The organism is Pseudomonas sp. RC10 (assembly GCF_038397775.1).
Taxonomy (GTDB): Bacteria; Pseudomonadota; Gammaproteobacteria; order Pseudomonadales; family Pseudomonadaceae; genus Aquipseudomonas; species Aquipseudomonas bambusae.
Map to the genome: position 1 here is coordinate 3,926,629 of NZ_CP151650.1, position 228,648 is coordinate 4,155,276.

Sequence of the window (228,648 nt, forward strand, 5' to 3'; positions counted from 1 at the left end):
CCCGTGGCGAAGCAGCGGCGCATGCGGGTGTCCACGCGTTCCAGATGGTCAGGGTGATGCAGTGAACGCCAACCGAGGGCCATCATCGCTTCGTGTGAGGTGCCGGTGTAGCTGTACCAGCGAGCGTTGTACCAATAGATCTTGCCGCTGGGGTCGGCGATCCAGGCCAGCTGGCTCATGTTGTCGGCCAGGGTACGGAACTGACGCTCGCTCTCACGCAGCGCATCAGGGCGGGTCGACGCCTGATCGTGAGGGCCTTGGTCGTCAGTGGTTTGGCCGTCAGGCGCGATGGGATTCAGGGGCATGGATGCCGGAAAACTCTTGCTGGTCAAAACGGGTCCATCCTTCAACGATTGCAGGTCCGTGCCTCATCCATGAGGCCGGGAATCAAACACTAACGGGTGACGGTGCGCATCGTGACGAACTCTTCGGCGGCCGTCGGGTGCACACCGATGGTGTCGTCGAAAATCTGCTTGGTGGCGCCAGCCTTGATGGCGATGGCCATGCTCTGAATGATCTCGCCAGCATCCGGCCCGACCATGTGGCAGCCCAGCACGCGGTCCGTCTTGGCATCGACCACCAGCTTCATCAGCGTACGCTCCTGATTGTCGGTGAGGGTCAGCTTCATCGGACGGAAACGGCTCTCGAATATCTGCACATCGTAGCCGCCTTTTTTCGCTTCTTCCTCCGTCAGCCCGACTGTGCCGATATTGGGCAAGCTGAAGACGGCCGTGGGTATGTGACGGTAATCGACCGGGCGGTATTGCTCCGGCTTGAACAGGCGCCGAGCCACTGCCATGCCTTCGGCCAGGGCCACCGGCGTCAGCTGTACGCGGCCAATGATGTCACCGATGGCGATGATCGACGGCTCGCTGGTCTGGTAGTTGTCATCAACCTTGATGAAGCCTTTGTCGTCGAGCTCGACGTTGACCGTCTCCATGCCGAGATTGTCGAGCATCGGGCGCCGGCCGGTGGCGTAGAACACGCAATCGGTGTTGAACGTGCTGCCATCGTTGAGGGTCAGGTCCAGCGTGCCGTCGGCGAGCTTCTCGATCTTTTCGATCTGCGAGTTGAAGCGCAGCGCCATGCCGTGCTTGGTCAGCTCCTCGCGCAAATGCTCGCGCACGCCGCCGTCGAAGCCGCGCAGGAACAGCTCGCCGCGGTACATCAGCGTGACGTCGCTGCCCATGCCATTGAAGATGGAACCGAACTCGACGGCGATGTAGCCGCCACCGACCACCACTACGCGCTTGGGCAGTGTGTCGAGGAAGAACGCTTCGTTGGAAGTGATGGCGTGTTCACGGCCCGGAATGTCCGGAATCTGCGGCCAGCCACCGGTGGCGATCATGATGTGTTCGGCGGTGTGCACCTGGCCGTTGATTTCCACCTCATGGGGCCCGCGCAGTTTTGCGTGCCCTTCCATCAGCGTCACGCCGCTGTTGTTCAGCAGGTTGCGATAGATGCCATTGAGGCGGCTGATTTCCTGATTCTTGTTGGCGATCAGGCTGGCCCAGTCGAATTCGGGCTCGCCCAACGTCCAGCCGAAGGCTTTGGCGTTTTCGAAGTCCTCGGAAAAATGCGCGCCGTACACCAACAGTTTCTTGGGCACGCAGCCGACGTTGACGCAGGTGCCACCCAGATAGCGGCTCTCGGCGACCGCAACACGGGCCCCGAAACCTGCTGAAAAACGCGCGGCGCGCACACCACCGGAACCGGCACCGATGACGAAAAGGTCGAAGTCGTAGCTCATTAATTTCTCCTTGGCAGGAGGGCTAGCATAACCACTTCGACGCGCTCGGCAAGGGTTGGCGCGCAGAAACGACAAAGCCACCCGAAGGTGGCTTTGTGCTGCGATACAGTTACTTGGCCTTGGCAGGCACAGCCACTGGATCCAGGGACGTGCCCGTCTTGTAGAAGTGCTCGAAGCAGAAGTTGGTGGCTTCGACGTAGCCTTCTGCACCACCACAGTCAAAACGACGACCCTTGAACTTGTAGGCCAGCACATTACCTTCGGCAGCCTGCTTCATCAGCGCGTCGGTAATCTGGATTTCGCCGCCTTTGCCTGGCTCGGTCTGTTCGATTTTCTCGAAGATGTCCGGGGTCAGGATGTAACGACCGATGATCGCCAGGTTGGAAGGCGCGTCTTCCGGTTTTGGCTTCTCGACCATGTCGGTAACGCGGAACAAGCCCGGCTTGATTTCTTCACCGGCGATCACGCCGTACTTGTTGGTTTCGTTCGGATCGACTTCCTGAATCGCCACGATCGAGCACTTGTACTGCTGGTGCAGCTTGACCATCTGCGCCAGCACACCGTCGCCTTCCAGGTTCACACACAGGTCGTCCGCAAGTACCACAGCGAACGCCTCGTTACCGATCAGCGGACGACCACTCAGAATCGCATGGCCCAGGCCCTTCATTTCAGTCTGACGGGTGTAGGAGAAACTGCACTCATCGATCAATTGACGAATACCAACGAGGTATTTCTCTTTGTCGGTGCCTTTGATCTGGTGTTCCAGCTCGTAGCTGATGTCGAAGTGGTCTTCCAGCGCGCGCTTGCCGCGACCGGTCACGATGGAGATTTCGTTCAGACCCGCAGCCAGTGCTTCTTCCACGCCATATTGGATCAGCGGCTTGTTGACAACGGCCAGCATCTCTTTGGGCATGGCTTTGGTCGCTGGCAAGAAGCGAGTGCCGTAACCGGCTGCAGGGAACAAGCATTTCTTGATCATATAAGTCCTTGATGGGGCTGGGGGTGTTGCGGCGCAGTCTAATCAGGAGGCGATCACCTTACAATGCCCCCGCCACTGGCCGATTCGATGTCTTGGTAGAGGAACGGCCGCAGAGATAGTTCCGTTCAGTTTTCGATATTCCGATCACCGAACGCGCAGAGACGTATCGTGGATATCGCGCAAACGATCAACCGCGAGGCGCCCCGCTCTCCCTCTGTCACGTCATCCATACGCAGGCATCCGGTCCCGCGAAACGACCGTTAAATGACAGACTCAAGCGTAGCCGCGATCATTCGTTTGCGTAGGAAAATAATGCTATTACGCCGTATCATGGCCGCCTGAATCACTTGTCGAGATGGATCGATGTCGGAAGTCAAAAGCGTAAACGGTTACCAGATCAAGAAACTGCAGGATGGCCAATGGTGGCTGGTAGGTCACGATGAAGAAGCCGTGGCAGGGCCTTTCACCAGCGAAAGCAGCGCCATTGAAGTCGCATCGGTCTTTCAGGACACCCCGGCACCCCGTCGTCGCGCCGACAAGAAGTCCTGACTTCGTAACCCGGTTCAGGCCTTCGCAATGGGGCCTGAATCTTTACTGAACCGCTCAGGTGTCGAGAAAAAAAGGTTCAGTGATGCCGGAACGATGGCACAGCAGCTCAGTCTCAGAAAGGCTGATTATTCAACCCCGGCCCTCATCGTGAAGCATTCGAAATGACCAAGATCCTGTTCGTCCTCGCCGTACTGGGCCTTACCGGCTGCGCGACCGCGCAAAGCACTTACCTGAAGAATGGCAACCAGGCCCTGAGCATCGATTGCTCGGGCGAGGCCATGTCGTGGGCCGCCTGTTACGAAAAGGCCGACGCCTCCTGCGCGGGCACCGGCTACAACATCGTCAGCACCAACGGCACACCGCAACCCAAGGAAGCCGACAAGACCCTGGGTGTCGATGTCGGCAACTACAAGACCCGCACGGTGCTGGTGATGTGTAAATAAACGCGCTCCCCTGCCTTTCCCCCGTCACTCGCCTGCTTCTTACTCACCCGAGATACAGGCCGTGACGGCGTGCTGAATGTCCTTGGGCCGCAAAGGGTTGTTACCACCGCTCTCGAACAGCTTGATGGAGCTGCCGCCTGAACGTTTCTCGATGACGACAATAGCGGTCGGCGTCCCGCTGGAAAATTTCTGTGGCACGATCACACGCAAGCCTTCCTTGTGCGGTTCAATCTGGGGCGGCATGCGACTGTCATCGATTCTGGCAACGAAGCACTCGGCGTACTCCTGCGGGTTTTTTCCGGACATCACGCTCATGGTCGCGGGCGAGTGTTCGATGTCAGCGACACTGGCGCAACCTGTCATCGCCAGCGCCAGCATTACAACAGCCAGTTTCATACAATCCCTCCAGTAAAGGTGCTACGACACGTCGACGTTCGATTAAATCCCGACGCTCGCGCTTTTTTTCGTCACGCACCCAGCAATAAAAATCCGCACGGCCATCAACCCAGGGGTCGTCCGTGCTATCGTTTCGGGTTTTCGAGAATGCCCTGTCTCCGGAGACATCCATGAAATTCGTACACCAGCGCGAGCACCTCAACGAAGACGACATGGTCGTCATCGAGTGCTCCCAGCTCTGCAACATCCGTCTGATGAGCGATGCGAATTTCCGCAGCTTCAAAAACGGCGGCCGCCACACCTACCACGGCGGCGCATTCGACCGCTTTCCGGCCAAGATCACTGTGCCCAGTACCGGTTTCTGGAACATCACCATCGACACCGCTGGACGCAAGATGGACAGCCACGGCGGTCGCAAGACCACATTCACCCATTCGATCAAGATCGTGCGACGCACTTCCTCGCGCTTGAGCTGATCACTCCATCACAGGCTGCGTGAACGTTTCGTGCTTTCGTGCAGCCGCCTGTGACCTTTGCCGTTTTCAAGGAATTCTATCGTGAGTACGTCCGCGCCCGTCGTGAAATATGCCATCAGTTACAAGCTCAACGGCGAACGCCGCTTCGAGTTCGCCCTGCTGCAATCCCCGTCCGCTGAAGAAGCGCTGGCCGCGCTGCAGAAAATGCACAGTGGCAGCGATGATGTGATCAGCGACGTGAAAGTCAGCAAGGCGCTGTGACCGGAAGACCGTGATGATGCACCGCAAGGGCACTACCCCCGCGACGCTGGACCTGTTCGCGGAGGACACACCACAACCGCAGGCCAACGAACAGATCGGCCCTCGTTCGTGGGTCCTTCGCGGTTTCGCCCTGCCTTGGGTGAACCGGCTGCTGCCGGCGCTCGACAGCGTGCTGACCCAGGCGCCCTTTCGCCAGATGGTCACCCCCGGTGGGCACGTGATGTCGGCGGCGTTGAGCAGTTGCGGGCGTTACGGCTGGATCACCGATCATCAGGGCTACGCCTATTCCCCCATCGACCCGCAAACCGGCCAACCCTGGCCTGCGTTGCCCAAGGTCTTTCTCGAACTGGCGCAACAAGCAGCGGACGCAGCGGGTTTTCAGGACTTCGTACCTGACACCTGCCTGATCAACCGCTATATCCCCGGCGCGAAAATGTCGCTGCATCAGGACAGGAACGAACGGGGGTATGAATGGCCGGTGGTCTCAGTATCGCTGGGCATCCCGGCGATGTTTCTGTTTGGTGGACACGCGCGCAGCGACGCCACTCAGCGCGTGCCGCTGTTTCATGGGGATGTCGTGGTCTGGGGCGGCGAAGACCGTTTGCGTTTTCACGGCGTGATGCCGATCAAACAGGCTGAACACCCGCAGCTGGGCGAGCAGCGGATCAATTTCACGTTTCGCAAGGCGCGCTGACGACAGACACGATGACGCCAACCTTGCCCGAGACGTCCGAGGCAGTTCACTTTGTGGGAGACGCCGGAGGCACGAGGGCAGCGACAGCGGTCTGTCAGCCTCCCTATCTGTCGCTGATCCACCGCTGTCGCTGCCGTCATACCTCCGGCGTCTCCTACAGGTCCTTCGGCGCAGACATCCGGCGCCATTCTGCAATGGCCTCCCGCTTAATCAACCACCGCATCCGGTTCCGACGCCGCGCGGGTTTTGACCGGACACACGACCCGGTGCAGGTTCAGCGCGGTATTGATGATGCCAATGTGACTGAACGCCTGCGGAAAATTGCCCAGCATGCGTCCGGCCCGTGGGTCGTATTGCTCCGCCAACAGACCCACGTCATTGCACAGACCACACAACCGGTCGAACAGGTCGCTGGCCTCCTGATCGCGCCCCTGCAGCACGTACACATCGGCCAGCCAGAACGAGCAGACCAGAAACGTCCCTTCACTCCCTGAAACCCCGTCGGTGCTGCGCTCGCTGTCGTAGCGCAGCAGCAAGCCATCCTGCATCAAGGCTTTTTCAATCTGCGCCACGGTGCCCGTCACGCGCGGGTCGTCTACGGGCAGAAATCCCGTCAGCGCGATCTGCAACAGGCTGGCGTCCAGCTCCTTGCCGCCGTAGGTCTGCACGAAGCTCCCCAGATCAGCGTCATAACCGTGGGCGCAGACGTCCGCGTGAATTTCATCGGCGATGTCCCGGTAGTGACGCCCGCGCTCGCGGTCTTCCGGGTGGTCGCTCTTGGCCAACACCCCCGCATTGCGGTCAAAGGACACCCACGCCATGACTTTGGAGTGGGTGAAGTGCCGGGGCTCGGAGCGAATTTCCCAGATACCCGCATCAGGCAGATGCCAGACCTTTTCCAGAAACGGCATGATCACCTTCTGGATTTCCGTGCTGCGCGGCAGCCGAGGCAGGCCGCTTTTCAGGGCCTGGGTCATGGCGTCGGCCACTTCGCCGTAGACGTCCAATTGCATCTGCGTCGCCGCCGCGTTGCCAATGCGCACGGGACGGGAGTTCTCATAGCCGCTCAGCCAGGGCAATTGATATTCCGGCAACCGCCGCTCGCCACCCAGCCCATACATGATCTGCACTTGCTCAGGATTGCCCGCCACCGAACGCAGCAGCCAGTTGCGCCAGGCCGTCGCCTCTTCGTAATAACCGAGGTTCATGAACGCCAGCAGGGTCATGGTGGCGTCACGCAGCCAGCAGAAGCGGTAATCCCAGTTGCGCTCGCCGCCCAGTTGCTCGGGCAGCGAGGTGGTGACGGCAGCGACGATGCCTCCCGTGGGCGCATAGGTCATCGCTTTGAGCGTGACCAGCGAGCGCTTGACCTGAGCGGTCCAGGGGCCGACATCAGGGCAGCGGTCCGAAAACTCACGCCAGAAATTTTCGGTCTGTTCCAGCGCCTCCTCAATGTCGAACGCCTCCCGAACCGGCTCATGGGACGCCTGCCATGACAACCCGAACCCCAGCCGCTGGCCAGCTTGCACAGTGAATTGGCTTTCGGTGTGATGGTCCAGCGGGTGTAACTCGGAGGGCGTGTGCAGCACCAGCATCTCCGGCCCCGCAACGGCGGTCAGCACATGGGGCTCGCGCTTTTCGACCCAAGGCACGGTACTGCCGTAATCGAAGCGAATGGCCAGGTCCATGGCGAAATCGACACGGCCTTCCAGACCGATCACAATGCGCACCACGCTGCTCTCTTCGGCCATCGGCATGAAGTCCACCAGTAGCGCCGAGCCGGTGGCAGTGGTGAAGGTGGTTTCAAGGATCAGTGTGCCTTCGCGGTAACGGCGTCGCGAGGTGGCATTGGGGTCAGTGGGGGCAATCTTCCAGCGACCGTTATCGCTGTCGCCCAACAAGGCGGAGAAACAGGCGGGGGCGTCGAAGCGCGGGAAACACAGCCAGTCCAGCGACCCGTCGCGGGCCACCAGCGCTGCGGTGCGGCAGTTGCCGAGCAGCGCGTAATCTTCAATCAGTACAGCCATGGGGTGCAGGTCCCTTCTGGTGTCTTTGAGGTAATGAACCCGCCTGGCGGACGATGAATCTGCCCGCCAAGGGGCCATGCAACGCCCAATCAGCGCGGCAGGATGTAACGTTCGATGGCCGTTGCCAGCCCGTCCTCCAGATTGCTGCCCGTCACATAATGAGCGTGGGTCTTGACCCCGGTTTCAGCCTGCCCCATCGCGATCGACAGCCCTGCGCGCAGGAACATCGCCACGTCGTTGCCAGCATCGCCAATGGCCGCCGTCTGGGCCAGCTCGACCCCCAGCGTTTGCGCGAGGGTTTCCAGCGCCGTGCCCTTGTTGGCGTCCAGCGCCGTGACATCTAGGTAGTAGGACTGCGAACGCGCCGCCCGTGCGGTCTGGGCGATCAGGGGATTGAGCTGGATTTCCAGCCGCTTGAGCAGCTCGAAATCCTTGCTGGCGGCGACGATCTTGTCGATCCGGTCGATGTAACCATCGAAGTGATCGACTTTCACAAAGTCGTAACCCAGCGTGTTGCGCTCGTGCTCGACATAGTCCCCTTGCGGGTCGACGAGCAGCCACTGATCGTCCGCGAACACCCACACTGACACCTTCTCTCCGGCGAACAGCTCAAGGCTGATGCGCGCGGCCTCAGGGTCGATGCGATGGGCTTTTAGCAGACTGCCGTCCGGGTTGATGATGTTCGCCCCATTGAACGCCACGGTTGGCAGATTGATGCCGAGGGCCTCGATCTGCTGACGCATGGCACGGGGCGGACGGCTGCTGGCCACCGAGAAGCGAATCCCGGCGGCCTGCAATTGGTGAACGGCATCGATGTTGGCCTGGCTCAGGCTGTGATCGGGCCGCAGCAGCGTGCCATCGATGTCCGACAGCATGAAACGGATGAGGGGGAGCGAGGCTTCACTCATCCGAGGCGTTGCCAGCTGTGACCATCACGAGCCAGCAGCTCATCGGCCGCCGCCGGGCCATCTTCACCCGCCTGATACGTCTCGACGTGAGCATCTTTGGTCCACGCATCAATGAACGGCTGCACGGCCCGCCAGCCGTTTTCAATGTTGTCGGCACGCTGGAACAGGGTCTGGTCGCCGGTCAGGCAGTCGTAGATCAGGGTTTCATACCCGGTCGACGGCTGCATCTCGAAGAAGTCCTTATAGGCAAACCCCAACTCGATGGTCTGCATGTCCAGCGTTGGCCCCGGCTTCTTGGCTTGCAGGTCGAACCACATGCCTTCGTCCGGCTGAATCTGGATTTTCAGGAAGTTCGGCTCAACCTTGTCCACGTCGGTGTCCCGGAACTGGGCGTACGGCGCGGGTTTGAAACAGATGGCGATCTCGGTGTCACGCACGCTCATGCGCTTGCCTGTGCGCAGGTAAAACGGCACGCCGACCCAACGCCAGTTATCAACCATGACCTTGAGCGCGACGTAGGTTTCCGTGGTGCTGTCTTCGGCCACACGATCCTCCTGGCGGTAACCGGGGACTTTCTTGTCGCCCACGGTGCCCTCGGTGTATTGCCCGCGCACGGAGTTGGCCAGCGCTTCCATTTCCGACCATGGCCGAATGGCGCCGATGACCTTGGCCTTTTCACCGCGGACCGCATCCGCACCAAACGCCGCGGGCGGTTCCATGGCCACCATCGCCAATAATTGGAACAGGTGATTGGGCACCATGTCGCGCAGTGCGCCGGTGGTTTCATAGAAACCGCCACGGGTTTCGACGCCCACGGTTTCAGCCGCCGTGATCTGCACGTGATCGATGTAATGGTTGTTCCAGAACGACTCGAACAGGCCGTTGGAGAAACGGCTGACCAGAATGTTCTGCACCGTTTCCTTGCCCAGATAGTGGTCGATCCGGTAGATCTGCTTCTCGCTCATCACCTTCAGCAAGCACGCATTCAGCGCCACCGCACTGGGCAGGTCGTGCCCGAACGGCTTCTCGATCACCACGCGACGGAAATGATCGTCGCCTTCCGTCATCAGTCCGGACGATCCCAGACGCTTGGTCACTTCACTGAAGAAACGCGGCGCCGTGGCCAGATAGAACACAGCGTTTTGGGTGCCGGTGCTCTTGATCTTGTCGTCGATGGCCGCATAGGTGCCGTCGTCGAGAAAATCGCCAGTGATGTAGGTGATGCGCTTGGCCAGACCGCCCCATAACGCCGGGTCCAAGGGCTCTTTTCCGCCTTCGGCGACCTTGCTGGCCGCCTCCTGGCGAATGAAATCCTCTAGCTTCTTGGCGAAGTCGGCGTCGCTGACGGTGTTGTGGTCAACGCCGACGATGTGCAGGTCCTCACCGACCAGTCCGTCACGGAACAGGTTGTAGAGGGCTGGCATCAACAGCCGCTTGACCAGGTCGCCGTGGGCGCCAAACAGGAACAGAGTGGTCGCCGGAGCGACCGCAGCCTTTTGCTTGCTTCGGGTTAAACCCATTATTTTGGTTCCTTATGACCACCAAAACCGAAACGCATGGCGGAGAGCATCTTGTCGCCGTACGTGCTTTGTTGACGGGAGCGGAAGCGGGCAAACAGAGAAGTGGACAGCACCGGGACCGGTACGGCCTGCTCCATCGCGGCTTCAATGGTCCAGCGGCCTTCACCGCTGTCGGCCACGGAGCCGGAATAGGCATTGAGCTGAGGATCGGTCGCCAGTGCATCGGCGGTCAGGTCCAGCAGCCAGGAGGAGACGACACTGCCGCGACGCCAGACTTCGGCGATGTCGCCCATGTTCAGATCGAAGCGCTGGTCTTCCGGCAGGTTTTCCGAGTTTTTGGTCTTGAGGATGTCAAAGCCTTCGGCGAAGGCCTGCATCATTCCGTATTCGATGCCGTTGTGGATCATCTTCACGAAGTGACCGGCGCCCGGCGGGCCAGCATGGATATAGCCCTGCTCAGCGCGAGGGTCGGCGTCCTTGGCCCGGTCCTTGGTGCGGGGGATGTTGCCGATGCCGGGGGCCAGGGTCTTGAACAGCGGGTCAAGGCGGTTCACCACCTCGGTTTCACCGCCGATCATCATGCAGTAGCCGCGCTCCAGGCCCCAGACGCCGCCAGATGTGCCGACATCAACGTAGTGCAGGCCCTTCTCTTTCAGCGCGTGGGAGCGACGCACGTCGTCCTTATAAAAGGTGTTGCCACCGTCGATGATCACGTCGTCTTTATCGAGCAGATCAGCCAGCACATTGATGGTGTCTTCGGTCGGAGCGCCCGCTGGCAGCATCACCCAGACGGCTCGCGGCTTGTCCAGCGCAGCCACCAGTGACTTGAGGTCGGTGGCCGGCGTCGAACCTTCGTTGGCGAGCACGGTGCGAGACTGCTCATCGCGATCGTAAACGACTGTCGTGTGGCCATTGAGCATCAGTCGACGTGCGATGTTGCCGCCCATGCGGCCTAGTCCAACAATCCCGAGTTGCATGTAGAGGTGCTCCTTAATTCGTAAACAGGGTGCCCCATTTTATAGCCCAGTGCCGCTTGTAGGGTTAGTCCGGGGAGGCAAACGAAGGTTTCCCGGTGAAAATAGTTTCATGTTGGTGCGTCAAGGACGGGCTTTTTACGCCGTTCGTCGCCAAGACGAAACGACAGTGACAATTAAAAATAAAAAAGTTCCAATTTTTTTGAAAAGAAATCAGAATCCGCGCCGACAAAGGTAGGAAGCATGGACAAGTCGGGTAGCGATCGCGTCATTGCTTGAACCTTACGAAGTTGAATCCGCCATTTGCGAGGTGAGCAATGGGCACAGTACTACCGGCAAGCGTTCCACAGACTCTGTACGTTACCGTCCGTCGCGATGAGCTGCGTCAGCTCCGCGAAGAACGTGACCAGCTGCAAAAGAAAGTCGCCCAAATGGCCCTGATGCTGCAACACGCACAGCTCGCCAACGGCACGGCCCTTCACGCCTGATCCCCCGCGCTTCACCCAATGAGGCAAGCCCGATTTGCTGGCTTGCCTTCACGCTTGATCCCCTCGCCTGACCCTTCCCCGTTATACGTCTTCTCGGTCGACGAACTTTCCGTCATTTTTCCGACCAGACACATTCCGTAACGTTCCAACCCTGCTCTCAATCCCCGTCCTGACCGGGTTCACACACCGTCCACCGCTGTCTCACATTTTTTTCACCTCACCCTCACCATACTCCCGCACCTTCGCGGAACGTACGCCGGGTCGCTCATGGCCTGCGCGACGCCCCGCTGCAAAAACGAGGCGGCCCATTGCGCCGCTCGACAGATCCATAGCTGGAGCGCCTGATGGCAACGATGAAACGGAGCACCCCCACTCCGAAGGGTTTTGACTGGGCCGGCGTGGCCTGGCTTTTCCTGTTCTTCTGGTACTTTTCCGGAATCACCCAACTGCTGATCCAACTGACCGGCATCACCGGCTTCGCGGGCTTTCGCCAGGCGTTCCTGATGAGCGGTATCTGGCTGGCGCCGATGTTCCTGTTCCCTGGCAAGACCCGTGTCATGGCGGCCGTCATCGGTGTCGTGCTGTGGGCCTGCTCCATGGCGAGCCTGGGCTACTTCTTCATCTATCAGCAAGAATTCTCGCAAAGCGTCATTTTCATCATGTTCGAGTCGAACGTCTCTGAGGCGGGCGAATACATGACGCAGTACTTCGCCTGGTGGATCGTGCTGGCGTTCATCGCCCACACCGCCTTTGCGATTTTCCTCTGGACCCGCCTGCGGCCCGTGTACATGCCCCGTGGCCGTGCCTGGGTCGTTGCCACTGCGCTGCTGGTGGCGATCATCGGCTACCCGCTGGCGAAACAGATGTCACGCTTCGACACGACGGCTGCCGGCCTTGAAGCCTTCGAATCGCGCATCGAACCCGCCGTGCCCTGGCAGATGCTGGTGGCGTACCACCGCTACACCCAGCAACTGGACAGCATGCAGGACATGCTCACCACCAGCAGCAATATCCCGCCGCTGAAAAACCTCAAGGATCAACAGGCCGGCCTGCCGACCACGCTGGTGCTGGTCATCGGTGAATCGACCAACCGTGGCCGCATGCATCTGTATGGCTACCCACGGCAGACCACGCCGAATCTGGACGCCATGAAAAGCGAGCTGCAGGTGTTCGATAACGTCATCACCCCGCGTCCGTACACGATCGAAGCGTTGCAGCAAGTGCTGACCTTCGCTGACGAGGAAAATCCGGACCTGTACCTGAAGACCCCGTCCATCGTCAGCGTGATGAAGCAGGCGGGTTACAAGACCTTCTGGATCACCAACCAGCAGACGATGACCAAGCGCAACACCATGCTCACCACGTTCTCCGAGCAGGCGGACGAGCAGGTCTACCTGAACAACAACCGCAATCAGAACGCCCGCCAGTACGACGGCGACGTGCTGGAGCCGTTCGCCAAGGCCCTCACCGATGCCGCGCCGCGCAAGCTGATCGTCGTTCACTTGCTGGGCACGCACATGGCCTATCAGTACCGCTACCCGGAAACCTACGAGAAATTCACCGGTCGTGACGGCGTGCCTGCGGCCATCGATGACAGCAAGCTGGAGATGTACAACAGCTACGACAACGCAGTGCTGTACAACGATTTCGTGGTGTCGAGCCTGATCAAGACCTACAGCAAGGCGGACCCGAACGGCTTCCTGCTGTACCTGTCCGACCACGGCGAAGACGTTTACGACTCGCCAGGGCACAACACGCTGGGCCGCAACGAGGGCAAACCGACGATTCCAATGTACACGGTGCCGTTCATTGCCTATGCGTCGCCAAAATGGCGTGAAACCCACAACTGGAGCTTCGACAGCATCCACAGCCGTCCTTATTCCAGCTCGAACCTGATCCACACCTGGGCGCAACTGGCGGGCCTGAGCTTCGACGAACTGGACTCGACGAAGAGCCTGGTGAGCCTGGACTTCAAGGCGCGCCCTCGACTGATTGGCGACCCTTATGCGCAGAAAGGTTTGAGTGACTTCGCTGGCATGGAAAAGGCCGCGACTCAAGAGGCGCCGATGCCTGAAGTGGCGAACAAGTAACCACCGTTCAGAAAAAAGGCCTGCGCAATGCAGGCCTTCTTTTTATAAGCGTTATAAGCGTCGATTCAAACGCCCTGATCAGACAGACGTCTTGTGCATCAGCACGCGGGTCACGCGCCGCTCCTGCACGTCAACCACCTTGAGATTCCACCCCTCCCACTGCACCTCGTCGCCCATGACCGGCAACCGGTCAAGCAGGCTCATGATCAGCCCGGCCAGCGTCTGATATTCCTCGGTAGCACGAGCCTTGAAACCGGTGCGTTCGCGCAGGTGAGTCAGGTTCATGGCGGCGTTCACCAACACGCCCTCGCCCTCCTCGACCAGACCAGGCCCCTCAGCCTCGGTCGCGTCCGGGAGTTCGCCTGCAATGGATTCAAGGATGTCGGTCATGGTGAGGATGCCGACGAAGTCGCCGAACTCGTTGACCACGAATGCAATGTGAGTCGATTGCGCACGCATCTGATCCAGCGCGTTGAGGACCGAAAAACTGTCGAGCACGCTGAGGGCCTGGCGCGCCGCGTGTTCCAGGTTCGGCACTGCTTCGGCGAGCAACGCGTTAAGCAGTTCCTTTTTGTGCACGAAGCCGAGAGGTTCTTCTACGCGCCCCTCACGAATCAGCGGTAGGCGCGAGTAGGACGACGCCATCAGACGTTGACGGATGGTCGCTTCGTCATCTGACAGATCGATCACGTCAACGTCGTTGCGGGCGGTCATGGCGCTGCGGACCGGCTTTTGCGCCAGCTGCAACACGCCGCTGATCATCACCCGCTCACGCCGGTCGAAAATGGCTTCGTCCACATCGCCATCGCCGTCGAGCATGTCGGCGATGTCCTCACCCACGTCTTCGACAGCGGGTTTGCGGCCGCCCAACAGCCTCAGCACGGCGTGGGCCATGCGCTGGCGGCGCGGCAGGTTGCCTTTCAGGCTGCGTTTGCGACGCGAGCGCGCGACCTGGTTGAACACCTCGATGAGGATCGAGAAGCCAATCGCCGCGTACAGGTAGCCTTTCGGGATATGAAACCCGAGGCCGTCGGCGGTCAGGCTGAAGCCGATCATCATCAGGAAACCCAGGCACAGCATGATCACCGTCGGGTGTGCGTTGACGAAGGCCGTCAGCGGCTTGCTGGCAATGATCATGATGCCGATGGAGAACACCACCGCGATCATCATCACCGACAACTCGTCCACCATGCCGACCGCCGTGATCACCGCGTCCAGGGAGAAGACGGCGTCAAGCACGACGATCTGCGCGACGATGGGCCAGAACAGCGCGTACGTCGTGGTGCCCGAATGCTGAGCGACATGGCCTTCGAGTCGTTCGTGCAGTTCCATGGTCGCCTTGAACAGCAGGAACACCCCGCCGAACAGCATGATCAGGTCGCGGCCGGAGAAGCTTTTGCCGAACACGTCGAGCAGCGGCTCGGTGAGCGTCACCATCCACGAAATACTCGCCAGCAGCCCCAGGCGCATGATCAATGCCAGGGACAGCCCCAGCACCCGCGCCTTGTCACGCTGCTCGGGGGGCAATTTGTCGGCCAGGATGGCGATGAACACGAGGTTGTCGATGCCCAATACCAGTTCAAGGACGATCAGGGTCAACAGGCCCAGCCAGGCCGTGGGGTCCGCAAGCCATTCCATGGGTCAAGGGTTCCTTTTCAGCGGCTGAGCGCCGGATAAGACGACACCCGGCGTCACCGTGAGGGAGCCGAGACAAATGAAGGTCTTTGAAAACACGCGCCGGTCGGCGAAGAGAAACGAGGGACGAAGATCCGGGTTCAGGGAACGGGATCGGCAACTGGGAGGTTCCAGTGAAAGTGACATGGGTGTCCTGAAATCAATACGGGAGGCGATCCTACATCGCTCGCTGAATTGTCTTACAGGATAGAACTGTTACAAATGTTTTGGATGGTGTTGCTCAAGCAACAGCTCATACACGGTTTCAACCTGCGATCAGATTGACATCGGCTGGTCACCGTCGACCTTTGGGAGCGAATTCATTCGCGAAACGTTGATACAGCCGATACACCCTTATTGGATGTACCGGCCTATCGCGAATAGATTCGCTCCTACAGATGGGTGTCCGGCGAGGGCTTGCAGGTGCCTACAACGCCTTCTGCCAAAACAGCGCCTTGCCCATCTTCGGATCGAGCTGATAGTCCGAGAAACCCAGCTTGCGGTAAGCACCCTGGGCGACTTCATTGCCCTCCAGCACTTCCAGCGTCATTTTGCAGCAACCGCGCTGGCGGGCGATTTCCTCGACCTTGGCCAGCATCTTCTGGCTGATGCCCAGACCACGGGAAGACGCGATGACCACCACATCGTGAATGTTCACCAGCGGACGGCAGGCGAAGGTGGAGAACCCTTCGAAGCAGTTGACCAGCCCAACCGGCTCGCCAGAGATGAACGCCAAAACGCTGAACGCGTGGGGACGCTTGGCCAGTTCGAGCGCCAACTGTTCACGGGCGTCCTGAGACAGCGACTCGCCGCCGCCCATGGCGTCTTCGGCATATTGATTGATCAGGAAACCGATGGCTTCTGCGTGGACCGGATTGGTATAGCTGGCTTGCAGGACCAGAACCTCAGGGGCTTGCATTGACTTCCTCTACAACTCAGGGGGGAACAGACAGAAGACCGAAGGCCCCTCTGTCGCGTGGGTTGGATTCTACCGTGCAGCGCACCAAAAATTCCCGATACAAAAGTAGGATTTTTCTCAATTACGCACGAGATTCGGGCTGTGTTGCACCGAGAAATGGCGACAACAAAAACTTCATGAAGCGCCGGTCGCTAAAAATCACCGCGCGGCTATGCTTCCCAAGCCGCTGCAGAGGGATTGTCGAACAATCCGACCAGCGGTCGTCGATACTGTTCAGGAGGAAAATGTGCGCCAGAACGGCGCATTCCGCGGTCAGGGAATTTCTGTAGCGAGGTGAATTTTTTCCTACAAAAAGCTGCCATCCCGCAGGCCAGACATTTCCCGGAAAAAAAGTCGAAACTTCTACAAATGCCCTGGGTCAGCTGATTAGAGCGCCTATGCTACCGGATGAAGCCCAAACAGAGGCCGCTTTCACCCTGTCCTTACTTATGCAGTCGGTAAATGGGTATCGATTTTGCGTAGGTCTTGTGTGCCTGGCCATAGGACATGGCCTTTTACAACTCAAGTGCTGTACCAACACTGCGTATCGAATGGGAGAAAACGATGATTAGTGCCGCTGTCAAAACCCAGAAGGGAGAGAGTTTTAACCAGCCGGCCAGCGAGCTGACCCATCTGCCGGTCTTCGCAACGACGAGCGCACCTGTGCTGCAACTGCCCCCTGTACAACCCGGGATCTCCATGGCGAACAGGAAAAAGATCCTGTTCGTGACGTCGGAAATGGCCGACTTGGTGAAAACCGGCGGTCTGGGCGATGTGTCTGCTGCACTGCCGCGCGCCATGCGCCACCTTCACGATGTACGCGTGCTGATTCCCGGCTATCCACAGGTCATCAATAGCGGTAACCCGATTCACATCATCAGCGAACTCAGCGGGCACGCCGCGCTCCCGCCTTGCAAGATCGGCCGGATGGACATGAAAGACGGTCTGGTCATTTATGTATTGATTTGCCCGGAGCTGTACGAGCGCGAAGGCACGCCTTATGGCGACAATCACGGTCGCGACTGGTCCGACAACCACATTCGCTTTGCCCGTCTGGGCCTGGCCGCTGCCGACTTCGCCGCGGGCGCGGTGAAAACCCAGTGGTGCCCGGAACTGGTCCACGCCCACGACTGGCCTGCGGGTCTGGCACCGGCGTATATGAAATGGCGCGGCCAGACCACGCCAAGCATCTTCACGATTCACAACCTCGCGTATCAGGGTTTCGTCAGCGTAGCGTCGAGCCGCGAGCTGGGCATTCCCGATTCCGCGCTGGGTCCGGATGGCATGGAATTTTACGGCCAGCTGTCGTTCATCAAGGCGGGCATGGCGTATTCGAGCCACATCACCACCGTGAGCGCGACCTACGCCAAGGAAATCACCACCCCGGATTTCGGTTGCGGTCTGGAAGGCTTCCTGCAAAGCAAGGCCAATCGCGGCCAGCTCAGCGGGATTCCCAACGGCATCGATGAAAGCTGGGATGCGGCCACCGATGAACACCTGATCTGCCGCTTCGCCCCGAACGAATGGACGCGCAAGGAGATCAATGCCGACTACGTCCGCGAGCTGTTCGAGCTTGAGCCGTCCACGGGCCCACTCTTCGCAGTGGTCTCGCGTCTGGTGTATCAGAAGGGTCTGGACCTGACCATCGGCGTGGCCGAATACGTCGTCAACAACGGTGGACAGATCGCGATCATTGGTCGCGGCGAACCGGATGAAGAAGACGCCATGCGCGCCCTCGCCGCCCGCTTCCCGGGCCAGGTCAGCGTCCGGGTCGGCTTCAATGAAACCGACGCTCGTCGCATGTTCGCGGGCAGCGACTTCCTGCTGATGCCGTCGCGCTATGAGCCGTGCGGTCTGAGCCAGATGTACGCGCAGCGCTTCGGTTCGTTGCCGGTGGCACGTCGTACCGGCGGCCTGGCAGACACCATCGAAGACGGATGCACCGGTTTCCTGTTCGACGAATCCACGGTGGAAAGCTACACCGAAGCGCTCACCCGCGCCTTCAACGTCTTCGCCAGCCCTACATTGCTTAACGCGATGCGCTGCCGTGCGATGGCTGCGCCGTTCGACTGGCACAAAGCGGTCGAACCTTACGCCGACCTCTATCAGGAGTTGTTGAAGAAAAACGTGGGCGCTGCACTGCATTACTGATCGATGAATTGAAAAAGGGGTAACGGATGCCTTCGCGCACGGATGAGAACTGGCGCCACGGCGCCGTCCTGCTAGATCCTGAACACACTCGGTTTGCCCTTTGGGCTCCGGATGCCTATTACGTCAGCGTCGAGATCGAGGATGGGCCGTCACTGGCCCTGCTGCCTCAAGAGGACGGTTGGTTCGTCCTCGAAGCTCGATGCCCGGCGGGCACGCGCTATCGCTACACCATCGACGAAGACCTTCATGTGCCTGATCCGGCCTCCCGGGCTCAGGTCAGCGAGGTGCATGGTTTCAGCCAGGTGGTGGACCAGAATGCCTACCGCTGGCAGCACGATGCCTGGCGCGGACGGCCCTGGCACGAAGCCGTCATTTATGAACTGCATGTCGGCGCGCTCGGCGGCTTCGCGGGCGTCGAACAACGCCTGCGGCATCTAGCCGACACCGGCGTCACCGCCATCGAGCTGATGCCCATCGCACAGTTTCCCGGCAATCGTAACTGGGGCTATGACGGCGTGTTGCCCTACGCACCCCAGTCGTCCTATGGCACACCGGAACAACTCAAACACTTGATCGACACGGCCCACGGTCTGGGTCTGGCCGTGATTCTGGACGTGGTCTACAACCACTTCGGTCCGGATGGCAACTATCTGGGTGCGTACGCCAAGCATTTTTTCCGCAGCGACAAGAAGACCCCGTGGGGCGACGCCATCGATTTCCGGCGCCGCGAAGTCCGGGACTTCTTTATCGACAATACACTGATGTGGCTGCAGGACTACCGCTTCGACGGCCTGCGCTTCGACGCTGTGCACGCCATCGAAGACCCGACCTTCCTCAAGGAACTGGCCGAACGGGTGCGTCAGGCAACCGCGCCTGACCGTCACGTGTGGCTGATGCTGGAAAACGAATTCAACGAAGCCCATCGCATGGATCAGGGCTACGACGCACAGTGGAACGACGACGGCCACAACACGTTGCACGTGTTGCTGACCGGCGAAACCGACGCGTACTACACCGACTTCGCCGAACAGCCAACCCATAAGCTGGCACGCCTGCTGGGCGAAGGCTTCGTCTATCAGGGCGAATCCACCCGCCACGGCCACGCCCGGGGCGAACCGAGCGCGCATTTGTCGCCGACCTCGTTCGTGTTGTTCCTGCAGAACCACGACCAGATCGGCAACCGTGCGCTGGGCGAGCGCCTCGTTCAGTTGAGCCCTCCACACGCGCTGCGAGCGGCCACGGCGCTGTTGCTGTTGTCGCCGATGATCCCGCTGATGTTCATGGGCGATGAATGGGGCGCAAGTGAGCCGTTCCTGTTCTTCACCGACTTCCACGACGAATTGGCCGACGCCGTGCGCGAAGGTCGCCGGGGGGAGTTCGCGGATTTCGCGGCGTTCGCCGACCCGGCCAAGCGTGAGCAGATTCCTGATCCGAATGCGCTGAAGACCTTCGAGGCCTCGCGCCCGGCTTTCGACGCCTTGCTGCTGGAAACCGACAAGGGCCAGGATCACCGCAGCTGGCTGGCGTTGTACCGCGAGCTGTTGGCGATTCGTCGCGAGCACATCGTGCCTCGGCTGGAGGGCGCCAAAGCCCTGGGTGCTGCAGACGTGCTCGCCGACAAGGCCGTCAGCGCACGCTGGGAGATGGGCGACGGACAGATCTTGCGCATCGACCTGAACCTGAGCGAGCACGCGGTGCAGGTCGACGAACACAGCGTGCAGCACGTGCTGCATGAGTCCCACCCAAAATCGGCAGAACTTTCCTCGCGCGGCACCCTCAATCCCTACACGGCCATTGTCAGCCTGATATCGAGTGACGTTGGAGGAACAGGATGAGCAATGAGCAACTGGAAATGCTGGCAGCCGAAGCCGGGCTGTCAGTCGATTGGAAGGACGCCAACGCACGCCCGCAGCGCGTCAGCCCCGAGGTCCTGCGCAAGGTCCTCGACGGGCTGGGTTACCCCGCCGAGAACGATGAACACATCGCTGCCAGCCTTGAACGCTTGCAGGATCAAAGCCTCTCCACCACCCCGCCACCGCTGTTAACCGTCGACCACGGCAGCAATCTTGACCTCTCGGCGTGGTTCAAGCCCGAAACGCCGTTCGTGCTGGAGCTGGAAGACGGATCGCGTCTGGACGCCAGGCTCACCGCCAAGGCCGAACTGCCCGCGCTGGCCACAGTGGGTTATCAGCAGCTGGCGATTGCAGGCCAACACTTGACGATCGCCGTCGCGCCAAAAACTGCCTACACCCTGGCCATGGCGGCGGACGTCAGCGTCCCTCGCACCTGGGGCCTGACCTTGCAGCTGTATTACTTGCGCCGCGAAGGCGATGGCGGCTTCGGCGACACCCAGGCGCTTGAAACCTTCGCCAGATCAGCGGGTGAGCGCGGCGCCGCAGCCATCGCCATCAGCCCGGTGCACGCGATGTTCTCCAACGACAGTGAGCGTTTCAGTCCGTACTCGCCGTCCAGCCGCCTGTTTCTCAACGCACTGTATGCCGCGCCGGGCACGATTCTGGGCGAGCGTGCCGTGCGCGCAGCCCTGGAAGAAACAGGGCTGGCGGATGAGTTCAAGCGCCTGGAAGACTTGCCACTGATCGACTGGCCCGCCGCAGCGGCGGCCAAATGGAAACTGTACCGAGCGTTGTACGCAGCGTTCATCGCCAGCGACCACCCGCTTCATCAGGACTTCAACAGCTTTCGCCACGCGGGTGGCGAAGCGCTGGAAAACCACTGCCGCTTCGAGGCCCTGCGCGACCAGTGCGACGTGCTTGGCATCAGCGGCAATTGGCATGAATGGCCGGACGATTACAAGAATCCGCGCAGTGGCGTCATTGAGGCGTTCGCCGCCGACCATCGCGAACAGATCGGCTTTCACGCCTTCGCCCAATGGCTGATCGCCCGTGGCCTGGAACGCGCCCAGACGGCCGCACGCAGCAGCGGCATGAGTGTCGGCCTGATCGGTGATCTCGCCGTGGGCGCCGACGGTGCGGGCAGTCAGGCCTGGAGCCGTCAAGATGAATTGCTGTCGTCGCTGACCGTCGGTGCGCCCCCGGACATCCTCAACCGCGCAGGACAAAGCTGGGGTATTTCCGCGTTTTCGCCCACCGGTTTGAAACGCAACGGTTTCCGCGCCTTCATCGAAATGCTGCGCGCCAACTTCGCCCACGCCGGTGGCCTGCGCATCGACCACGTCATGGGGCTGCAACGCCTGTGGGTCGTGCCCGAAGGCTCTCCGCCCAGTGAAGGTGCCTACCTGAATTATCCGATCGACGACATGCTGCGCCTATTGTGCCTGGAATCGTGGCGCCACAAGGCCGTGGTCCTCGGCGAAGATTTGGGCACCGTGCCCGACGGCCTGCATGAGAAACTCTCGACCCGCGGCGTTCTCGGCATGCGGGTCTTGCTGTTCGAACAGGACAACGCGCACTTCAAGCCCATCATCAAATGGTCCGACGACGCGCTGGCCACCACCAGCACCCACGACCTGCCGACGCTGACCGGTTGGCTCAGTGAGCTGGACATCGAGTGGAACAAGACCCTGGGCCATATCGACGACGAGGCCGAGCGCCGCTGGCGGGGTGAGCGCGAGCGTGAACGCGAAGGATTGCGTGCCGCGTTGAAGCTCAACTATGAGCACGCCCCTCTCGGCAATGAAAGCGACGTGATCGATGGCAGCGTGCGCTACTTGGGCCATACACGCGCTCCACTGGTGCTGCTGCCCATTGAGGACGCCTTGGGTATCGAGGAGCAGGCCAACTTTCCGGGCACCATCGACAGCCACCCCAACTGGCGTCGGCGTTTGCCCGGCGACACCGCCTCATTGCTGGACAACGCCAACGCGGCGCGTCGTCTGGAAATCCTTGCCGCAGCACGTCAACAGGCCGCGGAGCGCGATCAATGAATCACCCAGTCAACTCACCCCTCAAATCACTGCGCGCGACCCAGCGGCTGCAATTCCACAAAGACTTCACCCTCGATGACGCCACGGCGCTGGTCCCTTATTTCGCCGAACTGGGCATCAGCCACGTTTACGCCTCCCCTCTGCTCAAGGCCCGCGCCGGTTCGATGCACGGCTATGACGTGGTCGACCCTCGCGTCATCAACCCCGAACTGGGTGGCGAACCGGCGCTACGTCGTTTGGTGGCCGAGCTGCGCAAGCATGGCATGGGGCTGATTCTCGACATCGTCTCCAACCACATGGCCGTTGGCGGCGCCGATAACCCGTGGTGGCTGGACCTGATCGAATGGGGCCAACGCAGCCCTTACGCCAAGTTCTTCGACATTCAGTGGAATTCCCCCGACCCGCTGCTCAAGGGCCAATTGCTGCTGCCATTCCTCAGCACCGATTACGGCACCGTGCTGCAAAACGGCGACGTGCCGCTGCTGTTCGATGCCGAGCACGGCAGCTTCCGTGTCGAGCACTATCAGCATCACTTCCCGATCAATCCGGGCACCTACGCGCCGCTGCTGAAGGCGGCCAAACGCCCTGAACTAGACGCCTTGGCCGGCCGTTTCTCTGCACTGGATGAAAGTCCCGATGCCTACGACCTGGCAGTGGCTGCCAAGGCCGAACTGACCAAGTGTGTGAAGGACAACCCCGACCTGACTGACGCTATCGAACACGGCCTGAAGCAGTTCGACGGCAAGGACCCGGAAGGTTTCAAACGGCTTCATCAGTTGCTGGAACAGCAGGACTATCGCCTCGCCAGTTGGCGCACGGCGGGCGACGACATCAATTGGCGGCGTTTCTTCGACATTAACGAGCTGGGCGGCCTCAAGGTCGAGCGCTCGCAGGTGTTCGAGGCCACCCACGGCAAGATCTTCCAGCTGATCGCAGAGGGCCTGGTGGACGGCCTGCGCATCGACCACATCGACGGCCTGGCCGACCCTCGGGGTTACTGTCGCAAGCTGCATCGCCGCGTCGAAAGCCTGCTCAGCCAGCGTCCGGCGGGCACCGAGCTGAGCCATGTGCCGATCTTCGTCGAGAAGATTCTTGGTTCCGATGAGCAGGTGCGTAAAGACTGGAACGTCGACGGCACCACCGGTTACGAATTCATGAACCAGGTGTCGCTGTTGCAACATGATCCGAAGGGCGAAGAAGTCCTTGGCGAACTGTGGAACCGCATCAGCGGCCGTACGGCGGATTTCAATCAGGAAGTGCTCGAAGCACGGGACCTAGTGCTGCACGGCACCTTGGCGGGCGATTTCGAGAACCTGGCACAAGCGCTGTTACAGGTGGCCCGCAGCGACGTGATGAGTCGCGACCTCACCCTCAATGCCATCCGCCGTGCGCTGCTGGCGCTGGTGGGCAACTTCCCGGTCTATCGCACCTACATCACCGCGTGTGGACGCTCGGCCGAGGATGAGCGGTATTTCCAACAAGCCATGACCGGTGCACGTGAAATGCTCAACGAAGGCGACTGGCCGGTGCTCGATTACCTCGCGCGCTGGCTGGGTGGCGAGCGCCTGCGGGATTACCCGAACGGGCCATTGCGTGAGATGCGCCGCAAGGCGTGCAACCGCTTCCAGCAACTGACCTCACCGGTCGCGGCAAAGTCGGTGGAAGACACCTCGTTCTACCGTTCGGCCGTGCTCTTGTCGCGTAACGACGTGGGTTTCCATCCGCAACATTTCAGTGCACCGCCTGAGGCGTTTCATGAGGTGTGCATCACTCGCGGTGCAAGCTTTCCGGACAACCTCTTGACCACTGCGACCCATGATCACAAGCGCGGCGAAGACACCCGGACCCGTCTGGCGGTGCTCAGCGAAGTGGCGCCTTGGTATGCCGAACAGGTGGAGCGCTGGCAGCAGTTGTCGACACCGCTGAAGCAGGGCGATCAGGCGATCAGCCCTGGCGACGAGCTCATGCTTTATCAAGCGATTCTAGGCAGCTGGCCGCTGAACATGGAGGGTGAAGACGCCTTCGAGGACTACGCCAAACGCCTCACGCAATGGCAGGAAAAAGCCCTGCGCGAAGCCAAGTTGCAGAGCAGTTGGAGCGCGCCGAACGAGCCCTATGAGAGCGCCTGCCGCGAGTTTCTCCAGCAGTTGCTGCTGAGCCCGGACACCGTCGCCTTGCGTCAGTCCATCGGTGCCACCGCCAACCGCATCGCCCCCGCCGGCGCCTTGAACAGTCTGGCGCAAACTTTGCTGCGCATGACCGTGCCCGGTGTTCCTGATCTGTATCAGGGCACTGAATTCTGGGACTTCAGCCTGGTGGACCCGGACAACCGTCGTCCGGTGGATTACCCCGCTCGCCAACGCGCGCTGAGTGACTTCACGACGCCCGCCGAGCTGCTTGCCCAGTGGCAGGACGGTCGCATCAAACAGGCGTTGATCGCGCAGGTGCTCAGGTTGCGCAATCTCTATCCGACACTGTTCAGTGAGGGCCGCTATCAACCGTTGGAAGTGGTCGGCGAACACGCCGCACACGTCCTTGCATTTGCCCGGGAAAAGGAGGATTTGCGGGCTATCGTTGTGATACCACGTTTGCCGGCTGAACTATTGGGCACTGCGCAAACTCCATTCATCAATGCAGCACATTGGGGCGATACACGAATCCTCCTGCCGTTCGCTGATTCAAATCCAAATTGGAAGGGACTTTTCGCGCAAGCTACAGTCACAGACAACAAGGAATTGTCGCTCAGCGCAGCGCTCAAGGAATTTTCCGTCAATCTGCTTATTCAAACCTTGTAATACCCGGGAGTGTCGAGATGAGTGCCGACGAAAAACGAATCAAAGAGCTCGCCCATCAGATCTGGGAATCTGAAGGCAAGCCTCACGGAAAGGACGCCGTTCACTGGGAACAGGCCCGCAAGCTGGCGGACGCCGAAGCCAAGGCGCCTAAAAAAGCGGCTGCCCCCAAGGCAGCGGCCAAACCCAAGGCTGAGCCCAAGGCCGCTGCAGCCAAACCTGCTGCAAAGCCTGCCGCCAAGCCAGCTGCGAAAGCCGCTGAAAAACCGGCGGCCAAGCCTGCGCCTAAACCGGCGGCCAAGGCCCCCGCCAAACCGAAAGCCGCTGCGGCTGACGGCGCGCCAGCTGCGAAGCCGGCTGCCAAGCCTGCCGCAAAACCAGCGGCCAAGAAGACACCCGCGGCGGCCAAGCCACCCGCGCCGTGAGTCTTCGGTACTCCGAAGACTGATCGCGTAGCAAACCTCGACCGCAGGGATCGCCTGAAAACGATGTTCCCCCTGCGGTAACCCCTTTGCCTGTTTTCACCAATGGCGCAGTCCCAGCCTGCGACAAAGGCTTTGTTCGCCTTCAGGAAATCATTCGAACGTCAGGAATCCCCATGAGCAAGCAAGAAAACACCACCGCCCCCAAGAATGAATCCAGCAAGGCCGACAGCCCGGAAGTCACCGCGTCGCGCATCCGCGAAGGCCTGCCCTTCCCGCTCGGCGCGAACTGGGACGGCCTGGGGGTTAACTTTGCGATCTTTTCCGCCAACGCGACAAAGGTCGAGCTGTGCCTGTTCGACTCCACCGGCGAGACCGAACTGGAACGTATCGAACTCCCCGAATACACCGACGAAATCTTCCACGGCTACCTGCCCGACGCCCACCCCGGGCTGGTCTACGGCTACCGCGTGTACGGCCCCTATGACCCGAAAAACGGTCACCGTTTCAACCACAACAAACTGCTGATCGACCCCTACGCCAAGCAACTGGTCGGCGAGCTGAAATGGTCCGAAGCGCTGTTCGGCTACACCATCGGCCACCCCGATGACGACCTGAGTTTCGACGAGCGCGATAGCGCGCCCTTCGTGCCGAAGTGCAAGGTTATCGACCCCGCTTACACCTGGGGCCGTGATCAGCGGGTGAACGTGCCGTGGGAGAAAACCATTTTCTACGAAACCCACACCCGGGGTTTCACCATGCGTCACCCGTCCGTTCCCGATGAGCTGAAGGGCACGTTCTCAGGCCTGATGGTCGATGACGTGATCCAGCACATCAAAGGGCTGGGCGTGACCTCGATCGAGCTGCTGCCGATCCATGCGTTCGTCAACGACCAGCACCTGCTGCAAAAAGGCATGACCAACTATTGGGGCTACAACACCATCGCGTTCTTTGCCCCTGATCCGCGTTTCCTGGCCCACGGCAAGATCGCCGAGTTCAAGGAAATGGTCGCGCACATGCACCACGCCGGTCTGGAAGTGATTCTGGACGTGGTCTACAACCACACCGCCGAAGGCAACGAGCGCGGCCCGACCCTGTCCATGCGTGGCATCGACAACGCGTCGTACTACCGCCTGATGCCGGACGACAAGCGCTTCTACATCAACGATTCCGGTACCGGCAACACGCTGGACCTGAGCCACCCGTGCGTGCTGCAAATGGTCACCGACTCCCTGCGCTACTGGGCCAGCGAGATGCACGTCGACGGTTTCCGTTTCGACCTCGCGACCATTCTTGGCCGTTACCACGATGGGTTCGAAGAGCGTCACAGTTTTCTCGTCGCCTGTCGTCAGGACCCGGTGCTGCGTCAGGTCAAACTCATCGCCGAGCCGTGGGACTGCGGCCCCGGTGGCTATCAGGTCGGTCATTTCGCACCGGGCTGGGCTGAATGGAACGACAAGTTCCGCGACACCGTGCGCGCGTTCTGGAAAGGCGACGAAGGTCAATTGGCTGACCTTGCCAGCCGTCTGACCGCGTCGGGCAACATGTTCAACCAGCGCGGTCGTCGGCCGTACGCGTCGGTCAACTTTGTCACCGCCCACGACGGCTTCACGCTGCACGACCTGGTGTCGTACAACGACAAACACAACGAGGACAACGACGAAAACAATCAGGACGGCAGCAACGACAATCGCTCGTGGAACCACGGCGTTGAAGGGCCGACCGAAGATCCGGAAATCAACGCGCTGCGTCTGCGCCAGATGCGCAATTTCTTTGCAACCCTGCTGTTCTCCCAAGGCACGCCGATGATCGTGGCGGGCGACGAGTTTGCACGCACCCAGCACGGCAACAACAACGCCTATTGCCAAGACAGTGAGATCGGCTGGGTCAACTGGGATTGGGACGAAGACGGCAAGGCGCTGCATGCGTTCGTGCAACGTCTGATCAAACTGCGTTTGAAATACCCGATCCTGCGCCGTGGCCGTTTCCTGGTCGGCGAATACAACGAGGAGTTGGGTGTCAAGGACGTGACCTGGCTGTCGCCAAGCGGCGAGGAGATGACCACCGAGCAATGGCATGACGCCAACGGCCGTTGCCTGGGCATGCTTATCGACGGTCGTGCGCAGGAAACCGGGATTCGCCGTCGCGGTGGCGATGCGACCATGCTGCTCGTGGTCAACTCGCACCACGAAGGCGTCAACTTCACCCTGCCAGAAGTGCCGGAAGGACTGAACTGGGTCAGCCTGGTCGATACCAACCAGCCGGACATCAAGGGCAAGGAGCACTTCGAATTCGGCAACGAATACACCGTGACCCCGCGCTCGTTGCTGCTGTTTGAGCTGCACAAGGAAGAGCAGGCGTAAACCGCTGCGCAATCGCCGTCGGGATCAGCCCTTGATCTCGACGGCGCCTTGATCCCCTGTAGGAGCGAATTCATTCGCGAGACATTGGAACAGCCAACCAAACGGTGTCGATTGTTCGAATGCTTCGCGAATGAATTCGCTCCCACAGGTATTACGCATACACCCGCCGAGTAGGACGAGCCACGCCCTCTTGAACGCGGAACCTTCAAACACCGCAGAATTCACGCTGGCAGCGACAGCGGTGGGTCAGTTGAAGATGCATTGTCTGATACACCGCTGTCGCGGCCGTCGCACAGCTCCGGCAGCTCCCACAGGTCTTGCGTCAGCCCCGATTCTCGATACGCCACCACCTTCGTGGGAGACGCCGGAGGGACGACGGCAGCGACAGCGGTGGGTCAGTGAAAGATGCGTTGTCTGATACGCCGCTTTAGCGGCCGTCGCACAGCTCCGGCAGCTCCCACAGGTCTTGCGTCAGCCCCGATTCTCGATACGCCACCACCCTCGTGGGAGACGCCGGAGGGACGACGGCAGCGACAGCGGTGGGTCAGTGAAAGATGCGCTGTCTGAACCACCGCTTTCGCGGCCGTCGCACAGCTCCGGCAGCTCCCACAGGTCTTGCGTCAGCCCCGATTCTCGATACGCCACCACCCTCGTGGGAGACGCCGGAGGGACGACGGCAGCGACAGCGGTGGGTCAGTGGAAGATGGGTTGTCTGATACACCACTTTCGCGGCCGTCGCACAGCTCCGGCAGCTCCCACAGGTCTTGCGTCAGCCCCGATTCTCGATACGCCATCACCCTCGTGGGAGACGCCGGAGGTACGACGGCAGCGACAGCGGTGGGTCAGTGGAAGATGCGTTGCCTGAACCACCGTCTTCGCGGCCGTCGCACAGCTCCGGCAGCTCCCACAGGGACAGCGTCGGACCCTAAGCACTGGCGCGCCACCATCGTTGTGGGGGGACGCCGGAGGCTCACCGCCTCGCGAATGAATTCGCTCCCACAGGTTCATCAACGTTCCCGGTAGCCCTTCTCTGCCCGCCCTTCACATCAACGCCGACAACCTCACGTCCGCCGCCAGCACCCTGTGCAACTGCCCGTTCGCCGCAAAGATCGGTACTGACACGGTGATACAAAACGCGTCCGTGGCCGAAGAGCGGTAGACCGGTGTGATGTAACTGGTCAACTGATCCGCGACCTCCTTGAACCAAGGCCTCTGCGCCCAATTCCGCCCCTTGCAGCTTGGCGTCTTGTCGTCGGTGTCCAGCCCGATGTTTTCGGTGATCTGATTGCCGTTGCGGTCGACCATGTAAAACAATTCAAACCGCGAATCCCGGCGCAGGGTGTCGAGCATGAAACGCTCGGCCATCTGCAGATCGCCGTGCATCGCCGCTTCGCTGCCGAGGCTTTCGACGCTCGCCTGAATTGCCTTGTGCATCTGCAACCGAAACCCGCCCAATCCGTTCAACAAATGATCGCCACTGTTGCGCACGGCGTCGCTGTGAGTCAGGACCTGACCGGCGTTGCCCAACAGTTCCGAGGCGACCCCGGCAATGTTCTGCACGTCGCGGTTGATCGCATGCACCGCGATGCCGATGTGCTCCGTGCCTGAGGCGATGTGGCCGACCCGCTGATCCAGCTGATCCATCGCCGATTGGGTGCTGAGCAAGTCCTCGCCCATGCGGGTCATACTCGCACGGCCCTCGGCCACGGCCGCGTGCATAATGCTGCCCGCAGCGCCGAGCTGATCCATGTCCGCCCGAAAGCGCTCGATGATCTGACTCACCCGCGCCGTGGACTCAGTGGTGTGCCCGGCGAGCCGTCGCACCTCATCGGCCACCACGGCGAAGCCCCGGCCATGCTCCCCGGCGCGAGCGGCTTCGATGGCCGCGTTGAGCGCCAGCAGGTTGGTTTGCTGAGAGATGCTGGCGATGACGCCGAGGACCTGGCTGACCTCCTCCAACTGGCCGAACAACTGACCGATCACCGCCTCCAGTTTCTGCTCACTGGAGCCGATCGCCTCGACTTGCCCGAGCACTTGTTCGCCGGTCTGCTGGCATTGGCGCAGGGTCAACGTGACCTCGCTCGACAGCTTGGCCACCTGCGCCGCCCCTGGCACCAACTCGGTGTCCAGGGACGTGCTGACCTGCTCGCTGGCGCTGGCAATCAGTTCCGAAGCTTGAGCCAATCGCTGCCCGCTCTGCTCGGTGACGCGGGCGATACGCGCCAACTCAGGGGCATGAGCCGCGATGTCCACAGAGGCGGCGAGGCTCTCGGCCAGGCGCTGGTGCAGGATCTGGCTGAAACCGTTGAGACGTGCATTGAACGGCGAAGGCCCGGACAGCTGCACCGTCAGGTCCAGATCGTCGAACAGCAGGTTGAGGGCATCGTCGTCTTGAGCCCGGTGTTTGTTGGCGCGCAATGAAAACATTCGGCATCTCCGTCCGTGTGTGCGGAAGATGCTGCAAGCGCAGTGCCATCAGAGCCGCGGCGAAGCGCGCCGCCATGACAGAGAGAAAAGGTCAGCGCACGCACCAAATCGGGGGATTCAGGACGCAGACAGACCCTTTTGGTGCAGTCGATTCACGGATCGGTCAGCGCGCCAGCAGCTTCGCGTATGTGTTCAGGTCGATGTTTCCGCCACTGATGATCACCCCTACCCGCTGCCCTTTCAGTTCAGCCGCCCTTTCACGGGCAGCGGCAAAGCCGAGACATCCGGTCGGCTCGACCACCATTTTCATGCGCTCGGCGAAGAAGCGCATCGCTTCCACCAGTTGGGCATCGCTGGCGACGAGGATGTCGTTCACGTCACGCTGGATGATGCCGAAGGTGTAATTGCCCAGATACTGCGTCTGGGCGCCGTCAGCGATGGTTTTCGGTGTGTCGATCTTGATGATGCGGCCGCTGCGCAGTGACTGCTGACCGTCGTTGCCCGCTTCAGGCTCTACCCCATACAGCGTGCAGTTCGGCGCCAGCGCCCGGGTCGAGAGCGCGGACCCGCTGAGCAGCCCGCCGCCGCCGAGACAGACGAAGAGTGTGTCCAGCGGACCCACCTCGTCGAACAACTCCTTGGCAGCTGTCCCCTGCCCCGCAAGGATGTCCGGGTGATCGTAGGGCGGGATCAACGTCAGCCCGTGTTCTTGCGCCAGGGTGCGACCAATCGCTTCGCGGTCTTCCTTGTAGCGGTCATACACCACCACGGTTGCGCCGTATTCTTTGGTCGCGGCCACCTTGGCGGCCGGAGCGTCGTGAGGCATGACGATGGTCGCGGGAATGCCCAACAGTTGCGCGGACAAGGCGATGCCTTGCGCGTGGTTCCCGGAGGAAAATGCCACCACGCCATGCTTGCGTTGCGTGGCGTCGAACTTCGACAACGCATTGAACGCGCCGCGAAACTTGAAGGCCCCCATGCGCTGGAAATTCTCGCATTTGAAAAACACCTCGGCGCCCAGCTCGCGGTCCACGGTGCGCGAGGTCAGGACCGGTGTTTTGTGGGCGTGGCCTTCAATACGTTTGGCGGCTGCGATCACATCGTCATACGTGGGGAGTACGAGCGTTTCCATCATCATCCTCTTAGTCGTCGGCAAGACCGGTTTCATCGAAAATCCCGGGCTCGCCAGCCATGGAACATAGACCTCGGGAAGGTAAAGGTTCGCAAGCGGTTCAGGCAACCGTTCGTTGGTCGATGACAACCGGGACATTGGTACAGGCCCCGTAAACACTGACTTTGTAGTCACGAACGGACCTTTGTGTATCGGCACTACAAAAAATGTAGTTCACTAAAATAATCACTACAAAACAGTTGACGAAGTGTTTCGGCGATTGCATAGTGAGGCCGTCTCCCTGATCGGGAGAGCTGGCAAAAGTATTCCGGGCCCGTTCGACAAAGCCGTCGAACAACCTCTGGATGTGTGCTGCCCACAAGGCAGATTGATGAAGCTGAACCGGCATGATCGACCCATAGGCCGAGCGCTGGCGAAACGTCCTCAAGACACTTGTGGCCGACCACGATACGTCGCCAGTGTCCTTACGACGCCCGCCGTTTCTCTCCTGCGATTCGACCCATCCCGTTTCAGCCTCTCATCAACACCACCTCCTGCCCGGCAACGGCTCCGGCTCTGTTGTGTTTGACGGACCTTGTTTGTCAGCGTGTGAAAGGACTGCGGATCGATGGACGATCTGCCATTACGTTTGAACTAACCAGATAGATTAACGACAGGCGATAAAGGGGTATCCAACCATGAATCTGAACAATCAACCCACCATTGATCAATTGGCTCGACTGTTCGCGGCGCAGAAGGACTCCCTCGATAGCCACATTCTCTGGGTCTGTGAGAAAGGTGATGTGCACATGGACGGCCTGGGTGCCTGCACCGAGGAACAAGAGTTCGACGAACAACGTCCGCACATGCGTGCGCGGCTGAAGATGTACCGCAAAGGCCACGGCTACGTCGGCAAGAAGGCCGCCGCCGACAAGCAATTCCTGGGTCAGGTGCTCGACACCCTGAGCAGCGAATGGGGCAGCGCGCAAAAAGAGCCGGGCCTGCGCGTCATCGACAAACTTTGCTGAACCTTGCCACGCCGCTGGCCACTCGTTTGAACAGGTGGGCAGCGGCGTTTTTGCAGGTGCTTACGAAAGCCTCGGATTGACCAGAGCCGTCAGCACATGGTCCGCCCATTCGCCATTGATCTTCAGATAGGCCCGGGCGAAGCCTTCCTTCTCGAATCCCAGTGTTTCCAGCACGCGACCGCTGCGCTCGTTTTCTGGCTTGTAGTTCGCCATGATCCGGTGCAACTGCAAATCGTCGAACACGTGGGCAATGCCCCGGCGTAACCCTTCAGTCATCAGCCCCTGTCCTTGGGCGGCCTTGGCCAGCGAATACCCCAGGTGACACGCCTGAAATGCCCCCAGCACGACGTTGCTGAAATTGCATTCGCCCACCATGTCGCCGCTGGCACGATCAAGCATCAACAGGTGCAGACAACGTCCCGCCAGCCGCTCGCGTTCAAGGTAGGCAATGCGCATCAGAATGTTGTCGATGTCGAAAAAACCGGCGGGACGGGTCGGCTGCCACGGTTGCAAGTGCTTGTGGTTGGTCAGGTTGTAGGCCCGTATCTGCGCCGCGTCCCCAGCGAGCGCGGGCCGCAGGATCAAACGCTCAGTGACCAGCTGGATCAACTGCGGCTCAGCAATGATCTCCATCAATCGCGCCCGACGAGGGCCAGTCGGCACGCCAGCCCGAGAAAGACTGTGCCGAGGATCTTCTGCATCCAGCGCGCCGCCCGCTCACTGCTGCCGACCCGTTGACCGAGACGACTGGCCATGACAATCACTGCGCCATTGGCGATGACACCCACGGCGTTCAACACCGTTGCCAACAGCAACATCTGCACGACGATGGACCCTGCGTCGGGATCGATAAACTGCGGGAACAGCGCGAGCACGAACAGCGCCATTTTGGGATTGAGCACGTTGGTCAGCAGGCCCTGGCGGAAAATCTGCGCCCGCGAATAGCGGGGCAACGACGCATTGGCCGACAGCGCGGTGCCGGTCGAGCGGAAGGTCTTGAACGCCAGATACAGCAGATACGCCGCGCCGATGAAGCGCACCACGTCGTAGGCCACCGGCACCGTGACGAACAGTTGGGACAGCCCTAGCGCGGCCGCCAGTGCGTGGCAATAGGTGCCGAGCTGGATGCCTGCGAGCGAGGCGAAACCCGCAGTCCTGCCCTGGCTGGCACTGCACGAGGCGATGAGCAGCATGTCGGGGCCAGGGGTGAGCGCCAGCGCGAGGCAGGCCCCCGAGAACAACGCGAGGGTGGAGAAAGCGAGCATGGGACGTCCCTTTCGTGGCAGGCACAAGAGGCGTCAGTTTACGGAGCTGCCGAGTTTTTGACGAGCGGACTGATTGGGTCTGTCTGGCCGATTCAGAACGCCAGCTTGTACCCGATCGCGATCAGCATCAGCGCCAGACACGGCCGCAGCACGGCGTCGGGCACACGCCCGGTCAACTGGCTGCCCAGATAAATCCCCGGCAACGACCCCATCAACAGAAAGCCCAGCATGGGCCAGTTCATGTTGCCCATGCTGGCGTGGCCGAGCCCTGCAATCAGCGTCAGTGGCACAGCATGGGCGATCTCGGTGCCGACCAGCCGACGCGTGGGCAGAAACGGATAGAGGATGAACAAGGCCACCGTGCCCAGCGCGCCCGCGCCGATAGACGTCAACGCGACCATGACGCCGAGGATCAGCCCGGTGAGCACCGTCAGGCTGTTCAAGCTTCGATCACTGAGGCGGTAGTGATCCCCGGCGTGGCGCTGAGCGAACGCCAACAAACGCTGTTTGAAGAAGATGGCCAATGCCGTCAGCAGCAGAACGACGCCCAGACCCTGCTTGATCACCGCATTCATCGCGTCCGGCGCGGTGTGCAGGCTGCTCAGGAACCACAGCGTCAACCCGGCGGCAGGCACGCTGCCCAGCGTGAGCCAGCCAGTGATGCCCCAGTCGATGTTGTCGTTCTTCCTGTGCACCAGCACGCCACCGCTTTTGGTGATGGCCGCGTACAGCAGATCGGTGCCCACGGCGGTAGCGGGATTGATGCCGAACCACAGCAAGATCGGAGTCATCAACGACCCGCCGCCGACTCCCGTCATGCCGACGATGAAACCGACCACCAGGCCAGCCACGACGAAACCTATATTGCCAAAATCCATTGTTCTGCCTGACACGCGGAAAAAACTGGCGCGCAGGATAACGATTTTTCATCTAAGGACCGCTGTTTTTCTTATATGGGGCGTAGATCAAAAAGGTCTATGGTTATAACCAAACCTGTCCTTGCGACCGTGTTCCAGACGACACCGCCGCATTGCCCGGTCAATATTTCGCGAATGAATTCGCTCCTACAGAGCCCCCGCGTCGCCGAAAATGTGTCGCCCGACGCCGTTCCTACAGAGGTCCGGTGTCGCCGCAAATGTATCGCCCGACGCCGTTCCAACTGTGGGAGCGAATTCATTCGCGAAGGGCCCGTACATCCGGCACATCTCTGTCGCCTGACTGATTTTCGCGAATGAATTCGCTCCTACAGGGCCCCGTGTCGCCGCAAATGTATCGCCCGACGCCGTTCCAACTGTAGGAGCGAATTCATTCGCGAAGGGCCCGTACATCCGGCACATCTCTGTCGCCTGACTGATTTTCGCGAATGAATTCGCTCCTACAGGGGCCCCGCGTCGCCGCAAACGTGTCGCCCGATGCAGTTCCAACTGTGGGAGCGAATTCATTCGCGAAGGGCCGGTACATCCGGCATATCCCTGTCGCCTGAGCGATTTTTCGCGAATGAATTCGCTCCTACAGGGGGACGCGTTGCCGCACAAGTATCGCCTGATGCAGTTCCCATTGCCCCGCGGCATTTCAAAAAACCGGACCGCGAGTCACGTCGCAAACACGTCGACGCTCACGGCTCCCCCTCCCAATAATCCAGCGTCGCCTCAGGACGCTGCACGGCCTTGAACGCCCTCGCCCCATTTAGGGTGACCATCGCCTGATACTTGCCGGAATCCGGGTATTCGCAGACTTCCGGGGTTTCGCGGGTGCTGATGGAGAGGTATTTGAGCGGCGCGTCGGAGGTGTTGATGATTTGGTGCGGGTATTCCGGGCCCGGGGGAATGAAGATCACATCGCCGGGCTTGATCGGCAGCATTTCGCCCGCGACGCGCAGGCTGCCCTGCCCTTCGATGACCACGAACATCTCTTCCTGAGCGTAGTGAAAATGGTAAGGGCAGGAGCGTTTGCCCGGCGCGACGATGTCCACGGACGCGCCGAGCTTTTGGGCGGCGGTGCCGGTGCCGAGTCTTGCGGCCTGACTCTCGTAGAGCGGGTCGCGACGTTCAGCTTCCAACGGCACTTCGTTGAAGTTGCGGATCAGACGAGATGCCAGATCGAGCTGACGATTGGTCATATTTTTTCCTGTGATCCCAGCATCTGTAGGAGCGCATCTAGCGGGTCGCAACAACAAACAGCCTCGGGAACGGCAGCAGCACGGAGCCGTCCGCCAATGCCGGATATGCCTGGGAAATAGCCTTCAAATACGCATCGAGAAACGCTTTCTGCTCGCTGTCATCAAGCTTTTGCAGATACGGACGCAGTGCCGAGCCCTTGAACCATTCGACCACCGCCGCATGCCCACCGGCCAAAGGGTGGTGGTAGGTGGTGCGCCAGACATCGACTTCCGCTGCGTGCGGTTGCAGCAGCTCAAAGTAATACGCGGCCGGATGACGATCCGGGTGTTTGACCGAGGCGATCTTGTCGGCCCATGGTCCGTTCGCCGCGATGTCGCGCGCCAGTCGGTGGGCGGGTTCTTCAAGGTTGTCCGGGGTCTGGACGGCGAGGCTGCCACCGGGATTGAGCAGGCTGACGAGGCGCGGGTACAGCTCGGCGTGGTTCGGCACCCACTGCAGCGAGGCGTTGGCGAGAATGACGTCGTAGCGTTGAGCCGGTTTCCAGACGCCGATATCCGCCAGTTCGAACGTGATGCTCGGCAGGCGCTGACGGGCGTCGCCCAGCATGTCATCGGAGCTGTCGAGACCGGTGATCAGCGCGTCGGGGAAACGCTCGGCCAACACTTCGGTGGAGTTGCCCGGACCGCAACCGAGGTCGATCGCAGTCTTGACGTCTTGCGTGGGAATGGCGGCGACCAGGTCGCGAACCGGGCGGGTGCGTTGCTGCTCGAACATCGAATACTGCTTGGCTGACCAACTCATCAGGCATTCCTTCTGTCATGAAAGGCATGCCGTGGAGGGTAAAGCCTGCCGCGCGGGAGTACAAATGAACAGCTATCGGCGCCGCACGACGACGGTGAGAGTGAGCGTGTTCACTCCCGCAGGCCATCGCGCTCGCCTCTGATCTATCAAGCCGCGTGAATGACAGCCTGCGCGACCTCACTGACCGCGACCACCGCATCTTCCAGAATCAGATCAGCGCCCTTCTCTGCCACCATCAAGACTGCCGCATGGGTGTTGCCCGAGGTGATGTTGGGAAAGACCGACGCATCGACAATGCGCAATCCCGCCAACCCGTGCACCTTGAGGCGCTTGTCGACCACGGAGGTCGAGGCGTCGGCGCCCATCGTGCAAGAACCGCACAGGTGATAGATCGAGCCGCTGTTTTCGCGGAAATATTGCAGCATTTCCTCTTCAGTTTGCACCGCCGAGCCTGGCAAGACCTCGTCCACGGTGATGCCTTTGAGCGCGGGCGCCCCCATGATTTTGCGCATCAGGCGACTGCCCTGAATCACCTCGTCGATGTCCTTCTGGGTGCTCAGGTAATTGGGGTCGATCAGTGCCGCATCGCGAGGGTTGCTGGACGCGATTTCCACGTGGCCGCGACTGGTCGGGCGGCACGGGTTGAAACACAGCAGAAACCCGGAGTACGGCTCGGGCTTGAGACTGGCCTTGTTGTTCTTCGGAATCTGGTACGACAGCGGGTTGAAATACAGCTGCAGGTTTGGGTGGCTCTGCTCATTGTTGCCACGAAAGAAGCCGCCCGCTTGGTTGACGCTCATCGCCAGTGCGCCCTTGCGGGTGAACAGGTATTTCAGACCCAGCTTGAACTGGCCGAACAGCGAGCTGAGCTGGTCGTTCAAGGTCGGAATATTGGACTTGTAGTAATAGCTGGCGCAGAGGTGGTCCTGCAGGTGCTGGCCCACGGCTGGCAAGTGCTTCACCAGCGGAATGCCATGTTTTCTCAGCAACGCCTGATCGGCCACGCCGGACAGTTGCAGGATTTTCGGCGTGTCGACGGCGCCTGCGCAGAGGATCACTTCCTTATTCGCCATGAACGTGCGGTTCACGCCGTTCTGACTGACCTCAACGCCGACGGCACGAGTCCCCTGCTCATCGAACAGCACACGATCCACCAGTGCGTAATGCTCCAGCGTCAGGTTGCTGCGCCCCAGCGCCGGGTGCAGGTGCGCGAAGCTGCTGGAACAGCGCTCGCCGTTGCGGGTGTTGACGTCGTAGAGGCCTGCGCCTTCGAATGTCGGCCCGTTGAAATCCTCGCTGCGCGAATAGCCCAGCTGTTCGCAGCCTTCGAGGAACACGTCGCAGATCGGGTGTGTCTGGCCCTTCATCGGGGTGATGCTGATCGGGCCGCTGCCGCCGTGGTATTCGGTGTCGCCGAGCGGGTGGTTTTCCAGTTTGCGGAAGTACGGCAGCACGTCCTTGAAAGCCCAGCCGTCGTTACCGTCCGCCGCCCAGTCATCGAAATCGTGGGCCTGGCCGCGGACGTAGATCATCGCGTTGATCGAGCCCGAACCGCCCTGCACCTTGCCGCGCGGTGCGTAGATGGCGCGGTTGGCCAGTTGCTTCTGTGGCTGGCTGTAATACATCCAGTTGAAGGTCGGGTTGTAATACATTTTGGCGAAACCGACCGGGATCTTGAACCACAGCGAACTGTCTTTGCCGCCCGCTTCGAGCAGCAGCACCGTGTATTTTCCGGACGCTGAAAGGCGGTTGGCCAGAACGCAACCTGCGGCGCCAGCGCCAGCGATGATGTAGTCGTATGTCATGCACGGTTACCGCGTAAGTCGTTATTCAAAAAAGGCATTGGCGCCGATTTCAGCCCCGCGCCGGTGATGTGTCTTTCACATCCGCCGGGGTCGGCGCCATCTGCAGGTGCAAACGCGAACCGGTGTACGGCGTGTGGGCGCGCACCACGTCCATGTTCAGCTCTACACCCAGGCCTGGCTCGGTGGACGGGATGATGTAGCCGTCTTCCCACTGCAAGGGTTTTTTCAGGATCTCGGCGTGGAAGCCGCCCCAAGTCTCGATGCTTTCCTGAATCAGAAAATTCGGCGTGCAGGTCGCCAGCTGGAAACTCGCCGCCGCGCCAATCGGCCCGTTGTACAGGTGCGGAGCGATCTGCGCGTAGTAGGCCTCGGCCATGCTGGCGATCTTCTTGGCCTCCAGCAGACCGCCGCAACGCGCGACGTTCATTTGCAGGATCGACGCACCGCCCGCCTGCAACAGCTTGAAGAATTCATACTTGGTGGTCAGGCGCTCGCCGGTGGCAATCGGGATGCTGGTCTTGGCTGCGACCTGGGCCATGGCCTCTTCCTGACCCGGCGGCACCGGCTCTTCGAACCACAGCGGGTCGTACTTTTCCAGGCGCTGTGCCAGACGAATCGCTGACGACGGCACCATTTGCCCGTGGGTGCCGAACAGCAGGTCGCATTTGTTGCCCACGGCTTCACGAATCTTGCGGCAGAAGGTTTCGCAGCGCTCCAGCACTTCCAGGGAAATCTGGTGGCCTGAGTACGCGGTGTAAGGCCCGGCCGGGTCGAACTTCACGGCGGTGAAGCCTTTGTTCATGTTCTCGACCGCGCATTCGGCGGCCAGGTCCGGGTCCTCGTAGTCGTACTCGCCCTGGCTGTTGACCGGGTACAGGTAGGTGTACGAACGCAGACGCTCGTTGACCTTACCGCCCAGCAATTCGTACACCGGCTTGTTCGCCGCCTTGCCGATGATGTCCCAGCACGCCATTTCCAGGCCGCTGACCACGCCCATCATCGTCAGGTCCGGGCGCTGGGTGAAGCCGCTCGAATAGGCCTGACGGAAGAAGCGTTCGATGTGGTGCGGGTCATGATTCAGCAGGTAGCGCTCGAACACGTCTTCGATGATCGGCAGCATGGCTTTGGGGCCGAACGTGGCGGCGTAGATTTCCCCGACGCCTTCGATGCCGCAATCGGTTTTCAGTTTGACGAACAGCCAGTACATGCCACCGATGTGCGGCGGCGGAACGGCGACGATGTGGGTTTCCAGGGCGATGATTTTCATGTCAGGCACCGTGTGCGTTGAAGGTTTTGCGCTTGACCCGCGCCCGCAGCGCCAGGGCTGTGAGGGTGCCGATCAGGCCAATGAAAGCGATGTAGCTGAAATAGAGCTTGTAACCCAGGGCACCGGGGAACTGGTCAGTGAGGTAGCCATTGATCAGCGGAATGAAGGTGTCCGGCAGATAGCCCACCACTGAGACGATGCCAATGGCCAGGCCCGTGATGCGCAGCGGAATGTTGCACGTGTCGAGAATCGCCCAGTACAGGCCGCGAATGGCGTAGGTCATCAGGCCGATGAAGATCACCGTCACCACCAGCAAACCGAGGTTGTTCAGCGCCGGGAACAGCACCAGCCCGACCATCGCCAGTGACGCCAGGGCCAACGCCACGATCAGCACCGAGATGTTCGAATACTTGTCGCCGAGCCAGCCACCACCGATGCCGCCCACCGGACGCATCCACAGTTTGATGGTGGTGATGGTGCCGGCCATAACGGCGGTCATGCCGCTGCCTTGCAGGTAATCCGAGAAGCTGTAGGTGGCCCAGAAGATGTGATAGCCGCAGAACACAATCGCCGTCACCAGCCACAGTTCCGGGATTTTGATCAGCGTGGCGAGGTCGCTGAACAGATTGTGTTTTTCTTCGTTTTCGGCGTTTTCAGCCGCGACTGATTTCGGGTCTTTCACCAGCACCAGCAGAAAACCCAGGCCGATGCAGATGAACGAATACAGGTACACCACATGACGGAAACCCTCCGCTGCCGTCTGCCCGCCCGTGCCGATGGCGTAAGCGAAAATGCCCAGCGCGACGGTGGCCAGCAATGCTTCGACCAACCCGCGACCGCCGTCCAGAATGCCGAAAAACCGGCCCTGCTCGGCGTGCTGCGCGATCATCTTCACCCGCTTGAGCACCGAGGCCCAAAAGGTCAAACCGGTGGTGAGCCCCCAGCAGCCGAAGATGATCATCAGGCCGGTCATCGACGGCACGGTCGAATACCACAGCCCCAACGCGCCGGTGGCGACCAGGGAAAAAAAGATCAGAAAGCGCGGCGCGATACGGTCCGCCAACCAGCCGCTGGGCAGGTAACTGAGCAGGAAAATCGTGCCCAGCATCGAATACAGATAGCCCAATTCACTGTGGCTGATCTGAAACACGTCGAGCATGGTGGTCTGGTAGACCTGACGCAGATAGAGAATCGGGTAGATCGCACCCGCGGCGAGCACCAGCAGCATCAGCTGGATATAACGGCTGGCCTTGTCGCTCTTGGCGACGGGCACGGCAGCGGACGACTGAACAGCGGCCGCAACAGAAGCAGGCTTCGACATTTTTCAAGACCTCAGCGCCCTCCGGATTCCGAGGCGCTTTTTATATTGTTGTTATGGGCGCAGAGGCGAGTTTCGAGCGGCGAGCTGCAAGTAAAAGCGGTACGCGGTGCGCTTTTGTCTTGTAGCTCGCAGCTCAGGACTTACCAATGCTTCAAAGCAGCACGCGATCTGCTTTTGTCTTGCAGCTTGGAGCTCGGCATCTGCCGCTGCTCCAAAGCAGCACGCGGTCTGCTTTTGTCTTGCAGCTTGCAGCTTGAAGCTCGCCGCTTGCCGCTAGAACTTGAGGACAACGAGCCGGGTCTGGGTGAATTCGAGCATGCCGTGCTTGCCGTCATCGCCCCCCAGCCCCGAGCGCTTCCAACCGGCGTGGAAACCCTGATACGGGTCGGCCGGGGTGCGATTGACGTACAGCTCCCCTGCTTCGATGGCGTTGGCAACTTTCATCGTGGTGCGGTAGTTCTCGGTGTACAGCACCGACGACAAGCCGAATTGATGGTCGTTGGCCATGACCAGCGCTTCGTCGATGTCGCGGTACTTGAGCACCGGGAGCACCGGGCCGAAGATTTCTTCCTGAACGATTTCCATGTCCTGACGGCAACTGCTGAGCAGCGTTGGCGGGTAGAAATGGCCTTTGCCAACGGGCAACACGCCGCCGGCCTCCAGCACTGCGCCTTCGCCGATGGCACGCTCGACCATGGCGTGAATGTTCTGCTGGGCACTGGCACTGACCAGCGGGCCCATGCGCGAAGCGTCTTCGGCACGATCACCAAAACCCACCGCACTGATCTTTGTTTTCAACAGACCAAGGAAACGCTCGTACACACCCTCGTGCACATACACCCGCTCCACCGCCGTGCAGAGTTGGCCGCAGTGGGTGGTCTTGGAGACAACGATATCGCTCGCGGCTTTTTCCAGATCAGCATCGGCCTCGATGATCGCAGGCGTCTTGCCGCCCAGCTCCAGCGACGGTTTGGCGATGTTTTCCTTGCAATAGTCCAGCACGATGCGCCCGGCGTTGACGCTGCCGGTCAGGGTGATCATGCCCACGGCTTTATGGGTGCAAACGTTCGCAGCGGTCTTGTGGTCCATGGTGAGGATGTTGATCACCCCGGCCGGAATGCCCGATTGCTGTACGGCCTTGGCGATTTCAAAGGCTGAAATCGGCGTGTTGTTGCTCGGACGAACCACCACGGTATTGCCCGCGATCAGCGCCGGGGCGATCTTGCGCAGCAGCGTATAGACCGGGTAGTTGAACGGAATCAGGCACGCCACGACGCCGATCGGCTGACGTTGCAGCAGAATATTTTCGTTGGGCGTGTCGCTGGGAATGATTTCGCCTTCGATACGGCGCGCCCACTCGGCATGGTAACGGGTGATTTGCGCAGCGTAGCGGGCTTCGTTGCTGGCGTCGGCGACGCTTTTGCCAGACTCGGCGGCCAGTGCCTGACCAATGTCTTCGGCGCAGGCTTCAAGGGCGTCGGCCAGGGAACGCAGATGATCACCGCGCTCGATGCTGGTCAAACCGCCCCAGACTTTCTGCGCCGCAGCGGCGGCGTTCACGGCCGCCACCGCTTCCTCGGCGGTTGCCGCCGGGACATGTCCAACCAACGCTTCGGTGGCCGGGTTGTAGACCGCAATCACCGCGTCATGGGCAGGCTCGGCAAACTGGCCGTTGACATAGTTTCGTTCGAGTCGCATGTGGGACGTCCACCGTTGTTTTTGTACGAATGACGAGCAGTCTTGTCATCGAACACGGTGGCGACAAACGATTTATTGATCCGACAAACATTCCAAAAACGCACGTTACTGTCCTACCCCATCGTTGCGTGGTCAGGGAATCGCTGTCAGGGCCGCCGTAGAGGGTTCGAGCTGACGCTGCGCCAGCCAGATTTCTTCCTGCAACCACTGGCTGAAGACCTGCAATTGCGGCAAATCCTGCTCCGGGCGGGTCACCAGCCAATACGATTGGTGGCCTTCGACGTGCACGTTCATCACTTGAGTCAGGTGTCCGGTGGCCAATTCAGGGGCAACCATGTGCCAGTCGGCGATGGTGATGCCCAGTCCGTCGACTGCCGCACGAATGGCCAGGTCGAGCAGGTCGAACTCGTACCCGCCCTGGGTATCGACGCCCTGGATGCGCGCGGCGTCGAGCCAGTGTTTCCAGGTCAGGTAGCGCTGGTCCTCGTTGGCCAGCACGTGCAGCAGCGTCAGGCGATTGAGGTCGATCCCCTCGTCGCTCGACTCCCGCGCATACAGCGACGGCGCGCAGACCGCGATGTGCCGCTCCTGAATCAGCAGTGAACTGTCCAGCCCGTCCCACTCGCCGTTGCCAAACCGGATCGCACAATCGAGGGTGCTGGTCTCGGCCAGGCTGTCCTGCAAACGGGTGCTGATGCTCAACTCCAATTCGGGATGCTGCTCGCGCAAGCGCCCCAGGCGCGGCATCAGCCAGCGATGGGTGAAGGTCGGCGGCGCGTTGATCCGCAGACGGTTGGAGTGGGACTTCTGCTGAAGGCTGCGCACGGTCATTTCGATTTTGTCGAAGGATTGATGCAGCGCCCGCAACAGCACCCGACCGGCGCTGGTGAGGTCGAGGTGGTGATGGCGACGCTCCAGCAGCGTCTCACCCAATTGCTCCTCAAGCTGCCGCACCTGGCGACTGACCGCGCTCTGGGTCACGTTCAACAGCTCGGCTGCGCGGGTAAAACTGCCGGTGCTGCCGGCCACTTCGAAGGCTTTCAGGGCATTGAGGCCGGGCATTTTGCGTTTCATGTGAAGCTCTCTAACCGCCACGGGGAAGGCGCGAAGCATCCCACGGTACGACAGGTTTCGACTACGGCCGTTGGAGAACTTTCTGGCAGTAACATGCATTTGTCGAAGGTTTGGCGGGACAAATAATCGTTTGTCGATTACGCCTCGGATCACAAAACTGCGCGCCATCTAATAAAAACAACCGAGACGTACCCATGCCTTCCTGCGCTTCCCTGCGGCTGTCTGCTTCGTGCCTCACCCTTCTCTGTGCCTGCTCCGCGCCTGCCATGGCCGTGCAAGTCACCGACCATTTCGACCTTGGCGGTGCCATCCGCGCGCGCTGGGATTACGACCCGGATCGGGACATCCAGAAATTCAATTTCGACACCGTGTTCCTCACCGCCAAATACACCTCTGACAGCTGGATCGGTGCCGCGAAATACCGCTTCTACGGACACTACTACCCCTATAAATACACCCAACACGTGGGCGATGTTTCGTTCCCCGAGTACGCGTGGGTCGGCTATAAATTCAACCCGGATCAACAGATTCAAGTGGGCCTGAACCAGATCCCGTTCGGCTTGCAGCCTTACTTCGGCAGCACCTTCTTCGAGACCCTCGGCAACGTGGTCGGCCTGGAAGACGTCGAGGAAATGGGCGCCAAATACATTCAGCAAACCGGCGACTGGAACATTCAGGCGGGCTATTACCTGCGTCCGGCGTGGCAAGGCAAAGGCACCAGCAAAGGCCGTACGTATTCCAGTGTGGTGTCGCAAGCGGACAGTTACGTCGCCAACGGCAGTGACAACCAGGAGCGCAATACCGTCGTGCTGCGAGTGGCCAGGGCGCTCGACCTCGGGCCATGGAAATCCGAAGTCGGCGTCTCGGGCCTGGCCTCTTCGCTGGAAAACAACGACACCGACCGCGATGGCCGACGCAACGCCGTCGCCGTTCACTACATCGGTAAAAACGGCCCGTGGGGCGTGCAATTGCAAGCCGCCCGCCAACAGATGTCGCCGCGCAACCCCGGCACCGACGAACTGGTCACCTTCGGCGGTTACGACGGCACCTACAACGTCGCCAGCCGCGCCAACCTGTACGTTGCCGACCTGAGCTACGACGTCGGCGGCAAATACCTGTTCGACCAGATCAGCGGCATCAAGCTCTACGCCAACTACAGCGCCTACCAGAAATCCGCCGCCGGCTTCGACGACTCCCAGCGCGTGATCCTCGGCTCCTCGTTCTCGGTCAGCAAACTGTGGGTCGCCACCGAATGGCTGATCGGCAAGAACGACCCCTACATCGGCGGCAGCGATTACAGCCAGAGCCTTGGTGCGGGGGGGAGCAATCAGTGGGAGAACCAGTTGTATGTGAATGTGGGGTATTACTTCTAAGTGTGGACGCGCTACGCCCGCCCAACCCCCTCGAACGCCACATCCACCATCAACCCCGGATCGAGACTGCGAATCCGCTGCTCGATGTGGTAAGCCCCTGCCTCGGCATAGCGCAGGTACACGCGGCCGCAGGTCACGCATTCGCAAACCTTGCAGCGGTTGTAGGGAAAGAATTGTGGGGCGATGGGGGCGTCGGGTGACCAATAGGAGGTGTTGGCGGGGTGGTATTCGACGAGCGTGAGGTCTTCTTCCTCGGCGGCGATCAGGGAGCCGACTTCCCGCAGTTGGCTTTCTTTGAGCGAGACGGGAAGCCCTTCCCAGCCCGCGAAGGATTTGGACTGGCACGTGCAAGGCTGGTTCATGGCGTGGGAGCGTTGGGCGAAACGCATGAGTTCGGCGTAGGCGAGAGGTGTGAACATGAGCGGCAGACTCTTGGCAGATGAGGTCTTTCGAGGCGTGTCACATTGTGCAATGCCGACAGCCCCGTGCCTACTGCCCCTGCAACGAACGTGTGCGGTCAGCGAACGACGCGCCGGGTGAGCTGACCGCCCGGAATCGGGTAGGACACGTACAGCCCGGATTCGACCTGATCCCTGGACGCTTGCGCCAGGCCCCGGACCTTATTTGACGCAGTCATCAACCGCTGACGATCTAGCCGGCCATTCTGTACCGCATCGACGATGGCCTGAGCGATGTCGTCCAGCCCCGATTCGCTGGACACCAGCAAAAGATGCGCGCCCGCTTCCAACGCTGTGACGGCCGTGTCGGTGATGCTGTTGTCGCGCAGGATGGACACGGCGTCCAGGTCGTCTGAAATGATCAGGCCATCGAACCCTAATTCCTCGCTCAACAGCCCAATGACCTTGCGCGATGTGCTGGCGGAGTGCTGCGGGTCGAGTGCGGGAAACACCGCCGGACCGGGCATGATCGCTTTCACGCCGGCCGCGATCACTTGGCGGAACACGTCCAGCCCCTCGTTCAGCGCTTCAAGGTTGTCCGGTACGAAGGCCCTGGCCACAGCAGGGTCGTCCAGGGTTTCATAGTGACCGGGGAAGTGCTTGGCCGTGGCGATCACCCCTGCCCGCTGCACACCCCGGATGAACGCGCAGGAAATACGCGCGACTTGGACGGCGTCCGGCCCCAAATGGCGGTTGTGCAACCAAGGGTTGTTGCCGGTGACCACATCGACGATCGGGGCCAGGAACATATTGACCCCCATGGCCCGCGCCGAACTTGCCATCTCATAGCTGCGCGCCTCGATGTCTTCGCTGCTGAGCGTCTTGAGTTCGTTTGCCGACGGCATACCGGGCACCAGCCGATGCAACCGTTGTATGCCTCCAAGCTCCTGATCAACGGCGACCAATACCGGGCCACCTGCACAGTCCGCGGCATGCTCGACGATACGGGAGAAATCCGCCTGGGCTTCAGCACGACGACGCTCGAAGGTCATCTTGCGTGCGAGGTATTCGTCACGGGTTTCGCCCAACAAAATGGAAACGCCGCCGTTTTTCAGGAAACGACGCACACCCTCATCAAGCGTGAGTCCGCTGAAAGCCGGTAGCAAGACGGAATAGGCTGCTCGGTGCAGTTCGGTCATCATGCTCGTTCTCATCAATAAATATGAGCATTAATGCTCGTTGTCGCTCACTTTATGCTCATTAAAGGCATTGTCAAGCCGGACAGCCTTCAAACCGAGCGCTCACCTCTCACCTGAGTGAGCACTGAAGTGACCATCCGTCCTGCGACTCTTTGTGATGTGCACGTTTCATGACCGCTGGAAACGCTTCTGTTGCCTACCTATCCGCTGCCCAGATCAAGGGCGCGGGGAATATTTACGGGACGCTCTTTTCATTTAGCCGTTTGCTCGTCAACATACGCGGCAACTGATGAAGGGGGCGCTAAACGCTTCAATGAGAATCGATACCGTTCCCCAACTTCTCTCTTTCAAGTCGAGATAAAACAAACACGTGCGAACCCACTTAAAGATCGAAAAATGATATCGGATTGATATTAATTCTCGGCAGTGGCTTCACGTGATCTCACGCTTAGTTTCAGGATGAACTCGATGCGTCATTTACTGCTGACGGCTACGCTGGCCGTGTCGCTTTATGGCTGTGGTTCCACGCCGAACAATCCATCTGTCGATCTGGAAACCACCAAGGCCCCGGCGGACTACGCGCAATGCGTGTTCCCCAAGTGGCAGAAAATCAAACCCGAAACGACGATGACCGAAGGCAAGAACCACTTTAAGTTGCTGGTCTCCAGCAAAGTGTCTCAAGACGACATTCTCGAAGTGTTCAAAGGCAACCCCAACACCCGCGTGTTCTTCTATCAACGGGCACCCCTCTCTGCCGCGTTCGGTCGCAGCGCGCTGGAAAAAGCCGCTCGGGAATGTTTGTGAGTCCAGCCTGACCCTCCAATGGCGCGAATGGCCGACGGTGCAATCAGGCTGAACTTTCGTTTTTGCAATTCCCTCTGAGAACCGACACGTCCGATTTATCGGGCACGGTATCCACTGGGAGGCATCACCACCATGAGCACCACACTGAACGGCAAGAAAGTCCTGATCATCACCGCCAACACCGGGATCGAGCGCGACGAGTTGCTCAAACCGCTGGAGGCGTTGAAAGGCATGGGGGCAACTGTGACTCACGCGACCATCAAGGGCGGCGCCGCCCAGACGTTCCTGCACGACACCGAGAAAGACACCAGCGTCACCTCGGACGCCCGCCTGGCGGGCTTGTCCGTTGATCAATTCGATGCGCTGATCATCCCGGGCGGCACCGTCAACGCCGACACCCTGCGTCAGGACGCCGATGCCCAGCGTCTGGTCAAGGCCTTCGCTGATGCGGGCAAACTCATTGCCGCGATCTGCCACGGCCCATGGCTGCTGATCGATGCCGGGGTTGTGGAAGGCAAGACGCTCACCTCCTATCCTAGCGTGCGCACTGACCTGCTCAACGCCAAGGCGGCAGTCTGGGTCGATGCCGAGGTCAAGCAATGCGGCGCCAATGGCTGGACGCTGATCACCTCGCGCACACCGGATGACCTGCCTGCCTTCAACGAGGCCATCGGCAAGGCGCTGCTTGCAGCATGAAGCCAGTGGCGTAGCCCGAAAGCAAGACGCACCGACGCCGCTTTCATAGCGGCGTCGGTGCGTCTGGAAGAGGAGTAACCCCAGCGGAAGACAGCGACGTACAGTCCGCCAGGGGAGTCTCGCACTCACGGGGTAGGAACTGCTGTTGGCCGACTAATTCAATCTTTCTTCATTTATAGGGCCAAAATTTCTCGTTTACGACAGCCTGTCTTCGAAAACGAAAATACTTGCAACTCTTGTCCAAACAATCACGTCGACATCGAAAGGCCAACGCGATCACCGCGGGTGCCCTGACGAGAATCGCCCATGATTGGAATCATTGTCCCCGCACACAACGAAGAGCTGTATCTGGATGACTGCATCAAATCGCTGATCGCCGCTGCCGGTCATGAAGACCTGGGCGGCGAGGCGGTCGAGATTCTGATCGTCCTCGACGACTGTTCCGACAGTTCGGCGCAGATTGCACGCGCCCATGGCGTACACACCCATCCGTGCAACCACCGCAACGTCGGCATGACCCGCGCAGCAGGCGCCCGGCGCATGCTGGACCGAGGCGCGCGCTGGCTCGCGTTCACAGACGCCGATACTGTTGTGCCGTACGCGTGGCTGGCGGAGCAAATCGCGTTCGGCGCTGACGCAGTCTGCGGCATCGTGCAGGTGGACGATTGGTCCGAACACACACCGCAGGTGCGTGAGCGATACGACGCGCTTTATCGCCCGGTGGATGATCACCGTCACATCCACGGCGCGAATCTGGGCGTGTCTTCCGACGCCTACCTCCGAGCCGGAGGATTCAAGGCGCTGGCCGCCCATGAAGACGTGCATTTGGTCGCGGACCTCGAACGCATCGGCGCTCGCATCGTCTGGACCGCGCGTAACAGCGTGACCACCAGCGCCCGTAAGCACTGTCGATGCAAGGAAGGCTTCGGCGATTACCTGAATTCACTGGCGACTCAAACGTTATTAGGCTAACCCTCATAACGCATGCCGCCAGAATGCTCCGTTCGGCGCCTACCCTCGCATGCGCAGAACCCAGACCTCGGCGGGACCGCAATCGATGCAACCCTTGAAAAACCGGGCGAACCCCGGTGGTGACACACTGGGCGGCGGCATGCCCAGTGCCAGTGTCGCCCTGCCAAAATCGGGTAACTGGTTCAAACGACTGTTGGCGTTTACCGGGCCGGGCTACATGGTCGCGGTGGGCTATATGGACCCCGGCAACTGGGCGACGGACTTGGCCGGTGGCTCGCAGTTCGGCTATCTGCTGCTCTCCGTCATCCTCTTGTCCAACCTCATGGCCATCGTCCTGCAAGCGCTGTCGGCTCGGCTGGGCATCGCCACCGGCTGGGACCTGGCGCGTGCCTGCCGCGAACGCTACAGCCGTCCGGTGTGCATCGCCCTGTGGCTGGCCTGTGAAATTGCGATCATCGCTTGCGACCTGGCCGAAGTCATCGGCACCGCCATCGCTTTGAATTTGTTGTTCGGCATTCCGCTGGTGTGGGGCGCGGTGATTTCGGCCATCGACGTGTTTCTGATCTTCCTGTTGATGGGCAAAGGCTTCCGGGCGCTGGAAGCGTTCGTCATTGCCCTGCTTCTAATCATCTTCGGCTGCTTTGCGATACAGATGGTGCTGGCCCGCCCTGACATGGCGGAATTGTTCGCCGGGTTCATTCCCAAGGCGGAAATCGTCACCAACCCCGCCGCGCTGTACCTGGCCATCGGGATCATCGGTGCCACCGTGATGCCCCATAACCTGTACCTGCACTCCTCCATCGTGCAGACCCGCGCCTACCCGCGCACCGACGAAGGTCGTCGTATCGGCCTGCGCTGGTCGGTCACAGACAGCACCATCGCCCTGACCCTGGCGCTGTTTGTCAACGCTGCGATCCTGATCACGGCGGCCACGGTGTTTCACAAGGCGGGCAAGACCGACGTCGTGGAAATCGAGCAGGCCTACCATTTGCTGTCGCCCATGCTCGGTGTCGGCATCGCGTCAGCGCTGTTCGCCATCGCGCTGCTGGCGTCGGGGATCAACTCCACGGTGACCGCGACCCTCGCCGGACAGATCGTCATGGAAGGCTTTCTGAAGCTGAAGTTACCGGGCTGGGTGCGACGCTTGTTGACCCGAGGGCTGGCGATCATTCCGGTGATCGTCGTGACCAGTATTTACGGCTCGGAAGGCACGGCGAAGCTGCTGGTCTTGAGCCAGGTGATCCTGTCGATGCAACTGCCGTTCGCCATCGTGCCGCTGGTGCGATTCGTCTCCAACCGCAAGCTGATGGGCAATCTGGTGGCCGGGCCGCTGCTGACATCGGTGGCGTGGGTGATCGCTTTGCTGATCATCGGTCTGAACGGCGTGTTGCTGGTGGGGATGTTTGGGGACTGAAACGCACCCGTAGGAGCCGGCTTGCTGGCGAACGCGGTGGGTCAGTGATCAATGAGGCGACTGACCCACCGCGTTCGCCAGCGAGCCGGCTCCTACAGTGGCTGCAACGGTCACCACATCTGAAAACGCCACAATCCTCGTGGGAGACGCCGGGGGGTTACGACGGCCGCGAACGAATTGACCGGCAAGCGCCGGCCATTGGGGCCGGCGCGCTCCCTCAGATCAATGGCTGTCGCCGTGGTCGTGGCCCATGTCCATGCTCTCGGCCATCGATTTCGCCGGGGCATCGACCTCTACAGTCTCGCGCTCGCCCTTGGCGTTTTCGATGGTGAGCGTCAGCGGCACGTGGTCCCCTTCCTTGATCTGCCCCACCAGCCCCATGAGCATGACGTGGTAGCCGTTCGGCTCCAGCGCCACGGTCTTGCCCGCTGGCAGCGGCACCGAGTCCACGGGCCCCATGCGCATGACGTCGTTGGTCATGCTCATCTCGTGGACTTGCACGTGAGTGGCTGCCGGTGACGCGACGCTCAACAGCTTGCTGTCGCTGTCTGCCGTGATGCGCATGAACGCGCCGGAGGACGGCTGGCCCGGCACGCTGGTGCGGACCCATGCGTCTTCTACCTTGGTTTCTGCCACCGCCGACAGACTGATGCCCGCCAGCAAAGAGACGGCGAGCACGCGGCGCAGGGCCGGAATACGAAACAGAGCGGTCATCAGCAGACCTCCATGACAGTGAGCAAGTCTTCGGCGCATTGCTTGGCGGTCAGCGAAGGACCGAGGCCCAGGCGCAAATTGCCTCGGGTGTCGAACACGTAACTGGTGGCGGAATGGGACATGGTGTACGTGTCGCCAATCGGCACCTTTTCATAGAACACGCCGAATTCCTTGGCTACCTGCTGCGTTTGCTCCAGCGTGCCGCGCAAGGCGACGAAGCTCGGGTCGAACTGCTTGACGTAAGCGTCGAGGATTTCCGGGGTGTCCCGTTCAGGGTCGATGCTGATGAAGATCACCTGCATGATCTTGCCTTCCTCGCCCATCATCTTCTTGGCCTGAGCCGCTCGGGCCAGGGCCGTTGGACAGACCGACGGGCACTGGGTAAAGCCGAAGAACACCACCGGCATCAGCCCGCGAAAGCTGGACAGGGTCTTGGTTTCGCCCTGGGTGTCGGTGAGCTTGAAGGTACGGCCCATGATCTTGTTGCTCAGGTCCTTGCCGTACTTGAAATCCAGGGCGGTGGTCGAACCGTCGCAGCCCGCGAGCAGGCCCAGGCCCAGAATGCCCATGCCGGTCATCACCTGACGGCGGGTCAATAAATCATTCATCTGACGAACTCTCTGAAGCGGCCAGCGTTGGCGCCAGCCGTTGATCGCCCTCTGCGAATGCCTGTCGGCATAAAGGGCGACACCCATCGGTACGCGAGTATGGCACGCCGGTTCAGGGTGCCTGAGGCGACAATCCGGGGAGGCAATGTCGGGGTGGTTTGCGCAGCAGGTAATCGGAACGGGGGATGAGCTTGCGCCGGCTGCGCGCCATCCAGCCGAGGCCAATGAAAAACACCAGCGACAGCGCCAGCGTGCCCGCAAAGGCGCAGTCGGCCATGGACAGCTTCATGAGTTGGGCATGCTCGCCCATCTGCGCCATGTCCATGTGCCCGGACAGATCGTGTTGCTCGCTGCAGTCCATGCCGGGATTCGTCTGATTGAACGCCCGCAGCATCTGGCCGTGGCTCAGGCTGCACACAAGCCCACTGAACAGGATGAAGCCATACAGCATCCAGGCAATGAGCGATTGATGGGTTCGGACGAATTTCATGGGGCGCCATTCTACATCGTTGCCCCCGCACACACGTTTCGGCGCCGGACTGTCGGGTGCGACAAAACCGCGCAGGCCCTGAAGAACTCGCCGCACACCGCCGCGCGCACGGCGACGGACCCGCCAAAGCCCGCAAATTGTTTGAACCCCCAGCCGCCCGGAGTGCCGAATCCCATACGCAGCCTGCGCAGAACGTGCCGGCCAGAATAACAACGGGAGCACGCAACCCATGGGCCATGACGCACAAGGCATTGACGCGGTGCTGGCGGATTTCGCCCGCCGTCCCAATGTGCCGATGATCGATGACCACCTGCGCGAGGCCATGACGCTGTGCATCGAGCGCGGGCTGGATCGCCTGCCGATGCCCGGCAGCGGGCAGACCCTCCTGCGCTGGCAGCACCTGGCGGCGGTCGGCGGCATCGATCTGTCGCTGCTCAAGCTGTACGAAGGTCACACCGATGCGTTGGCCATCTTGCAGGAACTGGCGTGCGCACCGTTTACCGAGCCGGGCATCTGGGGCGTGTGGGCCGCTGAGCCGCCCTCGGCGCGAGTCGGGGTCAGTGCACGGAATGGCGAAGAGGTTCGCCTGAATGGCCGCAAAGCCTGGTGTTCCGGCGCGCAGCAGATTGATTACGCGCTGATCACCGCCTGGACCGCGGATGACCAGCCGCAACTGGTGGCCGTCCGACTCGATCAGCCCGGCATCACCATCGACGCGCAAGCCTGGCAGGCGGTTGGCATGGCCACCACCGCCAGTGTGGATGTGCATTTCGACAACGCTGTCGGGCATTGCGTCGGTGAGTCTGGCGCCTACCTATCGCGCCCCGGCTTCTGGCAAGGAGGCGCTGGCATCGCCGCTGCGTGGTATGGCGCCGCGGCCTCCCTCGCACGTTCGCTTCATAGACAGCGGCAACAGGGTCGACCCGATCCCCATGCAGATGCGCACCTTGGCTCGGTAGATGCCGCGCTGCATGGGGCATCGGCAGCATTGCGCGCTTGCGCGGCGTGGATCGACGCCGACCCTGCAGCTGACGCGCGTCTGCCGGTGCAACGGGTGCGGGCACAGGTCGAGATGGCGGTCGAGCACGTCTGTCGGCATGTGGGCCGCGCACTGGGGGCGACGCCGTTCTGTCGTGATCCGCAGTTCGCCCGTCTGGCCGTGGACCTGCCGGTGTTCATTCGTCAAAGCCATGCCGAGCGGGATCTGGCGCAACTGGGCGAACTGATCGCCGCACGGGAAACGGAGGATTGGTCGTTATGAGTCAGGCGCAACCTTTTGGCGTCGCGGGCACGCCCTTGAGCCAATGGCAAGACAGCACCGCTTTGCGCGGCGCCCAGGCCATCAGCCTCGAAGCGCTGGTACCGCCGGGTTCACGGCTGGTGGTACTGGCTCCTCACCCGGACGATGAAGTGCTGGCCTGCGGCGGGTTGCTGGCGGCGATGGCGATGGCCGGTCGGGAGCAGGAGATTCAGCTGATTTCGGTGACGGATGGCGAAGGCAGCCACCCAGGTTCATCGCAGTGGCCGCAGGCGCGGCTTCGCGCGCAGCGTCGTCTGGAAAGCGAGTACGCGGTCGCCGCGCTGGGCCTTGATGTGTCTCGCCTGAGTTGGCATCGCCTGAGCCTCGTCGATGGCGGCGTGGCCGAAGGCTCCGAAGCGTTAATCGCGCTGCTGAGCGAGGACTTGCGCCCCAGCGACGTGTTGCTCAGCACCTGGCGCCACGACGGCCACTGCGATCACGAAGCCGTCGGCCATTGCGCTGCCCAAGCCGCCGCCAGCACCGGCGCAACGCTGGTGGAAGTACCGATCTGGGCCTGGCACTGGGCCGAACCCAATGACCCGCGCATTCCGTGGGATCAGGCGCGCAAGCTGATGCTCAGCGACGAACAGTTGGCGCGCAAACGCCGAGCCATCAGCTCACACGCCAGCCAGCTGCAAACCGACACCAGCACCGGCGCGTCGCCCGTGCTGGACACTGTGACCCTGGACCGTCTGCTCCAGCCCTTCGAACTGGTGTTTCTGTGAGCCTGCCTGCCGATTACTTCGATGAACTGTTTGCCGACAGCGATGACCCGTGGGCCTTTCGCACCCGCTGGTACGAACAGCGCAAGCGCGACCTGACCCTCGCCGCCCTGCCCCGTCAGCGCTATGAGCGGATTTTTGAGCCGGGCTGCGCCAATGGCGAGCTGAGCCTGCGTCTGGCCGAGCGATGCGACGAGCTGGTGTGCATGGACATGAGCGCCCGGGCGGTGGAATTGGCGCGTAAACGCTTGAAGCCCTTCGCTCGCTCGACGGTGATCGAAGGGTGCCTGCCGGAGGATTGGCCCGAGGGAACGTTCGATCTGATCGTTGTCAGCGAGTGGGCGTATTACCTGGCGCCTGCGTTGTTTGTGCAAGTCATCGAAAAGATCGTTGCCCATCTCACGCCGAATGGCACCGTGCTGGCCTGTCATTGGCTGCACCCCATCGACGGTTGCCCGATGGAGGGTCGCGAGGCCCATGGTCTGCTTGATCAGCACCTGAAGATGCCACGCACATTGCAGCATGAAGAGCAGGATTTTTTGCTGGAGATGTGGAGCCAGCAGCCAGGCGGGATTGATCTGGATGAGCAGGTGCGGCCGTAGCCTCACGGTTGGCTGGCGATGGGGTCTTCGAGATCGCTACGCTGGCAAGCCAGGCTGCTACGCAAGCACCCGCGTATCAGGCCAGTCGCTCCTGCACAAACACCCGCGCCTGCCGCGTCATCTGGTCCAACTGCCGGTCGCGCTGTTTCTCGGCGTCGGTCATCGCCCGTTTCCCGTGCTGTTTCAGCAAATAAGCATGGATCTGCCGCACCTCGACAGATTGGTAGATCGGCATTGTGTCGATCACGCCCAGCAGGCCTTCGGTCTGATGATCGCGGGTGTTCATCAGCACTTGCGGGCCGCGTGCGCCCAGCACCTGGAACCCCATCGCTTCGAAATACGGCACCTTCCCGACGAAACACGCGAGTTCGGCGTGGGGGTAGCGCGCCAGCATTTTCTGCACCATGCCACGGGCAATGCCGTGACGGCGCTGATCGGCCTTCACCGCCATGTACGCCACCGAACAGGCGTCGGCATCGCCCTGCACCGGGAGGTACAGCAGGAAGCCCGACACGACTGACGGATCTTCGTCGTCCAGCGCCACGATCAGTTCGACGGGAAAGCCACGGGAACCGTCCATGGCCTGCAAATATTGATGCACCTCATGCCCCACCCCGAATTGATACAGCGGATACAGCGGGTTGCTCGGCGCGATGCCGACCATGCTGATGTCAGTAACGTAATCGACCACCATCTGCATGATCTGGCTGTCGATGGATTCGGGCGGTGTATTTTCGAGGCGTGTCAGGGTGAACATGGCGATCCTGGGTCAGGGTGAAGGCTGCGCGGCGATGGCGTTCAAACGCCGAACTCGCGCATCATACCCGTTCTGGACTCAGACCTCGCCTGGCGCCTTTTCAGGTTTCGTCAGCGTCTGAGCGAACCCTTTCAAAGAATTCAGCCCTGATCGACTGGCGAACGCCAAACAACCTGTGGGAGCGAATTCATTCGCGAATCTCCGGGACAGGCGACACATCTCCTCCGTCTGAAATGCCGCCTTCGCGAATGAATTCGCTCCTACAGGTTGAGTCGGCGTCAGACCGCAGATGTCGCGGTGTGACGCTTCCACAGGTTTGAAGATCCGTCCGCGATGGGACTCAGAACGACAATTGGCGCGGGTTGACGTCCAGGATCCTGGCCAACCGCACCACGGTCACGCCCACGCCGAGGTGGCGCAGCGACGGTTGCACCAGCACGCAGTGGTCGTAGGGAGTGTCGATGGGGGTGTGGCCGTCGTGGGCGATCACGGTCCCGGCCTTTTCGATGACTTCCAGTCCCCGAAAATCCTCGACGAACGAGAAGTCCATGCTGCGGGCGACCACCGGGCTGGTGACTTCCAAAAAGCGTTGCGGCTGTGAGGCAGCCGGGCGAATGAACTCCGCGACGTCCTCCTCCTTCACCGCCCCCGTCGTCACCAGAAAACGCGCTGCGGTGTCCAGCGCCACCTCCCGGCTGCGTCGGGAAAAATGCTGCCCGGTCTCGATCAACAACGCGTTCTTCGCGCTGGCCGGGTCGTCAAACCCGCCAAAATCACGCAGGCGACGGCCATTGGCGTGCCCTGCATCCACCACCACGGTTTGCGGCACGCCCAAGGTCGCCGCGAAATCCAGACCCTTGGATTGCGCGCCGCACATCATCACCGGCGGCGCTTCTTCGTGCATCGAGTGAATGTCGAGCAACAGATCGACCGTCTCCACCACCGGGCGCAACTGCCGCGCCCGGCGCAGTTCAACGGAGTCCAGATCGCCGTCCAGTTTGTCCGTCAGCCAGACCCGGTTCATGTCCTCATCCAGATAGCGGGTCGCGTCGATGTTCTGCGGATCGAAGCGGTGGTACGCCTCGACATTGCCGAACGCCAATGTCAGGCGCCCACGCACCGGGCGCAGTTCACGCTTCAAAAACGCGTCCACGGTGATCGCCCCACTGACTTCGTTGCCATGGGTCAGGGCCATGATCATCACGTGGGGGCCGGGCACGCCGCTGTCGAAACTGTGCACGTACTCCACGCCTTCCGTGCCGGTCTGCCAACGGCGGATGTCCGGAAATTCGACTTCGATGGGGTACGGTTTCAAGGCGGCGCGGACTTGCTCAAGGGTTTTCATTTCAGTCTCCAGCAGACAATGGCATACGCGGGCCGGGGCTCATTCGAGGCGCGGCAACAGGTGCTTCGTTGAAAGGATTGGATCAGGCAGGCGCGCTGTTTCGCATGCGCCGCCCCAGCAGAATCACGGCGATGACGCTGACCAGCGAGGTGGCGACCACGTAGAAACTCGGGGCCAGCTTGCTGCCGGTGGCGTCGATCATCCAGGTCACGATCAGCGGCGCAAAACCACCGAACAGCGTCACCGAAAAGTTGTAGCTCAGCGCCAGGCCAGTGCCCCGGGTGCGGGTCGGGAAGATGTCGGCGAGCATCGCGGGAATCGGCCCCAGGCACGCGGCGATCAAAATGCCCACCACCGCCTGCACCATCAGCAACGTCGAGACGCTGGGGAAGTGATTGAGCCAGACGAACATCGGATAGGACGACAGGCCGGTGATCAGCAACGCGAGGGTCAGCACCCGGAAGCGGCCGTAACGGTCGGACAGGCTGCCAAACACCGGCGCCATGATCATCAGCGTGATGCCGGTGACCAACGCACCCAGGTACGACGACGTGGCCGCGATGTTCAGTTGTTTCAGAGCGTAGGTCGGCATGTACAGCTTGTGCACGTAGTTGAACGCCGTAGCGCCCGCGACCACGCCGATGGCCAGCAACAGGCTGACGCGGCCCTTGATCAGCACATTCCGAAGTGGGGTTTTCTCTTCCACCTTGGCGGCGACTTTCTGAAAATCCGGTGTCTCTTCGATCTGGCTGCGGATGTAGAAACCCACCGGCCCGATGAGCAGCCCGACACCGAACGCCACGCGCCAGCCCCAATCGCTCAGCTGTGCGTCGGTCAGCACATAGCTCAGCAAGGCGCTGACGCCCGCGGCCAGTACGGTTGCCAGCCCTTGGGTGGAAAGCTGCCAACTGGCGAAAAACCCACGGCGGCTGGCGTCGGCGTGTTCGACCATGAACGCCGTCGCCGCGCCAAATTCGCCCCCAGTGGAGAAGCCCTGAAGCATGCGGGCGACGATGATCAGCAAGGGCGCGGCGAGGCCAATCTGCTGGTACGAGGGGGTGAAGGTGATCAAGGCCGTGCCGATCAGCATGATCAGAATCGAAAGGGTCAGCGAGGCCTTGCGCCCTGCCCGGTCGGCATAGGAGCCCAACACGATGGCGCCAAGTGGGCGCATCAGGAACGAAATCCCGAAGGAGCCGACGGCCAATAGCAATGAGGTGGTTTCGTTGTCCGAGGGGAAGAACAGCTTGCCGATGACCACGGCGAAATAGCCGTAGATCAGCAAGTCGTAGAACTCCAGTGCATTGCCGAAGCTGGCGGCGACGATCTCTTTCCACGGGCCTCGTCGGGCGGTGGCCGGGGCGGCGCTCACGGTTGATGAATGAGGGGTCATGAAGAATGGCTTCCGGGTCTGTTTCACAGTGGGCAATCACGTTCGCGAGCCATGGCGGGCGAACTCGACGGCAGTCTTTTTTATTGGGTGAAAACAACCGGACAGTGACTGAAGGTCTTCGCCTCCATGACTGCCCGGCCCGGTGTAAAGGTGGATCAGGTCAGCGGGTTGGACAATTGCTGTTTGGGCACAGGGTTGAGCTTATTCGGCACAGGGGCGTGGGGATGGGCGTTTGACCGCGGGGCGATGCGTTGATTATTTGCCGACTGCCCATAAACGGTGCGGTAGAACTGGGTCTGTAGCGGCACGTGTCCGGCTCAGACTCCGCAACACAGATGAACCTCTGTGGGAGCGAATTCATTCGCGAATCGTCGGGACAGGCGACGCATCGTCTTCGTCTGAACTACCGCTTTCGCGAATGAATTTGCTCCCACAGGTTGTGGCCCGAGTCAGGTGGCACATTCGCGGTGACCTGAAGGCCAAGCAATCAATCCGGGGCCAACCCCTCCCAAATGCGCATCACCCGTTCGCTGCGATTGGCGCGCAAGCGGTGCAGCGAGATGTCGAAACCGATCTGCATTTCCAGCCCGCCCGCGATCACCAACTCCCCCGCTGCCAGCGCCTCTTTGACCACCATGCGCGGCAGCCAGGCCAGGCCACTGCCGCGCTTGGCCATTTCCAGAATGGCCTCGTAGGAGTCCGCTTGATAGATCATGCGCAACGCCAGCCGGTGGGGCAGCCGCGCCAGATGCTGGGCCAACACGCCGCGCAAGGACAATGTCGGGGAAAACCCCAGCCACGGAATGCTCGACACATCACTGCTGGCGTCGATCAGAAACAGCGCTTGCCCCTGAGCATCCGGCGCGCTGACCGGGAGCAATTCTTCCCGGGCCAGCACCCGTGAATCGAAGCGTTCGCTGTCGATCAGAATACGCGTCAGCGGGCTTGAAAAAATCAACTGCAAGTCCACCTCTCCGGCGCTTAATTTGGTGATCGCTTCCTGCGCTCCGCCCGTCACCAACGACACCGGAAATACGCCGAACTGCGCATGCAGCGACTGATACCAGTCCGGAAAAAACACGCTGGCCAAGGTGCGGCCCGTGGCGATGCGCAGCGGCTCGTCGCGGTTCATGCCGAGGTTCTGAAATTGCGCGCGGGCGGCCAGCAGCAGCTCCATCGATTGCGTCGCGGCGTCGAGAAACAGCAAGCCGGCCGGGGTCAGCGACAGCGGCTGTTTGCGCTCCACCAACGGCACACCGACCCAGTCCTCCAGTGCACGAATTCGTCGCCCGAACGCTGGGTGGGTCACGCAACGATTTTCGGCTGCCCGGGACAAGCTGCGGGTCCGCGCCAGCTCAATGAAATCTTCCAGCCATTCCAGTTGCATCGAGTGTCCTGTTCAGCGTTGTCGGCAGATGAAGCATTTGCGCACAAGCGCCCGCCGTTGTCATGGGGGCCGCGAAAAAACACAGGGGGGGGCGATCCGCCCGACGCTGCGCCTTAGGTGAGCCGCGTCGATGCCCAAGCCCGCACGGCGTCGGCGAACAACCGCAAGGCCATGGGCGGGTGCCGGTTCGCCGGGTAGTACAAGCAGGTGCCGGGATAGACCGGACCCCACTCGGGCAGAAGATGCACCAGCCTGCCCGCTTGCAGATGCTCTTCAATTTGACCCAGCGGCAACCAGGCAATCGCGACGCCCGACAGCGCCGCCTCGATCATCACGTTGACGTTGTCCATGGTCAGCGGGCCATCGACGTCGACGCTCGCGCTCTGCCCCAGGTATTCGAAATCCCAGCGAAACAGCGCCCCGCTGGCAAACTTGAAACGGACGCAGCGGTGTTGCTTGAGGTCATGGGGCACATCGGGCGCGGGGTGGTGCTGCAAATATTCGGGCGACGCCACCGCACCAAAATGCACATCGGCGCCAAACCTCACGGCGATCATGTCCTTGGGCACGTCTTCGAACACCCGGACACCGGCATCGAACCCCTCGCCGACGATGTCCACGAAACGGCTGTCCGCCACGAACTCGATGTGGATCTGCGGATAGGTTCGCAGGAAATCCGGCACCACATGGCGCACCAACAGCTTGATCGACGACTCCGAAGCACTGATGCGAATAGACCCCGACGGGGTGTTGCGCGCCGAGGTGACTTCGTTGACCACGTTGGTGAGGTCAGCGAGCAGTGGCCGCACCCCTTGCAACAGTTGCTCCCCCGCTTCGGTCAGGGCCACCGACCGGGTGGTGCGGTTGAACAGGCGCATCTCCAGCCGCGCCTCCAGGTTGCGCATCGAGTGGCTCAAGGCCGAGGGCGAAACCCCGAGCACCCGCGCTGCCCCGCTGAAACTCTGCTGTTCGGCGATGGCAATGAAAGCCGTCAATTCGGGCAAATCGGCGCGGATCACTTGTGAATTCCCCTCAGCGAGTCATGCAACGGTTGGCGAATTGTTGAGAAGCGTACAGGAATATAAGGTAGGTTGATCGTCACTGAGGAGTCGCACCATGCAACAGCGCACATTGGGCAACAGTGGCCAGACCGCGCTCCGACCTGATACCCAAGGACCGCAGCCCGATCACTGTTGCCGCGCTGATCACCCAGAAGCAGCCGGTGAAACTGACCTTCCACCTCAACCGCGCCATGGTCAACGGCCTGCCCCGTGAACAGGCCGCGGAATGGGTGACCCACTTGGCGTTTTACTTCGGCTGGCCGAAAGCGATGTCAGCTGTGCCGGTGCTCAAGGAGGTCTTCACGTCGCGCGGGTGACGGGCCAACACTCAAATTATCGACCCCTCTCCTTCGCCCCCCCACGACGAGAGTCAGAGACGAAATCCTTTCCAACTGAGCCATGCCCAATGGGCTGCAACAGGGATGCAGGACGCAGGCAGCCAGTAGATCGAAGGTGCCAACACCGCAACGCCCCCACCGTAACCGATCAATACGACCAACGCAGTCGCCAACGCCAGTCCCCACCACACTGCCTTTCCGGGCCGGTCCCACTGACCGGCAAACCTGTGATGAAGTACCAGCAGGGCGCCCAGTCCCCACCAACCGATGATCATCATGATCATGACGGGAGGAGCGAAGACGGCGACAACCGTAAAAATGGCTGTAAAGACCATGTTGGGCCAGACGATGAGGTACAGAGACAGCTTGACCACTGCCCCATGAAAGGATGACCTCATCTCCCCCGATACGTCTTGCACAGACTTAACCAAGCGCCGCCCTTGCGCGCGCCTCGGAGATGGGCCTCAGGACAGGGTCCGAGTCCTGGACAAGGATGTACACCCACCAGCGATCAGGCGGGCTGCGCAAAATCAGGTGCACCGTGAAGGGACGTCCATGCGATCCGGTCACGCCGGGAATGGTGCTGTCCCGAAGTATTTCCACTTCGCGTATCCCGTGTTGTTCCAGGACACTCCGGAACAGTGGGTCGTTGCGCTGATGAAGCAGATGGATTTCGGTGCGGGTCGCCTGTTTGAGAGCAGCGACCACAGCCCACCCGCCGAGGGTGAGCAACAGAATGATCCAGCGGTAGTCGTAGAGCCCGTGCAAAACTTCCATGTTCTTTCTTATCGAGAGGACGTCAGGGTGACGGGCGTAGTTGCAAACGCCCGCCTTGGCAGAGAGAAAGCGATGGCACGGAGTATCGAACAATGTGTCTCCCCTGAAAAGTCTCACGCACTGAGTCGGTCTGCGCAACGCACGCCCACATCACGAGGCGTTGGGCAAAATCCTTCTTTGTAGCCTTCTGGCTGGTCGGCGGCAGCGTGTCGAAATCCGACGCCGCCAACGTGCAGGCCGGCGCCGTAATATCAGCCTCTCTTCATGACCTGCGACGATAGTCGCCATCGCTAAAGTGGATTAACCAGTTGGTACATGAATATGTTTTCATGTCGCCCGCTTGTGAACGGCCCCTCCGCGCGTGCCCTTTCTGCCGCCCTCATCCGCGAGGCTGGCTTTTTGCATTTCAGGTTTTTTGATGAGCAATCCTTCGCAATACCCCACAAACCCCGGCGCCCGCCGTGGGCTGTCGACCGCGCTGGTCGTCGGTTCCGTCATGGCAATGGCCGCCTCCTCGCCCACGCGAGCCAATGACTGGCTCGACCGCTCCACCCTAACCGGCGACTGGGATGGCAATCGCAGCCGCCTGACGGAGCAAGGGGTGAAAATCACGGGCGATTACAGCGGCGAAACGGTCTACAACGCCCATGGCGGCAAGCAGCGTGGCACGCGGTATTCGCAGAACGTCAAACTCGGCGCGCTGTTCGACCTTGGCAAGCTGCTGGACCTGGACAGCGGCGGCAAGGTGCAGTTGACGATCAACGATCGGCGCGGCAACGACGGCTCGGGCGATCTGGTCGGCAACCGGTTGCCTGTGCAGGAAAACTACGGCGGCTCTACACCCGCCTCACCGAGCTGAGCTACGAGAACACGCTGTTCACTCCGGCGCTGAACGTGAAGCTCGGCTACATGGCCATGGGCAACGACCTGGGCGGGCTGAGCAGCGGGATTTTGTGCAACTTCATGAACGCCGGGTTTTGCGGCCATCCCTTGGCGATGTCCGGCGGCAGCGGCTGGAGCAACTACCCCAACGCGCATCTGGGCGGCATGGCCAAGTACCGGTTTAACCCGAATTTCGCGGTGCAGGTCGCGGCGTTCAAGGTGGATGCCGCGAGCAACGGTGATTCCAGTCGGGCGTGGCATGTCACGCCCAAGGACAGCACGGGCAACATCCTGCCGGTCGAAGCCCTCTACAACGTCCTCGGCGACCTGCCCGGCGAGTACCGCGTCGGCTATTACTACGACACCTCGGACGCGCCGCGCATCGGCACAGGCAAAGAGGTCGCAGGCCGCGAAGGCTCGTATTTCCTGATGGATCAGGCGGTGTGGAATTCGGACGCGGTGAGTGGCCGTAACGTCCACGTGTTCGGGCAATTCTCCAATGCCAGCGCAGCCGCTGCACCGTTTCGTCGCTGGTATTCGGCGGGTTTTGCGCTGAAGAAGCCGTTCGTTTCACGCCCAACGACACGATTGCCGTGGGTTACGGCCGCGCGGTGTTCAATTCGCGCAGCCGTGATGTGCAGGAGAATGCGGCCTTGGCCCGAGGCGAAGACTTCCCGGACTTGGCCAGCGGCGAGGGTCTGGTGGAGATGACCTACGGCGCTCAAGTGGCGCCATGGCTGACGATTCGGCCGTCGGTGCAATACATCATCGAACCGGGGGCGTTTTATGGGGAGGACATCGAGAACACCTTGATTGTCGGGTTGCAGGTGAAGGCGACGCTCTGAGCCCTACGCGTACAGCGTGAGCCGGCTTGCTGGCGAATGCGCCTGTCAGCAAGCTCATCCGCAACTGAACCACCGCTTTCGCCAGCAAGCCGGCTCCCACAGGAACATCATCTGCCTCCGGCTATCGGCGCCGCTACACCGGCGGCAAATTCGCCAGTATCAGCAACGCACCCATCACGGTAATCGCCCCGCCGATGCGGGTGGATATCTGTGCGAACGGCAGCAGTTGCATGCGGTTCGCGGCCGTCAGGATGGCGATGTCGCCGGTGCCGCCCAAGCCGCTGTGGCAGCCGTTGACGATGGCGGTTTCGATGGGAAACATACCCATTTTCCGGGCAATCACCAGCCCTGTCAGCACCAGCGTCAGGACAGTCGTGGTGATGGTCAGCACATTGCCGATGTGAAACGCGGCCGTCAGTTCGCTCCAGTGAGTCACCGCGATGGAGTTGGCGAACAGCAGCGGGTACGTCACGCAGGTGGTGAAGAATTTGAACAGCACCTGCGCCCCGGCTTCCAGCTGTTGCGGCACGGCGTTGCAGAGTTTCAGCAGCACCGCGATGAACAGCATGCACACCGGCCCCGGCAGGCCGAACAGCGCATGCAATAGCACACCGGCCAGGTACAGCGTGATCGCGCACATGCCCGCCGCGATGACTTGGTTGACCGTGTCGCTGTCGAAGCGCTTTTCCTTTTCCACGCCCGGTGCGGTGGCGTCCTGAAGCAGTTCGATCATCTGCAACCGCCCGTTACCGGTCAGGTGCGGAAAGCGTTTGCCCACCAGATCGAGGGCGCCGCACGCCATGATCGCCACGAGGTTGCCCAGCAGAATGATCGGCAGAAATTGCGCGAGGATCTTGCCCGAATCCATGCCAAGGATTTCGCCATACCCCACCGACAGCGGAATCGCGCCCTCGCCCAGCCCGCCACCCATCACCGGCACGATGACGAAGAACAACACCTGACGCAGTTCCAGCCCGCACAGCATGCCCACGGCGATCCCCGCGAGCAGCGCCAGCACCGAGCCCACCAGCAACGGCACGAAAATCTTGGCGAAGCCTTTGATGATCAGGTTGCGGTCCATGGTGAAAATGCTGCCGACCACCACCGCCGAGACGAACAGGTAAATGAAGTTGCTCGACTTGGTGAAGGTCGTGACCGGCGTGATGATGTCCTGCGGCACCCAGCCGAGGCTGACGATGTAGGACGGCAGGAACGCCGAGACAATCGCCGCGCCGCCGATCTTGCCGAAGAACGGCAGGCGCTTGCCCATCTCGCCACAGGTGGCGCCGCCCAAGCCGATGATCGCGATCATGGTCGGCAGGTCGGCCTTGATTTCCTTGGTCAGCAGCAACCCGGCCACCAGCCCCAACAGCAGCAGGTAGACCGGCAATGGAATGAAGCTGATGCGGATGTCCATCAGGCGCCAGAACAGCGCATTGCGGCGTGGCTCGGACCCGGCCACGGCGGGCCGTGCCAGCGATTCGGCGTTATGCATGGGGAAACCTCGTCTTCTTTTATTGTTGTAGAGCGGTGTTGCCGGGGATGTGCAGCGCCGTCAGTGGGTCAGCAGCCCCGCCTGACGCGCCTGCTCCAGCACTTGCCGCGCGCGAATCACGAACGGCGCATCCACCATTTGCCCGTCAACCGTGTAAGCCCCGACGCCTGCCGCATCCGCTTCGTCGGCGGCTGTCACAAAACGCTGAGCGCGGTCGATCTCTTCGGCGGATGGCAGGAACGCTTCGTTTGCCATGTCGATCTGGGTCGGGTGAATGCACGACTTGCCTGTGAAACCCAGCCGTCGGGCGTAACGGGCCTCTTCTTGATAGCCGTCGGGATCTTTGATGGCCGCGAACGCCGCGTCGTAGGCGGCGACGTTGGCTTCCCCCGCCGCCATCCGCACGCTCAATTGAAGTTGCCGGATGACAGCGGTGTCGCGACGGTCGATGCCCAACGGCTCCAACAGGTCGGCGAAGCCCAGTTGCAGCCCCATGACCCTGGGGTGAGCACTGGCAATCTCGGCGGCCAGACGCAAGCCACGGGGGGATTCGATGTTGGCGAGAATGCGGATGTTGGCCGCTGACGGGTGCTGACGCTCCAGCCGCTCAAGGTCAGCCACCAGTTGCAAAATCTGCTCGGGGCTTTCGACTTTCGGCAGGTTGATGATGTCCAGCCGGGTGCCGACCAGTGCTTCAAGGTCGGCGGCGTAATGGGCCGAATCCTGACCGTTCACCCGGACGACGATGGTTTTCCCGGTCGTCGGCAGATGCGCCAGAAACCCCGCCGATTGCGCGCGGGCCTCGGACTTGGCGCTTTCGGCGACCGCGTCTTCCAGATCAAAGCTGACGCCGTCGGCGCGAGAGGACAGGGCTTTTTCGAAGAGTTCGGGACGGGAACCGGGGACAAACAGTTTGCTGCGCATGGGCGATTCACTCGATGACGACGGCGACCTGAAAGGCATCGCAACGTCGCGCCGGATGACAGGACCACGCCCCATACCCGGCATTGTTCTTGGAAGCCAGGTGCATGGCCCCGGCGCTATTGAAAGCCGGGTCCATATTGCAAAAGCGCAAAAGCTAACTAAAGTGCGTATTTCTACGTTTAGAATCCAGAATTTTTAGACTATGGACACGCGCTACCTCGACAGCTTCCTTCAAGTCGCCCAACTCGGCTCCACCGCCGCTGCCGCGCGCAAACTCAACCTGACCCCCACCGCCGTGGCACAACGGATTAAGGCGCTGGAGCACGAAATCGGCCAGCCCCTGCTCAGCCGCACCGGGCGCAACATGCAACTGACCGCCGCCGGTTCCGCGCTGTTGGGTCCCGCCAGTGAATTGCTGGTGCGCGCTCGCGATCTGCGCGCCATCGCCGCGCTGGACGCTGTCGCCGGAGAGCTGCGCATCGGCTGCATCACCACCGCCCTGGCCTATCTCGTCCCCGGCGTACTGGCGACGCTGATCGCCAATTACGAACACCTGCGCCCCCACGTGGAGCCGGCGTTTTCCACCGACCTGTACCGCAAGGTGCTGTCCGGCGAAACCGACATCGCGATGATGGTTGCGCCGCAATTCGAGCTGCCGAAAGAGTTCGTCTGGCGCCCGGTGCGCGACGAGCCGTTTGTGGTGCTTGCTCCCCGTCATCTCGCCGACGAGCACCCGCACAGCGTATTGCGCAGTCAGCCGTTCATTCGTTACCACCGCCGTTCATGGGGCGGCGTGTTGGCGGACCGCTACTTGTTGCAGGCAGGCATTCAGCCCCAGGAGCGCTTCGAAATGGACGCGCTGGACGCCATCGCCGCGATGGTCAAAGGCAACCTCGGCGTATCCCTCGTGCCGCAATGGCGGCCCATGCACGCGCAGTTGGGTGAACTGGCACAGATCCCGTTGCCCGGCGCCGGGCTGTACCGACCGATTGGTCTGTTGTGGAAACGCAATTCGGCCAAGGAGCGTTTGATCGAGGTGTTCTGCAAGGTGTTGTTCGAGCAACTGAGCGCGCAATAAATCCATTTTTTATGGATTCTAAAGCTAGCTAAAACGCATTTTATTTCTCCATTACGCTGACCAGAATGGCTCCCATGTGCTGCATCGGAGCCTGCGTTGCCCGTCCAGCGATAACAAGATCGGAGAAACCCATGTCGCACCCTCGCCCCTCCACCGGCCCGCTCGCCGGGATCACTGTCCTCGACCTCAGCGCTTACATTGCCGGCCCGTATGGCTGCTCGCTGCTGGCCGACCAAGGCGCGACGGTGATCAAGATCGAGCCGCCTACTGGCGACAACCTGCGCAAATACCCGTCCACGCTGGCGTCTGAAAGCCGCGCCTTTCTGGGCGTCAACCGCAGCAAATCCGGCGTGGTCCTGGACCTCAAATCCCCCGGTGGTCTGGATGCATTGTTGACCCTGGTACGTGAGGCCGATGTGCTGGTGCACAACTTCCGTCCCGGCGTCCCGACGCGGCTCGGCATTGACTACGAGCAGTTGAAAGCGGTCAACCCGCGACTGATTTATTGCGCGGTGACCGGTTATGGCGAAGAAGGTCCGCTCAAAGCCAAGGCCGGTTACGATCAGGTGCTGCAAACCATGACCGGCATGTGCGCGGCCCAGAGCAAGCCCGACGGCCCGCCTGAAATTCTTTACGGTTCAGTGGTCGATTACTACGCCGCGTCGCTGGTGGCAGGCGGTGTGTCCTCAGCATTGTTCGAACGCGAACGCACCGGACTGGGCCAGTCGGTGGGCGTGTCGCTGTTGCGCAGCGCGCTGGCGATGCAGTCCGCTCGGCTGATCTGGGCAGACAGCGAACCCCGCTCACTGGACCGCGACATGCGCTCCGGCGGCATCACCGGCATTCACCCGACTCGCGAAGGCTATTTGTACCTGTCGGCCAATACGCCGCATTTCTGGACCGCGTTGTGCGAGTTGACCGGGCTGGGGCATCTGGCGAACGACGAGCGTTTCAGCACCGTGCGCAACCGGGCGATTCATCACGAAATCATCGTCCCGCAATTGCACGAAGCCCTTCAGCAGCACAGCGCGCTGGAATGGGAAACGCTTTTCGGCGAGGCCGTGCCGTGCGCCGCTGCACGTCGAGTCGAGGACATGTTCGACCACCCGCAGTGCGAAGCGGAATCGCTGATCACCGAGTTCGAGCACCCTGTCGTGGGGCGCTATCAGGGCTTCACCCGCGCCGTGACCTTCAGCCGCACGCCCAGCTCCGAACCCTTCGCGGCGCCTGTGTTTGGCGCGGACTCGGATCGCGTGATGGCCGAGCATGGGTTTACCGATGAGCAGATTGCCCAGTTGCGGGCGAGCGGCGCCTTGCAATGATTCTGGACACTTGCACGACCTGATGTTCGCGCGCCCCTTTGTAGGAGTGAGCTTGCTCGCGATGGATCTACTGCCAGACACCGGAACATCCGGGTTGACGCCATCGCGAGCAAGCTCACTCCTACAGGACGTGTGTCTTCACAGCACCAAAGATTTCCCACAAACACAATAAAAGGGATCACCCCATGACCAGCACCACGCAACCCCTCCGTCTGCACGGAGGCCCTCGCACATGAACACGGCGATCACTGCCCCGCGCAGCCTGCGCACCCGTTTCACCGACAGCACGATCAGTCTGTTCGAACGGACCATTCCCGACCCCTTCGTGCTGGCGATTTTCATCACGTTCATCGTGGCCGTCGTTTCGTTGCTGGTGGCCCCGAACGCCTCTGTAGATGCGCTGTTGGGCGGCTGGTACAAGGGCTTTTGCAACATCTTCACGTTCGCGCTGCAGATCACGCTGGTGCTGGTGCTCGGCCATGCACTGGCCCACGCGCCCATCGTGCAGCGTTTTTTCACTCGCCTCGTTGCCTTCGCACGCACCCCTGCGCAAGCCGGTGCGATGATTTTCCTGTGCGTGGCGATCACCTCGTTTTTCAACTGGGGCTTCGGGTTGGTCCTCAGCGCCCTGCTCGCCCGGGAAATCGCCAAACGCATGCGTGTGGATTTTGCGTGGCTGGTGGCGGCGGGATTCTCGGGTTGGGTGGTCTGGGCAGGCGGCCTGTCCAGCTCCATCGTGCTGGCCCAAACCACACCGGGCAACCCGATGAACGTCGTGGAAAAACTCACCGGCCATGTCCTGAGCCTGGGCGACATGGTGTTTGTGCCTTACAACATGGTGCCGACCCTGGGGTTGCTGGTGATCATGCCGTTCGTCCTCGCGGCCCTGCGCCCCAAGGATGAAGACGCGGTGTGCCTGGACATCACCCAACACCCGGACCCGGAACCTGCCAAACGCCCCGAAGGCAAACGCAGCTTCGCGCAATTCCTCGAATATTCGCCGCTGGGCAGTGTGATCATGGGCGCGCTGGGCATTGCCATCGTCGCGTATTCGTTCACCGGGCATCTGCAATTGTCCGGGGTCAACGGCGTGATCGCGATCATGTTCACCCTTGGCATCATCCTGCACGGCTACCCGCTGGCTTACGCCAACGCGGTCAAGGGTGCGGCCAGACAGAGCGGCTCGATGATCCTGCAATACCCGCTTTATGGCGGGATCATGGGCATGATGGAGGCCACCGGTCTGCCGGGGGTGATCGCCAAGTTGTTCGTGGCGATTTCCACCACCCACACTCTGCCGTTCTGGAGCTACGTGTGTTCGCTGCTGGTCACCTTTCTGATTCCCAGCGGCGGCGGACACTGGGCGGTGCAAGGGCCGTTCGCGATTCCGGCGGCGGTCGAGTTGCACGCCTCGCTGGCCGCCACCACCATGGCAGTGGCCATGGGCGAGCAGGTGTCGAACATGATGCAGCCTTTCTGGGCCGCGCCGGTCGTGGCCATGGCGGGTGTCGGCGTGCAGCGGGTGCTGGGCTTTACCTTTGTCACCTTTCTGGTGGCGATGGTGGCGTACGGCGCGGCGTTGTTATTGCTGGTGTAAGACTGCACGACACGCGCCCCCCTGTAGGAGCGAATTCATTCGCGAGACGTCGGTGCAGTCAATCGCAATTCATCGCCTGTCACGCCGCATCGCGAATGAATTCGCTCCTACAGAAATGGGTGTATACCTTGAAAGCGAGCCTGAAGAGCCAGGAATGTATGAAAACTGCTGACCTGAAACCACCCGCCAACAGCTGCGACGCGCACATCCATATCATCGACCCGCGCTTCGCCCCGGCTGACCCATCGACGCCGCCTGCCCACGGGCAATCGATCACCGACTACCACAAGGTTCGCGAATCCCTCGGCCTGCGTCGTGCGGTGATCGTGCAACCGAAGTATTACGCCACCGATAACCGCTGCACCCTGGACGCCATCGCACGCATGCGGGGGCAAGCGCGTGGCATTGCGGTGGTCGACACCCGCGCCACCGACAAAGAGCTGATCACGCTGCATGAGGGCGGTATTCGCGGCCTGCGCTTCAGCCTGTGGAATACGGGCAATCAGGTGGTCAGCGTCGAGATGATCAAACCGTTGGCCGAGCGCGTCGCCGAGTTCGGCTGGCACCTGCAGATTCACATGGGGGCGGAGCAGATTCTTGAACAGCAAACGCTGCTGGCGAAGCTGCCGGTACAGATCGTCTTCGATCACATGGGGCGGATGCCCCCGGGTTCCAACGCCAGCCACCCCGCCTTTCGCTTCATCGCGCGGCTGATCGACGCCGACAAAGCCTGGGTCAAGCTCAGCGGTCCCTACCTGAATACCGCGCAGGGCGGACCGCGTTACGCCGATGTGCGCTCGCTGGCCCAGGACTTCGCCACACTGGCACCGCAGCGCATGGTCTGGGGCAGCGACTGGCCCCACGTCACCGAAGCCCACAAACCCGATGACGCCGACCTGCTGGACCTGTTGCTGGACTGGACCGACAGCGACGCTGCGCGACAAGCCATTCTGGTGGACAACCCGGCTCAGCTTTATGGGTTTGATGAGTGAGAGACACTTGTCACATCAGCGGCTCTCGACTGTGAGCGCGAGTTCATTCTGGGCAGCACTCGACGAGAAGTCGGCACATCCGATCCATCAGTGTTGGATCGGCCTCCACATCGCGAATGAATTCGCTCCCACAGGTCGAGCGTAGCGCCTGACGTTTTATCAGTGCGCCAGCAATGCCGCCACGTAATCGACGAACGCCCGGGCCTTGACGCTGGTCATGCGCCCGGCCGGGAACACGGCCCACAGGTCGATGGGGGGCAACGCCCAGTCGTCGAGCACGGTCACCACTTCGCCGCTGGCCAGCTCCGGAGCGAACATCCATTCCGAGGCCATGACCAGGCCGAGGTTGGCCTTGACCGCCGCCCTCACCCCTTCCGCTGCCGACACCCTCAGACGACCGGCCACCGAGGCGCTGAGCACTTCGTCGCCCTTGCGCATGGCCCAGGTATCGCCGCCCCCGCTGCGGTTGTAGATAACGCCTTGATGGCTGACCAGGTCTCGCGGATGTTTTGGCACACCGTGGGATTCGAAGTACGCGGGGGTGGCGATGATCCGGCGACGCCCTTCGGCAATCTTCCTCGCGGTCATCGACGAGTCTTCCAGCGCGCCCATGCGCAACGACACGTCGATCCCCTCTTCGACCAGATCGACGCTGCGGTCATCCAACACGACTTCGATGTTCAGCTGTGGGTGCTGTTTGAGCAGCGGCCCGAGGTACGGCACCACGTGCAGGCTGGCGAAGGTCACTGCTGCGCTGACCCGCAACCGCCCACTGAACCCGGCGCCCGCACCCTGCACGGCGGCGTCGGCTTCGTTCGCCTGATCCACCGTGCGCCGGGCGGCCTCGTAATAGGTCTGCCCTGCTTCGGTGGGCGTCAGGCCGCGGGTGGTGCGCAATAACAGGCGCGTGCCGAGGGCCTCTTCCAGCGCGGCGATGGATTTGGAGACGGCAGGCTGACCGACGCCCAGCCGCTTGGCCGCCGCCGAGAACGAGCCGGTTTCCACGGCGCAGATAAAGGTTTCCATCGCGGCGAGACGGTCCATCGGGGTTCCTTGTCAATCGAGGCAGTGCGCGCAGCATCGCCGATCGTTCGACGGGCTGCAAAACCTGTGAACACAAAAAGCCGCCACACAGGGTGACGGCTCGCTTTGCACCGATGACTCAGCCGCGCAAGGCAGGCAACAAATCGGTCGGTTCAGGACGCTGGGTGTAATCCGGGTTGACCTCGGCGTATTTGATCAGCCCGTCCTGACCGATGACGAAGCGCGCAGGCATCGGCAGCACCCAGGCCGGGTCATCGTTGAAGGCCGGCAGGTCATTGCCGAAGCCTTTGTAGAGGTCGACCAGATAATCCGGAAGCGCGAAGCGCAGGCCGAAAGCGTCCGCGACCTGGCTTTTCTCGTCGCTGAGGATCGGGAACGTCAGGTTGTTCTGACGCACGGATTTGCGGCTGTTGGCTTTGATTTGCGGCGAGATCGCCACCAGGCTCGCGCCCAGCGCCCGGTACTCCGGCAGCGTCGCTTCGAGGGCTTGCAGCTCCATGTTGCAGTAAGGGCACCAGACGCCACGATAAAAACTGATCACCAGCGGCCCCTTGGCGAGCAGCTCGGTGGAGGACACCGGGTTGCCGTCAGGATCGTTGAGCGTGAAGACCGGGGCCTTGTCGCCGACCTTCAACGTGCGCTCGGCCTGACCAGAGGCGATCAGTTCATCGGTGGCGCGCTTCATGATGACGTGCACCTGAGGCGGCGCGTTGTAAGGCGGTTTACCGGCGACGAAATCAGCTTTGAAGGCGTCGAGGGTGGCTTGCAGGGTCATGGCGGTAGTCCTTGTGAGTGATGAACATTGGGTGAGCTCATCCTCTCAAGTCACGCCGAGGCCCAGTAGACAGGGCGTGGCGATAACAACTATGCCGTCCAGGAATGGGCCGTCAGTGTACGGCCTCTCGTATTGAACGGGGCTCGATCCCTGCGGCTGACGGGGGTCCACTCTTGCAGCGCCGGGAGCCCTCGGTGTTGCCCCACCCGACAGTTTTTCCCTTTTGCCATTGCAAAAACCTGTCACGGCACTGCAACCTCCGTGGATTCTTCGGCTCAGACTATTTCGAAACAGGCAAAATCGCGCATCATGGCCGCAGTCAGCTCAAGGGAGATCTTCATGCGCTTCACAACTTTCACGCGTCTTGCGGCCATTTCAGGGCTGCTGATGTTGACCGGGACGGCGCTGGCCAGCGAAGAAACGCAATTGATCCAGTCCATCAACACCTACCGCAGCGAGGCGCAGCCCTGCGCCAATGTCGTGTCTCAGGAGCTGCCGCCACTGAACACCGACCCGCGCCTGAACCTCCCGGCCAGTGGCGCCGTCGACCTGCAACCGATGCTGGCCCGGGCCTCGTACCCGATGGTCTCCGTGCAGGCGATCAGCCTTTCCGGCCCCCGGGACGCGCAGTCGGCCATGAAAGCGATTCAGGAGAGTTTCTGTCAGGTGGTGCTCAACCCGCAGTTCGTCGACGTGGGCGTAAGCCGCAATGACCGCGACTGGCGCGTCGTGCTGGCGCGTCCGTTGCTGGCGGGTGGCCTGGGCAACTCACAGGCGGAAGGGCAAAAGATGCTCGGCCTGATCAACGCCGCCCGCAGCGTGCCTCACCAGTGTGGTGGCCAACCTTACGGCCCTGCTTCGGCGCTGACCTGGAACGACACCCTCGCAACGGCCGCCGAAGGCCATACGCGCTCCATGGCCAACAACAATTATTTCGACCACAAAGGCCGCAACGGCGGCACACCGGGTGACCGGGCGGAGTTGGCGGGTTACATCGGGCAGGCGATTGGCGAGAACATCGCGGCAGGCCAGGACAGCGCCCGCAAAGTGGTCGAAGGCTGGCTGGCCAGCCCCGGGCACTGCGCCAACATCATGAACCCCGCCTTCCGCGAACTCGGCGCCTCGTACGCAGTGGACCCGAAGAGCGATGCCGGGATTTACTGGACGGCGATGTTTGGGGTGCAGCAGTAACAGGCGTGATGCGGTTCGGGGCGTTTGACTCTGGCCGAAGGTGTGCTGCTAGAGCGGGCGTGAATCTGATCAATCACTTCGCCTTGCCATCCTTCGGCTTGTAAAACAGAAACTTCCCGGTCTCGGCCGTGCGCAGGTATTCCGACGCCCACGCCGGTTTGACGTTGCGGTCGTGGAAATACATGGCGCCTTTGGTGCGGTCGGTGAGCTGCTGGTTCAGGGCCTTGCGGGCGATTTCCTTGGAGGCGGCGTAGCGGTCGTCTTCTTTTACCTGATCAGAACGCCCATCACACCACCAGGAAAACTGGCAGGCCTTTTTCTCGACGCCCTGCTTCACCACGCCGCAAATGGTGTCTGGATAACCCTCATGACCGAGGCGATTGAGCACCACGTCAGCCACGCCTTCCATATCAGCGTCCGTGCCGCCCTTGGCTTCCCAATAGATGGTCCGCGACAGGCAGACCAGCGCGTCGTCCACCGACGCCACGCCCGCCGGGTCCACGGCCTGGGCTTCGGATTTGGTGATGATCTGACTGCTGGGCACCGCCGGGGTGGGGCCGTCTTTCTCGGCGGCTTTTTCTTCGAGAACCTGAGCTTTACTGACCACCGCCTGAGGCTCGGGCGTGGCTTCAGCGGCCACGGTCTGGCCGGCGAACATGATCGCGGTGAGACAGATCGAAAGGGAAAAGAGGCGCATCGTCGAACCTTCTGCTGAGGCCGATCGGTCCTGCACCCGCTCACCGTCGATGGCCGTTTCCGAGGGCGCCCATCGGGTGAATCGGAACGTCGCAAGCTGTCGTCGACTGGTTATGGATTGTTAGGGGGTAGAGACGCCGAGGTACAACAGCAACCTTAAGCATAGCTCGCCGAAACAGCAGCATAGTGGCATTTTAACTTTACGCAATAGGCGTCGCTGGGCGGGCCGACGGTCCGTTTTCGGCCCCTTCCGAAGCGCCCCGAACATGATCGGGACACTTCGGATGTTCAGGGTAAACCTGACTTACAGCCCGTCTGCCGGGTGCAGGGTTCGCAGTTGCAGGTCTGCCGGGCTCTTCTTCTGCCACACCGGCCAGTATTCAGCGCGCTTGGCTTCGACCGAGTGCTTGTTGCCCTCGAACCAGTTCAGGGATTTCGGAGAGTTGATGACGAGTTTGGTATCGGCGATCCAGTCCTTGAAATCACTGGACTGCGAGCTGTATTCGGCTTTCGGATCGCGGGCGACCGGCCACATCGAGAAGCGCGCTTTCCACATCCCCATGCGCGGCGTCACCATCGAATAGTAGGTCTTGCCGGGGGCCAGATCGGCTTCGAGAAAGTCAGCCGCTTCGGAGACGACCATGAACGTGCGATGCCCCGCAACAGTGGGATACGCGATCTTGGTGCCGTTGGCCATAATGCCGATGAATTGGGTCTTGCCATCGGTAACGTCGTACAACGAGGCGTCAATGGCCTTTGCCATGAACGCACTGCGCATGAAGACAACCTGCGCACCGTCCTGCGCGCTGGGTTGAATCGTCTGGTTGTCCGCGGGCTTCATCATCGATGAGCAGCCCGTCAGCAACAGGGCCCCGGTCAACATCAGCGTTCCAGAAATACGCATCTACAGCTCCTTGATTGAATAACCAGCCCGACAAAACATCGGGCCCAGGGCTGTATCGGCGTGGTGGAGCTGCACCTTAGGGAAAATAACCAATCCGTGTGTGTCAGGATCTGTCAGAACGGCCCCACCACCGCCGCCGCGCCGGGAACCTGCCCATTCGCCTCAGCCGCCAGCTCCGTGTAATGCCGCCGATGAGCCAATGCCTGCCCCTGTTCATCGAACAAATGACACCGCGCACCTGACACCCCAATCGACAACGCCTGCCCGGCTTTCACCGAGGACAAACCGTCGCCCTTGATCATGAGGTCGCTGCCGTCGTCGGTTTCGGCGTGGGTGAAGGTTTCGCCGCCGAGGTGTTCGACGACCCTGGCGAGCGCAGGGATCTGCGCTTCGCCTGATCCTTGTTCGGACAGGTGCTCCGGCCGCAAACCCAGCGTCAGCGGGTCGCCGGGTTTGACGCCCTCGCCGTTGACCGGCACCCACAACGTCCCGCCCCCCGGCAGATTCACCTGCACGCCGTCGGCGCTGACCGCTGCTGCCGAGACCTTGAGAAAGCTCATCTGCGGCGAACCGATGAACCCCGCGACGAAGCGGTTGCGCGGGTGGTGGTACAGCTCCAGGGGCGAGCCGACCTGTTCGATGCCGCCCTTGTTCAGCACCACGATTTTGTCGGCGAGGGTCATGGCTTCGACCTGATCGTGGGTGACGTAGACCATGGTCGCTTGCAGGTCGGCGTGGAGTTTGGCGATCTCGATGCGCATCTGCACCCGCAGCGAGGCGTCGAGGTTGGAGAGCGGCTCGTCGAACAGGAACACCTCCGGCTCATGGACGATGGCGCGCCCGATGGCCACCCGCTGCCGTTGCCCGCCGGAGAGCGCCTTGGGTTTACGGTCGAGCAAAGGTTCGAGCTGAAGGATACGGGCGGCGTTGCGCACTTTGGCTTCGATCTGGTCTTTGGGGAGTTTTTGCATCTTCAGGCCGAAGGCGATGTTGTCGTAGACCGACATGTGCGGGTACAGCGCGTAGGACTGGAACACCATGGCCACTCCGCGATCGGCCGGCTCCAGGTAGGTCACGTCTCGCGTGCCGATGCGAATCTGGCCCTGGGTGATGCTTTCCAGGCCGGCGATGCAGCGCAGCAGGGTCGATTTGCCGCACCCGGACGGCCCGACGAAGACCACGAACTCGCGGCTTTCGATACTCAAGTGGATGTCATGCAACACCTTGATGTCGCCGTAGGCTTTCTCGACGCCACTCAGACTGAGCTCAGTCAAAATCGTATCCCCTGAATTATTGTTGTTGTGGTCTTGGCAACACCGATCAATTGTAGGAGTGAGCTTGCTCGCGATGGCGGACTGTCGGCCTCCATATTCATGACAGATAGAACGCCATCGCGAGCGAGCTCACTCCTACAGGTGCTTGTTCATTCCGGAACTTGACAGCCATTCATTTCGCTCTACGATCATTTGTAATTCTAAAAATACAAATGTCAAGGAGCACACCGAATGCGGGCTGCGTACATCCATGGCATCCGGGACATCCGCATCGGTGAAAAGCCCGTGCCAGTACCGGTGGGCGACGAGGTGTTGCTGCGCGTGAGCGCGGTCGGCGTCTGCGGCAGCGACCTGCATTACTTCAAGGAAGGCGCCATCGGCCACGCCAAAATCACGCAGCCGTTCATCGCCGGGCATGAATTCGCCGCCCGCGTGGTCGAGGATCAACCCGCCCTCGGGCTGAAGGCCGGCCAATTGGTGGCAGTCGATCCGGCCAAACCCTGCGGCCAATGCGAATGGTGCCATCGTGGCCACGTCAATCTTTGCCCCCACGTTCAATTCCTCGGCTCTCCCCCGCACACCCACGGGGCGATGACCGAATACATCGTCGTCTCGCCAAGCCAGATCTACGCCGTCCCTGACCCCTTCACCCCGGTGCAGGCCGTGATGTTGGAGCCATTGGGCGTGGCGATTCACGCGATGGACCTGGCAGGCACGAAAAAACTCTTCGAAACCGTCGCCATCATCGGCTGCGGCCCCATCGGCCTGTGCCTGTTGCAACTGGCGCGAAGGCTGTGCAAGAAAGCCATTTACGCCATCGACCCGATCAACTACCGCACTGAAAAAGCCCGGCAACTCGGCGCCGATGAGGTCGCCGCCGACCACGCTGCGATTGCCGAATGGACCCACGGCCGTGGCGTCGATCTGGTGCTGGAAGCCACCAATTCCCCGGAAGGTTTTCAGATCGCCGCGCAGTCCGCGCGCATCGGTGGTCGCGTGGTGCTGGTCGGCATTCCCGATGGCGATCAATACACCCCGCTCAGCGCGTCGTTGCTGCGGCGCAAGGGTCTGGACATCCGCATGTCACGGCGCATGGGCCATGTGTACGACCGGGCGATTCAACTGGTGGCTCAGGGGGCGGTGGACGTGGATTGCCTCGTCACCCATCGCTTCGATCTGCAACAGGCGGCGGAAGCGTTCAGCTACCCCTCGGAATTTCTCGACGGCGCGCTGAAAACCATCGTGCTGCCGCACCCGGACTAGATCACTCAGACACGCGCATCTGCGCACACCGCGTACTCCTCATCCACAACAATAAAGAGGTCACGTCATGAAGAAGCTGGTATGGAACGCCCTGGCCCTGTCGATTGCGCTGGGGTCCGCCCTGGGTTCAAGCGCAGCGCAGGCCTGGACCCTCGAAGAAGCGTCGGCCCCTTACAAGGGCACGGAAATCAAGGCGATTTTCCTCGACCGTCCCGGTTACGCCGCCGCCATCAAACTGCTGCCGGAATTCGAGAAGAAAACCGGGATCAAGGTCAGCTACGAAACCATCCCCTACGAAAACAGCCGCGAGCGCCAGGTGCTGAGTTTCACGTCCGGCGAACAGCTGGACGTGGTGCTGACCGACGTCGTGTGGATCGGCGAATTCGCGGGCAACGGCTGGCTGGAACCGATCACCACCTTCACCAAGGACAGCAAGCTGGCGGACCCGGATTTAAAGCTCGACGGCTTCTTCCCGATCCTTCTCAAATCCTTCGGCGGCTGGGGTGATGAAACCTATGGCCTGCCTTTTGATAACTATTCGGGGCTGCTGTTTTACAACAAGTGCATGCTCAAGGACGCCGGGTTCGACAAGCCGCCTGCGACGTGGGAGGAAGTGCTCAAGGACTACGGGCCGAAGCTTACCGACAAGGCCAAGGATCGCTACGCCTACGCGCTGCAATCGCGACGCGGCGAGACGCAGTCGGCGGACAGTTTCATGCGTTTCCTCTGGCCGTTCGGCGGGTCGCTGCTGGACGCCAACTTCAAGTCCAACCTGAATTCGAAAGAGTCGCAACAAGGCCTGCAATTCCGTCAGGACCTGATGAAGTTCATGCCGCCGGGCATCGTCGATTACGACCACAACGAAGCGGTCAACGCCCTCGCCCAAGGCAAGGTGGCGATGATTACCGAGTGGTCGGCGTTCTACGGCACCCTGGCCGACCCGAGCAAATCCAAGATCACCGATTGCCTGGCCGTGGCCACCGAACCCAAAGGCCCGGCCGGTCTGAAGCCTGCATTGGGCGGTTTCTCGCTGGGGGTCAATTCCAAATCCGAGGACAAACAGAAAGCCGCCGCATGGCTGTTCATTCAGTGGGTGACGTCGGAAGCGATGGCCAAACCGTACCTGGAAGCGGGTGGCGTGAGTGGCCGGATGTCGGTCTACAAAGACCCGGACGTGCAGAAGAAGTATCCGTTCGTGCAGCCGATGGTGACCTCATGGGAAGGCGGCGTGCCGGACTACCGCCCTCGTTTCCCGCAATGGCCTGAAGTGTCCGAAGTGGTGGGCGAAAACGGCACCGCGATCATGCTCGGTAAGTCGAGCGTGGCGGACGGGGCCAAGGCCATCGGGACCAAAATGGAGGACATCCTGAAGAAGGCCGGTTACTACGATGGCAAGGTGAAGTTGCTGAAATAGTGCTTTAACCCTGTAGGAGCCAGCTTGCTGGCGAAAGGGAGGTGTCAGGCGTCGCAAAGTTGACTGACACACCGCTTTCGCCAGCAAGCCGGCTCCTACAAGGAATTTGCACCGTTACACACGCCTAGGCCTGACCAGAGATCCACCACCATGCCCAATAACAAACAACGCGTGTTCCCCACCCTGTGGAACAACACCCGTGCCGCCTTCTCCTTCCTCGCCCCCGCCACCGTCGCGCTGGCGTTGATCGGGATTTTCCCGACGGTGTTCGCGCTGGTGAATTCCTTTCGCCAGTACAACCTCGCCCGTCCCAAGGACGCGACGCCGTTCATCGGTTTTGACAATTACCTCAACGTCCTCAACGACGCGTCGTTCTGGGCGGCGCTGGGGCGGACGGGGCTGTTCCTGATCACGGTCGTCCCGATTCAACTGGCCCTCGGCCTGGTCATCGCCCTGCTCCTGCACAAACCCGGCCTCTCAGGGTTCAAGCTGTTGGCTCGGATGAGCCTGGTGATCCCGTTGGCCACAGCCCCCGCCGTTGCCGGGCTGATCGGGCGGCTGATTTTCAACCGTGATTTCGGTGTTGCCAATGCGCTGCTGGCGATGCTCAACGTCGGCCCCGTGGAATGGCTGGGCGACACCACCAACGCCTTTATCGCCGTGGCGTTGATGGACATCTGGCAATGGACGCCCTTCTGCGCCCTGGTGCTGCTCGCCGGGCTGACCATGGTGCCCAACGAAATCGAAGAAGCCGCGCGTCTCGAAACCCGCAGCCGCTGGCAGATCGTGCGCTATGTGCAGCTGCCGTTTTTGCTGCCCAGCGCCACGGTGATCCTGATCCTGCGCACCGCCGACATCCTGAAAATGTTCGACACCGTGTTCACCATGACCCGTGGCGGGCCGGGCGCTGCCACCGAACTGGTCAGCGTGTACATCCAGCGCATCGGTTTCCGGGTGTTCGATCAGGGCGTGGCGTCGGCGCAGGCGATTCTGCTGCTGATCCTGACCATCGTGCTGGCGCGGCTGTACATCAAATTCGTCTACCGGGAGATCTGACATGGCCACCGTTTCCGCTGCAAAAGTCGTGGCCGCCCCCGTGCGGGTCAAACCGAAGACGAAGGTCAACGCTTGGCATTTGGTGGGCCTGCTGGCAATCTTCCTGTTCGCCGTGTTCCCCTTCTACTGGATGGTCGCCACCAGCATGAAGACCCAGGCCGAAGCCCTCGCTTCGCCGCCGATCTGGGCCTTCACCCCGCACCTGGATAACTACGTGAAAGTGCTGTTCGAGCGCGACGTCTTGCACAGCCTCGGCAATTCGCTGATCGTCGCGGCGTGCACCACGGTGCTGTCGGTCGGCCTCGGCACCCCGGCGGCGTATGCTTTGGCGCGCTTTGAATTCAAAGGCAAGGAAGACCTGTGGTTCTGGTTTATCACCAACCGGATGCTCAGCCCGATTGTCGTGGCGCTGCCGATTTTTCTCATGGCGCGCAACCTCAGCCTGATCGACACCCACCTGGTGCTGATTCTGGTCTACCTGACGTTCAACCTGCCCATCGTGGTGTGGATCTGCACCGACCAGTTTCGCGGCGTGCCGAAGGACCTCGACGAAGCGGCGCGGCTGTCCGGCGCCTCGCGCTTCACGATCTTCTGGCGCATTGCGCTTCCGCTGGCGATGCCGGGGGTCGCGGTGTCGGCAATCTTCTCGTTCATCTTCTCGTGGAACGAGCTGTTGTATGCGCTGGTGCTGACCCGCAACGCCGCCCGCACCGCGCCGGTCACGGCCACCAGTTTCATGAGCGGCTACGATTTGCCCTGGGGCGAGATCATGGCCACCGGCACGCTGATCGTGTTCCCGGTGATCATTTTCGCGTTGATGGTTTCAAAGCATCTGGTACAAGGTCTGACCATGGGCGCCGTAAAGTAGGCGCGTCGCTTCCCGCGCCAAGGACACTGCCGTGCAGAACCGCTATCCCGAGTTCTCCCCCGACACCGACCCGGTGAACGCGGAGGACCAACTGAATATCCGTATCGCCTGGTACTACTACGTCAACAACATGACCCAGCAGCAGATCGCCGACCGCCTCGGCATCACCCGTCTGCGGGTCAACAAGGCCCTCGCCACCTGCCGCGAAACCGGCGTGGTGCAGATCCGCATCAATTCGCCGCTGGCGTCGTGCATCGCGCTGGAAGACCAGTTGCAGGAGCGTTTCGGGCTGGAACGCGTGACCGTCGTGCCCTCCCCTGACGACCCGTCGACGATCTTTCGCGTGCTTGGCGTCGGGGTGGCGCCGAGCATTGAGGAATACCTCGTTGACGGCTCGATCATCGCGGTCGGTTGGGGCCGCACGCTGCGTCAGGCGGTGCGTGAACTGCAAGGCCGCACGCTGCCGAACATGACCGTGGTGTCGCTGCTCGGCGGTTTGCATTACGGCTCGGCGAACAACACCGTGGAAATCGCGTCGAGCCTGGCCACGCTGTTCGGCGGCTCCTATTACTACCTCGCGGCGCCGCTGTTCGCGCCGTCCGAGCAATACCGCAGCATGATCCTCGAAGAAGCCTCGGTGCAGGACGTGTTGGGCAAGGCGCGCCAGGCCGATCTGGCATTGCTGACCGTGGGGGATTTGAGCGAACGCTCGTTGATGCTCGAACTGGGGTTGGTCAACCCGGAAGACGCCCGCTCCCTGCGCGCCGCCGGTGCAGTGGGCGATTTGCTGGGCCGCTGGCTTGACCGCGACGGCATCGAGGTCAACCACCCGCTGAACCGACGGGCCATCTCACTGGACCCCGATGACCTGCGCAAGATCAAGAAAGTGGTGCTGGTGTCGGGCGGTCCGTACAAGGCGGAAATCATTCGCGCCGTGCTGCTGCGCAACGTGGTCCATGAACTGGTGATCGACGAAAGCGCCGCCCTTGAATTGCTGGCCCAGGACAACTGACCGTTCGCAGACGATCGCTCGTCAGGCGCCAAGCCCAGCCCCTGTAGGAGCGAATTCATTCGCGAAGGTGGGTCAGGCAACACAGCGCTGTCGACCGAACGGACCTTACGTCGGAATGCCGCCCAGAATGAATTCCCTCCCACGGGTTTGGCCGCGTAAACGAATGACTGAATCACTTTATCTTTGATGAGAGCGCACACCATGGCCACCCACGATTTCCTCGGCAAACGCATTCTGGTCACTGGCGCGGGCAAGGGCATTGGCCGCGAGACCGTGCAGTGGCTGACCCGCTGCGGCGCCGAGGTCATCGCCTTGGGGCGTAACCCGGATGACCTCGCCTACTGCGAGCAAACGCTGGTGGTGGACCTCGCCGATGCGGCCGCCACCCAGGCCGCTGTGACGACGATGCTGCCCATCGACCTACTGGTGAATTGCGCCGGGGTCGTGGAGCTGGAGTCGGTCCTCGACACCTCGGTGGAGACCTTCGATCACCTGATGGCGGTCAATACCCGGGCGCCGATGGTCATCGCCCAAGTGGTGGCCCGGGATTTGATCAGGCGCGGCGTGCCAGGGGCCATCGTCAACGTGTCGAGCCTGGCCGCAGCGGTGGGCACGCGCGATCACCTCGCCTATTGCGCGTCGAAAGCGGCGCTGGATGCCATGACGCGGGTGATGGCCGTGGAATTGGGGCCGCACGGGATTCGGGTCAACAGCGTCAACCCGGTGGTGACGCTGACACCGATGGCCGAAAAAGCCTGGAGCGACCCGGCCAAGTCCGCGTCGATGCTGTCGCGTATTCCGCTGGGACGTTTCGTTCAGCCCAGCGAAATCGCCTCGACCATCGCCTTCCTGCTGAGCGACGACGCGGCGATGATCAACGGCGTGACGCTGACCGTGGACGGGGGTTTCAGCGCGGGTTGAAACGTAAACCGAGCTGGGCCAGACGCGGGTACAAATCCCGCAGGCGGGGGTAGAGTTCGCTGTACAGCGCCAATAGCTCGCGATGGAATTCCCGCAGCGCCGGGTTGGGCAGAAAGGTTTCGCCGTCCTGAGTCATGACCTGTGCGGCGCTGGCAAAATCTTCGTACCATCCTGCTCCGACAGCCGCCGCAATGCCCGCGCCCAGACTCGATGCTTCTTGCGTCGTGGCACGAATCACCGGCCTGTCGGTGATGTCGGCGATGATTTGGCACCACAACCGGCTCGCAGCGCCTCCGCCAATGGCGACGAAGGTGTTCACCGGCTCGCCGGTCGCCTGCACCATGTGTTGAGTGGCGACGGCCTGTTCCAGCGCGATGCCTTCCAGCACGGCGCGGTAGATTTCCGCGCGGCCGTGGTCCGGCGACAACCCCAGCAGACAACCCCGCGCGTCCTGATCCCAGTAAGGGTTCATCACGCCGTTCCAGTACGGCAACAGCATCAGGCCCGCGCTGCCAGGGGCCACTCGCGACGCTTCGATTTCCAGACGGATCAGGCTGTCAGGCTGGGCCACGACGTCGATCTCGAAAAACTGTTTGAGCAGGCTGTTGATCAGCAAGGTGCCGGAGCGCAGCGAGGTTTCCAGCACGTAGCCCTGGCGATCGATGGCGCACAACGTACGAAAGGCGTCGTGGACGCGGGGCGTTTCGGCGTAAACACCGGAAACGATGGCCGTGCCCAGATTCAGGTAGGCCGTGCCTGCGCTGACCACGCCAATCCCCAACCCGCCCGCCTGACCGTCGCCCCCGCCTGCCACCACGGGCGTACCGGCGGGCAGACCGGTGAGGGTTTCGGCATCGTCCGTCACAGCGCCCAGTACTGAGCCGGGCGCGAATGCCGTGGGGAAGCAGTCGCTGTCGAGGGGGATCGGCAGTGCGCTCAGTACGTCATCCGCCCAACGATGCTGGTGGATGTCGAAGGCGCCAAACGGGTCGGCGCTGGCCCAACTGGTGACGAACTGGCCGGTGAGCTTGCGCACCAGCCAGGCGTGGGGTTCATAGACGTGGCGAATCTGCCGGAACAGTTCCGGCTCGGCATCGGCCAGCCACGCCAGGCTGTAAATGGCCGGCGCCCAGTCGTGGGGTTTGCCGGTGATGCTGTGCAGACGTTCGTGGCCAACCCGATGACAGAGCGCCGCGACTTCATCTTTGCGACGCTCGTCGAGCCAGAGAATGGCGGGCCGCAGCAGGCGATCCTCGGCGTCAGTGACGGCCACGGTTTCCCGTTGATTGACGATGGAAACGGCCGCGATGGCCGAGCCTTCGACCAACCGCATCAGCGCCGTGACCGCCTGTTGCGTGGCCCGCCACCAGTCTTCCGGGTCCTGCTCGTACGCATTGGGCGCCGGTCGCGACAGCCCCAACGGCGCCCGCGCCTGCGCCACCAACACGCCCCGCGCATCCCAGGCAATGGCCTTGCAGGTGGTCGTGCTCAGATCGATACCGATAACCAGCTTATGCATGCGCGCCCTGCTCTCCAACCGTCCGTGATCACCCCGGAATTGAGGGCAAGACTAGCCGAAATCCAGTGAAAGATCCGCGTCCGGCTTTGGCTTGAACGGTTGGCTCAGGCTTGACCCCATTCTGTCGGGCAGCCACCTATCCTTCTGTGGGAGCGAACGCGTTCTGCGCGGCATTCCGACGAGGGGCCGGTGCGGCCGATACATCTCCGTCGTCTGATACATCTTTCGCGAATGAATTCGCTCCTACAGGTGAAAACCTGGCGAGTCAGAAACCTCGCTACAACGCCTCCAATCAGGCGGAACACATAACCCCTGTAGGAGCGAATTCATTCGCGAGAGGCCGGTGCGGCCAATACATCTCCATCGTCTGATACACCATTCGCGAATGAATTCGCTCCTACAGAGAACGGCCACTGAACGAGGCAGCGGCTTGGCCGCATTGCTCCGTTGACAATCCCCGCCCGCTCATCAAGGCTTGCGCTGCCCATCACTCAGGAGTCGTCATGGCCAGCAAAGAACAGATTTCGGCGTTTATCGCGCAGGAGTTTCCGCAGACGCGGATCGTGGTCGAGGCGGTTGGGGAGAAGACCGCGACGGTTTCTCAGGCGGTCGATGATTCGGACTTGCGGCCCGGTGGGACGGTGTCGGGGCCGACGTTGATGGCGGTGGCGGATGTGGCGCTGTACGTCGCGGTGTTGGGGGCGATTGGCATCGTGCCGTTGGCGGTGACCACCAGTTTGACGATCAATTTCCTGCGTAAACCCGAGGCCGGACGCCGGATCGTGGCCGAGTGTCAGTTGCTGAAGGTCGGCAAGACCCTCGCCATTGGTGAGGTGTCGCTGTATTCCGAGGGACTACCGGACGCAGTCGCCCATGTGGTCGGGACCTACGCGATCCCGCCCAAACGTCCGGCCTGAGCCGTTACACGACTGCCGTTCAGAACTTCCAGCGAGCGTTGATCACCGCGTTGCGCGGGTCGCCATAGGACCCCGAGTTGAACGTGCCCAGCCCGTCGTAATACTTCTTGTCGAACAGGTTGTTCACGTTCAAACCCACGCTCAGGTGCGAATCGACTTCATAGTTGGCCAGCAACCCGACCACGCCAAACGGACGTTGATGAGCCTTGGCGCCGAAGTCTTCGTTGACCGCGTAAATGTCGCTCTGCCAGGTCATGTTGCCGCCCACTGTCAGCTTGTTCAGCTCGCCCGGCAGGCGATAGGTGGTGCCGAGTTTGAACAGGTTCATCGGTTGGTTGGTTTCGACGCGATTGTCATCCTTGTCTTGGGATTCGCGGTAGGTGTAGCCGCCGATGACGTTCCACCCCGGCAGCACTTCGCCGGAGATTTCCGTCTCGATGCCCCGCGTGGTGGTGCCGCTGATGGCCTCATACACCTCACGGCCGTCTTCGCCAGTGTCGACGAATTGCGGCGTGTTCTTCTGCTTCACCTCGAACAGCGCAACGCTCGCGTTCAGCGCGCCGTCGTAGAACGAGCCCTTGAGGCCCACCTCGTAGTTGTCGCCTTCCAGCGGTTTGAGCGAGGTGTTGCTTGCCGTTTTGTAGAACGTCTGCGGCAGGAAGATGCTGGTCCAGCTGGCGTAGACCGAGTAGGTGTCGTTCAGGTCGTAGATGACGCCCGCGTACGGCGTGACCACGCCCGTCTTTTTGGTGCGGTCACGGCTGGTGGATTCGCCGGTGAAGTCGTCGCTGCTGTCGTCCTTTTCCGTCCACGAACTGACCCGCGTGCCGAGGATCACCGACAGCGCATCCGTCGGTTTCAAGCGCACGGCCCCGTAGACGCCGTTCTGGCTCAGGCGCGTCAGGTTCTCACCGGTTTTGCCCAAGTGCGGCTTGCCACCGGGGTTGCCATCGTAGGTATAAATATTGTCGACCGAGGGCGTTGCACGCTCATAGTCCGGGTAGTTGAGGTGGGTGTACGCCACGTTGGCGCCGAACACCAGCTCATGCTCGCGGCCACCCAGTTCAAACGGTCCGGTCACGTACAGGTCGCCGTTGTCCTGGGTCTGGTAGCTGTCCAGCCGGTTGACGTACATGCGCACGCCCCCGCCGGTTTCGAAATCCGGCGCACCGGCACTGGCCGAGCCGACCACGCCGTGGCGGTAGCCGTACTGATGGGTGTAGGCGGCTTTGAGGGTCCAGTCGTTGGCGAGTTTCTGTTCCAGCACGGTGCTGAAGTTGTACTGCGTGTTGTCCAGGTAGCTCCATTTCGCGCCGGGGTTGAACGAACGGGAAAAATGGGTCGCGGTGCCGTTGCTGTTGAACAACGGGATGTGGCCGAAGCTGACGCCGTCGGAGTCGTTGTTCTGGTAATCGAGGCTGAAGCGCAGCAGCGTGTCTTCGCTCAGGTCCACGTCCACCGCGCCGTACATCACGCGTTTCTCGGTCTTGTACGCGTCGATGAAAGAACCGGCGGTTTGATACACGCTGACCAGCCGCCCCCGCACGTTGCCGCTGTCGGTCAACGGCCCCGCCACATCGGCCTCGGCGCGGTAGCGGTCCCAGGCACCGGCCTCGCCGTACACATAGCCCTGAAACTCTGAGGTCGGGCGTTTGCGAATCAGGTTCAGCGTCGCCGACGGTGTGCCCGCTCCGCTCAACAGGCCGGTCGCGCCGCGCACGACTTCCACGCGGTCGTAAATCGCCATGTCCGCGAGGGTGCTGGTGTACTGCTGGGATTCGTTGGCGGTCTGGGAAGGAATGCCGTCGTATTCGAAGTTCTGAATCTGGAAGCCGCGCGAGTAAAAGGTGTAGCGATCACTGTCGCGGTGGTTGCTGGACAGGCCCGGCGTGAACTTGACCACGTCGTCCAGCGACGCCAAGTGGTGATCGGTCATGACCTGACGCGGGATCACGGTGACCGACTGCGGCGTCTCTTTCAGCGACAGCCCCATCTTGGTCGCGGTGCTGGTCTGACGCGGGGTGTAGGTGCCGGTGTTCTCGGTGGTCTCATCGATTCCCGCGCCGACGACGCTGGTGGCGCCGAGTTGCAGGGCCGCGGTTTTCTCGGCGCGGTACAGCACGTAAACGCCTTGGGCACCGGGGGTGGCGATCAGGTCCGAGCCCGCGAGCAACGCCGCAAACCCCTGTTCGACGCTGTAGGTGCCGTTGAGTCCGGCGCTTTGCTGGCCATCGGTCAAACCCGCCTGAAACGACAACACCACCCCCGCTTCATTGGCGAACCGCCCCAACACCGCGCCCAGCGACCCCGGTGCGATGGCGTAGTTTTTCTGCACGCTGGCCGCCTGCGCGTACGCCCCACCCAGCAAGATTGGCTCCAGCCACGCGAGCGAAGCCCCGAGCACAGCGAGTCTCAAGGTGTTGCGCGGCGTGAAGGCAAAGGGATTTCGGCTGGCGGGTTTTGACGGGGTGCGCATGCGTGCTCCTGATGCCCTGCTCGGGCGTTGTAAGGGTTTCTTACAAGGAGTCGCGCGAGCCTGCGCAAATCGACAATGCCACCCTGAAAATAAATTATGCAGAGGCTGGATGCCCCACCAACCGCGTCCAGAAATCGGTGTAGCGCACCACCTTGACCGGCAGCGAGCGGGCAATCGCTGAAAGCGCCAGATCGATGTCATCGAGCGGATAGGAACCCGAGACCCGAAGGTGCGCGATCTCTGGCGCGCAACCGAGGTATCCGCTGCGGTAGCGCTGCAATTCACCGATGAGACGGTCGAGCCGCCAGCCGTCGACCACGAGTCGCCCGCTGATCCACGTGTCAGCCAGAGGGTCCAGCGGATGACGGTCGAACAGCGTGCGGGCGTTGAAGCTCACGGCCTGGCCGCTGTCGATGATCGTCTGCTCCCCCGGCGCGCCTTCAGGGCGAACCGCGACCGCATGCTGAAACACGCCCAACTGCGTGACGCCGTCCTGCTGCCGCACGCTGAAACGGGTGCCCAGTGCCTGCATCTCACCCTGTGCGCTGCGCACGATGAAGGGTCGGGCATCCTTGGCGGTCTGGACGAAAATTTCGCCCTCACGCAGCAGGATCAATCGGGCCTCGGCGTTGAACACAATGTCCACGGCGCTGGCCGTGTTCAGGACAAGGGTGCTGCCATCGGCCAACGTGCGGGTCAGGCGCTCGCCAGTGCTGGTGCGCAGGTCGGCGAGCAACACGGGCGCTTCACGATACCCCGCCCAGCCAAGCGCGCTAAAACCGACACCCAGCGCAACCGTTTTGAGCACGCCACGTCGCCCGAATGAAGCGCGACCTGCGCGATCCAGCACCTGATAACCCAGCGCACCCTTGGCGTTGCCCAGTTGCGCCTGCAACAGCGCGACCCGCTGCCAGGCCCAAGGGTGCAAGGGGTTTTCGTCGTGCCAGCTCTGGAACTGGCGCTGCATCGTGGCGTCACCAGGCGTGGCCCCCATTCGCGCAAACCAGTGGGCCGCTGCGCTCAGGGCCTGATGTTCGGGGGAACGGTTCAAGCGCCGTGTTCCAGCTGGAACAGCAGACAATGTTCAGTAGCGCGGGCGATGTATTTGGTCACCGAACTCACCGACACGCCCAGTTGCTCGGCAATGTCCTTGTAACCCAGGCCCTGCAACTGCGAGAGCAGGAACGCTTCTTTCACCCGCTTGCCCAACCCGCTGAGCATCGCGTCCAGCGCGTGCAGGGTTTCCAGCAGCATCAGGCGTTCTTCCGGGGCGACGGCGTAACGTTCAGGCTGTTCAGCGAGGACGTGCAGATAGGCCTCTTCCACCGATCGACGCCGAAAACTGTCGACCATGACCCGTCGGGCGATGGTCACCAGAAAGTGTCGGGGTTCGATCAGTTCATGGGTGATCGGTTGGTTGCGGTCCGCCAGCAGCACGCGCATGAACGTGTCTTGCGCCATATCGGCGGCCTGATGGGAACAGCCCAGACGACCCCGTAGCCAATTCACCAGCCAGCCGTGATGAGCGCCATACAGCGTCGCGACGCCCTGATGGGGGTGGGATGAGGAAGAAGAAACGGCCATGGTGAGAAACACAAGCAAATAGGAATGGTTCGCAATATATTTCAAACGGAAACATTCGGCAACGTGCGTTCGCCATCGCGGCCGTCGTTCCTCCGGCAGCTCCCACAGGGTGGATGCAGTCCACACATCCCGGGGCAAACCCAAATCCCGTGGGAGACGCCGGAGGAACGACGGCAGCGACAGCGCCCGCAAGACCGGCACTCATCCCAAGTGCTCGCCACCTACGGCACGGTGAGCCGAAACGTACTGCCCACACCCTGCTCGCTGCTGACAGTCCGTTCGCCATCGCGGCCGTCGTCCCTCCGGCAGCTCTCACAGGGTGGATGCAGTCCACACATCCCGGGACAAACCCAATCCCGTGGAAGACGCCGGAGGAACGACGGCAGCGAATAGGCGCTGTCTGACACACCCCTTCCGCGACTGTCGTAACCTCCAGAACCTCCCGCAGCGTTTGGCGGTGTGACGGGATTAAATCATCAACCCCACAACGTCCGACCAAAGAAGGTCAAGGTCCGGTCCCACGCCAGTTGCGCCCAGACCGGGTCGTACTGGGTGCCGGGAATCCGGCCATGGCCCACGGCGGTTTCGTTGGTGAACGCGTGATGAGCGAGGTAGCGATGGAATTCGAGTTCGACCCCGCCGTCGCCGAGTTTCTTTTCCAGTTCGTCCACGGTTTCGATCGCGAAGAACTCGTCCTGCGTCGCCCAGTGCGCCTGAACCGGCACCTTGATGGCGTTCGGATCAAGGTATTCCAGCGGCGGGAACCCGTAGAACACCACGCCCGCCGACAACTCGGGAATGAAGTTCAAGGACAGGAAGGTCAGCGCGCCGCCCATGCAGAAACCGGTCACGCCGACTTTTTGCGCATGACCTTTCAGGTATTGCACCGCACCGCGAATGTCCTGAGTGGCGGCATCGGCGAAGTCGAGTTTGCTCATCAGGTGATGGGCCTCCTCTTCCTCGACCGTGGCTTCGCCGCGATACAGGTCCGGCACCAGCGCCAGATAACCTGCGGCTGCCAGACGGTCGGCGACGCCACGGATCTGATCGTTGAGGCCCCACCATTCCTGGATCACCACGATGGCCGGCGCGCCTTCGGTTTTCTCAGGGGTGGCCAGATAGCCGCTGACGTCTTTGCCGTCAGGGCGTTTGAAGGTAATGGTTTTGCCTGTTGCGGGTTGTGCGATGGATTGCGTCACGTGTATCTCCCGGGCGTTTTAGGTGTCTGAGACGCTGACCTTGGGCATCCTCGGACAGCAGAGCCCTCTGTTCTACGACACTTGCACGCGCCTGAAAAGGACAAATAACGGCCATTGCATGAAAGTTGCCATCAAATGGCAGAAATGAGCGATGTCAAGGCTCAGCCGTTTTGCAGATCGGAGTTGATCGAGGTCCCGCAGAGGTCGGTCAGGGAAGCGTCGCGGTCTCGGGCGCGCTCGGCATCACGCATGTCCCGCAGTTGCTTTTGCAGCGTCGGCACCGACGGCGAATAAAGGAAACCGAACGACACGCTGTTGCGTCGGCCCTTCACCGCGTGGTGCATCAGGTGGGCTTGATAGAGACGGCGCAGGTAGCGATTGCGCGGTTGCGGCCGCATGGGCCAGTGCCGATGGACGATGCCGTCGTGCACCAGCATGTAGATCAGGCCGAACGCCGCGACACCGGCCCCCACCCATTGCAGCGGGTCGTAGCCGTTAATGCCCAGGACAATCAAGCCGACTGCCGCCATGCCCAGCGCCAGCAAGTAGAGGTCGTTGGTTTCCAGTGCGCCGAGGTGTTCTTCGTGGTGGGAACGGTGCAGAAACCAGCCCCAGCCGTGCATCACGTACTTATGAGCCAGAAAGCCGACACCCTCCATGGCGACCAGGGTGCAGAGGAAAATCGCGAAGTTGAGGATCATGGGGATGGCGTGGTCACGGGCTGGTGGACATCGAGGTGCAGCATACCGGGGCACGCGGGAAAATCAAAAGCGGGCAGGCGAACGGAGGTCACGGCGCCGCACGGGATTCCCTGTGGGAGCGAATTCATTCGCGAAAGAGGGCATGGCCGATGGAGATGCGTCGGCTGTACCGGCCGTTCGCGAATGAATTCGCTCCCACAGGGGTTTACGTGTTTAGCCTGTTCGGGTGGAGTTGGCCCGGATTTGATGTCAGCAGCCGCAGAGGTGTTTCTGCCGGTCCAAATGGTCAGAAGATCTGCGTCAGCTGCAAAGCCATCGTCAGCACGCCAAGGCCCACCCGTTTCACGTCTCAGCCGAAGATTTCACTCACAACGTTTGCTTTCCTGACCGAGCGATGTAAAAAATGGCCCCATGGGTGGGCGGAAATCTGGCCCACTGTATTAATGCCGGTCATCGACACCCGCTGGCCAGCATCGCTTTCAAGGAATTCAGAATGGCTCCAAGACATGTAATCAACGCTTCGGTCAGTCCTAAAGGTAGCCTGGAGACGCTGTCACAACGTGAAGTGCAACAGCTCAGCGCCGCAGGTTCCGGCAGCATCTACAATCTCTTCCGCCAGTGCGCCCTGGCCATCCTCAACACCGGCGCCCATGTCGATAACGCCAAAACCATCCTCGAAGCCTACAAAGACTTCGAAGTCCGCATTCATCAACAGGACCGGGGCGTGCGCCTCGAATTGCTGAACGCCCCTGCCGACGCCTTCGTCGATGGCGAGATGATCGCCAGTACCCGGGAAATGCTGTTCAGCGCCCTGCGCGACATCGTCTACACCGAGAGTGAACTGGACAGCCAGCGCATCGACCTCAGCTCGTCCCAAGGCATCACCGACTACGTCTTTCACCTGCTGCGCAACGCCCGCACCCTGCGTCCGGGCGTCGAGCCGAAGATGGTGGTCTGCTGGGGCGGCCACTCGATCAACACCGAAGAATACAAATACACCAAGAAAGTCGGCCACGAACTGGGCCTGCGCAAGCTGGACATCTGCACCGGCTGCGGCCCTGGCGTGATGAAAGGCCCGATGAAAGGCGCGACCATCGCCCACGCCAAACAGCGCATCAACGGCGGCCGCTACCTGGGCCTGACCGAGCCCGGCATCATTGCCGCCGAGGCGCCGAACCCCATCGTCAACGAGCTGGTGATCCTGCCGGACATCGAGAAACGCCTCGAAGCCTTCGTGCGCGTGGGTCACGGCATCATCATCTTCCCGGGCGGTGCCGGTACGGCGGAGGAATTCCTTTATCTGCTGGGCATCCTGATGCACCCGGACAACCAGGGCCTGCCGTTCCCGGTGATCCTGACCGGGCCGAAAAGCACCGCGCCGTACCTGGAGCAGTTGCACGCATTCGTCAGCGCGACCCTGGGCGAAGAGGCACACAAGCATTACACGATCATCATCGACGACCCGGCGGAAGTTGCCCGGCAGATGACCGAAGGCCTGAAAGCCGTGCGCCAGTTCCGTCGTGAACGGGCCGACGCGTTCCACTTCAACTGGCTGCTGAAGATCGAAGAAAGCTTCCAGCGTCCCTTCGACCCGACCCACGCCAACATGGCGAGCCTGCAACTGCGCCGTGACCTGCCACCCCATGAACTGGCGGCCAACCTGCGCCGTGCGTTTTCCGGGATCGTGGCGGGCAACGTCAAGGACAAGGGCATCCGCTTGATCGAAGAGCACGGGCCTTACGAGATTCACGGCGACGCCGAGGTCATGCAGCCGCTGGACAAATTGCTGCAAGCCTTCGTCGAACAGCACCGGATGAAATTGCCGGGCGGCGCGGCGTACGTGCCGTGTTATCGCGTGGTGTCTTGAGGCACACAACCCTGTAGGAGCGCGCTTGCCCGCGAAAGGGGTGAGCCTGCGACACATTTACGCGCTGACACACCGTCATCGCGGGCAAGCGCGCTCCTACCCTTCAACTCTCTGGACTCCAACGGTTCCTCATGATCCACATCCGCCCCATGACGCCCGAAGATTTCGAACGCTTCTGGCCCACCTTTCAGGCCGTGGTCCAGGCGCAGGAAACCTACGCCTACGACCCCGCCACGACCTACGAACAAGCCCTGCACCTCTGGCTCGACTACCCGCTGCACAGCCTCATCGCCGAGGAAGACGGCGTGTTGCTCGGCAGCTATTACCTCAAGGCCAACGCCGCCGGCCCTGGCAGCCATGTGTGCAACTGCGGTTACATGGTCACGCCTGAGGCCCGTGGCAAAGGCGTCGCCCGACTGATGTGCGAACATTCCCAGCAACTGGCGGTGGACAGCGGTTTCTCGGCGATGCAGTTCAACTCGGTGGTCGCCACCAACGAGGTCGCAGTCGCGCTGTGGGGCAAACTGGGGTTCGAGACCGTTGGCCGCCTGCCCCGCGCCTATCGTCACGCCCGCCTCGGACTGGTCGACTGTCTGGTGATGTACAAATGGCTGGCCGACATGCCTGCGTCCCGCAAAGCCAAAAGCCCGCTGCTGATCGGCCGCAAGAACATCGAGTCCGTCGTTTCACGCCCGCGACGCAAGGCCCCTGACGCGCCCGCCTGATTTTTTCGATCGGCGGGAACCACTCGCCGTCTGACGCCACTCAGTCCGCACAGTACCCACTGCATGGACGGCGTCAGCATGGCCTTACCCCCGAACCTTTTTCACCGGACCGCCCCCACGGGCAATGTGGCGCGGACGGGACACGCCGACGCAGCAGCCCCCGCCGAGGGACCGCGCCAGCGCTCGGGCATCATGGGCCGCATGGCCACCCTCAGTCAGTCGGCGGTCACCAAGGGCCGCAACCTGAGGGACGGGCTGTTCAGGGCGCGACCGGGCGACGCCGCTTCCGTGCCCCGCAGTTCCCGCGCCCCCACGCCTGACCCGGCCCTGGCCGATCCAGGCCTGGCACCGCCTCCGGCGGCCCTGCCACTGATGCCGAAACTCACCATGGCGCTGGACAACCAGAAACTGGTGTTCGGCGCGGACGGCCACACCACCCACACCGAAAAACTCCTCGACGGCATCCTCAACACACCTGCCGACCGTTACAAAAGCCTCGCGCACCTCGGCACCCATGGCGATCAGAGCACCTATGCGCTGATCGACGCCCGTGATCGGCTGATCCATGCCCAGGCGAGCAACCTCTCGGTGTCCGTCTTCAAAAGCAGCGGGACACACGTCAACCCGGCGAGCCTGACCATGCCGGATCATGCGCACAGGGCGCAGGTCACCGGGGTTCACGTGGGGGATGACGGCCAGGCATGGCGGCTGCACGAGAAGAAACTCTACGCGCTGGAAAACGGCGAATGGAAAGAACGCACCCACGTCCGCAACTTGAAAAGTCTGCACAGCGTAGGCGACGGTACGGTCTACGCCTTGGGCGAGGACGGCAAGGTGCGTTCGCTGAAAGATCCCCGCACGCCGCTGGAATTCACCCACAAGGTGTCTGCGCTGGGAAGCGCCACGGGCGGTGGGCTGATCGCGCTGTCCGAAGACGACGACCACACCCCGACGCTGGAGCGGCTGCACGTGTTCGGCGACGGCGTCCACGACATTCAGCCCCTGCGCCTGCCCACCGGCACGCCCAACGACGAGGCCCTGAAGCCGAAATCCGTGACCATCGCCGGTAACACGCTGCTTGCCACCAGCGCGTCGGGCAAGTTGCTGCAGGCGCACATCAGCGACAACGACCTCATGCCCTCGCTGGACCCTGACGCCCCTGCGGGCACGATGGTCCCGCGCCCACCCTTGATCGGCCTCGACCTGCACCTGAGCGAGAAAACACCCCACGCCCGTTTGCAATCAGCTTTTGGCGCGCACACTGTCAGCGACTTCTTCCACGACGATCAGGGGCAGTTGCACGCCAGGGTCAAGGATCAGAAAGGCGCCGAACACAGCGCTCAGTGGGACCCGCACCGTCAGGATTTCAAACCCGGCTGGAACATGGCACCGCTGATCATGGACCGGCAGAAAGGCCTGCCGACGTTGACCCCGGACGCCCAGTCGCAGATTCGCCTGCCGCGCGGCAACATCGCCCTCAGCGGCAACGACCTGCTGGTGCAGGATCCGCGCACCGAGCAATGGAAGAAAGGCAGCGAAAAAGACCTCAAGGCCCTGCAGGCGGGTCAGGACGGTTTTGCGTATCTGGTCGACAAGGACGGCAAGCTCAAGCAACTCAAGGTCGCGCCGCAAGCCGCCGCCCACGAAATGGGCAAGGGCGCGGACCTGGCGTTGCCGGGGCGCGGGACCGAGGCCAAAGGCACGGTCATGCGCGGCGCCGAACACCTCACCGTGGACAGAGTCGCGGTGCAGAACGATCAGAAATACGTGACCCTCAGCGGCGGCCAGTTGCGCCTGCACGACCAGAACGGCGAACGCGCGTCCCTGCCCTCACCGCCCGGCACCGGGCCGATTCAGTCCTTGAGCAGTGGCGGCAAGGATTGGTACGCGTTGCGCAACGATCAGCTGTTTCGCCTCCCTGGCGACAGCACCGACCCGAAAAAAATGAGCACCGAAACACCCCGCTGGGACCCCGTCACCGTGGACGGCCCACTCGCAGGCGCGACCCTGCAAGACCTGCGACCGGATCACGACGGCAAGCTGCTGGCGAAAAGCGACCGGGGCGATTTCGTCCGAAACGGTGACGGCACCTGGGCAGCTGCCACGGCGCCCGCCGACCCCACACGCAAGGCCCACGAACATTTCGACCAATTGGTGGCCGGCGAGCCAGACTTCACTCGGCGTGGTAACGTCAAGGCGAGTCTCAATGTGTTGGGCCGCAGCAACATCGAGACGATCAAATCCGAACAGTTCGCCCCCGCACGCTGGAATCAGAACTACCTCACGTCTCACCTGTCACCGACCGGCGCCGTCAAGGTGCCTGCCGACAGCGTGCAGCACGCCTGGAGGGGCCGCGAAGGCCTGAAACCGATCTACACCGGTGAAACCGACGCCTTGCAAACCCTGGCCGAAAAATCGACCGCCGCGATGAGCGCTGTCAACGCGCCCACGGCGGCCTCTCGTATCGACGCGTTGAAAGCCATCCCGATCCCGGCCCAGACTCCAGCGCTCACTGAGCTGACCGAGCTGTTCGACTGGTTCCACAAAACGGTGGCCGACGACCTGCAACACACCCTGCGCGAGCTGGCGGAAAAGGAGAACGCGCTGCTCAAGAACGGCGAGGTCAACCCGGCGTATCAAGGCAAGCCCCGGGCCAACGACATGCTGACCGAAGTGGCGCAAGTGGCGCGCAACAGCGGGATCAACGACACCCACCCGCTGGGCAAACTGCTCAATTCGCTGCAGGACCAACATTTCACGCTGGAGCATCGTACCTCGCAAACCGGCCTCGATGCCTCGCGCAAACGCGGTGACGATCAAGCGCTGTTGCGTGCGCGCCTGGCACTGGACATCAACGTGCTGGACGACATCAGCAAAAAGCTCAGTGAATTGGTCGCGGAGACCCAAAAAAACGGCCCGCAGAACCTCGATGCCATCGCCAGGTCACTCGCCGACTTGCACAACGACACCTACGAAGGCAGCCCGATCAAGCGCTACACCGACGCCGGTTTCCGCAATCATGCCGCGCTGGAAGCCAGCTACGACGCGACCAAAAGCCTGCTCAAGTACATGCGCAAGGACAACCACCCGGTCAAACGTAGCGTGCTGCAAGGTCTGGAAACCCGGCCCGATGCGTTGGTGAGCAACCTGACCAATGCCCTGCGCGATCTTGAACCGAGGGAAAGCCTCAAGCTCAACCGCAACTACGGCGGCGGCGTCACGGGTGGTGTCTCTGGGCCGGAAGGCAAGGCGTTTCTCGGCTTTCGCGGCAGCATCGACCCCGAACGCACGTTCGGCCTGACGTTCACCCGCTTCGATCGCGGCCTGAAAGTCGCGCTCAATCGCGAGGGCGCGGTCAGCGGCACCGCCAGTTTCGGCTTCGGCAACGGCATCAGCGACACCCGCACCACGCCCGGCGACAGCCACAAGAACATTCAGTCCAACGGCGGCTGGTTCGGCGGCAGCCTCGACGGCAAGTACAAATACACCGACAACACGGCCTTGAGCTTTTTCATCCGCGACGACGAGCTCGAAGCCTTCATGAAGGACCTCATGGAGGAGCCGCTGCACAGCAGCAAGCAACCTGACGCGGGTGGCTTGAAGCCCATGGCGTTGATGGACCGTGGCGTGGAAAAAGAGGTTCGCGAGACCACCAAGCACAACTTTGACCTCGACGTGGGACTGAACATCGAGTCCCGGACCAACAAAGGCCAGACCGACGCCGAGCCGGTGGCCGGGTTCATGCGTTTCGGCGCCGGGCTGCTCGCCAGCCTGTCCCTGCTCAGCGCCGAGCGGGAACGGACGGAAGGCCACGGCAGCGACGGGCTGACCACCGACATCTACAGCAGCAACCGCGCGCGGTTCCTCGAAAAGGGCTCGGTCTCGGGGTATGCGCGGATGTTCAGTACCGTGTTCAGTTCGCGTCCCAGCAACCTGTTCATCGCCGGCGGGGCGCCAATGGGCGTCACGGCGAGCCTGTCCTTCGATAACAAGACCGGCAAAACCTACGACGTGCGGTTCAAGCACGCGTTGCCCGTGCAAAACAACGACCTGAAAGGCCTGGCCGAAACCCTGGAAAAGGCCTACCCCGCCCTGCCCAAAAACCAGCCCACCGAGGGGCATCCGGCAGACCGCACCCTGCTGCTGCTCAAAACCAAATACCTCAGCGCCGGGGCACCGAAGAACGACGCGCAATTCGCCGCGCTTGCCAGCCTGCGCCAATTGGACCGGCAGAATACGGCCGCCAAACAGGGGTCGAGCCTGATGTCCCTGATGGACATGGTGGTCAAGCACAACAACGTCAATCGCGTCGACCAGGCGGCGCTGTCGAAACGCGGCATCGACTGGACCAAGGAATTGCTGGGCCTGGACGTCAACCCCGGCAACGCCGAGCACATCCACGACCTGATGAGCCATGACCCGCAGCTCAAGGGCCTGCTCGATGAACTGAAACGCACGAAAGGCACGACCCGCGCCGAGTTGAAGCTGGAGGTGCGCGACGACATCAAGCAGCGCATCGAAGAAGGCGCGCTGGCCGGGACCCTGACCGACAAGGACCTCAAGGAGATGCTCGCCAACAAGGACAACCTGCGCATCAAGAGCATCGCGATCTTCCGGACGGCGGCGAAGGACGATTCGCTGGCGATCCCACTGCCCTATGTCAGCTTCAAGAGCGGCAGCAACCTCAGCATCGAGCGCCTGCGCGGCGAGGTCACGTTCGATTACGGGCTGGATCAGACCCAGCCTAAGAAATTCACCCTGGACGGCGAGCAGGCGGATCAAAGCGACCCGCAAGCGGCCCGCGACCTGGCCAGCGATGCCCAAGGCGTATTCCGGCCCGCGTGATGCGAGACAGGATTGCGCGACGACATTCATTCGAGGAGCTAACCCATGGCAACCGCCACCAACCTGATAGACGCCCTGGCCAAACAGATGGGCATTGCGTTGGCGCTGGAAAACGGCGTCTGCGCCCTGTTCGACCAGCAACGCGAAGTGGTCATCATTGAAGTCCCGACGGCGGGGGATGTCGCGATTCTGCATTGTCGGCTGGCACTGCGCCCCGACCCCGCGCTGCATGAAAAGCTGCTGCGCCTGAACTTCGACTCCAGCGCCATGAGTGGTTGCTGGCTGGCGCTGGACGACCGCAATCAGGTGCGGCTGTGCGCTGAGCTGCCGCTGGACGGCTTGAGTGAGTTGGCGTTCGTGCATTGGGTGCAAGGGTTCGTCAAGCAGACCCAGGAGGTCCTCGCGCTGTTGCGTCCTTCGGCTCCGGCTGCGCCGGTGATGGCTCGACGGTTCGTCTGATCGATCGTCCCGCGAGCCGCAAATACGGCTAAGAACGTCAATGCTTGGCTCAGCTGACGTTTTTCGCCATCTGCGCGGCGCTTTCAAAAACTTGCCGGAATGCCATCTCTCTACGATTCTCTACACACGGCCCGACCACGGTGGCCGGGCTTACAATACGTGCCGGAGAGGCCACCATGACGACCGTAGCCGAGTTACTGAAGCTCAAAGACGAACAACACAGGGTTCCTCATACCGTCAGGCCGGACCAGATGGTCTTTGAGGTGATCACGTTGATGGCGGAGAAAAACATCGGTGCCGTGCCGGTGGTGCGGGACGGCAAGGTGGTGGGCATCGTCAGCGAGCGGGATTACGTGCGCAAGATGGAGTTGAAGGGCCGCGCCTCGGTGGGGACGCCCGTCAGCGAGATCATGACCCACGAGGTAAAGACCGTTGCGCCGGGTGACAAGGTCGGTGATTGCATGGCGATCATGACCAACGGCCGGCTGCGGCATTTGCCGGTCGTCGACAACGGCGAGTTGGTGGGGCTGTTGTCGATTGGTGACCTGGTGAAAGAAGCGATCGCCGAACAGGCGAGGCTGATTCAGAAAATGCAGGAATACATTCGCGGCGAGAGTTATTGAAGTCCGGGGTGGTTCAGGCAGGTTTCAAGACGCCTGACCCGCCCCTGCGTCCGACCGCGGCCTGTGCGGTTACTGCACCGGCAGGAAATTCAGGAACAACAGGCTCTGCGCATAATTGAGCCCGATCCGTCGGTAGCGCTCGTCGAGCATCTGGGTCAGCAGGTCCAGCCGCGCCACGATCTTGCCGAATTCCGTGGCGAAACTCAGGTTGCTGCCCTCCTCCGAAATTTCGTTCGAGAACAGCATCAACTCGCCATTGGCATTCTGCCGCTGGCTCAGCAGCCACGTGGCCTTTTCGATGTTGCGGGCGGCGTTGCTGACGAATTTGGGGTTGATCTGGTCGGTCATGAAGAACTCCATCCGTCCACCGTGGGCCGTCACCAGCATGCTGCCGATGGCGTAGATGAACGCGCCGACCCGGTCGCCGAGAAATTCCGGGCTGAGGGCGTAGCTCAGGGCGGCCAGATCCCGCCGATTGCCCAACTGCGCCAATGGCTTCTGCTGCTCGATGGCGTTACGCACATTGCGTTCGGCCGACCGCGCATCGACGAACCCGGACTTGCGCCACTCGGCGGGGTTGCGCAGGTAGAGCTTGTTCATCAGCAGGTAGAGGCTTTCCAGGTTGTCGTGCATGGCGAGGGTGGCCATGCGGTCGACGCTGGTCTGGAAGAATTCCTGAGGGCGGGTATTGCCGAACTGCGTCGCCACATCCTGCCCGTCCTGACGGGTGCAGCCGAGGGTGCAGACAGCTGTCAGACACACCACGAGCCAGGCGCGAACGCGGTGGCGTGCAAGGGATGAAAGGCGCAGTGGAACCATGTTTCAAGGGCTTCGACGATCTGGACCCCACGCGAATCGCGGCGTCCCGGCCATGCATAGAGCGGCAAATCGCTGAAAAGTGCGGAAACGGGGGTGAAATGACGTTGGCGCTTCCCTGACACATCGACTTCTCTGCCGTCGTAACCTCCGGCGTCTCCTACACGTGGTGTGTCGGCTTCAAAATTCAGGATCGGCATTGAATCGCAATCCCAGCGTCCGTCAGAGCTTTCGCGGCCACCCCAGAACCTGTGGGAGCAGCCGGAGGTTACGACGGCCGCGAAAGCGTTGGGTCTGACACCCCAATGTCGATGAAACAAAGCCTCACACATTTGACGTCGCCCTCGCCTTTCACCAAGCTAGCGGACTTCACTTGCTTTCAGGAAACACCCCGCGTGATGACCCCAAGCCTGCACTGGCGCCGCTTTCTGTTTTGCCTCGCTCCCTTGATCGCCCTGCTTGCGGCCTGCGACGGAGGGGCGCCGAAGACCAAGCCTTCCGAAGCCACGACTTATGTAAGTGTCGAATGGGACAAGCTGCCTGCGGTCAGTGATCAGGACTTGATGGCCGGGTTCAACAGCTGGTTCTCGGCGTGCAAGCGCCTGGCCAAGGACCCGGTCTGGGGCACGACCTGCGCAACCGCCGCTCAGGTGCCGTTGAACCCGCCAGCGGTACGGGACTTTCTGAAGAATCAATTGCAGGTCTACAGCCTCCGCTCGTCCGAGCACGGCGCCAACGGTTTGATCACCGGCTATTACGAGCCGATCTATAAAGGCAGCGAAGCCCATAACGATCAGCATCCGGTGGCCATCTACGGCGTGCCGGACGATCTGATCATCGTCAATCTCGACAGCATTTACCCGGAACTCAAGGGCAAACGCTTGCGTGGTCGCCTGGATGGCCGCGTGCTGCGCCCCTACGACGACGCGTCCACGATCAACGAGAAAGGCGTCAACGCTCCCGTGCTCGCTTGGCTGGAAAACCCCATCGACCTGCAATTCCTGCAAATCCAGGGCTCGGGACGGGTGCAACTGGAAAGCGGTCGGCAACTGCGCATCGCCTACGCCGACCAGAACGGCCACCCGTATAAACCGGTGGGCCGCTGGCTGGTTGAACAGGGTCAACTGACCAAGGACGAGGTGTCCATGGGCCGGATTCGCGACTGGGCCATCGCTCACCCGGACCGCGTGCATGAACTGCTCGGCAGTAACCCCAGCTACGTGTTCTTCACCCTGCGCCCGGACAGCGACGAAGGCCCTCGCGGCTCGCTCAACGTGCCGCTGACTGCGGGCTACAGCGTGGCCATCGACCGCAAGGTCATCCCGCTCGGCAGCCTGTTGTGGCTGTCGTCGACCCGCCCCGACGGCTCGCCCCTGGTGCGTCCGGTCGCCGCCCAGGACACGGGCGGTGCCATCGCCGGTGAAGTCCGCGCCGACATGTTCTGGGGCACCGGTGACGCGGCGGGCGAATTGGCGGGCAACATGAAACAGCAAGGCCAGATCTGGATGCTGTGGCCCAAAGGCGCAGCATTGCCCAACGCCAAACCCAAGGAATGATGCGGCATGAGCAGTGAAGTGATCGCCACCGAACAGGTCACCTTGAACGGCAACACCGTGACCCTGCTGCCGTTGCAGGCCGGGCACGCGGAGCCACTGGTGCAGGCCGCTGAAGACGGCGAGTTGTGGAACATGAAGGTCACGGTCATTCCGGGGCCTGCAACCGTCGAGACGTACATCGCCAACGCCCTGGCGGGACGCGCGGCCGGAACTGTCATGCCCTTCGCCATCGTGCACCGCGCCACCGGCAAGATCGTTGGCAGCACCCGGTTCTGGAAGATCGACCGCAAGCACCGCAAGCTTGAGATCGGCCACACCTGGCTCGGCGAGTCGGTGCAGCGCTCGGGGCTGAACACCGAGATGAAATTCCTGCTACTGAATACGCCTTCGAGGTCATGCAGTGCGTGCGGGTGCAGTTCACCACCGACGAACTCAACGAGAAGTCCCGCGCCGCCATCCTGCGCATCGGCGCGAAACAGGAAGGCATCGTACGCCACGAGCGGATCATGCCCGACGGCCGCAAGCGCTATTCCGTGCGGTTCAGCGTCATCGATGACGAGTGGCCCGAGGTGAAAGCCATGCTGCGGGCGAACATGGCGCGCTTCAGCTGAGGTTTACTCGTTTGGCGTGACACACCCGAGCCGGTTGCGGGTTGATCTGAAACCGGTTTCAGGTATAACAGGATGTTTCTTCTCTCAAGCGCCGCGTTCCCTAATGACTCACACCCCTGACACCCCACACAACTTTCACATGGGCTGGCTGCTGTTCGCGCTGGCCATGGGTGCGTTCGCCATCGGCACCACCGAATTTGCTTCGATGACGTTGTTGCCCTTCATCGCCGGCGACTTCCAGACCACCCAGCCGCTGGCCGGCCACGCCATCAGCGCCTATGCACTGGGCGTGGTGGTGGGCTCACCGGTGATCATGGTGCTCGGCGTCCGGTTGCCACGGCGTGCGCTGCTGGTGGGCCTCGCGGCGTTCATCGGCATCGCCAATGCCCTGAGCGCCATCGCCCCCTCGCTGCCCTGGCTGGTGTTCTTCCGGTTTCTCAGCGGCTTTCCCCATGGCGCGTATTTTGGCGTCGCCATGTTGCTGGCCGCGTCTCTGGTGCCGAAGAATCAACGGGCCCAAGCGGTTTCACGGGTGTTTCTCGGCCTGACCATCGCCACCATCGTCGGCGTGCCGTTCGCCACCTGGATCGGCCAGACCGTGGGCTGGCGTTGGGGCCTGGCGGTGGTCGCGATACTTGCCGCGATCACTGCCGTGCTGATCCGCACCCTCGCCCCCGACTCGCCCGCCCAGGCCGACGCCAGCCCGCTGCGTGAACTCGGCGCACTGCGCTCGCGTCAGGTCTGGCTCACCTTGGGCATTGCCGGGATCGGTTTTGGCGGCGTGTTCTGCGTCTACACCTACCTGGCCGCGACGCTGATCGAAGTCACCAAGACCTCGGACTTCATGATCCCGGTGGTGATGGCTGTATTTGGCGTGGGCACCACGGTCGGCAATCTGGTCTGCGGCTGGGCAGCGGACCGCGCCACCATGCGCTCGGCGGGCATCTCGCTGGGCTTCACCGCATTGGTATTGGCGCTCTACCCTTCGGCCACCGATAACCTCTGGCTACTGATACCGCTGGTGTTTTTCATCGGCTGTGGCGTCGGGCTGGCGGCCATTCTGCAAACCCGCCTGATGGACGTCGCGCCCCATGCGCAATCGTTGGCGGGGGCATTGGTGCAGAGCGCCTTTAACCTGGCGAACGCTATCGGCCCGTGGGTCGGTGGCCTGGTGATTTCAGCCGGAATGGGACTGCCCGCCACCGGCTATGCCGCTGCGGCGCTGACGCTGGGCGGTCTGGGAATGTGGTACTGGGCAATCACCGATGCCCGCGCCAGCGCGCAGCGATTCGACCGCCAAGCGGCCGGGGAATCCTGACTCGGCAAGCCCCCGGTCACGACCGTGCGTCATCGTGTCACCGCCCGGTGGGCTGAAAAACCTTGTCCGCCTCGCTCGCGCAGGCATAATCGGTCCACCCTTTGCATTGAATGAGTACCCCGTATTGAAACGCGTGACCTCCTGCTCAGATACCGTTGCGCCCAGCAGTTGTGCCAACGGCTCGGTGCGCCGGGCTTCCCGCCGTCTGGGGCAGATCTATGACGAAGCCTTTACTGACTGCGGCCTGAAAGCCACTCAGTACTCTCTGCTGTCGCAGATCGCACGCAGTGGCCAGCCCAAGATGCGCGACCTCGCGCAGGCGCTGGTCATGGACCTCTCCGCCTTGGGCCATACGCTCAAGCCGCTGGTGCGCGACGGTCTGGTGGAATTGCAGGTGGATGAGACGGACCGCCGCAGTCGCCGGGTGCTCCTGACCCAGGCCGGTCAGGAAAAGTACGCACAGGCGCGCAAGGTTTCGGAGCGGGTTCAGCAGGTTTTCGACAAGACCTTCGGCGTCGAAGAGACAGTGAAGCTGCGTCAGGCGCTGGACTTCATTGCTTCAGAGAGCTTTGCGCAGTCGTTGCTGGGTGAGTTGCAGGCCAGCGAAGCCTGACGGCGAACTCACCGCCGTCATGAGTCCTCTGGCTCATCCGGGGTCGGGAACAAGGTGTCGACCTTGTGCCGGTTCGACACCCGTACCGGCGCCATCGCGGCGGACTCGGCCAGTTTGGTGGCCATGTCCCAGTGGCGGGCCTCCTGCCCCTCGGGTCGGCCCTCTGTCTCCCAAATCAGTTGCGCCAGTTGACGAACAGCCTCTTCGTCGACATTCATGCACCGCCCCCCTAGGTATTTCTGCAGTTCGTCGCCCGGCGTCAAATAGACGCCGAGGCCTCCCGCGGTGACCACACTGGGCGAGCCATAGACCAGCCAGTACCGGGGAGAAAATAGCCGCGCGCCCTCACACCGTTTGTAGGCGTTGGACAGCGAAAATCGGCCTCCTGGCCCTCTGCGCATTGTTGCGATACCGCGACCACGCATCACGACAGATCTCCTTTCAGGGTTGCCGGCGGTTGAGCAAAATGCTCACGACCAGGCCAACACCTGCTGCCGCCGCAACGGCCGCCCAGGGGTTGGCCTTGACGAACACCTTGGCTTCATCGAGCGCACGGGTCAGCGGTGGTTGCTCAGGGAGGAAGTCACGTTCATACACCGTTTCACCGCGTGTGGCAGCGTCTTTGAGAAACGCGATCAAACGGGCGTGGGCCTGACTCGTGCGGTCTTCGTGCAGGGCATCACCCGCCGCGAGCAACGCATTGGTTTCATTGATAAAGGTGTTGAGCTGTGCGCGGGTCTTCTCATAGAGGTCCTCGCTCAGGGTTTCGGTAAGGTTATCGATCATCTTGCTCATGGACGTTCCGTGTTCAAGGGGGGGTGAAAAAGGTTGACCGGTGCTCGGGATAATTCGTTCCGAAAGACTGAACAACCGTCGACACGTGTACAGGTTTAACGTGTCGAGGGCTTATCCGAGTGTCGCGTCGTCGTTCAAAACGCGCTTCGGCTCTGTGAATGGATCGCCGTTTTCCCGACTCGAATCCTGCGTCAGCCATTTCTTGAACCGGGCCGGACTGCCGGTATACAGCGCATTCGCCGGAACGTCCGCGTTCACCACGCTGTTGGCGCCAATCACGCTGTTCTCGCCAATGCTGATGCCCGGCAGCACCACCGTACCCGCTCCGATCCACACGTTCGCGCCGATGCTGATCGGGGCGGAGCGCGTGTGGCTGTGGCGCAGCGCCGGGTTCAAGTCATGGGTAGTGGTGCAAAGGCGCACTTGCGGCCCGAGCATCGCGTCGGCGCCGATGGTAATGCCTGCCTGATCCAGAAAGACGCAACCGGCGTTGATCAAAACGTTCTTGCCCAAGGTGATGCGGCCGCGTTCGAAATAGAACGGTGGGCGGATGACCGCATTGCCCGCAGTCACAACGCCCGTCTTGCTTAAAAGACGATTGCTTTTCTTCTTGCCGAGGTCGTGAGTGCTGAGCAGCCGTGTGTACTCGGCCGGTTTGAGATGTTTTTTGAGGTTATACAGCCACAGCATCATGGGGTTCGGTCACGTGAGAAAGGGGATCGCCTGCCCAGTATTGAGCGCCGTCGTGATTCTAGCGCGTTGCCGAAAAGCCGTATGGAATGCTTGCGCGTTGCCGCTGTACAGAATGAAAAAGCCCGACACAGGGGTCGGGCTTCACTGAGCACTGACAAACTACGCACGGCCAGGCGCGGTTCGGGCTAGATGCCCCGACCGCCGAGCGACGGTTTCGAATCATCCCGGTTCGACCGATCCGCCGACGGCACTGGGTCATTGCTGGTCCGGGCCGGGTGCAATGGGTCAACGGCGGGATCGGAAGCGTCTGGGGATTCTGGATCGAATCCCAGATCAGGGTCGATCTTGCGCGGTGTTTCACCTGAAGTGGGTTCAGCCGGGCGAGTGCCAGCGCGATGATCGAAACCGGTCTCGTTGTCGGCCTGGCTGTTCACGCCTTTCTGCGAAACGTTGCCGGGCGCGTCGGGATTCATCTCCATCTCGATTCTCCATCCTCAAGGCATGGGATATCCACGCTCATACCTATCGGAAACGCCCGGCATCCAGGAGTGCCGCAAGATGGACGAATGGCACCAACAGGCCCGAAAGGTCGCAAACCGGCACGTCAAGGTCGGCCCTGTATCCTTAAGTATGATGGCAATCAGCTACGCTCCCGCTCACTATGGAGGCTGGCTGTGAGCCAAGCCAACCGATGTGTCGTCAAACCGAGGATGCCCACGGGACACGCTGGTGCTGTGAAAGCGGACGGACGTAGAGGTCAACGGATCGGTGACCACTGACTGCTTCAGAACGTACACACCAGAGGCCCATAGTGCTCGTACCCCTACCCGCGATCAAACGCGACCTTGAAGAAACCGCCGTTCATCTTGAACGCCTGTCTCAGTCGATGGCGGGCCATCTGGCCTACGCCACGTTTCGTCAGCCCCACCAGACCCACACGGAAATCGCCGGGAATATTCGGGGCATTCATTCCTCTGTTCAACAGTTGAAAGCAGCGGCTGCGCGCATTGATTAGCGCCCTGCCGCTGCCCGTCAGACATCCTGCGGTTTACCTGGCTGCGGAAGGGTAATCGCTGTAGCCCTGGGCTGCGCCGCCGAACAACGGACGTGGTGCGCAGGTACTGATCCACCAGGTAGCCATTGGCGCCATGAATCTCTACCCCATCGAAATCGGCACGAATGGCACGGCGGGCCACCTGACGGAAGTCGTCGACGATCTGGGCAATCTCGCTGCGGCTCAACGCCCGTGGTGTCGGAGAATCGACCATCGCGCCCTGCCCGGTCGCCGGGTCGACTTTCCAGATCTGCCCTTCGAAGGGTTCGGCGGACGGTGCCAGCAAAGGGCGTTTGAGCGGCGAGCGTCGAGATTGATCGGCATCGTCGCACAAGCCGCCTGCAGGCATAATCCCGTCGGCGGTTGAGGGATGGCCCGTCCGAATCGACCCGCCCGCGCTGCTCACCACCAGGAGGTCACTGTGCGCAAGGATTACCTCGCCTTTTTCATGTCGCTGTTTCTGTCTAGATTGGCGGATCAGATTCTGCTGTTCATCGTGCCGCTGGTGGTGTTCCAGACCACCCAAAGCGCCGCTTGGGCCGGGCTGGCGTTTTCCGTCGAGTCGCTGCCGCGCTTTTTGGCGTTTCCCGTGTGCGGGGCGCTTTGCGATAAATACCCTCCGGTCAGAATCCTGCACATCAGCCAGGTGTACCGCGCGGTGCTGTGTTTGCTGGCGATGGCGCTTTATGGGGTCTTCGGCGGGATCGGCTGGTTGGTGGCGCTGTCGGCACTCTGCGGGGTGCTGACGACCCAGGGGGTCATGGCGCGGGAAGTGCTGATGCCTCACATTTTTCATCACTACCGCTACACCCAAACGCTGTCTTACTCGCAGATCGCCGATCAGACCGGGCTCGTCCTCGGGCCACTGCTGGCGGCTCTGATGCTGGAAGTCTGGGCTTGGCATTGGGTGGTGTTGGGCATCGCCGGGCTGTTTCTGCTGGCCGACCTGAGCATGCTGATGTGGCAGCGCCTCAGCCATGTCACCCTTGAGGTGTTCGAGCCCACCCAAGGCCTCTGGCTGCAACCGTTGAGAGTGGCCTTCGGGCACATCCGGGATCGGGCGGAACTGAAGAAAATCATCACGCTGGCCGTGGGCGTCAACCTGATCGTCGGCGTGACCCTGGCCACTTCGGCGGCCATGGTGATCGGCGAGTACGGCGCCGACAAGGACCACTACGCCGGGTTGCAGGCGGCGGGTGCGGTGGCCACGATTCTGATTCTGTTTGTGCTGGCGCGCGTTGCGCTGCCCTTGCGGCTGTTGGGCGGAGCCGGGTATTCGATGATCGCCGTGGGCGCTTTCGTCTGTGCACTGAGCCCGAATTTGCTGGGCTACGGCCTGGGGTTTCTGCTGATCGTCGTGTTCGACAAGGTCTTCAACGTCTACATGCGCACCACCCGTCAGCGCGTGATTCCCGCTCAGGACTTCGGCAAAACCGTGGGCGTGATCACCCTGCTCAACAACCTCTCGCAGCCGTTTGCCGGCCTGCTGGTGGCGCTGCTCGCGGCGCCGTTGGGCACGCAACCGGTGGTTTTGATTCTCGCGGTGCTGGCGAGTCTCTTGGGCGGCGGTGCAGGGTGGTGGTTTGCCAAAGAACATCGCCCCGCCGCCGTGACCTCGATCCTTGAGGCCGATCAGCACGCGGGGAAATGAGCCGGTGCCTCAGCTCAGATACCGTTCCACCAGACGTGCCCAATACGCCGCGCCAATGGGCAGGTTCTTGTCATTGAAGTCGTACGCCGGGTTGTGAACCATGCAGCCGTCTTCTCCCACGCCATTGCCCAGCCGCAGAAAGCATCCGGGCCGCTGTTCCAGCATGTAAGCGAAGTCTTCGCTGGACATGAGCTGGTCAGCGTGGGGAATGATGTGCGCGTCGCCCACCAGTTCACGGGCAACCTGCAAGGCGAACTCGGTTTCAGCGGGCGTGTTGTCGATCACCGGGTAGCCTTCCATGTAATCGATGGTCGCCGTGGCCCCGTAGCTGCTGGCCTGCGCGTGAACCAGCGCTTGCACACGTTCCTTCAACAGCGCGCGCACGGGCTTGCTGAACGAACGAATGCTCAGCTCCAGATAGGCGCTGTTGGAGATGACGTTGTTGGCCACCCCCGCCTGCAACAAACCGACGGTGACCACCGCAGGTTCTACCGGATTGACGTTGCGCGCGACGACGGTCTGCAGCGCCATGACGATGCTCGACGCCACCACGATGGGGTCCACCGTCAGGTGTGGTCGGGCCGCGTGACCACCGTGGCCGTGCACGGTGATCGCCACTTTGTCGCTCGCCGACATGAACGCACCACTGCGAAACAGAAAGGTACCCGGCGCCTCTCCCGGATGGTTGTGAAGGCCGAACACGGCGTCGCAGGGAAAGCGCTCGAACAGCCCGTCTTTCACCATGCGCTGCGCGCCGCTGTCGAAGCCCTTCTCCTCGGCAGGCTGGAAATACAGGTGAACCGTTCCGGTGAAATTCCGGGTGCGCGCCAGGTATTCAGCCGCCCCCAGCAACATAGTGGTGTGACCGTCGTGACCGCAGGCGTGCATGGTTCCCGCATGAACACTGGCGTAAGGCAGGCCAGTCTGCTCGGTCAGCGGCAAGGCATCCATGTCCGCCCGAAGGCCGATACGCTTGCCACTGCCCACCGTCAACGTGCCGACGACGCCGGTTTCGCCAACGCCTTCAGTGACGTCATACCCCCACGCGCGCAACTTGCCAGCCACCAGCGCGGCGGTTTCGAACTCTTCATAGGCCATTTCAGGGTGCTGGTGAATATGGCGGCGTATCCGGGTCAGCTCATCCGTCATGGGCTGGAGGTCGTCGATTTCGCAGTAATGGGGTTCAGTGTTCATCCGAAACATACCTGACGATAAGAAATGAAAGTGCGTGAATCATGCCGATCACGGCGCATCGGGTTGAGGCATCACAGGCGCTGGCAAACGCAGGGCCAGCGTGCAGACACCGCCAATGACCAACAGCGCCGCCATCGCGGCCATCCCGGTGACAAACGAACCCGTGAGGGTTTTCAGGAACCCGATGATGGACGGGCTGACAAAGCCGCCGAACGCGCCGATGCTGTTGATCAACGCAATGCCACCCGCCGCCGCAGTGCCTTTCAGGTAGGTCGAAGGCCTCGCCCAGAACACGGCATAAGCGGCATAGGTCGATAAGGTCGCCAACGTGATGCTCCCCAAAGCGAGCGGCAGGTTGCCGCTGCTGAAACCGGTCAGGACTAGCCCTCCGGCCCCCATGAACGCTGGCACCGCGCCGTGCCATCGGCGCTCGCTGAGCCGGTCGGAGCGCCGGGCGTTGATCATCATTGCCACGATGGCGGCGCTGTACGGAATGACCGAGTACAGCCCGATGTCGACAATGTCCTTCACGCCCGCATCCCGCAGCAGGGTCGGCAACCAGAAGCTGACCGTATAAAGCCCGCAGATGAGGCAGAAGTAAATCAGCGCCATCACATAAATCCGCCAGTCCTTCAACGCCGCCGCAAAGGTGTGCTGTTTCGACGGCGGCGTCTGTTCGAGATCGTTCGCCAACCACTGCTTTTCTTCTGTGCTCAGCCACGGCGCCTGGGCGGGTGAATCACTCAAAAAGAAGTACGCGACCACCCCCAAGAGAATGCATGGCGCCCCCTCCAGGATGAACATCCATTGCCAGCCTTCAAGCCCCTGGGCCCCGGCGAAGGCCTGCATGATCCAGGTGGACAACGGCCCGCCGACGATATTCGACACCGGCCCCGCCAACAACACGCACGCCATGACCTGCGCCCGGCGTTTGCCGGAAAACCACAGCGTCAGGTAGAGGATCATGCCGGGGGCGAATCCAGCCTCGAATACCCCGAGAAAGAAACGCAATACGTAAAAGGTGGTGCTGTCATGGACGAACAGCATCGACGTCGAGGCCACGCCCCACAACAGCATGATGCGGCTGAGGGTCTTGCGAATCCCCACCCGCGCCAGCCACAGGTTGCTTGGCACTTCGAACATCACATAGCCAATGAAGAAAATCCCGGCGGCCAGCCCGTACGCGGCATCGGTCAGACCGAACTCCTGCTGCATCGCGATCTTGGCGTAACTGATGTTGACCCGATCCAGATAGGCCAGCGAATAACACAGCAACAGGAACGGCAGCAGCCGCCAACTGATCTTGCGGTACATCCTGCCCAAAGCCCCGTCATCCGGGGGTGACACGGTAATCAGCGTTGCGGCGTAAGCCATGGTGATGTCCTCGAACACTCTGCGTTGTTGTTCTTGTTGTCTGGAACCGATGAGCTTGGCATCGCCCGATTGACACAAAGTATGAGAAGGATGAAGACTGCGAACAATAGCAATACTCGCTGACGAGCGTTGCCTTTTAGTCAACGGTAAGGAGACGCCGACAGTGCAACGAATTGGCCTGAGTGAACGACGTTTGCACTACTTTCTCGCCGTGGCAGAAACCGGCTCGATACGCGGCGCGGCAGACCATCTGAATGTCGAAGCGTCGGTGGTCAGCCGGCAAATTCATCAGCTCGAAAGCGAGCTGGGTGTGCAATTGCTCCAGCGCCACGGCCGAGGCGTCATTCCGACCGAAGCCGCCGAGCTGGTGATCAACCATTGCCGCGAACGACGCTCCAGTGAAACGCTGCTGCTGACCCAGATTTCTGAACTGCAGGGGCTGGAGCGTGGCGAAATTCATATCGTTGCAGGGGAAGGTTTTCGCGAGGAATTGGTGCGCTGGGTGCTTCAGGATTTCTGCCAGCAACACCCCAAGCTGAAGGTGACGCTGGAATTCGCCAACGCCGTGGACACCGTGCGCATGCTCGCCAACGATCAGGCCCACCTCGGCCTGGCGTATCGCCCGCCCATCGACCCGGCCGTGCGCACCGTCATGCAACGCAAACAGCCCATGTGCGTGATCGCCTGGCCTGGCCATCCCCTGACCCGGAAGAAACAGCCGCTGGCCCTGAGCGACGTCTGCCCCTATCCGGTGGGGATGATGTCCAACGGCTTTGGCCTGAGCAACCTGGTCAAACTGGCGCAGTACCACGACCGTGTGCAGTTCGAATCCAGCCTGGTGACCAACTCCATCGCCACCCTGAAAAGCTACGTGAAGGCTCAGCTTGGCGTGACTTTTCTTTCGTCCCACGCCGTGGCAGATGAAGTCGCGGACGGCAGCCTTGTCGCGCTCCGCACCCGTAGCGAGGTGTTCGAAACCGCAGAGGCGCACATGCTGGTGCGCGCCGATCGGCAGCCATCGGTGGCGGTCGAGCGGCTCTTGCAAATGCTTGAGGAGAAGGCGCTGTTTTGAGCGTTCCGGTGGTCCGTTGAACCCACATAAGCTTATGTGTATTGGGTATTTACGGTGCGTCGCCCGGACTGGATACCCTGACGCCCCTTCCCTTTCATAAGCGTGAACCATGCACATCCCTTTCAAAACAGCCGTGTGGGTAGCGGCCTTTCAGGTGGCAGGTTTGTGGGCGAGCATTGCCCAAGCCGCCGTCGAGTATCCGCAAACCGTTCGCGTTGGCTACCAGAAAGGCAACAGCCTGGTGGTCCTGAAAAATCGCGGGACGCTGGAAAAAGCCCTCGCGCCTCACGGCGTCAAAGTGGTGTGGCAAGAGTTCGCGTTCGGGCCGCCGCTGGTCGAAGGCATCAACAGTGGCGACATCGACATCGGCTTCGTGGGCGCGACCCCGCCCGTGTTCGCCCAGGCGGGCGCCGGGCCTGATGTGACGTACGTCGGCTACAGCGAACCCTATCAGGACAACTACGCCATTCTGGTGCCGAAGGGCTCCACCGCGCAGTCGCTTGCGGATCTGCGTGGCAAACGGATTGCCGTGGCCAAGGGGTCTGCGGGCCAATACCTGCTGATCGCCGCGCTGGAGCAGGCCAAGCTGAAACTCGGTGACGTGGAAGAAGCCTATCTGGGTTACAGCGAAGGCCGGGCGGCGTTCGAGCGGGGCGACGTGGCCGCGTGGGTGGTGCCGGACCCACGCCTCGCCGACACCGAACTGTCGAGTGGCGCCCGTCCGCTGATCACGGCGCGCAGCCTGCCGATTCAATACAGCTTCTACATCGCGCCGCGCCCCTTCGCCAAACGCTACCCGGAAACCCTCGCCACCGTGCTGCGCGAGCTGGACAGCACCGAGCACTACGTTCAGAGCCATCAACAGGAAGTCGCGCAGCTGCTGAGCGACGACACCAAGGTGCCCGTGCCGGTGTGGATTCGGTCGCTGGCCCGCCAGCCGTGGGGCGTGCATTTTCCGTTGAGCCCTCAGGTGATTGAGGCCCAGCAACAGGTGGCCGATGCGTTCTATCGCAACCAATTGCTGCCGAAGGCCGTGCACGTCGCTGACGCGGTGGTCGATCTGGAGCATCCGCAATGAGCCGACAACTGCACCTCGGTGCCTTTCTCATGGGCGTCGGCCACCACGCCAGCGCCTGGCGCCTGCCCGACGCGCAACCCGGCAATCTGACCAGCCCGGCCTACTTCAAGGCCTTGGCCCAGACCGCCGAGCGCGGCAAGTTCGACTACCTGTTTTTCGCCGACCGTCTGGCCTTGTCCGACCGCTTCGGCGACAACCTCGACGCCAGCGTGCGCTACCTCACCAGTTCCCGCCTCGACCCGGTCGCATTGCTGGGCCTGCTGGCGGGCGCGACGTCGCACATCGGCCTCGCGGCGACAGCGTCGACCACCTTCAATCACCCCTTCACTCTCGCGCGCACCTTCGCCACGCTGGACCACCTCAGCGAAGGCCGCATCGGCTGGAACATCGTGACCTCCACCAACGACGGCGAAGCGCTGAACCACAGCGCCGAGCCGATCCTCGAACACGAACTGCGCTACCGGCGTGCGCGGGAGTTCGTCGAACTGGCGATCAAACTGTGGGACAGCTGGGAAGACGACCCCTTCATCCACGACAAGGTCACGGGGGAGTTTGCCCATCCCGAGCGGGTGCATTACCTCAATCACGCCGGGGAATTCTTCAACGTGCGCGGCCCGCTCAACGTGCCGCGCTCGCCGCAGGGTCACCCGGTGCTGATTCAGGCGGGCTCTTCGGACACCGGCCAGGATTTCGCTGCGAGCGTCGCCGACGTGATCTTCACCGCACAGCCCGATTTGCAAAAAGCCAAGGCGTTTTACGAGACGGTCAATCAGCGCCTGCTCGCTCAGGGGCGGCCCGCCGGTTCGCTGAAAATCATGCCGGGCGTGATGCCGTTCGTGGGCAAGAGCAAAGACGAAGCGCTGGCCCGATTCGCCGAGCTGGAGGACAACGTGCACCCCCTCGCCGGGCTGGCGCTGTTGTCTGACAGCATGAACCACGACCTCTCGGTCTACCCGCTGGACGAGCCGTTGCCGGAGGTGAAAGAGATACGCGGCAACCAGAGCCGCTTCAAACTCGTGCAGGAACTCTCGCAACGCGAAGGCCTGACCCTGCGCCAACTGGGCAAACGCTTTGGTGGCAGTCGCTCCCATCGGGTGCTGGCGGGCACGGCCAGCGAAGTCGCGGATGATCTTGAACAGTGGTTCACGGAACGCGCTTGCGACGGCTTCAACATCATGCCGCCCTACCTGCCTCAAAGCCTCGACGATTTCGTCAACGGTGTGGTGCCCGAGCTGCAGCGACGGGGCCTGTTTCGACGGGAGTACAGCGGACGCACCCTGCGCGAACATCTGGGGCTGGAGCGGCCTGCGAACGGCCCTCGCGCCTGAAGGCGTCCGATCAGGGCGCCTTTACAACCACCAGATTTTCGCGACTGATGATGTCCGGTTCGGCGACATAACCGATTTGCCTGGAAAACGCTTCGACGAACTGGCCACGCAGCTTTTGAATTTCCTGCGAGCTGTAGTTGACCAGCCCCCGCGCCCACTCAACGCCGTCGGCGCCTCGGCACACCACCATGTCGCCACGCTGAAACACGCCTTCGCTGCGCAGGATCATCAACGCGGTGATGCCCGTCGTGGCCGATGCGCTGCCGTCGATGATCTCCAACGTCCCGCGCATGGGCAGTTGATTGGACAGCCAGCGTCCTCGGGACGCCGCCGGGTGGGTATCAGAGATCAGCAGCGTGCCGACCGATGCGCCCGCAGCGATGGCATCGAGAATGCCGTCCTGGCGCCCATCGGCGATCACCGTGTGGGCACCTGAACGGGCCGCCAGCCGCGCCGAGCGCAACCAGGAGCGCACATCGACGCCGAAGTGTTCAGTCATGTCGTGCGCGTAGCGATCCAGCGAGGCATCCCCGGCAGCGGCTTCATCGATCACCGCTGTGGCCTGATCGGTTTCAAGGCCCTGGCTCGTAATCAGGAAGCCTTCCAGCTCGGTCAGCAAAATGTACACATCCGCCTGCACCAGATTGACCACCAGCGCCCCCAGACTGTCGGTGTTTCCCGCGCGAATCCCGTGGGTGGCCAAGGCACAGTTCTCGCTGACCAACGGGATCACGCCCTGCCCGAGCAAGACTTGCAGCGTGCTGCGTGCGTTGAGGTAGTGCTTGCGGTGGGACAGGTCATCCTGTGTCAGCAGAATCTGCGCAGATTGAGCGCCCGCGTGCGCCAGCGCCTGCGCCCAGAGCTGGGTCAGCCTGATCTGATCGATCGCGGCCAGGGCCTGCGCCTGATGCAAGGGCAGCGCGACGCCCGTGGAGGCACCCGCACCAGGCGTCGAGACCACAACGACTTCAAGCCCTCGTTGACGCAGGGCCATCGATTGAGCGGCCAGCCTGCCGATAGCATCCGGATTGAAGCCGTCGGTTGCCGCAATCAGGCGGTTGTCGACGTGGATGACCCAGCGCTGGGTGGTCGCGATCGCTTCACGCATGTGGCTACCTCACTGTTTGTTCTGGGCCCGGATGACAGCGCATCCGGATCACGCGATTGGCGTAACGGTCACGCCGTCGCTCATCTGTGCCAAGAGGCTGGCAGACTGAAGGTCCGCGCTGTTGGAGCCATGGATGACATACAGGCACTGCCCCGCCGTTACCCGGTCGCCCAGCCCGACCTTGAGGTCGATGCCAGCGGATTTATCGGCCGGCGCACCGGCGCGTCGGGCCAGCTCACCGATGCGCCAGCCGTCCAGTGCACTCACCTCCCCTGCCGCACTCGCACACACCGCGAAGGTCAGCGCACCGGGCAACACGGGCGCTCGCCGACCCTGGGCGTCGATGATCCGCTCAAACGCCGCATTGGCCTCGCCATTGGTCAGCAGTTCCTCCGCGCGGCGACGACCGGCTTCCACACTGCCGATGGCCGGGTCCCACGCCAGAATCTGTCCCGCGAAAAAAAGCGCCTTGTCGCGCAAGTCCTGCGCCGCCTCCGGATCATTGGCCAGCACCGCCCGCACGTCGCGCACCTCCAGCGAAGGCCCGATGCCGCGACCGATAGGCCGGCTTCCGTCTGTGGCAAACGCCACCACGGTCAGACCGAGCCCGGCCCCGACCCGCTCGAACAAATCGCCCAATTCCCTCGCCTGGGCCTGCGTCCTGAGTTTGGTGCGCGGGCCGTACGGCAGATCGACCACCACGTGGGTCGAGCCAGCGGTGAGCTTTTTCGAGAGGATCGACGCCACCGACCACCGATTGGAATCAAGCCCCAACGGCCGGGTGATGGCGTTCATCACATCGTCCACCCGTGAGTGATTGAGTCGCCCATTCCAGGCAATGCACGCCCCCGCCTCAGCGACACAACGCTGCACGTCGGCGATGTCCAGGTCCACTCGCGCCACGGACTCCATGGCGTCCGCCGTGCCCGCCGCAGACGTGATCGCCCGGGACGATGTTTTGGGCATCGCCAGGCCGTGAGCCGCGACGATGGGCACCACCAGCAAGGTGATGCGGCTGCCGGGGACCCCACCCATCGAGTGCTTGTCGACCACGATCGGGCGGTCCCATGTCATCGTCGGGGAGAAGCGGCTGCGCACCCTGGCCAGCGCGACGACCTCGGCGTCGGACAGGCTGCGCGTGGCGCTGACCAGAAACGCACTAATTTCGCCATCCGTGTAACGCCCCTCGATGATGTCGCGCAGCAGCATTTCATACTCGGGTTCGCCCAGCTCTTGCCCCTGAACCTTCTGAATCAGGGCCTGACGACTGGCCGGTGAGGGCGTGCGGCGCAAGGCGATCTCGGCGCCCTCGGCAACCCGCCAATGGGCGAACGCTTCCTCGCTCAACCCGATTTCGTCCGCCGCCAGCAACCCCGGCGCGTCCAGCCCTTGAATCTGTACGCTCAACGATGCGGTGTCGGCCAGGAGGTCGACTTTCGAGCCGCCCAAATAATCGCCGACCGACAGCACGGCGCTGTGAAGGGGCAGGTAGGCCACCCGCTCCAGGCCCGTCGAGATCGGTACACGGCGCAGACGTACCCGTTGAGAGGCGTTCGCCAACGCATGAACGAATGCGCTGACCCCCTGCTCAAGCGCGCCGTCGTTGTTGACACGGATCGTTTCGATGTCCACGGGCAACGGCTCGACCTGACGCATCACCCGCGCGCCCGCCTCCAAGGCGTTTTCCCGGCCACGGGCGAGAATGCGCGCCGCCAGGACGTCGAGCGACGCCGTGACTTCCACCACCACGAGCCTGGGCACCAGCCCGGCCAGTTGACGAATCATTTTGCGTGAGCCGTTGGCGATGACGTTGCAGCCCTCGCCCAACGCGGTCAGCAAATCAGCAGACAAACCGTATGACAGTCCATGCGCGTCCCAGGTGACCAGAAACGCCCCTGCACTCACGGACGCCGAGAATTGAGCCTCGGTGACGCCGATGTGGTCCTCGCCTGGTGCGCCCGAGGGGCGCGTGATCGTGCGACGAGCGAACACGTATCGACCGGTGTCACCGAGTTGGGCGCGGGCGCCTTCGATCAACGAATCCTTACCGGCACCGCTGGGGCCGACGACAAAGAAGAAGATGCCCTGCGCCATGTGACTTACTCCGCCTCGTCCAGGCCGATGTCTACACACACCGCGGCCTGATTGAGCTTGCTGGTCGAGATGTAGTCGACACCGGTCTTGGAAATCGCGCCGATGGTCGACAGGTTGATGCCGCCGGACGCTTCCAGTTTGGTGCGCCCATTGACCATTTTCACCGCCTCGGCCATGTCCGCCACGCTCATGTTGTCGAGCATGATCACGTCGACATTGGCCTCCAGCGCTTCGGCCACTTGGGTGAGGCTGTCGCATTCGACTTCGAGCTTGGTCAGCACGGGCAACTGGCGACGCGCGCGCTGTACCGCCTGGGTGATGCCGCCGCACACCGCAATGTGGTTGTCTTTGATCATCACGCCGTTGTCCAAGCCCAGGCGATGGTTAAGACCACCACCGCACGTCACCGCGTGTTTCTCAAGCATGCGCAGGCCGGGCGTGGTTTTGCGGGTGTCGATCAGGCGTGCACGGCTGCCGGCAACGGCGGCCACGTATTTGGCGGTCTCGTTGGCGATCCCCGACATGCGCTGCACGATGTTCAGCGCCGTACGTTCGGCTGTCAGAACGCTGCGCGCGTTGCCACGGACATCGATCATCACCGTACCGGCTTCGATTTTCTGACAGTCCTTCACCCGCACGATCACCTCCAGCGTCGGGTCGTAACGCTTGAACACCCGTGCGGCGATGTCGATGCCGGAGACGATCAGCGTCTCGCGAGCGTTCATGTAGAAAGCGCCCACTTCGTCCGCTTCGATCATCACTTGAGCGGTCAGGTCGCAATAACCGATGTCTTCGGCCAGCCAAAGGTCGATCAGGCGGTCAGTCTGGAATACGTCATACATCGTGGTTACCCCTATGTGTGGATACAGTTCGGTGAAGGTCGGTTATCGGTGCTGCAATTTTTTGTCGAGCAGCAGCATCAGGCTGTTGCAGGTGACGGCGATGACGGTGAGCAACAAGGCGACGGCCATGATGGTCGGGATATCCCCCAGCCCCATCGCGTTGACCGCCAGGTAGCCCAGCCCCCGTTGAGAAGCGAACATTTCGCCGATCAGCACCCCCAGCAACGTCAGCGCAAAACCCAGCCGTACGCCGGCCAGGATTTCCGGCAGGATCGCGGGCAGCAGAACGTGGAACAGCGATTGGAGGGGGCTCAGGCGCAGGGTCCCGGCGGTGCGCAGGTACACCGGTCGCATCTGGCGAATGGCGTTCATGGTGAACAACAGAATGGGAATCAGACCGTGCATGACGCCGAACGCCACTTTCGACGAAAGCCCCAGGCCGAAACACAGCAAGACCAGCGGGTAGAGCGTCACTTTGGGGATCGCGTACAGATTCAGCAGAATCGGTTCGGCGACCGCACCGGCGAGACGATTGATGCCCAGTAACACGCCCAGCACGATGCCGCCGATCAATGCCAGGCTCATGGCGTAGGCGAACGCCTTGGCGGTCGCCCCCACGTTGGCCCACAGCTCGGCCGTGCCCATCATTGAAATCAGGTGTGTGAGCGTCATCCAGGGCGAGGTCAGCGCGCCAGCCCCAATCATGAGGTGCAACACCTGCCAGGCGGCAATCAGGGTCATGACCAGTAAAAACGTCGGAACCATTCTTTGCATGGTATTCACCGTTGACGACGCGCTTGCAGGCGACGGTCCATGAAATTGAGCAGCGCGTTGATCAGCGTGACACTGATCAACACCAGCAACATGAGGGCGTACATGTTGTCGCTCTCGAAATTGTTGTAGGCAAAGGCAATGGCGTAGCCGATCCCGGAACCTGAGAGGATGAACTCGGAGGCTATGACGCCGATGAAGGCGTAGGCCACCGCCAGTTTCACCCCGCCGAACAGGTACGGCAGCGCGGCGGGCAGCTCGATGCGGTACGCCGTCTCAAGCCTGGACATGCGCATGACCGCAGCGCTCTTGCGCAAGACCTTGGGGATACGATCAAGCCCGGTCAGCGTGGCGGTGATCATGGCGACGATGGCCAGCAGCACCGCGATGGCGATGATCGAGCCGTGACCGACACCGAAAACCACGATGAATACGGGGTAGAAAATGAACGTCGGGACGGCGTAATAGCTCGCCAGCAACGGTTCCAGGGCCGCCCGAAAACGCGGCATCGAATGCACCGCCAGGCCAATGAAGAACCCGCTGATGACCGCGATGAACGCCGACACCAGAATGTTGGTGAAACTGAACAGAATGTCGGCGCCGTAATGCCCCGACGACACCAGTGCCAACAGATGCGTGAGCATTTGCGAGGGTGGAATCAACACGCTTTGAGGGATGATGTGCGTCCGGCACAGCAGCTCGATCAACCCGATGAAGCTTGCGACCAATGCAGATCGCAGCACGCTTTCGATATTCAACTCGACGTCCTCGCTAGATGGCCCGACCGGATCAGTGCTGGGTGCCCATGACCTTCATGGTTTCCACGCGCAACTTCTCCCAGAGACGGGAATTGATCTCACCGAAGCGTGGCGTGGACACCACGCGGCTGTCGCGGTCGCGATCCCAACCGGTGTCCACCATGTCAATGAACAGCCCTGGCCGTGAGGACATCACGCCGACGCGATCCGAGAGCATCGCGGCTTCGTCCAGCGCGTGGGTGATCAGCAACACAGTGGCGGACGTTTCGCGCCACAACCGCAGCAGTTCGTCCCCCATCAACAAGCGCGTCTGCTGGTCCAGCGCACCGAAGGGTTCGTCCATCAGAATCAGGCGCGGCTGCATGACCAACGTACGGGCGATGCACACCCGCTGTCGCATGCCTCCGGAAAGTTGCGCGGGGTAGGCAGTCGCGAAATCCCGCAGGCCCATGAACCCCAATGCGTAGGCCACCCGACGCTCCACTTCGGGGCCATCGACGCCACTGCGACGCAGGCCGAAAGCGATGTTGTCGCGCACGTTCAGCCAGGGAAACGACGCATCCTCCTGAAACACCACGCCCACGCCGTCTGGCACGCTGGAAATGACCTTGCCTTCGAACATCACCTCGCCCGAGGTCGGTCGCGCAAGGCCGGACAGGACGTCCATCAATGTGGATTTGCCGCACCCGGAGGGGCCGACAACGGAGAAGAATTCACCTTTGTTCAGCGTCAGGTCGATGGGCCCGAGCGCTGCAAACAGTTCACGCGTACCCGCCTTTTTGAACGAGCGAGTCACCTGACTCAGAGTGACGTGCGCCGTGCGAGATTCCGGGGCCGCCCTTAACGGTTCAACCGACCCACCCTTCAATGCAAAGGTCATGCTTCACTCCTCCAGATTCGCTGGTAAGCCCTGAGCCCGCCAAGGCTGAAAGCGCTCAACTTATAATGCATACGCTACATATGAAGGACACAGCAAGATCGCTGCCAAGAAATAAAAACTCGCATTGAAGTAACGACAACATTCAATTAAGCAGTTGATTTATAAGGATCTAACAAAGATAAAATCTGATTTTAAAGCCGATAACTGAGTACGAGAAAAACTAGCGCTATAAACAGAAAGTTAATCGATTGCAATGTGTACGCTACTCGCTCCAGCTTAGTGCTGCCGTCCGTACAATCGCACTAAAACGGGACGAACTCACCCGTCTTCCGGTCAGCGAGCCGTGCGCGCAACTGCCGACAAAAAGCAACGTACACACTGATTCAATGCGACACGCGGCCGTTTTGGCGAAAAACACTAAAAACAATTTAAGTTCATGATTATCAGCGTGTTAATGCTTAAGACTGTAAAAGGCCTTATTCAGAAAACGCCCTTGGCCTGCATTTTGCTGACCGCAGTTAATAGCGTACAGAAACGAATAATAACGACACCTCGCCTCCCTCTTGCCATGCCCCATGCACCCTGAAGCCAATAGGAGTTTCAAGAATGACTGCACAGCAAGCCCTTTTGCACTCGACCCGAAAGTTCGCCGCAGCCGGTCTGGCGATGTTGTCGCTGATCGCCACGTCTGCGCACGCCGACGAGATTTCGGTGACCCAATGGGGAACAAGCCTTTATGGCCTCCCTTATGCCGTGGCGATGGAGACCGGGTTGTTCAAGAAGGCAGGTATCGATATCACGGGCATTCTGGGATCGGGCGGTGGCGGCACCACCGTGCGCAATATTCTGGCAAGCGATACGCCCTACGGTGAAGTGGCCGTGGCCGCAGCGCTTGCCGCCCAGCGTCAGGGGCTTGATTTGGTCATCGTCAACATCGGCACCCGCTCGGTGGCCGAATCTTCGGTCGTGACCCTCAAGGGTTCTCCGGTGAAGGACATCGCTCAACTGGAAGGGAAAAAAGTCGCGATCACCTCGCCCAAGGGTGTCTCGGAAATGCTGCTGCTGATGTCGCTCAAAGCCAAGGGCATCGACGCGGACACAGTGACCCGAGTGGCCTCCGGCGGCTACGTGAACGGCCTGACGTTGCTGGATCAGAAAGCCGTGGACGCGGCCGTGCAGATCGAGCCTCTGTCGATCCTGCGCAAAGATCAGTACACCACGCTCTACAAGTCCAGCGACTTGCTGCCGCCGATGACGACGTCGGTGGGGATCACCACCCGCGAATTCGCCAAGGCTCACCCCGACAAACTGCGAGCAATCATAGAAGGCCGCCGACTGGGCGTCAAAGCCATCTACGACAACCCGCAGCAGGCTGCCGACATCCTCGCCAAGAGCTTCAAGCTGGAGCCGGCCATCGCCAAGGAAGCCGTGGACAATATGATCGCGCCCCACATGTGGAGCGAGGGTGATTTCAACACGGTCGAACTGGAGCGCATGGCCGACGGCCTGAGACTCAACGGCGAACTCAAAGGCACGGTGGACTGGGCTGCCATCATGGACAAATCCTACCTGCCGAGCGACTTGCAGCATTAATCACGGCTGATGCTCCCCTGCGAACGGCCCGTTTGCCTGTATGACAGACGACGGGCCGTCGTTTTTTTCAAGGCCCGGAGGCGGCCATTGGCGATCAGTGTTGAGCACCCTCTCTCGGGGCAGGTCCGCCGACGGCACCCGCGAGAGGCTCTATTCAGGGCGTTCCGAAGGGTCTTATCAATCGTACTGATGATGACTATCGAACCGCTCGCCTGTTGGCGCTCGAAAGCTGACTCCTACAATCCCCTCCTCTTTTCCCCCGCTGCTGCGCCTCCTTGAGGCGACACTCTTCCTTGGAATTCGAAACCATGCCAAGCGCCAGTCATACCCCGCCCGAACACAATCAGCAGAGCGTCAAACAGCAGTGGCTGGCGATTCTCTCGGTCGCCGTCGGCGCCTTTGCCCTGGTCACCAGCGAGTTTCTTCCGGTCGGCGTGCTCAACGACGTTGCGCGCGACCTGGGCATCAGTGCGGGCCACGCCGGCCTGATGGTGACCCTGCCCGGCATCATGGCCGCCCTCGCCGCGCCGTTGTTGTCGGTGGGCATTGGCGCCATGGACCGTCGTTACCTGTTGATCGGCCTGACGCTGATTATGATCATCGCCAACTCGGTCGTGGCCTATGCCAGCGACTTCAGTCTGCTGCTGTTCGGTCGCGTGCTTCTGGGCGTCAGCATCGGCGGGTTCTGGGCCACGGCGATTGCCCTGAGCGGCCGTCTGGCCCCCAAAGGCGTAGGCGTGGCGCAAGCGACGTCGATCATCATGGTGGGCGTGACCCTGGCCACGGTGCTGGGCGTGCCGGTCGGCACCTGGCTGAGCGAACTGATGGGCTGGCGCATGACCTTTCTGGTGACCGCACTGCTGGGTGTCCCGGTATTGCTGGCGCAGCTTTTCCTGCTGCCGAGACTCAATCCGGACAAAGCCATTCGCATCAGTGACCTCCCGGCCCTCTTCATCAATCCACAAGCAAGGGTGGGACTGATCGCGGTCCTGCTGATCGGCCTGGCGCACTTCGCCGCCTACACCTACGTCGCGCCCTTCTTCAAACACAGCGCCGGTTTCGACGGCCCGACCATTGGTTCGTTGCTGCTGCTCTATGGCATCGCCGGGGTCATGGGTAACATCTTTGCCGGTTTCGCTGCCAACCGCAGCGTGCGCCACACGCTGATGCTGGTCGCGGTGCTGATTGGGGTCAGCACCGCGTTGTTCCCGTACTTCGCCACCGGCCTGACGGGCGCTGCCATGCTGATCGCGCTCTGGGGCTTTGCCTTCGGCGCCTTCCCGGCCTGCGCCAGTATCTGGATGTTCGTCGTGGCCCCCAAAGATGTCGAACGCGGCATGCCGCTGTTCGTCGCGATGTTCCAGGTGATCATTGCGCTGGGTTCGTTCTTCGGCGGGCAGATCGTCGACCAACTGGGCAGCTCGGTGTTGATGAGCCTGGCGACGGCGTTGGTGGGCTGCGGTCTGGCGACGGTGCTGGTGCTGGGACGTAACGTCAGCAACAGCCAGTCGGGGGATGCTGACGCCTCGGTTGTGGTCAGTCAGCACTAAGGCGCGAAGGCCGGGTTTCCTGCGTAGCGCGCTGGAAACCTGATCCGCGGACCGGCTGCGATGAGCATTGCAGCGCGGTCACGGCCTGCGGAGAGGCCCTGATCAGGCCAGTTTCTCCTCGGTTTCATCAATGAATTTCAGAATGCTGACACCGCCGCGCAGGATGTCATCAGCAATGGCCTTGCGGGCCTTGGCGGGTTTTTTATCGCGCAACGCATCCATCAGCACCATGTGTTCATCGGCCCCGATGTAAGAGTTGTGGCCGAAGGTATAGAACAGATTCAGGATCGGCCCCATGGAGACCCACAAGCCCTCGATCTGAGCGGTGAGCATGTCCATGCCCGACAGCCTGTAGAGCGTGAAGTGAAACTCACGGTTGTGGTGCATCGCCGCCAGGCCGTCGTTGTTTCGATCCGCTTCTTCGAACAAATTGTGAAGCGCCAGAAGCCTGGCCAGGTCGGCTTCAGTCACGTTGTGCGTGGCCATTTCGGCGGCCAGCCCTTCCAGCGCCATGCGGATGGTCCGAACCTCCAGATACCGCGCGCGGGTCAATGCCGGCACCGTTGCAAACCGGCCAGAGCGAAGTTCCAGACCGCGTTCGCTGACCAGCCGAAGACAGGCTTCGCGCACAGGCGTGACGCTGGTTCCCAGTCGTTCTGCGAGGTCCTGCATGACCAACCGCTCCCCCGGCTTGAAGTTTCCAGCGATCAGTCCTTCGCGAATCGAAAAATACGCCCGAGCGGACAGGTTGCCTTGCTCCAAGGGTTGAATCTGCACAGTGAGCTCCTGATGGTTTCGGTCCCGGATGGCGGTACTACGGCTTGCACACCCATACGCGATAAGGCGCCACTTATAACATATAGGCACTGAGGTGCCGATGGGTGCCCAACGCCAAAGGCGGCTGCAATGCCGTCTTCGGCGCATCACGACATGAGCGGCTAGACCAGCGTTTTCAAGACATCCTCAATCACGCCAAGGGACTCATCCAGTATCTCCCGTGTGTGCGCGGTCGACAGGTACAGTCGCTTGAGTTGCATCGGCTGGAAGATGTGCCGTTTCTCGATCAGGCGCTGACGAAAGGCCATGTCGCGCGCGTCATCGTTGCGCAGCAGATCGGTGTACTGCCGGTACGGCCCCTCGAAAAAATACAGCAGCCAGGCCGAACCATAACCGGCGCTTTGTGCCGGAATGCCCAAGCGTTGCACGATGATGTCCAGTTGTGCGCGCATGTAATCACCCAAGGCGAACAGCTTCTCGTACGTCCCGGGGCGCGCCAGTTCTTCGAGGGTGGCCTGCACCGCCGCCAGCGTTGAAGGGGTGCCATTGCAGGTGCCGCCCATGAAGACGCCCTTGGGACCGGTCAAACCGATCAAGTGCATCAACTCGCGTTTGCCGGCAATGAACCCCACGGGATAGCCCGACGAAGCCGCCTTGCCGAACGTGGCCAAATCCGGTGTCACCCCAATGATCGACTGATAGCCGCCCAGCGCGTGCCTGAAACCGGTGATCACTTCATCGAAGATCAGCACGACGCCATGGTCGCGTGTCAGGCTGCGCAGGTCTTTAAGAAAAGCGTCCGTCGCCGCCACCGCCCCCATGTTGTGAGCGATGGGCTCGACGATAATTGCGGCCACCTCCTCCGGATGAGCCTTGAGGTATCGCTCGACCGCTTCGGCATCGTTGTACGGAAGAACAGCCGTGTACTCGGCGGCGGCGTGGAGAATGCCATCGGACATCGGATCGAATTGACCGATCCTGTCTCTGGCGGTCTGGCCGTTCATGGCGACGTAATCGTGCCAGCCGTGGTAGCCACCTTGAAACTTGATGATCCGCTTGCGCCCCGTGGCTGCACGCGCGAGGCGCAACGCGTGATAGGTCGCCTCCGAGCCGCTGTTGCAAAACGCAATCTGCTCGGCGCAGGGAATGTGACCGACCAGCGTCTCCGCCACTTCGACTTCCAGGTCGGTGATGCCTGCGCCCATCAGGTCCATGCGCTGTGCAACTTCGAAGACCCGATCACGGATTGCCGGATGCCCGTGACCCAGCACATGGGCGCCGAATCCGCAATGAAAGTCTGTGTGGCGTTGACCGTCGGCGTCGAACAGGTAGGCCCCTTCTGCGCGCACGAACGCATAGGGTTGTCCAAGCTTGCGGCTGGGACTGAGATGACCCCCTGGCAGCACTTTTTCGGCACGGGCATACCACGCTTGATTAGCCGACATGGCGCTGCTCCTTGCCTGAAATGTTGGCCAAGGCCTCGCGGGTCACCGCTTCGATGCCTGGCGCGTCCAGCCGGTAATGCCGGTAGAGATGGGTCGGCGGCGCAATAAGGCTGTATTCGTCATGAATGCCATGGCGAACCAGACGCACACCGGCGCCCTCATCGGCCAGCACTTCGGCCACAGCGCCCCCCAGTCCGCCGAGGACGTTGTGCTCTTCCACGGTGATCAGCAGGTTCGTTGCGGCGGCAGCGTTGAGGATCGCCTCGCGGTCGATGGGCTTGAGGGTGTGCATGTCGATCACGCCGACCGCAAGACCGCTTTCGGTCAGTGCTTTGGCGGCTTCCAGGGTCGGGTGCAGCATGCTGCCGGTGGCAATCAGCGTCACGTCGCGGCCCACGGCATGCACGATGGCTTTGCCAAACTCGAAGGCAACGTCGTCAGGATAAACAGACGGTTCCTGGCCGCGTCCGATGCGGAAATAAATCGGCTGCGGATGGTGAATCGAGGCGCGAATCGCGGCTGCGAGCTGCGGACCGTCTGCCGGAGCAACCACCGTGAGATCGGCGATGCTGCGCATGATCGCGATGTCTTCAGTGGCGTGGTGCGAGGTGCCATAAAAGCCGAGGCTGATGCCGGTGTGATGGCCGATCAGACGCACCGGCAACGCCGAATACGCCACGTCCATGCGGATCTGTTCACAGCACAACAACGCCAGGAATGACGCGAAGGTCGCCACGAACGGCATGGTCCCGGTGGTGGCGATACCGGCTGCGGCGCTGACCATGTTCTGCTCGGCGATACCAAACTGGATGAACAGATCCGGGTGTTTCTCGGCGAAGCGGTTCAGGCCGTTGGAGTATTGCAGGTCGGCCGTCCCGACAGCGATGGGATGGCCGTCGGCAACCAGATCCAGCAGCCCTTCCGATAAATAATCGAGCCCCGGATTGATCGCGTTCAGTTGGCGGTACTGCCAGCTTTTCGGGTTGACTGGCGCACTCATTGAACACCTCCATTGGCTTTGATTTCTTCGATGGCCAGCACTTCGTCTTCCGGGGCAAGCCAGCCCAGATGCCAGCCGGGTTCGGTTTCCATGTACTCCACACCCTTGCCCTTGGCGGTCAGGGCGATCACGCAGACCGGCCGTTCCCGCGCAGGCTCGGCCTTCAACTCCCGGAACAACATCGCCACGGCGGCCACGTCATGGCCGTCCACTTCCCGGACGTCCCAACCGAAGGCCCGCCATTTGTCTGCCAGCGGTTCGATGCCCACGACGTCATCGACCTTGCCGTCGAGCTGATAGCCGTTGCGATCAACGATGGCGATCAGGTTGCCGGTCTTGTGATGCGCAGCCGCCAATGCGGCCTCCCAGACCTGCCCCTCTTGCATCTCGCCGTCGCCCAGCAGCACGTAGACGTCGAATGCATCGCCCCGTAACCGCCCGCCCAGTGCCATGCCCAGGCCGCCCGATAACGCGTGGCCAATGGACCCCGAACTGAAATCCACCCCGGGCACCTTGCGCATGTCCGGGTGATCGCCCAGTGGGCTGCCCAAGCGTGTGTAGTCATCCAGCCAGGCCTTGTCGAAGAAATCCCAGTCAGCCAACAGCGGGTAGAGGCCGACGGCAGCGTGGCCCTTGCCCATCAGAAAACGGTCGCGTCCCGGCCACTTGGGCTCGCCGCGTTTCAGGCGCATGGCGTCGTAGTAGAGCGCGGAGAAAATCTCGGCACACGAAAACACCGAGGTGTAGTGGCCAACCTTGGCGATGGAAATCAGCCGCACCGTCTCCAGGCGCACGAACAGTGCGCGCTCTTTCAGACGAGCGATCTGCTCGGGCGTCAACGGCATTACGGGATCACGAACCGCACGATTTTCAGCGGGCATGAGGGCACTCCTGAGTGGGTTGATCGAGGCCTGATGCGGCCTTCTTCTTACAACTTATAAGTTATATTTTGTAGAATCAACCACCGATTGGCGTTTTATTTTTTCTCGCCGAGGGCTTGCGCGGCGCCAATTTCGGTGTCAATCATATAAGTTATAAGTGATCAGTAACGCTCAACGAGGCTTTTCATGATGCAGGAAACCACCCTTCCCTTAACCGAACTGGCCCGCACGGACGTGCGCTTCCACCTGCATTCGCAGACCAATCTGCGGGCGCATCAGCAACAGGGCCCACTGGTCATCGAGCGTGGGTCAGGGATTTACGTGACCGATGAACACGGCCGCGATTACATCGAAGGGATGTCGGGCTTGTGGTGCGCGGGGCTTGGGTTTTCCAACCCTCGGCTGGTGGAAGCGGCGCAGCGTCAGATGGCCGTGCTGCCCTACTACCACACCTTCAATCACCGGGTGCCGAATGTGGTCGCACAGTTGGCCGAACGCATTGCCAGCCTGGTGCCGTTTGAACAGCCGAAGATTTTCTTCGCCTGTTCGGGTTCGGAAGCCAACGATTCGATGATCAAGCTCGCCTGGGCGTACCATCGGGCGCGCGGCAAGGGCGGCAAGCGCAAGGTGATTGCCCACCAGAAAGGTTTTCACGGTTCGACGGTGATGGGCGCCAGCCTGTCGGGGTTGCCCAACATGCACGCGGCGTTCGGCTTGCCGCTGGAAAACAGCGTCTTGCATGTGCAATGCCCGCACTTCTACCGCTACGGCACCGAGGGCGAAAGCGAGGCGCAATTCACCGAGCGCCTGTTGCGGGAACTGGAGCGACGCATCGAAACGGAAGGCGCCGACACCATCGCCGCGTTCATCTCGGAACCGGTGATGGGCGCCGGTGGGGTGATCGTCCCTCCTTCGGGCTACTTCGCAGGCGTTCAGGCGCTGCTGAAAAAGCACGACATTCTGTTCCTGGCCGACGAAATCATCTGCGGGTTTGGTCGCACCGGTCGCTGGTTCGGTCATCAGACCCTGGGCTTCACGCCGGACATGATGGCCTGCGCCAAGAGCCTGTCTTCGGGTTATCAACCCATCTCCTGTGTGGTGGTCGCGGGGAATGTCTATCAGGCCATCGAGGAGCAGAGCCAGCAACTCGGCGGTTTCGGTCACGGCTTCACCTATTCGGGTCATCCCGTGGCGGCCGCTGTCGCGCTGGAAACCCTGACCATCTACCAGGAAATGCACTTGCCGCAACGCACCGAGGAGCTGGGCCACCTGCTGCACCAACGACTGGAACCCTTGCTGGCGCACCCACTGATCGGCGAGCTGCGCGGCATCGGCCTGGTGGCCGGGCTGGAACTGGTCGCGGACAAAACGACCCGTGCGTCCTTCCCGGCGCACATCGGCATTGGCGCGCAAGTCGAGCGGGCGGCCCGGGAACAAGGCCTGATCGTGCGCAACATGGGGGACTCCATCGCCCTCGCGCCGCCGTTCATCATCACCGCCGACGAGATCACCGAGCTGGTCGCCCGCCTGACGCGCGCGCTGGATGTCGTCGCCTTGGCCAACGGGTTGTCACTGTGATGAACGCCAAGGCCGCAGTCCCTCAAACCACCTTGCCCTTGATCGAGTTCAACGGCGTTCAGAAAAGCTATGACGGCAAATCGCTGGTCATCAAGGATCTGAACCTGGGCATCAGCCGGGGCGAATTCCTGACCCTGCTCGGCGCCTCGGGCTCCGGCAAGACCACGACGCTGATGATGCTCGCCGGTTTCGAGACCCCGACCCGGGGCGAGATTCTCATGGGTGGCACGCCGATCCAGAAAAAACCGGCCCATCAACGGGGCATGGGCATGGTGTTTCAGAATTACGCGCTGTTCCCCCACATGAGTGTCGAGGAAAACCTCGCCTACCCCCTGAAAATGCGCGGCCTCAATCGCTCGGACTTACAGGCCAAGGTCAAGCGCGCCATCGACATGGTGCAGCTGCATGGCATGCAGCAACGGCGCATCACCGAGCTTTCCGGTGGTCAGCAGCAGCGCGTCGCTCTGGCGAGAGCGATGGTCTTCGAGCCGGAAATCATTCTGATGGACGAGCCGCTGGGCGCGTTGGACAAGAACCTGCGCGAGCACATGCAGTACGAGATCAAGCAACTGCACAAATCCTTGGGTGTGACCATCGTCTACGTGACCCACGACCAGAGCGAAGCGCTGACGATGTCTGATCGGGTGGCCGTGTTTCATCAGGGCGACATCGCGCAAATCGGCTCGCCGACGGCGTTGTACGAACACCCGGAAAACGCCTATGTCGCCAATTTCATCGGCGAGAACAACGTGCTGATCGGCGCCGCCCGGCCTCGCGATGAGCAGACCTGTGAAGTGATCCTGGAAAACGGCCTGCAGGTCACCGGCTCTACAAAAGCGCTCAAGGGCCGGCGTCCTGAACGCGTTGAGCTGGTCATCCGTCCGGAGAACATTCGCCTCGGCCCCATGGCAAGTATGCCCTGGCAGGCCACGGTGACCGACACCGTTTACCTCGGCGACCACCTGCGCGTGCATCTGCGCCTGAGCAACCAGCACGCGCTGATTGTGAAAGTGCCCAACAACGCCCTTTTCAAACAACTGCGACCCGGCCAGATGACCGGCTTTGACTGGAGTACCGACGACGCCCATCTCTTTGAATTGAGCTGATCCACCGCTGCACCTGATAACGATAAGTCTCGACAACAATAACGATCCGAGAGGCAACCATGCACACCATCCCTGACACCGTTTAGTTCGTCACTGCCCGTTTGTGAACCTTGTCTTCCTTTTACATCCTCAAACAGCAGGAGGGACAAACATGTCCTCGATATTCCGTCGCACCGCACTGGTCTGTTCGATTTGCGCCGCCACTTTGCTTGCCAGCCACGCCGTGCAGGCCCGAGACCTGACCGCTGTCGGCTTCGGTGGCGCCACTCAGGAAGCGTTCGATAAGGCCTACTTCAAGCCCTATGCTGCACAAAGCGGTAAACCTGTGGTGCAAGACACCTACGATGGCGGCATTGCCAAACAGAAAGCCATGGTCCAGTCCGGCAACCCCACGTGGGACGTGGTGCAGATGGACGAAAACGAAATGGCCCTGGCCTGCGAGCAAGGCCTGCTGGAGCCCTTGGATCACAGCAAGCTGAGCAACGCCGCCGACATCCCCTCGGACAAGTTCGCACCGTGCGGGGTCGGCGCGATTGTCTGGTCGGAAGTCATGACCTACGACAACAAAAAGTTTGCCAGCGATGGCCCGAAAACCTGGGCCGATTTCTGGAACGTCAAGAAGTGGCCCGGCAAGCGTGGCCTGCGCAAGCAAGCGCGCATGACGCTGGAAATCGCCCTCATGGCCGACGGCGTCAAGCCTGCCGATGTCTACACGGTACTGGCGACCAAGGCCGGTCAGGATCGCGCCTTCGCCAAGCTGGATGAGATCAAACCCTACATCCAATGGTGGGAAACCGGCGCTCAACCCCTTGAATGGCTGTCGTCCGGCAGCGTTGCGGTCACGGCCGCCTATAACGGTCGGATCGCCATCGCCAACCAGCAAGGCGGACACTTCCCCCTGATCTGGAACCAGCAGCTCTACAGCATGGATTACTGGACGATCATCAAGGGCACGCCAAACCTCGCAGACAGCTACGCCCTGCTCGACTACATGGTCAGCCCGAAAGCCCAGACCGCCTTCGCTCAAGCGATCCCCTACGGCATCGTCAACGCCAAGGCCCAGGCTGCACTGGACAAACAGACGCTGAGCAATTTGCCCACCGCCCCCGCCAACCTGGAAAACGCCTTGCTGCTCGACACGCCTTTCTGGGTCAACTACGAGGAAGACCTGATGGCGCGCTTCACCAATTGGGCGGCGAAGTAAGCCCGTCCTTTGCTTGAATGGCGGCTTCGTTCACCCGAAGCCGCTGCCATCGAATTCCGAGGTCAGCCACTATGTCCGCCCCTGCGCTGGAATCACTTGCAAGCGCCCACCAGAAGTCGAGTCGACAGAAACGCCTCGTCTCGGTGTTGCTGCTGTTGCCCCTGTTGATCTACACCGCCGTCTTTTTCGTTCTCCCCATCGGCATGATGCTGTACCGCGCCGTCAGCAACCCGGAGCTGATTCATGCGTTCCCACGCACGGTTCACGCACTGGAGCAGCAAGCGCGGAGCGAAAGCCCCGGCTTGCCGAGCGATGCCGTGTTCGCGGCGATCGAGCAGGACTTCATCCACGTCGAGAATCTGGGCGCTGTGGGTGAAGCCGCGCGGCGCATGAACTACGAAAACAGTGGCTACCGTTTTCTGATCACCGCCACCGCTCGCCGCTACCAGTGGCCCGCCAATCAGCAACCGGTCAGCAGTGAATCGCCCCGCGCACGCCTGACCGCCATCGACCCTCGCTGGTCAACGCCTGAGCTGTGGGAGGCGTTTGAGCGCGCATCACCGGCCTACACCTCTTATTACCTGCTCAGCGCCCTCGACCTGGAACGCACGGCCCACGGTATTCAGCGCGTCGCGCCGGAAAAGCGGGTGTACCTGGACCTCACGTTCAAGACCTTGAAGATCGCGTTTGTCGTGTCTGTGTTGTGCCTGTTGCTGGGGTTTCCATTCGCCGTCCTGCTGGTCAAAGCGTCGCGAGGGTTTCAGATGCTGCTGATTCTGGCGGTGATGCTGCCCTTCTGGACATCACTGTTGGCCCGAACCACTGCCTGGATCGTGGTGCTGCAGGAGAAAGGCATCGTCAACACCCTGCTGCTCAAACTGGGCCTGATTGAGCAACCGCTGCCGATGATCTTCGATGCGTTGGGGGTGTACATCGTCATGGTCCACATCCTGCTGCCTTTCACCGTGCTGCCGCTGTACAGCGTGATGAAAGGCATTCCGGCCCACTACATGCGCGCGTCGGGGTCCCTGGGTGCGCATCCGGTGCGCGGGTTCCTGCATGTTTATTTGCCCATGACCCTCACGGGCATCGGTTCCGGCACGCTGCTGACCTTCATCGTCGCGGCCGGTTACTACGTCACCCCCACGCTGGTGGGCAGTGCACGGGAACAGATGCTCGGCTATTTCATCGCCTTCTATACCAACACCACGGTGAACTGGGGCATGGCCTCGGCACTGGGACTGGTGTTGATCTTCTGCGTCATGGCGATCTACCTGGTCGCCGCTCGGCTGGTCGGCATCCGCCAGATCGCCGGTCTCACGTAATCGGGAACCTGCCATGAACCATTTCACCCTGTGCTTCATCAGCCGCAATCTGCTGCGTCTGTTCGGAATCGTCATGATCGTTTTCATGATCGTGCCGTTGCTGGCCGTGGTGCCGATCTCCTTCAGCAGCAGCACGTTCCTGTCCTATCCGCTGCCGGGGCTGTCCTTGCGCTGGTATGAAAAAGTCTTCAGTGCCGGTCCCTGGCTCCAGGCCTTGCGCAACAGCCTGCTGGTTGGTTGCGCCGCGACGTTGCTGGCCACGTTATTGGGCACCCTGGCAGCGCTGGCATTCGCACGGCGCAACCTGCCTGGCGCGACCAACGTGCTGGCGCTGTTGATTTCGCCGATGATCATTCCGCCAGTGATTTCCGGGCTGGGCATGTATTTTCTGTTCGGCCAACTGGGCCTGACAGGCACGCTGACCGGGATGATTCTGGCTCACACCGTGCTCGCGACCCCCTTCGTCCTGATCAACGTCGCCGCCAGCCTGCAAGGTCTGGACATGAGCCTGCTGAAGGCCGCTGCAATGTCGGGGGCATCGCCGCTGCGCGCCTTCATCAACGTCGCGCTGCCGATCATTGCGCCGGGCGTGATCTCGGGCGCGCTGTTTGCCTTCATGACATCGTTCGACGAGATCGTCGTCGTGCTGTTCATCGGTGGGCCCGGCCAGCGCACGCTGCCACGGCAGATGTTCGATGGCATTCGTGACACCATCGACCCGTCGATTGTCGCGATGTCATCGTTCCTGCTGGTGGTGGGTCTGGCGGGTCTGTTGGCCACGACCTGGCTCTCGTTGCGCTCAAGCAGAACCTTGAATCAACCGGCCGCCTGACTTTCAGCGCCACGTCTTCTTTCACAGCCGCCGGCCTGACCATGGCCGGCGATACTTTCAGGAGCAGTACCATGTACATCGTCACAGGCGGCACCCAAGGCATCGGCGCCGCAACCGTGGAAAAACTCGTCAGCCTTGGCCACCCGGTGGTGTTCACCGGACGCGATGAAACGGCAGGCGCCCAATTGGCGGCGCGCCTGCCCCACTGCACGTTCGTCCCGGGCGATGTCGTGAATGAAGACGAATGCCGCAACGTCGTCGCAACGGCACTGCAATTGAGCGACGGCAAGCTGGCAGGCCTGGTCAACAACGCAGGCATGTCCGGTCGCAAAGCGTTTACCGAGACCACCCAGCAAGAGTGGGACACGCTGTTCGCCGTCAATACGCGCTCGGTGTTCTTCTACACAAAACACGCGCTGCCAGGTCTGATCGCTGGCCGTGGCGCCGTGGTGAACGTCTCCTCCATCGCGGGCAAAACCGGGGAACAAGGGCTGGCCACCTACTGCGCCAGCAAAGCCGCCCTTCTCGGGCTGACCCAGGCATTGGCCCTGGAATATGGCGGGCAAGTGCGTTTCAACGCGGTCTGCCCCGGCCAGATCGCCACGCGCATGATGGACAAAATCGTCAACGACGAAGCCCGCCTTGCAGCCCTGACCGCGCGAATCCCGGAAGGTCGCCTGGCATCGGCCACGGAAGTCGCTGACGCCATTTGCTGGCTGCTTTCACCGGGAGCCAGCTACGTGAACGGCACCACCCTCACGGTCGACGGGGGTGAGACAGCCGGATTGCTGTCGCCAAAGTCCCTGTAGTGACCGGGGTCGGCAGGCGTGCTGAGGTTTTGTCAGTCGCCTGAGCCTGAACGCACGTATTCATCCGGTGTGGGCGTCGCGGCGAATCAAATCCGCCGCCTTCTCGCCAATCATGATGCACACCGAATTCGGGTTGCCTGAAATCAGGGTCGGCATGATGGAGGCATCGGCAACGCGCAACCCCTGAATGCCATGGACCTTCAGGTCCGGCCCGACCACCGACTGCGCATCGACGCCCATGCGGCAGGTGCCAGAAGGGTGCAACGCGGCGTGGGCGTGCTCGATGCAGAACGCCTTCATCTCTGCCCGGGTGCGCTGGGCGCCGTCGGGCACATGGCGCCGGGCAATGTAAGGTTTGAACGCCGCCTGGGACATGATTTCCTCGCCGACCATGCAGCCGTCCACCAGCGCTTCGATGTCATACGGGTCGGAAAAATAGTTGGGCACGATGCGCGGCGGGCTTGAAGGATCAGACGAATACAGCTCGACGTAACCCCGGGAGCGCGGGCGAATCTGCCCAAGGTTCAAGGTGCAGCCGTTGCCGCCGGGCACCGAGTCGACGCCCTCTTCGATACCGGCACCGACCACCATGAAGTACTGAATGTCCGGATTCGTCGACGCCTTGTCGCCCCACCAGAACGCGCCGCCCTCGATCAGGTTCGACGCGGCCGGTCCTTGCCTGAACAGCGCGTATTGCAGACCCGCCACGGCCTTCCAGTGCAGCTTCTTGTACTTGTCGTAGCTGTGGGGGCCGGTCAACTCGTACACCAGCGAGATTTCGATGTGGTCCTGAAGGTTTTGCCCCACGCCGGGCACGTCCTGAATCGCGCGAATGCCCTGCTTTTCAAGGTGCGCAGCAGGGCCGATGCCCGAGAGCATGAGCAAGCGCGGCGAGTTGATCGCCCCTGCCGAAAGGATGACCTCTTTGGCGGCGTGCATGACCTGGTGCTTGCCGTCCTGCATGTACTCCACGCCAACGGCCTTGGTGCCCTGCATCAGGATGCGCAGCACCTTGCACGAGGTCTTCACGGTCAGGTTCTTGCGCGCGCGAGCAGGCGTCAGGTACGCCACCGCCGCACTGCTTCGCCAGCCGTTCTTCGCCGTGATCTGATACAGCCCGCAACCTTGCGGCGTGCCAGAGTTGAAATCTTCGTTGTACGGCAGGCCATATTGCTGACAGGCCTGCAGCCACACCTTGGTCAGCGGGTGCACGTTGATCGGATCGGACACGCCCAACGGCCCACCGACGCCGTGAACATCGTTGCAGAAACGCTCGTTGTCTTCGGCCTTCTTGAAATACGGCAGCACGTCCTTATACGACCAGCCAGCGGCACCTTGCGCGGCCCATCCGTCGTAATCGGCGGGTACACCACGAATGTAGATCATCGCGTTCACTGAACTGCCGCCGCCGAGCACGCTGGCCTGGACCATGGTCGGCGTCTCGGTGCGACGTTGCTCATCGGTGGGCTCCCACTCATAGCGCTTGAGCAACGGACCTTGCGCCGTTTTGTAATAAGCGCCGGGGATGTGGATGTAGGGGCTGCGATCTCGTGGCCCCTCTTCGAACAGGACGACCGATGCCGACGCGTCTTCGCTCAACCTCGACGCGATCGTGCAGCCCGTCGAACCACCGCCAATAACAATGAAATCCACCATGAAGACCCCGACCTGTTCTGATTGAAAGCGAGGCTGGCCCTGCGGCGCAGCCCAGTGAGCGCAGCCGGTCGGCTTAGCGTCCGACCAGTGCGCTCATGAGTGTTTTGAGGTTCGCCGCCACGTCGTAGCTGTTGCTTTGCTGCTGCCGGGTGCAGAACAGCTCACAGCTCCACCAGCCCTCATAGCCGGTGGCCTTGACGGCGTCCGTCCAGTCCTGAAGATTCAGGACGCCCTGCCCCGTGGGGATATTGCGCAGCACCCCTTCATCGGGCGTGCCGCCATCGAACGGCAACGAATCGCAGATGTGCACGCCATAGATAACGTCCTTGTCCAGCCGCGCGACGTCATCTGGCGTCACCCCGGCGGTGAAATAATGCCAGTAGTCGACCACCAGCTTGATGTTGTCGCGGCCAGCGCGGTCGACCAGCTCCAACTGCTGATGCAGATGGTTGAGCGGCGTCCATGACAGCGCCTCCAGGTAAAGCAGAACGCCGTACTGGCTGGCCAGATCCGCGAGGGCCGCCAGGTTTTTTGCGGTGAGCGCCAACTGGTCGGCCTGGGAGCGTCCGACCAGCCCCGTGTAGTGATCGCTGCGCCCACGCTGCTGAATATCGAGGACGGCCTGCACGTTGATCGGGCCTGTCAGCACCTGAACACCTTTGGCCCCCGCGAGATTCGCCAGCTGAAACAGCCGCTCGGCTTCCTGAAGCATGTCGTCGCGTTCAGCACCTTGCCGCTCGATGTCCCTGAGGTACCCGATGCCGGTGACCCGCACATCGCTCAAAAGGGTCTTCAGGTCGGCCTCCGAGAAGCCCGCCGCCAGATAGGCCTCCAGCTTGCCGCTGTACATTTCCACGGCGTCGAAACCCACTGTTCTGGCGATGTCGAGATCGATGGCCAGCGGCGAATGTCTGGCGACCGTGGAATGCAGTGCCAGGATGTTTTTTTGCATGTCCATAAACCCTCCCAAACCTGTGACAGGGGTTCTGCGGGCGCAGAACCCTGAGCAATCACGCGACGGCGTTGGCCGTATCGCGGACCTTTTGCGCGGCGGCCAGCAGAACGTCGGCGTGCAATTCGCCGGTTTCCACGGCGGCAACAATGGTGCGCACCACCTCGTCGAGCCCCGCCTCGCTGGACAGCAGCAACAGGTGCGCGCCAGCCGCGAGTGAGGCCACCGCCGTGGCGGCCACGCTATTGCCGCGACTGATGGAAACGGCATCGAGGTCATCGGAGATGATCAGGCCAGAAAAGCCCAGCGCGTCGCGCAGCATCGAGATCACTGCGGGCGAGGTGGACGCCGACTGGTTCGGGTCGATGGCTGTCACCACGGCAGGGCCCGGCATGATGGCCTGGACGTTGGCCGCGATGAGGGTCTTGAAGACATCGATGTTTTCTTGCAGCACCTCCAGCGAGCCAGGCACGTGGGCCTCAGCGATGGCCGGATCAGATTCGGTGATGTGATGCCCCGGGAAGTGTTTGGCCGTTGCGATGACGCCCGCGCGCTGCACACCCGCGACAAAGGCGCGGGCAATGCGCGCAACCTCGTCGGGATCGGTACCCAACGTACGACCCTCAAGCCAGGGATTGGCGCCAGTGACAACATCCACGATGGGGGCGAGGAACAGATTGACGCCCAGCGACCGGGCGGCTTTGGCGGTCTCGAAGGCGCGGTGTTCGATGTCGTCAGCGCTCAGGCCACCCAGTTGCGACGCCGTCGGCAGCGCTGGCACCAGACGATGCAAACGCTGTATGCCCGCCAGTTCTTGATCGACCGCAATCAGCACCGGCGCACTGGCCAGTTGCTTTGCGCGCTGGGCGATGGTGTGAAAATGCTCGGCAGTTTCGGTGGCCTGACGTTCTGCGCTCATGGCCCTGGCGAGGTATTCGTCGCGGGTTTCACCCAACAGAATCGACACGCCGCCGCGCTCCAGAAAACGCGAGACGGCGTCATCCAGCTGGAGACCGCCGAACGCTGGCAACAGCACGGCATACGCCGCTTTTACGAGATCGCTAGACATAAATACCCTTGAGCCATGTGAGAAGTGACAGGAACAACCTGTGTCGAAACGCGGGCAGGCTTTTCATCGGCGCGTGTGGCCGTGACAGCGGCTCCCCCTCAGGCCTTGGAGTATCCGAGGAAGGCCCTTGCCGCTCAATTTCGCAGCTGCCCACGCAAGCGACGCACGTTGACGCGCACGCTGCGTCAGTTGCCCGACAAGGGCGCATGAAGCGGACGCCTGTTACTGACGGCTTTGTGCCTGTTACCGCAATACGCACGGGTCACAAGCGGGTATCGCAATCCTGAACACCTCTCGATCCTTCGGGTCGCCGACGTCCGAAAAAAACCGATAAAACGCTTACCAATGGACGCACTTTTTCTGGGTTATACGTTTACACTGTGTCACGTCGATGCCTCGCCCACCAGCAGAAATCGGCGTCTCAGGGAAGCGGTCATCAATGCCAGTTGACGATCTTTTGGTTATATCAGGTGAACGCTATAACTGATCAGAAGATGCCCCTGCGGTAGCGTGCCTGATGCGAATGATCGGCATGGAACTTGCTCGCAGGATGGCCAAGCGCGTTGGCACTACGCACTGTTTCTTGAGTGGCTTATATAGTTTTTTGTTGAACGGTTTATTCAGCGCCGGAGCTTTTTGAAGATGTGTTCAATGCTTCTTGCGCGTTCCATTCCTATGCAAAGCGGAGACTCCCTCACCATGCCTTCGATGGGTTCCCTCTCTCATCCTGAACGTCAGCAGCTTCGCAGTGACGCGCAGACGCACGTGCAGAAAAACCTCAGCACGCTGGTCGATTCCTGCCGCTCAGTGGCGGATATGTGCAGGAAAATCGACGTTAACCGCCAGCAATTCAATAAATACCTGGTGGGCCAGCACATTCCGTCGCAGAAGATTCTGCAGAAGATCGGGCGCTATTTCATGATGGAGGCCGAGGACCTGTTTCGACCGCCCGCCGAGTTTAAAAAATTCTACGAGGGGTTCGAAAATGAACTTCCGACCGACTTGCGTGCCTCCACGCAATTCAATCACTTTCTTCCTTTGGCCAAGGGTTCCGCCGATCAACTGGAAGATTACTTGGGCGTTTATTACCGCTATCACAACTCTTCTATTTATAAAGGCAGGATATTGCGTTCGGTCACCTGCCTGTATCGTTCGGACTCGATGGTGCAGTACGTGACGGTGGAGCGTTTCCCACTGCAGGATGGCAGCGGCAAGATAGGTTATTCGTTTACCTACCATGGCTTTTGCCTGCTCATGGGGGATCGTATCTTTCTGGTGGATTTCGAGGGCAAACAGCGCAACGAGATGACATTCTCGATCCTGACGCCGCAGCATCGTCGGCCTGTTCGCTTTCTGTCGGGGCTGGTGACGGGCGTGGCGTCCTCCTCGTTCCGCCAGCCGTTCTCCACCCGCATCATGCTGGGCCTGGTCGACAAGGGAAACATCCGCAAGCACCACCTGCGCAACGCCACCGTGCTGTTGCCCAGTGATCAATCGCTGCCGCTGGAAGTGCGCGAATACATGACCGGTGAAAATTCCGCGATCATCTGGGGCGGCCAATCCTGACGGCATGGCCGGGAAGCGCGAGCCGCCACTCGCGCCTCCTTTGCTTCAGCCCGCGCTCATCAGCGCTGCTGACGAGAGACGTCCGCCACCACCGGTTTGGTCTCGACGCCCTGCCCCTCGTGCGTTTCCACGGACGAGGTCCCGCCCTCATCGCTCATGGCCTTGCGAAAGCCCTTGATGGTTTCCCCCACGTCCGCGCCAAGGTTTTTCATCTTTTTGGTGCCAAAGACCAGCACTACGACGAGGAGGATCACGATCCAGTGTTTGAAATCGAAAATGCCCATGTTGACTCCTGTAACGGCCGCGCCGTTGAGTGATGATTGAAGTGCTAATGCGCTGGCCTCTTCACCCTCCGTGGGCAAGGTGGCTCGCGCGTGCGGTGATGATCTCGACCAGCGACGGCCCCGGGCAATTGAGGGCCTTGGTGAACACGGCACTCAGTTGAGAGGCAAACTCTACCCGCCACGCCTGCAGGCCGAAGCTGCGGGCAATGGAGGCGAAGTCGGGGGAATAGGGTTTGCCGTCCGGCAGGTTGAATTCGCCACCCAGGTAATGCTCGCCACGTGCCTGATGCAGTTCGCTCACAGCGCCATAGCCACTGTTATTGAGGACCACGAACACCACCGGAATGGTGTGCATCACGCAGATCGCCACTTCCTGCATCGACTGCAGAAAATCACCGTCGCCCACCACGCACACGACCTGCCTGGCGGGCATCGCCAGCTTGGCGCCGATGGCGGCGGGCACCGCCCAACCGACATCGCCAAAACGACCCGCACACAGGTGGCTGCGAGGGGTGTACACCGGAAAGACCTGACGCACCGCCGCCTGAACGCTGCCTGCACCGACCACCAGAATCGCATCGCGCTCCAGCAGCTGGCGCAGCTCGATCAAGGGCCGCTGCACCGGCAATGCCACACCATCGTTGCCGTTGTCGGCCTGCGCCACGGCGTGCTGACGCTCGCGAAGCAAGATCACAGAGGCGCGGTATCGGGCGCGTCGGCGCTTGAGATCGCCCAGTCGAGAAGGCGTGATCCAGGCAGATAGCGCCCTCAATTGCGCTCTCAAGCCGTCCACGATCGCAACGTCAATCAGTGCGCGTGCTTGAGGCGCAGGCCCAACCGGATCATCGTCGAGGGTGATCAGCGTCGCCTCGATCACCTTCTTTAAGGGCGCCTGGTGAGCAATGTGCAGGATGTCCGGATCGCACGCGCACCCTAACGCAATGACGACATCCGCCGAGGCCAATAGCGTGTTCGCCCCCTCACGCGGTCCGCGACCCAACGTGCCGCCGCTCAGCGGGTGATCCTCAGGAAAAGCCCCCTTCCCTTGCGCCGTGGTGATCACCGGGCACAGAAAGGTCTCGGCAACGTTCAACACGTCGGCACTGGCTTCCGCACGGATCACGCCTGCGCCCGCGAGGATCACCGGTTTGCGTGCACCCGCCAACCGCTCACCGACACGCTCAAGCCGTGTATCGTCCAGCGCCACAGCGTCAGCCACTGGCAGCCGCGACGCCCCTTTGAGCACTTTTATCTCGACGCTTTCAGCCTGCACGGCCATGGGAATTTCAAGGGTCACCGGGCGCGACGGGCCCGACATCATGGTGTCGAACGCCCGGCGCAGTGTGGACGACAGCTTGTCGGCGGACGAAACGGTCAGGCGGGTTTTGTCCGCTGATGCGCGGGTCGCGCTGACACCCGATTGCCCGTCAACGGGCTCGAACAACACCGCCACTGAATCCTCGGGCCTGCCCGCCGTCACGACCAGAAGCGCAGACCCGTCGGCGGAGGCGGTCTCGATGCCGCCCAGCGCTCTGGAGCGTTGCGGCGAGGTGGACAGCAGCGCCGCCATCGGACGACCACAGGCGCGAAAATAACCGTCCGCCATGTGCACCGCGCTCTGCTCTTGCATCACCTGAATGAACGGCACACCTGCACCCGGCGTCGCCAGCGCTTCGACCAGAGGCCAGGAACCGGACGCGGGAATGCCGGCCACGTAATTGACGCCAAGTGCCTTCAACTCTTTTGCAAAAATTAGACTACCAGTGAGCTTCAAGGGCTTCTCCAGTCGTAAGGACGTGGGCTTGGCGCAATGCGCCCAGGAGTCGCCTGAGTATTGATTCGCCTGTCCGCGCGCTCAATTTCGCACTCTCGCGAAATACGACGCACGTTGACGCAAACCCGCGTGGCGACAGAGGACCCACCACCCTGCCGCCCAGACGCCCACCCTCAACTTCAGAGCGTTCATAGCCAGCAGGGCACTGTATTTGCTTACTTATAGAGAACCCGACAACGCCAGGTTTTACGAATAAGCGCGGAGCGCCCGGATCAACGGAGCACGGCGGCAACCCTTGCCCCACCGAGGCGCAGGAGGGGTTGCGCAGGTTCGGTCACATCGATGCGTCAGAGTGCGTCGCTTTTCAAAGCGGTGCGAAATTGAGCCGGTTTGCCCGGCGGGCCAATACTCGACTCAGCAAAACAAGACCCGAACCTATCAGGCGCCAGGCATCCGGTTTCAAGCGCCCGAATCAGCGCTCGATGTCCAGACCGATGCCCGGCAGAAGAAGAGTCAATCGGAACCGTGGAAGCATGCGTCGTCGGGCTTTCCCGATGCGACGGAACTGCGCAACGCTCCAGCTGCAAGGACACACGCTGGCCATAACACTGCCGATGCAACTAGCTGCAACTCACGCGACCTGCCCGCACCGCTGCACCTCGAAGGCTGATGCCCGGAGGCTCTTCGGACAAGCAAACACCCCCTTGGCGGGGTGCACGGGTCGCAGATTGTGATGGGTCAATAACTATTTCAACACCACCACCCTAGGCAGGGCACTCAGAATGAAAAAAGAATCAGAGATGGGTTATGGATCATCTGGCGTCGATCTTCTGGACTCGATCACGATGAAACGTCGCACGTTCTTGCTCGGCGCGGCCGCGTCTGCTGCGGGTCTGTACCTGGGCTCGTTTGCCCCAGGCGTGATGGCCGCTGCGGGTGGTCATCTGGAGCTGTTGGGCTGGGAAGGTGAAACCGGGGACGCGGAACTCGCCGACTGGCGTAAAAGCCGGGGCATCACCGTGCATTCAAGCTACGCCAGCAACCAGGACGACATCACGGCGCGCCTGGCCGGCAGCGACCCGGTGCAGCTTGACCTGACGATGTACGCCCTGGGCTACGAAGTCATCTACAAGGACATGGGCATCCTGCGCGAAATCGATGCCTCGAAAATCCCTAACTATTCGGCCAGCACCACCCTCCCGCTGTTCTACAAGGGCAGCCGCTGGTTCTGGGACGGCAAGCAGTGGGGGATTCCGCTGCTGTGGGGCATGAACACCATCGTCTACAACCCCAAGAAACTGGCCAAACCAAAGCAATACACGGACCTGCTCGACCCTAAACTCAAGGGCAAACTGACGTTCGTGGACGACGGCACGTCCAACTGGTCGCTGATCGCCATTCTGGCGGGGTACGGCGACAAATTCCCGAACCTGACCCGCGCCGAATTCGACGATGCGTTCGACAAGCTCAAGCCGTATCGCGATCAGTGCCGCGTGTTTGCCGCGTCCTCGGGTGACGCGGTGTCGCTGCTGGTGTCGGGTGAAGTGGACGCCGTGTTCTCGCTGTCCGCCAGCGGCCCGAGCGAGACCAAAAAGCGTGGCGTGGACACCGAGCTCGCCATTCCCAAGGAAGGCGCGGCGCTGTGGTGCGATGCGCTGTTCATTCCGAAGACTGCCAAGGACGTGCCGCTGGCGCTGGAGTTCATCGACAAGGTGCTGGAACCCGAAACCCAGGCAAAAATGGCCACCACCATGTACTCCGCCGTGGTCAACCCCAAGGCCGTGCCGCTGCTGCCGCCGGACCTTCGCAGCACCTTCGATTACGACCACCTGGACAGCTTTTTCGAGAAGTCGAAACTCTACGGCCAGCCTCCGCTGCAGTCCGATAAATACGTGACCTACGCTGAGTGGATCGATCAGTGGGCGACGTTCAAAGGCTCATTCTGATCGTCGCTGCTGGTTTACCGAACACGAGAAAGATCCGTTTGAAGCATCGTCAAACAAGCGCAAGCCGCGTGGCTTGCGCTCTCATCCTGACGCAACGGGATGGGGTCTGCGCCGGATGCGCTACTGCCGTCGAAAGGGCCAACGAGGTGACATTATCTTCGGCCGATTCGACGTCAGCCCCTGCCCCATCCCGAAAGAAAATGTATAGGCAATTTCGACATGAACGTAATCGACAATCGCGATGCCGTCGCGCTGGCCACTCCTGTTGCTGAGCCCCGCAGGCGAATGAGCATGGACAAGAAGACACTCACCGGTTACCTGCTGGCCTCGCCGCCCTGCCTGTTTCTGATGGTGTTCTTCCTGGTGCCTTCCGTGTTGCTGCTCGTCGCCAGCTTCTGGAAAGCCCAGACCTTCGCCATGGAGCCGGCCGCCACGGTGGTCAGCTATGCGCGGGCCCTGAGCGCCAGCGGTTTCTACAGCTCGCTGTGGATCGCGATGCAGAACGGCTTTTTCACCGCCATCCTGTCTACCGTGATCAGCGCCCCGGTGGCGTACTACATCGTCTATCGCACCCGCTCCAACCTGACGCTGTACATGGCCCTGATCTCCTGGTTCTCCAGCTACCTGGTGCGGGTTTATGCCTGGCGTTCGATCCTGGGCACCAACGGCGTGATCAACTCCACCCTGATGCATTTCGGCCTGGTCGATCAGCCGCTGGAATGGCTGGTGTTCAGCAAGTTCGCCGTGGTGCTGACGCTGGTGCACATCATGTTGCCCTTCACCCTGCTCCTGCTGGTCTCGGGCCTGCGCGACATCAAGAAAGACTACCTCGAAGCCGCCGCCGACCTGGGCGCCAGCGGTGCGCTGACCCTGTGGCGGGTGATCGTGCCGATGGCGCACAAGAGCATCGTGAGCTGCTTCATGTTCACCTTCGTACTCGCCGCAAGCGATTACGTGACCCCGCAACTACTGGGTGGACGGGATGCGATGACCACCGGTCTGATGATCGCCAACCAGTTCCGCTCGGTCGGCAACTGGCCGCTGGGGGCGGCCATGGCGTACTTGCTGTTGATCGTGTTCATGCTGGTGTACGCGCTGCTGCTGGCGTTCTTGCGCGTGACGAATCTGGCACCGGGCAAGCGTTACCACGACTGAACGTCGCCCCATCAACATTTGAGGTAGCTCGCCATGATCAGGTTATTCACTTACGTTTACATGCTGTTTCTCTACGCCCCCATCGCGATCATCACGCTGTTCAGCTTTCACGCGACGGCGTCACTGTCGTTTCCCTTCGAAGGGTTTTCCACCCGGTGGTTCGACGAGCTGTTCGGCAGCCTGGACTTCATGACCGCCCTGAAGAACAGCGCCATCGTCGCCCTCGCTTCGACGGTCATCACCACCCTGTTGGGCACCTTTTCGGCCCTTGCGTTGATGAGAATGAAGGGCCGTGCGAAAGCGGCGTTCGCCTTTCTCAACTTCGCCCCTATTGCCCTGCCCGGCCTGTTTCTGGGCATCGCTCTGGTGATCTTCTTCTCGCTGATCGGCGTGTCCCGCTCGCTGCTGACCGTGGTGATCGGACACACGCTGTTCACCTTTCCGTTCTTCGTCGAATCGGTGCGGTCGCGGCTTGAATACTTCGACCTCTCCTTCGAGGAAGCGGCGCGGGACCTCGGCGCCTCGCCCTTTCAGGCTTTTCGCCTGGTCACCCTGCCCATCATCGGACCGACCATCACCGGCGCCGCGATCCTCGCCATCGCGCTGTCACTGGACGAGTTCCTGATCACCGTGTTCGTCACCGGCAGCGACACCACCCTGCCGCTGATGATCCTGTCGATGATGCGCCGGGCCGTGAGCCCCACCATCAATGCTGCCTCGGTGTTCATGCTGGCCGTGACCATCGCCATTATCGCCATCGCCGGCCTGGTCATGACCCTGCGCCGTCGCCGCATCGAACTTGAACGCGCTGAACCTGCGGAGTAACCCCCATGAACAACAGCATCGAACTGACCGGCATTTCCAAAAGCTACGGCGGCCTCACGGCTCTGGGCAAACTGGACCTGACCATCAAGCGCAACGAGATCCTGACCCTGCTCGGCCCCAGCGGCTGCGGCAAGACCACGCTGATGCGGATCATCGCAGGCTTCGAAGAGCCCTCCAGCGGCCGCGTTGTCATCGACGGCAAGGACGCCACCCGGCTGGCGCCGGAGCACCGCCCGGTGAACATGGTGTTCCAGAAATACGCGCTGTTTCCGCACCTGGACGTGTTCGACAACGTGGCGTTCGGGCTGCGGCTGAAGAAAACCCCCAAGGACGAAATCAAGCGCGAAGTGATGCGCGTGCTGGAACTGGTGCAGCTGGAGAGCTTCAAGAACCGCTGGATTTCGGAGCTCAGTGGCGGCCAGGCGCAACGGGTCGCCCTCGCCCGCGCACTGGTCAACCGCCCTGCCGTGCTGCTGCTCGACGAGCCCCTGGCGGCGCTGGATCTGAAAATTCGCCACCACATGCTCAACGAGATCAAGCGCATTCATGAAGAGACCTCCACCACCTTCGTGTACGTGACCCATGACCAGGACGAGGCGATGATCCTCTCCGACCGCGTGGTGCTGCTGAACAAGGGCGGCATCGAGCAGATCGGTGGCCCGGAAGAAATGTACTGGTCGCCGCGTACCCTGTTCGCCGCCAAATTTTTCGGCGACACCAACATCGTCAACGGCACCTACGCACGGGGCAGCGACAGCTACGTGCAGCTGCCGTTTGGCCGCTTCTCGTGCGCCGCCAAAAACGAGGTCGGCGCTGGGCCGGTCAACGTGTCCATTCGCCCTGAAACCCTGACGCTGACCCCCACTCAGGGCAACGCGGCTGAAGGCGAGTTTCTGGGCAAGGTCAAGGACACCTCGTTCATCGGCAACCGCGTGATCTATCGGGTCGCCGTGGCGGGCGAAACCCTGGACCTCAAATGCCAGCAACTGCCAACGCCGGGCGCCCACGCACTGACGCCCGGAACGCCGGTCTCGATGCGCTGCCAGCCTGACAGCTTCGTCGTGCTGCCCGCTTGATCAACGCGCCTGTGCATTAGCACGTCGCCGCTGCTACGTTCGCTGTCCTGAACGCCTGGGTTTTTTCTTCATCACGAAGACGAACCCGGGCGTTTTTTTATGGGCTGAAAACAGGTGAGTGTCGAGGGTCAAAGACGGAATCGCCAGCAGAGGGTAAGCCGGTTGAAAGGCGGCCGCCCCGCTTGAACGAAGAGGCGCCTATTCGCTTGGTACCCGCACCGATTGCATCGCCCTGGTTTACCCGCAAGTTCATGCCGCCTTACGCCCTGTCCGCAGCGGCAAGGGCCAAGGGTGGCAGACAACATGATTGCGCCGAATCTGTGTCGAGCAACAGCAACGCAACGGCGAGCATGCTAGGCGAGAAAGCTGCCGATCAGATTCGTGAGTGGGTCTGATTCGGGCAAAAAAAAGGCCTCCCGAACGGGAAGCCAAATGCACTTGCACAGCGAAGCCTGAGACCCGCCGTGAGGGGTGACCAAGCCCCTCGACAACCTTGAGCAAGTGCGTCGACGCGCAACGCCTGGTGAGTGGGTTGCGCGTCGAGCTCACGATGGCCAGCGTCGAACGCGCTGGCAAGATTTTCAGCGATTCACTTCTTGTAGCGACGAATGCGGATGTCAGCCTGTTCCTTGTGACCGGCAAAGCCTTCCATCGCGCACAGGCGCGAGCAGTATTCGCCGATCAGCACCGAGGCCTCATCGGTCAGCACGCGCTGATAGGTGCAGGTCTTGATGAATTTCCCCACCCACAACCCGCCCGTGTAGCGCGCAGTGCCGGTGGTCGGCAGCGTGTGGTTGGTGCCGATCACTTTGTCGCCATAGGAGACGTTGGTGCGCTCCCCCAGGAACAACGCGCCGTAGTTGGTCATGTGCTCAAGGAAGTACAGCGGGTCGCGGGTCATGACCTGAACGTGCTCGGAGGCGATGCGGTCGGCCTCTTGCACCAGCTCCTCCAGGGTGTCGCAGAGGATGATTTCGCCGTAGTCACGCCATGCCACCGATGCGACGGGCGCGGTGGAAAGGATCGCCAGCTGACGGTCGATTTCGGCAGGCAGCGCGTCGGCCAGTGCGGCGCTGTTGGTCAGGAACACCGCCGGGGAGTTCACCCCGTGTTCCGCTTGCCCCAGCAAATCGGCGGCGATGATTTCAACGTCCGAGGAATCGTCAGCGATGACCAGGGTTTCGGTGGGGCCGGCGATCAGATCGATGCCGATCTTGCCGAACAGCTGGCGCTTGGCTTCGGCGACATAGGCGTTGCCTGGCCCGACGATCATGTCGACCTTGGAAAACTCATCGGTGCCCAAGGCAAAACCGGCAATCGCCTGAACGCCGCCGACGCAGTAGATTTCGTCGGCGCCGCCCAGGTGCATGGCCGTGACGATGGCCGGGTGTGGCTTGCCATCGAATGGCGGCGCCATGGCCACGACGCGCTTGACCCCGGCAACCTTGGCGGTCAGCACGCTCATGTGCGCCGAGGCCAGCAGCGGGTATTTGCCCCCCGGGATGTAGCACGCCACCGAGTTCACCGGGATGTTGCGATGGCCGAGAATGATGCCCGGCAGGGTCTCGATTTCCACATCGTGCAATGACGCTTTCTGCGCCTCTGCAAACCGACGCACCTGCGCCTGGGCAAAGCGAATGTCGCCGATTTCCTGCTCCGACAGGCTCGCCACACAGGCGGCAATTTCAGCGTCGCTCAAGCGAAAGGAGGTCGGCGCCCACTTGTCGAACTTCTCCGAATACTCGCGCACGGCGGCGTCGCCGTTCTTGGCCACGTTGGCAATAATCCCTTCCACTGTGTCGCGCACATTCAGCGCAATCTCGGCTTGGGCTTCGACCGGTTTACTTGTCTTCAGGTATCGAATCATCACTTGGCTCCAGGTAGATCTTGATGCACGCGGTATGCATTCAGCATGGCGTCATCTTTTCCTACCCCTTGGGCCGGGACAATTTCGCAGCTCCCGCAATGGTGACGCGATATGACGCAGTGGCGACGCATCGACCAGGACATTTCCAGCAGGCGTCTCCCTCAGAACCCGATGCGCTGAGTATTTTTCTGCTAGATCGTTTTCGTATAACCGAATTCGTTTATCCACTCGTAACCGAACGCCGGGACCGTGTCGCTTTTGTCACGCCTTCTCACATTCAACGCCCTTTAAAACTGCCGACAGCGTTGATCGTCGATTCAAAAAACGACAACCGGGATTGACTTGGTCATTTTGAGTGTTAAGTTAAATACGAGAGTTATACGTATAAGTTAAATCATTTCCAACCAACAAGCAGGTGACCTACCGTGAGTCGAGTTTTGTATTTATACGGGGGCTGGCCCGGCCACTTTCCCTATGAAATCGCCGCTTGGGCGCGAACCGTGTTTCAGGAGCTGGACTTCGATGTCGAAGAGTCCACCGACATATTCACGCTGGATCGTGACCTCACCGGCTACGACCTCATCGTGATCGGCTGGAACAACGCCGTGACCACTGAAACCCTGACCGCCGCGCAGGAAAACCGTTTGCTGGAGGCCATCGAAAGCGGCACCGGGCTGGTCGGCTGGCACGGCGCGGGCGCAGCGTTTCGCGCCAGCCTGAAATACCACTGGGTGCTCGGCGGCTCGTTTCTGGAGCACCCGATGGGCGAAGGCTTCCCGCACCCCTACCAGGTCAACTTCATCGATCGCGAGCATGAGGTGACGCAGGGCGTGGAGGACTTCGAAGTCCGCTCCGAGCAGTACTACATGCAGGTCGACCCGAACATTCACGTGCTCGCCGAAACCACCTTCGACGGCAACCCGTTCCCGTGGCTCAAAGGCAATCGCAGCCCGGTGGCCTGGGTGCGCAACTGGGGTGAAGGCCGGGTTTTCTATCACTCCATCGGCCACGACACCAGCAACCTGGCCGACCCCAATATCCGCCGCCTGACCAAACAGGGCCTGGCGTGGGCCACTCGCAGCCGCAGCAAAAATCCACCGGTTTAACGCCCCCACAAAAGCGCTGAAACCGTTTTACCCGTTCCATCCACCCAAGGAGTCCAGGTCATGGCAAAGCTGACTGGCAGCCAGATCGTTGCACAAACGCTTAAAAATTATGGGGTCGAGTACGTCGCAGGCATCCCGGGTCACGGGATCTGGACGCTGACCGACGCCTTCCTGGAAGAAGAATCCAAAATCAAGTTCATCCAGGTCTTCCACGAACAGAGCGCGGTTCACCTGGCCGACGGTTACTACCGCGTGGCCGGCAAGCCCATGGCAGCGGTCACCTCCATCGGCGCCGGGGCCAGCAACACCGTTATTGGCCTGGCGACCGCGTTCACCGACTCCACCAGCCTGATGCTGATCACCGGTGGACCGCCCACTCACATGCGCGGCCATGGTCTGCTGCAAGAGCTGGAGCGCTACACCGACAACGATTTCCCGAAGATCGCCGAAGCCGTGACCAAGCGTCACTGGGTCGCCACGCGGGTCGAGGAATTGCCGTTCATGATGCACCGCGCCTGGAGTTCGATGGTGACCGGTCGACCAGGCCCCGTGCACCTGGAAATCCCGATGGACGTGCAAGCCGAAGGGGCTGAAGTCACGCTGCATGCGCTGGAAGAACGCACGCCGATCGGCAAGTCGTTCCCGGACCCGGCCGCCATCAGTGCCGCCGTCGCCGAGCTGAAACTGAGCAAGCGCCCGGTCATCGTCATCGGTGGCGGCGTGATCACCGGCGAAGCGAGCGCAGAAATCCTCGCCCTTGCCGAAGCCTGGAAAATCCCGGTCGTGACCACCTGGAACGGCAAGAGCGGCTTCCCTGAAGACCACCCGCTGTTCGCCGGCAGCGTCGGCCAGACCGGCACCATGTGCGGCAACACCGTGGCCTCGAAAGCCGACGTCATCATCGCCGTGGGCTGTCGCTTCACCGACTGGTCGTCGTCGAGCTACGCCAAAGGCGTGACCTTCGCCATTCCGCCGTCCAAGCTGATTCACATCGACATCGATCCCCACGAGATCGGCAAAAACTACCCGGTCACCGTCGGGATCTGTGCCGATGCCAAACACGCCGTGGCGCACATCGTCGAGGCGCTGAAAGGCCAGACCGTCGACCGCACCGAGTACCTGAATGACCTCAAGGGCTACCAGGACGAGTGGGAAGCCAAGCTGTCCAGCCGTCGTGATTCGGACCGTTTCCCGTTCACGTCGCAACGTCCACTGGGCGCGCTGCGCAAGATTTTCCCGCGCGACACCATCGTGGTAGTGGGTTCCGGCAACACCCAAGGTGCGGTGAAGCAGACGTTCCCGGTGTACACGCCGCGCACCCACCTGACCTCGGGCGGCTTCTCGTCCATGGGCTGGGCAGTGCCTGCGGCCATCGGCGCCAAACTGGCGGCGCCGAACCAGCCGGTGGTGTGCATCCTCGGTGACGGTGACTTCCTCATGACCTCGCAAGAGATCGCCATCTGCGTCACTAACAACATCCCGGTGGTGTTCATGATCCAGAACAACGCGGGCTACATGTCGATCCGCGGGGGCCAGCGCAAGCAGACCAGCCGCCACATCGGCACCGAGTTCAACCACCCGGACGGCACGCCGTACAGCCCGGACTTCAAGGCCGTGGGCGAAGCGTTCGGCCTGAAATCCTACCGTGTGGAGCGCCCTGAAGACCTGGAACCTGTGCTGCAGGAGGCGCTGGACCTGAACGCACCGGTGCTGATCGAAATCCCGACCGACCGTGACGCGGCAGGCCCGTGGGTGCCCGGCTGGTGGGACTTCCCGATTCCCGAGTACATTACCGACGAACGCCAGGACGAATACTGGGAAATCCGTAACTCCGAGCAGCATTTATAAGAAACGGAGCGGCTCCATGACTGATGTACCCAATACGCCTCAGCCAGAGCTCGCTCCACACCCGAAGGCACGCTCCCCGCGTGCCTTTGGCATGGCGCAGCCAGATGCTCAAGGCAACATCGACTGTGATGTCGTCATCATTGGTTCAGGCATGGGCGGATCAACTTTCGCCCATGAACTGAGCGCGACGGGCCTTAAGGTCGTGATCGTCGAGCGCGGCGATTTCCTGCCCCGCGAAATACAGAACTGGGAGGCCTCGTCGGTGTTCGGCCAGGGCCGTTACCGCAACGCCGAACCCTGGCTGGATGCCCAGGATCAACCCTTCAACCCCGGCGTGTTCTATTACGTCGGCGGCAACACGAAATTCTACGGCGCCATGCTGCCGCGCTTTCGTGAGGAAGACTTTTCGGAAATTCAGCACTACGACGGCGTGGCGCCTGCATGGCCCATCACCTACGCCGAGATGGAACCCTGGTACACAAAAGCCGAGACGCTCTATCGCGTTCACGGGCAGGCCGGAACCGACCCCAGCGAACCCTGGCGTTCGGGCCCCTACCCTCATGCGGCACTGACCCACGACCCGGCGCTGCTGCCACTGGAGCAAAGCATGCGTCAGGTGGGCTTGAAGCCCTTCGTCATGCCCGCCGCCGTGGATTACGGCGACGGCGGGGATTGCGTGCTGTGTTCGACCTGTGACGGCTACCCGTGTCTGGTCGATGCCAAATGCGATGCGGAGATGTCGGCCCTGCGCCCTGCCCTGCGCAACGGCTCGATTCAGCTGCTGACCAATACCTTCATCGACAAGCTGGCCACCAGCGCTGACGGTCGCAGCATCCTGTCAGCCAACGGCTCCCGCCTGGGCCAAGCGGTCTCGCTGCGTGCGCCGCGTTTCGTGCTGGCGTGTGGTGCGGTCAACAGCGCGGTGCTGCTGCTCAAATCCGCCAACGATCAGCACCCCAACGGGTTGGGCAACAGTTCGGGCCAGGTGGGGCGTAACTACATGGTGCACAACAGCACTTTCATGCTGGCGGTGGACCCGCGCCGGAAAAACCCGGTGCGGTTTCAGAAAACCCTGGCGCTTAACGACTGGTACACAGCCGGTGCGCACAACGCCTATCCGCTGGGCAACGTGCAAATGCTGGGCAAGATTCGCGAACCCATGATCACGCCCATGCGGCCCTGGCTGCCGAAATTCGCCTCGCGCTACGTGACCGACCACAGCGTCGATCTCTATCTGACCTCCGAGGACTTGCCGACCCAAAACAATCGAGTGACCTACGACGCCAGGCAGGGCGCGGTGAAAGTGTTCTGGCAACCCAACAATCTCAAGGCCCACGACGAGCTGGTCAGCAAGACCCGGCAGGTCATGCGTCTGGCAGGCTACCCGCTGGTGCTGACCGAACGAATGGGCATCGCCACCAACTCCCACCAATGCGGCACCTGCGTGATGGGCACCGACCCAAAAACCAGCGTGCTGGACGTCAACTGCAAGCTGCACGATCTGGCCAACGCCTGGATCGTCGACAGCTCGTTCTTTCCGTCCTCGGCGGCGGTCAACCCGGCGCTCACCATCGCCGCGAATGCCATGCGCGTGGCAGCGCACTTCATCGCCGCGAACTGAGTGGGTTGTTTCAATCGGAGGGGAAAGCCTGGCCTTCCCCTCCTCTCTTTACTCGGCGAGCCGGGCTGTGGACTGCCGAACGACCAGCTTGGTGGGGAAGATTTTCTGCACGGGCGCAGGCACGAAATCCGGCCCGCCGTTGAGCTGCTCGATCAACAGCTGCGCCGCCGTCACGGCTTTCTGCACCATAGGCTGGGCGATGGTCGTCAGGCCGTATTGCACCGCTTCCGGAATATCATCGAAGCCTACCACCGACAGCGAAGACGGCACCTCACGCTGCAATGCCGCAGCGGTCTTCATGCAGGCGATGGCCATCACGTCGGAACAGGCGACCACCGCCGTGACCTCGTTCGAGGTGAGCAAGGTGAACGCCGCCGCCTCGCCAGAGGTGGAGTCCAGGCCGCCCGCCTCGACAATCGCCAGATCATCGAAATTCAATCCCGCCGCGGCCGCCGCCTCGACATACCCGGTCAGCCGCTCGCGGACAATACGCTCGCTGGAGTGGGCAAAACGTTGCGCACTCACCGCGCCACGCTCGCCGTCCGGATTGAGACGGTCGACCAGAATGCCGATCTTGCGGTGCCCCAAGTCCAGCAAGTGTTGAATCTGCGCCATCGCGGCCGTTCGGTCGTCGATCCCGACAAAATAGCTGCCTTCCAGCAACGGCGAGTCGATCACCACATAGGGCAGGTTCTGTTTCTGAATGGCCACGATGGCCGGATGATCGTCCGGCAGCGTCGAAATGATCAGCCCATCCACCAGCCCCCGAAGTGCCAGGCTCGATTCAGAGTCGGACTTCCCGCCCCTGAGCAGGCGTTTGGTGTTCAAGGGAAACAGCGTGAGCGCGATGTTCTCCAGCTCGCCGATTTCACTCACCCCGCGCAACACGGCGATGGCCGAGGGGTCGGCGAAGGCGACGGAGAGTTTGTCCATCATCATCAGGCCGATGGCCCCGACTCTTCCTGAACGCAAGCTGCGCCCCATGATGTTCGGCCCGGGATACCCAAGCTTTTCGGCGACCTCAAGGATGTGCTTGCGCTGCGCCTCGGAGAGCTTGGAGGGACGGCTGTACGCGTAGGACACCGCGGGCTGCGAAACCCCGGCGGCACGCGCCACATCTTTCATCGAAACGTTCGCCATAGCGCCTTCTTAATCAAACCTTCGTAAAAACCCATAGCATACAAGGCCGCAGCCGATGCAAACCAATGCGTGCGTTGAATATCACGCGCTGCGCGCCGCGAACAGCCGTGGCGCACTGGCGATGATCACCAGCATGCCCAGCGCCGTCATGAACAACGCCCAACCCAGCGACGTGGCCTTCGCGGCGAAACCGATGAGCGCAGGCCCCAGCAGGATACCCAGATAGCCGATCGAGGTGGCGATGCTGATCGCAAGCTCACCCGGCATGCTGCGCTGAGTCCCGGCAAGGGACAGGTAAACCGGGGCGATATTGGACACGCCTATGCCGATCACGGCAAAGCCCGCCAGGCTGATCAGCCAGTTGTCCAGAGTAAGGACGACAGCGAACCCCGCCATGGCGATCAGGCCGCTGAGCACCAGCACTTTGCGGCTGCCCAGGCGCGCGACGACACGGTCGCCGTTGAGCCGTCCAGTTGCCATCATCACGGCGAAAACGGCGAAGCCAAGCCCGGCGATCGAATGATCGACACCCCGGTAGTCGGCGAGGAAGATCGCGCTCCAGTCCAGCACCGAGCCCTCAGTGAGGAACGCCAGCAGACACAGGGTGCCGAGGGCCAGTACCTGCCGCGTCGGGCGAACGAACAGGGGCGCGCCCTTCTCACCCGAGACTCCCAGCGCATGACGGCCAGCCGTTAGCAGAAAGAGAACGATGCCTGCGATCAGGACGCTGGAGGCGATCAGTGGCGACGCCCCCAGCCACAGAAAGAAGGTGATGCCCGCCGCGCTGACGATGGTGCCGAGGCTGAACAGGCCGTGAAAACCGGACATCAGGGACCGTTGCGTGCTGCGTTCGACCATTACACCCTGTACGTTCATCGTCACGTCCACCAGGCCGCAACCCGCCCCAAACAGGGTCAGGCTGAGCATCAGCCCGTAGAAATGATCGAGGGTGGCGAGCAATGGCAGCGTCGCGCAAACCAGCGTCAGGCCGAAGTACAGGGAAAAACGACAGCCCTTGCGGGCGTTCATGATGCCTGCAAGCGGCATCATGACCAGCGACCCCAGGCCCAGACAGAGCAACAACAGCCCCAGTTTCCCGTCATCAATATCCGCACGCTCGCGGGCATAGGGCACCAGCGGCGCCCAGGCGCCCATGCACAGGCCGGACATGAGAAAGGTCAGCCGGTAGGTGAGCATGTGCGGCGTTGCGTGCAGCGGCGGAATTTCCTGTGATGACACGTAAACCTCTTCGACCTGCCACGGCGGGCGATCTATCGAACATTGCTCGATGCTTGATCGCCCCCGCAGACCACTGGACTTGGCGCGCAGGTGCACGCGCCACGAAAGTTATACGTATAACGTATTTATCACCGCATTGCCATCGCAACTCACCGCCACCCTTGCTTGCTTAAGAAAGCTACTTCTCTGATCAGCGCCGCGCCGCCACGCGAGCGACTGCCTGCGCCGCAGCATTCAAACGCTCCACGCTCAAACGCCCCTGCGCTACCGCATCGACAATCGCCTGAGCCAGAACGCCGGCCTTGGGCAATAACCGGGGGGAGATCAGCAGTAGATCGGCCCCGGCATTCAACGCTGCCACCACCACCTCTTCAATGGGCACGTCGCGCTGAACGGAGCGATGATCCAGGTCGATGGTCATGACCAGCCCGTTGAAGCCCAATTCGCTACGCAGGATGCTCACCAGATCCGGCGACAACGACGCCGAGACCGCCGGGGTCACCGCCTCGACAATGGCCGGCCCCAACATCACCGCGTCGGCCCCCGCCTCGATGCCGGACCTGAACGCCGACCAGCCGCTGCGCAACGCCGCCATCGATGAGGTGAGAAAGGCCTCCTCGGTTGCCGGAAGTTTTGCCAGCTGCGGATGCCCCGGAAAATGCTTCAACGTGCTGCCCACCTTCGCCCGTCGCACGCCCCGCACATAGGCCGCTGCCATTTCGGCGGCCTTGACCGGGTCGCTGGCGAGCGTCTTGCCGTCCAGCCAGACGTTCGGCCCGCTGAGCACATCAGCGGTCGGCGAAAGCACCAGATTGACACCCGCCTCGCGCACGCCCAAGGCCATCTGGAAACACACCTCCTCAAGCTCGTACGCGTTCATGGCCCGCGCAACGTCCGGCGAGGGCAGCGCGCAGGCGACGCCCTGTAAACGGTGCACGGCGGAAATGTCGGCGTCAGCGGCCAGGATCATGTCGCCCGCCAGTTCCCGAGCCTGGCCGACGAATCCCTGCCATTTCTCCAGGGTTTCGATGCGCAGACGCTCGGCGCTCATCTGGCCACGCCGGTATTCCTCGGCGGTTTCGCCAAACAACACGCTGCGCCCGCCGCTGCCGAGGAATCGGCGCAGGTCGTCGTCGATCTCAAGCGGGTCGACCACGGGGAATAACACGCTGAACGCTGTCGCTAAAAGCTGGCTCATGGGAAGTCCTGAGATGGGAGGGGTTGGAGGAACAATGAGGCTCGGGTCAACGGCGTCCGCGACCTAAGCCCGAAAGTGACTCATCAGGTGTTGCTGGTGATTGGCCAAGGCATTCAGGCGCTTGCTGACCCTGGCGGATTCATCTGCCTGCTCCGCGAGCGATTCGGTGACGTCGCGAATGGCAGAAACGTTGCGATTGACCTCTTCAGAGACAGCGCTTTGTTCCTCGGCGGCGCTGGCGATCTGCAGGTTCATCTCGTTGATGACGTCGATGCTCTGATTGACGCGCGTCAACGCGTCCACCGCTTTCAACGCATGGAACGCACTGGCATCGGCCTGTTGCCGATGAGCCTGCATCGTCTCGACCACCGCTTGCGTGCCGGTTTGCAAGGTTTCGATCACGCCCCGGATTTCGCCCACAGACGTTTGCGTGCGCCTGGCCAGATGACGAACTTCATCGGCCACCACGGCAAACCCACGGCCGCTTTCCCCTGCCCGCGCGGCCTCAATAGCGGCATTCAGCGCCAGCAGGTTGGTCTGCTCGGCAATCGACTGGATCACTTGCAGGACGCTGCCAATCCGCTCGCTGTTCTGCGCGAGCAGGGTCACCTCCTCCATCGACGTGTGCATGTGTTGCGCGAGGTTCTGAATGGAGGTCGCGGTGGTTTCGAGTGTGCCCTTGCAAGATTGCGAGGCCGCCTCGCCGTCACGGGCCGCCGTGGCGGCCTTCGACGCGTGGCGTGCGACCTCCTGGGAAGTGGTGCTCATTTCGTGAGCGGCGGTCGCCACCTGCTCGACCTCGCGCAACTGATGCTGCATCCCCGCACTGGTCAGGCTGGCGATTTCTGATGCTGTGTCAGCGGTCGTCCGCGTTTCGCCCACCCCTTGACTGACCTGCGCAATCACCGGTTGCAGCTTGTCGAGGAAACGGTTGAACCCACCCACCAAACGGCCCATTTCGTCAGTGCGATCAAAGATCAGGCGCCGCCTCAGATCACCGTCGCCCTGGGCGATGTCTTCGAGCATGTCGGACACGCGACGGATTGGCTTCACCACACTGGACGCCATCAGCCACATGAGCACACACCCCAAAACCAGCACGCCCAGCCCGACTGCCAGTTGCATCTGGACGGCGGTGTGGCTGGAGCGGGTCAGCGTCTGATCCAGTTGGGCGACGGCGGCCATGAGGGTCGCCTGAGGCACTTCGATGATCGCCATCCACACGCCAGAATCCGGGATTGGCGAGAACGGCACCATCACCAGCGCGTTGCCAGTACTGGCGTTGGTGCCGACGAACGTCGCGCCACTTCGTGCACTGCCCACCAGTGCCTCCGACTGATTCGGATAACTCTCGGCCAGGGTTTTACCCAATAACGCCGGGTCGTTGCTTTTGCCCATGACCGTGCCCGCCGCACTGACGAAGGTGACTTGGCCTTTGCCCTCGAACAGCGACGCGCTAGCCTTCTGCGAGAGGTTCTGCAGGCTGCTCAAGGTCAGGTCGACACTGGCCACGCCGATCAGCTTCCCACCATCGATCAGCGGGACGGCCACACTGGAGGTCAACGTGGGCACGCCGTTCAACAAGAAACTGTAAGGCTCGACCAGGCAGGGTTTGCGGGTCGTGTGCGGGCATTTCCACCAGGCTTTGTCGGGCTCGTCGCCGAGGATGTCTTTCTCTTCCACGGTGAAGTTTTCCACGCCCGACACGTAGGCGGCGAAACGGCCCGAAGCGTTGCCAGTGTGGTCGGGACCGTTGATCGAGACCGCGTCCCCCGCATCCAGACCGTTAAGTTCGAATGCCACGCCAATGCCCAGCAGCTCAGGAGTGGTCGCGATCATCGCCCGCATCAAGCGGTAAAGATCGCCGCGTACCTGCGGCGGCGTCAGGCCATTGAGTTTTGCCTGGCGCTTTAGCATGACCAGTTGCGTCGCCAAGGTGCGGGTGAACATCAGGCTGCTGACGAATCGCTGCTGCACCACGTCAGCCTGAACCCGTCCCATGGCTTCCAGATATCGTGTGGACGCCTCACCCAACGAGGCACTGCTGGATTCGGCGACCACCGACGCTGTGCGCTGCATGTGCACAATCGAGAAGGCCAGCAGAAACACCACCATGCACAGCATGCACACGCCTGCGACCACGGTGATGCGGGATTTGATGGTCAGGGGTGTGCGGGTCATTGCGGGGCCTCGGAGCATTCTGTCGACACGACATTGGAATTGTTGTGATGGTCTCAAGACCGCTTGCATCGCCGGCCAGGCGCACCTGTCCCGCGCCATCTTCCTCAGCCGCTCTTTCATCCACAATTTCGCAGTGCCGCCACTGCTGACGCAGAGTGAAGCGCCGCTGACGCGCGCCGCGCAGCAGAACGCGACGCAGACAGGTCGCAATCCAGCACGCCGATAACCGTTCGCGACATTGCCGGCGAATCAGTCCTTGTCATGCATTGACATCGCACCTGCATAGCACGTTGAATGAAGACTTATACGTATAACAAAAAGAGCGGATTCACCTTTGATCCGACTCTGCGCACTGAAAGGCAAACGGTATGAACAGCGACAACAATCCTCTGATCTCCAGCCGCATCCGAAAAGCCCGCGTGGCAACGTTCATGGGTTTCATGATGATCGGCGCGATGATGTACATCTGGTCCACCGGCGTCAGCGTGTTCCGCCAACAGCTTGGCCTTGCAGGCGCACCAGGGGATGGCGATTTCGGGCTGATCGCGTTGAGCATCGGCGTGGGTTCGGCAGCGGGGTCGCTGTTCGTTGGCAAACTGCTGGACCTGTACGGCGCCCGGCCAGTCATCAGCCTCTGCGCCATCATTTACCCCTTGTCCATCATTCCACTCGGGTACATCAGCGGCTTCTGGTTCGCGTTGGTATTCGGCGCCGTACTCGGCCTGTTTCGCGGCGCGCTGGACACCGCCCTCAATGCTCATGGCGTTCAGGTCGAACGCTTCTATCGACGCTCGATCATGTCGGCCTTTCACGCGTCGTATTCGTTCGGCGGATTTCTACTCGGCATGATCTGCAGCTGGCTGACCGGCCTGTTCACCGAGAGTGTCGCCGTGCCTTTTTCCGTGCTCGGCGGCGTGATGTTTATCACCGGTTGCCTGCTGAGCCGCTGGCTGCTGGGCAAAGACGATGTACCGCTCAAACAGCCCGAGACGCAGCACCCGCTTGCCGCCCACGCCGCTCACGCGCCGAACACCAAGACCGTGCTGCTGATGATCGCGTTCGGCACCCTGTTGCTGGGCAGCATGATGGGCGAGAACGCCATCGGTGACTGGGGTCAGGAGTACGTGCACCGCGTGCTGGGCGCCAGCACGTCGTTCGGCGGCATGGCCGTTTCGGTGTTCATCGGCGCGGTGACGTTCGGACGGCTGTTTGGCGACGAATTGGCCGGACGCTTCGGCAACGCCCGGGTGATTGGCGGCAGCGGTGCGCTATGCGTGGCGGGCACGCTGCTGACCCTTCTCGGCGCCAGCGCCGGGACCGGCATCGTCGGCTTTGCCCTGTTCGGTCTGGGACTGTCCTGCATCGCACCGCTGATGGTGTCGTCGGCCGGGCGCAAAGACCCCGAGAACGCCGGTCGAAACATCGGCATCGTCAACGGCATCGGCTTCTCCGGCATGCTCATGGGCCCCGCCGCGATTACAGTGATTGTCGGCCACTTCGGCCTGGAATCTCTGATGTACTTCCCACTCATTCTGCTCGGCCTGCTGGCCGTGTTCGGCCCGATGCTCGTGCGCACGGGCACGCCGAACGCCCGACCGCTGGCGCAAACACGGCCAGGCAGCGTCGTCAAAACCGGATGAATGCCAGGAGATCGTGACGCTCTCTGGCTGGCCCTTGTAGTCTGTCTACCCGATTCGCATACTCCTGCGCTGAAACTGAACGGCCGCGATACGGCCATCCATGGGTAGTCCAGGCGCTGAGCACTTCAACATGCATCATCCCCAGTCCATTCGTACGGTCGGCAGCCTTTTCAGCCAGCGCCCCTCCTCCATTCCTGATGGACCCGGTGTGTACGCGTTTTGGTGGATCGCTGACAGGGATACTCTCCTTGCGTCAAACCGTACAGTTGTCCTCAAGGGGCCTAATGAGGTTCGGGTCAACGTAGAGTACAAGGATTGGTGGCCGACTGAGCTGACGTACCCTTGCCTTTACGTCGGCAAGACAACCAACCTGCGAAAAAGGTTTGGTCTTCACCTGAAGCGCAAGAGCAAAGGTCGACTGCACGCAGCACATCCCGAGCACCACAAAGCAACCCCTCACACCACGTCATGTCAGCTTCGCTGGGGAATCGAACACATTTTCCCCAACGAACCCGACCCGCTGCATCTCATCTCGAATTCTGTAGGTTTCTCCTACAGGAATGATTTTGCTGACAATGCAATCGCGGAGCGGTTTTTCGAGGAAGATCGGCTTGTGGGAACCTGGCGGCCGTGGTTCAACATCGACGCCGAGCGTTGAGACGCCCTGATCGAGTCAGACCACTTGACCGGCGAGATACTCTTGTCGGAGCCATCACTTATTGCATCAGTAACCCACCCCGCGAACACCCCCCGAAGCGCGAATGGATTCGCCGGTCACCCAGCGCGCGTCTTCGGACGCCAGAAACACCGCCAATGGCGCGATGTCCTCGGGCTCCCCAAAACGTCCCAGCGGGGTTCCAGCCACCAGCTTTTCTCCGAACTCACCGGCAAAATTCCCATCAGTCGCCGGGGTGTTCGTGTGCCCTGGCAGAATTGAGTTAACCCTGATGCCTCGCGCGCCCAACTCCCGGGCCAAGGCGAAGGTCAAGGTATCGACCGCGCCTTTGGTCGCCGAGTACACGCTCGACGCCAGATAGGGGTCGGTGCTGAGGATCGAGCTGATATTGATGATGCTGCCTGTCGGCCCCAGCAGTCTGACGGCCTCACGCACGGCCAGCAGATAGCCCAACACGTTCAGGTTGAATTGCTTATGGAAAGCTTCTTCGGTCAGGTCATCGATCATCTGGAACACTGCCACACCGGCGTTGTTGACCAGGATATCCAAAGTGCCGTAGTGCTCACGGACCGTTTCAAACAGGCGCGCCACATCGGTCGCCTGACTCATGTCTGCCTGCACCGCGACCGCTGATCCGCCGTTGGCCTCGATCCCGGCAACCACGGCATCGGCATCGGCCTGGCTGGTGGCGTAATTGACGATGACCGTTGCGCCCTGCGCCGCCAAAGCCTTGGCGATCCCGGCGCCGATGCCTTTCGATGCGCCGGTGACAACCGCTATTTTTCCTTCGAGTTTCATGACGTGCCCTTTTGAAGTTGCGTGACAGGTGACGGCGTCGCACATGGGTTATGAAAAACGCCAGGCAACGCGCCGCTTGCCATCAGTATTCAGCCAGCGAGGGCGCCGACGTTTGCCGGTTACTCGCACATGCTTGCCTATTCTTCTCAGTTGGCTTGCCATGCATTGGGATATGGCTCACGGTAGGCGGCATGGAACGATCAATGGCGGAACTGCGCAGCATCGTGATGCGCGCGCAAGACAAGTGGACCGAGACCGGGCTACCCCGCGTGACGATGGTGCGTGCCGAGGCTTGTGCAAGTCAGGTCTATCAACCGATGCTGCACCTGGTGCTTCAGGGCACCAAGACCTTGTCGATTGGGGATGAGGTTTCCAGGTATTCAGCAGGCCACTATTTTCTGGTGCCTGTGGATGTGCCCGCCACCGGGCAAGTTCACGCAGACGCGGTTGGCCAGCCCTATCTGGCGGTCAGTCTGACGCTGGACCCGGATGTGATCGCCACGCTGTTGATGGACGAAGGCAAGACGCCGAGGCCACCGCAGAACACCTGTTTTGAAGGCGTTCTGGCGCCTGCGCAAATGATCGATGCGTGGTTGCGGATGATGCGGCTCATGGATCATCCCCACGAGGCTGAGATCCTGGCGCCGATGATCGAACGGGAGATTCTGTTCCGCGCCTTACAGGGGCCGTTGGGTGGCATTCTGCGTGACGTCGCGCGGCCGGATGGCCGGATGACGCAGATCCGCCGCGTCACCCAGTGGATTCGTGACCACTACACCGAGCCTTTTCGGGTAGAGCCGCTGGCACTCATGGCGGACATGAGCGTTGCCGCCTTTTACCGGCACTTCAAATCGGTGACGGCCATGACACCGATCCAGTATCGGAAACGCCTGCGTTTGCTCCGGGCGCGCTGGTTGCTGTTGTTCGACACACTGGACGCGACGTCGATCGCCTATGCCGTGGGTTATGAAAGCGCCTCGCAATTCAGCCGTGAATACGCGAGATTATTTGGCCTGCCGCCTGCGCGGGATGCGGCGCGATTCAAGTCACCCCTCCCGGCCACAGGCTGACAGCGCCCGGTTGAGCGGCCTTCAGAAATCGGTGAACAACGTCCCCTCGATACGCTCGGCAAACCCATCCCCGAAGACATTCGCGGGTGTGGCGAACCCGGACAGACGCTCGCCTTCCAATACCCGCCGCGCTGCCTCGACTGCGGCCAGCGGCGTGTAGGAATAGCCGTTCACGGTCTCGATCACGGACCGGGCGGTAGCTCCATCAACGCCAGTGACCTCAACCACTGCACGGGCACGATGCGCCTCCCGCTGTGCGTGAGTCGGGCCATCGGGCAATTGTGAGAGATCGCCTTCTGGAAACGCATCGCCTGAGATGTGCACGAACATCGCGATGTTCGGGATGCCGGTCGAATGCCAGGCTGTCACCAGATCACCAAACGACAGCGGCACACACAGGACCGGGCCGTCACCGAAGTCGAAATGACGCGGCGTTGCATCCGGTGTGGCGACCAGTTCGCCATCAACCCTCGCCATGACCCCTGCGCCGATGATTTCACTGACGCTCATGGCCGAGCCACGGGACATCGAACCTGGAACATGAAGCGCAATGCTCAGCGCAAAAGGCTGTTCAACCCGCTTGGCGACGTGCACCGCCAGGGAATCGGTCGGTACAACGTCCCAACCCACTCCCGGCAAGAGCATGACCTGGTGCGCAGCGGCTTCCGCTCCCAGTCGCTCGGCCAGCCGGTAGACGTTGATCTCCGCCGTGATGTCCAGATAGTCCACCCCGGCCTCGATACAGGCGCGCATCAGCGGCTCTGCGGTGTGCGCAAAGGGGCCGGCGAAGTTGAGCAGGACCGAGATACCGGACAACGCGCCCGCCGCATCCGCATTGGCATCGAACAGTCGAAACGGCACGCCCAGTTGCGCAGCAAGGGCCGCAAGACGCGCGTGATCACGCCCGGCGATTTCGAAGGACAGGCCCAGCGCTTTTGCCCGCTCAGCGGCCATGCGACCGGTGTAGCCGGTGGCGCCGTAGATCAGAAGAGTGCTCATCGGGCGTGCTGCCATTTTTTATGAACGAATTCGAGGCTGTACCCATCCGGGTCAAGCACATTGGCGGCGTAGTAATCGGGATCGTAGTGCAGACGCGCACCGGGCGCGCCGTTGTCGACAGCGCCTGCCTTCATGGCAGCAGCGTAGGCGGCGTCCACTTCGGCCTGGCTGTTGGCGACGAAACCCACATGTGCGGCGCGTCCCTCGACGCCTCCCTCGCGCAGCCAGAAAAACACCCGGCCATTGGCACCAAAGCCCTTGAGATCGGGGTGCCCCGGCGGGCCGTCCTTGCCGTCGTAGTCCAGGCGCGCGGTAATGCCCAACGGGGTCAAGGCCGCTTCGTAGAAACGGATGGAACGGGTGATGTCGCTGACCGACAAAAAGACATGATCCAGCATTGCGTGCTCCTCAAAGGATGTAGCTGTCGGCGGTTCAGATGTTGTAGCCGCCTGCGACTTCGATGGTCTGGCCATTGATCCAGCTGCCCTCGTGCGACAGCAGCATGGCAATCACGCGGGCGACGTCTTGCGGCTCACCCACTCTGCCAAGCGCGGTCTGCGCTGCGAGCATGGCCTCGAATTCATCGTTCAGACCGCCGCCAAGCTCTGTGCGGATCGCGCCAGGTGACACAGCGTTGGCCCGAATCTGCCGCTCGCCAAACTCTTTGGCCATGTAACGGGTGAGCACTTCCAGTCCGCCCTTGAACGCTGCGTAAGGCGCCACACCCGCCGTGGCAACGCGGGTGGTTGCGCTGGTCAGGTTGACGATACTCGCACCGTCCGCCAGCAGCGGCAGCACTGTTTGCGTGAGGAAAAAGGGGCCTTTGAGATGAACATTGAACAGGCCATCGAACTGCGTTTCGCTGACAGTGGCCAAGGGGTTGAACAGGCCATACCCGGCATTGTTGACCAGGCCATCGAGCGTGGCGACGCCCCAGGTTTCGCGCAACGCCAGTGCCACCGTCTCACGAAACCTGGAGAAACTTGCCACCTCCGACACATCGAGCTTGAGCGCGACCGCCTTGCCTCCCGCGTGCTCAATGCGCTCGACGACCGAAACCGCCTCCTCTGGATGACTGTTGTAGGTCAGGATGACACCCATGCCCCGCTGAGCAATGTGCTCGGCGGCACTGGCACCGATGCCGCGACTCCCGCCCGTGACGACGATTACGCTCATGTGCTGTTCCTCTGTGCTTCGAATGAGGACCCAGCCTACGGATCAGGCCGATCAGGAGCGCACCCGTTCCTGCTCGAAACCTGCCTGTTTCTGCTTTTTGCTCGCAGCACACGAGCGTCTGCCCTCAGCCTGTAGGAGCTGGACAGATGGATCGACTCAACGCCGCCACACTTGGCCTTGATCGCTCACGACCCACGGTTGGGCAGCGGACACGACATGGACCCCGCCGACCCAGCGTTCTGCTGGCGCGTGGTCGAGCCAGTTCAAGCGGCCTGACAAGACCTGCTCGCCCAAGGCAGTGATTCGGATAACGCGCTTCTGCCACTCGGGTCCCGGCTGCTCATGCACGAGAGGCTGCGGCGAATCGATCAGGGGCCGCAGCAGTGCGTGGAACATCAAATCCCCCAGAAAGGGCAACGGCTCATAACTCATCATCAAGTGGCCAAAGACTTTTCCGGAGGGCAGCTCACCGTGATCGGCCAGCACGCGCAGTGTCAGGCGCTCGGTCATGCTTAATCCGTCATTGGCGCCTGGAAGCTCTTGCAGTTGCCTGGCCAACGCGGGCCCCAGCAGCGGCAGTGCTGGATGCGCTCGCGCGGCAATGCGTGCCCAATCGACCGGGGTTGTCGACGTGTAGGCGGCCCATGCTTCACGCGCCACTGCCAAGGCGTCTTCGCCCAACGGGCGCCGTTGTGGCCACAGCCAGGCGAGCAGATCGGGCGCCAGTTGCCCGATGCCGATAAATCGCTCCACGCCGGGAACCTGAGCGATTTCGATCAATTCAAGTCTGCGCGGTAACGCGGGCAAGCTCGCCAGTATCCGCGCCAGAAACAGTTGATCGTAGGCGTCGGCTTCGCACCACAACACCAGTTCGCTTTCGGCATTCAGTTGCGTCAATGCCTTGCGCTGCGTGGCTTGGCGCTGCTGGATATCTCGCGTCGGCAGATCGAAGGCCTGTTCGGCAAAGGCCGCTCGCACGGCCCAGTAATCATCCTCAGGCAAAGCCGGCACCGGGCCCATCACCATCGGATCATCGAACATATGAAACGCACCCGAGAAACCGGCGATTCGCAGGTTGTGCTCGATATCGTTGCCGCAGCGCCAGTGTTGGACCGCCGCCTCACCCGTCGCGACGAAATCCGGATGGCGTGCAGCGAACGCAATGCTGTCGGCATGGGCTATCAGCTTGGGCCAACTGGGGAAGCCCGCCTCGCGCGCCATCAGCCACTGCGTGTCAGCGAGTCGATAGTCAGGGCCCGACAAACCGATCATGCGCAACTGCGTGCGGGCATCGTCGGCTTCGTGGTTTTTCAGTGCTTTCAAAAGACGCTTGGCGCGCTTGCGCAGCGAGGGCAGATCAGGGAGGCCGTGATGACGGGAAGCGTTTATGGCAGGCATGCCAACTCCTTTCAGGGCTCGGTCCGCCGACAAGCCGGGAGCTGGAATGAAAAATTGAAAACACTTGCCTGGGTGACCCCTTCGCGCGGACCGCAGGCGCAGCAAACGCCCGGCGCTGACTGTAGCGGGAAGAGCCGAAGGAAGCAAAGCCCGATTGTTAATTACCGAGCGCTTCGCGAAAGCTCAATGGCTCAATCGCAGTACCGGCGGAAGACATGGCAAATCCTGAATAAATATGGGCGGTTGAACACTGTTAACGTTGGCCTGAAGCCGCCCGTTCAACTGGCTGACTTCAGGCTTTCCAATGACGAACGCGATTCAACGCGCGTCCTACAATTCTCTGCGGACGATGTCTGCGCCCGCACTCAGCGCCTTCAACTTGCCGCTGGCGATTCGTCGCGGCAACGGCGCCATGCCGCAGTTGGTGCACGGATAAAGTTTGTCCGCATCCACGAACTGAAGCGCCTTTCTCAAGGTATTGGCGACGTCTTCCGGCGTTTCAATCGCGTGGTTGGCCACATCGATGGCCCCGACCATCACCTTTTTACCCCGGATGAGTTCGATCAGGTCCATGGGCACGTGGGAGTTGTGGCACTCCAGGGAAACGATGTCGATGCTGGATTTCTGCAGTTTGGGAAAGGCCTCTTCATACTGTCGCCACTCGGAACCCAGGGTTTTCTTCCAGTCGGTGTTCGCCTTGATGCCGTAGCCGTAGCAGATGTGCACCGCCGTTTCGGACTTCAGCCCTTCGATGGCCCGCTCCAGCGTGGCCACGCCCCAGTCGTTCACCTCATCGAAAAACACGTTAAAGGCAGGCTCGTCAAATTGAATGATGTCGACACCTGCGGCTTCCAGTTCCCTGGCTTCCTGATTGAGAATTTTGGCGAATTCCCAAGCCAGTTTTTCACGGCTTTTATAGTGAGCATCGTAGAGGGTGTCGATCATCGTCATCGGGCCCGGCAGCGCCCACTTGATCGGCTGATCGGTCTGCTGACGCAAAAATTTGGCGTCTTCAACGAACACCGGCTTTTGGCGAGCGACTGCCCCGACCACCGTCGGCACGCTCGCGTCATAACGGTCACGAATCCTGACGGTTTCGCGCTTTTCGAAATCAACGCCATCAAGGTGCTCGATGAAGGTCGTGACGAAATGCTGGCGGGTTTGTTCGCCATCGCTGACGATATCGATGCCCGCCCTGTGTTGTTCTTGAAGCGCAAGCAACAGCGCGTCTTGCTTGCCTTCAATCAACTCGCCGTCCTGCAACTTCCAGGGCGACCAAAGCGTCTCCGGTTGTGCGAGCCAGGAAGGTTTAGGCAAGCTGCCAGCGGTCGACGTGGGCAACAGTTTTTTCATGAAAAAAGACCTTATCTATTAATGAATCAAAGCGCGCAGTCAACGGACCACTGTTCAAGAGCGGTCTGGTAGGGCTTGATGAAGTGTTCTTCGGCAAACTTTCCTTGCTCGACGGCCAGCTGACTACGCTCTTCGCGGTCATACACAATTCGGGTCAATGAATAGTCCTGGTGCTTCAAGCTGGGCTGATACGACTTTCCTGCGGCGGAGTTCGCGTTATAAATCTCAGGCCGATAGATCTTCTGAAAAGTGTCCATCGTGCTGACCGTGCCAATCAGCTCAAGGGCGGTGTAATCAGTCAACAAATCCCCTGAGAAATAAAAGGCCAACGGCGCTGCGCTATTAGGCGGCATGAAATAACGGACGTTCAGGCCCATCTTTTTGAAATACTCATCGGTCAACGAGTCGTCATCCTGCTGGTATTCAAAGCCCAGCACCGGGTGTTGATTCTCGGTGCGGTGGTAAGTCCTGGCGCTGGAGACGCTCAAGCAGATGACGGGCGGCTTGTCGAAATGCGCTTTGTAGGCGCTTGAATTAACGAAGCACTTGAAGAGTTTGCCGTGCAGCTCTCCAAAGTCCTCGGGCGTGCTGAACCCGGATCGGTTCTTGTTGTGCTCCGTCAACCGCACGCTAAAGTCATAATCTCGAACGTAAGAAGAGAAATTGTTCCCGACGATGCCATTCAGGCGCTCGTTCGTTGTTCGATCGACAATGGTTGTTTTCAACACCTCAATCATGGGGATGGCGTGGTCACCGTCTTCACCATGGAGGCTCACTTCAACAGAGATGATGTCCAACTCGACCGTGTAACGATCAGCGGCAGGGTTGTCCCAGTGCGCCAAGGCATTGAAGCGGTTATCGATCATCTTCAAGGTGTTGCGCAAATTCTCCTGACGACGTTCTCCTCTGGCGAGGTTTGCGAAGTTGGTCGTGATGCGCGTCGTGTCTGACGGAATATAATGCTCATCAAAACTGATGCGCTTGATCGCAAATTCGAATGCTGTGCTCATGTTGATCCGACACCCTGTTTTTGCCAGACCTGAATAAGCTGTTTGTCTTTATCAGGAATGGCTGTCGTTCCGTTCTTTCACTCGGCTGGATTAACAGTGCCTGCAGTGAAAAGCTGTACGAAGTTTAGGCGGGGACCCTGCATGAATAAAAACGAATTGAATTCAGTGAAGGCATTAGCCGGGCTCATGATCAACTTCACAGCAATGCGGTCCCACCGTCTTTATCGCCCGGATAAGGAACGCACCTGTTCCTGCTCAAAATCTGCCTGTTTCTGCTTTTCACTTGCGGGGTACGGCCGTCACCCCTCAGCATGCCGGTTATGGACAACTCACTGAACGAACTCAGGTCACTCGCGGCCCAGGCTGAAAACCGGCGAACCGACACCGGCATCCCTCGCGTGGCCATGATCAAGGGAGCAGTTCCCGAGCACCTGCTGGCAGCGGTGTACGACCCGATGATCAATGTGATTCTGCAAGGCAGCAAAACCATGACAGTGGGTGACCGGACGCTGCGCTATGACCCCGCCACCTACTTCGTCATGTCCATCGATTTGCCTGCCGTGGGTTCGGTGCACCCGGCCGCCACCGGCGAACCCTACCTCGCGGTCAGCCTGACACTTGATCTCACTGTATTGTCCACGCTGTTCGCCGACCTGCCCGAACCTGCGCTTCGAGCCGAAGCGAATCCGGGTTTTTCAGTCGCCCCCATGACCCGCGATCTCACGGACGCCTGGGTGCGAATGCTCAGGTTAATGGGTGACCTGCCAGCCATCGCAGCCCTCGCGCCGGTCTACGAACGAGAGATCATTTTCCGCGTGCTTCAAGGCCCGCTTGGCTGGATGCTTAGGGAAATCGCTGCGCCGGACAGCGCAATGGCCCGCGTGAATCTGGCAGTCCAGTGGATTCGTCGCGATTTCGCCCAATCCATCCGCGTCGAAGACCTGGCTGAGCGAGCGTCGATGAGCGTTTCCGCATTCCACCGCCATTTCAAGGCCGTGACCAATTTGAGCCCGTTGCAATATCAGAAACGTGTGCGCCTGCTTCAAGCCCGAATGCTCATGGTTGCCAGTGCGAAAAGTGTCATGTCGGCAGCATTCGAAGTGGGTTATGAAAGCGCGACACAGTTCAGCCGGGATTACGCGAAAGCCTTCGGCCTGCCCCCCTCACGAGATGCCAGCAGAATAGTAGGCGATGGCGCATTCACAGGCGGCCAGTGAGTGGTGAGCAGGTCTGGTCGCACCCGCCAGCGTGGAGGTCGATGCTGGTAACATCCCGCGCCGAATCGCACAAAAATCGCCGGCGCAAACACGTCTTTCGTCGGGCCGGAGTGGGCGTTTGGCGCCTTTCAAGCCCCACGACCAAGGTGCACCAGACTCTCCGCCAACTCGTTTTTGCGGAAGGGCTTGGTGAGACGAGGCAGATCAGGGTCGAGGCCCTCACGTTCCGCGTAGCCGGAGACGAGCAGAATCGGCGTCCCTGGTCGGGAGTTCCGAACCACCTTCGCCAAGTCGGTCCCGCTGATACCGGGCATGAGGTGGTCCGTGACGAGCAGGTCAAACGACTCCCCGCCCTTCATCAGCTCCATGGCCTCTTCTCCTGACGCGGCTTCGATCACGCAATAGCCCAGTTCGGCCAACATGTAGGACGTGCTGGCGCGAACCAGTTCTTCATCATCGACCAACAGCGCAACCCCGCGCGTCAATGGCGGCTCCGGCGCTTCTGCCATGCGGAGTACCGCCGCCGGTACGGTCATGCTGCGCGGAAGCCACAGCTCCACGTTCGTGCCAAGGCCGGGCGAACTCTGGATCGTGAGGGCGCCGTTCAATTGCGATGCCAGCCCGTGCACCATCGAGAGCCCCAGGCCCGTCCCTTTGCCGACGCCCTTGGTGGAAAAGAACGGCTCGACCGCGAGGGCGAGTGTCGCGGGGTCCATGCCTATGCCGGTGTCGGCCACCGACAGGCACAAGTATTCGCCAGCCGGAAGTTTGGAGCGGTGGTCGACGCCCACTGCCTCCATGGTGGCCGAGATGCGCAAGGTGCCGCCTTCCAGCATCGCGTCCCGCGCGTTGACAGAGAGGTTGAGCAGTGCCATTTCGAGCTGATTGAGGTCGGCGATGGCGGCCGGGAGATGGTCAGGTGCATCGACAACCACCTTGATTTGCGGCCCGGTGGTGCTGGCCACCAGATCACCCATGTCACTCACCAGCTTCGCCACATCGACGGGCACCGGTTGCAGCGGCTGACGGCGGGCGAACGCCAGCAGCCGCTGAACGAGCGTCTTCGCCCGCTCGGCGGACTGCATGGCGCCGGAGATCAGCCGTTGCTCCCGCTCGCCGCCCACGCCCCGGCGTTGAAGCAGGTCGAGCGTACCGACAATCGGAGTCAGCAGGTTATTGAAGTCGTGGGCGACGCCGCCGGTCAACTGCCCCATGGCTTCCATTTTCTGGCTCTGCCGCAGGGCCTTTTGAACCTCTTCCCGTTCGGCGATGGCCTGGGCCACCCGCCCTTCCAGCGTGGCGTTGAGTTCTCGAAGCGCGTCCTCGGCCGTCTTGCGGGCCGTGATTTCCATCGCCGTACCGGTCACCCGCAAACAGCGACCCGTGGTGTCGAACACGCCCCGTCCCTTGGCCGCCACCCAACGCACGATGCCGTCCTCACGGCCCACCGTACGGTAGTCAACGTCATAGAGCGCGCGATGCTCAGGGTCGATGGCGGCGCTAAAAGCCTCAATCGTTGCGTCACGGTCCTCAGGGTGCAAACCGTCGTAAAAATCCTGCAGCGTGACCGGCACGTCCGCCGAAATACCAAACATGGCCTTTGTCTGTGCGGGCCATACCAATGTGTTCTGCACGAAATCCACATCCCAGAAACCCACGTCTGCGTGGGCCACGGCCAGGCGCAAACGCTCTTCGCTGATCCGGATCGAAGCATCCGCCCGCGCCCGGTGCACGACCAGCCCGACCGTCTGAACCACGAAATCGACAACCTCGATATCCGCTAACAACGGATCGCGGCGCTCGGGGTGATACAGCACAAACGCGCCCAGCGTGACACCTTGCGCCGAACGGATCGGGATTGACCAACACAGGTGCAGACCCTGTTCGATGGCCCGCTCCCGGCACGCGGACCAGAGGGGATCGGCACTGACGCCAGCGATGGCGTTCCTATACGCAGCGGGCAGGCTCGGGCCAGAGCAGGACTGCAGACGCCGGCCGTCGTCGTCCAACAGCACAATGCTGCCGAGGAACCGGGACGGGGACAGCGCTTCCACCTCGCGGACGATGGCGTCCAGCGAGAACGCAAGCGGCGTCTGCGCGACGGCCAGTTCCAGAATGCGGTTCTGAGCGGCGCCCAGTGCTGCCGCACGATTGCGCGCTTGGGTCAGGCGCGCATTCTCGATGGCGATCGTCGCCAGCCGCGCGAGGCTTTCCAGACGCTTGAGCGTGTCCTGATCATGATCCCCGACTTCAGCCCAATAGGCCCCGAGCGCTGCGACTGGAACAGGGCGACCAATGGGCACCATGACGAGACTGCGCACAAAAGTCGCCGCATAGGCGTCTTGGGGAACACGGGAATCCAGCCGGACATCAGGAATCGCGACGGTCGCGTTATGGCGCATCGCCCAGCCCGAAATGCAGTGGTCCGCGGCAAACGTCTGGCCTTGCCAGAGTGGCGAGACCGCGTCTTCCGCCACGTAGGAACAGTAGCCGCCCGTCTCGATGACGATCGCGACGCCTTCTGCCCCGACTGCCGCACGCGCCGTGTCGCGAAGCACGGCGACAACTTCGTCCATTGAACCGGCCAGCGCCAGCCGCTCGCTGGCATTCAACACGTGGGACAAACGGTCATTACGGTCGGGACCGACGAGATCAGTAGGCAAACGGGCTTCCTCATGAACGCCGCACAGACGTTCTGCGGGCGGGTTCAGCATGAACCTGAAGAAAGCGCGCCGTGCAGCTCCCTCCCTGTTCGGCAGTGTGAAATCCAGTCTGTCAGAAATGTGGCCACGAAGCATCACCGCACCGACCGTGACCAGGAACACGACGTCCGATGGCACGCCGTTGTACGGAAAAATAGCGAAAACAGGGTCGTTTGAGTGGCGTTTCAGGCCGTTAGTCTAAAGGCCCGACGGATCGGCCCTGATTGCGCTCCAGGTAAGAAAAGCGTCATCTGCCCTGACTAGGTTGAAAGCTCACTCCGAGCTGAGACAAGAACGTGAACACTTCAGCCACCCCCGACAACGCCCACCTCTCCCGTCCCAAACTCGATCACGCACTGAGCCCCCGAAGCCTCGCGCTGTTCATCGGCCTGTTGATCGTCGGCGTCCTCGTCAGCGGCTGGGGCATCGTGCAAGACGTTGACGAGGCTGGCGCCGTGGCCACAACGTGGCTGCCCTACGGCCTGCTGTGTCTGGCGCTGGTCATCGCGCTGGGCTTCGAGTTCGTCAACGGCTTTCACGACACGGCCAACGCCGTGGCCACGGTGATCTACACCCACTCGCTCCCGGCCAACATTGCTGTGGTGTGGTCGGGCCTCTGCAACTTCAGCGGGGTGCTGGCGTCAAGCGGGGCCGTTGCGTTCAGCATCATCGCGTTGCTGCCAGTGGACATGATCCTCCAGGTGGGCTCCGCAAACGGTTTCGCCATGATCTTCGCGCTGCTGATCGCCGCCATCGTCTGGAACCTGGGCACGTGGTGGCTCGGGCTGCCCGCCTCTTCATCCCATACCCTGATCGGCTCGATCCTCGGGGTCGGGCTGGCCAATGCCTGGCTGCAAGGCCGCTCGGCCGCAGACAGTGTCGACTGGTCACAAGTGTCTAAAGTGGCCTACGCGCTGTTGCTGTCTCCACTGGTGGGCTTCGTCTGCGCGGCGGGGTTACTGCTGTTGCTGAGGCTGCTGGTCAAACAGAAAGCGTTGTATCAGGAGCCGAAGGGCCAGAACCCGCCGCCACCGTGGATTCGCGGGTTGTTGATCCTGACGTGCAGCGGCGTGTCCTTCGCCCACGGCTCCAACGATGGTCAGAAAGGCATGGGGCTGATCATGCTGATTCTGGTGGGCACCTTGCCCATGGCGTATGCGCTGGACCGTGCCGTGCCTGTCACCCAGACGACCCAGTTCGTCGCGGTTGCGCAGGTCACACACCAAGGGCTGACGACCGAAGCCAAGGGGCGTCAAGTGAACGACCCGCGCACGGTGTTGATGGAATACGTCCGCACCCGAAAAGCCAGCGACGACACCGTGCCTGCCCTGGCCGCCGTGACCGGAATCATCGCCGACGAGGTGAAGAACTACGGCACGCTGGCCAAAGTGCCTGCGCAGGCCATGACCAACGTGCGCAACGACATGTTCCTGACCTCGGAGAGCATTCGGCTGCTCGGCACTCAGCACCTCGACAATTTCTCTGCGGACACCCGCACCAACGTCGCGGAATTCAAACGCCAGATCGACGCGGCCACGCGCTTCATTCCGTTCTGGGTGAAGATCGCCGTGGCCATCGCCCTGGGGTTGGGCACGCTCGTGGGCTGGCGCCGTATCGTCATCACCGTGGGGGAAAAAATCGGCAAGGCGCACCTGACTTATGCCCAGGGCGCCAGTGCCGAACTGGTGACCATGGCCACCATCGGCGCGGCGGACGGCTTCGGTCTGCCCGCCTCCACGACCCATGTGCTCTCCTCCGGCGTCGCCGGGGCCATGGCGGCCAATGGCAGCGGGTTGCAGATGGCGACTGTGCGCAACCTGATTCTCGCGTGGGTGTTCACCCTGCCCGCCGCCATGGTGCTCTCGGCGCTGCTGTTCTGGCTGTTTCACGCCATTTTTTGAAGGGTGAATCGTGACAGGCCGTCAATCCGCTTATTTCACCCTGGCGGGAAATCGGGCGGTAAAGGCAGTGCCGGCCGCCAGCGTCGACGTCACCCCCAGGGTGCCGCCGTGGGCTTGGGCGATTTGCGCTGCGATGTATAAGCCCAGCCCCAACCCTTCCCCGCGCTGCCCGGCCTCCGAGCGCGTGAACGGTTCGAACAGCAGCGGAATCAACGCGACCGGAATGGGAGGGCCCTGGTTGGTCACCAAGATGACGATGTCCCCGCTTTCCTGCCACGCTTTCACTCGAACGGGCGCATCCGTCGCCCCATGCGTCACGGCATTGCCCACCAGATTGGACAGCAATTGCGTGATGCGCAGCGAATCGCAGTAGATCCCGGTGGGCAGATCGAGCGAGTGGCTGATACGTGCCTGCGGGTTGGAGTGCTGCACTTCACTGAGCGCCTGCTCCAGAACAGGCCCCAGGTCATCCACCCATTGGGGCTTCACCGGAATCCCGCCGCCCATGCGACCCCGGGCAAAATCGAGCACGTTCTCGATGAGCATGCCCATGCGCGATGCGCTGTGGCGGATGGCAGCCAGAAGCCGCAGCGGACGCGTTTCCGTGGTCTGGATTTCCAGCAAATCGGTGCTCATGCGGATCGCACTCAAGGGCGTGCGCAGGTCGTGCCCCAGCACCGCCACGAATTGATCACGCAAGCGCTCATGTTCCTTGGCGGTCGCCAGCGCAGCTTGAGTCACCTCCAGGTCTTTCTGGGCATCGAGGCTCATCCCGATCAACTGCGCGAACAGGCTGAGCGTCTTGAGAATGGAGGGTTCCTCCAGATCGGCCGGCAGTGAATCAATGGCGCAGAGAGTCCCGAAAAACGCGCCGTCTCTCGTGATGATCGGAATCGAGACATAGCTCTCCAATCCATAGGTTTGGGGCGTGTGATGCAACGAGAAATGCGGATGCGCACTGGCTTGGCCAAAAATAACCGGGGTTCGGTGCTGGCGGATTTCGTGGCAGATAGTGGATTCGAGCCGCAACTCCCCACCGGGCTCAAGGCCAAAATCGATGGAGTCGTCCACCGCGCAGGCCACCCAGTTCTTGTCCGTGACTCGGGCAACCGCCGCGAAACGCATCCCGGTCAAATGCTTGACCATGCTCAGGATCACGGGCACGGCCCCGATCGCCTGCACGGCGTCAATGTCAGCTGAAAAATCCGGGCGGACCATACGGGGCGGGCCTTTGATGGAAGATTGGAGCGGAGACTACAACGAATAAGGCCCGGCTTACAGACACCCTCGCTCCAATTCCATCATGAGCCCCCTGGTGCACCTCCAAGAAGAGTTAACGATGACGCTTGCCACACGCAAATGAAGGTAGATAAAAGAGGTCGTGCGTGCATTAATTGGCCATCACTGGCGACATTAATCGGAAGGTTGGCATGACTCAGATTTACCCTTCCCTGCCTTTCGAACCGATTGGCTGTGCCCAATGCCGCAACCTCGAAGGTTTGGGCTTCGACTTCACCATGGCTTTTCAGCCGATTTTCAACGTTCACACCCAGACAGCCTATGCCTACGAGGCTCTGGTTCGCGGCACCAATGGCGAATCGGCTGCGAGCATCTTGAGCAAAGTGGATGATACCAACCGCTATCGCTTCGATCAGGCCTGTCGTGTCAAAGCCATTGAACTGGCGGCCACGCTAGGGCTGTTACAGCAGCCCAGATGCAAGCTCAGCATCAACTTCCTGCCCAATGCCGTCTACCGGGCCGAGACTTGCATCAGGGCGACACTTGAAGCAGCCCATCTGTTCGACTTCCCGTTGGACAGGCTGATGTTCGAGGTGACCGAAGGCGAACGCGTCGATGATCCCGATCACTTGAAATCCATTTTCCAGGCGTACGAGCGTCACGGCTTCACCACCGCGATCGATGACTTCGGGTCAGGCTATTCAGGCTTGAACTTCCTGGCCATGTTCCAGCCCCACGTGCTGAAAATTGACATGGCATTGACCCGAGGCATCGACGCGGATCCGGTGAGAAAAGCCATCGTTGAAGGGATCGTGCTGGTTTCGAAACGCCTGAACATCGAAGTCGTCGCCGAAGGGATCGAAACGCCTGAAGAATATTGGGCGCTCCGGGCGCTGGGCATTTCGCTGATGCAAGGCTATCTGCTGGCACGCCCGGCCATTGGCGCGTTGGTGTCCGGCGACTTTTCGCGAGTCGGCGCTACGGCTGAATAAGGAGTCTCACATGAACCCAAGGATTGCAGGCTGTCTGGCCATAGCCGTATCGATGTCCGGCTGCGGCACGATCGCGACGTTGACCAACGAAAAAGGCGCTGCCGACGAACTCGGCAGCTGGCATTCGCACTGCCAGACCATTCCCCGCGCCTACAGCGGCGTCGCCTACGATTTCTGCACGCTGAATGGCCCGGAGCGACATGGGCAACCGCCTACTGCCACCGGGATGGTCATCGACATCGCGCTGTCCAGCATTACAGATACGCTGGTCATTCCGTACACCGGTTATCAGCAGTATCAACGGGGAAGTATTCCGGTGCGCAGGAAACATCTGGATGTGAGTTGGTGAAATGTTTGGCACCGATCGGATGCCGGTGGGAAGTAGAGGGATAAAGCGGTATCAGGCGGGAGAGCCACGGAATCAAAGGGATTGGGTGAAGGCACAGGGAAAAAACCGGTGCCAAATAGGCGCTAAACGATTTAGGCCTATATTGACGAAATGCAGGCGATTTTGCGGCAGCTTTGGCACCGCGGCAATATTCACGTAAATACGCGGGCCGCTACATCCACCGGCCTGCCCAGACCACTCTTCCGATGATCTCAAGCATATCTACAGCGTCCGCAGCCACCTCCATGACCGGATAGGCGGGATTCGCGCTGATGATTGCAACGCCCCCTCCAATCTGACGCTGCAGACGCTTCGCATAGAGGTGATCTCCCATGCGAATAACGTAGATCGCCTCACCTTCCAGTTCGGTACGGCCGTGGTCAATGACCACGTTATCGCCATTGCTCAGAAGACGCTCCATCGAGTCATCATCAACCTTGATCGCCGCAAGGCGCGCGGGCTCCAGGCGTTGGGCTCGTAGGACATCGGTCTTAAAAGGGAGATGCCCCAGCACCGCAGCGCCCTCACGCCAAAGGCTGCTTTCAGACGTGCATTTAGAGTCGTACAGCGGGACGTACGTATAATTGTCATCACCCGTACTTGGCTCCGAGCCGAGCCCTATCCCGAACGCAAGCCAAACGGCGGACACGCCAGAGGCGTGGGCAATTTGTTCCAATCTGTCGAGCGTTGGATACGTCTCACCATTCAGATAACTGCGGATTGCCCCTTCAGAAAGCTGCGCCATGCGCGCAAAACCGCGCGGCGCTTGCCCGCGCATCGCCTCTTTCAGCCTCTGCTTGAAGCATCCGATAGCTTCCGCGCGAATCGGAGGGTCGGTCTGGACTGCATCCGCCTGGTTCGAATTACCGTAACTCATTAGATTATTTCAGCTCCTTATAAAATTTAAACCCGGCACTGGCGTAGATCGTGTGTGAGCTGGTGGAATATTTGACACTAATCGCATCCACAGGTGGGAAGTGATGGGACCATCCGGTAAATGGGAGCAAAGCACCGTGGCTCAGGGGTTGACGCAAATGACAGCCTGAGCATGCGGTGCCAATAGGCGCAAAGTCGCTACACAGCCTTAGTGCTGAAAATAAAGGGGCTCACAAAATTCGTGCGTACTTTGGCACCAGTGATTTACATCCATCCGCCAGCCCAAACGACGCGACCTAGGATATCTAAATGAGTGAGACCCTCTTCTGGAACCACTATGTCGCGGTAGGAATTGTTCTCACTGATGATCTGAACAGACCCGTCGAGCCGCCGCTGTAGGCGCTTCGGTTGCAGCCTGTCGTTCAGCCTGATGACATAAACCGCCTCCCCTTCCAGCCTGGATCGGCTGCGATCAAACATCAGGGTGTCACCCTCGTTTAGCAGCCCTGACATCGAATCTCCCTCGACTTTTATCGCTGCCAAGGTTTCACTATTAAGGTTCCGAGCTTTTAGGTAGCCAGCCGTGAAAACCAACTGCTCGATAACCGGAACCGCCCCTGGCCATCCAGAGTTCGCGGACCCGCAGTGGGCATCGAATACCGACAAAAAAATGTGGCCGCCGTCATCGGCAAAATCCAAGTCCCGCTCATGAAACTGGACGCCCTCCCCAGTCGCCAGCCACCCCACGTCCACGCCCACCGCCTTTGCGATCTCAACGCAACGTCCAATCTTCGGTTCGCTTTGCCCAATTAGGTAGTACTCCAGCGTTCTGCGCGGGATGCCAGTCAAACGCGCTAACTCATCGCCACTTCCGGCTATCTCGGCGCATTGACGAATGCGCCCAGCCAAATCATCAATCATTTCGTTTGGCCTCGAATAGAAAACGAAAACATGGCCTTAGTGAAAAACGAAACTCCAGCTGCGAAAGGAGATTCAGACCAATCAATGAGATAGCCAATTTTAGGACGCCATGAAGCCAAAGCACATAACGAAATGATCAATCTAGCGTTGCAAGTGGTCGTTATGGCGAATCAGGAAAATGGTTCATCGTCTCAACTCACAGAATCTGAGTGCTAGGTGATGACAGCAAGGCTTTCGTTTATTCATGAGATTGAGCGGATCAGTCAGAGCGCCGCAATACCAAAGGCTTGCTGTCCTGTGATGTATTCATCCGGGCAACGACAAGTTCGATGGGGACATGCTGGCCCGGCGCACTGGAAGCCCTAACGCCCGGCAAATACACCCGTCGACGTTGGAACCCGCCGAGCGCTCGGCATATCCATTGGTGAGGCGAAATCCGCCATCGGCGTAACAGATGCGCGGCGCTATCCAGCACGGCAAGTCGCGTTGTTCTAGGTCGACAACGGATCAGGCTTCGAACTCTTTACTAGACGTGTTCGGTCGCCTAACAGCGATAGCGACCGGTGCCAAATCCACTGCAAAATTGTGCCAAATCCGGCGCGAAATTACACAAAGTCACGCAAAAGTCACGCGCATGAAAAAGGCCAATGCTGTGAACATTGGCCTAACTCATTGAAAAATATGGTCGGGACGGAGTGATTCGAACACTCGACCCCTAGCACCCCATGCTAGTGCGCTACCGGACTGCGCTACGCCCCGACTAGGCGTGAATCTATTGGGCTTCTTGCGAAAGCGTCGAGAAATATACCCTAAGCTTTTGAATGATGGAAGTATTTTGAATCATCGATCTACTTGCGCAGAACGACTAATACGTCTTCCAACTCAGTAATCATCTGCTTGATCAATTGCTTGTACTGCAGGGAATCGTCCTTCACCTCATCGCTGGACATGCGAAGGCGCGCGCCACCGATGGTGAAGCCCTGGTCGTACAGCAACGCGCGGATCTGTCGGATCATCAGCACATCTTGTCGCTGATAATACCGACGATTCCCGCGGCGCTTGACCGGGTTGAGCTGAGGAAACTCCTGCTCCCAATAACGCAGAACGTGCGGTTTTACCGCGCAGAGCTCACTGACCTCACCGATGGTGAAGTAGCGTTTGCCGGGAATAGGCGGTAGCTCGTCGTTATGACTTGGTTCCAGCATAAGCCTCAACTCGGGCCTTCAGTTTCTGCCCTGGGCGAAAGGTGACCACACGGCGAGCTGTAATCGGAATTTCTTCCCCTGTCTTGGGATTTCGACCCGGTCGCTGGCGTTTATCTCGCAGGTCGAAATTGCCGAATCCGGACAATTTGACCTGCTCGTTATCTTCCAGAGCGTGCCTGATTTCCTCAAAGAACAGCTCAACCAGTTCCTTGGCTTCTCGTTTATTCAGGCCTAGCTCTTCGTACAGACGTTCGGCCATCTCAGCTTTCGTCAGAGCCCCCATACGCTACTTCCTTAACGTGGCGTTTAACCTTTCCTCTAGCGAGGTGAGAATTTGCTGCGTCGAAGCGTTTACCTCATCGTCAGTAAGAGTGCGCGATGGATGTTGCCAGGTCAAGCCAACTGCAAGGCTTTTTCTATGCGGATCAATGCCTTTACCCTGATAAACATCAAAGAGCCTGAGGTCTGTTAGCCATTCCCCTGCATTTTCACGAATAACGTCCATTACCGCAGTCGCTGCAACATCACGATCCGCCAGCAACGCCAGGTCACGACGGACCTCCGGGAAGCGTGACAACTCGTGGAATTTCGGCAGACGCCCCTCGACCACATCGGCCAGCACCAGTTCGAACACGAATACCGGACGATCCAGACCCAACGTCTTCACCAGCTCAGGGTGTAGTGCGCCGATGTAACCGACTTCGCGGCCATCGCGCTCGATACGGGCTGTTTGGCCTGGATGCAGCGCAGGATGTTTGCCCGGTACGAAACGGAAATCATCCAGTGCGCCCGCGAAGCCCAGTACCGCCTCCACGTCAGCCTTGACGTCGAAGAAGTCCACTGCCTCACGACCCTGCGCCCACCCTTCCGGCAAGCGACTGCCGCAGATCACACCTGCCAGCATAGGCTCTTGTTTTAAACCGTCCAGCTGACCGACAAAACGCAGGCCGCTTTCGAACAGGCGTACACGGTCTTGCTGACGATTGAGGTTGTGCTGGAGCACCTTGATCAGGCCGGGCCACAGCGACGAGCGCATGGCAGCCATGTCGGCGGAGATCGGGTTGGCCAGCAACAATGGCTCAACACCCGGATTGAATAGCTCAAACCATTTCTGATCGATGAAACTGTAGGTGATCGCTTCCTGATAACCGCGCGCGACCAGCAGACGGCGTAGCGCAGGCAGATCGCCACGGGCTTCGGCGCGGGCTTGCGGGGCCAGACGCGCTTGCGGGTAACGAACCGGCAAACGGTTGTAGCCGTAAAGGCGGGCCAGCTCTTCGATCAGGTCGACTTCGAGGCTGATGTCGAAACGGTGGCTAGGCACCTCAACGCGCCACTGGCCAGCCGTTTCATTGGAGACTTTCAGGCCGAGCGCAGTGAGCAGACGCTCCACTTCGGCTGCATCCATGGTCATGCCGAGCATTTGCTCGATGCGCTCAGCGCGCAGGATGACCGGCGCAATCGACGGCAAATGTTGCTCGCTGACGGTTTCGATGACCGGACCGGCTTCGCCGCCCGTGATTTCCAGCAACAGGCCAGTGGCACGCTCCATGGCTTCGCGAGCCAGCTGCCAGTCAACGCCACGCTCGTAGCGATGCGAAGCGTCGGTGTGCAGACCGTAGGACCGAGCCTTGCCGGCGACCGCGATCTGATCGAAGAACGCGCTTTCCAGAAAGATGTCACGGGTGGTCGCGGTATTCACGCCGCTGTGCTCGCCGCCCATCACGCCAGCGATCGCCAGGGCGCGCTGATGGTCGGCGATGACCAGGGTATCGGCGCGCAGGCTGACTTCCTGACCGTCCAGCAACACCAGCTTTTCGCCTTCTTCCGCCATGCGGACGCGAATACCGCCGTTGATCTCGGCGAGGTCGAACGCGTGCAGCGGCTGACCCAATTCGAGCATCACGTAGTTGGTGATGTCGACGGCGGCGTCGATGCTGCGCACTTCCGAACGACGCAGGCGCTCGACCATCCACAGCGGGGTCGGGCGTGACAGATCGACATTACGAATGACACGGCCCAGGTAACGCGGGCAGGCAGCCGGTGCCAGCACTTCCACCGAACGCACCTCATCGTGCACGGCAGGAACGACCGCCACTGACGGGCGAGTGACCTTGGCGTCGTACAGCGCACCGACTTCGCGAGCCAGACCTGCAACGGACAGGCAGTCGCCACGGTTCGGCGTCAGGTCGACTTCGATGCTGGCGTCATCCAGCTCCAGATAATCACGGAAATCCTTGCCAACTGGCGCATCGACCGGCAACTCCATCAAACCGTCGTTGCCCTCGCCCACTTGCAGTTCGGCCTGAGAGCACAACATGCCGTTGGACTCGACGCCGCGCAGCTTGGCTTTCTTGATCTTAAAGTCGCCCGGCAGTTCTGCGCCGATCATGGCGAACGGAATCTTCAGGCCTGGACGCACGTTGGGCGCGCCGCAGACCACCTGAAAGGTTTCCGAGCCATTGCTGACCTGACACACGCGCAACTTGTCTGCATCCGGGTGCTGTTCGGTGCTCAGCACCTCGCCCACCACGACCCCACTGAAAACACCGGCGGCCGGGGTCACGCTGTCGACCTCCAGACCTGCCATCGACAGACGGGCAACCAACTCGTCACGGGACACTTGCGGGCTTACCCAGCCGCGCAACCACTGTTCACTGAATTTCATCCTGCTCTCCTAAAAAGTTCGTTACGGGCGACCTAGCGAAATTGCGCGAGGAACCGCAAGTCGTTGTCGAAGAACAGGCGCAAGTCATTGACGCCGTAACGCAGCATGGCCAGACGCTCTGCGCCCATGCCGAAAGCAAAACCCTGGAATTCTTCCGGATCGATACCGGACATGCGCAGCACGTTCGGGTGAACCATGCCGCAGCCCATCACTTCCAGCCAGCCAGTCTGTTTGCAGACACGGCAGCCCTTACCGCTGCACATCACGCACTCCATGTCGACTTCAGCGGATGGCTCGGTGAACGGGAAATAGGAAGGACGGAAACGCACTGCCAGTTCTTTTTCAAAGAACACGCGCAGGAACTCTTCGATGGTGCCCTTGAGGTCGGCGAAGTTGATATCGCGGTCGACCAGCAGGCCTTCGACCTGGTGGAACATCGGAGAGTGAGTGATATCGGAGTCGCTGCGGTACACACGGCCTGGACAGACAATGCGGATCGGCGGCTTGTTCGCTTCCATGGTGCGGACCTGTACCGGCGAGGTATGGGTGCGCAGCAGCATGTTGGCGTTGAAATAGAAGGTGTCGTGCATCGACCGGGCCGGGTGATGGCCTGGGATGTTGAGCGCCTCGAAGTTGTGGTAATCGTCTTCGACCTCAGGGCCTTCGGCAATGCCGTAGCCGATGTGGGTGAAGAACTGTTCGATGCGTTCCAGAGTCCGGGTAACCGGGTGCAGACCGCCTGTGGTTTGGCCACGGCCCGGCAAGGTTACGTCAATGGATTCGGCAGCGAGTTTCGCGGCAAGATCCGCTTCCTCAAGCGATGCCTTTCGCGCATTGAGAACCTCTGTGACACGCTCCTTGGCAACGTTGATGAGCGCGCCAACCTGCGGACGCTCTTCAGCCGGCAAATTCCCCAGGGTCTTCATCACCTGAGTCAATTCACCCTTCTTGCCGAGGTAGTGAACCCGGATTTGCTCCAGGGCATTGATATCTTCGGCGCTTTGCACAGCCTCAAGTGCTTGAGAGACCAGCGCGTCCAGGTTTTCCATGTACAGACTCCAGATACGAAATAGGGGAAGAGCTTACAAGGCTCTTCCCCTATTTATGACGTTTAACACCGAACCCCGAAACGAGGCCCGGTGATTGCCGGGGACTTAGGCCAGAGTGGCTTTAGCTTTCTCGACAATCGCAGCAAACGCCGCTTTTTCGTTCACTGCCAGATCAGCCAGAACCTTACGGTCGATCTCGATCGACGCTTTTTTCAGGCCAGCGATGAAACGGCTGTAAGACAGACCGTTGATACGCGCACCAGCGTTGATACGAGCGATCCACAGAGCGCGGAACTGACGTTTTTTCTGACGACGGTCACGGTAGGCGTATTGGCCAGCCTTGATTACCGCTTGCTTGGCAACACGGAATACGCGTGAACGCGCGCCGTAGTAGCCTTTAGCAAGTTTCAGAATTTTTTTGTGACGCTTACGGGCAATGACGCCACGCTTTACACGAGCCATGAGTTACTTCCTCTATTCTTGATCAAAATTAACGAAGGCGCAGCATGCGCTCGACTTTTGCGACGTCAGACGGATGCAGCAGGCTGCTTCCGCGCAGTTGACGCTTACGCTTGGTCGACATTTTGGTCAGGATGTGGCTCTTGAAAGCGTGCTTGTGCTTGATGCCATTCGCGGTTTTCAGAAACCGCTTAGCTGCACCACTTTTAGTCTTCATCTTTGGCATGTTCGGATACTCCGCATTCAGTTGATAAACATAACCGCAAGGCCTGCCGTGCCCTGGTGGTTATTTCTTCTTTTTCGGGGCGATGACCATGATCAGCTGGCGTCCTTCCATCTTAGGATGCTGTTCGACGGCGCCGTATTCGAGCAGGTCAGCCTCAACCCGCTTCAACAGCTCCATACCCAGCTCCTGGTGGGCCATCTCACGACCGCGGAATCTCAACGATACCTTGGCCCTGTCCCCGTCACTCAGGAAACGTACCAGGTTGCGTAGTTTTACCTGGTAATCCCCTTCCTCCGTCCCTGGACGAAACTTGATTTCTTTAACCTGAATCTGCTTCTGGTTTTTCTTCGCCGCAGCAATCTGTTTCTTCTTTTCGAAGATCGATTTGCCGTAGTCCATCACGCGACAGACAGGTGGTACTGCGTCGGCAGAAATCTCTACCAGATCAAGCTTGGCTTCTTCAGCTATACGAAGCGCTTCATCAATCGAGACGATGCCAATCTGCTCGCCGTCAGCGCCAATTAACCGAACCTCGCGTGCCGAGATATTCTCGTTGATCGGGGCCTTCGGTGCAGCTCGTTTATCTTGTCTCATTTCACGCTTAATAATAATTACTCCGAATCTTGGCGACCACGCCGGGAAACCGCTTGTGCGAGGAACTCCGAGAATTGGGCGACCGGCATCGAGCCGAGGTCTGCGCCTTCACGGGTACGCACAGCGACAGTTTGCGTTTCAACCTCCCGATCTCCGATGACGAGGAGATAGGGAACCTTGAGCAAAGTATGCTCGCGGATTTTAAAGCCGATCTTTTCATTTCTCAAGTCGGACTTGGCACGAAACCCGCTTTCAGCCAGAGTTTTTTCCACTTCAAGGGCAAATTCTGCCTGTTTATCAGTGATATTCATGATCACTGCTTGAGTTGGAGCCAGCCACGCAGGGAATGCACCTTCGTAGTGCTCGATCAGAATTCCGATGAAACGCTCGAACGAACCGAGAATCGCACGGTGCAACATGACCGGATGCTTGCGACCGTTGTCTTCCGAAACGTATTCGGCGCCCAAACGGATAGGCAGGTTGAAATCGAGCTGCAATGTACCGCATTGCCACACACGACCCAAGCAGTCCTTGAGAGAAAATTCGATTTTCGGACCGTAGAACGCCCCCTCGCCCGGCTGCAGATCATAGGGCAGACCGGCGCTATCGAGTGCTGCGGCGAGCGCGGATTCGGCGCGGTCCCACAGATCATCGGAGCCCACGCGCTTTTCAGGACGAGTGGAGAGCTTCATTTCGATGTCCTTGAAGCCGAAATCGGCGTAGACATCCATGGTCAGCTTGATGAAGGCTGCGGACTCGGCCTGCATCTGCTCTTCGGTGCAAAAGATGTGGGCGTCGTCCTGAGTGAACGCACGCACACGCATGATGCCGTGCAGTGCACCTGATGGCTCATTACGGTGGCAGGCACCAAATTCGGCCAGGCGCATCGGCAGCTCGCGGTAACTCTTCAGGCCTTGATTGAACACCTGCACGTGGCAAGGACAGTTCATCGGCTTGATGGCGTAGTCGCGACTTTCGGATTCAGTGGTGAACATGTTTTCGGCATAGTTCGCCCAGTGACCCGACTTTTCCCACAGAGAGCGATCAACCACTTGCGGGGTCTTGATCTCGAGGTAGCCGTTTTCACGCTGGGTCTTGCGCATGTACTGCTCAAGCACCTGATACAGGGTCCAGCCGTTCGGGTGCCAGAACACCATACCCGGCGCTTCTTCCTGGGTGTGGAACAGGCCAAGGCGCTTGCCGATTTTACGGTGATCGCGTTTTTCAGCTTCTTCGATACGCTGAATGTAAGCCGCCAGCTGCTTTTTATCGGCCCAGGCGGTGCCGTAAACACGCTGCAACTGTTCGTTCTTGGCATCACCGCGCCAGTAGGCACCAGAGAGTTTGGTCAGCTTGAACGACTTCAGGAAACGGGTATTCGGCACGTGCGGGCCGCGGCACATGTCGACGTATTCTTCGTGGTAGTAGAGACCCATGGCCTTTTCATTCGGCATGTCCTCGACCAGACGCAGTTTGTAATCCTCGCCACGCGCCTTGAATACTTCGATCACTTCGGCACGCGGTGTGACTTTCTTGACGACGTCGTAATCCTTTTCGATCAGCTGCTGCATGCGCTGCTCGATGGCCGCCAGGTCATCAGGGGTAAACGGGCGCTCGTAGGCGATATCGTAATAGAAGCCGTCATCGATGACGGGGCCAATCACCATCTTGGCTGTCGGATACAACTGCTTGACGGCATGACCCACCAGATGCGCGCAGGAGTGACGAATGATCTCGACGCCTTCCTGATCTTTGGGGGTGATGATTTGCAGGCTCGCGTCGGCGTCGATCAGATCGCTGGCATCGACCAGTTGACCGTTGACCTTACCGGCGATGGTGGCTTTGGCCAGACCTGCGCCAATGGACGCGGCGACCTCGGCGACGGAGACCGGGTGATCGAAAGAACGTTGACTGCCGTCGGGAAGAGTAATAGTTGGCATGGCGCCTCCTCTCCTAGTGGTGACCCCTACCAAAGGTCACGTGGGTTGGGATAGAGCCAGTACGCGATTCGGCGGTGTACCTGCCTCACAGTGGCAGGAGCCCAAAGGCCAACCATTTGACCGAACCAGAGTGACTGGAATGTACGAAATCGACAGGTGCGCACTCGGCGAAACCTGACCCGCGAGACGCGAGCGAATCTGCAGGACGCGCATCCTAACACAGCCTGAGAGCTCTACGTCAGGCCGCCCCCGGCGAGTTGTGAATAAAGATGCTGACAATTGCCGTGAGAATTGTCCGGAACTGAACTGCGACATCTCGCTGTCGTCAGATAATCCGAGATCACCGTTCCAGGCCCTTGACTCTCGGGGCCCATCGACAAGAAGGAAACCACCATGAAGCTTCTACGTGTTGCCGCCCTCCTCGCACCTTTGGCGCTGGCTCTTCCGATCAGCGCTCATGCCGCCATGGATGCGAACACCAAGACCACCTATATGAATGAATGCGCCGCCGCAGCGACTCAAAATAATCCTGGCATGGACACCAACGCAGTCAAGGCGCACTGCGAATGTGGCGCACAGCAGATCAACAAGAATTTCTCGGACAAGGAAATTGCGTCACTGAATGACAAAACGACGCCTCCGAGTACCGAAATGACCGCTCGACTGCAAAAAGCTGTGAGCGAAAACTGCCTGAAGGGCAAAAAATAAAAAATTTACATTCCGCAGTCATGGGTCAGGGGCATTGGGTAGACAATGCCACGCGCAACCTTCTGAAGCCCTCGCCGTTCGCGGGCTTCAGCCACTTCAAAGGCATGAGAAGGCTATGGTTGAACGTCGGCGGCCCGGCGGATCCCACGGGAATTTTCCCTATATATTTGCGGGACTGGCGCAAAGTTCTAACCGAAAAAGTCCAGCATCGACACATTTCGACTATGATAGCCCCCGTGTGCCCAGTTGGCCTGAGCAGCACAGCACTACTGAATATTATGTTTCTGGAGATACACCATGTCTAATCGCCAAACCGGCACCGTAAAATGGTTCAACGATGAAAAAGGCTTCGGCTTTATCACTCCACAGGGTGGCGGTGACGACCTGTTCGTACACTTCAAGGCTATCGAATCCGAAGGTTTCAAAAGCCTGAAAGAAGGCCAGACTGTTTCCTTCGTGGCTGAGAAAGGCCAAAAGGGCATGCAAGCTGCTCAGGTTCGCGCGGAGTAATCCGAGCGCGCTAAAAAAACCCGTCTCTGACGGGTTTTTTTATGCCTGCAAACAACCTGGGCGCTATTAGCCGCAATTTACGCGGGTTACCGTGGCGCCTTGGTCCGTATTGAGGTTCAGTCGGTCGGAGCGATACTCCAGAGTCACCATGTCGTCTGGCCCCAGCACCCTGGCCGTCTGGGCACCCGCTTTCGCCCGGGCCTGATCGAGCAACGCAGGTGAAGCTGGCTTGCCGACCGCGAACTGCGCCGCGGCCGCATCACAACGGGACTGGCTGGAGTCTGACGTCGCCGCGCCTTTGGCGGGGGATGAAGACTCTGATGCAGTGCTGCATCCCGCCAGCAGCGCCACTGCCAGAATCAATCCCGATGATGCATATTTCCAGGGCATACGAACTCCTTACGTTTAACGAAAACCAGAACTCCTGCGACAGCGTCACTACGGCTTGGTTTCGCAAGCCCAGGCAGAACACGCCCTTGGACGGTGTCGGGATGTGCTGGAGTCTGCCCGAGCCCGATGCCGTGCGGGCAATCAAATCGTCACAAAACGTAAGCCATTTTGTGTATTCATTGCGCAAATTGAACGTCATGCCTAAGTCGCAGTGCGCAACGTTGACCGGGATGCTTTACTGCACGCCCGCGCTGGGGTAACCCGCGCGTGAGGGCAGCGCCAACACCTATTTTGCAGAGGAACGATTCACCATGGCACTCGTGTCCATCGATGCTGATATCAAGGCCAAGTGGTCGCAAGGGCAATGCGCCCATAGCCCTGGCAGTCCTGAAGAATTGGCAATCATTGCAATCGATTTGCTGGTGAAGGAACTGGGCACTGAAAGCGCCCAGAATTTCATGAACCAGGTATTTCTGCGCTACTCGACCGAGGTGTTGAGCAGCGCATGATTGGCGTTATTTGAGCCGTGCCAGACGCTGCGTCAGCAGGTCGAAGAACCCCTGCGCATCGCCGTTCTCAATCCAGAAAACATTTTTAGGCTGTTCCAGCGTGTCATTCCAGTCGGCCACGGTCTGACCGAAGCCTGGCCCCTCCCGGCTGTCAATCGCCACGTTGATCAGCCTGCCACTGAACAACTCCGGTTTCAGCAGCCAGGCAATCACACTCGCATCGTGCACCGGTCCACCCGGCAAACCGTAATGCACCATATCGGCCTTGACGTACTCGTTGAGGATGCTGCTGACCAGCTTGCCCGCTTGATTGTTCAGCCCTTCTATCCGCTGAATACGCTGATCGCTGGTGAGAACCTTGTGCGTCACGTCCAGCGGCACGTAAGTCAGCTTGACGCCACTGGCCAATACCACTTTGGCGGCATCCGGATCAGCGTAAAGATTGAATTCAGCCACAGGCGTGATGTTGCCACCGTTGAAGTGTGCCCCGCCCATGACCACCACTTCCTTGATGCCCTGCGTGATGCCTGGTGCCTGAATCAACGCCAACGCGAGGTTGGTTTGCGGCCCGAGCATGGCGATGGTGATGCTGTGGGGCTCGGCCTTGCTCAGCGTGTCGATCAGATACTGCACCGCGTTACCGTCGGCCAGCCCTTTTTTCGGCTCATGGACTTCGACGCCCGGCAGGCCTTCCTTGCCATGAATGTTTTCGGCGTAGATCGGTGGTCGTACTAACGGCCTGCCTGCCCCTGCATAGACCGGAACCTCTTCACGCCCCGCCCACTCCCGGGCCAGACGCGCATTACGAGAGGTCTTGTCGATCCGCACGTTACCGGCGACGGTGGTGATCGCACGGATGTGCAGTTCTTCCGGCGACGCCAGCGCCAGCAGCAGCGCGACCACATCGTCTGCCCCTAGATCGGTGTCGATGATCAGGTCGCGTTTTTCGGCGGCGTGGGCAGCAGTGGAAAAGATGGCCAACAGTGCAATGCTCCTGATCAAGCGAAGGAGAAAGTGACGGCAAAGGTGCATAGGAAACTCCCTGTTTCGTGAATGTGACGCGAATCGCCAGCGATCAGAAGACCACGCCCGCGATCAACGCCACGTTGGTGTATGGCTGGCATTCTCCCGTGCGCACGACGGCCCGGGCGTTACGACTCAGTTGTTTCAACGCCTCGTGACTCATCAGCCGCTGTTGTCCCAAGTCTCCCGCGGCATTGAGCTGATCGATGACCGACAGGGCCGGGGGCTGCTTATCCCGCATTTCATCAGCGATGACGTGGCTTTCGACCTGCATTTCCGCCAGCACCGTGTTCAGCACACTGACGAAATCCGGCACGCCGTGCGTGACCGCCAGGTCGATGAGCTCTACACCGGGCGGGACAGGCATCCCCGCGTCCACGATCAACAACACATCCCCATGCCCCAGGGACGCGACCACGCGGGACAACGCGATATTAAGCAACGGTGTTTTCTTCATGGCTGATAACTCTGGACGTCCACGACGGTGGGTATGGAAGGCTGGGCGCCTGAACGCGTGACCGACAGTGCCGCTGCAATCTGTCCGAAACGGATGGCGTCCGACTCGGATTTCCCTTCGGCCAACGCAGCCGCGAAACCGCCGACGAATGTGTCGCCCGCCGCCGTGGTGTCGACCGGCTGGACCTTGGGCGCCGGGAAGTGCTGAGAACGGGCCTGACTGGCAAACAGCGCACCCTGCTCGCCCAATGTGACGATCACTTTCCTGACGCCCGCCTTCATCAACGCCGTGGCGGCGGCATCGGCACTGCCTACGCTGTCGACCGGCAAGCCTGTCAACGCGGTGGCTTCGCTTTCGTTCGGGATCAGGTAGTCAATCCAGCCGTACCATTCTGCGGGCAAGGGGCCGCTGGCGGGTGCCGGGTTGAGAATGACCGTCTTGCCCAATTCACGACCGCGCTTGAGCACATGGCCCACCGTCGCCATCGGGATTTCCAACTGGCAGATGATGACATCGGCCTGGCTCAAGAGCGTGTCGAATCCGTCGACCACCGCCGAAGTCACGTGTCCATTGCCACCTGCCACGATGACGATTGCATTCTGGCTGCTGTCATCGACCACGATCAAAGCCACCCCCGTGGACTCGCCCTCGATCCGGGTCACGGCCTGGCAATCGATCCCTTCGGCCAGCAGCGCTGAACGCAACTCGTCACCATACGCATCGCTGCCCACGCAACCGATCATGGCCACGCTGGCACCGAGACGCGCAGCCGCCACCGCCTGGTTGGCGCCCTTGCCCCCGGGCACGGTCACGAACGACTGGCCGGCCAGCGTTTCACCTGCTTTCGGCAGCCTTGGCGCTCGCGTGACGAGGTCCATATTGAGACTGCCCACTATCACTACTTTTGCTTGCATGACGTCGTACTCTTCCATCCGGACCCTTCGATCCGGCTCAGCGAAACTCATTGAATGCGTTGGTGGGCGGCGCCGTGGATTCGCGCAAGACGATGCTCGGCGCCACGATCATCCGCTGCACCGGACTGTCGCCCCGTGCCGAAATTCGTCGCAGCAACACTTCAGCGGCGCGTTCCCCTAGTTGCAGAATCGATTGCCCAACTGTGGTCAGCGCAGGATAAACGTACTGGCTCATCTGGATATCGTCGAAACCGATGACCGACAGATCCGCTGGAACGCGCACATTGCGCTCGGCCGCCGCACGCAATGCGCCGATGCCGACCATGTCGTTGGCCGCGAAAATCGCCGTGGGGCGATCACCGTCCAGCAACACGCTTGCCGCCTGGTACCCGCTGGGACCGGTGAAGTCGCTCTCGACTACCCAGTTGTCAGGCACGTTCACGCCGGCTTCCTGCATCGCCCGGTGATAACCGGCAAGACGCATCCGCGCGACGCTGGTTTCAGCCGGACCACAGATACAGGCAATGTGGCGATGCCCCAATTCGAGCAAATGCGAAGTGGCGAGATAGGCGCCCAATTCGTGATCGATTCGCACTAGATCGGCACTGATGTTTTCCAGATCGCGGTCGACAATGACCATCGGGGTGCGCACCGACGACAAACTGTCGACAAGGCTGTCACCCCCGCCGACCGACGACACGATGAGGCCATCGACCCGTTTTTCCAGCAGCACGCGTAAATAATTACGCTGCTTCTCCAAGTTGTCGTCGGAGTTGCAGAGGATCACGCAAAAACCGTTGCGCTCGCAGAAATCCTCAATGCCCCTGGCCAGTTCGGCGAAGTACGGGTTGATGCCGTTGGGAATCAACAAACCGATGGTCGCGGTGGACTTGGCCTTCAATGAGCGGGCGACGGCGCTGGGCACGTAATCCAGCTGCGCGATTGCCGCCTCGACTTTCTTGCGGACCTCGTCACTCACCGGCCGTGTCCGGTTGACGACGTGGGACACTGTTGTATAGGAAATGCCGGCAATGGCGGCCACGTCTTTGATGGTGGCCATATCAGCCGCGCCGCCGTGCGCGGTTGCTGCGGTAGGTGTCGAGCACGACAGCCACGACGATCACAGCGCCGGTGATGATGCGTTTGGTGGGCTCGGTGGCGCCAATTTGCGCAAGGCCTGCCGCCAGTACCGAAATGATCAGGACCCCGAAGAAGGTGCTGATCACTGACCCGCGCCCACCCATGAGGCTGGTGCCGCCAATCACCACCGCCGCGATGACCTGAAGTTCGAGGCCCGATCCGGCATTGGGGTCAGCCGCTTCAAGACGGGAAATCTGGAACAAGGCAGCGACACCTGCCAACAGTCCCATCAAGGAAAAGACCAGAATCTTGTAGGGCTTCGGATTGATCCCTGCCAGACGCACGGCTTCTTCGTTAGTTCCGATGCCGATCAGGTAGCGGCCGAAGACCGTTCGGGTCAGCACGGCCTGGGCGGCAAAAATCACGATCAAAGCGATGACGAACGAAGGCGAAATGCCGAACGCGAAGGGATTGGACAGCCAGGCGAAGGAATCGCCGATGTACGCCGTGCGCGAATCCGTCAATTGGTACGCGACGCCGCGCGCCATTTCCAGCACACCCAGCGAGACGATGAAGGACGGAATGCGCCAGGCCACGGTGATCGAACCGGTCACGGTCCCTGCTACTGTTGCGCACGCCATGCCGAGCAGCGCGGAAGGCAACACGCCCCAGCCCCAACCCAGCATGGCCACGCTGACGGCGGAAGCAGCCAACGCCAGCACCGAGCCGACAGACAGGTCGATACCGCCAATGATCAGAATGAAGGTCATGCCAACAGCCAGCACCATCAGATCCGGGATCTGGTTGGCCAGCGTACTGAAGGTTTCGTAAGACAGAAAGTGATCGCTGAGAAAGGAGAACAGCACGATCATCGCCAACAAGGCGCCCGCCAAGCCGAGGTACGTGCCAAGGCCAAAATAATTGCCGGTGCGCTTGCCCGGCGAAGGCAGTGCGGCAGGAGTAGTCGAGGTTTTCATCAGTCGTTCCTGGGCGCGGCTTCAGAGAGCAGCGCATCACGTTTTTGATAGCCAGCGAATGCCGCGGCGAGCAGTTCGTCCTGGGTCCAGCTGTCGCGCTCGAACGTGTCGATCAACCGACCGGCCGACAACACGCCGATGCGATCACAGATCAACATCAGCTCACGCAAATCGCTGGAGACCACCACCAATGCCCTGCCCTGTCGGGTCAATTCGCCGAGCAGCGCGTAGATGTCGAACTTGGCGCCCACATCGATCCCTCGCGTCGGCTCGTCGAACAGCATCACTTGGCAGTTGCGCTCCAGCCAGCGGCCGATGACGACTTTCTGCTGGTTACCACCCGACAGCTCCGAAACCAGTTGCGTTGGGCTGGAGCTGCGAATGCGCATGGCTTCGACCTGACGTCGGGCGAGAGCCATCTCGGCGTTGCCGTTGACCACGCCGCCGCTGGAAATCGCTTCCATGTTGCCCAGCGCGATGTTGGCGCTGATGGACTGCGACAACAGCAGACCTTCGCCTTTGCGGTCCTCGGTAATGAGCGCGATACCGTGACCGACGGCGTCCACTGGCGAGCTGACGCGCACGGTTTGCAACGGGCTGCCCACCTGAATGCTGCCGCTGTCGGCGGTGTCCGCGCCGTAGATCAGACGCAACAGTTCAGTGCGGCCTGCGCCAATCAGCCCGGAAATGCCGAAAATCTCACCGGCGCGGACATCGAAAGAAACATCCCGCACTTTGTCCAAGCGGCTGAGGCCTTTGACCGAGAGGGCGACGCCGCCAATCTTGCGCTCGCCAAGGTCGATGTGTTCGCCCAACTCGCGCCCCACCATGAGCGTGACGAGTTGTTCGCTGTTGTAATTGGCCATGGCATCGACGCACACGAGCTTGCCATCGCGCAGCACGGCGATGCGCTGGGCGACGCGAGCCAACTCTTCCAGGCGGTGAGAGATATACACGATGGAAACGCCGCGATCCTGCAGCCGGGTAATCTGCTCGAACAACATCTCCACTTCGCGAGCCGTCAGCATCGCGGTCGGCTCGTCGAGAATCAGCACGTGGCAATCGCCGATCAGGTTGCGGGCGATCTCGACCATCTGCTGATGACCAATGCCCAATTCACCGACCAGGGTGTCGGGATCAATGGCCTCAAGGCCCACTTGTGCCATGGCCTTGATCGAGTCTTCCCGCAATTTTTTACGGTTGATGAACCCGGCCCGACTGGGCAGGTTATCGAGAAACAGATTTTCAGCGACCGACAGCGTCGGCAGCAGATTGAGTTCTTGCATGACCATGCGCACGCCCAGTTTTTCTGCTTGAGTGCGGCTGGCCGGTGCATAGGGTTGCCCCTGAAACTGCATGTCACCTGTGGTCGGGGTAACCAGTCCACCGATGATTTTCGACAGGGTGCTTTTGCCCGCGCCGTTTTCACCGGTCAGCGCCAACACTTCCCCGCGCAGCAGCGTCAGGTCGATGTCGCCGAGGACAGGTTGGGCGTAGGTTTTTCCGATGTTGCTGACAGACAGAACAGCGGCCTGAGCAGACGCTGACATAACGCTCTCCACGCGCCTGCTCCCGGTGAGGAGCAGGCGGTATGTACGGATGATTGACGGGTCGGGCTTATTGCGGCTTGGTGACCAACTCGACCGGGGTCTCGATCACACCGTCCTTGATGTCGAGCTTGTCGCCCTTGATCATCTTCAACGCGGTGTCGATGCCGAATACAGCCTGACGAGCAGCGAACTGGTCAGCGGTAGCGAGCACTCGACCGTCCTTGAGCATCGGCTTGATGGCGTTGATGTTGTCATAGCCCACGACCTGCACTTTGCCCGCCTTGCCTGCGGCACGTACCGCCGACACTGCACCCAGCGCCATGCTGTCGTTACCGGCCAGCAGGGCTTTCAGGTTCGGGTATTCGTTGAGCATGGCCGAAGCGACGGCGTTGCCCTTGTCGATTTCCCAGTTACCCGATTGCGTGGAAACGATCTTCATCTGTGCAGCGTCCATGGCGTCCTTGAAGCCCGCGGTGCGTTGCTGCGCGTTGGTGGTGGTCGGCACGCCTTCGATGATCCCGACCTGATCGCCCGCCGTCAGTTGCTTGGCGAGGTAGTCACCCACCAGCTTGGCGCCCTTGCGGTTGTTCGGGCCTACGAACGGCACTTCGATACCTTTGCTTTTCAGCACGTCCGCGTCGAGCTGGTTGTCGATGTTGACGACCTTGATCCCCGCTTTCATGGCCTTGTCAATCACCGATGCCAAGGCCTTCGAGTCAGCGGGTGCGATCACCAGCGCGTCGACTTTCTTGACGATCATCTGGTTGACGATGTCGATCTGCGCGGCCGTATCAGACTCGTTCTTGATGCCGTTGGAGATCAGGTCGAAATCACTGGAATGTTGTTTCTGGTACTGCTTCGCCCCGTCTTCCATGGTCAGGAAGAACTCGTTGGCGAGGGATTTCATCACCAGCGCGACGGTGGGCTTTTTGGCGTCGTCAGCGTAGGCAGAAGAGAGAGGCAGGGTTACCGCACTGGCGGTGAGCATGGCAACAGCAAGAAGACGTGCAGCGAATGGCAGCTTCATGGAATCACTCCGACATTATGATTATTGTATCGGCATCGTCCGCGAGGTCAGGGTGCACCCGGCCGATCGCAAACGTTTGCGTGAACGAAACTATGAGAATGGTTGCATCATTTGTCAACAGCCTGAACTCTGGCGACAGGCTTTTTCAGATTTACCCTACAACCGCCAGATGGATTATTCCCCGTTCACAGGCCACGATGTGATGGCTTAAACGTGCGCAATACCGCATTAAATACGCTATTTAGTCCGCTGCACCCCTCAATGCTGCGCTAATATGACGGCGATCTGACATCGCGCATCGCCAATGTCGCTGTCACTCACATAAAAACGTCGTTGGAGTGGAAATGATAGACCCGGCCGTACAGAACACCCTCGCAGAGCAAGGCAACGACCCTGCTTCGGATTTCATCCAGTCGATGATTTCCGCCTTACCCGGCGTGGGTCCTGTAGGAAAAAGCCGTGCAGCTCACCGGCAGTGGTATGAATCGCTGTCCGAAGAAGATCAAATGAAAGTCCGTGACAAGCTGCGAGAAGAAATTGCCAAGGTCAGGGAGCAATTCGGCCGGCGCTCTAATGCCGTCTCAGCGCAATCCGTCAGGCTCAGAGACCACGGCTGACCCGCAGACCCATCTGGGGTTTAGACCGATCGCCTAAACCCCACCAGGCCTGATCGTCCCTTTCGGTCGGGCCATGTTTAATCCTCCTTCTTCACCGTCGCCACTTCGTCGGCGCGCACTCTGACCGGCTTGCCAGAGATGTCTTTGAACTCATAAAACCCGTCAACACTCTTGGTCTTGGGCACATCCTTGGTGATGTATTGCGTGCCGTTCTGCAGCGTGACCACGGTGGCGGTCGAACACCCCGCCAACGCTACGCAACCTACGAGCGCCAAGGACAGCCCCAACCCTCTGATCTTCATGCCGACTCCTCTATTTTTCCAGGTCATTGCGAACCGATTCGCCAATAGGGACTCTGATCGACGCAATCGCTTTTGGTTCGCGAAGAAAAGAATTGGTCGGACAAATCAACGACTTGGGATGCGATGAATATTCTTCTTACTGCACGGTTGCGAAACGTCCCACACTGAAATACTGTATACGCATACAGCTAAAACAAGGGATCACTCTCGTGTCTACCACCGCCGCTACAGCCCCGTACGAACGTCTGGCCATCCGCATTCAGAAAATCATCAATGCCCCGACCGCACAGAAGTCGCGCTCTGCCCTGATCTTTCGCCTGGCCGACGAACTCGAAGAGGACTGGAGTCAATTGCTTGAGGAGATCGCGGAGAACGACAACGTCACCCTCGCATGGCGCGATGACGGTGGCGTGCAGATTTTCTGGACAGTGCCCAAAGAGGACTGAGCTGACCTGACCCCGCTTGCAGCAACATACCCGCCCTACCGGCGAGTCACAACTGTGCCTCGCCCCGCGCTAATCAGCCCGTAGTTGGATTCAATGCTCAGACTTTTCGTGTTATGCCTCTTGCTTATCTCCTCCCTGCAAACCGCACTCGCCGACGTCAACATCGGCACCTGGAATCTGGAGCACCTGAGTGTGCGGCCCAACAAGGATTTCCAGAGCATCGCTAAAGTCGCGAAAAACGTGGACTTCCTTGCGGTGCAAGAACTCATGAGCGAAGACGCACTGAACACCCTCGCCAAGGAACTGACCCGGCAGACGGGTAAACACTGGAGCGCGATGGCGTCACACGCGGTGGGTCGATCGACCTACAAGGAAATGTACGGTTTCGTCTGGCGTGATGACATCGTGGCCTACGAAGATGGCGCAGTGACTTATCTGGATCGCGGCGACACCTTCGAACGCGAGCCCTACTCCGCCCGCTTCCGATCGATAAAGGACGACACGACCTTTGTGGTCGCCACGGTGCACATCCTTTACGGCAAGAATCAGGCTGACCGCGCTTCGGAAATCACCGCGCTGTCCAGCTACTGGGCGTGGTTGAAGGACACGTATCCTGGCAAAAACCAAATCATGTTGATGGGCGACTTCAACACCCCGCCGAACGCACCGGCCTGGAGCAACCTGGACGCCAGCGCGAAGCCATTAATGCTGGAGGGTGCCTCAACGCTGTCCACCACCGACGGTAAATTCGCGAACCTTTACGACAACGTCTTCGTGAGCAGGCAATCCGCGATCAAGGCCAGCGAGATCAAAGTCTTCAAATATCCAGAGTATCTGGGGATGACCAACGCCAAAGGCCGTGACAGCGTGTCGGACCATGCCCCGATCTTCTTCCGCGCGAGCTTCACGGGGGGCCGTCAGGTGGCAGCGTCTGCGGCGCCAGGCTCATCCTTGCCGAACCCGATGAAACCGGCGTCGCCGGATTCCAGCGGAAAAAACTTGACCGTGGCGATTCGCGGGAACAAAAAAACCATGATCTACCATCGCCCGGACTGCCCGTCATACAACTCGGTTTCAGAGAAGAACCGTATCGACTTCGCCAACGCCGCCGCTGCTGAAGCCCAGCATTATCATCTGGCGGGCAACTGCCGCTGATAGAGACCTCGTCGTGAGGGGCGCGCCTGATATCAGGTGGCGCCCTTGGCCTGACTTATCGACGTGCCAGATCGTGCTGGATGCAGCCGTCATAATACGTTTGCTTGACGGCTGCCGGTTTCAATCGCGATGGACTCTTATACGTCTGTTCGGTGATGCCTAGCGCCATTTTGCGCATCCAGGGTTGAGAAAACTTCTGTGCCTGAAGCTTCCGGCGCTGGCTGTATAAAGTCTTCCCGGACAGCTTCGATTGCTGCGCGACGCCAGCCATACCCGCTCCCCATTTACACACCTGCACATCCTGCTTACTGACAGTACGCGCTTGCACAGGGAGTGCCGCCATCATCAAAACAAAGGCCGTCACGCCCAATCCCATCTTTCGCATACGCCCTCGTCCCGGAATCACTTGAAAGAAAAGGATTTTTCCAGAAAACCCACGCCCTGCGGGCCATCAGATTGCCTTTTTTATGCGGGAACGCTTAGGTTGGCTCTACGGTCGCTGCCCCACCTGGTCCCTGTCGCTCTTCGTACACCCAAAAAGGCATGGATTTGAGGCCATGCATCGCATCAAGGGCCCATGGACACTCAAACAGATATGGCACATGGCCGCTTATCGGCGAGCGATTCAAAATGCCATGAAACAATGCAATTCTCTCTCGGTCGGTAGCCAGTCGCAGCTGCAACCCGGCTACTCGTCTCAGGCAGAGAACACGCATTACGATCCATGGCCGGAATCCAGTTTTTTTGCAGCCTGTATCGATCTCGAAATGAAGTGACAGCACCGCCGATGCATTCCGCGGACACCCTGTCAGGTACATAAGGACGTACTCAATTTCAGACCGGCGTACTCGACGCCCAACAGGCCCATGACGATGAATGATTCCAGGGATTTTGAAATTCATTACCGTTTCCGAGGCGAACCCCGGCACTTCTGCCACCATGCCAGTCACTTGTGTGAAAGCGAGGCGTTGCACTTTGCGACCTTGCACGCGGGTGTGGGCAATCTGGATGGCAGCGTCGCTGCGGGCCCCATGCGTCTGGCCATGCTCTATGCCGAAGGGCTGGGCGTGACTCAGGTTCAGTGGAAGCGAACCTGACGCGACAATTCTTCAAACAAACCAGGAATCAAGTGGTCGGTATTTACTGCAGCGCTCATTAAATCAGCAACGCGAGGTAAATATGTCCATTGATAACGCGCTTAAACACGAGGTTCTGACTCGACTCTTGCACGCACACCCTGCGGGTTTGGGGAAAGAAGTTCTGGACAACTATCGAGGGGAAAACGCGGTTGCGGATACCCTCGAGCATTTGCAGAAAGCCGGCTTGATTCACCACGGCTGTGTCGACAGCCCGGCAAAAGGTGAGCGAACGCTCAATTACCCGGTGAAGTTGAGTTCCGCTGGCGTAGAAGCCGCCAAGCAGCTTTGACCTGAATACCGTCGGTATCGAAAAGGGGAGAATGCTGGTGTTCTCCCCAAGTGCTGCAGACCCGATCATCCATGAGCCGGTCGGGTAGCAGCACTACAGGGGAACGAGAAGCATCCTACAAGCTGCGTCTGATTTCAGTCACTCAGACAATTGTGACTTAATTAGTCGAACAAGCCGCATCACACTGCCGGATAATCGCCCGTGCCGTCCGGCCAAGCCGTCAGCAATTCATAACCCGTTTCAGTGACCGCCACCATGTGCTCCCACTGTGCGGACAGCGACTGATCACGGGTCAACACGGTCCAACCGTCGCTCAACACGTGGGTGCCCGGCTTGCCGGCATTGATCATGGGCTCGATGGTAAAGACCATGCCCGGCTTGAGCTTGAGCCCCTTGCCTGCTGCGCCGTAGTGCAAGACCTGAGGTTCTTCGTGGTACTTACGGCCGATGCCGTGGCCGCAATACTCCCTCACGACGCTGAATCCCTCACGGTGGGCAACGGTTTGAATGGCGTGGCCGATATCGCCCAACGTCGCGCCCGGTTTCACCGCGTGAATACCCGCCAACGTTGCTTCGTAGGTGGTTGCGACCAGACGTTTCGCCAGCGGGCTGACCTCACCCACGTAATACATCCGGCTGGTGTCGCCGTACCAGCCATCCTTGATGACCGCCACGTCAATATTGACGATATCGCCTTCCTTGAGGATGTCGTCTGGTGATGGGATGCCGTGACAAACCACCGTGTTGGGCGAGATACAGGTGGTCTTGGTGAAACCGTGGTAACCCACATTGGCCGGGATGACTTTCAGTTCATTGACGATGAAATCGTTGCAGATGTCGTCCAGCGCCTCGGTGCTGATACCGGGTTTGACGTGCTGACCGATCATGGCGAGCACGTCTGCGGCGAGACGACCTGCGATGCGCAGTCCGACCAGATCGGCTTCGGTCTTGATACTCACGCTCATTGCGACACCACCCTGACCTGAGTCTCTGCGGCTGCACTTTCATCAGGCAAGGCACCCAATAAGGTATTTCCGGAGACCTCGGCGCGGATCAGCAATTGACAGATATCGGAGTAGTTCAGCCCCGGATTGAGCTCAGCGAGCATGCCGACCCGCATCCAGTGCTCGGCCTGGGCATTGATTGAGCGGCTTAGCGCGGCGCTGGCCGAGCGAATATTGGCGTGCATCTGTTCGGAAATCTTGACCAGTCCCATGACTTACCTCGCGTTCGATATACGAAGCATATATGTTTCATATATTTTCACGCAAGCCGCAGAACTGTTCTCGCATCACGCCGACGCTTGGGCAGCCGCATCCATCGCACATTCCGAAAGCGACGTCGCCAGCTGCGAAATAGCCTCCTGATCGTCCTCGCTCAGAGCGCGGTAGTGAGTGATGATCGCGCGCTCGGCGTCATTCAACGATTCGGCCGCCATCGGCGTCCGTTGGCCGGAGAGCACATACAGCACGTCAACGCCTTTCTTTCCTAGCGCGGCCAGGTAATCGGAACGGGGAATGCGTTCTCCGCTCTCATACTTCCCTTGGGCATTGGCCTCGACGCCGCCGATGGTGCCAAAGTCCTGCTGCGAAAGTCCGAGGCGCTTACGTTCTTCTTTCAGGCGGGAGCCAAGATCTTTCATATACGGGGGCCTCGTGTCTGACTGTGTCTAAACCAAGACCCCATTGGTCGAGGGGAGTTGCGAATCACCCGACAATTGTTCAAGCTTCGCGCTTTTCGGCTCAAGGAAACGCTCGACGCGGCCGATAACTCGGATGGACAGCTTGTCATTGATGTGGCAACCCGATTCTTGCAGTTCGGAGTACCAGACGTGATTACATTTTTACTGGGTTGGTGTGCCGTTTCAGTCGTGGGAACGGTGATCGCAGTCGGTCTCATCAGAGCGGGCAAGAAGCGCCAGCCCGAAGTCGATGACGCGCCCGCCACTGAGGCTGTTCCTATCGCTACGCCTGCGTCCTACGACCGCTAAGCCGTCCTTCGTTCTGCGTCACGCAGCGCTCGAGGCGAATGCTCACTCCACGGTACAATGCGCCTGTTCACCTGAGTAGGACAACGGGCCTGTCGCAAAGCCCATCTGCTCCAGGCCAATGCTGAACTGGCGTACCCCTGCCGCCAGCGCCAGAAAATCCTCACGCTGCATCTCGTTGCCCCAAACGCTGCTGAACGACGCTTCGCGCACCTGAGAGGGTTGGGCCTGGGCCGGGAAAGCCAGGGTGGTTTCGGCTTGATTCATTTGCATGGTCGATCCCTCTTCACTAAACACTGTGTGGATATACAGTATTTTCTCGGGCAACCAAACGCAAGCCTTGATTCGACGAGCGGTCGTCTTTGAAACGAACCGCGCGTTGAGGCGAAACCGTCAGACCTCAGCGAGGCCCTTGAGACGCTGGAGATCTTCGGCCGCGAGAACGATGCCTTCCGCGAGCGATATTTCCCGTTGTTGATAACGGCGATCCCCCGGCATGCGCCGCTGCCCCACCCCGTGCATCTGCCGCACCAGCTCTTCGCTGCGTTGCGCGAAGGCCTGACCACTGCCCTTGTCAGGGTCGATGACGATAATCGTCTGTCCGGTCCACGGCGTCTGGGCGCCCGGCTTGGTGGACATGTCGAACTCGAAGGAAAAATTGCCCCCCGTGAGCGCTGCTGACAGCAGTTCCACCATCATGGACAGCGCCGAACCCTTGTAACCCCCAAATGTTAGCAGCGCGCCGCCGTCGAGAATCGCCTTCGGGTCTACGGTCGGTTCACCGGCGCGATCAACGCCCATGCCCGGTGACAACAGGCGCCCTTCCCTTGCGGCGATCTGCACGTCACCGTGGGCAATGGCGCTGGTGGCCATGTCGAACACAATCGGCTGCCCCCCGGCACGCGGCGCCGCGAAGGCGATCGGGTTGGTGCCGAAGAGCGGCTTTTGCGCATCATGGGGCACCACGCAGGTCATGCTGTTGACCACGCTCAACGCCACCAGCCCTTCTTGGGCGAAAGGCTCGACGTCGGGCCAGAGCGCCGCAAAATGGTGGGAGTTGCGAATCGCCAGAATCGCGATCCCGGCCGTGCGCGCCTTTTCGATCAGCAGCGCCTTGGCGGCTTGCATGGCGGGCTGTGCGAAACCGCCACCGGCATCCACCCGAACGAATCCCGCGCCAACATCCTCGACGTTCGGCACTGCCTGACCATCGACCCAACCGGCTGCGAGGGATGACAGGTAGCCTTTGATGCGGAAGATGCCGTGACTGTGCGACCCGTCGCGCTCGGCGCTGGCGCAGTTTTCCGCCAGCACGCGCGCTACGTCTGCCGAGGTGCCATGGCGCAGAAATATCTGGCGCAGGAGTTCGGTCAGGTCGCTGTAGGAAATCGTCTGGGTGTCAACCGCGTCGCGGGGTGAGGACATCTGAAGCTCCGGTGTGATTATTGGAAGTGGAAGCCGAACAGAACGTAAATCAGCGCCTGAGAGTACTGTGGGCGAGCAACCGGGTAAACTGCGCACCTGCATCTTGCCCCTCGTTCGCTTCAACTGATCAAGGATCGTTCCATGGAGTGTCAGACCCTCGTTCTCGGCGCCGGCATCGTCGGCGTGTGTTCCGCCCTGCACCTGCAAGCCGCAGGCCAGAGCGTCGTGTTGCTTGATCGCAATGACCCTGGCACCGGGACCAGTCACGGCAACGCAGGGCTGATCGAACGCTCCAGCATCATTCCCTACGCCTTCCCCCGCGAGTGGACGCGCCTGGTTCGCTATGGCCTCAACCGGCAATCGTCGATGCGCTTCAACCCGGCGTTTCTGCCTCGCCTGTCGCCGTGGCTGCTTGAGTACTGGCGGCAGTCATCACCGAAAAACCTCGCCCGTGCCAGCGAGGCCATGCAACCGCTTATCGAACGGTGCGTCACCGAGCATGACCTGCTGGCCGAGGCCTCGGGCATGACCGGCTTGATGCGCGCCAAGGGCTGGATCGAGTTTTACCGCGATCAGAAGGAGTTCGATCTGGCATCCGCTGACGCCCGATCCTACGAGCAATACGGACTTCGCTTCGAGATTCTCGACGCCAGCCAACTGCGCGACCGCGAGCCGGACCTGAACGGCGTTGTCGGCGGCATTCATTGGCACGATCCGAAGAGCGTGACCGATCCTGGTGCACTGGTGCGGGGATACGCGGCGCTGTTTGCCCAGCGCGGCGGCGTGGTGCTCAAGGGGGATGCGCGGACCTTGAAGCAACAGGGCGCTGGTTGGGAGGTCGACAGTGCCCAGGGCCGAATCAGTGCCAGCAACGTGGTGGTGGCGATGGGGCCGCAATCCGCCGAGGTCTTCTCGACGCTGGGTTACCGCATCCCGCTGGCCATCAAGCGCGGCTACCACATGCATTACGCATCGCTGCGGGGCGCCGAGCTGCAACATTCGGTGATCGATGCTCAGGCGGGTTTCGTGCTGGCGCCGATGGCGAGAGGAATCCGCCTGACAACGGGCGTCGAGTTCGACGCCAGCGATGCACCGCCCAATGAAATCCAGTTGCGTCGCTGCGAAGCCATCGCCCGTACGCTCTATCCGCTGGGTGAACGGCTGGATGCCGAACCGTGGCTGGGGCGCCGGCCCTGTCTGCCGGACATGCGCCCGGTGATTGGCCCGGCCCCTCGTCACACGGGGCTGTGGTTCAACTTCGGTCACGCCCATCACGGGCTGACGCTGGGCCCTGTCACCGGACGCCTATTGGCCGAGATGATGACCGGCGCGCCGACGTTCACCGACCCGGCTCCTTACAGCCCCGCGCGCTTTCGGTAAGGGTTCAGCTCAGCCGCTTCTGGAAGAACAGGCGCTGGTGCCCTGGCGGGTAATCGTCGAGCTGGCCGAACGAGGCGTAGCCGTGTTTGCGATAGAACTCGGGGGCCTGAAAGTCGAAGGTGTCCAGCCAGACGCCCACGCAGTTGCGCTCACGGGCAAAGTCTTCGGCCATTTCCATTAACTGGCTGCCCATCCGCTGCCCACGGGCCTGCTCGGGCACGACCAGCAGTTCGATGAAGCACCAGCGATAGAGAACCCGGCCGTGAAGCCCGCCGATCACTGCGTCGGTGGTTTCATCCCTGACAAAGAACGCGAACTTTTCCGACAGGCCATCTCCCGCTTTCGCCGCGTTGTAGGCCTTGAGGGGTTCGAGAATCTGCAGACGTTCGTCTTCGCTGGGGTTGCTCTTGAATTCGATTCGCACGCTCATGCGTCGCTTCCTGCTGACATGGAAAAGGAACGCAAGGGTGTGGGATTTGGCGGAATGAGTAAAGCGGCGGCAAACAGAGGGAGCCGCCGAATGGGGCTCCCGGGTGGATGTGATCAGTCTTTCTGATCGCGGAGGATGTTGCCGGAGGTGCCGTCGATGCGGAATTCGTACGTCAGGCTATCGGCCTTGCGGCCTTCACCTTCCCAGTACCCTTTGTCATCGGCCTCGATCTTGTAGATCTCCGTGTAACCGGACGACTTCGCCTTTTCGATGGCCTTCTCGATGGTGATCCAGCCTGGGCCGGGCTTGTCCGCGAGGGCGAACGGGGCAGTGGCCAGAGCGGCGGTGGCGAGGACGGCAGCGGTAAGTGTCTTGATCATTTTTGAACTCCATTTCCCTTTGCGGGCTATTGACGTGCAGGGGGTTGGAGTCAATCGAAAGACGGATGGTTCAGGCGAGGTTTTGTAACGGGGTGCTGCACGGCGACCGGCAAACATCATCCTGGGATGACGACCGCCGGGAAGCCGGTGTTGCAGGGAGCCACATCAATCAGCGCTTGACCTTGCGACGCAGGATGCCGTTCAGCACCACGACCACCACGGCGACAAAAATGGCAATGTACTGGAATTTTTTCTCGTCGAGCACGCCGATGGTTTGCAGGTGCGACAGGCCGAGCATGATCACCAGCACACTCAAGGCGATGAGGATCGAATAAATCAGACGCTGTTTGTTGGTCATTACGGAGGTTCCTGAAAACGGGTCTAGATCGTTTGCACTGCCGCAAACGCGCCCGACATCTTACGCCGTCACAAAGGTGATAGCACCCTGGGCCTGCGCGTTCGATACTGCGGCGAAGCGTCTCGGTGACTGAACCCTGTCACTTTGCCGTGGTTTAATACCGGCAGTTTACGTTTGTTGTACGCAATTTTTCGTCGTTGAAAGGAGTCCCCAATGCCCCATGAAGGCAGCCTGTTGCAGGCCGCAGTCGTGTTTCTGCTCGCCGCCGTTCTGACGGTTCCCCTGGCCAAACGCCTGCAACTGGGCGCGGTGATCGGTTACCTGATCGCTGGCGTGATCATCGGCCCGTCGGGTCTGGGCCTGATCGGCAACCCGCAGAGCGTGGCGCATATTTCCGAGCTGGGCGTGGTCCTGCTGCTGTTCATCATCGGCCTAGAGCTGTCGCCCAAACGGTTATGGGTGATGCGCAAATCAGTGTTCGGCGTGGGTCTGGCGCAAGTGCTGCTCACGGGTCTGGTGATTGGCACCGTGGCGCTGCTGGGATTCGGCCAGCCGCTGAACAGCGCCGTGGTCCTCGGCTTGGGTCTGGCCCTGTCGTCCACGGCCTTCGGCCTGCAAAGCCTGGCCGAACGCAAGGAGCTGAACGCGCCCCACGGTCGCCTGGCCTTCGCGATTCTGCTGTTCCAGGACATCGCGGCGATCCCGCTGATCGCATTGGTGCCGATGCTGGCGGGCGGCGATCACGAAGCGTCGTCCGGCGATTCCCTGCGTCATGGTTTGCAGGTGCTGGGCGGCATTGCCGTGGTCGTGGTCGGCGGGCGGTATTTGCTGCGGCCGGTGTTCCGCATCGTCGCCAAGACCAAGCTGCAGGAAGTGTCCACGGCCACTGCGTTGCTGGTGGTGATCGGCACGGCCTATTTGATGGACCTGGTCGGCGTCTCGATGGCGCTGGGCGCGTTTCTCGCCGGTCTGCTGCTGGCGGATTCGGAATACCGCCACGAGCTGGAATCGCAAATCGAGCCGTTCAAGGGTCTGTTGTTGGGCCTGTTCTTCATCAGCGTCGGCATGGGGGCCAACCTGGGTCTGTTGCTGAGTTCGCCAATCACCGTGCTGGCCCTGACCGTTCTGCTGATCGGCCTGAAGCTGCCGCTGCTGTTCTTCGTTGGCCGGTTCGCCGGGGGCCTCGGCAAACAGAGCGCCTTGCGCTTGGGGCTGGTATTGGCGGCGGGCGGGGAGTTCGCCTTCGTGGTGTTCAAGATCGGCCGCGATCAAGGCCTGTTCGATGCCACGCTGTACGACACGCTGGTGCTGACCATCACGCTGTCCATGGCCCTTACCCCGCCGCTGTTGCTGGTGATGTCGCGCTGGCTCAAACCCAAAGCGGTGGTCAAGGAAGTGCCTGACGAATACCGGGACATCGACTCGGACAACCCTCGCGTGGTGATCGCGGGCATGGGCCGGATGGGGCAGATCGTGGCGCGTATCCTGCGCGCACAGAAGATCCCGTTCATCGCACTGGACACCTCGGTGGAAACCATCGAATTCACCCGCAGCTTCGGCAATGTCCCGGTGTTCTACGGCGACCCGCTGCGCCCTGAAATCCTCCGCGCGGCCAAGGTCGATCAGGCGGAATACTTCGTGATCGCCACCGACGACCCGGACACCAACATCAAGACCGCCGAACTGGTGCGCAAGCTGTACCCGCACCTGAAAATCATCGCCCGGGCCCGTAACCGGCAGCACGTGCATCGCCTGTTGGACCTCGACGCGCAGGCGGTTCGGGAAACCTTCTATTCCAGTCTGGAGATGACTCGGCGCACCCTGATTGGCCTGGGCTTGACCGAGGCGCAGGCGGCGGCGCGCATCAATCGCTTCAAGCGCCACGACGAACAGGTGCTCAACCGTCAGCACCTGATCTACGACGACGCGGCGAAGGTGATGCAAAGCGCACTGGAAGCCCGGACCGAGCTGGCCGAGCTGTTCGAGTCCGACCGCATGGATGAAGAAGCCGAACTGGCCGCCAGCAAACCCTGACGTCGTCCTGCGCTGAGTCGGCTAACGGCTCAGCGCGACGACGAACTCCAGAAAGGCGCGCACCTTGGCCGGTGGCAGATGGCGGGACGGGTACAACGCATACAGCGGGAAATACTCGTCCGGCCAGTCCGGAAACAGCTCCACCAGCCGCCCCTCCCGCAGCGCCGGTTCCACGCCCAACGCCAACACTTGCGCCACCGCCTGCCCTTCCTCGCAGATGCGATGCATCGTTCCCACGTCGTTGACCATCAACCGCCCACGCGTGTTGACGAACAGTCGCTCATCACCTCGATGAAATTCCCACGGAAACGGACGCCCGGTGTGCGAGTCGCGAAAATCGATGCACACGTGTTCGGGGCTCTGCAGATCGGTCGGGTGGTGCGGCGTGCCGTGCTTTTTCAGATACGCCGGGGAGGCGACGGTCAACACCCGCGTCTTGAGCAACTGACGACCGATCAGCGATGACGACGGCTGCTCCCCGAAACGCACGGCCAGGTCGACGCCGTCCGCGATCAGATCGCCCAGTTGCTCGCGGGTCACCAGGTCCAGTTCCAGTTCGGGATAGGTCGCCATAAAATCGCCCAATGCCGGGGCCAGGATCAGCCGGGAAAAATACGGATCGACGTTGACCCGCAACCGCCCGCGCACGGCCGTGGCGCTCCCGGACGCTTGGGTGGCCGCCTCTTCGAGCCCCGCCAGCAGCGGCGCAATCTCTTCGTAAAGGCGACGGCCCTCGTCGGTCAGCTTGACCGAGCGCGTGGTGCGGTCGAACAGGCGAATCCCGAGTCGGGCCTCCAACCGGGCCACTGCGCGACTGACACCGGATTGGGTCATGTCCAGCGCTTCGGCGGCCTTGACGAAACTGCCGCTGTCGACCACCGCCGACAGCACGCCCATGCCACTGACCAAACGTCCGTCGAAACTCATTGATGACTCTCCAGCATGGATGCGATGACACCCATGCTATCGGAGAATCAAACCGCCCGGCGCGATAATTCTCGCAACGGCGACATCAGGTCGCTCCGAATGAGGAAACGGATTCATGTACACGATCATGGGTGTGACCGGGCAAGTGGGCGGTGAAGTGGCGCGCAATCTTCTGGCAGCGGGCAAACCGGTGCGTGCGGTGGTGCGCAGCGCGGAGAAAGGCCAGGTGTGGGCGAATCAAGGTTGCGAGGTCGCGGTCGCCGAGGTGGACGACGTGTCGGCGTTGACGACCGCCTTCCAGAACAGCACTGCGGTATTCATTCTGCTGCCGCCGAACTTCTCGCCGACCGAAGGCTTTCCGGAAACCCGCAAGGTCATCGCCAACCTTCACGAAGCATTGACCGCGGCAGCCCCCGGCAAGGTGGTGTGCATTTCCACCATCGGCGCTCAGGCGACACAGCCCAATCTACTGAATCAGCTGCAACTGCTGGAGAAAAGCCTGAGCACACTCGAACTCCCGGTGACCTTCCTGCGTCCGGGCTGGTTCATGGAAAACTGCCTGTGGGACGTGGCGCCAGCGGTCGAAACCGGTGTGATTCCGAGTTTTTTACAGCCGCTGGACAAACCCGTGCCGATGATTGCCACGGCGGACGTCGGGCGTGTCGCCGCCGAGCTGTTGCAGGAGCAGTGGTTCGGCAAGCGGATCGTCGAGCTGGAAGCTGAAAGTCACGTCACGCCGAACCAGATCGCCGACACCTTTAGCGAACTGTTGGGCAAGCCGGTGTCGATGCAGGCGGTGCCACGCGACACCTGGCATGACCTGTTTACCTCGCAAGGCATGAGCAATCCGCTGCCGCGCATGCAGATGCTCGACGGCTTCAACGAAGGCTGGATTCGCTTCGAAGGGCTGCCACGCAAGGGCCATGTGACGCTGAAAACCGTGCTGGCCGGGCTGTTGGCGCGCTAAGTGGCGATCAGGCCTCCCGCGAGTTTTTCACGTGTTCGATGAAGCGCGTGACCGCAGGGGCCTTTTCGTAGCGGCGGTGGATCAGCGACAGGTATGAGGTGGGCTGACAGTCTTCGATGCGTCGATACAGCACGTTCGGCAACTGGATGTGATCGACCACCGATTCCGGGACCACTGCCACGCCCTGCCCCAGGCTCACCAGCGCAATCACAGACACCAGACCGCCCGGTTGAGGCCCCAGGGTCGGCGCAAAGCCGCCTTGGGCCGCCACTTCCAATGTCCCGGAAATCTGCTCGGGCAGAATGAACGCCTCGTTTTGCAGGTGCATCGCGTTGATCAGCTTGAGCTTGCTGAGCCATGACCCGCTCGGCAGCGCCAGGGCAAACCCTTCGGTCAGAAGCTTCACAGCGCTGACCGACTCCGGCAGGTTCATGGGCGAACGGATGAAGCCCACGTCCAGCCGCCCTTCTTCAATCATCCTCGGCAACGCCGGCATCAGGTATTCGGTGATCGCGAACTCGACGTCGGGATGCCCTTGGCGAAATTCCCCCACCTGACGCTGCAACACGCCCGAAAACACGGCCGAAGCGACGTACCCCAATTCGATCTTTCCCGCTTCGCCCCGTCCGGCCCGCTGCACGTTGTATTGCGCGGTCTCGAACTGACGCACCGCCAGCTCGGCCTCGATTTGCAAGGCGCGGCCTGCATCGGTCAGACGAACCTCCCGCTGCTCGCGGACGAACAACCGTGTGCCCAAGGCGCTTTCGAGATCCTGAATCTGCCGGGTCAACGTCGGCGGCGCGATGCCCAGTTGCTCGGCGGCACGGGTGAAATGACGGTGCCGGGCAACGGCGAGGAAGTAGCGAAAATGACGGATTTCCATGGCACGTTACCTGGCAGGTAATTGATTCGTGGGAGGCAGGTAACGAAGCATACGCCTTTCGGCGATATTCTGAATGTCACCGAACCCCCGGTATTGCGCTGCCGCTAGCAGGCCTCACCGCTACATGGGGCGCGCTCAGTCTGAAACATACGGATCGTGCCCCGAATGTCGCTCACTGAGCATTAGTCAAAACCTAACACTGGAGCTGCCATGCCTCATCCCAGCCCCCGCATGACGCTGCTCACCGCTTCCGGCGTGTGCTCGCTGATCGTGCTCGACACCAACATCGTGGCCGTGACCCTGCCGAGTATCGCCCGGGACCTGGGCGCGGGGTTCGCCGACATTGAATGGGTCGTCAGCGCTTACATGCTGGCGTTCGCCGCGTTGCTGCTGCCTGCAGGCAGTCTGGCGGACCGCTTCGGACGCAAGAAAATGCTGCTCACAGGCCTGGTGCTGTTCATTCTGGCCTCGGTGGGCTGTGGCGCCGCGCCGAGCATCGTGTTTCTCGACATCGCCCGGGCGATCAAGGGCGTGGGGGCCGCGCTGCTGTTGACCTCGGCGCTGGCCACCATCGGCCACGTGTTTCACGACGAAGTCGAACGGGCCAAGGCCTGGGCGTTCTGGGGCGCGTGCATGGGGGTGGCGATGACGGCTGCGCCCACCGTCGGCGGTTTGATCGCGGAGCTGGTGGGCTGGCGCTGGATTTTTTACCTCAACCTGCCGGTCGGTCTGCTGTTGCTGGCGATGGTGTCGCGCAACATCGGCGAGTCGCGTAATGAGCAGTCCGCCCGTCTGGACCCCATCGGCAGCCTGTTTTTCAGTGCCAGCCTGTTGAGCCTGATCTGGGGATTGATCGAAGCCAACCGCATCGGTTGGGACAACCCGTTGACCTTCGCCCGCCTGACTGGGGGCGCATTGTTACTGGGCCTGTTTGTGGTCGCGGAGCGCTTGCAGCGTCGGCCCATGGTGGATTTTCAGTTGTTCAGACACCCGCGCTTCATCGGCGCGTTGCTGGGCATGTTCGCCTACGCCGGGTGCGCTCAGGTGATGATGACGCTGCTGCCGTTCTATCTGCAAAACGGCCTCGGTTTCAGCGCCATCAGCTCGGGGCTGGGCATGTTGCCGTTTGCGATCACCATGTTGCTGCTCCCTCGGCTGGGGCCAAAACTGGCTCGGCACCTGTCGCCTGCCGCGATGATGGCGTTGGGGCTGACACTGGTCAGCACCGGCAACCTGCTGTGCGCCTGGGCCACCACGCTAGGGGGTTATCCGGCCTTCGCGCTGGCCATGGCGGTGACCGGCGCTGGCGCCGGACTGCTGAACGGTGACACCCAGAAAAACATCATGGCTTGCGTGCCTCGGGAGCGCACCGGCATGGCGTCGGGCATGAGCACCACCATGCGTTTCAGCGCGATCATGCTGGCAGTGGGTGTCTACGGCGCGCTGCTCGCCAGCCACACGTTGAAGGCGTTGAACCTGAGCCTGCGCAATCTCGCGCCGGAATGGCTCGATCAGGCCGAATACATCGCGTCCCGCGTAGTGGCCGGTGACATGAGCGCCGCGTTGCAAGCTGTCGACACGGGCCCCCGCGCCGTGGTGCAACTCTTGGCGCAGCAGGCGTTCGTGACGGGGTTCGGCTCGGTGTTGTGGGTCGCCGGGTGCGTCGGTCTGGTGGGCGCGGTGTTGGTGGGTACCCTGATGCGCAAACCCATCCCGGCCCTGCAACTCAATCCCGCCTGACTTTCCTCGATCCAAGGGGGTCAGTCCTGCCGTTTGAGCCATTCCCCAGGCGGCAGGCCCATTTCCTGAACGAACGCTTTGCTGAGCGCCGCCTGGGAGCTGTAGCCCACCGACGCGGCAATCACCTTGAGTTTCACGCCTTGCTTCATCAGGTCCCGCGCCAGCTTCATCCGCCACGCCGTGAGGTAGGCGATAGGTGACACGCCGACCACCTTGAGGAACTGCGCCGAGAATTTGCTGCGGGACATGCACGCCAGCTCGGCCAGTTGCCTGAGGTTCCAGTCCTGCTCCGGGTTCAGGTGAATCGCGTTGATCGCAGCGCCCAAATGCGGGTCGAGGATCGCGCTCAGCCCGCCCCGCGCAATCATCCCGTCCTCCATCGCCCGCCGCACCAGCACGATGAAGATGTATTCGAAGAGCACGCTCAGGCCCTTGCGATGTCCGGCACCTTGGACGCGAAATTCGGCCAACAGCGCCGTGATCACTGGCACCAGCGGCTCAATGTCCTTGAACGGAAACACCAGCGTGTCGGTGACGCCCAGCGGAAACGAGCGGCCCATGCTGACGCCGAACTCGAAGGTGGCGCAGAGGATATCGGCGCCCTGCTCGGTGGTCGGTTGCAGTTTGTAACGGCAGGTGCTCGGACACAGCAGAACGGTGGGGCCGTCCAGTTCGATGCGCGGATGACCGGGGCGAATCAACGCCAGGTCGCCGCGTTCGACGATGTGAATGAACGCCGTGCCGTCGGGCTTGTTGATGTCGAGGGTATCGAACACCGTCCCGGCGTAGAACAGCCGTCCGTTCATGTGGATTCGGTCGAAAAACTCGGATAGCGCGTCCATTGAGTCACTTCAGGCAAAAAACGCGGACGTCGGGACAAAACCCCTCCGACGTAAAGAACGAGGATAACCCTCACTTGCGACGCCCCGGTCGGCGGCGACCGCAAGAGGTTATTCCAATCCGAGGAGCCTCACAATGAGCACTGATTCGAACGTCAATTCCCTCTACCGTGACCCCGAAAACGGTGTGTTGCCGAAGGTCGATTTTTCCCTGGACCTCACGCGTGCCGCGCTGGTGGTGATCGATCCGCAGGTCGATTTCTTGAGCGAAAAAGGCGTGACCTGGTCGTTGGTGGGCAACAGCGTCACCGAGAATGGCGTGGTCGGCCACCTGGAGCAGTTATTCGCGGCGTCCAAACAGGCCGGGATCGCGGTGGTCATTTCCCCTCATTATTACTACCCCTGTGACCACACTTGGGAGCATGGCGGACCGCTGGAAAAAATGATGCACGACGTTGGCATGTTCGACCGGACTTCGCCGCTGGACCTGACTGGCTTCGACGGCTCCGGCGCTGACTTCATGCCGCAGTACAAACCGTACATTCTCGACGGCAAAACCATCATCTGCTCGCCGCACAAAATCTACGGCCCGCAGACCAACGACCTGACTCTGCAACTGCGCAAACAAGGGGTCTCGCAGGTGATTCTGGCGGGGATGGCGGCGAACCTGTGCGTCGAATCGCACCTGCGTGATCTGGTGGAGCAAGGCTTCGAAGTGGTCGTGGTGCGCGACGCGACGGCCGCGCCGCAGGTGCCGGAAGGTGACGGGTATCAGGCGGCGTTGATCAACTACCGGTTCATTGCGCATGGGTTGTGGACCACGGCGCAGGTGTTGGAGCAGTTGCAGAGCCGGTGATCGGACTGCGGCACGAGACCTTCGTGGGAGCGACTTCATTCGCGAATGGGTTTACAGGCGACATATCTGCGTCGGCTGTACCTCCTTCGCGAATGAATTCGCTCCCACAGTTGAATCAGCGTCTGGCAGAAAATTCAGCGGCAATCTCGAATTCCACAGGCTGATGGTCTTAACAAAGCGATTCATGAATGGATTTTTTTTGGACTTAGGGAATAACCCTCCCCCGGCTTCGTCATACGGGCTCAAGAAGTTATTAACCCTGAAATGAGGAAGCCTCCCATGAAAACCACACTGATCGCCCTGACCCTGACCGTGTTGAGCAGCGTTGCCCTGACCGCCCACGCTGACATGAAGAACATGCCGCAGGTGCAGGAATACACCTACGGCACCAAGCTCGACATCGCCGAAGTCACCAAGACCCCGAACCTGAATTTCTGCGGCGTGCGTCCGGTGGACCTGGGCTACGTCGATCACATGGGCAAGGCCCACACCCTGCGTTATGAAACCAGCGGCAACACGTGCCTGGGCGACAACTGATTGACCGATCGCTCGATCACTGCGCGGCGAGGCGCCACATCCGCGCCAGATCTCGTGCCCGGTCGTGCAGCAGGGACGCGGCGTTGTCGCAGGCCTGCTCCAGCGTCATCGGCCCGCTGGCCAAGGCAAACGCCGCGCTGATGCCGTGTTCGTAAAGGTCCGCGTAGCCCTCGCCCAAGGTGCCCGCGAGCACGATCACCGGCACGCCATGGCGCTGAGCGATTTTCGCGACACCGAACGGCGTCTTGCCGCGCAGGGTCTGGGCATCGAAGCGCCCTTCCCCGGTGATCACCAGATCGGCGCCCTGAAGGGCGTCGGCCAGACCGGTCAGGTCAGCGACCACTTCCACACCCGGCCGAAACGAGGCGTTCAGGTAGGCTTTGGCGGCGAAGCCCATTCCCCCTGCCGCGCCAGTGCCAGGGTACTCGCTGTCATCCTTGCCCAGCACGCGGGCCGAGACTTCGGCGAAGTGGCCCAACGCTGCGTCCAATGCCAGCACCTGCTCCGGCGAAGCGCCTTTCTGTGGCCCGAAAATATGTGAGGCGCCGTTGGGTCCGCAGAGTGGGTTGTTGACGTCGGCGGCGACTTCGAACTGCACGTCCTTGAGACGCGCATCCAGGCCACCCAGATCAATCTGCGCGACCTGGCTCAGCGCCAGACCGCCGGGGGGCAGCGGCTTGCCCTCTTCATCGAGAAAGCGCGCACCCAACGCCGACAGCATGCCGGTGCCCGCATCGTTGGTGGCACTGCCGCCGATGGCCAGAATCACGCGCTGCGCACCGGCGTCCAACGCGGCGGCGATCAGTTCGCCGGTGCCGTACGTCGTCGTGACCGTGGCATCGCGCTGTTTCAGGGTCAGCATCTGCAAGCCGCTGGCCATCGCCATTTCGATGATCGCGGTACGGGTATCAGGCAACCATCCCCACTGCGCCTGGGTCGATGCGCCCAACGGTCCTGTTGCGTCGGTGGTCATCCATTGCCCGCCACACGCCGCCAACACCGCTTCGATGGTGCCTTCGCCGCCATCGGCCATTGGGCATTCGACCAGCCGCGCGTCCGGCCACACCTCACGCAAGCCGCTGGCAATGGCCTGGGCAACACCTTGGGCGCTGAGGCTGTCCTTGAAGGAATCCGGGGCGATGACGATGTTCATGGTGTTCTCCTTATCGATGGTCGCGATCTTCGCACGGGTGTCGAGAAATTCCGCCTGCCCTTCGCACAACGCGGTCAGGCGCTGTGTTGTTCATCTGAACAAAAGGCCCGGCGATATCGACGGTTGGCGGGTTGCTCTCTATAACGTCTGCTGTATCGGAGACATTTCGGCCACACAAACCGGCGAATATGACACTATATAGCCACTATTTTTTTACGGGTTATCGCCACCTCATGGCCAATCAGCCCGTTTTGGTTTTTTCACGATGAAAGCCGCAGCCCTATGCTTCTGAACGATCCCGTCACCCTGCTGTTGATCATCATCCCGTTCGGACTCATGACCACGCTGATGCTGTGCCTGTCCTACGTCGGCACCAGCCGTCACCGCGCGCCGCTGCACTGGTGGATTGCCGGGGATCTGGTGCTGGCGGCCTATCGCGCGGTCGACCTGATGCAACCCGGGGTCATTCCCCAAGGCCCCGACTGGCTGGGCATTCTCACGCCAGAAACCGCCTTTATCGCCAACACTGCAGGGCTGTTGCTGGCCATCGGTTGCCACACCCTGGCGCTGCATCAACTGGCCGAACGTGCCCACGGTGTCGCGTGGCACCTGCGAATGCTGCTCACGCCGGTGTTGCTGTACGGCATCGGCGCCAGCGTACTGCTGCGCAACGATTACATGCTGTCGTGGTTTTTCCTGTTTTGCGTGCTGACCATCGGCGTGCAGTTCTACGTGACCTTGCCGTTGAGAACACGCTTTCGTGGGGCCTGGGCATTGCTTGCCGGGCACGTCGCGCTGCTGATCTTTCATGCCCATTCCGCGATTACGCTGGCCGTCGATCCCCCGCCGCCCTTGACCTTCGATGAACCGGACATGTTCTCGCTGCCTGCGCTGGCGATGGATTTCATGGTCTCGTTCCTGTTTACGCTGAGCTTCGCCCTGATGTTGCAGGAGCAATTGCGCCAGCAGGTCGTGCAATTGAGCATCACCGACACCCTGACCGGCGCCCTGAACCGACGCGGCGCGGTGGCGAGCATTCTTCATCAGGAGCGTCGTCAGAAAGGGCCGCAACGCTACCCACTGGCCGTGGCGATGATCGATCTGGACAACTTCAAGCGCATCAACGACCAGTACGGGCATGCAATGGGGGATTCGGCCCTGCAAGCCTTCGCCAGCACCGTGACCCGATTGATGCGCAAAGAGGACGTGTTCGTGCGTTGGGGCGGCGAGGAGTTTTTGTTGGTGTTTCCCGGCACCGATGTGCAACAGGCGCAGATGTTCATGAAGCGTTTGCGCGATGCGCTGGACCCGCCGACGGGAGAATCGACGCTGCCGTTTCCGATTGGCTTCAGCGCAGGACTGGCTCAGACCTCGACGTTGAACAGCCGGGAAGATTTCGAAGCCCTGTTGCGCTCGGTGGACAAGGCGCTGTACAGGGCCAAGCAGGTGCGCGGGCGGGTTGAGGTGGTCGAGGCAATGGATTTGTGAAGCGTGGCGGATACCGGACCCAACCTGTGGGAGCGAATTCATTCGCGAGACATGGGCACTGCTCCACATAGCCAGCGCCAGACACGCCGTCTCGCGAATGAATTCGCTCCTACAGAGGACCCGGGATGCCATGGATTGCAGCGTAGGGCCTGATGACTTAGCGCGGGACCATCTGCATCCCCAGGTACAACCTCAACAACTCATCGGTCCGGTACGGGTCACACCCGCTCACCTCGGCAATTTTCTCCAGCCGATAGCGCAGGCTGTTGCGATGAATTCCCAAAGCATCGGCGCAGGCCTGGCTTTCGCCGCTGTAATCGAACCAGGCGCGGAGGGTGTCGAGCAGTTGGCCGTTACCCTGCAAACGCAGCACCGGTTCGGCGATTTCCTCGGCCAGCCAGTCATGGCGATTGCGCCAGAACAGCACCGCCAGCCGATGATTCGCCAACCTCAACAGCCGGTGTTGCGGTTGAACGTGACGGGCGTAATCCAGCAGATCGCGGGCGGCCGTGCAGGCGTGGCGTAAAGAGGTCAGGTCTGACGACGGCTCGACCGTGGCCATGCGCGACACCGGCCAACCCTGCTCGTCGAACTGCTCCAGCAGCAAGGCATCATCGCGATCCTTGCCCGCCGCACGACACCAATACACCAGGCTCGGCTCGCACGACACACACCAACTGTTGGCGTAACGTCCGTTCAACCAGGCCGCCAATGGCCCCGCATAGCCCGCACCGTCAGGCAGTTCGATCAACACCGCCTGACGCGGCAATTGCGGCTGCAAACCCAATTGCTCCGCTTCATCCACCAGATGCCCGGTGCTGTCCCCCAACAAGAGCCGAGCCAGCAAATCCTCACTGCGCTGATGCCGCCACTGCTGGTCGGCCTGCTGACGACGGTGCTCCATGAGCATTTCCGCCGTCATCTTCACCAGCTCGGCATAGACCCGCACCTGATCCGGCTCCCCCGTGATGCCCAGCACCCCCACCAGCTTCTGGTCCAGCATCAACGGCAGGTTCACCCCCGGCCGCACCCCGTCCAATTGCCTGGCCGTGTGCGCATCGATTTCCACCACCCGACGATTGGCCAGCACCAACTGCGCGCCCTCATGCCGCGTGTACAACCGCTCCGCCTCACCGCTGCCGATGATGATGCCGAGGTAATCCATCACATTGACGTTGCAAGGCAAAATCGCCATCGCCCGATCAACGATGTCCTGGGCCAGCGCGTGATCAAGGGCGAACATGGGGCACTTCCGGGGAGCGAGGCAGTCGATGGGTCATACACATCACGCATTATTTTTGTGGGTGGTGGGAGTCTGCCTGAATCTTGGAGGGAGTGCGATTGACCGCTAGCATGACGCACCGACTATAAGTAATATCCACATCAGACTTATGGAAGTCTTATAAAGGACGCATTGCATGGACAAGGAAAGCCGTGAAACAGCTTCTGAAACTCCATCCGCACCATCAAGTGCACGTCAGGGGTGCCGTTGGTCGACTTGAAGCCATGCCAAACGTGGCCAATGTGAAATCTCTGACTCATCACGCTTACGGATTTTGATTGCGGGTCGGGGATTACCGGGTTCTTTTCGATTGGGACAGCGGTATCAGGATCGTCAGTGTTCAGGAGGTCAGGAAACGCGATGAGCGCACCTACTAGTAACGTCCAAATTATCAATGGCCCTGACGGCAAGCCGGCGTTTGTGGTCATCCCCTACCATGAATATGTGAGTCAGCACGGCGACAGCGATCTGATCCCTCACGAAGTCGTCAGCTTGATGGTCGACGGTGCAACGCCGATTCGGGCATGGCGCGAGTACCTTGACCTTACCCAGGAAGAGGTCGCCAGCCGCCTGGGCATTTCTCAATCGGCTTTCGCTCAACAGGAGTCCGTGGCGCGCCCCCGCAAGGTAACGCGTGAAAAAATTGCCCGCGCATTCGGCATTCGTCCGGATCAGCTCGATATCTGACACCCACCATGCGAGACGCCACTTTGCCCCTGTCCCGCCTCGCCCTGTTCCTTCTTCCCCTGCTGACCCTGCCCGCCTGCGCGTCCACCGAGGTGCCGTTGGGTCAGTCGAGTTTTGCCGAGTATCGCCAACAGACCCTGGCCTGGCTTCAGCAGAACCGCACCTTTCAAACCGATGATCACGCTGCCGAGCTGGAGTGGAACGCGCCCCGTGAATGGCGGCCTGTGGGGGTGGTGAAACGCGGGATTCTGTTGGTGCATGGGCTGGGGGATTCGCCCTGGTCGTTCAATGATGTGGGGCAGGCGCTGGCCGATCAGGGCTTTCTGGTGCGCACGGTGTTGTTGCCGGGGCACGGCAGCAAGCCGTCGGACATGCTCGATGTGACGCTCAAGCAATGGCAGCAGGTGGTGCGCGAACAGACGCTGATTCTGCGTCGCGAGGTGCCGACGGTGTATCTGGGGGGCTTTTCCACCGGGGCCAATCTGGTGCTGGATTATGCCTATGCGCATGCGGACGTTGCCGGACTGGTGCTGTTTTCTCCTGCGTTTCGCCCGGAAAACACTTACGCCTGGGTGACGCAGTACATCGGCTGGTTCCGGCCTTGGCTGGCGAAGCCCGACGATGGCGTCCGACCGATGCAGACGCCGGTTCGTTATCTGAATGTGCCCACCAATGGGTTCGCCCAGTTCTACCGCAGCGCTTTGCTGGCGCAGGACCGTATTCAAGAGCGGCCTTACGACAAGCCGGTGTTCGTTGCGATCACGCAGCACGACTCGGTGCTCGACACGGCGTATGTGCTGGACACGTTCAATGCGCGATTCAGCCATCCGGACAGCCGCTTGATCTGGTACGGGGATCAACCGGCGAACGCCGCCCAATCGCCGCGCGTGCTGGTGCGCACTGACTACCTGCCAGAGTTTCGCATTGCCCAGTTTTCCCATATGGGGCTGCTGTTCTCGCCGGAAAATCCGTTGTATGGGCAGGATGGGCGTCAGCGGATTTGCTGGAACGGGCAGGAAGCGGCGGACATGCAAAAGTGTTTGAAAGGTGATGCGGTGTGGTACTCGGACTGGGGGCATCGCGAGCCGGGCAAGGTGTTTGCGCGGTTGACGTTCAACCCGTATTTCCAGTGGCAGATGGGCGTGATGATGGGGGTGTTGCAGTCAGCTCATTAGGGTCGGATGCGGTATCCCTGTGGGAGCGAATTCATTCGCGAAAGGATTGGGCAGGCGACAGATACGTGTCGGATGTACCGCCATTTCGCGAATGAATTCGCTCCCACAGTTAAGTCGGTGTCAGGGCGCGCATTTCACGGTGACACAAGACTTGGGGGGGACCTGCTGGCTACCGAGCCTTTCACTCCCCCGGCGCCAGCCGCTCTCGGCTGTTGCTCAAATGGGTCAGCATCGCGGCGCGGGCGGCGTCGGGGTCCTGGCGGCGGATGGCGGCGAGGATGGCTTCGTGCTCCAGATTCGCCAGATAGGCATGGTTCGTCAGGCTGGTGCCAGCCCGTTCGCTGGTGGCGATGCGGCTGCGGGGGATGACGGCGTTGCCCAGGTTCTGCAGGATCTCGACGAAGTACGGATTGCCCGTCGCTTCGGCAATCAGCAGGTGAAAGCGGCGGTCCGCCTCCACGCAGCTGTCTTCCTTGGCCAGCAGGTCCTGATAGTCATCCAGTGCCAAACGCATGGCCGACAGCTGTTCCTGGGATCGCCGCTGAGCCGCCAGCGCGACGGCCTGGGTTTCAAGGCCCAGCCGCAGTTCGATGATGTGACGCACGCTGAACGCGGTCTCGACGTTCAAACGCATGCCGCTCTGCTCGGTGCGTTGCAGCACGAACGTGCCCTTGCCTTGATGGGTCTCCACCAGCCCTGACGCCTGCAACTTGGAAATCGCTTCCCGCACCACGGTCCGGCTCACCCCGTGCTGACGCACGATTTCACTCTCGGACGGCAGCTTTTCCCCCGGCGCGATGCTGCCCATGAGAATCCGCTGACTGAGGTCTGTGACCAGGTCCGTGGCCAGGTTGTGCTGCCGTCGTTTGGGAAGCGTTTGAGCGGGTGTTTGCATGGAGGTTGTCCTGACAGTGGCCTCGAATGATGGAGTATCTGCCCTGATTGCACTTGTCTTTTTTCAACCCGACAGACCGGAACGAGTGATCGCCACGCACCTCGCCCGTCTTGAGAAAATCCCGTGAGAATCCCTGTGGAACAGGCCACTCGACGGCTTGACCAGACTCGTCCAACTTGTCGTACAAGCAAGCCTATGACACCGAAATATTTCCCGCAAGCCCTTGAAAACCGCTTGCGGAGATAACGCGTACTTGTATGATGACTAACAACAAGGCGCGCACACCTTGTCACACACATACGAAAGCCCCGCATAAAAATAATCAGTGGGAGTCAACAGAGTGAACACACCCTCATCACGAGTGGATGACGTCAACGATTCCGTCTTGCAATCGGCGGTTTCCAAAGTCAAACGTCATATCCTGCCGCTGTTCGTCATCATGTTCATCGTCAACTACATCGACCGGGTCAACATCGGTTTCGTCCGCAGTCACATGGAACACGACCTCGGCATCGGCGCAGCCGCCTACGGTTTCGGCGCTGGCCTGTTCTTCGTCGCCTACGCGCTGTTCGAAGTCCCCTCCAACATCCTCATGCAGAAAGTCGGCGCCCGCCTCTGGCTGACCCGCATCATGTTCACGTGGGGCCTGGTCGCGGCTGGCATGGCCTTCATTCAAAACGAAACCCACTTCTACATCCTGCGCTTCCTGCTGGGCGTGGCCGAAGCCGGTTTCTTTCCGGGGGTGATCTACTACTTCACCCGCTGGCTGCCGGGCGTCGAGCGCGGCAAGGCCATCGCCATCTTTCTCAGCGGCTCGGCGTTTGCCTCGCTGATCTCTGGCCCGCTGTCCGGCATGCTCCTGCAAATCGAGGGCCTGGGCATGCACGGCTGGCAGTGGATGTACCTCATTGAAGGCCTGTTCTCCGTTGCACTGTGCGTGTTCGTCTGGTTCTGGCTGGATTCGAAACCCCAGGACGCCAAGTGGATGACCCAGGCGGAAAAAGATGCGCTGACCGAAACCATCGACGCCGAACAGCGCGCCCGTGAAGCCGCCAGCCCGGTGAAGCTGTCTATCGGCCAGTTGCTGAAAGACCCGCAAATCATCCTGTTCTGCCTGATGTACTTCTTCATTCAATTGACGATCTACGCAGCGACGTTTTGGCTGCCGAGCATCATCAAGAAGATGGGCAACATGAGCGACTTCCAGGTCGGCCTGTACAACTCGATCCCGTGGTTCATCGCCATCGTCTGCATGTACGGCTTCGCCAGCCTCTCGGCGAAGTGGAAGCACCAGCAGGCCTGGGTCGCCGCGGCGCTGCTGATCGCGGCTGCCGGGATGTTCATGTCCACCACGGGCGGTCCAGTGTTCGCCTTCGTTGCCATCTGCTTCGCGGCGATGGGTTTCAAATCGGCCTCGTCGCTGTTCTGGCCGATCCCGCAAGGCTATCTCGACGCCCGCATCGCCGCTGGCGTGATCGCCCTGATCAACTCGGTGGGCAACCTCGGCGGCTTCGTTGCACCGACCGCGTTCGGCATCCTCGAACAACAGACCGGCTCGATTCAGGGTGGGCTGTATGGCCTGACCGCCACGTCGATCATCGCCGCAATCCTGGTGTTCAGCGTGCGCACGACACCGAAACCCGGCGCGGCGCCCGTCACCGCAGGGTCAAAACCCGACGCCACGCCCAGCCATTCGTAACGACTTGAACCCCGATTCAACGGCGCCCGCGCGGCGCCCTGTACAACCAAGGATTTCGCCATGACGACACAGACTTCCGGCAGCACCCCCGTTATCACCGACATGCAGGTCATCCCGGTCGCGGGCCACGACGACATGCTGCTCAACCTGAGCGGCGCCCATGGTCCGTATTTCACGCGCAACATCGTGATCCTGAAAGACAACGCGGGTCACACCGGCGTCGGTGAAATCCCCGGCGGCGAAAAGATCCGTCAGACCCTGGAAGACGCCCGCGCCCTGGTGGTCGGCAGCACCATCGGCAACTACCAGAAGATTTTGAACGACGTGCGCCGCACCTTCGCCGAGCGCGATTCAGGCGGTCGCGGCCTGCAAACCTTCGACCTGCGCATCACCATTCACGCGGTCACCGGCATCGAAGCCGCTGTGCTCGACCTGCTCGGTCAACACCTGGAAGTGCCGGTCGCGGCCCTGCTCGGCGAAGGCCAGCAGCGTGACGAAGTGAAGATGCTTGGCTACCTGTTCTACGTCGGCGACCAGAAGAAAACCAACCTGCCCTACCGCACTGAAGAAGACGCCGACAACGACTGGTTCCGCGTGCGTCATGAAGAAGCCCTGACCCCGGAGCGCGTGGTGCGTCTGGCGGAAGCGGCGTTCGAGCGTTATGGCTTCGAAGACTTCAAGCTCAAGGGCGGCGCCCTGAGCGGCGACGCGGAAATCGAGGCGGTCACTGCGCTGGCCGAGCGTTTCCCGAAAGCCCGCATCACCCTCGACCCGAACGGCGCCTGGTCGCTGAAAGAAGCCATCCGCCTGTGCCGCGATCAGCACAAGGTGCTGGCCTACGCCGAAGACCCGTGCGGTGCCGAAAACGGCTACTCGGGCCGTGAAGTGATGGCTGAGTTCCGCCGCGCCACCGGTCTGCGCACCGCCACCAACATGATCGCCACCGACTGGCGTGAAATGGGCCATGCGATCCAGCTGCAATCGGTGGACATCCCGCTGGCCGACCCGCACTTCTGGACCATGCAGGGTTCAGTGCGCGTGGCGCAGATGTGCAACGAGTGGGGCCTGACGTGGGGCTCGCATTCCAACAACCACTTCGACATTTCCCTGGCGATGTTCACCCACGCGGCCGCAGCGGCGCCGGGCAACATCACCGCCATCGACACCCACTGGATCTGGCAGGACGGCCAGCGCCTGACCAAAGCCCCGCTGCAGATCATCGGCGGCAACGTGCAGGTGCCGAAGAAACCGGGGCTGGGGGTCGAGATCGACATGGACCAGGTGGCCAAGGCCCACGAGCTGTACAAAGGCATGGGCCTCGGTGCGCGGGACGACAGCGTTGCGATGCAATTCCTGATTCCGAACTGGAAGTTCGACAATAAGCAGCCTTGCCTGGTCCGTTAACACGGGCTCGCAACGCTGCCTGAAACAGAACCACGTTAACTGCCATATGGCGACCGGCGCGTAACCCCTTGCGCGCCGTTTTTCTTCATCCGCTCCACCGTTCATGGCGTGCTAAGGTTCCAGCATCTCACTGCCGTGAAGCCGTCCATGTCCCATCTGACCCAGACCCACCCTCGCCTGACCATCGCCATCGCTTTCGGTGCTGTCGCGGGCATCGTTGCCGCCTTCATCGCCCCTGCCATCACTGTCACCAGCAAATGCCTGATCGCCTGGAACGTCGCCGGTTGGGTGTACATGCTGCTGATCATGATCCGCACGTTCAAATCCAACGCCGAAGCCGTGCGACGCATCGCCGAAGTCGAGGATGAAAACGCTGGCTGGGTGCTGGTGATGGTCTGTGTGGCGGCGATTGCCAGCCTGGCCGCCATCGTGCTGGAACTGGCCGGGATCAAGGACATGTCTTCCAGCGACAAAGCACTGCATTACGCGTTTACCGGGTTCACCATCGTCGGGTCGTGGCTGTTGATCGGGGTGATTTTCAGCCTGCATTACGCCCGGATGTTTTACACCTGGAACGGCGACGACGCGGCGCTGCGGTTTGCCGACGGTGAGCAGAACCCGGATTACTGGGACTTCCTGTACTTCTCGTTCACCATCAGTGTGGCGGTGCAGACGTCCGACGTGGGCGTGGCGACCCGAAATTTGCGCAAGGTGGTGCTGGCGCAGTCGTTGATCGGGTTTCTGTTCAACACGTCGATATTGGGGTTTTCGATCAACATCGCGGCGGGGTTGTTTAATTGATGACAGGACCGACACCGCCCCCTTGTGGGAGCCGGCTTGCTGGCGAAAGCGGTGTGTCCATTTAACATCTGTCGTCTGACACACCGCATTCGCCAGCAAGCCGGCTCCCACAATTACCGTGCGCGTCTGAGGGTTTCACTCTGAATCCAGCAGGCGTATGTTGGCCTCCACAAATCCAATGTGCTCTTGAACGAGGCTTAACCGAAATGACTCAGGGTTCCGCGCTGAGAATTGCCGTGCTCGATGACTGGCAGTCCGTTGCCCAGAATGTGGTGGACTGGACCGTACTCAACCCGATTGGCGAGGTCAGCTTCCTCCACGACTTCCCCGCCGACACCGCGACCATGGTCGCGCGCCTCAACGACTTCAACGTGATTTGCGTGATGCGCGAACGCACGATTTTCGACGATGCCCTGCTCAGCCAGTTGCCCAACCTCAAGTTGCTGGTCACCGGCGGCATGCGCAACGCGGCGCTGGACCTCAAGGCCGCCGCGCGTCTGGGCATCACGGTGGTCGGCACCGAGAGCTATAAATACGCCGCCCCCGAGCTGACCTGGGCGCTGATCATGGGCGTCACCCGCAACATCGTCGACGAGGCCAACTCCCTGCGCGCGGGCAACTGGCAGATCGGCCTTGGCAGCGACCTGTATGGCAAGACTCTGGGGATTGTCGGCCTCGGCAGCATTGGCCAGAAGATCGCCCGCTACGCGTTGGCCTTCGACATGAAGGTCATTGCCTGGAGCGAAAACCTCACCGCCGAACGGGCCGCCGAACATGGCGTGACCTACGTCAGCAAAGAGGCATTGTTCGAGCAGTCGGACATCATCTCGGTCAACCTGGTGCTGAGTGATCGCAGCCGGGGTTTGGTGGACGCCGCTTCGCTGAACCGCATGAAGCCCACGGCCTATCTGGTCAACACGGCACGCGGGCCGATTGTCGATGAAGAGGCGCTGGTCGACGTGCTCAAG

The 228,648-nt window shown here is 61.0% G+C and carries 206 protein-coding genes, 1 tRNA gene and 8 pseudogenes (2 of these 215 cut by a window edge); 96 read left to right on the forward strand and 119 right to left on the reverse strand.

What is annotated here, in order from left to right:
• The 3 genes and pseudogenes from AAEO81_RS17965 to galU all read right to left on the reverse strand — a co-directional run.
• Positions 1–224 (reverse strand): annotated as a pseudogene (locus tag AAEO81_RS17965) (response regulator) (its annotated part extends 1,411 nt beyond the left edge of the window); the annotation flags it as partial.
• 170 nt (positions 225–394) lie between these two features.
• Positions 395–1,750: a glutathione-disulfide reductase gene (gene gorA, locus AAEO81_RS17970; protein WP_341958339.1), complete on the reverse strand. Its 1,356-nt coding sequence runs from the start codon at positions 1,748–1,750 to the stop codon at positions 395–397.
• A gap of 109 nt (positions 1,751–1,859) precedes the next feature.
• Positions 1,860–2,729 (reverse strand): UTP--glucose-1-phosphate uridylyltransferase GalU, encoded by an 870-nt coding sequence (gene galU, locus AAEO81_RS17975; RefSeq protein ID WP_166597725.1) that lies wholly within the window; start codon positions 2,727–2,729, stop codon positions 1,860–1,862.
• A gap of 363 nt (positions 2,730–3,092) precedes the next feature.
• On the opposite strand from galU, the gene AAEO81_RS17980 reads away from it, so the two are divergent.
• Positions 3,093–3,278, forward strand: coding sequence for a hypothetical protein (locus AAEO81_RS17980; RefSeq protein WP_166597724.1), 186 nt, complete (start codon positions 3,093–3,095; stop codon positions 3,276–3,278).
• 161 nt (positions 3,279–3,439) lie between these two features.
• Complete coding sequence (locus tag AAEO81_RS17985) at positions 3,440–3,721, forward strand: hypothetical protein (RefSeq protein ID WP_341958342.1); 282 nt, start codon at positions 3,440–3,442, stop codon at positions 3,719–3,721.
• 39 nt (positions 3,722–3,760) lie between these two features.
• Here AAEO81_RS17985 and AAEO81_RS17990 read toward each other — a convergent pair whose 3' ends face one another.
• Entirely contained in the window at positions 3,761–4,117 is a 357-nt protein-coding gene (locus AAEO81_RS17990) for a hypothetical protein (RefSeq protein WP_166597722.1), read from the reverse strand.
• A 170-nt stretch (positions 4,118–4,287) separates the two neighbouring features.
• On the opposite strand from AAEO81_RS17990, the gene AAEO81_RS17995 reads away from it, so the two are divergent.
• From AAEO81_RS17995 to alkB, 3 genes are all read left to right on the forward strand, one after another.
• The gene (locus AAEO81_RS17995; protein WP_166597721.1) at positions 4,288–4,593 is read left to right on the forward strand and encodes a DUF1883 domain-containing protein; all 306 of its coding nucleotides are present in this window, start codon (positions 4,288–4,290) and stop codon (positions 4,591–4,593) included.
• A gap of 81 nt (positions 4,594–4,674) precedes the next feature.
• The gene (locus AAEO81_RS18000; protein ID WP_166597720.1) at positions 4,675–4,854 is read left to right on the forward strand and encodes a hypothetical protein; all 180 of its coding nucleotides are present in this window, start codon (positions 4,675–4,677) and stop codon (positions 4,852–4,854) included.
• 16 nt (positions 4,855–4,870) lie between these two features.
• Positions 4,871–5,548: a DNA oxidative demethylase AlkB gene (alkB, locus tag AAEO81_RS18005; RefSeq protein WP_341964560.1), complete on the forward strand. Its 678-nt coding sequence runs from the start codon at positions 4,871–4,873 to the stop codon at positions 5,546–5,548.
• Positions 5,549–5,754: 206 nt separating this feature from the next.
• On the opposite strand, the gene AAEO81_RS18010 is transcribed toward alkB, so the two are convergent.
• The 4 genes from AAEO81_RS18010 to gnd all read right to left on the reverse strand — a co-directional run bounded on the left by AAEO81_RS18010 (position 5,755) and on the right by gnd (position 10,980).
• On the reverse strand, positions 5,755–7,575 hold the full coding sequence (locus tag AAEO81_RS18010) for a glycoside hydrolase family 15 protein (RefSeq protein ID WP_341958345.1): 1,821 nt from the start codon (positions 7,573–7,575) through the stop codon (positions 5,755–5,757).
• Positions 7,576–7,664: 89 nt separating this feature from the next.
• A complete protein-coding gene (locus AAEO81_RS18015) occupies positions 7,665–8,483 on the reverse strand; it encodes an HAD family hydrolase (protein WP_341958347.1) in 819 nt (272 codons plus the stop codon).
• Positions 8,480–10,003, reverse strand: a complete 1,524-nt coding sequence (gene zwf / locus AAEO81_RS18020; RefSeq protein WP_341958349.1) for a glucose-6-phosphate dehydrogenase — start codon at positions 10,001–10,003, stop codon at positions 8,480–8,482. The genes AAEO81_RS18015 and zwf overlap by 4 nt, the downstream gene beginning before the upstream one ends.
• Positions 10,003–10,980, reverse strand: a complete 978-nt coding sequence (gene gnd, locus AAEO81_RS18025; protein WP_166597716.1) for a phosphogluconate dehydrogenase (NAD(+)-dependent, decarboxylating) — start codon at positions 10,978–10,980, stop codon at positions 10,003–10,005. Before gnd ends, zwf begins: the two co-directional genes overlap by 1 nt.
• Before the next feature lie 314 nt (positions 10,981–11,294).
• Between gnd and AAEO81_RS18030 the strand changes: the two genes are divergently transcribed.
• Positions 11,295–11,465 (forward strand): DUF6026 family protein, encoded by a 171-nt coding sequence (locus tag AAEO81_RS18030; RefSeq protein WP_341958352.1) that lies wholly within the window; start codon positions 11,295–11,297, stop codon positions 11,463–11,465.
• Between the two features lie 344 nt (positions 11,466–11,809).
• Positions 11,810–13,555, forward strand: coding sequence for a phosphoethanolamine transferase CptA (locus AAEO81_RS18035; RefSeq protein ID WP_341958355.1), 1,746 nt, complete (start codon positions 11,810–11,812; stop codon positions 13,553–13,555).
• Between the two features lie 78 nt (positions 13,556–13,633).
• Here the strand turns inward: AAEO81_RS18035 and AAEO81_RS18040 are convergent, their stop codons facing one another.
• A complete protein-coding gene (locus AAEO81_RS18040) occupies positions 13,634–15,193 on the reverse strand; it encodes a TerC family protein (protein ID WP_341958357.1) in 1,560 nt (519 codons plus the stop codon).
• Positions 15,194–15,656: 463 nt separating this feature from the next.
• Positions 15,657–16,148 carry a GNAT family N-acetyltransferase gene (locus AAEO81_RS18045; protein WP_341958359.1) on the reverse strand — a complete coding sequence of 164 codons (492 nt, stop codon included), beginning with the start codon at positions 16,146–16,148 and terminating at the stop codon, positions 15,657–15,659.
• A 603-nt stretch (positions 16,149–16,751) separates the two neighbouring features.
• Between AAEO81_RS18045 and glgA the strand changes: the two genes are divergently transcribed.
• The 6 genes and pseudogenes from glgA to glgX all read left to right on the forward strand — a co-directional run bounded on the left by glgA (position 16,752) and on the right by glgX (position 27,819).
• Positions 16,752–18,338 (forward strand): glycogen synthase GlgA, encoded by a 1,587-nt coding sequence (gene glgA, locus AAEO81_RS18050; RefSeq protein WP_341958361.1) that lies wholly within the window; start codon positions 16,752–16,754, stop codon positions 18,336–18,338.
• Between the two features lie 26 nt (positions 18,339–18,364).
• Positions 18,365–20,180, forward strand: a pseudogene (treZ, locus tag AAEO81_RS18055) (malto-oligosyltrehalose trehalohydrolase).
• Complete coding sequence (malQ, locus tag AAEO81_RS18060; protein ID WP_341958363.1) at positions 20,170–22,242, forward strand: 4-alpha-glucanotransferase; 2,073 nt, start codon at positions 20,170–20,172, stop codon at positions 22,240–22,242. Before treZ ends, malQ begins: the two are co-directional and overlap by 11 nt.
• Positions 22,239–25,037 carry a malto-oligosyltrehalose synthase gene (locus tag AAEO81_RS18065; RefSeq protein WP_341958364.1) on the forward strand — a complete coding sequence of 933 codons (2,799 nt, stop codon included), beginning with the start codon at positions 22,239–22,241 and terminating at the stop codon, positions 25,035–25,037. The genes malQ and AAEO81_RS18065 overlap by 4 nt, the downstream gene beginning before the upstream one ends.
• A gap of 17 nt (positions 25,038–25,054) precedes the next feature.
• Complete coding sequence (locus tag AAEO81_RS18070; protein ID WP_341958366.1) at positions 25,055–25,459, forward strand: DUF2934 domain-containing protein; 405 nt, start codon at positions 25,055–25,057, stop codon at positions 25,457–25,459.
• A gap of 173 nt (positions 25,460–25,632) precedes the next feature.
• Complete coding sequence (gene glgX, locus AAEO81_RS18075) at positions 25,633–27,819, forward strand: glycogen debranching protein GlgX (RefSeq protein ID WP_166597706.1); 2,187 nt, start codon at positions 25,633–25,635, stop codon at positions 27,817–27,819.
• A 1,041-nt stretch (positions 27,820–28,860) separates the two neighbouring features.
• Here glgX and AAEO81_RS18080 read toward each other — a convergent pair.
• Both AAEO81_RS18080 and AAEO81_RS18085 read right to left on the reverse strand, forming a co-directional pair.
• A complete protein-coding gene (locus AAEO81_RS18080; protein WP_341958369.1) occupies positions 28,861–30,246 on the reverse strand; it encodes a methyl-accepting chemotaxis protein in 1,386 nt (461 codons plus the stop codon).
• 163 nt (positions 30,247–30,409) lie between these two features.
• Entirely contained in the window at positions 30,410–31,378 is a 969-nt protein-coding gene (locus tag AAEO81_RS18085) for a threo-3-hydroxy-L-aspartate ammonia-lyase (protein WP_341958371.1), read from the reverse strand.
• Between the two features lie 677 nt (positions 31,379–32,055).
• Between AAEO81_RS18085 and AAEO81_RS18090 the strand changes: the two genes are divergently transcribed.
• Positions 32,056–32,385: a hypothetical protein gene (locus tag AAEO81_RS18090; protein ID WP_341958372.1), complete on the forward strand. Its 330-nt coding sequence runs from the start codon at positions 32,056–32,058 to the stop codon at positions 32,383–32,385.
• A gap of 60 nt (positions 32,386–32,445) precedes the next feature.
• On the opposite strand, the gene AAEO81_RS18095 is transcribed toward AAEO81_RS18090, so the two are convergent.
• The 10 genes from AAEO81_RS18095 to AAEO81_RS18140 all read right to left on the reverse strand — a co-directional run bounded on the left by AAEO81_RS18095 (position 32,446) and on the right by AAEO81_RS18140 (position 43,736).
• Positions 32,446–33,018: a GNAT family N-acetyltransferase gene (locus AAEO81_RS18095; RefSeq protein WP_341958374.1), complete on the reverse strand. Its 573-nt coding sequence runs from the start codon at positions 33,016–33,018 to the stop codon at positions 32,446–32,448.
• The gene (locus AAEO81_RS18100) at positions 33,018–33,650 is read right to left on the reverse strand and encodes a LysE family translocator (protein WP_341958376.1); all 633 of its coding nucleotides are present in this window, start codon (positions 33,648–33,650) and stop codon (positions 33,018–33,020) included. The genes AAEO81_RS18095 and AAEO81_RS18100 overlap by 1 nt, the downstream gene beginning before the upstream one ends.
• A gap of 92 nt (positions 33,651–33,742) precedes the next feature.
• A complete protein-coding gene (locus AAEO81_RS18105) occupies positions 33,743–34,528 on the reverse strand; it encodes a sulfite exporter TauE/SafE family protein (RefSeq protein WP_341958378.1) in 786 nt (261 codons plus the stop codon).
• Between the two features lie 737 nt (positions 34,529–35,265).
• Positions 35,266–35,769, reverse strand: coding sequence for a cupin domain-containing protein (locus AAEO81_RS18110; protein WP_341958380.1), 504 nt, complete (start codon positions 35,767–35,769; stop codon positions 35,266–35,268).
• Positions 35,770–35,806: 37 nt separating this feature from the next.
• Entirely contained in the window at positions 35,807–36,571 is a 765-nt protein-coding gene (gene tam, locus AAEO81_RS18115; protein WP_341958382.1) for a trans-aconitate 2-methyltransferase, read from the reverse strand.
• A 146-nt stretch (positions 36,572–36,717) separates the two neighbouring features.
• Positions 36,718–38,376, reverse strand: coding sequence for a GMC family oxidoreductase N-terminal domain-containing protein (locus AAEO81_RS18120; RefSeq protein ID WP_341958384.1), 1,659 nt, complete (start codon positions 38,374–38,376; stop codon positions 36,718–36,720).
• Between the two features lie 49 nt (positions 38,377–38,425).
• Positions 38,426–39,643, reverse strand: coding sequence for a mandelate racemase/muconate lactonizing enzyme family protein (locus tag AAEO81_RS18125; RefSeq protein WP_341958386.1), 1,218 nt, complete (start codon positions 39,641–39,643; stop codon positions 38,426–38,428).
• A 1-nt stretch (position 39,644) separates the two neighbouring features.
• The gene (locus AAEO81_RS18130) at positions 39,645–40,964 is read right to left on the reverse strand and encodes an MFS transporter (RefSeq protein WP_341958388.1); all 1,320 of its coding nucleotides are present in this window, start codon (positions 40,962–40,964) and stop codon (positions 39,645–39,647) included.
• Between the two features lie 273 nt (positions 40,965–41,237).
• Positions 41,238–42,662 carry an aldehyde dehydrogenase gene (gene aldA, locus AAEO81_RS18135; protein ID WP_341958390.1) on the reverse strand — a complete coding sequence of 475 codons (1,425 nt, stop codon included), beginning with the start codon at positions 42,660–42,662 and terminating at the stop codon, positions 41,238–41,240.
• A 132-nt stretch (positions 42,663–42,794) separates the two neighbouring features.
• Positions 42,795–43,736 (reverse strand): LysR substrate-binding domain-containing protein, encoded by a 942-nt coding sequence (locus AAEO81_RS18140; RefSeq protein ID WP_166597693.1) that lies wholly within the window; start codon positions 43,734–43,736, stop codon positions 42,795–42,797.
• Between the two features lie 194 nt (positions 43,737–43,930).
• Between AAEO81_RS18140 and AAEO81_RS18145 the strand changes: the two genes are divergently transcribed.
• Positions 43,931–45,109: a hypothetical protein gene (locus tag AAEO81_RS18145; RefSeq protein WP_341958391.1), complete on the forward strand. Its 1,179-nt coding sequence runs from the start codon at positions 43,931–43,933 to the stop codon at positions 45,107–45,109.
• 11 nt (positions 45,110–45,120) lie between these two features.
• On the opposite strand, the gene AAEO81_RS18150 is transcribed toward AAEO81_RS18145, so the two are convergent.
• Both AAEO81_RS18150 and AAEO81_RS18155 read right to left on the reverse strand, forming a co-directional pair.
• Entirely contained in the window at positions 45,121–45,528 is a 408-nt protein-coding gene (locus AAEO81_RS18150; protein ID WP_341958392.1) for a hypothetical protein, read from the reverse strand.
• Between the two features lie 98 nt (positions 45,529–45,626).
• Positions 45,627–46,709, reverse strand: coding sequence for a glycoside hydrolase family 3 N-terminal domain-containing protein (locus AAEO81_RS18155; protein WP_341958393.1), 1,083 nt, complete (start codon positions 46,707–46,709; stop codon positions 45,627–45,629).
• A gap of 465 nt (positions 46,710–47,174) precedes the next feature.
• On the opposite strand from AAEO81_RS18155, the gene AAEO81_RS18160 reads away from it, so the two are divergent.
• The 4 genes from AAEO81_RS18160 (at position 47,175) to AAEO81_RS18175 (ending at position 50,592) form a co-directional block, all read left to right on the forward strand.
• The gene (locus tag AAEO81_RS18160) at positions 47,175–47,510 is read left to right on the forward strand and encodes a hypothetical protein (RefSeq protein ID WP_166597689.1); all 336 of its coding nucleotides are present in this window, start codon (positions 47,175–47,177) and stop codon (positions 47,508–47,510) included.
• Positions 47,511–47,642: 132 nt separating this feature from the next.
• Positions 47,643–48,206 carry a type 1 glutamine amidotransferase domain-containing protein gene (locus AAEO81_RS18165; protein ID WP_341958394.1) on the forward strand — a complete coding sequence of 188 codons (564 nt, stop codon included), beginning with the start codon at positions 47,643–47,645 and terminating at the stop codon, positions 48,204–48,206.
• Positions 48,207–48,512: 306 nt separating this feature from the next.
• Positions 48,513–49,178, forward strand: a complete 666-nt coding sequence (locus AAEO81_RS18170; protein ID WP_341958395.1) for a glycosyltransferase — start codon at positions 48,513–48,515, stop codon at positions 49,176–49,178.
• Positions 49,179–49,317: 139 nt separating this feature from the next.
• Positions 49,318–50,592: an Nramp family divalent metal transporter gene (locus AAEO81_RS18175; protein WP_341964561.1), complete on the forward strand. Its 1,275-nt coding sequence runs from the start codon at positions 49,318–49,320 to the stop codon at positions 50,590–50,592.
• Between the two features lie 222 nt (positions 50,593–50,814).
• Here the strand turns inward: AAEO81_RS18175 and AAEO81_RS18180 are convergent, their stop codons facing one another.
• The 3 genes from AAEO81_RS18180 to AAEO81_RS18190 all read right to left on the reverse strand — a co-directional run bounded on the left by AAEO81_RS18180 (position 50,815) and on the right by AAEO81_RS18190 (position 52,404).
• Positions 50,815–51,306 carry a copper chaperone PCu(A)C gene (locus AAEO81_RS18180; protein ID WP_341958396.1) on the reverse strand — a complete coding sequence of 164 codons (492 nt, stop codon included), beginning with the start codon at positions 51,304–51,306 and terminating at the stop codon, positions 50,815–50,817.
• Positions 51,306–51,914, reverse strand: coding sequence for an SCO family protein (locus AAEO81_RS18185; RefSeq protein ID WP_166597684.1), 609 nt, complete (start codon positions 51,912–51,914; stop codon positions 51,306–51,308). The genes AAEO81_RS18180 and AAEO81_RS18185 overlap by 1 nt, the downstream gene beginning before the upstream one ends.
• A 112-nt stretch (positions 51,915–52,026) precedes the next feature.
• Positions 52,027–52,404, reverse strand: a complete 378-nt coding sequence (locus tag AAEO81_RS18190; protein ID WP_341958397.1) for a DUF2946 domain-containing protein — start codon at positions 52,402–52,404, stop codon at positions 52,027–52,029.
• 295 nt (positions 52,405–52,699) lie between these two features.
• Here AAEO81_RS18190 and AAEO81_RS18195 point away from each other — a divergent pair, with 295 nt between their 5' ends.
• From AAEO81_RS18195 to AAEO81_RS18205, 3 genes are read left to right on the forward strand one after another with little or no spacing between them, the layout of a single operon-like run.
• Positions 52,700–53,665, forward strand: coding sequence for an acyl-CoA dehydrogenase family protein (locus AAEO81_RS18195; RefSeq protein WP_341964562.1), 966 nt, complete (start codon positions 52,700–52,702; stop codon positions 53,663–53,665).
• Positions 53,662–54,429 carry a PIG-L family deacetylase gene (locus AAEO81_RS18200; RefSeq protein ID WP_341958398.1) on the forward strand — a complete coding sequence of 256 codons (768 nt, stop codon included), beginning with the start codon at positions 53,662–53,664 and terminating at the stop codon, positions 54,427–54,429. The genes AAEO81_RS18195 and AAEO81_RS18200 overlap by 4 nt, the downstream gene beginning before the upstream one ends.
• Entirely contained in the window at positions 54,426–55,028 is a 603-nt protein-coding gene (locus AAEO81_RS18205) for a class I SAM-dependent methyltransferase (RefSeq protein WP_341958399.1), read from the forward strand. Before AAEO81_RS18200 ends, AAEO81_RS18205 begins: the two co-directional genes overlap by 4 nt.
• Positions 55,029–55,104: 76 nt before the next feature.
• Here the strand turns inward: AAEO81_RS18205 and AAEO81_RS18210 are convergent, their stop codons facing one another.
• The 5 genes from AAEO81_RS18210 to AAEO81_RS18230 all read right to left on the reverse strand — a co-directional run bounded on the left by AAEO81_RS18210 (position 55,105) and on the right by AAEO81_RS18230 (position 60,929).
• Entirely contained in the window at positions 55,105–55,785 is a 681-nt protein-coding gene (locus tag AAEO81_RS18210; RefSeq protein ID WP_341958400.1) for a GNAT family N-acetyltransferase, read from the reverse strand.
• 340 nt (positions 55,786–56,125) lie between these two features.
• Entirely contained in the window at positions 56,126–57,130 is a 1,005-nt protein-coding gene (locus AAEO81_RS18215; RefSeq protein WP_341958401.1) for a M14 family metallopeptidase, read from the reverse strand.
• An 82-nt stretch (positions 57,131–57,212) separates the two neighbouring features.
• Complete coding sequence (locus AAEO81_RS18220) at positions 57,213–58,523, reverse strand: MFS transporter (protein ID WP_341958402.1); 1,311 nt, start codon at positions 58,521–58,523, stop codon at positions 57,213–57,215.
• A gap of 487 nt (positions 58,524–59,010) precedes the next feature.
• Positions 59,011–59,910, reverse strand: coding sequence for a LysR family transcriptional regulator (locus AAEO81_RS18225; RefSeq protein ID WP_341958403.1), 900 nt, complete (start codon positions 59,908–59,910; stop codon positions 59,011–59,013).
• 113 nt (positions 59,911–60,023) lie between these two features.
• A complete protein-coding gene (locus AAEO81_RS18230) occupies positions 60,024–60,929 on the reverse strand; it encodes a LysR family transcriptional regulator (protein ID WP_341958404.1) in 906 nt (301 codons plus the stop codon).
• Between the two features lie 122 nt (positions 60,930–61,051).
• Here AAEO81_RS18230 and AAEO81_RS18235 point away from each other — a divergent pair, with 122 nt between their 5' ends.
• Positions 61,052–61,288 carry a carboxymuconolactone decarboxylase family protein gene (locus AAEO81_RS18235; RefSeq protein ID WP_166597673.1) on the forward strand — a complete coding sequence of 79 codons (237 nt, stop codon included), beginning with the start codon at positions 61,052–61,054 and terminating at the stop codon, positions 61,286–61,288.
• A gap of 53 nt (positions 61,289–61,341) precedes the next feature.
• Here AAEO81_RS18235 and AAEO81_RS18240 read toward each other — a convergent pair whose 3' ends face one another.
• Together AAEO81_RS18240 and AAEO81_RS18245 are read right to left on the reverse strand one after the other, a co-directional pair.
• Entirely contained in the window at positions 61,342–61,707 is a 366-nt protein-coding gene (locus AAEO81_RS18240; protein ID WP_341958405.1) for a hypothetical protein, read from the reverse strand.
• A gap of 25 nt (positions 61,708–61,732) precedes the next feature.
• Positions 61,733–62,086, reverse strand: coding sequence for a hypothetical protein (locus AAEO81_RS18245; protein WP_341958406.1), 354 nt, complete (start codon positions 62,084–62,086; stop codon positions 61,733–61,735).
• A gap of 496 nt (positions 62,087–62,582) precedes the next feature.
• Here AAEO81_RS18245 and AAEO81_RS18250 point away from each other — a divergent pair.
• A pseudogene (locus AAEO81_RS18250) lies at positions 62,583–63,813 on the forward strand (carbohydrate porin).
• A gap of 133 nt (positions 63,814–63,946) precedes the next feature.
• Here AAEO81_RS18250 and AAEO81_RS18255 read toward each other — a convergent pair.
• Together AAEO81_RS18255 and AAEO81_RS18260 are read right to left on the reverse strand one after the other, a co-directional pair.
• The gene (locus tag AAEO81_RS18255; protein ID WP_341958407.1) at positions 63,947–65,308 is read right to left on the reverse strand and encodes a 2-hydroxycarboxylate transporter family protein; all 1,362 of its coding nucleotides are present in this window, start codon (positions 65,306–65,308) and stop codon (positions 63,947–63,949) included.
• Between the two features lie 60 nt (positions 65,309–65,368).
• A complete protein-coding gene (locus tag AAEO81_RS18260) occupies positions 65,369–66,232 on the reverse strand; it encodes a CoA ester lyase (RefSeq protein WP_341958408.1) in 864 nt (287 codons plus the stop codon).
• A 202-nt stretch (positions 66,233–66,434) separates the two neighbouring features.
• Between AAEO81_RS18260 and AAEO81_RS18265 the strand changes: the two genes are divergently transcribed.
• From AAEO81_RS18265 to AAEO81_RS18280, 4 genes are all read left to right on the forward strand, one after another.
• Entirely contained in the window at positions 66,435–67,310 is an 876-nt protein-coding gene (locus tag AAEO81_RS18265; protein ID WP_341958409.1) for a LysR family transcriptional regulator, read from the forward strand.
• Between the two features lie 131 nt (positions 67,311–67,441).
• Positions 67,442–68,632, forward strand: a complete 1,191-nt coding sequence (locus tag AAEO81_RS18270) for a CoA transferase (RefSeq protein WP_341958410.1) — start codon at positions 67,442–67,444, stop codon at positions 68,630–68,632.
• Between the two features lie 232 nt (positions 68,633–68,864).
• Positions 68,865–70,229 (forward strand): TIGR00366 family protein, encoded by a 1,365-nt coding sequence (locus AAEO81_RS18275; protein ID WP_166597667.1) that lies wholly within the window; start codon positions 68,865–68,867, stop codon positions 70,227–70,229.
• Positions 70,230–70,387: 158 nt separating this feature from the next.
• A complete protein-coding gene (locus AAEO81_RS18280; protein ID WP_341958411.1) occupies positions 70,388–71,221 on the forward strand; it encodes an amidohydrolase family protein in 834 nt (277 codons plus the stop codon).
• Positions 71,222–71,380: 159 nt separating this feature from the next.
• On the opposite strand, the gene AAEO81_RS18285 is transcribed toward AAEO81_RS18280, so the two are convergent.
• On the reverse strand, positions 71,381–72,265 hold the full coding sequence (locus AAEO81_RS18285; RefSeq protein ID WP_341958412.1) for a LysR family transcriptional regulator: 885 nt from the start codon (positions 72,263–72,265) through the stop codon (positions 71,381–71,383).
• A gap of 118 nt (positions 72,266–72,383) precedes the next feature.
• Entirely contained in the window at positions 72,384–73,040 is a 657-nt protein-coding gene (locus AAEO81_RS18290) for a peroxiredoxin-like family protein (RefSeq protein WP_341958413.1), read from the reverse strand.
• Positions 73,041–73,379: 339 nt separating this feature from the next.
• On the opposite strand from AAEO81_RS18290, the gene AAEO81_RS18295 reads away from it, so the two are divergent.
• A complete protein-coding gene (locus AAEO81_RS18295) occupies positions 73,380–74,231 on the forward strand; it encodes a CAP domain-containing protein (RefSeq protein WP_341958414.1) in 852 nt (283 codons plus the stop codon).
• Positions 74,232–74,304: 73 nt separating this feature from the next.
• Here AAEO81_RS18295 and AAEO81_RS18300 read toward each other — a convergent pair whose 3' ends face one another.
• From AAEO81_RS18300 to ugpC, 3 genes are all read right to left on the reverse strand, one after another.
• Positions 74,305–74,889: a cell wall hydrolase gene (locus AAEO81_RS18300; protein ID WP_341964563.1), complete on the reverse strand. Its 585-nt coding sequence runs from the start codon at positions 74,887–74,889 to the stop codon at positions 74,305–74,307.
• A gap of 342 nt (positions 74,890–75,231) precedes the next feature.
• Positions 75,232–75,831 (reverse strand): hypothetical protein, encoded by a 600-nt coding sequence (locus AAEO81_RS18305; protein ID WP_341958415.1) that lies wholly within the window; start codon positions 75,829–75,831, stop codon positions 75,232–75,234.
• Positions 75,832–75,944: 113 nt separating this feature from the next.
• Positions 75,945–77,105: a sn-glycerol-3-phosphate ABC transporter ATP-binding protein UgpC gene (ugpC, locus tag AAEO81_RS18310; protein ID WP_341958416.1), complete on the reverse strand. Its 1,161-nt coding sequence runs from the start codon at positions 77,103–77,105 to the stop codon at positions 75,945–75,947.
• Positions 77,106–77,336: 231 nt separating this feature from the next.
• On the opposite strand from ugpC, the gene AAEO81_RS18315 reads away from it, so the two are divergent.
• From AAEO81_RS18315 to AAEO81_RS18340, 6 genes are all read left to right on the forward strand, one after another.
• A complete protein-coding gene (locus AAEO81_RS18315) occupies positions 77,337–78,368 on the forward strand; it encodes an alcohol dehydrogenase catalytic domain-containing protein (RefSeq protein ID WP_341958417.1) in 1,032 nt (343 codons plus the stop codon).
• A gap of 67 nt (positions 78,369–78,435) precedes the next feature.
• The gene (locus AAEO81_RS18320) at positions 78,436–79,782 is read left to right on the forward strand and encodes a sugar ABC transporter substrate-binding protein (RefSeq protein WP_166597659.1); all 1,347 of its coding nucleotides are present in this window, start codon (positions 78,436–78,438) and stop codon (positions 79,780–79,782) included.
• Positions 79,783–79,932: 150 nt separating this feature from the next.
• Complete coding sequence (locus AAEO81_RS18325) at positions 79,933–80,838, forward strand: sugar ABC transporter permease (protein WP_341958418.1); 906 nt, start codon at positions 79,933–79,935, stop codon at positions 80,836–80,838.
• Position 80,839: 1 nt separating this feature from the next.
• A complete protein-coding gene (locus tag AAEO81_RS18330) occupies positions 80,840–81,706 on the forward strand; it encodes a carbohydrate ABC transporter permease (RefSeq protein ID WP_341958419.1) in 867 nt (288 codons plus the stop codon).
• A gap of 31 nt (positions 81,707–81,737) precedes the next feature.
• A complete protein-coding gene (locus AAEO81_RS18335) occupies positions 81,738–82,718 on the forward strand; it encodes a sugar-binding transcriptional regulator (RefSeq protein WP_166597657.1) in 981 nt (326 codons plus the stop codon).
• Positions 82,719–82,919: 201 nt separating this feature from the next.
• A complete protein-coding gene (locus AAEO81_RS18340) occupies positions 82,920–83,639 on the forward strand; it encodes an SDR family oxidoreductase (RefSeq protein WP_166597656.1) in 720 nt (239 codons plus the stop codon).
• Here AAEO81_RS18340 and AAEO81_RS18345 read toward each other — a convergent pair.
• On the reverse strand, positions 83,626–85,158 hold the full coding sequence (locus AAEO81_RS18345; protein WP_341958420.1) for an FGGY family carbohydrate kinase: 1,533 nt from the start codon (positions 85,156–85,158) through the stop codon (positions 83,626–83,628). The genes AAEO81_RS18340 and AAEO81_RS18345 overlap by 14 nt on opposite strands.
• A gap of 503 nt (positions 85,159–85,661) precedes the next feature.
• On the opposite strand from AAEO81_RS18345, the gene AAEO81_RS18350 reads away from it, so the two are divergent.
• Entirely contained in the window at positions 85,662–86,075 is a 414-nt protein-coding gene (locus AAEO81_RS18350) for a PaaI family thioesterase (RefSeq protein ID WP_341958421.1), read from the forward strand.
• Between the two features lie 19 nt (positions 86,076–86,094).
• Here AAEO81_RS18350 and AAEO81_RS18355 read toward each other — a convergent pair whose 3' ends face one another.
• From AAEO81_RS18355 to AAEO81_RS18375, 5 genes are all read right to left on the reverse strand, one after another.
• Entirely contained in the window at positions 86,095–88,551 is a 2,457-nt protein-coding gene (locus AAEO81_RS18355; RefSeq protein WP_341958422.1) for a TonB-dependent siderophore receptor, read from the reverse strand.
• A 94-nt stretch (positions 88,552–88,645) separates the two neighbouring features.
• The gene (locus AAEO81_RS18360) at positions 88,646–89,602 is read right to left on the reverse strand and encodes a FecR domain-containing protein (RefSeq protein ID WP_341958423.1); all 957 of its coding nucleotides are present in this window, start codon (positions 89,600–89,602) and stop codon (positions 88,646–88,648) included.
• Entirely contained in the window at positions 89,599–90,135 is a 537-nt protein-coding gene (locus AAEO81_RS18365) for a sigma-70 family RNA polymerase sigma factor (RefSeq protein WP_341958424.1), read from the reverse strand. Before AAEO81_RS18365 ends, AAEO81_RS18360 begins: the two co-directional genes overlap by 4 nt.
• Positions 90,136–90,611: 476 nt before the next feature.
• Positions 90,612–91,334, reverse strand: coding sequence for a dienelactone hydrolase family protein (locus AAEO81_RS18370; protein WP_341958425.1), 723 nt, complete (start codon positions 91,332–91,334; stop codon positions 90,612–90,614).
• 161 nt (positions 91,335–91,495) lie between these two features.
• The gene (locus tag AAEO81_RS18375) at positions 91,496–92,035 is read right to left on the reverse strand and encodes a sterol desaturase family protein (RefSeq protein WP_341958426.1); all 540 of its coding nucleotides are present in this window, start codon (positions 92,033–92,035) and stop codon (positions 91,496–91,498) included.
• A gap of 493 nt (positions 92,036–92,528) precedes the next feature.
• Here AAEO81_RS18375 and ppnN point away from each other — a divergent pair, with 493 nt between their 5' ends.
• From ppnN to AAEO81_RS18400, 5 genes are all read left to right on the forward strand, one after another.
• Positions 92,529–93,902 carry a nucleotide 5'-monophosphate nucleosidase PpnN gene (ppnN, locus tag AAEO81_RS18380; protein ID WP_166596995.1) on the forward strand — a complete coding sequence of 458 codons (1,374 nt, stop codon included), beginning with the start codon at positions 92,529–92,531 and terminating at the stop codon, positions 93,900–93,902.
• A gap of 131 nt (positions 93,903–94,033) precedes the next feature.
• A complete protein-coding gene (locus tag AAEO81_RS18385) occupies positions 94,034–94,627 on the forward strand; it encodes an N-acetyltransferase (RefSeq protein ID WP_341958427.1) in 594 nt (197 codons plus the stop codon).
• Between the two features lie 78 nt (positions 94,628–94,705).
• Entirely contained in the window at positions 94,706–99,472 is a 4,767-nt protein-coding gene (locus tag AAEO81_RS18390; protein ID WP_341958428.1) for an AvrE-family type 3 secretion system effector, read from the forward strand.
• A 45-nt stretch (positions 99,473–99,517) separates the two neighbouring features.
• Positions 99,518–99,931 carry a type III secretion system chaperone gene (locus AAEO81_RS18395; protein WP_341958429.1) on the forward strand — a complete coding sequence of 138 codons (414 nt, stop codon included), beginning with the start codon at positions 99,518–99,520 and terminating at the stop codon, positions 99,929–99,931.
• Positions 99,932–100,107: 176 nt separating this feature from the next.
• A complete protein-coding gene (locus AAEO81_RS18400) occupies positions 100,108–100,554 on the forward strand; it encodes a CBS domain-containing protein (protein WP_341958430.1) in 447 nt (148 codons plus the stop codon).
• Positions 100,555–100,623: 69 nt separating this feature from the next.
• Here AAEO81_RS18400 and AAEO81_RS18405 read toward each other — a convergent pair whose 3' ends face one another.
• Positions 100,624–101,373: a hypothetical protein gene (locus tag AAEO81_RS18405; RefSeq protein WP_341958431.1), complete on the reverse strand. Its 750-nt coding sequence runs from the start codon at positions 101,371–101,373 to the stop codon at positions 100,624–100,626.
• A gap of 395 nt (positions 101,374–101,768) precedes the next feature.
• Here AAEO81_RS18405 and AAEO81_RS18410 point away from each other — a divergent pair, with 395 nt between their 5' ends.
• From AAEO81_RS18410 to AAEO81_RS18425, 4 genes and pseudogenes are all read left to right on the forward strand, one after another.
• Complete coding sequence (locus AAEO81_RS18410) at positions 101,769–102,926, forward strand: MltA domain-containing protein (protein ID WP_166597017.1); 1,158 nt, start codon at positions 101,769–101,771, stop codon at positions 102,924–102,926.
• 6 nt (positions 102,927–102,932) lie between these two features.
• Positions 102,933–103,537: pseudogene (locus tag AAEO81_RS18415) on the forward strand (GNAT family N-acetyltransferase).
• Positions 103,538–103,640: 103 nt separating this feature from the next.
• Positions 103,641–104,855 (forward strand): MFS transporter, encoded by a 1,215-nt coding sequence (locus AAEO81_RS18420; RefSeq protein WP_341958432.1) that lies wholly within the window; start codon positions 103,641–103,643, stop codon positions 104,853–104,855.
• Between the two features lie 133 nt (positions 104,856–104,988).
• On the forward strand, positions 104,989–105,468 hold the full coding sequence (locus AAEO81_RS18425; protein ID WP_341964564.1) for a MarR family transcriptional regulator: 480 nt from the start codon (positions 104,989–104,991) through the stop codon (positions 105,466–105,468).
• An 86-nt stretch (positions 105,469–105,554) separates the two neighbouring features.
• On the opposite strand, the pseudogene AAEO81_RS18430 reads toward AAEO81_RS18425, so the two are convergent.
• From AAEO81_RS18430 to AAEO81_RS18445, 4 genes and pseudogenes are all read right to left on the reverse strand, one after another.
• Positions 105,555–105,686 (reverse strand): annotated as a pseudogene (locus AAEO81_RS18430) (DUF2934 domain-containing protein); the annotation flags it as partial.
• Between the two features lie 223 nt (positions 105,687–105,909).
• Positions 105,910–106,263 carry a DUF883 family protein gene (locus tag AAEO81_RS18435; RefSeq protein ID WP_166596986.1) on the reverse strand — a complete coding sequence of 118 codons (354 nt, stop codon included), beginning with the start codon at positions 106,261–106,263 and terminating at the stop codon, positions 105,910–105,912.
• Positions 106,264–106,374: 111 nt separating this feature from the next.
• Entirely contained in the window at positions 106,375–106,956 is a 582-nt protein-coding gene (locus AAEO81_RS18440; RefSeq protein ID WP_341958433.1) for a DapH/DapD/GlmU-related protein, read from the reverse strand.
• A gap of 185 nt (positions 106,957–107,141) precedes the next feature.
• On the reverse strand, positions 107,142–107,435 hold the full coding sequence (locus AAEO81_RS18445; protein ID WP_341958434.1) for a hypothetical protein: 294 nt from the start codon (positions 107,433–107,435) through the stop codon (positions 107,142–107,144).
• A 332-nt stretch (positions 107,436–107,767) separates the two neighbouring features.
• On the opposite strand from AAEO81_RS18445, the gene AAEO81_RS18450 reads away from it, so the two are divergent.
• A complete protein-coding gene (locus AAEO81_RS18450; protein ID WP_166596984.1) occupies positions 107,768–107,971 on the forward strand; it encodes a hypothetical protein in 204 nt (67 codons plus the stop codon).
• An 88-nt stretch (positions 107,972–108,059) separates the two neighbouring features.
• On the opposite strand, the pseudogene AAEO81_RS18455 reads toward AAEO81_RS18450, so the two are convergent.
• Positions 108,060–108,224 (reverse strand): annotated as a pseudogene (locus AAEO81_RS18455) (alkene reductase); the annotation flags it as partial.
• Positions 108,225–108,431: 207 nt separating this feature from the next.
• On the opposite strand from AAEO81_RS18455, the gene AAEO81_RS18460 reads away from it, so the two are divergent.
• Entirely contained in the window at positions 108,432–109,661 is a 1,230-nt protein-coding gene (locus AAEO81_RS18460; RefSeq protein ID WP_341958435.1) for an MFS transporter, read from the forward strand.
• Positions 109,662–109,670: 9 nt separating this feature from the next.
• Here the strand turns inward: AAEO81_RS18460 and AAEO81_RS18465 are convergent, their stop codons facing one another.
• Both AAEO81_RS18465 and AAEO81_RS18470 read right to left on the reverse strand, forming a co-directional pair.
• Positions 109,671–110,855 (reverse strand): M20 aminoacylase family protein, encoded by a 1,185-nt coding sequence (locus AAEO81_RS18465; RefSeq protein WP_341958436.1) that lies wholly within the window; start codon positions 110,853–110,855, stop codon positions 109,671–109,673.
• Positions 110,856–110,903: 48 nt separating this feature from the next.
• Complete coding sequence (locus AAEO81_RS18470) at positions 110,904–112,229, reverse strand: MFS transporter (protein ID WP_341958437.1); 1,326 nt, start codon at positions 112,227–112,229, stop codon at positions 110,904–110,906.
• Positions 112,230–112,392: 163 nt separating this feature from the next.
• Between AAEO81_RS18470 and AAEO81_RS18475 the strand changes: the two genes are divergently transcribed.
• From AAEO81_RS18475 to AAEO81_RS18485, 3 genes are all read left to right on the forward strand, one after another.
• Positions 112,393–113,301 (forward strand): LysR family transcriptional regulator, encoded by a 909-nt coding sequence (locus AAEO81_RS18475; RefSeq protein WP_166596978.1) that lies wholly within the window; start codon positions 112,393–112,395, stop codon positions 113,299–113,301.
• A 109-nt stretch (positions 113,302–113,410) separates the two neighbouring features.
• The gene (locus AAEO81_RS18480) at positions 113,411–114,379 is read left to right on the forward strand and encodes an aliphatic sulfonate ABC transporter substrate-binding protein (protein WP_341958438.1); all 969 of its coding nucleotides are present in this window, start codon (positions 113,411–113,413) and stop codon (positions 114,377–114,379) included.
• On the forward strand, positions 114,376–115,707 hold the full coding sequence (locus AAEO81_RS18485) for an LLM class flavin-dependent oxidoreductase (protein ID WP_341958439.1): 1,332 nt from the start codon (positions 114,376–114,378) through the stop codon (positions 115,705–115,707). Before AAEO81_RS18480 ends, AAEO81_RS18485 begins: the two co-directional genes overlap by 4 nt.
• Before the next feature lie 10 nt (positions 115,708–115,717).
• Here the strand turns inward: AAEO81_RS18485 and proB are convergent, their stop codons facing one another.
• The 6 genes from proB to AAEO81_RS18515 are packed head-to-tail and all read right to left on the reverse strand — an operon-like array spanning position 115,718 to position 122,160.
• Positions 115,718–116,815: a glutamate 5-kinase gene (gene proB / locus AAEO81_RS18490; protein WP_341958440.1), complete on the reverse strand. Its 1,098-nt coding sequence runs from the start codon at positions 116,813–116,815 to the stop codon at positions 115,718–115,720.
• Between the two features lie 48 nt (positions 116,816–116,863).
• On the reverse strand, positions 116,864–118,909 hold the full coding sequence (gene phnN / locus AAEO81_RS18495) for a phosphonate metabolism protein/1,5-bisphosphokinase (PRPP-forming) PhnN (RefSeq protein ID WP_341958441.1): 2,046 nt from the start codon (positions 118,907–118,909) through the stop codon (positions 116,864–116,866).
• A gap of 5 nt (positions 118,910–118,914) precedes the next feature.
• The gene (nadC, locus tag AAEO81_RS18500) at positions 118,915–119,751 is read right to left on the reverse strand and encodes a carboxylating nicotinate-nucleotide diphosphorylase (RefSeq protein WP_341958442.1); all 837 of its coding nucleotides are present in this window, start codon (positions 119,749–119,751) and stop codon (positions 118,915–118,917) included.
• A gap of 42 nt (positions 119,752–119,793) precedes the next feature.
• Positions 119,794–120,525, reverse strand: coding sequence for an ABC transporter permease subunit (locus AAEO81_RS18505; protein WP_341958443.1), 732 nt, complete (start codon positions 120,523–120,525; stop codon positions 119,794–119,796).
• 5 nt (positions 120,526–120,530) lie between these two features.
• A complete protein-coding gene (locus tag AAEO81_RS18510; RefSeq protein WP_341958444.1) occupies positions 120,531–121,280 on the reverse strand; it encodes an ABC transporter permease in 750 nt (249 codons plus the stop codon).
• A gap of 31 nt (positions 121,281–121,311) precedes the next feature.
• Complete coding sequence (locus AAEO81_RS18515) at positions 121,312–122,160, reverse strand: ABC transporter ATP-binding protein (protein WP_341958445.1); 849 nt, start codon at positions 122,158–122,160, stop codon at positions 121,312–121,314.
• A 606-nt stretch (positions 122,161–122,766) separates the two neighbouring features.
• Between AAEO81_RS18515 and AAEO81_RS18520 the strand changes: the two genes are divergently transcribed.
• Positions 122,767–123,753, forward strand: coding sequence for an ABC transporter substrate-binding protein (locus AAEO81_RS18520; protein ID WP_341958446.1), 987 nt, complete (start codon positions 122,767–122,769; stop codon positions 123,751–123,753).
• Positions 123,754–124,061: 308 nt separating this feature from the next.
• Positions 124,062–125,303, forward strand: coding sequence for an MFS transporter (locus tag AAEO81_RS18525; RefSeq protein ID WP_341964565.1), 1,242 nt, complete (start codon positions 124,062–124,064; stop codon positions 125,301–125,303).
• A gap of 102 nt (positions 125,304–125,405) precedes the next feature.
• On the opposite strand, the gene AAEO81_RS18530 is transcribed toward AAEO81_RS18525, so the two are convergent.
• The 4 genes from AAEO81_RS18530 to AAEO81_RS18545 all read right to left on the reverse strand — a co-directional run bounded on the left by AAEO81_RS18530 (position 125,406) and on the right by AAEO81_RS18545 (position 129,406).
• The gene (locus AAEO81_RS18530) at positions 125,406–126,080 is read right to left on the reverse strand and encodes a GntR family transcriptional regulator (protein WP_341958447.1); all 675 of its coding nucleotides are present in this window, start codon (positions 126,078–126,080) and stop codon (positions 125,406–125,408) included.
• A gap of 161 nt (positions 126,081–126,241) precedes the next feature.
• Positions 126,242–127,525 carry an aspartate aminotransferase family protein gene (locus tag AAEO81_RS18535; RefSeq protein ID WP_341958448.1) on the reverse strand — a complete coding sequence of 428 codons (1,284 nt, stop codon included), beginning with the start codon at positions 127,523–127,525 and terminating at the stop codon, positions 126,242–126,244.
• Positions 127,515–128,525, reverse strand: a complete 1,011-nt coding sequence (locus AAEO81_RS18540; RefSeq protein WP_341958449.1) for a transketolase C-terminal domain-containing protein — start codon at positions 128,523–128,525, stop codon at positions 127,515–127,517. The genes AAEO81_RS18535 and AAEO81_RS18540 overlap by 11 nt, the downstream gene beginning before the upstream one ends.
• The gene (locus tag AAEO81_RS18545) at positions 128,522–129,406 is read right to left on the reverse strand and encodes a transketolase (protein WP_341958450.1); all 885 of its coding nucleotides are present in this window, start codon (positions 129,404–129,406) and stop codon (positions 128,522–128,524) included. Before AAEO81_RS18545 ends, AAEO81_RS18540 begins: the two co-directional genes overlap by 4 nt.
• A 186-nt stretch (positions 129,407–129,592) precedes the next feature.
• On the opposite strand from AAEO81_RS18545, the gene AAEO81_RS18550 reads away from it, so the two are divergent.
• The 6 genes from AAEO81_RS18550 (at position 129,593) to AAEO81_RS18575 (ending at position 136,260) form a co-directional block, all read left to right on the forward strand.
• A complete protein-coding gene (locus AAEO81_RS18550) occupies positions 129,593–130,984 on the forward strand; it encodes an aminotransferase (protein WP_341958451.1) in 1,392 nt (463 codons plus the stop codon).
• Positions 130,984–132,090, forward strand: coding sequence for an ABC transporter ATP-binding protein (locus tag AAEO81_RS18555; protein ID WP_341958452.1), 1,107 nt, complete (start codon positions 130,984–130,986; stop codon positions 132,088–132,090). Before AAEO81_RS18550 ends, AAEO81_RS18555 begins: the two co-directional genes overlap by 1 nt.
• Positions 132,091–132,241: 151 nt before the next feature.
• Complete coding sequence (locus AAEO81_RS18560; protein WP_341958453.1) at positions 132,242–133,294, forward strand: ABC transporter substrate-binding protein; 1,053 nt, start codon at positions 132,242–132,244, stop codon at positions 133,292–133,294.
• A gap of 71 nt (positions 133,295–133,365) precedes the next feature.
• On the forward strand, positions 133,366–134,619 hold the full coding sequence (locus AAEO81_RS18565) for an ABC transporter permease (protein WP_341958454.1): 1,254 nt from the start codon (positions 133,366–133,368) through the stop codon (positions 134,617–134,619).
• Between the two features lie 13 nt (positions 134,620–134,632).
• Entirely contained in the window at positions 134,633–135,451 is an 819-nt protein-coding gene (locus tag AAEO81_RS18570) for an ABC transporter permease (protein WP_341958455.1), read from the forward strand.
• 71 nt (positions 135,452–135,522) lie between these two features.
• Positions 135,523–136,260, forward strand: a complete 738-nt coding sequence (locus AAEO81_RS18575) for an SDR family NAD(P)-dependent oxidoreductase (protein WP_341958456.1) — start codon at positions 135,523–135,525, stop codon at positions 136,258–136,260.
• 60 nt (positions 136,261–136,320) lie between these two features.
• Here AAEO81_RS18575 and AAEO81_RS18580 read toward each other — a convergent pair whose 3' ends face one another.
• The 3 genes from AAEO81_RS18580 to AAEO81_RS18590 all read right to left on the reverse strand — a co-directional run bounded on the left by AAEO81_RS18580 (position 136,321) and on the right by AAEO81_RS18590 (position 139,937).
• Positions 136,321–137,916 carry a GMC family oxidoreductase N-terminal domain-containing protein gene (locus tag AAEO81_RS18580; protein ID WP_341958457.1) on the reverse strand — a complete coding sequence of 532 codons (1,596 nt, stop codon included), beginning with the start codon at positions 137,914–137,916 and terminating at the stop codon, positions 136,321–136,323.
• A gap of 73 nt (positions 137,917–137,989) precedes the next feature.
• Positions 137,990–138,868 (reverse strand): sugar phosphate isomerase/epimerase family protein, encoded by an 879-nt coding sequence (locus tag AAEO81_RS18585; protein ID WP_341958458.1) that lies wholly within the window; start codon positions 138,866–138,868, stop codon positions 137,990–137,992.
• Between the two features lie 58 nt (positions 138,869–138,926).
• Complete coding sequence (locus AAEO81_RS18590; RefSeq protein WP_341958459.1) at positions 138,927–139,937, reverse strand: glycoside hydrolase family 3 N-terminal domain-containing protein; 1,011 nt, start codon at positions 139,935–139,937, stop codon at positions 138,927–138,929.
• A gap of 651 nt (positions 139,938–140,588) precedes the next feature.
• On the opposite strand from AAEO81_RS18590, the gene AAEO81_RS18595 reads away from it, so the two are divergent.
• Positions 140,589–141,503 (forward strand): XRE family transcriptional regulator, encoded by a 915-nt coding sequence (locus AAEO81_RS18595; RefSeq protein ID WP_341958460.1) that lies wholly within the window; start codon positions 140,589–140,591, stop codon positions 141,501–141,503.
• 146 nt (positions 141,504–141,649) lie between these two features.
• On the opposite strand, the pseudogene tatA reads toward AAEO81_RS18595, so the two are convergent.
• Positions 141,650–141,787 (reverse strand): annotated as a pseudogene (gene tatA, locus AAEO81_RS18600) (twin-arginine translocase TatA/TatE family subunit); the annotation flags it as partial.
• A 61-nt stretch (positions 141,788–141,848) separates the two neighbouring features.
• Positions 141,849–143,561, reverse strand: coding sequence for a thiamine pyrophosphate-binding protein (locus AAEO81_RS18605; RefSeq protein WP_341958461.1), 1,713 nt, complete (start codon positions 143,559–143,561; stop codon positions 141,849–141,851).
• 782 nt (positions 143,562–144,343) lie between these two features.
• On the opposite strand from AAEO81_RS18605, the gene AAEO81_RS18610 reads away from it, so the two are divergent.
• The 4 genes from AAEO81_RS18610 to AAEO81_RS18625 all read left to right on the forward strand — a co-directional run bounded on the left by AAEO81_RS18610 (position 144,344) and on the right by AAEO81_RS18625 (position 148,563).
• Complete coding sequence (locus tag AAEO81_RS18610; RefSeq protein WP_341958463.1) at positions 144,344–145,507, forward strand: extracellular solute-binding protein; 1,164 nt, start codon at positions 144,344–144,346, stop codon at positions 145,505–145,507.
• 219 nt (positions 145,508–145,726) lie between these two features.
• Positions 145,727–146,662: an ABC transporter permease gene (locus AAEO81_RS18615; RefSeq protein WP_341958464.1), complete on the forward strand. Its 936-nt coding sequence runs from the start codon at positions 145,727–145,729 to the stop codon at positions 146,660–146,662.
• A 33-nt stretch (positions 146,663–146,695) separates the two neighbouring features.
• Positions 146,696–147,487, forward strand: coding sequence for an ABC transporter permease (locus AAEO81_RS18620; protein ID WP_341958465.1), 792 nt, complete (start codon positions 146,696–146,698; stop codon positions 147,485–147,487).
• A 5-nt stretch (positions 147,488–147,492) separates the two neighbouring features.
• The gene (locus tag AAEO81_RS18625) at positions 147,493–148,563 is read left to right on the forward strand and encodes an ABC transporter ATP-binding protein (protein WP_341958466.1); all 1,071 of its coding nucleotides are present in this window, start codon (positions 147,493–147,495) and stop codon (positions 148,561–148,563) included.
• 589 nt (positions 148,564–149,152) lie between these two features.
• On the opposite strand, the gene hisD is transcribed toward AAEO81_RS18625, so the two are convergent.
• The gene (gene hisD / locus AAEO81_RS18630; protein ID WP_341958467.1) at positions 149,153–150,430 is read right to left on the reverse strand and encodes a histidinol dehydrogenase; all 1,278 of its coding nucleotides are present in this window, start codon (positions 150,428–150,430) and stop codon (positions 149,153–149,155) included.
• Positions 150,431–150,855: 425 nt separating this feature from the next.
• Here hisD and AAEO81_RS18635 point away from each other — a divergent pair, with 425 nt between their 5' ends.
• From AAEO81_RS18635 to AAEO81_RS18645, 3 genes are read left to right on the forward strand one after another with little or no spacing between them, the layout of a single operon-like run.
• Complete coding sequence (locus AAEO81_RS18635; protein WP_341958468.1) at positions 150,856–151,536, forward strand: ThuA domain-containing protein; 681 nt, start codon at positions 150,856–150,858, stop codon at positions 151,534–151,536.
• Positions 151,537–151,596: 60 nt separating this feature from the next.
• Positions 151,597–153,384, forward strand: a complete 1,788-nt coding sequence (locus AAEO81_RS18640; RefSeq protein WP_299601832.1) for a thiamine pyrophosphate-binding protein — start codon at positions 151,597–151,599, stop codon at positions 153,382–153,384.
• A gap of 16 nt (positions 153,385–153,400) precedes the next feature.
• Positions 153,401–155,005: a GMC family oxidoreductase gene (locus tag AAEO81_RS18645; protein ID WP_341958469.1), complete on the forward strand. Its 1,605-nt coding sequence runs from the start codon at positions 153,401–153,403 to the stop codon at positions 155,003–155,005.
• A gap of 48 nt (positions 155,006–155,053) precedes the next feature.
• On the opposite strand, the gene AAEO81_RS18650 is transcribed toward AAEO81_RS18645, so the two are convergent.
• From AAEO81_RS18650 to AAEO81_RS18665, 4 genes are all read right to left on the reverse strand, one after another.
• Positions 155,054–156,145, reverse strand: coding sequence for a LacI family DNA-binding transcriptional regulator (locus AAEO81_RS18650; RefSeq protein WP_341958470.1), 1,092 nt, complete (start codon positions 156,143–156,145; stop codon positions 155,054–155,056).
• Between the two features lie 81 nt (positions 156,146–156,226).
• Complete coding sequence (locus AAEO81_RS18655) at positions 156,227–157,342, reverse strand: MFS transporter (protein ID WP_341964566.1); 1,116 nt, start codon at positions 157,340–157,342, stop codon at positions 156,227–156,229.
• A gap of 232 nt (positions 157,343–157,574) precedes the next feature.
• Positions 157,575–158,582, reverse strand: coding sequence for a glycoside hydrolase family 3 N-terminal domain-containing protein (locus AAEO81_RS18660; protein ID WP_341958471.1), 1,008 nt, complete (start codon positions 158,580–158,582; stop codon positions 157,575–157,577).
• 63 nt (positions 158,583–158,645) lie between these two features.
• Positions 158,646–160,763 (reverse strand): methyl-accepting chemotaxis protein, encoded by a 2,118-nt coding sequence (locus AAEO81_RS18665; RefSeq protein WP_341958472.1) that lies wholly within the window; start codon positions 160,761–160,763, stop codon positions 158,646–158,648.
• 368 nt (positions 160,764–161,131) lie between these two features.
• Here AAEO81_RS18665 and AAEO81_RS18670 point away from each other — a divergent pair, with 368 nt between their 5' ends.
• Complete coding sequence (locus AAEO81_RS18670; RefSeq protein WP_341958473.1) at positions 161,132–162,403, forward strand: MFS transporter; 1,272 nt, start codon at positions 161,132–161,134, stop codon at positions 162,401–162,403.
• A gap of 130 nt (positions 162,404–162,533) precedes the next feature.
• Positions 162,534–163,061, forward strand: coding sequence for a GIY-YIG nuclease family protein (locus AAEO81_RS18675; protein WP_341958474.1), 528 nt, complete (start codon positions 162,534–162,536; stop codon positions 163,059–163,061).
• A 66-nt stretch (positions 163,062–163,127) separates the two neighbouring features.
• On the opposite strand, the gene AAEO81_RS18680 is transcribed toward AAEO81_RS18675, so the two are convergent.
• The gene (locus AAEO81_RS18680) at positions 163,128–163,877 is read right to left on the reverse strand and encodes a glucose 1-dehydrogenase (RefSeq protein WP_341958475.1); all 750 of its coding nucleotides are present in this window, start codon (positions 163,875–163,877) and stop codon (positions 163,128–163,130) included.
• 191 nt (positions 163,878–164,068) lie between these two features.
• On the opposite strand from AAEO81_RS18680, the gene AAEO81_RS18685 reads away from it, so the two are divergent.
• Positions 164,069–164,947: an AraC family transcriptional regulator gene (locus tag AAEO81_RS18685; protein WP_341958476.1), complete on the forward strand. Its 879-nt coding sequence runs from the start codon at positions 164,069–164,071 to the stop codon at positions 164,945–164,947.
• Positions 164,948–164,968: 21 nt separating this feature from the next.
• On the opposite strand, the gene AAEO81_RS18690 is transcribed toward AAEO81_RS18685, so the two are convergent.
• From AAEO81_RS18690 to AAEO81_RS18715, 6 genes are all read right to left on the reverse strand, one after another.
• The gene (locus AAEO81_RS18690; protein ID WP_341958477.1) at positions 164,969–165,946 is read right to left on the reverse strand and encodes a saccharopine dehydrogenase NADP-binding domain-containing protein; all 978 of its coding nucleotides are present in this window, start codon (positions 165,944–165,946) and stop codon (positions 164,969–164,971) included.
• On the reverse strand, positions 165,943–166,344 hold the full coding sequence (locus AAEO81_RS18695) for a VOC family protein (protein ID WP_341958478.1): 402 nt from the start codon (positions 166,342–166,344) through the stop codon (positions 165,943–165,945). The genes AAEO81_RS18690 and AAEO81_RS18695 overlap by 4 nt, the downstream gene beginning before the upstream one ends.
• 34 nt (positions 166,345–166,378) lie before the next feature.
• Positions 166,379–167,122: an SDR family oxidoreductase gene (locus AAEO81_RS18700; protein ID WP_341958479.1), complete on the reverse strand. Its 744-nt coding sequence runs from the start codon at positions 167,120–167,122 to the stop codon at positions 166,379–166,381.
• 156 nt (positions 167,123–167,278) lie between these two features.
• A complete protein-coding gene (locus AAEO81_RS18705; protein WP_341958480.1) occupies positions 167,279–168,520 on the reverse strand; it encodes a DUF1835 domain-containing protein in 1,242 nt (413 codons plus the stop codon).
• A 330-nt stretch (positions 168,521–168,850) separates the two neighbouring features.
• A complete protein-coding gene (locus tag AAEO81_RS18710) occupies positions 168,851–169,873 on the reverse strand; it encodes a methionine synthase (RefSeq protein WP_341958481.1) in 1,023 nt (340 codons plus the stop codon).
• Positions 169,874–169,899: 26 nt separating this feature from the next.
• On the reverse strand, positions 169,900–170,883 hold the full coding sequence (locus tag AAEO81_RS18715) for a DUF1852 domain-containing protein (RefSeq protein ID WP_341958482.1): 984 nt from the start codon (positions 170,881–170,883) through the stop codon (positions 169,900–169,902).
• Between the two features lie 320 nt (positions 170,884–171,203).
• Here AAEO81_RS18715 and AAEO81_RS18720 point away from each other — a divergent pair, with 320 nt between their 5' ends.
• Positions 171,204–172,100 (forward strand): AraC family transcriptional regulator, encoded by an 897-nt coding sequence (locus AAEO81_RS18720; protein WP_341958483.1) that lies wholly within the window; start codon positions 171,204–171,206, stop codon positions 172,098–172,100.
• 128 nt (positions 172,101–172,228) lie between these two features.
• Here AAEO81_RS18720 and AAEO81_RS18725 read toward each other — a convergent pair whose 3' ends face one another.
• Positions 172,229–174,763, reverse strand: a complete 2,535-nt coding sequence (locus AAEO81_RS18725) for an ATP-binding protein (protein WP_341958484.1) — start codon at positions 174,761–174,763, stop codon at positions 172,229–172,231.
• A 335-nt stretch (positions 174,764–175,098) separates the two neighbouring features.
• Here AAEO81_RS18725 and AAEO81_RS18730 point away from each other — a divergent pair, with 335 nt between their 5' ends.
• Positions 175,099–176,703 (forward strand): inorganic phosphate transporter, encoded by a 1,605-nt coding sequence (locus AAEO81_RS18730; protein WP_341958485.1) that lies wholly within the window; start codon positions 175,099–175,101, stop codon positions 176,701–176,703.
• Between the two features lie 30 nt (positions 176,704–176,733).
• On the opposite strand, the gene AAEO81_RS18735 is transcribed toward AAEO81_RS18730, so the two are convergent.
• Positions 176,734–177,921 (reverse strand): GAF domain-containing sensor histidine kinase, encoded by a 1,188-nt coding sequence (locus AAEO81_RS18735; protein WP_341958486.1) that lies wholly within the window; start codon positions 177,919–177,921, stop codon positions 176,734–176,736.
• A gap of 212 nt (positions 177,922–178,133) precedes the next feature.
• On the opposite strand from AAEO81_RS18735, the gene AAEO81_RS18740 reads away from it, so the two are divergent.
• Positions 178,134–178,934, forward strand: coding sequence for an EAL domain-containing protein (locus AAEO81_RS18740; RefSeq protein WP_341958487.1), 801 nt, complete (start codon positions 178,134–178,136; stop codon positions 178,932–178,934).
• A 10-nt stretch (positions 178,935–178,944) separates the two neighbouring features.
• Positions 178,945–179,283 carry a YceK/YidQ family lipoprotein gene (locus tag AAEO81_RS18745; protein ID WP_341958488.1) on the forward strand — a complete coding sequence of 113 codons (339 nt, stop codon included), beginning with the start codon at positions 178,945–178,947 and terminating at the stop codon, positions 179,281–179,283.
• A gap of 211 nt (positions 179,284–179,494) precedes the next feature.
• Here the strand turns inward: AAEO81_RS18745 and AAEO81_RS18750 are convergent, their stop codons facing one another.
• From AAEO81_RS18750 to thrS, 11 genes are all read right to left on the reverse strand, one after another.
• On the reverse strand, positions 179,495–180,199 hold the full coding sequence (locus AAEO81_RS18750; protein ID WP_341958489.1) for a S24 family peptidase: 705 nt from the start codon (positions 180,197–180,199) through the stop codon (positions 179,495–179,497).
• 263 nt (positions 180,200–180,462) lie between these two features.
• A complete protein-coding gene (locus AAEO81_RS18755) occupies positions 180,463–181,119 on the reverse strand; it encodes a S24 family peptidase (protein WP_341958491.1) in 657 nt (218 codons plus the stop codon).
• Positions 181,120–181,801: 682 nt separating this feature from the next.
• Positions 181,802–181,878, reverse strand: a tRNA-Pro gene (locus AAEO81_RS18760).
• Between the two features lie 89 nt (positions 181,879–181,967).
• Positions 181,968–182,324 carry a MerR family transcriptional regulator gene (locus AAEO81_RS18765; RefSeq protein ID WP_341958492.1) on the reverse strand — a complete coding sequence of 119 codons (357 nt, stop codon included), beginning with the start codon at positions 182,322–182,324 and terminating at the stop codon, positions 181,968–181,970.
• Positions 182,305–182,607 carry an integration host factor subunit alpha gene (ihfA, locus tag AAEO81_RS18770; RefSeq protein ID WP_002553164.1) on the reverse strand — a complete coding sequence of 101 codons (303 nt, stop codon included), beginning with the start codon at positions 182,605–182,607 and terminating at the stop codon, positions 182,305–182,307. Before ihfA ends, AAEO81_RS18765 begins: the two co-directional genes overlap by 20 nt.
• A 3-nt stretch (positions 182,608–182,610) precedes the next feature.
• Positions 182,611–184,992 carry a phenylalanine--tRNA ligase subunit beta gene (pheT, locus tag AAEO81_RS18775; protein WP_341958495.1) on the reverse strand — a complete coding sequence of 794 codons (2,382 nt, stop codon included), beginning with the start codon at positions 184,990–184,992 and terminating at the stop codon, positions 182,611–182,613.
• Positions 184,993–185,024: 32 nt separating this feature from the next.
• Positions 185,025–186,041, reverse strand: coding sequence for a phenylalanine--tRNA ligase subunit alpha (gene pheS / locus AAEO81_RS18780; protein ID WP_341958496.1), 1,017 nt, complete (start codon positions 186,039–186,041; stop codon positions 185,025–185,027).
• Between the two features lie 105 nt (positions 186,042–186,146).
• Positions 186,147–186,503 carry a 50S ribosomal protein L20 gene (rplT, locus tag AAEO81_RS18785; protein ID WP_007905879.1) on the reverse strand — a complete coding sequence of 119 codons (357 nt, stop codon included), beginning with the start codon at positions 186,501–186,503 and terminating at the stop codon, positions 186,147–186,149.
• 28 nt (positions 186,504–186,531) lie between these two features.
• Positions 186,532–186,726, reverse strand: a complete 195-nt coding sequence (gene rpmI / locus AAEO81_RS18790) for a 50S ribosomal protein L35 (RefSeq protein ID WP_002553160.1) — start codon at positions 186,724–186,726, stop codon at positions 186,532–186,534.
• A 60-nt stretch (positions 186,727–186,786) separates the two neighbouring features.
• Positions 186,787–187,338: a translation initiation factor IF-3 gene (infC, locus tag AAEO81_RS18795; RefSeq protein WP_178115747.1), complete on the reverse strand. Its 552-nt coding sequence runs from the start codon at positions 187,336–187,338 to the stop codon at positions 186,787–186,789.
• Positions 187,338–189,260, reverse strand: coding sequence for a threonine--tRNA ligase (gene thrS / locus AAEO81_RS18800; RefSeq protein ID WP_341958497.1), 1,923 nt, complete (start codon positions 189,258–189,260; stop codon positions 187,338–187,340). Before thrS ends, infC begins: the two co-directional genes overlap by 1 nt.
• A gap of 393 nt (positions 189,261–189,653) precedes the next feature.
• Between thrS and AAEO81_RS18805 the strand changes: the two genes are divergently transcribed.
• Both AAEO81_RS18805 and AAEO81_RS18810 read left to right on the forward strand, forming a co-directional pair.
• Positions 189,654–189,968 (forward strand): hypothetical protein, encoded by a 315-nt coding sequence (locus tag AAEO81_RS18805; protein ID WP_166596874.1) that lies wholly within the window; start codon positions 189,654–189,656, stop codon positions 189,966–189,968.
• Positions 189,969–190,265: 297 nt separating this feature from the next.
• On the forward strand, positions 190,266–190,478 hold the full coding sequence (locus tag AAEO81_RS18810) for a cold-shock protein (protein ID WP_166596873.1): 213 nt from the start codon (positions 190,266–190,268) through the stop codon (positions 190,476–190,478).
• Between the two features lie 66 nt (positions 190,479–190,544).
• Here the strand turns inward: AAEO81_RS18810 and AAEO81_RS18815 are convergent, their stop codons facing one another.
• Positions 190,545–190,868: an I78 family peptidase inhibitor gene (locus tag AAEO81_RS18815; RefSeq protein ID WP_166596872.1), complete on the reverse strand. Its 324-nt coding sequence runs from the start codon at positions 190,866–190,868 to the stop codon at positions 190,545–190,547.
• Positions 190,869–191,179: 311 nt separating this feature from the next.
• Between AAEO81_RS18815 and AAEO81_RS18820 the strand changes: the two genes are divergently transcribed.
• A complete protein-coding gene (locus tag AAEO81_RS18820; RefSeq protein WP_166596871.1) occupies positions 191,180–191,377 on the forward strand; it encodes a hypothetical protein in 198 nt (65 codons plus the stop codon).
• A gap of 6 nt (positions 191,378–191,383) precedes the next feature.
• Here the strand turns inward: AAEO81_RS18820 and AAEO81_RS18825 are convergent, their stop codons facing one another.
• The 7 genes from AAEO81_RS18825 to AAEO81_RS18855 all read right to left on the reverse strand — a co-directional run bounded on the left by AAEO81_RS18825 (position 191,384) and on the right by AAEO81_RS18855 (position 198,405).
• Positions 191,384–192,409 carry a nucleoside hydrolase gene (locus AAEO81_RS18825; RefSeq protein ID WP_341958498.1) on the reverse strand — a complete coding sequence of 342 codons (1,026 nt, stop codon included), beginning with the start codon at positions 192,407–192,409 and terminating at the stop codon, positions 191,384–191,386.
• Positions 192,410–192,452: 43 nt separating this feature from the next.
• A complete protein-coding gene (gene rbsD / locus AAEO81_RS18830; protein ID WP_341958499.1) occupies positions 192,453–192,857 on the reverse strand; it encodes a D-ribose pyranase in 405 nt (134 codons plus the stop codon).
• Positions 192,854–193,771, reverse strand: coding sequence for a ribokinase (rbsK, locus tag AAEO81_RS18835; RefSeq protein WP_341958500.1), 918 nt, complete (start codon positions 193,769–193,771; stop codon positions 192,854–192,856). The genes rbsD and rbsK overlap by 4 nt, the downstream gene beginning before the upstream one ends.
• Positions 193,772–193,808: 37 nt before the next feature.
• Positions 193,809–194,831, reverse strand: a complete 1,023-nt coding sequence (locus AAEO81_RS18840) for a LacI family DNA-binding transcriptional regulator (RefSeq protein WP_341958501.1) — start codon at positions 194,829–194,831, stop codon at positions 193,809–193,811.
• A gap of 1 nt (position 194,832) precedes the next feature.
• The gene (locus AAEO81_RS18845) at positions 194,833–195,831 is read right to left on the reverse strand and encodes an ABC transporter permease (RefSeq protein ID WP_341964567.1); all 999 of its coding nucleotides are present in this window, start codon (positions 195,829–195,831) and stop codon (positions 194,833–194,835) included.
• The gene (locus tag AAEO81_RS18850; RefSeq protein WP_341958502.1) at positions 195,828–197,378 is read right to left on the reverse strand and encodes a sugar ABC transporter ATP-binding protein; all 1,551 of its coding nucleotides are present in this window, start codon (positions 197,376–197,378) and stop codon (positions 195,828–195,830) included. The genes AAEO81_RS18845 and AAEO81_RS18850 overlap by 4 nt, the downstream gene beginning before the upstream one ends.
• Before the next feature lie 67 nt (positions 197,379–197,445).
• Positions 197,446–198,405, reverse strand: coding sequence for a sugar ABC transporter substrate-binding protein (locus AAEO81_RS18855; protein WP_341958503.1), 960 nt, complete (start codon positions 198,403–198,405; stop codon positions 197,446–197,448).
• Positions 198,406–198,749: 344 nt separating this feature from the next.
• On the opposite strand from AAEO81_RS18855, the gene AAEO81_RS18860 reads away from it, so the two are divergent.
• The gene (locus AAEO81_RS18860; RefSeq protein ID WP_166596863.1) at positions 198,750–199,022 is read left to right on the forward strand and encodes a hypothetical protein; all 273 of its coding nucleotides are present in this window, start codon (positions 198,750–198,752) and stop codon (positions 199,020–199,022) included.
• A 77-nt stretch (positions 199,023–199,099) separates the two neighbouring features.
• Here the strand turns inward: AAEO81_RS18860 and AAEO81_RS18865 are convergent, their stop codons facing one another.
• A complete protein-coding gene (locus tag AAEO81_RS18865) occupies positions 199,100–199,324 on the reverse strand; it encodes a YgdI/YgdR family lipoprotein (RefSeq protein ID WP_341958504.1) in 225 nt (74 codons plus the stop codon).
• Positions 199,325–199,500: 176 nt separating this feature from the next.
• Between AAEO81_RS18865 and AAEO81_RS18870 the strand changes: the two genes are divergently transcribed.
• Together AAEO81_RS18870 and AAEO81_RS18875 are read left to right on the forward strand one after the other, a co-directional pair.
• A complete protein-coding gene (locus AAEO81_RS18870; RefSeq protein ID WP_341964568.1) occupies positions 199,501–199,770 on the forward strand; it encodes a DUF1654 domain-containing protein in 270 nt (89 codons plus the stop codon).
• A gap of 93 nt (positions 199,771–199,863) precedes the next feature.
• Positions 199,864–200,925 (forward strand): endonuclease/exonuclease/phosphatase family protein, encoded by a 1,062-nt coding sequence (locus AAEO81_RS18875; RefSeq protein ID WP_341958505.1) that lies wholly within the window; start codon positions 199,864–199,866, stop codon positions 200,923–200,925.
• A gap of 55 nt (positions 200,926–200,980) precedes the next feature.
• Here AAEO81_RS18875 and AAEO81_RS18880 read toward each other — a convergent pair whose 3' ends face one another.
• A complete protein-coding gene (locus tag AAEO81_RS18880; protein ID WP_178115744.1) occupies positions 200,981–201,310 on the reverse strand; it encodes a hypothetical protein in 330 nt (109 codons plus the stop codon).
• 172 nt (positions 201,311–201,482) lie between these two features.
• Here AAEO81_RS18880 and AAEO81_RS18885 point away from each other — a divergent pair, with 172 nt between their 5' ends.
• From AAEO81_RS18885 to AAEO81_RS18895, 3 genes are all read left to right on the forward strand, one after another.
• Complete coding sequence (locus tag AAEO81_RS18885; protein WP_341958506.1) at positions 201,483–201,701, forward strand: hypothetical protein; 219 nt, start codon at positions 201,483–201,485, stop codon at positions 201,699–201,701.
• A gap of 96 nt (positions 201,702–201,797) precedes the next feature.
• On the forward strand, positions 201,798–202,022 hold the full coding sequence (locus AAEO81_RS18890) for a DUF6555 family protein (protein ID WP_341958508.1): 225 nt from the start codon (positions 201,798–201,800) through the stop codon (positions 202,020–202,022).
• 82 nt (positions 202,023–202,104) lie between these two features.
• On the forward strand, positions 202,105–202,353 hold the full coding sequence (locus tag AAEO81_RS18895; RefSeq protein WP_166596858.1) for a hypothetical protein: 249 nt from the start codon (positions 202,105–202,107) through the stop codon (positions 202,351–202,353).
• A gap of 179 nt (positions 202,354–202,532) precedes the next feature.
• On the opposite strand, the gene map is transcribed toward AAEO81_RS18895, so the two are convergent.
• The 5 genes from map to AAEO81_RS18920 form a co-directional block, all read right to left on the reverse strand.
• Entirely contained in the window at positions 202,533–203,318 is a 786-nt protein-coding gene (gene map / locus AAEO81_RS18900; protein WP_341958510.1) for a type I methionyl aminopeptidase, read from the reverse strand.
• Positions 203,315–203,569: a ParD-like family protein gene (locus tag AAEO81_RS18905; RefSeq protein ID WP_341958511.1), complete on the reverse strand. Its 255-nt coding sequence runs from the start codon at positions 203,567–203,569 to the stop codon at positions 203,315–203,317. Before AAEO81_RS18905 ends, map begins: the two co-directional genes overlap by 4 nt.
• A gap of 75 nt (positions 203,570–203,644) precedes the next feature.
• Positions 203,645–203,995 (reverse strand): helix-turn-helix transcriptional regulator, encoded by a 351-nt coding sequence (locus tag AAEO81_RS18910; RefSeq protein ID WP_341958512.1) that lies wholly within the window; start codon positions 203,993–203,995, stop codon positions 203,645–203,647.
• Between the two features lie 390 nt (positions 203,996–204,385).
• Complete coding sequence (locus AAEO81_RS18915; RefSeq protein ID WP_341958513.1) at positions 204,386–204,613, reverse strand: hypothetical protein; 228 nt, start codon at positions 204,611–204,613, stop codon at positions 204,386–204,388.
• 120 nt (positions 204,614–204,733) lie between these two features.
• The gene (locus AAEO81_RS18920; protein WP_341958514.1) at positions 204,734–205,765 is read right to left on the reverse strand and encodes an Ldh family oxidoreductase; all 1,032 of its coding nucleotides are present in this window, start codon (positions 205,763–205,765) and stop codon (positions 204,734–204,736) included.
• Between the two features lie 141 nt (positions 205,766–205,906).
• On the opposite strand from AAEO81_RS18920, the gene AAEO81_RS18925 reads away from it, so the two are divergent.
• Positions 205,907–207,145, forward strand: a complete 1,239-nt coding sequence (locus AAEO81_RS18925) for an FAD-dependent oxidoreductase (RefSeq protein ID WP_341958515.1) — start codon at positions 205,907–205,909, stop codon at positions 207,143–207,145.
• Positions 207,146–207,149: 4 nt separating this feature from the next.
• Here AAEO81_RS18925 and AAEO81_RS18930 read toward each other — a convergent pair whose 3' ends face one another.
• The 3 genes from AAEO81_RS18930 to AAEO81_RS18940 form a co-directional block, all read right to left on the reverse strand.
• Entirely contained in the window at positions 207,150–207,575 is a 426-nt protein-coding gene (locus AAEO81_RS18930) for an N-acetyltransferase (RefSeq protein WP_341958516.1), read from the reverse strand.
• Between the two features lie 113 nt (positions 207,576–207,688).
• Positions 207,689–207,955, reverse strand: coding sequence for a PepSY domain-containing protein (locus AAEO81_RS18935; RefSeq protein ID WP_166596851.1), 267 nt, complete (start codon positions 207,953–207,955; stop codon positions 207,689–207,691).
• A 169-nt stretch (positions 207,956–208,124) separates the two neighbouring features.
• Positions 208,125–208,313: a hypothetical protein gene (locus AAEO81_RS18940; protein WP_166596850.1), complete on the reverse strand. Its 189-nt coding sequence runs from the start codon at positions 208,311–208,313 to the stop codon at positions 208,125–208,127.
• A gap of 213 nt (positions 208,314–208,526) precedes the next feature.
• Between AAEO81_RS18940 and AAEO81_RS18945 the strand changes: the two genes are divergently transcribed.
• A complete protein-coding gene (locus AAEO81_RS18945) occupies positions 208,527–210,347 on the forward strand; it encodes a monovalent cation:proton antiporter-2 (CPA2) family protein (protein ID WP_166596849.1) in 1,821 nt (606 codons plus the stop codon).
• A gap of 21 nt (positions 210,348–210,368) precedes the next feature.
• Here AAEO81_RS18945 and AAEO81_RS18950 read toward each other — a convergent pair whose 3' ends face one another.
• Entirely contained in the window at positions 210,369–211,274 is a 906-nt protein-coding gene (locus AAEO81_RS18950) for a LysR substrate-binding domain-containing protein (RefSeq protein ID WP_341958517.1), read from the reverse strand.
• Positions 211,275–211,389: 115 nt separating this feature from the next.
• On the opposite strand from AAEO81_RS18950, the gene AAEO81_RS18955 reads away from it, so the two are divergent.
• Complete coding sequence (locus tag AAEO81_RS18955) at positions 211,390–212,241, forward strand: NmrA family NAD(P)-binding protein (protein ID WP_341958518.1); 852 nt, start codon at positions 211,390–211,392, stop codon at positions 212,239–212,241.
• Positions 212,242–212,248: 7 nt separating this feature from the next.
• On the opposite strand, the gene AAEO81_RS18960 is transcribed toward AAEO81_RS18955, so the two are convergent.
• Positions 212,249–213,124 (reverse strand): LysR substrate-binding domain-containing protein, encoded by an 876-nt coding sequence (locus AAEO81_RS18960; protein WP_341958519.1) that lies wholly within the window; start codon positions 213,122–213,124, stop codon positions 212,249–212,251.
• Between the two features lie 210 nt (positions 213,125–213,334).
• Here AAEO81_RS18960 and AAEO81_RS18965 point away from each other — a divergent pair, with 210 nt between their 5' ends.
• Positions 213,335–214,864, forward strand: a complete 1,530-nt coding sequence (locus tag AAEO81_RS18965) for an MFS transporter (RefSeq protein ID WP_341958520.1) — start codon at positions 213,335–213,337, stop codon at positions 214,862–214,864.
• Positions 214,865–214,884: 20 nt separating this feature from the next.
• Here the strand turns inward: AAEO81_RS18965 and AAEO81_RS18970 are convergent, their stop codons facing one another.
• On the reverse strand, positions 214,885–215,706 hold the full coding sequence (locus AAEO81_RS18970; RefSeq protein WP_341958521.1) for an AraC family transcriptional regulator: 822 nt from the start codon (positions 215,704–215,706) through the stop codon (positions 214,885–214,887).
• 133 nt (positions 215,707–215,839) lie between these two features.
• On the opposite strand from AAEO81_RS18970, the gene AAEO81_RS18975 reads away from it, so the two are divergent.
• Positions 215,840–216,559 (forward strand): cysteine hydrolase, encoded by a 720-nt coding sequence (locus tag AAEO81_RS18975; RefSeq protein WP_341958522.1) that lies wholly within the window; start codon positions 215,840–215,842, stop codon positions 216,557–216,559.
• Between the two features lie 279 nt (positions 216,560–216,838).
• Positions 216,839–217,096, forward strand: coding sequence for a DUF2790 domain-containing protein (locus AAEO81_RS18980; protein ID WP_166596842.1), 258 nt, complete (start codon positions 216,839–216,841; stop codon positions 217,094–217,096).
• A 16-nt stretch (positions 217,097–217,112) separates the two neighbouring features.
• Here the strand turns inward: AAEO81_RS18980 and AAEO81_RS18985 are convergent, their stop codons facing one another.
• Complete coding sequence (locus AAEO81_RS18985; RefSeq protein WP_341958523.1) at positions 217,113–218,249, reverse strand: glycerate kinase; 1,137 nt, start codon at positions 218,247–218,249, stop codon at positions 217,113–217,115.
• Between the two features lie 282 nt (positions 218,250–218,531).
• Here AAEO81_RS18985 and AAEO81_RS18990 point away from each other — a divergent pair, with 282 nt between their 5' ends.
• Entirely contained in the window at positions 218,532–219,737 is a 1,206-nt protein-coding gene (locus AAEO81_RS18990; protein ID WP_341958524.1) for a GGDEF domain-containing protein, read from the forward strand.
• A gap of 157 nt (positions 219,738–219,894) precedes the next feature.
• Here the strand turns inward: AAEO81_RS18990 and AAEO81_RS18995 are convergent, their stop codons facing one another.
• On the reverse strand, positions 219,895–220,980 hold the full coding sequence (locus AAEO81_RS18995) for a sugar diacid recognition domain-containing protein (protein WP_341958525.1): 1,086 nt from the start codon (positions 220,978–220,980) through the stop codon (positions 219,895–219,897).
• A gap of 170 nt (positions 220,981–221,150) precedes the next feature.
• Here AAEO81_RS18995 and AAEO81_RS19000 point away from each other — a divergent pair.
• The 3 genes and pseudogenes from AAEO81_RS19000 (at position 221,151) to AAEO81_RS19010 (ending at position 222,881) form a co-directional block, all read left to right on the forward strand.
• Positions 221,151–221,396 (forward strand): annotated as a pseudogene (locus AAEO81_RS19000) (type II toxin-antitoxin system RelE/ParE family toxin).
• A complete protein-coding gene (locus AAEO81_RS19005) occupies positions 221,380–221,706 on the forward strand; it encodes a helix-turn-helix transcriptional regulator (protein WP_341958526.1) in 327 nt (108 codons plus the stop codon). Before AAEO81_RS19000 ends, AAEO81_RS19005 begins: the two are co-directional and overlap by 17 nt.
• Before the next feature lie 23 nt (positions 221,707–221,729).
• The gene (locus tag AAEO81_RS19010) at positions 221,730–222,881 is read left to right on the forward strand and encodes an alpha/beta fold hydrolase (RefSeq protein WP_341964569.1); all 1,152 of its coding nucleotides are present in this window, start codon (positions 221,730–221,732) and stop codon (positions 222,879–222,881) included.
• A 181-nt stretch (positions 222,882–223,062) separates the two neighbouring features.
• On the opposite strand, the gene AAEO81_RS19015 is transcribed toward AAEO81_RS19010, so the two are convergent.
• Entirely contained in the window at positions 223,063–223,776 is a 714-nt protein-coding gene (locus AAEO81_RS19015) for a FadR/GntR family transcriptional regulator (protein ID WP_341958527.1), read from the reverse strand.
• Positions 223,777–224,116: 340 nt separating this feature from the next.
• Between AAEO81_RS19015 and AAEO81_RS19020 the strand changes: the two genes are divergently transcribed.
• From AAEO81_RS19020 to AAEO81_RS19035, 4 genes are all read left to right on the forward strand, one after another.
• Positions 224,117–225,475 (forward strand): MFS transporter, encoded by a 1,359-nt coding sequence (locus tag AAEO81_RS19020; protein ID WP_341958528.1) that lies wholly within the window; start codon positions 224,117–224,119, stop codon positions 225,473–225,475.
• A gap of 60 nt (positions 225,476–225,535) precedes the next feature.
• On the forward strand, positions 225,536–226,879 hold the full coding sequence (gudD, locus tag AAEO81_RS19025; protein ID WP_341958529.1) for a glucarate dehydratase: 1,344 nt from the start codon (positions 225,536–225,538) through the stop codon (positions 226,877–226,879).
• Between the two features lie 147 nt (positions 226,880–227,026).
• Positions 227,027–227,680 (forward strand): DUF1345 domain-containing protein, encoded by a 654-nt coding sequence (locus AAEO81_RS19030; protein ID WP_341958530.1) that lies wholly within the window; start codon positions 227,027–227,029, stop codon positions 227,678–227,680.
• A 206-nt stretch (positions 227,681–227,886) separates the two neighbouring features.
• Positions 227,887–228,648: the 5' portion of a D-2-hydroxyacid dehydrogenase family protein gene (locus AAEO81_RS19035; RefSeq protein WP_341958531.1), read on the forward strand. Its footprint extends 204 nt past the window's final position; 762 of the gene's 966 nt are visible here — the first part of the coding sequence; its start codon is at positions 227,887–227,889; its stop codon lies beyond the right edge, outside the window.

What these genes read in the sequence shown, in the direction of transcription:
- gorA (WP_341958339.1), bottom strand. Translation starts at nt 1,750, where the DNA reads ATGAGCTACGACTTCGACCTTTTCGTCATCGGTGCCGGTTCCGGTGGT.
- galU (WP_166597725.1), bottom strand. Translation starts at nt 2,729, where the DNA reads ATGATCAAGAAATGCTTGTTCCCTGCAGCCGGTTACGGCACTCGCTTC.
- AAEO81_RS17980 (WP_166597724.1), top strand. Translation starts at nt 3,093, where the DNA reads ATGTCGGAAGTCAAAAGCGTAAACGGTTACCAGATCAAGAAACTGCAG.
- AAEO81_RS17985 (WP_341958342.1), top strand. Translation starts at nt 3,440, where the DNA reads ATGACCAAGATCCTGTTCGTCCTCGCCGTACTGGGCCTTACCGGCTGC.
- AAEO81_RS17990 (WP_166597722.1), bottom strand. Translation starts at nt 4,117, where the DNA reads ATGAAACTGGCTGTTGTAATGCTGGCGCTGGCGATGACAGGTTGCGCC.
- AAEO81_RS17995 (WP_166597721.1), top strand. Translation starts at nt 4,288, where the DNA reads ATGAAATTCGTACACCAGCGCGAGCACCTCAACGAAGACGACATGGTC.
- alkB (WP_341964560.1), top strand. Translation starts at nt 4,871, where the DNA reads ATGCACCGCAAGGGCACTACCCCCGCGACGCTGGACCTGTTCGCGGAG.
- AAEO81_RS18010 (WP_341958345.1), bottom strand. Translation starts at nt 7,575, where the DNA reads ATGGCTGTACTGATTGAAGATTACGCGCTGCTCGGCAACTGCCGCACC.
- AAEO81_RS18015 (WP_341958347.1), bottom strand. Translation starts at nt 8,483, where the DNA reads ATGAGTGAAGCCTCGCTCCCCCTCATCCGTTTCATGCTGTCGGACATC.
- zwf (WP_341958349.1), bottom strand. Translation starts at nt 10,003, where the DNA reads ATGGGTTTAACCCGAAGCAAGCAAAAGGCTGCGGTCGCTCCGGCGACC.
- gnd (WP_166597716.1), bottom strand. Translation starts at nt 10,980, where the DNA reads ATGCAACTCGGGATTGTTGGACTAGGCCGCATGGGCGGCAACATCGCA.
- AAEO81_RS18030 (WP_341958352.1), top strand. Translation starts at nt 11,295, where the DNA reads ATGGGCACAGTACTACCGGCAAGCGTTCCACAGACTCTGTACGTTACC.
- AAEO81_RS18035 (WP_341958355.1), top strand. Translation starts at nt 11,810, where the DNA reads ATGGCAACGATGAAACGGAGCACCCCCACTCCGAAGGGTTTTGACTGG.
- AAEO81_RS18040 (WP_341958357.1), bottom strand. Translation starts at nt 15,193, where the DNA reads ATGGAATGGCTTGCGGACCCCACGGCCTGGCTGGGCCTGTTGACCCTG.
- AAEO81_RS18045 (WP_341958359.1), bottom strand. Translation starts at nt 16,148, where the DNA reads ATGCAAGCCCCTGAGGTTCTGGTCCTGCAAGCCAGCTATACCAATCCG.
- glgA (WP_341958361.1), top strand. Translation starts at nt 16,752, where the DNA reads ATGATTAGTGCCGCTGTCAAAACCCAGAAGGGAGAGAGTTTTAACCAG.
- malQ (WP_341958363.1), top strand. Translation starts at nt 20,170, where the DNA reads ATGAGCAATGAGCAACTGGAAATGCTGGCAGCCGAAGCCGGGCTGTCA.
- AAEO81_RS18065 (WP_341958364.1), top strand. Translation starts at nt 22,239, where the DNA reads ATGAATCACCCAGTCAACTCACCCCTCAAATCACTGCGCGCGACCCAG.
- AAEO81_RS18070 (WP_341958366.1), top strand. Translation starts at nt 25,055, where the DNA reads ATGAGTGCCGACGAAAAACGAATCAAAGAGCTCGCCCATCAGATCTGG.
- glgX (WP_166597706.1), top strand. Translation starts at nt 25,633, where the DNA reads ATGAGCAAGCAAGAAAACACCACCGCCCCCAAGAATGAATCCAGCAAG.
- AAEO81_RS18080 (WP_341958369.1), bottom strand. Translation starts at nt 30,246, where the DNA reads ATGTTTTCATTGCGCGCCAACAAACACCGGGCTCAAGACGACGATGCC.
- AAEO81_RS18085 (WP_341958371.1), bottom strand. Translation starts at nt 31,378, where the DNA reads ATGGAAACGCTCGTACTCCCCACGTATGACGATGTGATCGCAGCCGCC.
- AAEO81_RS18090 (WP_341958372.1), top strand. Translation starts at nt 32,056, where the DNA reads ATGAATCTGAACAATCAACCCACCATTGATCAATTGGCTCGACTGTTC.
- AAEO81_RS18095 (WP_341958374.1), bottom strand. Translation starts at nt 33,018, where the DNA reads ATGGAGATCATTGCTGAGCCGCAGTTGATCCAGCTGGTCACTGAGCGT.
- AAEO81_RS18100 (WP_341958376.1), bottom strand. Translation starts at nt 33,650, where the DNA reads ATGCTCGCTTTCTCCACCCTCGCGTTGTTCTCGGGGGCCTGCCTCGCG.
- AAEO81_RS18105 (WP_341958378.1), bottom strand. Translation starts at nt 34,528, where the DNA reads ATGGATTTTGGCAATATAGGTTTCGTCGTGGCTGGCCTGGTGGTCGGT.
- AAEO81_RS18110 (WP_341958380.1), bottom strand. Translation starts at nt 35,769, where the DNA reads ATGACCAATCGTCAGCTCGATCTGGCATCTCGTCTGATCCGCAACTTC.
- tam (WP_341958382.1), bottom strand. Translation starts at nt 36,571, where the DNA reads ATGAGTTGGTCAGCCAAGCAGTATTCGATGTTCGAGCAGCAACGCACC.
- AAEO81_RS18120 (WP_341958384.1), bottom strand. Translation starts at nt 38,376, where the DNA reads ATGACATACGACTACATCATCGCTGGCGCTGGCGCCGCAGGTTGCGTT.
- AAEO81_RS18125 (WP_341958386.1), bottom strand. Translation starts at nt 39,643, where the DNA reads ATGAAAATCATCGCCCTGGAAACCCACATCGTCGCCGTTCCGCCGCCG.
- AAEO81_RS18130 (WP_341958388.1), bottom strand. Translation starts at nt 40,964, where the DNA reads ATGTCGAAGCCTGCTTCTGTTGCGGCCGCTGTTCAGTCGTCCGCTGCC.
- aldA (WP_341958390.1), bottom strand. Translation starts at nt 42,662, where the DNA reads ATGCGACTCGAACGAAACTATGTCAACGGCCAGTTTGCCGAGCCTGCC.
- AAEO81_RS18140 (WP_166597693.1), bottom strand. Translation starts at nt 43,736, where the DNA reads ATGAAACGCAAAATGCCCGGCCTCAATGCCCTGAAAGCCTTCGAAGTG.
- AAEO81_RS18145 (WP_341958391.1), top strand. Translation starts at nt 43,931, where the DNA reads ATGCCTTCCTGCGCTTCCCTGCGGCTGTCTGCTTCGTGCCTCACCCTT.
- AAEO81_RS18150 (WP_341958392.1), bottom strand. Translation starts at nt 45,528, where the DNA reads ATGTTCACACCTCTCGCCTACGCCGAACTCATGCGTTTCGCCCAACGC.
- AAEO81_RS18155 (WP_341958393.1), bottom strand. Translation starts at nt 46,709, where the DNA reads ATGATGACCGAACTGCACCGAGCAGCCTATTCCGTCTTGCTACCGGCT.
- AAEO81_RS18160 (WP_166597689.1), top strand. Translation starts at nt 47,175, where the DNA reads ATGCGTCATTTACTGCTGACGGCTACGCTGGCCGTGTCGCTTTATGGC.
- AAEO81_RS18165 (WP_341958394.1), top strand. Translation starts at nt 47,643, where the DNA reads ATGAGCACCACACTGAACGGCAAGAAAGTCCTGATCATCACCGCCAAC.
- AAEO81_RS18170 (WP_341958395.1), top strand. Translation starts at nt 48,513, where the DNA reads ATGATTGGAATCATTGTCCCCGCACACAACGAAGAGCTGTATCTGGAT.
- AAEO81_RS18175 (WP_341964561.1), top strand. Translation starts at nt 49,318, where the DNA reads ATGCCCAGTGCCAGTGTCGCCCTGCCAAAATCGGGTAACTGGTTCAAA.
- AAEO81_RS18180 (WP_341958396.1), bottom strand. Translation starts at nt 51,306, where the DNA reads ATGACCGCTCTGTTTCGTATTCCGGCCCTGCGCCGCGTGCTCGCCGTC.
- AAEO81_RS18185 (WP_166597684.1), bottom strand. Translation starts at nt 51,914, where the DNA reads ATGAATGATTTATTGACCCGCCGTCAGGTGATGACCGGCATGGGCATT.
- AAEO81_RS18190 (WP_341958397.1), bottom strand. Translation starts at nt 52,404, where the DNA reads ATGAAATTCGTCCGAACCCATCAATCGCTCATTGCCTGGATGCTGTAT.
- AAEO81_RS18195 (WP_341964562.1), top strand. Translation starts at nt 52,700, where the DNA reads ATGATCGATGACCACCTGCGCGAGGCCATGACGCTGTGCATCGAGCGC.
- AAEO81_RS18200 (WP_341958398.1), top strand. Translation starts at nt 53,662, where the DNA reads ATGAGTCAGGCGCAACCTTTTGGCGTCGCGGGCACGCCCTTGAGCCAA.
- AAEO81_RS18210 (WP_341958400.1), bottom strand. Translation starts at nt 55,785, where the DNA reads ATGTTCACCCTGACACGCCTCGAAAATACACCGCCCGAATCCATCGAC.
- AAEO81_RS18215 (WP_341958401.1), bottom strand. Translation starts at nt 57,130, where the DNA reads ATGAAAACCCTTGAGCAAGTCCGCGCCGCCTTGAAACCGTACCCCATC.
- AAEO81_RS18220 (WP_341958402.1), bottom strand. Translation starts at nt 58,523, where the DNA reads ATGACCCCTCATTCATCAACCGTGAGCGCCGCCCCGGCCACCGCCCGA.
- AAEO81_RS18225 (WP_341958403.1), bottom strand. Translation starts at nt 59,910, where the DNA reads ATGCAACTGGAATGGCTGGAAGATTTCATTGAGCTGGCGCGGACCCGC.
- AAEO81_RS18240 (WP_341958405.1), bottom strand. Translation starts at nt 61,707, where the DNA reads ATGAGGTCATCCTTTCATGGGGCAGTGGTCAAGCTGTCTCTGTACCTC.
- AAEO81_RS18245 (WP_341958406.1), bottom strand. Translation starts at nt 62,086, where the DNA reads ATGGAAGTTTTGCACGGGCTCTACGACTACCGCTGGATCATTCTGTTG.
- AAEO81_RS18255 (WP_341958407.1), bottom strand. Translation starts at nt 65,308, where the DNA reads ATGCATAACGCCGAATCGCTGGCACGGCCCGCCGTGGCCGGGTCCGAG.
- AAEO81_RS18260 (WP_341958408.1), bottom strand. Translation starts at nt 66,232, where the DNA reads ATGCGCAGCAAACTGTTTGTCCCCGGTTCCCGTCCCGAACTCTTCGAA.
- AAEO81_RS18265 (WP_341958409.1), top strand. Translation starts at nt 66,435, where the DNA reads ATGGACACGCGCTACCTCGACAGCTTCCTTCAAGTCGCCCAACTCGGC.
- AAEO81_RS18270 (WP_341958410.1), top strand. Translation starts at nt 67,442, where the DNA reads ATGTCGCACCCTCGCCCCTCCACCGGCCCGCTCGCCGGGATCACTGTC.
- AAEO81_RS18275 (WP_166597667.1), top strand. Translation starts at nt 68,865, where the DNA reads ATGAACACGGCGATCACTGCCCCGCGCAGCCTGCGCACCCGTTTCACC.
- AAEO81_RS18280 (WP_341958411.1), top strand. Translation starts at nt 70,388, where the DNA reads ATGAAAACTGCTGACCTGAAACCACCCGCCAACAGCTGCGACGCGCAC.
- AAEO81_RS18285 (WP_341958412.1), bottom strand. Translation starts at nt 72,265, where the DNA reads ATGGACCGTCTCGCCGCGATGGAAACCTTTATCTGCGCCGTGGAAACC.
- AAEO81_RS18290 (WP_341958413.1), bottom strand. Translation starts at nt 73,040, where the DNA reads ATGACCCTGCAAGCCACCCTCGACGCCTTCAAAGCTGATTTCGTCGCC.
- AAEO81_RS18295 (WP_341958414.1), top strand. Translation starts at nt 73,380, where the DNA reads ATGCGCTTCACAACTTTCACGCGTCTTGCGGCCATTTCAGGGCTGCTG.
- AAEO81_RS18300 (WP_341964563.1), bottom strand. Translation starts at nt 74,889, where the DNA reads ATGTTCGCCGGCCAGACCGTGGCCGCTGAAGCCACGCCCGAGCCTCAG.
- AAEO81_RS18305 (WP_341958415.1), bottom strand. Translation starts at nt 75,831, where the DNA reads ATGCGTATTTCTGGAACGCTGATGTTGACCGGGGCCCTGTTGCTGACG.
- AAEO81_RS18315 (WP_341958417.1), top strand. Translation starts at nt 77,337, where the DNA reads ATGCGGGCTGCGTACATCCATGGCATCCGGGACATCCGCATCGGTGAA.
- AAEO81_RS18320 (WP_166597659.1), top strand. Translation starts at nt 78,436, where the DNA reads ATGAAGAAGCTGGTATGGAACGCCCTGGCCCTGTCGATTGCGCTGGGG.
- AAEO81_RS18325 (WP_341958418.1), top strand. Translation starts at nt 79,933, where the DNA reads ATGCCCAATAACAAACAACGCGTGTTCCCCACCCTGTGGAACAACACC.
- AAEO81_RS18330 (WP_341958419.1), top strand. Translation starts at nt 80,840, where the DNA reads ATGGCCACCGTTTCCGCTGCAAAAGTCGTGGCCGCCCCCGTGCGGGTC.
- AAEO81_RS18340 (WP_166597656.1), top strand. Translation starts at nt 82,920, where the DNA reads ATGGCCACCCACGATTTCCTCGGCAAACGCATTCTGGTCACTGGCGCG.
- AAEO81_RS18345 (WP_341958420.1), bottom strand. Translation starts at nt 85,158, where the DNA reads ATGCATAAGCTGGTTATCGGTATCGATCTGAGCACGACCACCTGCAAG.
- AAEO81_RS18350 (WP_341958421.1), top strand. Translation starts at nt 85,662, where the DNA reads ATGGCCAGCAAAGAACAGATTTCGGCGTTTATCGCGCAGGAGTTTCCG.
- AAEO81_RS18355 (WP_341958422.1), bottom strand. Translation starts at nt 88,551, where the DNA reads ATGCGCACCCCGTCAAAACCCGCCAGCCGAAATCCCTTTGCCTTCACG.
- AAEO81_RS18365 (WP_341958424.1), bottom strand. Translation starts at nt 90,135, where the DNA reads ATGGCCGTTTCTTCTTCCTCATCCCACCCCCATCAGGGCGTCGCGACG.
- AAEO81_RS18375 (WP_341958426.1), bottom strand. Translation starts at nt 92,035, where the DNA reads ATGATCCTCAACTTCGCGATTTTCCTCTGCACCCTGGTCGCCATGGAG.
- ppnN (WP_166596995.1), top strand. Translation starts at nt 92,529, where the DNA reads ATGGCTCCAAGACATGTAATCAACGCTTCGGTCAGTCCTAAAGGTAGC.
- AAEO81_RS18385 (WP_341958427.1), top strand. Translation starts at nt 94,034, where the DNA reads ATGATCCACATCCGCCCCATGACGCCCGAAGATTTCGAACGCTTCTGG.
- AAEO81_RS18390 (WP_341958428.1), top strand. Translation starts at nt 94,706, where the DNA reads ATGGCCTTACCCCCGAACCTTTTTCACCGGACCGCCCCCACGGGCAAT.
- AAEO81_RS18395 (WP_341958429.1), top strand. Translation starts at nt 99,518, where the DNA reads ATGGCAACCGCCACCAACCTGATAGACGCCCTGGCCAAACAGATGGGC.
- AAEO81_RS18400 (WP_341958430.1), top strand. Translation starts at nt 100,108, where the DNA reads ATGACGACCGTAGCCGAGTTACTGAAGCTCAAAGACGAACAACACAGG.
- AAEO81_RS18405 (WP_341958431.1), bottom strand. Translation starts at nt 101,373, where the DNA reads ATGGTTCCACTGCGCCTTTCATCCCTTGCACGCCACCGCGTTCGCGCC.
- AAEO81_RS18410 (WP_166597017.1), top strand. Translation starts at nt 101,769, where the DNA reads ATGACCCCAAGCCTGCACTGGCGCCGCTTTCTGTTTTGCCTCGCTCCC.
- AAEO81_RS18420 (WP_341958432.1), top strand. Translation starts at nt 103,641, where the DNA reads ATGACTCACACCCCTGACACCCCACACAACTTTCACATGGGCTGGCTG.
- AAEO81_RS18435 (WP_166596986.1), bottom strand. Translation starts at nt 106,263, where the DNA reads ATGAGCAAGATGATCGATAACCTTACCGAAACCCTGAGCGAGGACCTC.
- AAEO81_RS18440 (WP_341958433.1), bottom strand. Translation starts at nt 106,956, where the DNA reads ATGATGCTGTGGCTGTATAACCTCAAAAAACATCTCAAACCGGCCGAG.
- AAEO81_RS18445 (WP_341958434.1), bottom strand. Translation starts at nt 107,435, where the DNA reads ATGGAGATGAATCCCGACGCGCCCGGCAACGTTTCGCAGAAAGGCGTG.
- AAEO81_RS18465 (WP_341958436.1), bottom strand. Translation starts at nt 110,855, where the DNA reads ATGAACACTGAACCCCATTACTGCGAAATCGACGACCTCCAGCCCATG.
- AAEO81_RS18470 (WP_341958437.1), bottom strand. Translation starts at nt 112,229, where the DNA reads ATGGCTTACGCCGCAACGCTGATTACCGTGTCACCCCCGGATGACGGG.
- AAEO81_RS18480 (WP_341958438.1), top strand. Translation starts at nt 113,411, where the DNA reads ATGCACATCCCTTTCAAAACAGCCGTGTGGGTAGCGGCCTTTCAGGTG.
- AAEO81_RS18485 (WP_341958439.1), top strand. Translation starts at nt 114,376, where the DNA reads ATGAGCCGACAACTGCACCTCGGTGCCTTTCTCATGGGCGTCGGCCAC.
- proB (WP_341958440.1), bottom strand. Translation starts at nt 116,815, where the DNA reads ATGCGTGAAGCGATCGCGACCACCCAGCGCTGGGTCATCCACGTCGAC.
- phnN (WP_341958441.1), bottom strand. Translation starts at nt 118,909, where the DNA reads ATGGCGCAGGGCATCTTCTTCTTTGTCGTCGGCCCCAGCGGTGCCGGT.
- nadC (WP_341958442.1), bottom strand. Translation starts at nt 119,751, where the DNA reads ATGTATGACGTATTCCAGACTGACCGCCTGATCGACCTTTGGCTGGCC.
- AAEO81_RS18505 (WP_341958443.1), bottom strand. Translation starts at nt 120,525, where the DNA reads ATGCAAAGAATGGTTCCGACGTTTTTACTGGTCATGACCCTGATTGCC.
- AAEO81_RS18515 (WP_341958445.1), bottom strand. Translation starts at nt 122,160, where the DNA reads ATGACCTTTGCATTGAAGGGTGGGTCGGTTGAACCGTTAAGGGCGGCC.
- AAEO81_RS18520 (WP_341958446.1), top strand. Translation starts at nt 122,767, where the DNA reads ATGACTGCACAGCAAGCCCTTTTGCACTCGACCCGAAAGTTCGCCGCA.
- AAEO81_RS18525 (WP_341964565.1), top strand. Translation starts at nt 124,062, where the DNA reads ATGCCAAGCGCCAGTCATACCCCGCCCGAACACAATCAGCAGAGCGTC.
- AAEO81_RS18535 (WP_341958448.1), bottom strand. Translation starts at nt 127,525, where the DNA reads ATGTCGGCTAATCAAGCGTGGTATGCCCGTGCCGAAAAAGTGCTGCCA.
- AAEO81_RS18540 (WP_341958449.1), bottom strand. Translation starts at nt 128,525, where the DNA reads ATGAGTGCGCCAGTCAACCCGAAAAGCTGGCAGTACCGCCAACTGAAC.
- AAEO81_RS18545 (WP_341958450.1), bottom strand. Translation starts at nt 129,406, where the DNA reads ATGCCCGCTGAAAATCGTGCGGTTCGTGATCCCGTAATGCCGTTGACG.
- AAEO81_RS18550 (WP_341958451.1), top strand. Translation starts at nt 129,593, where the DNA reads ATGATGCAGGAAACCACCCTTCCCTTAACCGAACTGGCCCGCACGGAC.
- AAEO81_RS18555 (WP_341958452.1), top strand. Translation starts at nt 130,984, where the DNA reads ATGAACGCCAAGGCCGCAGTCCCTCAAACCACCTTGCCCTTGATCGAG.
- AAEO81_RS18560 (WP_341958453.1), top strand. Translation starts at nt 132,242, where the DNA reads ATGTCCTCGATATTCCGTCGCACCGCACTGGTCTGTTCGATTTGCGCC.
- AAEO81_RS18565 (WP_341958454.1), top strand. Translation starts at nt 133,366, where the DNA reads ATGTCCGCCCCTGCGCTGGAATCACTTGCAAGCGCCCACCAGAAGTCG.
- AAEO81_RS18570 (WP_341958455.1), top strand. Translation starts at nt 134,633, where the DNA reads ATGAACCATTTCACCCTGTGCTTCATCAGCCGCAATCTGCTGCGTCTG.
- AAEO81_RS18575 (WP_341958456.1), top strand. Translation starts at nt 135,523, where the DNA reads ATGTACATCGTCACAGGCGGCACCCAAGGCATCGGCGCCGCAACCGTG.
- AAEO81_RS18580 (WP_341958457.1), bottom strand. Translation starts at nt 137,916, where the DNA reads ATGGTGGATTTCATTGTTATTGGCGGTGGTTCGACGGGCTGCACGATC.
- AAEO81_RS18585 (WP_341958458.1), bottom strand. Translation starts at nt 138,868, where the DNA reads ATGCAAAAAAACATCCTGGCACTGCATTCCACGGTCGCCAGACATTCG.
- AAEO81_RS18590 (WP_341958459.1), bottom strand. Translation starts at nt 139,937, where the DNA reads ATGTCTAGCGATCTCGTAAAAGCGGCGTATGCCGTGCTGTTGCCAGCG.
- AAEO81_RS18595 (WP_341958460.1), top strand. Translation starts at nt 140,589, where the DNA reads ATGCTTCTTGCGCGTTCCATTCCTATGCAAAGCGGAGACTCCCTCACC.
- AAEO81_RS18610 (WP_341958463.1), top strand. Translation starts at nt 144,344, where the DNA reads ATGAAAAAAGAATCAGAGATGGGTTATGGATCATCTGGCGTCGATCTT.
- AAEO81_RS18615 (WP_341958464.1), top strand. Translation starts at nt 145,727, where the DNA reads ATGAACGTAATCGACAATCGCGATGCCGTCGCGCTGGCCACTCCTGTT.
- AAEO81_RS18620 (WP_341958465.1), top strand. Translation starts at nt 146,696, where the DNA reads ATGATCAGGTTATTCACTTACGTTTACATGCTGTTTCTCTACGCCCCC.
- AAEO81_RS18625 (WP_341958466.1), top strand. Translation starts at nt 147,493, where the DNA reads ATGAACAACAGCATCGAACTGACCGGCATTTCCAAAAGCTACGGCGGC.
- hisD (WP_341958467.1), bottom strand. Translation starts at nt 150,430, where the DNA reads ATGATTCGATACCTGAAGACAAGTAAACCGGTCGAAGCCCAAGCCGAG.
- AAEO81_RS18640 (WP_299601832.1), top strand. Translation starts at nt 151,597, where the DNA reads ATGGCAAAGCTGACTGGCAGCCAGATCGTTGCACAAACGCTTAAAAAT.
- AAEO81_RS18645 (WP_341958469.1), top strand. Translation starts at nt 153,401, where the DNA reads ATGACTGATGTACCCAATACGCCTCAGCCAGAGCTCGCTCCACACCCG.
- AAEO81_RS18650 (WP_341958470.1), bottom strand. Translation starts at nt 156,145, where the DNA reads ATGGCGAACGTTTCGATGAAAGATGTGGCGCGTGCCGCCGGGGTTTCG.
- AAEO81_RS18655 (WP_341964566.1), bottom strand. Translation starts at nt 157,342, where the DNA reads ATGCTCACCTACCGGCTGACCTTTCTCATGTCCGGCCTGTGCATGGGC.
- AAEO81_RS18660 (WP_341958471.1), bottom strand. Translation starts at nt 158,582, where the DNA reads ATGAGCCAGCTTTTAGCGACAGCGTTCAGCGTGTTATTCCCCGTGGTC.
- AAEO81_RS18665 (WP_341958472.1), bottom strand. Translation starts at nt 160,763, where the DNA reads ATGACCCGCACACCCCTGACCATCAAATCCCGCATCACCGTGGTCGCA.
- AAEO81_RS18670 (WP_341958473.1), top strand. Translation starts at nt 161,132, where the DNA reads ATGAACAGCGACAACAATCCTCTGATCTCCAGCCGCATCCGAAAAGCC.
- AAEO81_RS18675 (WP_341958474.1), top strand. Translation starts at nt 162,534, where the DNA reads ATGCATCATCCCCAGTCCATTCGTACGGTCGGCAGCCTTTTCAGCCAG.
- AAEO81_RS18680 (WP_341958475.1), bottom strand. Translation starts at nt 163,877, where the DNA reads ATGAAACTCGAAGGAAAAATAGCGGTTGTCACCGGCGCATCGAAAGGC.
- AAEO81_RS18685 (WP_341958476.1), top strand. Translation starts at nt 164,069, where the DNA reads ATGGAACGATCAATGGCGGAACTGCGCAGCATCGTGATGCGCGCGCAA.
- AAEO81_RS18690 (WP_341958477.1), bottom strand. Translation starts at nt 165,946, where the DNA reads ATGAGCACTCTTCTGATCTACGGCGCCACCGGCTACACCGGTCGCATG.
- AAEO81_RS18695 (WP_341958478.1), bottom strand. Translation starts at nt 166,344, where the DNA reads ATGCTGGATCATGTCTTTTTGTCGGTCAGCGACATCACCCGTTCCATC.
- AAEO81_RS18700 (WP_341958479.1), bottom strand. Translation starts at nt 167,122, where the DNA reads ATGAGCGTAATCGTCGTCACGGGCGGGAGTCGCGGCATCGGTGCCAGT.
- AAEO81_RS18705 (WP_341958480.1), bottom strand. Translation starts at nt 168,520, where the DNA reads ATGCCTGCCATAAACGCTTCCCGTCATCACGGCCTCCCTGATCTGCCC.
- AAEO81_RS18710 (WP_341958481.1), bottom strand. Translation starts at nt 169,873, where the DNA reads ATGAAAAAACTGTTGCCCACGTCGACCGCTGGCAGCTTGCCTAAACCT.
- AAEO81_RS18715 (WP_341958482.1), bottom strand. Translation starts at nt 170,883, where the DNA reads ATGAGCACAGCATTCGAATTTGCGATCAAGCGCATCAGTTTTGATGAG.
- AAEO81_RS18720 (WP_341958483.1), top strand. Translation starts at nt 171,204, where the DNA reads ATGGACAACTCACTGAACGAACTCAGGTCACTCGCGGCCCAGGCTGAA.
- AAEO81_RS18735 (WP_341958486.1), bottom strand. Translation starts at nt 177,921, where the DNA reads ATGGTCCGCCCGGATTTTTCAGCTGACATTGACGCCGTGCAGGCGATC.
- AAEO81_RS18740 (WP_341958487.1), top strand. Translation starts at nt 178,134, where the DNA reads ATGACTCAGATTTACCCTTCCCTGCCTTTCGAACCGATTGGCTGTGCC.
- AAEO81_RS18745 (WP_341958488.1), top strand. Translation starts at nt 178,945, where the DNA reads ATGAACCCAAGGATTGCAGGCTGTCTGGCCATAGCCGTATCGATGTCC.
- AAEO81_RS18750 (WP_341958489.1), bottom strand. Translation starts at nt 180,199, where the DNA reads ATGAGTTACGGTAATTCGAACCAGGCGGATGCAGTCCAGACCGACCCT.
- AAEO81_RS18755 (WP_341958491.1), bottom strand. Translation starts at nt 181,119, where the DNA reads ATGATTGATGATTTGGCTGGGCGCATTCGTCAATGCGCCGAGATAGCC.
- AAEO81_RS18765 (WP_341958492.1), bottom strand. Translation starts at nt 182,324, where the DNA reads ATGCTGGAACCAAGTCATAACGACGAGCTACCGCCTATTCCCGGCAAA.
- ihfA (WP_002553164.1), bottom strand. Translation starts at nt 182,607, where the DNA reads ATGGGGGCTCTGACGAAAGCTGAGATGGCCGAACGTCTGTACGAAGAG.
- pheT (WP_341958495.1), bottom strand. Translation starts at nt 184,992, where the DNA reads ATGAAATTCAGTGAACAGTGGTTGCGCGGCTGGGTAAGCCCGCAAGTG.
- pheS (WP_341958496.1), bottom strand. Translation starts at nt 186,041, where the DNA reads ATGGAAAACCTGGACGCGCTGGTCTCTCAAGCACTTGAGGCTGTGCAA.
- rplT (WP_007905879.1), bottom strand. Translation starts at nt 186,503, where the DNA reads ATGGCTCGTGTAAAGCGTGGCGTCATTGCCCGTAAGCGTCACAAAAAA.
- rpmI (WP_002553160.1), bottom strand. Translation starts at nt 186,726, where the DNA reads ATGCCAAAGATGAAGACTAAAAGTGGTGCAGCTAAGCGGTTTCTGAAA.
- thrS (WP_341958497.1), bottom strand. Translation starts at nt 189,260, where the DNA reads ATGCCAACTATTACTCTTCCCGACGGCAGTCAACGTTCTTTCGATCAC.
- AAEO81_RS18805 (WP_166596874.1), top strand. Translation starts at nt 189,654, where the DNA reads ATGAAGCTTCTACGTGTTGCCGCCCTCCTCGCACCTTTGGCGCTGGCT.
- AAEO81_RS18810 (WP_166596873.1), top strand. Translation starts at nt 190,266, where the DNA reads ATGTCTAATCGCCAAACCGGCACCGTAAAATGGTTCAACGATGAAAAA.
- AAEO81_RS18815 (WP_166596872.1), bottom strand. Translation starts at nt 190,868, where the DNA reads ATGCCCTGGAAATATGCATCATCGGGATTGATTCTGGCAGTGGCGCTG.
- AAEO81_RS18820 (WP_166596871.1), top strand. Translation starts at nt 191,180, where the DNA reads ATGGCACTCGTGTCCATCGATGCTGATATCAAGGCCAAGTGGTCGCAA.
- AAEO81_RS18825 (WP_341958498.1), bottom strand. Translation starts at nt 192,409, where the DNA reads ATGCACCTTTGCCGTCACTTTCTCCTTCGCTTGATCAGGAGCATTGCA.
- rbsD (WP_341958499.1), bottom strand. Translation starts at nt 192,857, where the DNA reads ATGAAGAAAACACCGTTGCTTAATATCGCGTTGTCCCGCGTGGTCGCG.
- rbsK (WP_341958500.1), bottom strand. Translation starts at nt 193,771, where the DNA reads ATGCAAGCAAAAGTAGTGATAGTGGGCAGTCTCAATATGGACCTCGTC.
- AAEO81_RS18840 (WP_341958501.1), bottom strand. Translation starts at nt 194,831, where the DNA reads ATGGCCACCATCAAAGACGTGGCCGCCATTGCCGGCATTTCCTATACA.
- AAEO81_RS18850 (WP_341958502.1), bottom strand. Translation starts at nt 197,378, where the DNA reads ATGTCAGCGTCTGCTCAGGCCGCTGTTCTGTCTGTCAGCAACATCGGA.
- AAEO81_RS18855 (WP_341958503.1), bottom strand. Translation starts at nt 198,405, where the DNA reads ATGAAGCTGCCATTCGCTGCACGTCTTCTTGCTGTTGCCATGCTCACC.
- AAEO81_RS18860 (WP_166596863.1), top strand. Translation starts at nt 198,750, where the DNA reads ATGATAGACCCGGCCGTACAGAACACCCTCGCAGAGCAAGGCAACGAC.
- AAEO81_RS18865 (WP_341958504.1), bottom strand. Translation starts at nt 199,324, where the DNA reads ATGAAGATCAGAGGGTTGGGGCTGTCCTTGGCGCTCGTAGGTTGCGTA.
- AAEO81_RS18875 (WP_341958505.1), top strand. Translation starts at nt 199,864, where the DNA reads ATGCTCAGACTTTTCGTGTTATGCCTCTTGCTTATCTCCTCCCTGCAA.
- AAEO81_RS18880 (WP_178115744.1), bottom strand. Translation starts at nt 201,310, where the DNA reads ATGCGAAAGATGGGATTGGGCGTGACGGCCTTTGTTTTGATGATGGCG.
- AAEO81_RS18885 (WP_341958506.1), top strand. Translation starts at nt 201,483, where the DNA reads ATGCATCGCATCAAGGGCCCATGGACACTCAAACAGATATGGCACATG.
- AAEO81_RS18890 (WP_341958508.1), top strand. Translation starts at nt 201,798, where the DNA reads ATGAATGATTCCAGGGATTTTGAAATTCATTACCGTTTCCGAGGCGAA.
- AAEO81_RS18895 (WP_166596858.1), top strand. Translation starts at nt 202,105, where the DNA reads ATGTCCATTGATAACGCGCTTAAACACGAGGTTCTGACTCGACTCTTG.
- map (WP_341958510.1), bottom strand. Translation starts at nt 203,318, where the DNA reads ATGAGCGTGAGTATCAAGACCGAAGCCGATCTGGTCGGACTGCGCATC.
- AAEO81_RS18905 (WP_341958511.1), bottom strand. Translation starts at nt 203,569, where the DNA reads ATGGGACTGGTCAAGATTTCCGAACAGATGCACGCCAATATTCGCTCG.
- AAEO81_RS18910 (WP_341958512.1), bottom strand. Translation starts at nt 203,995, where the DNA reads ATGAAAGATCTTGGCTCCCGCCTGAAAGAAGAACGTAAGCGCCTCGGA.
- AAEO81_RS18915 (WP_341958513.1), bottom strand. Translation starts at nt 204,613, where the DNA reads ATGCAAATGAATCAAGCCGAAACCACCCTGGCTTTCCCGGCCCAGGCC.
- AAEO81_RS18920 (WP_341958514.1), bottom strand. Translation starts at nt 205,765, where the DNA reads ATGTCCTCACCCCGCGACGCGGTTGACACCCAGACGATTTCCTACAGC.
- AAEO81_RS18925 (WP_341958515.1), top strand. Translation starts at nt 205,907, where the DNA reads ATGGAGTGTCAGACCCTCGTTCTCGGCGCCGGCATCGTCGGCGTGTGT.
- AAEO81_RS18930 (WP_341958516.1), bottom strand. Translation starts at nt 207,575, where the DNA reads ATGAGCGTGCGAATCGAATTCAAGAGCAACCCCAGCGAAGACGAACGT.
- AAEO81_RS18935 (WP_166596851.1), bottom strand. Translation starts at nt 207,955, where the DNA reads ATGATCAAGACACTTACCGCTGCCGTCCTCGCCACCGCCGCTCTGGCC.
- AAEO81_RS18940 (WP_166596850.1), bottom strand. Translation starts at nt 208,313, where the DNA reads ATGACCAACAAACAGCGTCTGATTTATTCGATCCTCATCGCCTTGAGT.
- AAEO81_RS18945 (WP_166596849.1), top strand. Translation starts at nt 208,527, where the DNA reads ATGCCCCATGAAGGCAGCCTGTTGCAGGCCGCAGTCGTGTTTCTGCTC.
- AAEO81_RS18950 (WP_341958517.1), bottom strand. Translation starts at nt 211,274, where the DNA reads ATGAGTTTCGACGGACGTTTGGTCAGTGGCATGGGCGTGCTGTCGGCG.
- AAEO81_RS18955 (WP_341958518.1), top strand. Translation starts at nt 211,390, where the DNA reads ATGTACACGATCATGGGTGTGACCGGGCAAGTGGGCGGTGAAGTGGCG.
- AAEO81_RS18960 (WP_341958519.1), bottom strand. Translation starts at nt 213,124, where the DNA reads ATGGAAATCCGTCATTTTCGCTACTTCCTCGCCGTTGCCCGGCACCGT.
- AAEO81_RS18965 (WP_341958520.1), top strand. Translation starts at nt 213,335, where the DNA reads ATGCCTCATCCCAGCCCCCGCATGACGCTGCTCACCGCTTCCGGCGTG.
- AAEO81_RS18970 (WP_341958521.1), bottom strand. Translation starts at nt 215,706, where the DNA reads ATGGACGCGCTATCCGAGTTTTTCGACCGAATCCACATGAACGGACGG.
- AAEO81_RS18975 (WP_341958522.1), top strand. Translation starts at nt 215,840, where the DNA reads ATGAGCACTGATTCGAACGTCAATTCCCTCTACCGTGACCCCGAAAAC.
- AAEO81_RS18980 (WP_166596842.1), top strand. Translation starts at nt 216,839, where the DNA reads ATGAAAACCACACTGATCGCCCTGACCCTGACCGTGTTGAGCAGCGTT.
- AAEO81_RS18985 (WP_341958523.1), bottom strand. Translation starts at nt 218,249, where the DNA reads ATGAACATCGTCATCGCCCCGGATTCCTTCAAGGACAGCCTCAGCGCC.
- AAEO81_RS18990 (WP_341958524.1), top strand. Translation starts at nt 218,532, where the DNA reads ATGCTTCTGAACGATCCCGTCACCCTGCTGTTGATCATCATCCCGTTC.
- AAEO81_RS18995 (WP_341958525.1), bottom strand. Translation starts at nt 220,980, where the DNA reads ATGTTCGCCCTTGATCACGCGCTGGCCCAGGACATCGTTGATCGGGCG.
- AAEO81_RS19005 (WP_341958526.1), top strand. Translation starts at nt 221,380, where the DNA reads ATGAGCGCACCTACTAGTAACGTCCAAATTATCAATGGCCCTGACGGC.
- AAEO81_RS19015 (WP_341958527.1), bottom strand. Translation starts at nt 223,776, where the DNA reads ATGCAAACACCCGCTCAAACGCTTCCCAAACGACGGCAGCACAACCTG.
- gudD (WP_341958529.1), top strand. Translation starts at nt 225,536, where the DNA reads ATGACGACACAGACTTCCGGCAGCACCCCCGTTATCACCGACATGCAG.
- AAEO81_RS19030 (WP_341958530.1), top strand. Translation starts at nt 227,027, where the DNA reads ATGTCCCATCTGACCCAGACCCACCCTCGCCTGACCATCGCCATCGCT.